The sequence below is a fragment of the Mesorhizobium sp. M1D.F.Ca.ET.043.01.1.1 genome (genome assembly GCF_003952385.1).
In the GTDB taxonomy this organism is placed as follows: Bacteria; Pseudomonadota; Alphaproteobacteria; order Rhizobiales; family Rhizobiaceae; genus Mesorhizobium.
Genome location: NZ_CP034444.1, coordinates 5002043 through 5230089 on the forward strand (window position 1 = coordinate 5002043; position 228047 = coordinate 5230089).

Consider the following 228047-nt stretch of genomic DNA (forward strand, 5'->3'; position numbering starts at 1 on the left):
CTTGCCGCGTAGCTGGTCATGCCGGGCATGCCGACGGTGTGGCCGACAAAGGTGGAGGTGAAGATCAGTGAGCCGCCGCCGCGCTCGATCATCGCCGGCACCTGGTATTTCGCGCCGAGAAACGCGCTGGTCAGGTTGGTATCGAGCGTCTCGCGCCAGCCATCGAGCGACAGCTCGGAGATCGATCCCATCTGCCCGACAGCGCCGACATTGTTGAAGGCGATGTCCAGGCCACCGAACTTTTCGACCGCGAGATCGACGAGGGCCTTGGCATAGGCTTCGTCGCGGACGTCGCCGGCAAGCGCGACTGCGCTTCCGCCGGCCTCCTCGATCTCGTCGACCAAGAGGTCGAGCTCTGCCTTGCGCCGGGCTGCGATGACCAGACTGGCGCCCTCTGCGGCGAACAGCTTTGCCGTGGCGCGGCCGATGCCGGAACTGGCGCCGGTGACGATGGCGACCTTGTCTGTCAGTGCGAACATCTTCTGAGCATCCTTCTTTCGTGCCGGCCTTGCCAGCGATTGGACGCTTGGTCACAAATGGCGGCGGTCCGAGCCACCCGAAAGCTGCATTGGGGTTTGTGCCGCGTGGCTTGGTTGCTCGCCTGTGGATGCCACGGCGCAAAACGGCAAGCGCCGTCGCAAACAGCGCAAGGATGGCGGCGCAGTTTCGCTAGTGATACTCCTCGCGCGCCGAGGCTGGGATGCCCGGCCGCAAATCCGCGATTTTTGGCGCGAGGCTACAACGTGAAGAAATACTCGGTATTCGCCATTGCCCGAGAGGCGATGCGCGGCCACAAGGGCTGGGAAGAGCAGTGGACCTCGCCTGAGCCGAAGAAGGAATACGACGTCATCATCGTCGGCGCCGGCGGCCACGGCCTGGCCACCGCCTATTATCTGGCGACCGAGCACGGCATCACCAATGTCGCGGTGCTGGAAAAGGGCTGGCTCGGTGGCGGCAACACCGGCCGCAACACCACCATCATCCGCTCCAACTATCTCTATGACGAGAGCGCCGGCATCTACGACCATGCGCTGAAGCTGTGGGACGGGCTCAGCCAGGAGCTCAACTACAACGTCATGTATTCGGCGCGCGGCGTCATGATGCTCGCGCACAATGTTCACGACGTCCAGGTGTTCAAGCGCCACATCCACGCCAACCGGCTCAACGGCATCGACAATGAATGGCTGACGCCGGAACAGGCGAAGGAATTCTGTCCGCCGCTCAACATCGCCAGGGAGGCGCGCTATCCGGTGATGGGCGCGGCCTTGCAGCGGCGCGGCGGCACGGCGCGCCACGACGCGGTCGCCTGGGGCTATGCGCGCGGCGCCTCGGCGCGCGGCGTGCACATCATCCAGAATTGCGAGGTCACCGGCATCAAGCGCGCGGCCAACGGCGCGATCGCCGGCGTCGAGACGACGCGCGGCTTCATCGGCGCCAAAAAGGTCGGCGTGGTTGCAGCCGGTCATTCGTCGGTGATCATGGACATGGCCGGGGTGCGCATGCCGCTTGAAAGCTATCCGCTGCAGGCGCTGGTGTCGGAGCCGGTCAAGCCGGTTGTGCCCTGCGTGATCATGTCGAACACCGTGCACGCCTATATCTCGCAGTCCGACAAGGGCGAGCTGGTCATCGGCGCCGGCACCGACCAGTATATTTCCTATTCGCAGACCGGCGGCCTGCACATATTGCAGCACACGCTCGACGCCATCTGCGAGATGTTCCCGATCTTCACGCGCATGAAGATGCTGCGCTCCTGGGGCGGCATCGTCGACGTGACGCCCGACCGTTCGCCGATCCTGGCAAAGACGCCGGTCAAGGGCCTCTACGTCAATTGCGGCTGGGGCACGGGCGGTTTCAAGGCGACACCTGGCTCGGGCAATGTCTTCGCGCACACCATCGCCAGGGATGACCCGCACCCGATCAACGCGCCCTTCACGCTCGAGCGCTTCCGCACCGGACGTCTCATCGACGAGGCGGCGGCGGCGGCGGTGGCGCACTGATGATGGCCGAGATGGCTGTCGCCATGCCGCTGGTGCTTGCCGGCGAGCAGGGGCTTTTTCACATACCGTCGCCCCGCGAGGTGCGGCTCCAGGCGATCAGCCGGGCCGATCACGAGGCGGATTGGCCGTTCTCGGTCGATGACGGCATGCTCACCTGCGTCTGGAGCGGCGGCCGCAAGGTGGTGATGTTCTTCGAGAACCGGCCGAAGAGCCTGCCAGAGGGCGAGCCCTTTCATCCGCGCGGCGTCATCGTCACCACCGACCCGATGCAGCTGACGCTCGGCAACATGGCGAACCGCGCATTGTTCAAACCCTCGGCCAATGTCGAGGAACGCATGCGGCTCGTGACGCCCTTCGCGGCGCTCGGCCAGAGGCTTTGCGATCAACCGGCCGGCGCCCGTGTCGGCCATGGCGAATTGTAGGATCAACCAGATGCTTCTCATCCGCTGCCCCTATTGCGAGGAAGAGCGCCCGGAACTCGAGTTCCGCAATACCGGCGAGGCGCATATCGCGCGCTCGACCAACATCGCCGGCGAGAGCGACGACGATTTCGAGAAATTCTTCTTCATCCGCTCGAACCCGAAGGGCGTCATCTATGAGCGCTGGCGGCACATCCATGGTTGCGCGCGCTTTTTCAACGCCGTGCGCGACACCGTCACCGACAGGTTCGTCATGACCTACAAGGCCGGCGAGCCGAAGCCTGCGAAGCTGCCTGGAGCCTCGAAATGAACGCCGCCTTCCGCATTTCCGGCGCCGGGCGCCTCAGCCAGGCCAAGACCGCCTCGTTTAGCTTCGACGACAAGTCTTATGCCGGCATCGATGGCGACACGCTCGCCTCCGCGCTGCTCGCCAACGGGGTGCATCTGGTCGGCCGTTCCTTCAAATATCACCGGCCGCGCGGCTTCCTGTCGGCCGGTGCCGAAGAGCCCAACGCGCTGGTGCAGATCGTGCGCGACGACGCGCGCAAGACGCCGAATGTGCGGGCGACCGTGCAGGAGCTCTATGACGGGCTGACCGCCCATTCGCAGAACCGCTGGCCATCGCTTGCCTTCGACGTCGGCGCGGTCAACGACATCGCCTCGCCGCTATTTTCGGCCGGCTTCTACTACAAGACCTTCATGTGGCCGAAGTCGGCCTGGAAGAATCTCTACGAGCCGAAGATCCGCGCGGCGGCTGGCCTTGGCGTTTCGCCGGATCGGCCGGACCCCGACCACTATGCCGCGCGTTACGCGCATTGCGAGGTGCTGGTGCTGGGCGGCGGTGTCGCCGGCATTGCCTCAGCGCTTGCCGCCGCCGAAACCGGTGTCAGGGTGATCATCGCCGACGAGCAGGCGGAGTTCGGCGGCAGCCTGCGCTTCGAGAGCGGCGCCAGGATCGACGGCGAGAATGGCTTTGCCTGGGCGCAAGCCGCGGTCGCGAAGCTCAAGGCGATGGACAATGTCCGGGTGCTGCCGCGCACCACTGCTTTCGGGTACTACGCGCAGAACTTCGTCGGGCTGGTCGAGCGGGTCAGCGATCATCTCAGATCCCCTGGCCGCGAGCTGGCGCGCGAGCGCCTGTGGCAGGTCCGCGCCGGGCGCGTCGTGCTGGCGACCGGCGCCATCGAGCGCCACATGGTGTTCGCCAATAACGACCGGCCGGGCATCATGCTGGCGTCGGCTGCGCGCACCTATCTCAACCACTATGGCGTCGCGGTCGGCAGGAATGTCGGCGTCTATACGGCGAACGACTCGGCTTACGCGGCCGCGATCGACCTGAAGAAGGCGGGCGTCAATGTCGCGGCCATCGTCGACCTGCGCGACAACCCGTCGGGGCCGGTGATCGACGAGGCGAGAGCGCTCGGCATCGAGATCAATTTCGGCCGCGCGGTGGTTCGCGCCGGCGGCAAGCTGCGCGTCTCCTCGATGACCGTGCAGCCGAAGAATGGCGGCGGCGAGCGCACTATTCCCGTCGACGCCATCCTGATGTCGGCCGGCTGGACGCCGTCGGTGCATCTCTTCTCGCAGTCGCGCGGCAAGGTCGCCTTCAACGAGGAGACGCGGCGTTTCGTGCCGGGAACCTATGCGCAGGACTGCGTCTCGGTCGGCGCCTGCAACGGCACCGACGGGCTGGACGCGACGGTCGACGAGGCCTATGCGGCCGGCGCCAAGGCGGCGAAGGAGGCCGGCGGCAAGGATTCCAGCGTCAAGGCCGGCAAGGGCGCCAAGCCGAAGGTCGACGCCAGCGAGAGCTGGTCGCGCGGCATGCTGGGCGCCGCGCCCGGCGCCGGTCCGGACACGACGGTCAAGGCCTTCGTCGATTTCCAGAACGACGTCACCGCCAAGGACATCCGCCAGGCGGTGCATGAGGGCATGCACTCGATCGAGCACGTCAAGCGCTTCACCACCAACGGCATGGCGACCGACCAGGGCAAGACGTCGAACATGCACGGCCTGGCGATCGCGGCCGAGACGCTCGGCAAGCCGATCCCGCAGGTCGGCCTCACCACGTTCCGCGCGCCCTATACGCCGGTCACCTTCGGCTCGATCGTCGGGCACGCGCGCGGCGCCTTGTTCGATCCGACCCGGCGGACGTCCACCCATGGCTGGGCAGCCGCGAAGGGCGCCGTCTTCGAGGATGTCGGCCAGTGGAAGCGCGCCTGGTATTTCCCCAAAGCCGGCGAGGACATGCACGCCGCCGTCAACCGCGAATGCGTGACGGTGCGCAAGTCGGCCGGCCTGTTCGACGCTTCGACGCTCGGCAAGATCGAGGTGGTCGGGCCAGACGCGGCGAAGTTCATGGAGCTGCTCTACACCAACCCGTGGGAGAAGCTGGAGCCCGGCCGCTGCCGCTACGGCATCATGCTGCGCGAGGACGGCTTCATCTATGACGACGGCGTCGTCGGCCGGCTGGCGCCGGATCGCTTCCACGTGACGACGACCACCGGCGGCGCGCCGCGCGTCATGCACCATATGGAGGACTACCTCCAGACCGAATTCCCGCATCTCAACGTCTGGCTGACCTCGATCACCGAACAATGGGCGGTGATCGCGGTGCAGGGGCCGAGCGCGCGGAAAATTATCGAACCCTTGGTCGAAGGCATCGACATGTCGGACGAAGCGCTGCCGCATATGTCGGTGCGCGAGGGCAAGATCTGCGGCGTGCCGACCAGGCTCTTCCGCATGTCCTTCACCGGCGAGCGCGGCTTCGAAGTCAACGTGCCGGCCGACTACGGCGAGGCCGTCTGGGAGGCGCTGTGGGCCGAAGGCCAGAAGCATGGCGCGGCCGCCTACGGCACCGAAACGATGCACGTGCTGCGCGCCGAGAAGGGCTACATCATCGTCGGCCAGGACACCGACGGCACGGTGACGCCGAACGATGCCGGGCTCGACTGGGCGGTCGGCAAGAAGAAGACCGACTTCGTCGGCATCCGCGGCATGGCGCGTGCGGACCTCGTCGCCAAGGGCCGCAAGCAGCTCGTCGGCTTGAAGACGAAGGACCCGAAGGTGGTGCTGGAAGAGGGCGCGCAGATCGTCGAGGATCCGAAACAGGCGATCCCGATGAAGATGATCGGCCACGTCACCTCCAGCTACTGGTCGGAGAATTGCGGGCGCTCGATCGCGCTGGCGCTGGTCGCCGGCGGCCGCGACAAGATGGGCAAGACGCTCTACGTGCCGATGCCGAACGGCACGATCGAGGTGGAGGTCACCGGCATGGTGTTCGTCGACGAGAAGGGAGAACGCCTCAATGGCTAAGGCTGCCGCTACGACAAAAGCCGCCGAAACCTCGGCCGAGCGGCGTCCTGCGCTTGCCGGCCGCGCGCTGTCGGCGCCGGACGTCAAGGTCGAGATCCTGCCGCCGGCCGAACGCATCTCGTTGCGCGCCCCGGAGGCTTCGCTCGCCGCGCTCTCCAAGGCGCTCGGCGTGACGCTGCCGGCGAAGCCGAAAAGCTCGGCCGCGAAGGGCGGACGCACCGCCTTGTGGCTCGGACCGGACGAGTGGCTGGTCATCGACCAGGCCGGCAACGACCCGCTGGCCGATTGCGCGAAGGTCTCGGCGCTGCATTCGGCGGTCGGCATCTCGCATCGCAACGTCGCCATCTCGGTCACCGGGCCGGCGGCCGCCGTGACGGTCAATTCCGGCTGCCCGCAAGACCTGTCGCTCGAAGCATTCCCGGTCGGGGCGGCGTCGCGCACCATTCTCGGCAAGTCCGAGATCGTGCTGCTGCGCACCGCGGCGGATGCGTTCCGGGTGGAGTGCTGGCGTTCCTTCTCGGACTATGTCTTTACTTTGCTGTCGGAAGCGGCAGGCGACGCGGCGAACTGATTTTCCCGCCCGCAGTTAACCGGAGGCGGCGTCGCAGGAACCATCGCCGATCCATCGCCGTTGTTTGCGACTAGAACGGTTCACCGTTTCATGGAAACGCCAGACCGTTCTATCTCTTTGTTTTCACGCAATTCCGGACGAAAACCGTTTCACACTTTTCCCGGAATTGCTCTAGCGAGGGAGAAGCCGATGCTGTCCAAATCCGCGCCGAAGTCGCCCAAGAAGACCGCGGCCGTCCGTTCGCTGGAGCGGGAGCGGCATCACGACATCGAGGATGAGGAACTCGAGGAAGGCCTCGAGGACACATTCCCGGCCAGCGATCCGGTTTCGGTTACCAGCACTTCGATTACGGGCGCGCCTGCGAAGCCGGCCAAAGCCAAGACGGCGCCGCAAAAGAAAAAGCGCAAGAAATAGTACCGTTCGCCTCCGGCGTTCGGGAGCGCCGGTATAATCGAAAACGGGCGGCCAATGCCGCCCGTTTTCGTTTCCGTTTTTAGCGTCGCCTAGGCCAATTCCAGAAAAAGTGTGAGCGGTTTTCCGTCCGGAATTGCGTAAAAACAAGAAGATAGGGCGTTTCGCGGTTTCCGTGAAACGGTGAAACGCACTAGAGGCCGGGCACGAACCACGGGTTCACGTCCATGCCCAGCCGCGGGCCCTTGGTCGTCTGGGTCTTGACGGCGTCGGCCTTGTCGACCGAGCCCGTCGCGGTGCAGTCGAGTGTCACGTTGGTGTGCGTTTGGGCGCAGGCCGCAGGGATTTGCTTGGCCGGCTGGTTCGCGCCAGCGAAAGCGGCGCCCGAGAAAGCCAGCACGGCAGCGAGAGCGAGGATTGTCTTTTTCATCTTCCGTCTCCGGTCAATCTTTCCGTACATGTACGATACAGCGTACATATACGGTTAACGGAAGCTGAATTCAAGGGGCAATTTGTACGCGTACGACAAATTTTCTTGAACGTAGGAATTCACCGCCGCGGATCAAGCGATCGGATGGCAAAACGGTCAAAGATGGCCGATCAGCAGTTGACGGGCGTTTCGGTGAGCGGGGGTATGTCCTGTGCCGACAACGAGGCCAGCATGAAGTCGCACATCCGCTTCACATAGGCCTGGGGATCGCCGAACGGATAGAAGGGAAAGGTGATCAGCAGCGAGATCGTGCCGTGGCCGACGGTCCACAGCATGGTGGCGATGGCGCGCGGGTCGCCCTTGAGCTTGCCGGCGGCGACGCAGGCCTCGACCCTTGTGATCAGCACCTTCATCGCCGGGTTGCCCTCTTCCATGTCCTCGTAGCTGCGGCCTTCCGGCAGCTTGGTCTTCTCGGTCATGAAGACGGTACGGTACTCATTGGGATTGCCGAGCCCGAAGGCGGCGTATTCGGTCATCACCGCCCGCAGCGCCTCGATCGGGTCATCGGAGGAATGCTCCTCGATGCGACGGGCAAGCGTCTCGAAGGCGTCCTCGGCCAGCGCGAACAGGATGTCCTGCTTGTCGGCGAAATAGGAATAGACCGACATCGGCGCGTAGCCGACCCGCTTGGCCAGCTTGCGGATGGTGAGGCCCTCGTAGCCTTCTTCCTGGACGAGCTTGTGGGCCGCGTCGACCAGTTCGGAGCGAAGCTCGGCTTTCTGCTTCTCTCGGCGTTTCTGAACGCTCAGCGGCAATGTCCGCCTGCCTTTTTGATTGGTTGCCTGACGAAGTTATATACGCTGTACGGAAACGGACAAGGGAGCGGCCTGGTTCCCCAAGGTAGGCCCCAACGCTTTGTTCCGACGCAATTCCGGACCGCTTTTCCGAAATCAGATCGCGCCGATGCCGCCGTCAAGCGCCAGCGCGTGGCCGGTCATGAAGGAGTTGGCGGGGTCGGCGAGATAGAGGATGCCGGTCACGATCTCGTCCACTTCGCCGACGCGCTTCATCGGCACGCCGCGGGTGATATCGGCAAGCGCTTCCGCCTCCGGCGCGCCGGTGGAACGCACGAAGCCGTCGACCATCGCCGTCCTCGTGTGCGCCGGGCAGACCGCGTTAATGCGTATCCCCTTGCGGGCGTATTCGACCGCAGCCGACCGTGTCAGCCCCATCACGCCATGCTTGGCGGCGGCGTAGACCGACAGCTTCGGCGCGCCGGAGAGACCGGCGACCGAGGCGATGTTGATGATGGCGCCGCCCTTGCCGCTTTCCTTGAACTGGCGCTCCATCTGCGGGATCTGGTGCTTCATGGCGTAGAAGACGCCGAGCAGGTCGACCTCGAGCACCCGGCGCGCTTCCTGCGAGGTCACCTGCGGCAGGCGCACGAAAGCGTGCACGATGCCGGCATTGTTGGCGGCAATGTCCAGTCGGCCGAATTCCTGCACCGCCAGCTTCACCAGATCCTCGGATAGCTTCTCGTCGGCGATGTCGCCGGCAAGCAGCGCTGTCTTGGCGCCAAGCGTAGCCGCGAAATCGCCGAGCGCCGCTTCGTCGAGATCGGAAAGGACCAGCCGCGCGCCCTCGGCGGCGAAGGCTTTGGCCGCGGCGCTGCCGAGGCCGCCGGTCGCACCGGTAATCAGCACCGTCGCTCCATCGAAACGACCCATGGGCAGCCCTCCTTGCTCAACCCTTACTGTCGATCAGCTCCACCGCAAGCGCGGCGAGCAGCTTCACCGCCACGCCATAGGTCCTGGCCTTCTCCGGATTGGAGGCATTGCCGTCCAGCGCGCGGCGGTAGACGCCCTGGCAGATCGCCGCCAGCCGGAAGAAGGAGAAGGCAAGGAAGAAGGTCCAGTTGCCGATGCCGTCGATGCCGCGCCGGCGGCAGTAGGCGGCGACATAGGCGGCCTCGGAAGGTAGGCCGAGAATGGCGCGGTCGACGCCGCCAAGGCCGCGAAAGCCGGACGCGTTAGGCAGGCGCCACTGCATGCATTGATAGGCGAGGTCGGCGAAGGGATGGCCGAGCGTCGACAGCTCCCAGTCGAGCACGGCGATGACCTTCGGCTCGTCCTTGGCCAAGATCATGTTGTCCAGCCGGTAGTCGCCATGCACCAGCGAGACGCGGCCGTCATCGGCCGGCATGTGGGTCTCCAGCCAGGCGATCAGCCGGTCCATGTCGGCGATCTTTTCGGTCTCGGAAGCGCGATACTGGCTGGTCCAGCGGGCGAACTGGCGCTCGAAATAGCTGCCGGGCTTGCCGAAATCGCTTAGGCCCACGGCCTCGACATCGACGTCGTGCAGGGCGGCAAGCGTCGCATTCATGGCGTCGTAGATAGCGGCACGCTCATCATTGCCGGATGCGTCCGGCAATGAGGGATCCCAGAAGATGCGGCCGTCGAGGAACTCCATGACATAGAACATGCGGCCGATCGGGGAGCCCTCGCCGGACAGATGCAGCATGCGCGGCACCGGCACGGCGGTCGGGCCAAGCGCCTGCATGACCCGGAATTCACGGTCGACCTGGTGCGCCGATTTCAGCAGCTGCCCCGGCGGCTTGGCGCGCAGCACGTAGCGGCCGCTCGCGGCGGTGAGCAGATAGGTCGGGTTCGACTGTCCAAACTTGAACTTTTCGATCGCGGAAAGCCCGGCAAAGCCCGGGATATGCGCCTCGAGGTAGGGCGCAAGCGCTCCCTGGTTTAGCGCGTTGGCGTCGCCGCTCATGCGGTCTCAGGCTGACGCTCGATCAGCGTCAGCGTCAGCCAGCGCGCCGTCAGCGCCGGCTTCTTCGATCCCTCGATCTCGATGGTGACGTCATGCGCCGTCTGCACCCATCCGGACGGCCGCACCTTGACGTCGGCCAGCACGAAGTGGGTGCGGATGCGCGAACCGGTCTTGACCGGCGCCAGGAAGCGCAGCGTGTCGAAACCATGGTTGACGCCCATCTTGGTGTTTTCGATCGGCGGCATGGTCTCGAAGGTCATGGCCGACAGCAGCGACAGCGACAGGAAGCCATGCGCGATGGTGCCGCCGAACGGCGTCTCGCGCGCGGCGCGCTCCGGATCGCAATGGATGAACTGGTGGTCGTCGGTGGCGTCGGCGAACTGGTCGATCATGCGCTGGGTGACCGTGCGCCAGGGCGACACGCCGACTTCCTTGCCGACGCTGGCCAGAAGCGTATCGAGACTGATCGGTTCCACGCTGACGTCCTCCGCACCCCCGCCCGGATAGCGAGCGCTTCATTCCTTGAACAATGTCATCCCGTGCTGCACCGACTGGCCGCCGTCGATCGGCAGGATGGCGCCGGTGACATAGCTTCCGGCACGGCTGCACAAATAGAGCGTTGCGCCGGCAATGTCATCCGCCACGCCGATACGGCCGAGCGGAACATGGTTACCGACATGTTTCGCCTGCTCCTCCGTGGCGGTGGCAAAGGCCGTCATCCGGCTCTGGAAGGGGCCGGGGGCAAAGGCGTTGACGGTAATGCGGCGGGCGGCGAATTCGATTGCCAGCGTGCGTGTCAGGTGATGCACCGCGGCCTTGGAGGCGGTGTATGAATAGGCATCGTCGGCCAGCGGCTGGGTGCCCATCACCGAGCCAAGATTGATCACGCGGGCCGGGTCCTCGTCGCTTGCGGCGGCGTCGAGCAGCGGCAAAAGCTCGCGGGTCAGGTGGAAGACGGCGGTGACGTTGACGCCGAACACCTTGCCCCAGGCGTGATAGGGAAACTCCTCCAGCGGCGCGCCCCAGGAAATGCCGGCATTGTTGACCAGGATGTGCAGCCGGTCGGTGCGCACCTTGACCTCGGCGACCAAGGCGGTGATGCCCGCCTCGCTGGACACGTCGCCGGCAAACCCTTCGGCCCGCCCGGCGCCGCCCAGCGCGTTGAGCTCGCTGGCGACGCGCACGCAGTCTTCGCCCTTGCGCGAGGCGATCATCACGGTGGCGCCCGCCCGCACCAGTCCGGTCGCGACCATGCGGCCGATGCCGGTCGCGGCGCCGGTCACCAGCGCGGTCTTGCCGGCGACCGAGAACAGCCTGTCGAGATAGCTCATCCAAATTCCTCCACGTGGCGCGTCCCGGCCGAACCGAAGGACTCGCGTTGACAAGGCTAGCCGAAGTACGGTCATCCTTGCCACGGGAAAGAAGCGAAAGGGCCGGCACCGATGGCGGACATGAATCTCGGCATGACCGAGCGGCTGAAGCCGATCCACCAGCGCGTGGCGGCGATGGTGCGCGACGAGATCGCGCCGCTCGGCGAGGAATTTCTGGCCGAGGTCGGCAGGAACGGCGACCGCTGGGCCTACACGGCCAGACAGACCGAAATCCTCGAAGGGCTGAAGAAGACAGCCCGGGAGCGCGGCCTGTGGAATTTCTGGCTCACCGATTCCAAGCGCGGCTACGGCCTGTCGACGGTCGAATACGCCTATCTGGCGGAGGAGATGGGCAAGGCGCATCTCGGTGCCGAGACCTTCAACTGCTCGGCGCCCGACACCGGCAACATGGAGGTGCTGGAGCGCTACGGCTCGGAGGAGCACAAGCGGGAATGGCTGGAGCCGCTGCTCGAGGGGAAGATCCGCTCTGCCTATCTGATGACCGAGCCGGACGTCGCCTCCTCGGACGCCACAAACATTTCGATGCGCTGCGAGCGGCGCGGCGACGATTACGTGCTCAACGGCGAGAAATGGTGGGCTTCGGGCGCCGGCGACCCGCGCTGCGCCATCTACATCGTCATGGTCCGGACCGGATCTGAAGAGGAGCCGCAGCATCGCCGGCATTCGATGATCCTGGTGCCTTCCGACAGCAAGGGCATCACCAAGCTGCGACCCATGCAGGTCTATGGCGATGACGACGCGCCGCATGGCCATATGCATCTGAGGTTCGAGGATGTTCGGGTGCCGGCGGCGAACCTGATCCTCGGCGAGGGCAGGGGATTCGAGATTTCGCAAGGGCGGCTGGGGCCGGGACGTATCCACCACTGCATGCGCGCCATCGGCGAGGCCGAGATGGCGCTGGAGATGCTGTGCCAGCGTTCGGTGCGGCGCGAGGCCTTCGGCCAGTCGCTGGCCAGGCTCGGCGCCAATTTCGACATCATCGCCGAATGCCGCATGGAGATCGAGATGGCACGGCTCCTGTGCCTCAAGGCGGCGTGGATGATCGACCAGGGCGATGCGCGCGCCGCCGCCCCCTGGATCAGTCAGATCAAGGTCGTCGCGCCCCGCGTCGCGCTCAAGGTCACCGACGAGGCGGTGCAGATGTTCGGCGCGCAGGGCATCAGCCAGGACACGCCGCTCGCCCGTTCGTGGACGCATCTGAGAACCCTGCGGCTCGCCGATGGACCGGACGCGGTGCACCGGCGGCAGGTGGCGCGCGCCGAGCTCAGGAAATACACCCAGGAAAAGGTTTGACCATCATGGCGCTTCCACCGGAAATGAAGGCCTTGCTGCTCGTCGGCGACGGCTACACCAGGACACCTTCGGCCGGCGCGCTGGAGGCGACGGAACCTTATCTCCAGCCCGGAAGCATCGCCTTGCCGACACCCGGCCCGACACAGGCCCTGATCAAGGTCAACCTCGCCTCGATCAACCCGTCCGATATCGCTTTCATCAAAGGCCAATACGGCCAGCCGCGGGTGAAAGGCCAGCCGGCCGGCTTCGAAGGCGTCGGCATCGTCGTCGCCACCGGCAATGACCCGTATGCCAAGAGCCTGGAGGGAAAGCGCGTCGCCTTCGCCACCGGTGTGTCGAACTGGGGCGCATGGGCAGAATATGCGGTCGCCGAGGCTGCGTCCTGCATTCCGTTGCTCGACACGGTGGGCGACGAGGACGCCGCGGCGATGATCGTCAATCCGCTGACCGCTTTAGCCATGTTCGACATCGTCAAGCAGGAAGGCGATGAGGCCTTCATCATGACCGCCGGCGCCAGCCAACTCTGCAAGCTGATCATCGGCCTGGCGAAGGAGGAAGGTTTCCGGCCGATCGTCACCGTGCGCCGCGACGAGCAGATTCCTTTGCTGAAGGAACTTGGCGCCGCCCATGTGCTCAACGAGAAGGCGGCGGATTTCGAGACGGCGCTGCGCGAGGCGATAAAGGCCGAGCAGCCGCGCGTCTTCCTCGACGCTGTCACCGGCCCGCTGGCTTCCGCCATCTTCAATGCCATGCCGAAGCGTTCGCGCTGGATCGTCTATGGCCGGCTCGATGCCGAGCCGACCGTCATCCACGAGCCAGGCCAGTTGATCTTCCAGCACAAGCGCGTCGAAGGCTTCTGGCTGGCCGAATGGATGCGGCAGTTCCGCGACCGTCTCGGTCCGGCGGTGCTGGAAGCGCAGAAGCGCTTTTCCGACGGGCGCTGGTCGACCGACGTGACGGCGGTGGTGCCGCTGGACGAGGCGATGGCCCGGCTGCCGGCCGAGTTGGCCAAGCCGAACGGGAAAGTGTTCATCAAGCCGTAGCGTCTACTCGGATTGGCGACCGCTCAGCGCAGGCCCTCCAGGTCGCGGATGCGTTTGGCGCCGGCGGCTTCGAGCTGCCTGGTGACCGCGCCGATCAGCGTTTCGGCGACGACCAAGAGGGCGGCGGACGAATCCCAGGCCGAAGGCACGGCGGTGCGCCCGGCGATCACATGGCGGGCGAAGCGGGCGATCGGCGACAGCCATTGGTCGGTGAAGAGCACGATCTGCACGCCGCGCTCATGCGCCTTCTCGGCAAAGCGGATCAGGCTCTCCTGGTAGCGCCTGATGTCGAAGATCACCAGGACGTCCCGCTTGCCCATGTCGATCAGCCGGTCTCGCCAGATGCTCTCCTGGCCGGCGAGGTGGTAGACATCAGGCTGGATGATGGCGAGGTGGGCGGCCATGTAGCGCGCCAGCGGATCGGTGAAGCGTCCGCCGATCAGGAAGGTCTTGCCGCGCCGCTCGGCAAGCCTTGCGGCGATGTCGGCCAGCTGCTTGTCGGAGAGGTGCCGGAACGTCTCGCGCATGTTGTCGAGCGTCGCCTCCAGCATCGGCGATACGGCGCCGCCGCCGGCGGGCGACGCCGGGTTGAGGGTGCGTGACGCCGGCGACTGCAGTTGCGCTGCCAGTTCATCCTGTAGCGCCGACTGGAATTCGGGATAGTTCTGGAAGCCCAATCTCGCGACGAAACGCAGGATCGTCGGCGATGAAACTCCCGCCGCGGTCGAGAACTCGGCCACCGTTTTCAACCCGGTCAGCGGATAGTTGGCAATCAGTGTCTGCGCGGCGCGGCGCTCGCCCGCGGGCATGGCGCCGATGCGGTCCGAGATCAGTTCGGCAATGCTGGAAATCATGTTTTCCCCCGCCTGTTGACCCGCCGCCGCCGTTTTCCGGAATTCGCGTTTGACAAAGCCGGATAAAGTGTATGAAATCATTCACCGGGACGCAATGAGGCAAAATACGTAACATAAGATACAGCGCTCCCCAGGGGACGGCAGTATGGAGAAGGCACGGCTCGCCAGCCTTGCACCGTCGGAGACCGTGAGGGTGAGCAACCCCGGCGGCTCGAGTCCATTCGTCCTCACTTGCGACCATGCCTCGAATTTCCTGCCCGCCGAGTTCGGAACGCTCGGCCTGCCCGTCGAGGACCTTTCCCGCCACATCGCCTGGGATCCGGGCGCGCTGCCTGTCGCCAGCCGCATGGCCGATGCGCTCGACGCCACGCTGGTCGAGACCCGCATCTCGCGGCTGGTGATCGACTGCAACCGGCCGCTCGATGCGCCCGACCTCGTGCCGCCGGTCAGCGAAACGACGGCCATCCCGGGCAACACCGGTCTTTCGGAAAAGCAGCGCGCCGCGCGGATCGACCTGGCCTGGCGGCCGTTCCACGACACCATTGCCCGCCTCATCGACGAGCGGCTGGCGCGCGGCCAGGAGACGCGGCTGGTGTCGGTGCACTCCTTCACGCCGGTCTACAAGGGCAAGAGCCGGCCCTGGCATATCGGCATCATCCATGACGACGACCGCAGGCTGGCGGCGCCGCTGGTATCGGCGCTGCAGCGCCTTGCCGGCGTCACCGTCGGCGTCAACGAACCCTATTCGCCGGCCGACCGTGTTTATTTCACTCTGGAACGGCATGCGCGCTCGCGCGGCCTTGCCTGCGCGATGATCGAGATCCGCAACGACGAAATCTCCGGCGAAACCGGGCAGCGGAAATGGGCGGATCTGCTCACCGGCATATTTTCGAATCTGGAGCCCGAGGAGGCCAGGGGCTCCCGACAACGCGCAATGGGAAAGTCAGTTCAATCGGCCAGCTAAGAACTAAAGGGGACTTCAAAATGGCAGCACCGGGTTATACCGAAGTCGACAAAGCGGAGGACATGAAGGTCCTCCACAATATGGGCTACGCCCAGGAACTGGAGCGGCGCCTCAGCCGCTTCTCGAACTTCGCCGTTTCCTTCTCCATCATCTGCATCCTGTCCGGCGGCATCAACTCGCTGGCGCAGGCCACCTCCGGCGCCGGCGGCATCGGCATTGGCATCGGCTGGCTGGTCGGCTGCTTCGTGTCGCTGACCTTCGCTGTCGCGATGTCGCAGATCAGCTCGGCCTATCCGACGGCCGGCGGCCTCTATCACTGGGGCTCGATCCTCGGCAACCGCGGCACCGGCTGGGTGACGGCCTGGCTCAACCTGCTCGGCCTGATCACCGTGCTCGGCGCCATCAATGTCGGCACCTGGACGTTTTTCCTCGGCGCCTTCGGACCGGCGCTCGGGATCGAGGGAACTCTGACCAACCAGATGATCTTCCTGGTCATCATCACCGGCGCCCAAGCCTTGATCAACCATCTCGGCATCAAGCTCACGGCGAAGCTGACCGACTTCTCGGGCTACCTGATCTTCTTCGGGTCGATTCTGATCGCGATCGTCTGCCTTGCGGCCGCCGAAACCTGGGATTTCAGCCGCCTGTTCACCCTCCACAACTACTCCGGCGACGCGGGCGCAGGTGTCTGGCCATCCGTATCGAATGCCTGGGTGTTCGCGCTCGGTCTCTTGCTGCCGATCTACACTATCACCGGTTATGATGCGTCGGCGCACACGTCGGAAGAGACCATCAAGGCAGCGTCCTCGGTGCCGCGCGCGATGGTGATGTCGGTCATCTGGTCGGCACTGTTCGGCTACCTGTTCCTGGCCGCCTTCGTGCTGATGATCCCGAATATGGACGATGCCGCCAAGCAGGGCTGGAACGTGTTCTTCTGGGCTTTCGACCAGCGCGTCAGCCCCGGCATCAAGGAGTTCGTCTACCTCGTCGTGTTCATTGCGCAGCTTCTCTGCGGTCTCGCCACCGTCACCTCGGCCTCGCGCATGATCTTCGCCTTCTCGCGTGACGGCGGCCTGCCGGGCTCCTCGGCGCTCGCCAAGGTCAGCCCGACCCACCGCACGCCGGTGGCGGCGATCTGGACAGCCTCGATCCTGTCGGTGCTGTTCGTGTGGGGTTCGTCGGTGGTCTCGGTCGCCGGCACCTCGGCCTACACGATCGTGGTGTCCTGCACCGTCATCTTCCTGTTCCTCTCCTTCACCGTGCCGATCGTGCTCGGCATGATGGCCTGGGGAACGCCGAAGTGGGACAAGATGGGGCCGTGGAACATGGGCCGCGGCATCTTCATGCTGTTCGCCTTCCTGTCGATCGCATCGATGGTCCTGATCTTCGTCATCGGCATCCAGCCGCCGAACGACTGGGCGCTCTACATCACCGTCGGTTTCTTCATCCTGACGGCGATCGTCTGGTTCGCCTTCGAGCGCACCCGCTTCCAGGGCCCACCGCTCGGCGACATCATCGCGGCGCGCCAGGCAGCGATCAAGGCGGCGGAGCAGGCGGTCGGCGAAACCGGCCACTGATACTTGCCATGGCCATGGCCGGCGCCATGCCGGCCATGGCCCCGTTTCTTCCCTTTCAATCGACCACTGGAGCGCCAAAGGAATGGCCGGGAATTTCTCGTTCGATCAGTTGAAGGAAGCGGTCTCGAAGGGCGAGATCGACACCGTGCTGGCCTGCATCGTCGACATGCAGGGCCGGCTCGCCGGAAAGCGCTTCCTGGCCCAGTATTTCGTCGATTCCGCGCATGGCGAGACGCATGGCTGCAACTATCTGCTGGCCTGCGACATCGATATGGAGCCGGTGCCCGGCTACAAGGCGGCGAGCTGGTCGAAGGGCTATGGCGACTTCGTGATGAAGCCCGACCTTTCGACACTGCGACGGATTCCCTGGCTCGAGAAGACGGCGCTGGTCATTTGCGACGTGCTCGATCATCACGATCATGAGGACCTGGCGCATTCGCCGCGCGCGATCCTGAAAAAGCAGGTCAAGCGGCTGAGCGAGCGCGGCTATATCGGCTACTTCGCCTCCGAGCTCGAATTCTACCTGTTCAACGAGACTTACGATTCCGCCCGCAAGAAGCACTGGCTGGGCCTCGACTCGGCGTCGCCCTATATCGGCGACTACCAGATCGGCATCACCACCAAGGAAGAAGGCGTCATGCGCCGGCTTCGCAACGAGATGGAGGCAGCGGGCATCCCGATCGAGAATTCCAAGGGTGAGTGGGGACCCGGCCAGGAAGAAATCAATGTGCGCTATGCCGAGGCGCTCGAGATGGCCGACCGCCACGTCATCCTGAAGAACGGCGCCAAGGAGATCGCCGATTCCGAAGGCAAGGCCATCTCCTTCATGGCCAAGTACAATTACGGGCTCGCCGGCAATTCCAGCCACATCCACAATTCGCTGTGGAGCGCCGACGGCAAGACGCCGCTGTTCTTCGACAAAAATGCGGAGTGGACACTGTCGACGCTCGGCCAGCAATGGGCGGCCGGCCAGCTCAAATACGCCAAGGAGTTCACCTGGTTCCTGGCGCCCTACATCAACTCATACAAGCGCTTCCAGGCCGGCACCTTCGCGCCGACCAAGATCATGTGGAGCGAGGACAACCGCACCGCCGGCTTCCGGCTCTGCGGCGAAGGCACCAAGGGCATCCGCATGGAGTGCCGCATCGGCGGCGCCGACCTCAATCCCTATCTCGCTTTCGCGGCATTGATCGCCGCCGGCCTTGCCGGCATCGATGAGAAGCTGGAACTGCAGAAGCCCTTCGTCGGCGACGCCTACCAGGCGTCGCAACTACCGGAAATCCCGAAGACCCTGCGCGATGCCGCCGAGACGCTGGTGAACTCCACAATGCTGAAGCAGGCTTTCGGCGAAGACGTGGTCGAACACTACGTCCATACCGCCCGCTGGGAGCAGTTCGAATACGACCGCCGGATTACGGATTGGGAACTGCACCGGGGGTTCGAGCGGTACTAGGTACTTTGGCAACGGTGCGCCGCGCCCTCACTCCCCTCTCCCCGTGAAGAACGGGAGAGAGGGGGGTGCCGGTGCCGGAGCCTCTCCCTTCTCCCTGTCACTATGCGGGGAGAAGGTGCCGGCAGGCGCATGAGGGGCGGCGCTGCGCCACCTGATTTTCGATTATTGTAAAACTGCGAGGAAGAAATGACCGAAACGGTCAAACTGAAATCCCCCATCGACGGCTCGATCTATGCCGAGCGGCCGGTCGCGACCGACCAGGCGATCAACGCAGCGGTGGAGCGCGCCAAAGCCGCGCAGGAAAAGTGGGCCGAGACGCCGGTCGTAGAGCGCGGCAAATATATGCTGGCAATGCTCGAGGCTCTGGTTGCGATGACCGACGAGATCGTGCCGGAGATCGCCTGGCAGATGGGCCGTCCGGTGCGCTATGGCGGCGAGTTCGGCGGCGTCAAGGAACGCACCAATTACATGGTCGAGATCGCCGAACAGGCGCTGAAGCCGGTCATGGCCTCCAATCCGAAGGACGGTTTTCGCCGCTATGTGAAGAAGGTGCCGCTCGGCGTCGTCCTTGTGATCGCACCGTGGAATTATCCCTATCTCACAGCGGTCAACACCATCGTGCCGGCGCTGATGGCCGGCAGCGCGGTCATCCTCAAGCATGCGGCGCAGACGCTGCTGGTCGGCGAACGTTTCAGCCAAGCCTTCGACAAGGCGGGCCTGCCCAAGGGCCTGTTCCAGAACCTGGTCATGAACCACGCTCAGACCGAGAAACTGCTCGGCTCCGGCAAGATCGACCATGTCAACTTCACCGGTTCGGTCGCCGGCGGCCGCGCCATCGAGAAGGCGGCGGCAGGCACTTTCATGACGCTCGGGCTCGAGCTCGGCGGCAAGGACCCGGCCTATGTTTTGCCCGACGCCAAGATGGACCATGCTGTCGCCAACCTCGTCGACGGCGCCTTCTTTAATTCCGGCCAATGCTGCTGCGGCATCGAGCGCGTCTATGTGCACGAGAAGGTCTATGCCGAGTTCGTCGAAGGCTTTGTCTCCGAGACCAAGAACTATGTCGTCGGCAATCCGCTGGAGGAGGCGACCACCATGGGGCCGATGGCGCAGGCGCGCTTCGCCGACCTGATCCGCGAGCAGAAGGCCGAGGCGCTGCGCAAGGGCGCCAAGGCGCATGTCAACATGAAGGTCGAGAACGACAGAGCGGGCTCGCCCTATCTGGCGCCGGAAGTGCTGACCGACGTCGACCACCAGATGAGTGTCATGCGCGAGGAAAGTTTCGGGCCGATCGTCGGCATCATGAAGGTGCGCAACGACGAGGAGGCGATCGCGCTGATGAACGACAGCCCCTATGGGCTGACGGCCTCGATCTGGACGCGCGACACCGAGCGCGCGATGGCGATCGGCGACCGCGTCGAGACCGGCACCGTGTTCATGAACCGCTGCGATTATCTCGATCCGGCGCTGGTCTGGACCGGCGTCAAGGACACCGGCAAGGGCGCCGCACTGTCGGCAATAGGCTACGACAACCTGACCCGGCCGAAATCCTACCACCTGCGCGAAGCCATCTGATTCTCGAAAGACGGAAAATGTCCAAGCTCATCTCCAAATGGAACTACCCCACCACCGTCCGCTTCGGCGCCGGGCGCATCAAGGAATTGCCTGACGTGCTGGCGGCGACCGGCATCAAGCGGCCGCTCTTCGTCACCGATCCGGGCCTGGCGAAGCTGCCGGTCGTCGCCTCGACGCTGAAGATCCTCGATGAGGCCAAGGTGCCCTATGGCGTGTTCTCCGAGGTGAAGCCAAACCCGGTGGACTCCAACCTCACCGCCGGCATCGCGGTGTTCAAGAAGGGCAAGCATGACGGCGTCATCGCCTTCGGCGGCGGCTCGGCGCTCGACCTCGGCAAGCTGATCGCCTTCCAGGCCGGGCAGACGCGGCCCGTGTGGGATTTCGAGGATATTGGCGACTGGTGGACCAGAGCCAATTCCGGCGCCATCGCGCCGATCATCGCGGTGCCTACGACCGCCGGCACCGGCTCGGAAGTGGGTCGCGCAGGCGTCATCACCAACGAGGAAACCCACACCAAGAAGGTCATCTTCCACCCGAAGCTCCTGCCCGCGATCGTCATCGCCGACCCGGAACTCTCGGTCGGCATGCCTGCCTTCATCACCGCCGGCACCGGCATGGACGCTTTAGCCCACTGCCTCGAGGCCTATTGCGCGCCGGGCTATCATCCGATGGCCGACGGCATCGCGGTGGAGGGGATCCGGCTGGTGTTCGAGAACCTGCCCAAGGCCTTCGCCAACGGCAAGGATCTGGTCGCCCGCGCGCATATGATGAGCGCCGCCGCCATGGGCGCCGCCGCCTTCCAGAAGGGACTGGGGGCCATCCACTCGCTGTCGCACCCGATCGGCGCGCTCTACGACACCCATCACGGCATGACCAACGCGGTGTTCATGCCCTATGTGCTCGCCTTCAACCGCGAGGCGATCGAGGAGCGTATCGCCCGGCTCGCCGCCTATTGCGGCATCAAGGGCGGCTTCGACGGTTTCGCCAAGGCGATCGTCAAGCTGCGCAAGGAACTCAAGGTGCCGCATGCTCTGCCAGGCCTGATCAAGGGCCTCGACATGGACAAGAAGCGCAAGGGCCTGATCGCCGACATGGCGGTGGTCGACCCGACCGCGGGCGGCAACCCGGTCAAGCTCACCAAGAAGGCTGCGCTGACGCTGCTCGAAAACGCGATCGCAGGGTCCGTATGAGAGCCGGCTTCGGATGCCGAAAAGTTGAACAAGACGATATCTAAGGAAAAAGGAGAGGGGGCAAAAGGCAAGGCAACTAACCATTAGCCGGAAAATTAAGTGCGGGCTAATTGCGACAGCCCGTTAAAAAGAGTTAACTTTTTGTGCCGCGGGGCTCGGGTTTCAAAAAGCCTTCATCTGGCTGTCACACGAAAACGGTACCCGCATCGCAGGCGCCCAACAGCGCCAGTTCAACGGAGAGAACACATGTTCAAGTTCACGGGGAAGGTGCTTTCCCTCTCGGCCGCGGCGCTCTTCGCGTCGACGATGATTTCGTCCGCGGATTCGATGGACGATCTCGTCAAGGCCGCGAAGGCTGAAGGCCAGCTGACTGTCATCGCGCTTCCGCATGACTGGTGCGGCTACGGGGCAGTGATCGACGCTTTCAAGGCTAAGTATCCAGATATCACCGTCAACGAGCTCAACCCCGATGCCGGTTCCGGCGACGAGGTCGAGGCGATCAAGGCCAACAAGGACAACAAGGGCCCGCAGGCGCCCGACGTCATCGACGTCGGTCTCTCCTTCGGCCCGACCGCCAAGAAAGACAGCCTAATCCAGGCTTACAAAGTATCGACCTGGGATTCGATCCCGGACAGCGCCAAGGATGCCGATGGCTTTTGGACCGGCGACTATTACGGCGTGCTGTCCTTCCTGGTGAACAAGGATCTTGTGAAGCAAGCTCCGGCTGACTGGGCCGACCTGCTGAAGTCGGATTACGCCAACACCGTCGCACTTGCCGGTGATCCGCGCGCCTCGAACCAGGCGATCCAAGCGGTCTACGCGGCCGGCCTGTCCGGCGGTGCTGCTGCTGGTGAAGCAGCGGGCACGGCAGGTCTCGATTTCTTCAAGAAGCTCAACGCCGCCGGCAATTTCGTGCCGGTCATCGGCAAGCCGGCGACGCTTGCCCAAGGCCAGACCCCGATCCTGGTCACCTGGGACTACAACGCGCTTGCTGGCCGCGACACGCTGAAGGGCAATCCGCCGGTCGACGTCGTCGTGCCGAAGACCGGCGTCGTCGCCGGCGTCTATGTGCAGGCGATCAGCGCTTATGCGCCGCATCCGAATGCCGCCAAGCTCTGGCTCGAGTATCTCTACTCCGACGAGGGTCAGATCGGCTGGCTGAAGGGTTACTGCCATCCGATCCGTTTCAACGACCTCGCCAAGAACGGCAAGCTCCCGGCCGACGTGATGGCCAAGCTGCCGCCGGCAGAAGCCTATGCATCGGCCGTGTTCCCGACCCTCGATGAGCAGGGCAAGGCCAAGGAGGCGATCACCAAGAATTGGGACGCCACTGTCGGCGCCAACGTGAAGTAGCAGAATGATACGACCGGGCGGCTCTGGCCGCCCGGCTCTTCTCACAGACGGTAGCCGGCGCATGACCGATCTCTCGCTTTCCGACCAGACAATTGCGGGAAAGACCGCGCCGCCCAGCGAAGCGCGCGCGTTGCGGCTGCCTACGCAATGGATCGGCGTTGCGCCCTTCTTCATCTTCGCCGTCATGTTCCTCATCCTGCCCACGCTCTACCTGATGCTGGGCGCGTTCCAGAACGAGGCTGGTGAGTTCACGCTGGAAAATCTCATCGCCCTGTCAGAGCCAAATATCGTTGCCGCCTACTGGATCTCGATCAAGGTCAGCCTGGCTTCGGCGCTTATCGGCGCATTTGCCGGCCTGGCAATCGCGATCGCCATCGTGCGCGGCGGCCTACCCAACTGGATACGGTCGGCGACACTGACCTTTTCCGGGGTAGCCTCCAATTTCGCCGGCGTCCCTCTGGCCTTTGCCTTCCTCGCCACGCTTGGCCGACTCGGTCTCGCGACGGTGATCCTGAACACCCTGTTTGGCCTCAACATCTACGCGCATGGCTTCAACATCCTTTCGTTCTGGGGCCTGACGCTGACCTATGTCTATTTCCAGATCCCATTGATGGTGGTGATCATCGTGCCGGCGATCGACGGGCTGAAGAAGGAATGGGGCGAGGCCGCCGCGACACTTGGCGCCACCACGGCGCAATACTGGCGCATGGTCGTCATTCCGGTGATCTGGCCGAGCTTCCTGGGCACCGTTATCCTGCTGTTCGCCAACGCCTTCGGGGCGATTGCCACCGCCTATGCGCTGACCGGCTCCTCGCTCAACATCGTGCCGATCCTGCTCTATGCGCAGATCCGCGGCGACGTGCTGCACAATGCGCATCTCGGCTATGCGATCGCCTTCGGCATGATCGTCATCACCGGCCTCGCCAATGTCTTCTACATCTGGTTCCGGACCCGATCCGAGAGGTGGCTGAAATGAAGACCGGACGCTTCTGGGCTTGGGTCGTCTTCATCCTTGGCGCGGCCTATTTCTTCGTCCCGCTGATCGCGACGGTGGAATTCTCCATGCGCATGCGGCGCGGCGCCTATTCCTTCGACGCCTACCAAATCGTGTTGGGCGACGCGCGCTTCCAGGCGACCTTCATGTATTCGGTGATCGCCGCCATCTTCACCATCATCCTCGGCGTGCTGGTCGTGGTGCCGGCCGCCTACTGGATCCGGCTGCGGCTGCCGCAGATCAGACCGGTCGTCGAGTTCATCACGCTGTTGCCGCTGGTCATTCCGGCCATCGTCATCGTCTTCGGCTACATCAGGATGTATGGCTCGAACTCGCCGCTGCCCTTCCTGGCGAATGACACCGCGACCAACGCCCTGCTGGTCATCGGCTATGCCACGCTGTCGCTTCCCTACATGTACAGGGCAGTGGATACGGGCCTGCGCACCATCGATGTGCGCACGCTGACCGAAGCGGCACAGATCCTCGGCGCGGGCTGGTCCACGATCATCACCCGGGTCATCCTTCCCAATGTGCTGATCGCGGTTCTGTCGGGCGCCTTTCTCACCTTCGCGATCGTCATCGGCGAGTTCACGATGGCCAGCCTGCTCAACCGGCCAGCGTTCGGGCCGTACCTGCAGAATATCGGCGCCAACCGCGCCTATGAGCCGGCGGCGCTTGCCATCATCGCCTTTGCCATCACCTGGGGCTGCATGTCGCTGATCCAGATCCTGTCGCGTTTCGCGCCGAAATCGGCGAACCGCCCGAACTGAAAGTCAAAGCCATGGCCGAGCCGTTCCTCTCCATTCAGCATGTGCGAAAGTCCTTCGGCGCCACCACCGTGGTGCAGGATTTCAATCTCGACGTCGAGCCGGGAGAGTTCGTCTCTTTCCTCGGCCCGTCCGGCTGCGGCAAGACGACGGTGCTGCGCATGGTCGCCGGTTTCGAGGAGCCGTCGGCCGGCAAGATCGTCGTCAGCGGCAAGGACATCACCCGACTGAAGCCCAACCAGCGCAATGTCGGCATGGTGTTCCAGGCCTACGCGCTGTTTCCGAACCTGACGGTGGCGCAGAACATCGGCTTCGGACTGAAGGTCGCCGGCATGCCGAAAGCCGATGCCGACAAGCGCGTCGCCGAGATGCTCGACATCATCAAGCTGCCGCAGATGGCTGACCGTTATCCCTATCAGCTTTCCGGTGGTCAGCAGCAGCGCATCGCGCTGGCGCGCGCGATCGCGCCGAAGCCGAAGCTGCTCTTGCTCGACGAGCCGCTGTCGGCGCTAGACGCCAAGGTGCGCGTATCGCTGCGCGAGGAAATCCGCTCGATCCAGAAGAAGCTCGACATCACCACCATCTTCGTCACGCACGACCAGGAAGAGGCGCTGTCGATCTCCGACCGCATCGCGGTGATGTATGGCGGCAAGGCCGAGCAGGTCGGCACGCCCTTCGAGATCTACAACCGGCCGGCGACGAAGTTCGTCGCCAATTTCGTCGGCACGCTCAACGTGCTGGAAGGCAAGGTCACGGACGCCGCCTCCGGCAAGGTGCAGGTCAATGCGCAGGAAGTTTCGTTGAAGGGCAAGCTCAACGGCTCGAAGGCCGGCGACACGCTGTCCCTGGCATTGCGCCCCGAAGCGATCTCGCTGGCGCGGCAGCCCGGTCATGACACCAGCCTGTCTGGCGAAATCGCCGAAGTGCATTTCCTAGGCTCGGTCATTCGCGTGCGCGTCGGCATCGGCGGCAACACCGTGTCGTTGGACACCTTCAACAATTCCACGACGCCGCCGCCGGTCGTCGGCCAGAAGGCGGATATCTCCTTCTCTTCGGGCGATATGCTGGTGCTGCACTAGGCTATGTCGATATTCAGGTGAGGCCGGCCTGCAAACGGCGGCTTCCTACGCTTCCGGTGCTCACGTACTTCAAGTACGCTCCGCTCCGGTTCTCGGAAACCGCCATTTTCGGCTCGGCCTGACCTGAATCTCAACACAGCCTGCGCCAACTGGACTGAAGCTCTTCAAGCCGGTGCGATATGCGTGGCCAGCTGATATCGATGCGTTGGACAATCAACAGCATCCTGCCTCGGGGGTACTGCCAACCTTCGCGCTTCGCCGCTACGATGAGCCATGGCGCTTTTCGAGCTCACCCTTATCCTCCTTCTCACCGCTGTCGCGCTGACGGCGGTGTCGCGGTGGCTGGAGGTCCCCTATCCGTCACTGCTCGCGCTTGCCGGGGCAGGGATCGCCTTCCTGCCTGGCGCACCGACCATCGAAATCGATCCGGAACTGGCGCTGGCGCTGTTCATTGCGCCGGTTCTTCTCGATGCCGCCTATGACACCTCGCTGCGCGACCTGAAGCGCTACCGGCTGTCGCTGGTGCTGTTGGCGCTCGGTGCCGTCGTCTTCACCACGGTGGTCGTTGCCTTCGTCGGCTGGAAGATGGCAGGCCTGCCGATCGCGGCGGCGATCGCGCTCGGCGCCATCGTCGCGCCCCCGGACGCGGTTGCGGCGAGCGCCGTGCTCGGCCAGTTCAAGGTGCCGCACCGCCTCACCGCCATCCTGCAGGGCGAGAGCCTGCTCAACGACGCCACGGCGCTGCTGATCTACCGGATCGCGGTTTCGGCCGCGATCGGCTCGGTGATGTTGAGCGACGCAGTGCCGGTTATCCTGCTGTCCACGGTCGGCAGCGTTGCCGCCGGCTATATGTTCGGCCGCATCTCGCTGCTCGCGCTCATCCGCATCGAGGATGCGGCAAGCAGCACCGTCGTGCAGTTTGCCGGAACCTTTGCCGTCTGGATCATCGCCGACAAGATCGGCCTTTCGGCCATCATCACCATCGTCGTCTATGCCATCACCATCGCGCGCACGGGGCCGCGCCGCATGTCGGCGAGACGCCGCGTCAGCACCTATTCGGTCTGGGAGTCGGCGGTGTTCGTGCTCAACGTTCTGGCTTTCGTGCTCATGGGCCTGCAGGCGCGGTCGATCGTCGGCCGGCTCTCCGGCGATGGGCAGGGCGATGCCTTCCTCTTTGCCGCGGCGGTGCTGGCCGCCGTCATCGTGGCGCGCCTGGTGTGGGTGCTGGGTTATGTCGCGATCATGCTGCGGGTCGCCCGCTTTGACAGCGAAGAGCAAAGGCGGGACGCGCCGACGTTTCGCGGCGCCGTGCTCGTCGGCTGGTGCGGCATGCGCGGGCTGGTGACGCTGGTCGCGGCCGTTGCCCTGCCTGCCGGCTTCCCCGGCCGTGATCCGATCGTGCTCGCCGCCTTCGCCGTCGTGCTCGGCACGCTGGTGCTGCAGGGCATGAGCCTGAAGCCCTTGCTGCGCCGGCTCAACTTCGATCGGGATACGACGATCGACCGCGAAGTGGCGCAGGCACGCGTCGCCATCATGCAAGCCGCGCTCGATGTGCTGAGCCGCAAGACGTCGGCCGCGGCGGCGGTGGTGCGCGAGCAGTACGAGGCGCAGCGCCTGGTAGCGGAAAACCCGGAGGACGCGCAGGCGGCGACCGAATACGACCGGCTGCGTCTCTATGCCATCAACCGCCAGCGCGACCTGCTCGAGGAGTTGCGCCGCAACGGCACGATCGGCGACGAGGCCTATCACCGGCTGGAAGAAGAGATCGACTGGGCCGAGCTGGCGGCGTCGCCGGCGGGGCGCTTCCAGCCGCTTACCACTTATTAGAGCGTTTCAGCGATTCATAGGATCGCCGAACCGTTCTAAGTATTTGTTTTTACGCAATTCCGAACGGAAAACCGTTACACACTTTCCTGGAATTGCTCTAGAGATGCGCCGGCCCGGCGGTCATCGACTGGACCATTCTGCGTGCCGCCACGGTCCATTGCATCGCCAACGGTGAGGCGCTACTGCCGTCACCGGAATTGAGCCGGTTAATCGATGAAGCTGGTCAGCTACAACATCCAGTACGGGTTCGGCAGCGACGGCCGCTATGACGTGGCGCGCGCGGCGCGCCTTGTCGATGGCGCCGACGTCATCGCCCTGCAGGAAGTCGAGCGGCACTGGCAGCGCAGCAATGGCGACGACCAGCCGGAGATGCTGTCGCGGCTGCTGCCTGATTATTACTGGGTCTATGGTCCGGCCTTCGATATGGACGCCAGCGAAAAGCGCGACGGCCGGGTCGTCAATCGCCGGCGGCAGTTCGGCACCATGGTGCTTTCGAAGCTGCCGATCGTCTGGTCGCGGCTGCACACGCTGCCGCTGCGGCGCACGCTGAGGCCGCTCAACACGCGCAACGCGGCGCTCGAGTGCATGATCCGCACGCCGGCGGGGCCGGTGCGGGTTTTCTCGCTGCATCTCGCCCATGTCGCGGCCGAGGAGCGGCTGGAGCAGATCGACTATCTGCTTGCCGAGCATCGCCGCGCGGCATCCGACGGCGGCCCCTGGAGTGGCGCCGACGACGAGCCGCAGCGCAACTGGAGCAACGGCGAGCCGGAGCCCGAAAGCCCGCTGGCGGCGATCTGGCTCGGCGATTTCAACATGGAGCCGGGCAGCGCCGAATACCGGCGCATTGTGGGCAGCGCGCCCTACCATCGGGGCGCCGCCTATATCGACGGATTCGTCGATGCCGCGGCCGTCGCCAGCGAGCCCGGGCCGGATTTCCATACGCATGAAAAGATCATCGAGGGCAGGCTGGCAAAACGACGGCTCGATCACTGCTTCGTCGGCGGCGCGCTGGCCGGACGGGTGCGTTCGGTGAGCGCCGACATCGGCGCGGTGGCTTCCGACCATTTCCCGTTGAGGGTCGATATCGATCTGGAAACGCCTGCTATCGCTTCAGGCCTGGCCGGCAGGTGAGGCCGGCATGACGCTCTTCGTCTTCCTCGCAGTGCTCTCGGCGGCTGCCATGCATGCGATCTGGAACGCGCTGGTCAAGGTGCATCTCGACCGCTTCCTGTCGATCACGCTGATGACGGTAGGCATGGGGTTCGCGGCGCTGCTGGTGCTGCCCTTCGTCGAGGTGCCGAAGGCCGAGGTCTGGCCGTTCATCCTCGCGTCGGTCTTCTTTCACATGGGCTATCGTACGTTCCTGATCGGCGCCTACAAGGCCGGCGATTTCGCCCAGACCTACCCGCTGGCGCGCGGCACGGCGCCGCTGCTGTCGGCGCTCGGCGGTATCGTTCTGGTTGGAGAGATGCCGCCACCGCTCGCCATCTTCGGCATCGTGCTTTTGTCGGCCGGCACGCTGGTCATGTCATTTCGCGGCGACGTGCATCTCGAACGGTTCAATCTTCGCGCGGTCGGCTTTGCCCTCGGCACTTCGGTCTTCATCGCCAGCTATACGCTCTCCGACGGCAGCGGCGCGCGGCTGGCCGTCAACGCAACCAGTTATGCCGCCTGGCTGTTCGTCTGCGATGCGACGTGGGCGCTGGTGCTGTGCATCGCCTTTCGCGGACCACAGTCGCTGCCCGTGCTGGCGCGCGACTGGAAGGCAGGGCTGTTCACCGGCGTGCTCAGCGGCGCCGCCTACTGGATCGTGATGTGGGCGATGACCAAGGCGCCGATCGCGTCGGTCGCGTCGCTGCGCGAGACCTCGATCCTGTTCGCCATGCTGATCTCGGTGCTGGCGCTGGGCGAGAAGATGACCGCTTGGCGCGCCACGGCCGCGCTCGGCATTGTCGCCGGCGTGGTCGCATTGCGCTTGGGGTAATTCTCGCCGTCAGCCGCGAATATCCAAATCGACCACCACGAGCCCGTCAGTGCCACCTTCGAGCGCGGCAACCAGGCGGGCGCCGGCGCGCTGATGCGCTTCATGCACCAGATAGGCGTCACGCGCGGCGGCATCGCGGAAATCGATGGTGAAGCCATGCGTGAGCCCGCGCGCGAAGGGCTCGGGGCTGACATTGGCGCTGAAATGAACCTTGCCCATGCCGTCGATGAGCGAACGCAGCGCTTCGAGATCGGCGTGGATTGCCGCGCGCTCGGCGGCGGGGACATCGTCGCGGAAGCGGACAAAGACGCAGTGGCGGATCATCGATGTTCCTTCAAGCCGCCTGGTTGCCCTTGAACACAGCCGGCGGCAGCGGCTCGCGGCCGAGGATCAGGTCGGCGCCCTTTTCGCCGACCATGATGGTCGGCGCGTTGGTGTTCGAGGACGGGACACGCGGCATCACCGAAGCGTCGCAGACGCGCAGGCCTTCTATGCCGCGCAGCCTGAGGTCCGGCGTCACCACGCTCATTGCGTCATGACCCATACGGCAGGTGCCGACCGGATGGTGGTCTGTCTTCGACGTGCGGCAGGCATAGTCGAAGAGATCGTCGTCGCTTTGCAGGGCCGGGCCGGGCAGAACCTCGCGCAGCACATAGGGCTGCAGCGCCTTCTGCCGCATGATCTCGCGCGCCAGGCGCAGGCCCTTGATCGACATGTCGCGATCATACGGGTCGGACCAGTAGTTCGGATCAATCCGCGGATGATCGGCCGGGTCGGCGCTTTTCAGCCGCACCGTGCCGCGCGAGCGCGGGCGCAGGAAGGCGGAGTTCAGCGTCACGCCCGGATTCTTCAGCTTCTCGACGCCGGCTTCGATGCCGGAGCCGAGGCCGAGATGGAACTGGATGTCCGGCGAGGCGGTCGTCGGGTCGGCGTACCAGAAGCCGCCGGTTTCGAACAGGCTGGAGGCGACCGGGCCCTTCTTCAAAAGCAGATATTGCAGGCCGGCCCACATGGTGCGGTGCAGCTTGGCGTAGTTGTCATAGGTGTGGTCGCCGGTGCATTCGGCAATGACGAACAGGTCGAGATGGTCCTGCATGTTGGAGCCGACCCCGGGCAGGTCGTGGACGGGCGTCACGCCGACAGACTTCAAATGGTCGGCCGGGCCGATGCCGGACTGCAGCAGAAGCTTCGGCGAGCCGATGGCGCCGGAGGAGACGATCACTTCACGTTCGGCGCGCAGGATCGTCATCTCGCCACCTGGTTTGTCGACGATCTCGACACCGATGGCGCGGCCCTTCTCGACGACGACGCGGGTGACCAGCACGTCGGTCCGGACCGTCAGGTTCTTGCGGTCGCGGATCGGCTTCAGATACGCGACCGACGCAGAGGAGCGCCGCGCATCCTTCTGGGTAAGCTGGTAGTAGCCGACACCCTCTTGGACAGCGCCGTTGAAGTCCGGATTGAAGGGGATGCCCATCTCCTGGCCGGCGCGGAAATAGGCCTCGCAGATCGGCAGCGGCGAGATCGGGTTGGAGACGCCGAGCGGGCCCTGGTCACCGTGGAAATCATTGGCGAAGCGCTGGTTGTTCTCGGCACGCTTGAAATAGGGCAGCACGTCGCGATAGCCCCAGCCGGCGAGACCCTCCTCCTTCTCCCAGGCGTCATAGTCGCGCGCATTGCCGCGGGTGTAAATCTGGGCGTTGATCGAGGAGCCGCCGCCGACCACCTTGGCCTGCGTGTACCAGAAGACGCGGTCCTTCATGTTCTTCTGCGGCACGGTCGACCAGCCCCAGGAAGCGATGCCCTTGGTCATCTTGGCGAAGCCCGCCGGCATGTGGATCAGCGGATGCCAGTCCTTGCCGCCGGCTTCGAGCAGCACGACGGAATTCGACGGATCCTCGCTCAGCCGGTTGGCGAGAACGCAGCCGGCCGGACCGGCGCCAACGATGATGTAGTCAGCCATGGTTCCACTCACTCACAAGCGGGGCACCGAAAGCGCGCCGTCGACATCGATGACCGATCCGGTCGAAAAGCCGAACTTGCCGGAGGCCAGCGCCGCCACCACCGCGCCGATATCGGCGGCTTCGCCCCAACGTTTGGCCGGCACCAGCCCGCCATCGATCAGCGCGTCATATTTGGCGGAAACGCCTGCCGTCATGTCGGTGCGGATGATGCCCGGCCGCACCTCGAACACGCCGATGCTTTCGGGAGCGAGCCGCAGCGCCAGATTCTTCACCCACATCGAAAGGCCGGCCTTGGAGATGCAATAGTCGGCGCGCTCCGGCGAGGCCATCGTCGCGCTGACCGAGGTGACGGTGATGATCGATCTGGCCGAAGCGGCGGGTGTTGCAAGCATCGCCTTGGCGACGGTCTGGCTGAGGAACACCGTGCCGCGCAGGTTGATATTCAGCGCGCGATCGAAGTTCTCCGGTTTCAACTCCAGAAGATCGCCTCGCACCACGGCGCCGACGCCGGCATTGTTGACCAGGCAGTCGATGCGGCCGAAGGCGTTGATTGTCGCATCGACAAGTTTCGAATGGCCAGCAAGATCGGCGATATCGCAGCGGGCATAGGCGAATTTCGCACCACGCGCCGCGATGTTCTGAGCAAGGCCCTTGGCGGGCTTCTCGGCAAGGTCGCCGACGAGGATATCGAAGCCGGCATCGGCCAGCGCCTCGGCGCAGGCCAGTCCGATGCCCCGCGCGCCGCCGGTGACGATGGCCGCCGGGCGGGTCATGACGCGAACTCCGTCTTGCGGATGTGGTCGGCGACGCGCAGCGCCTGCGCCGCGATCGACAGCGCCGGGTTGACCGCGGCCGACGTCGGCAGGAAGCCGGCATCGACAACGAGCAGGTTCCGGTGGTCGTAGGCGCGGCAGAACGGATCGAGCGGCGAGGTTGCCGGATCGTTGCCCATCCTCACGGTGCCGCACTGGTGCGAGGGCGTGCGCTTGTCGAACGGGCGTGACAGCACGATCGGATAGCCGCAGGCGCGGAAGTTCTCGCGCATCACCTTGGTCAGGTCTTCCAGCGACTGCATGTTGGAGCGCCGCCACTGCATGACGATCTCCTTGCCGTCGAGCATGATACGGCTTTCGGGGTCGGGCAGGTCCTCGCACATCAGGTACCAGTCGACGGCGTGGCCGGCCATGAAGTCGAGCGCGAATTTCGGCGCCAGCTTCACATTGGCCCTCAGCATGTTGCCGTCGATCTTGCCGAGCAGCTGCACGTTCCCGAGCGGCTTGCCGCCGTTGCCGTCCGACAGATAGTAGTCGTTGAGCATCAGCGTCTTCTGGTAGACGGCGTCGTTGCGGCGGCGCGGATCGATCGCCAGCATCGCGCTCGAATTGTGGTTCATGAAATTGCGGCCGACCTGGTCGGAGCTGTTGGCGAGGCCCTTGCCGCCTGCCTTGCCATTGCAGGCAGAAGGCGAGCGCAGCAGGATGACGGCGGAGTTGACCGCGCCGGCCGAAAGGATGACCAGCTTCGGCGACAGCGTCTTTTGCTCGCCGTTCTGGGTGTAGTGAATGGCGGCGATCGATCTTCCGTCCGGCGAGGCCTCGAGCCAGTCGACATGCGCGCCCGTCTGAAGCTTGATGTTCGCATCGCTGAGCGCCGCAGTCAGCGGCCCGGTCTGGGCGTCGACCTTGCCCAGGCCGGTATTCGGGAAAGCATCCCAACCTGTCTTGCCATCCTTCAGCCAGGCTTCGATGTCGACGCCTAGCGGCAGCGACGCCGGATGCAGGCCGAGGCTCTTCAATTCGGCACGGGCGCGAGCGATCGGCGGCTCGTCGGGCACCGGCTTGAACGCGTAGGGGATCGAGTGGTACGGCTCCGTCGGGTCTTCGCCGAGGCTGCCGCGCACGCGAAAAAGCTGCTCGGCCTTCGAATACCAGGGCTCGAACTCGTCATAGGAAAACGGCCAGGCCGGCGAGACGCCGCCGTAGTGTTCGAGCTCGGAGAAATCCTCGTTGCGGTAGCGGATCAGCACCGCGCCGAAGAACTTCGAATTGCCCCCGACATAGTAGTAGTTGCCAGGGTTGAAGGCCGGACCGCCGGCCTCGCGCCACATCTCCTTCGGCCGGTAATGCTCGTCGACGAAGATCGACCGCGTCGAGCGCGCATGCGGCGTCGCGGGCAGCGGCTCGCCGCGCTCCAGGATCAGGATCGAGGCGCCGCCGCCGGCCAAGCCGGAGGCGATCGTGGCGCCGCCGATGCCGGAGCCGATGATGACGATATCCGGATTTGCCATAGTCTAAGGATCTTTGTTTTGATGCATGTCGTTGCCCCAAAACCGGAGCCACTTTTGGGCGACATGCATCAGAGAATACGCTTCTCGGTCGCCGGATCGAAGAACACCGCCTTGCTGAGGTTGAAAGCCAGCGGCGTGCTGGTGCCGGGCTGAATCCTGGCGTCCGCCCGCAGCCGCGCCACCACGCCCTTGCCGCCGAGATTGGTGACGGCAAAGGTGTCCGATCCAGCCGGCTCGACCACTTCGATGTGGCAATCGGCGGTGGCGATCTCGGATCCGTTGCGCTCGGCGCCTTCCGGATCGGTCAGCGCTTCGGGCCGCACGCCGAAGATGACCGGCTTGTCTTTGAAGGCCGCAAGGCCGGCCGGAGCGCCGGGCAGCGACAGCGTGATCGGCTGGCGCGCCTCGCGGTCGAGCACGACGGAGAGTCCGCTGCCATTGGCGCCGATTTTGGCCGGGATGAGGTTCATCGCCGGCGAGCCCATGAAGTCGGCGACGAAGACGTTGGTCGGGTTGTTGTAGATCTCGGCCGGCGTGCCGAATTGCTGCACCTCGCCGTCGCGCATCACGGCGATCTTGGTCGCCAGCGTCATCGCCTCGATCTGGTCGTGGGTGACATAGACGATCGTCGTGCCGGTGGTCGCATGCAGGCGCTTGATCTCGATGCGCATGTCGACGCGCAGCTTGGCGTCGAGGTTGGAGAGCGGCTCGTCGAACAGGAACAGCTTCGGGTCGCGCACCAGCGCCCGGCCCATGGCAACGCGCTGGCGCTGGCCGCCGGAGAGCTGGCTGGGCTTGCGCTGCAACAGGTGGCCGATCTGCAGGGTTTTGGCCACCTTGTCGATTGCCTTCTGGCGCTCGTCGGCCGGCACGCCGCGCATCTCCATGCCGAAGGCGATGTTTCCGGCCACCGTCATGTTCGGGTAGAGCGCATAGCTCTGGAACACCATGGCGATGTCGCGCTTCGAGGGATGCAGGTCGTTGATCGCCTTGCCGTCGACCCGGATCTCGCCCTCGGTGATGTTCTCCAGGCCGGCGATGGTGTTGAGCAGCGTGGACTTGCCGCAGCCGGACGGGCCGACCAGCACGAGGAAGCCGCCCTTTTCGAGCTCGACGTCGATGCCCTTCAGGATCTCGACATTCCCGAAACGCTTCTTCAGTCCGTCAATTTCCAGAAAAGCCATGGTCGTTCCTTCAGAAAATATGATCAGCCCTTGACCGCGCCCGCCATCAGCCCGCGCACGAAATAGCGGCCGGCGACGACGTAGACGATCAGGGTGGGGAGCGCGGCGATCATCGCCGCGGCCATGTTGACGTTGTATTCGACGACACCGGTCGAGGTGTTGACGACATTATTCAGCGCCACCGTCATCGGCATTACGTCGCCGGTGCCGGCATAGGCGGAAGCGAACAGGAAGTCGTTCCAAATGTTGGTGAACTGGTAGATGACGGTGACGACGAAGATCGGCATCGAGTTCGGCAGCATGATGCGGCGGAAGATCTGGAAGAAGGAGGCGCCGTCGACCTGCGCCGCCTTCACCAGTTCGGTCGGGAAGGCCTCGTAGTAGTTGCGGAAGAACAGCGTGGTGAAGCCGAGGCCGTAGACCACGTGGACGAAGACGAGGTTCACCGTCGAGTTGCCGAGGCCGAAGTTGAACCCGGTCGCGTTCTGAAGCGTGACGCCGAAGCGGCCGATGCTGCCGAGGATCGTCGCCATCGGCAACAGCACCGACTGGAACGGGATGAAGCAGGCAAACAGCATCATGGCGAAGACCAGCGTGTGGCCGCGGAAGCGCCATTTGGTCAGCACGTAGCCGTTGAGCGCGCCGAGCAGCGTGGAGATCAGCACCGCCGGGACCACCATCTTGATGGAGTTCCAGAAGTAGCCCTTGATGCCGGCGCAGGTGAGGCCGACGCAGGTTTCGCCCCAGGCCTTGAACCACGGCGCGATGGTCGGCGCCTGCGGCAGCGCCAGCATGTTGCCGTTCTGGATCTCGTCCATGGTCTTGAACGAGGTGACCAGCATGACGAAGAGCGGCATCAGGTAGAACAGCGCGAACAGCGCCAGCAGCCCGTAGATGACGATGCGGTTGATCGTCCTGGCGCTGACGCCGCTCGAGGCCTGGCGGGCCGGTGAGGTGATGGCGCTCATCGCGGCTTCTCCCTGAGCTCGGAATAGAGGTAAGGCACGATGATCGCGGTCAGCGTCATCAGCATGATCACCGCGCTGGCGGAGCCGACCGCCATTTCGTTGCGCTTGAAAGTGAACTCATACATGAAGTTGGACGGCAGCCAGGCCGAGCCGCCCGGCCCGCCGCTGGTCAGCGCCACGACCAGGTCGTAGGACTTGATGGCGAGGTGCGCGAGCACGATGAAGGCCGAGAGGAATACCGGCCGCAAGAGCGGAATGACGATACGGCGGTAGAGCTGGAAGGTTGTCGCGCCGTCGATCTGCGCGGCCTTCATGATCTCGCCGTCGATGCCGCGCAGGCCGGCCAGGAACATCGCCATGATGAAGCCGGAGGCCTGCCAGACGCCGGCGATCACCACGGTGTAGATGACGAAATCCTTGTTCTTGATCCAGTCGAAATGGAAGCTCGTCCAGCCCCATTGGTGCAGCGTCTGCTCGAGGCCGAGGCCGGGATCGAGGAACCACTTCCAGGCGACGCCGGTGACAATGAAGGAAAGCGCCATCGGATAGAGGTAGATCGGCCTGAGCACGCCTTCGCCGCGGATCTTCTGGTCGAGCAGGATGGCCAGGAACAGGCCGAGCGCCAGGCAGATCAGGATATAGAGGAAGCCGAAAATGCCCATGTTGGTGATCGAGGTGTACCAGCTCGACGGCGGGTCGCTCTCGAAGGTCCAGCGCCACAGCCGCTGATAGGCGCGGGCGCCGGTGATGGCATAGGACGGGAAGGTCTTGGAGTTGGTGAACGACAGATAGATCGTCCACAGGATGAAGCCGTAGACGAAGACAATCGTCGCCGCGAAGCTCGGCGCCAGAACGATCTTCGGCAAAAGATCCTGCAATCGCGAGCGGACAGTCGCGCCGGGGCGGGCGTCGTGCTCCGGCGTCAGCTTCGCGGTGGTTTCGGCAACTGTGCTCATCGGCTCATCCAGTACCGGTTTGTCGCGGGACCGGCCGGCGCGAACTCACGCCAGCCTGAACAATCCTGGACCTTACTTCGATATGGCCTTCCCCGCCTGGAGCGGGGAAGGCTCAGTTCAGGGCGCGCCTTACTTGGCGTCGTCGATCGCCTTGACCAGTTCGGTCACGGCCTCGTCCGAGGTCTTGATCTGACCGTGGACGAACTTCGACACGACGTCCTTGTAGGCGTTGGCGACGGCGGGCGGAGCGCCATAGCCCTGCGCCAGCGAGCCGAACAGCGTGCCGCCTTCATTGGCCTTCTTCAGGTCGGCGATGCCCTTCTTGCCGCAAGCGTCGAAGTCGGTGTCAGGCACGTCGGTGCGCGCCGGGACCGAGCCCTTGACGACGTTGAAGGCCGACTGGAAGCTCTTCGACAAAGTGGCAGTGGCCAGAGCGACCTGGGCGGCCTTGCGGTCGTCCGGAACGTTGAACATGCCGAACATGTCGGAGTTGTAGACCACCGTGCCGTCGGTGCCCGGGAAGCGGTAGCACAGGAAGTCGGTGCCCGGAGTCTTGTTGGCGGCGTGGAACTCGCCCTTGGCCCAGTCGCCCATGACCTGAACCAGCGCATCGCCCTTGATGACCATGGCGGTGGCGAGGTTCCAGTCGCGGCCCGAGAAGTTCGGGTCGACATAGGTGACGAGCTTGGCGAGGTTATCGAACGACTTCTTCATCGTGTCGGACTTGAGCGACTCGTCATCGAGGTCGTTCATCGCCTTCTTGTAGAACTCCGGTCCACCGGTCGACAGCACGACGGAGTCGAACATGGTGGCTTCCTGCCAGTTCTGGCCGCCGAGCGCCAGCGGGATGACGCCAGCAGCCTTGGCCTTGTCGAGCAAGGCGATGAAGTCGTCGAAGGTCTTCGGCTCGGTGCCGCCGATCTTGTCCATCACCGCCTTGTTGATCCACAGCCAGTTGACGGAGTGGACGTTGACCGGAGCCGCGACCCACTTGCCGTCATAGACGGAGAATTTTTGCAGGGCGGCCGGAACCGACTTGTCCCAGCCTTCCTTCTTGGCGGTCTCGGTCAAGTCGCCCATGACGCCGGCGGCGGCATAGTCGAGCACGGTGTAGCCGAGCATCTGCGAGGCGGTCGGATAGTTGCCGGCCGCGACCATCGCCTTCAGCGCGGTCATGGCGGCGTCGCCGCCGCCGCCGGCCACCGGCACGTCCTTCCAGGCATAGCCTTCCTTGGCCAGATCCTGCTTCAGCACGTTCAGGGCGGCAGCTTCGCCGCCCGACGTCCACCAATGCAGCATCTGCACTTCCTTGACGTCCGCGGTATGCGCCGAGAACGCGAAGCTCGTCGCAAGAGCCGTTCCGATAAGCAGTTTGCGCAACATGTACTACCTCCCTTGTTGCATGCACATCACCGGCGGATGGCCGCCGGGGTCTCCCAACTCAGCCGACCCACCATCCGGTGCGCTGGCCGCGATGAAACTGGATAGTCTTTTCCTCGGTATAGTCCTCGACGGCGCGTTTGCCGAGTTCGCGCCCAACACCGGACTGCTTGTAGCCGCCAAAGGGCAGTTCGGGATAACCTTCCATGAACGTATTCACCCAAACCGTCCCCGAACGCACACTGCGCGCCACCGACATGCATGTGTCGATGCTGGCGCTCCACACACCCGCAGACAGACCATAGGGCGTGTTGTTGGCGATGTGCAATGCCTTCTCAATCGTTTCAAAAGTGAGCACGGAGAGCACCGGCCCGAACACTTCCTCGCGGGCGATGGCCATGTCCTCGGTGACGCCCCGCACGATGGTCGGATCGAGATACTGGCCGGCGTTGGAGGCGCGTTGCCCGCCGCCGCTATAGACGTTGCCGCCGTCGCTTTTCGCGGCAATAACATAGCTGGCTACCTTTGCCATGTGGTCGGCCGAGATCATGGCGCCGACCTTGGTGCGGTCGTCAAGCGGGTCGCCAACGCGAACCTTCTCGGCCAGCGCCTTGACCGCGCCGAGGAAGTCGTCGGCGATCGCCGCATGCACGATCAGCCGGCTGCCGGCATTGCAGCATTCGCCGGCGTTGAAGAAGCCGCCGAATACCGCGGCATCGGCGGCCGCTTCGAGGTCGGCGTCGGGGAAGACGATCTGGCCGTTCTTGCCGCCGAGTTCCATCGAAACCTTCTTCAAGGAATTTGAGGCGGCGGCCATGGTCATCTTGCCGACGCGGGTCGAGCCTGTGAAGGAAACCATCTCGACCAGCGGATGGCTGACCATCGGCGCGCCGACATCGGTGCCGAACCCGGCGAGAATGTTGACGACGCCGGCCGGCAGGCCGGCTTCCAGCAGGATGTCGCCAAGCACGAAGGTCGAGGCCGATGTCATCTCGCTCGGCTTCACGACGGCCGTGCAACCGGCGGCGAGCGCGAATGGCAGTTTCTGGCTGACGATCAGGAAGGGGAAATTCCACGGCGTGATGATCGAGACGACGCCGATCGGCTCGCGCAACACCACACCCAGCATGGCATCGCCGAGATTGGCGTAGCTTTCGCCGGAGAGCGTGCGGGCAAGCGAGGCGGCATAGCGCCAGATGTCGACGGCGCCGCCGATCTCGCCGCGCGCCTGGGCGATTGGCTTGCCGGATTCGAGCGCGTCGAGCCGGGCGATCTCCTCCAGCCGGGTTTCGATGAGGTCGGCCGCCTTGAGAAGCACGGTGGCGCGGTCGGATGCCTTCATGCGCGGCCAGGGGCCGGCCTCGAAGGCCTTGTGCGCGGCCTGCACCGCGGCTTCCACTTCCTCTGCACCCGCCTGGGCGTAGCGCGAAACGGCAAAACCGTGACCGGGGCTGCTGCGCTCGATGGTGCGGCCATCGCGGGCGTCGACGTGCTTGCCGTCGATCAAAAGCTTGTAGGCCTTCGGCGCCTGGGACGCCTCGGCCGGCATGGTGATGTTGAGGGGTGCGTTCATCGTGCTTCTCTATGATCTCGAAAAGGCCGGCTTCTGCTTGGCCTTGAAGGCGCCGACGCCGGCCTTCAGGTCGCCGGTCAGCGCGATGAAGCCGCTCGCCAGCGCTTCGGTGGCGGCCGCGCTTTCCTCGCCTTCGGCGACCGCGATCATCAGCTTCGCGGCCTCGGTCGCCAGCGGCCCGCGCTCGGCGATCTTTCCGCCCCAGGCCTTCGCCTCGTCGAGGGCCTTGCCGGTCTCAACGACGCGGTCGACGACGCCGAACGCAAGCGCGTCGGCCGCCAGAAGAAGCTCGCCGCCGATGGCCATACGGCGCACTGCCTGCGCGCCAAAGCGGCGCACGGCGCGCTGCGTGCCGGACCAGCCGGGCACGACGCCGATCGAGGTTTCAGGAAAGCCGAGCTTGATCTGGGTTTCGGCGACACGGAAGTCGCAGGCGGCGGCAAGTTCCAGCCCGCCGCCGAGAGCGTGGCCCGACAGCACGGCGATGGTCGGCTGCCTGAGCCGCGCCAGCCGGTCGAAGACACGATGGCCGTAGCGAACCCATTGCACCTGGAAATCGGCGGCGCTCAATTGTGCCCAGGCCTCGACATCGCCGCCGGCGCAAAAACCCTTGCCTTCGCCGCGGATCAACACGACTCGGACGTCATCCGCCGCCTCGGCCTCATCGAGCGCCGCTTCGAGCGCGCGCAGCATCGGGATGTCCAGCGCGTTGAATTTTTCCGGCCGGCGCAGCGTGACCACGCCGATGGCGCCGTCCTTTTCGAGGGTGACGAGACGTTCAGCCATGCGCGCCTCCGAGCGATGCGCCGCCGTTGAGCGACAGGCCGATCGGCCGGTCCCGATAGAGCGCATCCGGCGTCACCTTGAGGTCGTTGGCGACAGCGAGAGGGATATCGGCCTGCGCAAGCACATCGCGTTCGAGATCGATGCCGGGCGCAAGCTCCGCCACCATCAGCCCGTCCGGCGTCAGCCTCATCACGCAGCGTTCGGTGACGTAGGTGATGTCCTGGCCTTGCGCGACCGCGCGCTTGCCGGAGAAGGAGATGTGCTCGACCTCCTCGACGACCTTCTTGACCTTGCCTTCCTGGTCGATGCGAATGCCGCCATCTGCCAGCGAAAGCTTGGCGCCGGCGTTGAAAAAGCCGGAGAAGACGATCTTCTTAGCCCGCGCCGTGATGTCGACGAAGCCGCCGGCGCCGGCCGTCACATGCGGCCGCGCCGAAAGCTTCGAGACATTGACCGAGCCGTGACGGTCGATCTGCAGGAAGGACAGCAGCGAGGCGTCGAAGCCGCCGGCCTGGAAATAGATGAACTGGTGCGGCGAGGGCATGATCGCCTCGGCGTTGGAGGCGCAGCCGAACTTGAAGTCGAGCAGCGGCACGCCGCCGACGGCGCCCTGCTCGATCACCCAGGTGACCTTGCCGTGCTGGCCTTCCTCGAGAAGGATGCGCGGTACGTTGGCGGAGATGCCGAAGCCGATATTGACGGCCATGCCGTCGCGCAATTCCATGGCGACGCGGCGCGCGATCACCTTCTGGATGTTCATTTCCGGCGTGCGGAAGGTGGACAGCGGCCGGAAAATCTCGCCCGAGATCGCCGGGTCGTAAGGCGTCTGCGTGGTCTGCAGCTGGTCGGGCGCCACTACGATGTGGTCGACCAGCACGCCGGGCACGCGCACGTCATGCGGCTTCAGGGTACCGTTCTCGACGACACGCTTCACCTGGGCGATGACGATGCCGCCATTGTTGCGGGCCGCGAGCGCCTGTTCCAGCCCGCCGAGATAGGCGCCTTCATGCTCGTAGGTGAGGTTGCCGCGCTCGTCGGCGGAAGTGGCGCGGATGATGGAGATATTGGGGACGATGGCACGGAAATAGAGCCATTCCTCGCCGTCGAACTGCTGCACCGAAACGATCGGCTCGCTGGCGGCCGCATTCATGGCGCAGCCCTGGTGGCGCGGATCGGCAAAAGTGTCGAGGCCGACCTTGGTCAGCACGCCCGGCCGCTTGGCGGCGGCCTCGCGGTGCATGTCGAACAGGATGCCTGACGGTACATTGTAGGCGGCGACCGAGTTGTCGCCGATCATCTGCCAGATCCGCGGCGGCTCGGCGGAGGAGGGGCCGGAGGGGTAGGAGCCGCAGAGCGTGCGCTTGAGCAAGCCAGGCTTGGCCAGATGGTCGATGCCCTTGATGCCGTACATGTCGCCGGCCGCGATCGGGTGCAGCGTGGTGATCGCCTTCGGATGGCCCTCCGCGTCGAAGCGCTCGCCGATCGCGGCAAGCACGGCGTCGGGGCAGCCGAGGCCGCTCGACGACGACACCGAGACGACCATGCCGTCCTTGATCAGGCTGGCGGCATGAGCCGCCGAGACGAGCTTGCTCACGCGAGGCTCCCGAGTTGTGGATCGATGGTCACGGCCTTGCCGGTTCTCGAGGATTGCAGCGCGGCCTCGGCCGATGCCAGCGACCAGATGCCGTCCTCGCCGGTGGCGGAAGGCCGGCCCTCGCCGCGGGTCGCGGCATGGAACTGGCGCAGCGAGCGGGTATAGAGGTCCTCGCGGTCGAAGCTCAGCTCTTCCTCGCCGTTCGAGGTGCGCAGCAGCACCGAGCCGACCGGCTTCTGCGTCATCACATTGGTGGCGATCAGCGAGCCTTCCGACCCATGCACCTCGAAGCCGGTGCCGGCGAATTTCGTCGTGAAGCCCTCATGCGATTGCGCAATGACGCCCGACTTGAAGCGCCAGACGCACATGGCACCGTCCTCCAGGCCGCCGCCGGCCATGCCGGCCGACTGTGTGAAAGCGGAGATCTCGACCGGATCGTCGCCGAGTACGAAGCGCAGCGTGTCGGCGTCATGCACGGTGATGTCGAGTACCACGCCGCCGCCGGCCTCGGGCCTGGTGATGCGCCAGCCCTGCAGATTTTCCGGCAGGTAGACGGAATGGAAGACGCGCGCCGCGACCGGCTTGCCGATGCGGCCCGAGGCGATCGCCTCGCGCATCGCCCGGTGCGCGCCGGCGTTGCGCAGATGGTGGTTGGTGCCGAACACGATGCCGGCGGCTTTCGCGGCAACAACCATCCTGCGCGCATCGGCGCTGGTGAGCGCCAGCGGCTTTTCGCACAGCACATGCTTGCCGGCCTTGATGGCGGCAAGCCCCTGTTCGAGGTGCAATTCGTTGGTCGTCGAGATGTAGACGGCGTCGATATCCGAGCTAAGCAGCGCGTCCAGCGTCGAGACGGCGGCCGGAATGCCGTTTTCCCTGGCATAGGCTTCGGCGCGCTCGGGGCTCGAGCTCATCACGGCGGCGACCTCGCCGTCGCCTTGAGCGCGGATGGCATTGATCATGAACTGTCTGGCGATCGTGCTTGCGCCGATCAGGCCCCATCTCACGCTCATGGTGCGTCCCCCATTCCTGTGCCGCGCGTCTCGCGGCTCGGGCCGCAGCTTTCCCTGACGACGAGGCTGACCGCGCCGATATGGTCCTCGGCGCGCGTCGTGCGCGACTGGATCATCTTCAGCATCACATGAGCGGCGCGCTCGCCGAGACCCGCGGTGTCGACAGCGACGCTGGTCAGCGCCGGCATGTAATGCTCCGCCTCGGCCACGTCGTCGAAGCCCACCACGGCAAAGTCCGCTCCGGCCTCCAGGCCGCGTTTGCGCAGCGCGAGCATGACGCCGAAAGCGACGGCGTCGTTGAAGCAAAGGGCCGCCGTCGGCGGCTCGGCCGCTGCAAGGGCGGTCTCCAGGCAGGCAATGCCACCCTTGCGGCTGGTCTCTCCCTCGACGATCGTCCTGTCGACGATTGGGATGCCCAGCGTTTCGCAAGCCTCCAGAAAGCCACCCAGCCTCTGCTGATAAACCACGAGGTCGGACGAGCCGCCGAAGAAGGCCAGGCGGCGATGGCCCTTGCGGATCAGATGCTCGGTGGCGATGAAAGCGCCGCGATGATTGTCCGGCGCGATGACCGGAATGCGGCTCTCGGGCAGCCGGCGCATGGTGAAGGCGATCGGCACTCCTGCGGCCTCGATGCGGCGGAAGGCGCCGGGCGTGGTGCCGCGCGCCGGCGAGACGATCAGGCCGGCGACGCCTTGCTCCATCAGCGACTTCAGCACTTCCTCCTGACGTACGGGATTTTCCGCCGTGTTGGCGATGAAGGGCACGATGCCGGCCGCCTGGAAGACACGCTCCATGCCGACCGCCAACTCGGCGAAGAAGGGGTTGGTGAGATCGTTGATCACCATGCCGATGACGTTGGAATGCGCCTTGCGCAGATTGGCGGCGCCGCGGTTGTAGACATAGCCGACATCCTCGATCGCCTTGCGCACCTTGACCGCGGTCTCAGGCCGGATCAGCCCGCTGCCTTGCAGCACGAGCGATACCGTCGATTTGGACACGCCGGCCTCGCGGGCGATATCCAGGATCGTCGCCTTGGCCCGGCCGGCCATATCCGTGCTTTCCTCCGCATTGGCGTCAAAATCTATTGGAACGTTCTAAACTTCGCGCCCGGCCAGAGTCAATCGGGATTCGCTTGGAATTCAAAAAATTGATGGATCGGCTGAAAATGCGGGGCTTTGGGGCCGGATGCGACATTGAATCGCTTCAGTCGTTGGGAATCATAAAGGTTCTTGATTTATTGGAACGTTCCATCTATAGGCTACCGCGAAGGGAGACTTGCATGGACATCATCCTGCCTGCGGAGAATGGCGAGCGTGTCGGCTACCGGCTGGTCGGCCAACCGGCGGAGGCGATCATCGGCGCGGATTTCCCGCGCGTCGCCTATGCCGCCGCCCATGTCGTCGCCGATCCTTTCGCCATGACCGAACCCTGGTCTCAGGCTGCGGTCGACTGGGACAGGACCATGGCGTTCCGCCATCATCTGTGGCGGCTCGGTTTCCGCATCGCCGAGGCGATGGACACCTCGCAGCGCGGCATGGGTTTCGACTGGGCAAGCGCGAAGGAACTGATCCGCCGCTCGATCGCCGAGGCGCGCACGGTGAAGGGCGCCGATCTCGCTTCGGGCGCCGGCACCGACCATCTGCTGCCTGCGGCGGCGAAGACGCTGGACGACGTGATCCACGCCTATGAGGAGCAGTTCGCCTTCGTCGAAGGCGAGGGCGGCAAGGCGATCATGATGGCGAGCCGCGCGCTGGCGGCAGTGGCAAAAGGGCCTGACGACTATGCCAACGTTTACGACCGCATCCTGTCGCAGGCCTCCGGCAAGGTGATCCTGCACTGGCTGGGCGACATGTTCGATCCGGCGTTGAGAGGCTACTGGGGCAGTGACGATTTCGATGCGGCGCTGGAGACGGTCGTCGCCATCATCGAGCGGCACGCCGGCAAGGTCGAGGGCATAAAGATATCGCTCCTCGACGCCGGCAAGGAAGTGTCGCTGCGCGATCGCCTGCCTGAAGGCGTGGTGATGTTCACGGGAGACGATTTCAACTATCCGGAGCTGATCGCCGGCGACGGCAAGCGGCATTCGCACGCTCTGCTCGGCATCTTCGACGCGATCGCGCCGGTTGCCAACGCCGCGCTGGTGAAGCTCGGCGAGGGCGACCGGGCCGGCTATGACGCGCTGATGGCGCCGACCGTGCCGCTGTCGCGCAAGATCTTCGAGGCGCCGACCGAATATTACAAGGCCGGCATCGTCTTCATGGCCTGGCTGAACGGCCACCAGGATCATTTCGCCATGGTCGGCGGCATGCAGTCGGCACGCGGCATATGCCACTACGCCGACATCTTTCGCCTCGCCGATCAGGCTGGATTGCTGGCCAATCCCGACCTCGCCGTCGCCAGGATGAGAGCCCTCTGCGCCGTCTCAGGCGTCTGAGCCAGATCGGCCTCCAAAGGCTAAGTCTTCTCCCGCATGGGGATTTGCCTTCTGCCGGCAAATCTGCAATCGCTTGCCGGATTCATGCGGGTGGGCGGGACAATGACGGACAAAGTTGCTCTGGCAGACAAAGTCGCCCTTATTACCGGCGTTACCGGACAGGACGGCGCCTATCTGGCTCAGCTGCTGCTCGACAAGGGCTACATCGTCCATGGCCTCAAACGCCGCTCCTCCTCGTTCAACACCGAGCGCGTCGACGATATCTATGTCGATCCGCATGAGGCGGGCGCACGGTTCTTCCTGCATTACGGCGACCTGACCGACGCGACCAACCTGATCCGCCTCGTCCAGGAGACACAGCCCGGCGAAATCTACAATCTCGGCGCCCAGAGCCATGTCCAGGTGAGTTTCGAGACGCCCGAATATACGGCCAATGCCGACGCGTTGGGCACGCTGAGGCTGCTCGAAGCGATCCGCATCCTCAGGCTCGAGAAATCGGTGCGCTTCTACCAGGCTTCGACGTCGGAGCTTTACGGCAAGGTGGCGGAAACGCCGCAGCATGAGAACACGCCGTTCCGGCCTCGCTCGCCTTACGCGGCAGCCAAGCTCTATGCCTACTGGATCACGGTGAACTATCGCCAGGCCTATGGCCTGTTCGCCGCCAACGGCATCCTGTTCAACCATGAAAGCCCGACACGCGGCGAAACCTTCGTCACCCGCAAGATCACGCGCGCCGTGGCCGCGATCCACCACGGGCTGCAGGACGCGCTCTATCTCGGCAATCTCGATGCCCGGCGCGATTGGGGCCACGCGCGCGACTATGTCGAGGGGATGTGGCGCATCCTGCAGCAGGACGCGCCGGACGATTTCGTGCTCGCGACCGGCGAGGCGCATTCGGTGCGCGAGTTCGTCGAGCTGGCCTTCGCCGAAACCGGGCGGACCATCCGCTGGCAGGGCGAAGGGGCCGACGAGGTCGGCATCGATCACGCTTCGGGCAGCGTGCTGGTGCGCGTCGATCCGCGCTATTTCCGGCCGACCGAGGTGGACGCGCTGGTCGGCGATGCCTCCAAGGCGAGAAGCCGGCTGGGTTGGTCGCCCACGGTGACCTTCAGGGATCTGGTGGCCGAGATGGTGAAGGCCGACCTGGCGCGTGCCGCCGGCGGCACCTGGCGCAACGGCCATTCGACGTAGAGCAGTTCACAATGGACAAGACCTTCGACCTCAAGGGCAAGCGGGTATTCGTTGCCGGTCATCGCGGCATGGTCGGCTCGGCGCTGGTGCGCCGGCTGGCGCGCGAGGATTGCGAGGTGCTGACGGTCGCGCGCGGCGAGCTCGACCTTCTCGACCAGGCCGGGGTGCGGCGCTGGATGGGCGAGCACCGGCCTGACGCCATGGTGATGGCGGCCGCCAAGGTCGGCGGCATCCTGGCCAATGACAGCCTGCCGGTCGACTTCCTCTACGAAAACCTCGTCGTTGAAACCAACGTCATCGAAGCGGCGTTCCGCAGCGAGGTGCGGAAGCTGCTATTCCTCGGCTCATCCTGTATCTATCCGAAACTGGCGCCGCAGCCGATTCCGGAAGACGCGCTGCTGACGGGTCCGCTGGAACCGACCAATGAATGGTACGCGGTCGCCAAGATCGCCGGCATCAAGCTTTGCCAGGCTTATCGCCGTCAGCATGGCGTCGACTATATCTCGGCGATGCCGACCAACCTCTACGGTCCGGGCGACAATTTCGACCTTGCAAGCAGCCATGTCGTGCCGGCGTTGCTGCGCAAGGCGCATGAGGCAAAGCGCGCCGGCGGCAGGACAATCGCCGTTTGGGGTTCGGGCCGGCCGATGCGCGAGTTCCTGCATGTGGACGATGCCGCCGACGCGCTGGTCTGGCTGCTGACACATTATTCCGGCGAGGGCCATGTCAACGTCGGCTCCGGCGAGGATGTCACCATTGCGGAGCTTGCCCGCACCATCGTGTCGGTCGTCGGCGCGGATGCCGAGATCACATTCGACCCGACCAAGCCGGACGGCGCGCCGCGCAAGCTGATGGATGTGTCGCGGCTGTTCGCAACCGGCTGGCGGCCGCGATATTCGCTTCGCGAGGGGCTGGAACAGACCTATCAATGGTTCCTCGAGCATGTCGGGAAGGGCGATGTCCGTCTCGGCGCCTGATCCCCTTCCGACGCTGATCGCCGCCACCCGGAACGACGGTCTGGGCGGCCGCCTGCTGGCGATGGCGAATGCCAAGACGCTGGCCGATACGTTCGGCTATCGCTTCGGCTTCACCTGGAACCGGAAGGTCGTCGCCGACAAGGCGTTCCACGTCGTCGATATCGCCGACAGGATCTTCTCGCCAGATTTCATCGAAAGGCATTGGCTGGGCGAAAGGGTCAAGGCCTCCAAGTTCGGCATTCTCGACGCGGCCGCGCTTGGCGGGCGCAGCCTCGGCGAGGTCGCGCAAGAGAAGAAGCTGCGCGGCTGGATCTGCGACGATTTTCGCATCCTCGGTCATTTTCGCGGCGATCGGGCGCGGCTCGTCGGCCAGTCGGAGACGCTGCGCAGTTTCGATTTTTCGGCAGCGGTGAAGGGGGCCATCGATGCCGCCAATCAGAGCCGGTTCCTCCAGCCGATGGCGGCGCTTCACCTGCGCAGCGGCGACATCGTGCACGGCAAGCATCGCGCGACCCTGATCTTTGCGGGAAAGGTCATCCCCTCGACACTGGCCCCGGCGGTCATCTCGCGGCTTTCGTCGATGGGCATGGCGACGCTGCTGATCGGGCAGCACCGTCCGACGCTCGACTATCTCAAGGCTGAAACCGGCGCGGTGCTGACCAGCGATTTCGGCGCCGACGCGTTCGAGGACGAGACCCCGAAAGCCTTCTTCGAGATGGCGCTGATGGCGCGCTGCCGGCAGATCTATTCGGGAAGCAGCATCTACGCGGAGATAGCGTCGCTGATGGGCGATGTCCCACTCATGCGCGCGGCTGCCTTGTTCGATGCGCCGGGCGCCGCCGAAATCATCCTCGATGAATTGAAGCATCGTCAGGCGGATTATCATCCGCGCGAAGCGGCCTTCGGCTATCAGGCGGCGTTCCTGGCGACGGAAGACAAGATCGCGCCGGGGCAAGCGCGCGAGGTCCTGAACAAGGCCTATGCGCTCGATCCGGAAAACGATGCCTATGCCCTGAAGATCGCCTCGGCCTGTTTTCGCGAGCGCGACTATGCTGCCGGCGAAGCTGTCCTGAAAGCCGTGATGATCCGGCAGTTTCGGGACCGTCCCAAGATCCCGCTGACGATCATGCGGCTGCTCGGCGACACGGTGTTCGGCAGATATCCGTTTGCCGGGGATTTCGAGGTCTTCCTTGCCGCGGCGGAGGCGGGCTATCCCTATGCCGCGGCATGTTCGGCCTGGATACTGCAGCAAGCGAGGGCGGATCAGGGGCGGGCGCTGGCTATGGCGGACCGCGCCGTGAAGGCCGACCCGTCGGATAAAATCCTGAGGAAGGTCAAGCGGCGGATTTTGCAAGGCAGAAAGCCGAGCTCCGGCCTGGTCGCCAAGGCAAGATGGCGGATCGCCTGGCTGCGTGGTCTCGGCGCGGCATGATGGGGAGCGGTGCGATCAGGGCCGGCGCCATATCCAGAATGGCGCGATCGCGCAATCCGGATGGAACATCAGCTTGGTTGCTTCCGCGTGCGCATCTGGAGGCGCCGGTTCTTCGGCATTGTGCCGCGCCAGATCGACCAGCAAGGGCCGGTCGCGCTCCGGGTCGAAGGCTTCGCCGGGAAGCGTGGCCAGGGTATCGGCATGTGCCGCCACCCAGCGCAGCGCCTTGACCAGTCCCTGGCCGTCCTTCGTCCGGTACGCCCAGAGATCGTCGCCGACCGAAGACAGGATCCGCGCCAGCGCCGTCCATCCCTGCAAGGCAAACATGGCGTAATGCCTCGGGCGGGTGCGCGACAGTTCCTCGGGTAGCGAGCCATCGGCCGCGAGCTGGTGCGCAATCCTTTCCCGGGCATGGAGCCCCGCCTTTGCCAGCGCCCCGCCGTCACCCTGGAATGCCGCGATGGCCGCGCGCTGCAGGTCGAAGAAGACACCGTGGTTGTTGAGCCGGTGGAATTCAAATCTCGCGGCCGGCGCGGTGTCCAACCATTCACAATATGAAGAAAGCCAGGCTCTGAAGGCCTGGCTGTCCCGCTCGTCCAGCGCACCGCTTCGCTCGATCAGCCTGACCGCGTCGAGAAAGAAGTAGAGATCCGTGAGTTCAATGATGCCATATCCCGGGCCTTCATTGTTGTCGCGCCCGTATCGCACCTGCGCATAGCGCATGTTCGGGTTCATTCTCGTCGCAGGGTCCACGAACCATGTACGGATGAGCAGTGCCGCATGGCTGGCGTAGCGCATGTCCTCAAGCACGGTCGTCGCCAAGGCGAGCACGGTGGTGTCGTCGAGAACCCGTTGCAGACGTGTTCGATCGTAGGCTTCGCCGGCAGCATCATACAATGCGGTGCCGGGGGCGTGTTCGCCGTCGCGCCGGATGAAGGGAAGGCCATCCGGCTTTCGCGGATCCGGCCACCAATATGGGGCCGGCTGAAAGTAATCGTGCGGATCGCCGCTTGGGGCGCGGCCGGTCTTGTCCATGACGCTGAACGGACCGCGCAGGAGCGCTTGTTCCGCGCAGGCGCGCAGCTCTTGCTGAGCATGCACGTTTTGCTCCCGGCGCGCGGCGACGAGCATGTCCTCGTCGTAGTAGGCCAGGCGTGCGGGATCGAGCTTGCCGGCGACCGCCGTGGCGTCGCAGCGGTCGAGCATGCCGACGATCGCCTCGTCGCGTTTGAACAGCCGGGCGCGGAAACCGGCCCGGCCGATTTCCAGATGCGAACGCCCTGAATCCAGGCGCGCCACCCAGCCCGCTTTCTGGAAAAGGCCGGCATCCGCCGCAAGGCGCGGGCGCGGGATGTCCCAGGCGTCGTCGCGAAACCGATCCCATAGTCCGGGAACGCCGAGCCGCCACAGCATTTCGATCTTCGGCCGGCGCCCGTAGCCGTATTCTTCGTCGAACAGCTCGGTCGTGTCGTTCCGAAAGATGATCTGCGGCTCTTCCTGTGCCGGCGGCGTCAAAGTCTCGTCGAGCAGAAGCGCATTGTCGACGATGCGCGCCATCGGCACGACGACGTAGCGAAAATGAGGGTTCTCCTCGATCGCCGCCCTGATCTGCTGGAAGGCCAGCGGCGTCAGATAGCAATTGCCGTCCCAGGGCATCAGCCATTTGGCACGCCCGCGGGCAATCTCCAGCGCCATGTTGCGCGCCCCGTTGTTGTTCATCACATAAAGGTTCTTGCGGCGCCGGATATGCGTTTCGTAGCGCGACGCATTCTGTCCGCCCGGTCGATTGTCGGCGTTGGAGAACCTCGATTCGCTCGCCGCCAACCCGTCGGTGTTCCAGGCAACTTGCCGATAGGCGTCGAGATCGAAGGGGATCCTGTGAAAGCTTTGACCACGGCTTTCCAATAGACCGATGATGCGCGCCTCCTCGCCAGGATCTGTTATCCGGTTGACGATCCAGACCTTCTCGCAGTCCGGGAAGTCGCATTCATTGTCCAGGATGAACAGGGCGTTGTCGTATGACTGGCCTCTTCGGTGCCGCGGCTCCAGATCGTTGCCGATGATCCGGACAAGCACGAAGCTGTCCTTCATCTTTGAAACCGGCAAGGCCTTGTAGCCGTCGCGCGCGGTTTTGATCCGATGCCTGACGACATATCGGTATTCGAGCTTGCGCTTGACCCAGCCCAACGCGCCGCCGAGGCTCGACAATGGCGATCTGAAATGCTTCCTCGCCCGCTTGAGTTCGAGATATAAACGCTGCCATGCCGGCCGCCTGGCCGGGCCCGCCGTCATGCCCGCCCGCCCGCAAGCGCGCCGGACTGGCAGGCCGCCGTGAGCCTCCGCTTGCCGCCGTCCATTGCCCGACCCCCCGATCGACAAATATAGATTTGGTCCTAAAGCGCGTCGCGCTGAAACGGATTCAGCGCTTTAGGCCTTTGTTGTCATGCATGTCGTTTTCGCAAAACCGCTCCACACTTTTGCGCGACATGCATTAACCCTTAACAGCCCATGCGTCACGGCTCAATTCGCGATCGCCGGCAGCAGCTGCGCATTCGAAAAAGCTTCGAATATTTGTTTGAGGTCTCTTTGAACCATTCCGCGATGTGGCGCGACAAAGCGCTGCGTCAAGAAACGAGGTTCATCAAGGAGAGAACACCTCATGTTCAATGCTTCAAGAAATGTCCTTATCGCGGCAATGGCGGTTTCGGTCCTGGCCGGCTGCAAGACGGCGACCACGAGGGACTGCGACAATCTCAAGCCGAACGTCACCTATCACGGCAAGTGCTGCGGTATCGGCGCGCCCTGCCACGAAGGCAAGGGCGGCGGCGGCAATCCCGGTCATTCGCCCGATCCGACCCCGCAATGACTTGATGAGGGAGTAGGGCAGTAAGGGAGTAGGGGAATTCGGGTACGCAGCGGCTAAGCCCTACTGCCGACTGCCTTATTGCCCTACGTTCTTTGATTGGCTGGATGGTGGGCGTGACAAGGATTGAACTTGTGACCCCTGCAATGTCAATGCAGTGCTCTCCCGCTGAGCTACACGCCCATCCGAAGCCGCGCATACACCATTTTTGGTCCGGCGCGTCAATAGCAGGAATTGTGAAAAGAAGCTCCGTTTTGCCGCACCGGCGGAAGCGTCGCCGCCCGTGCGAAAATACCTCAGGCCGCCTGAAGCATCTTCTCGACCTCGTTGACGAGGTCGCGCAGATGGAACGGCTTCGACAGCACCTTGGCGTCCTTGGGCGCCTTGGAATCCGGATTGAGCGCGACGGCGGCAAAACCGGTGATGAACATGACCTTGAGGTCGGGATCGATCTCGGTGGCGCGGCGGGCCAACTCGATGCCGTCCATCTCCGGCATGACGATGTCGGTCAGAAGCAGCGAGAAAGGCTCCTCGCGCAGCCGCTCGTAGGCACTGGCGCCATTGTCGAAATCACTTACCTGGTAGCCGGCCCGTTCCAGCGCCTTGACGAGGAACCGGCGCATATCGTCGTCGTCTTCCGCCAGCAGAATGCGTGCCATGTTGTCCCGTCCGAATCACCCGCCCCGAGCCTGCCGCCGGGCAAGGCCGTTAACCATCCTGTATATGAGGAGGAGACGGTAAACATCAAGTGAACGTCAGCCTGATGCCCAACCCCTCGCCCGGCCGTTTCACGAGGGCTGAAATGCTGGACATGCCGGGCGCAAGATGGCAGTTTTGCATCATGATGCAGTGCTTCATCCTGGTTCGTTCAAATTGAAGACGGCAGCCGAGGATTTTTCGGTCGTACCACCCTTCGAAATCCGATCGGGCGCCGAGCAACGCGTCCCTTTCCTGTTCAATTCGCCGCATAGCGGTCGCCACTATCCCGAGCGCTTCCTGGCCATGGCGCGGCTCGACCGCAACGCCATACGCCGGTCGGAGGATTGCTATGTCGACGAGCTGTTCGGCGGCGCCGTCGCGCTCGGCGCGCCGATGCTGGCGGCGAATTTCCCGCGCGCCTATCTCGACGTCAACCGCGAGCCGTGGGAGCTCGATCCGCGCATGTTCGCGGAACCGGTGCCGTCCTTCTGCAACATCCGCTCGGCCCGAGTCGCGGGCGGGCTCGGCACGGTGCCGAAGCTGGTGGGAGAGGGGCTCGACATCTATCCCGGGCGCCTGCCGCTCTCCGAAGCCGTGGGACGCATAGAGGCCGTCTACAAGCCGTATCACGAGACGCTGAAGCGGCTCTTGACCAGGACCCATGCCAGGTTCGGCTTCGCCGTGCTGATCGACTGCCATTCGATGCCGGCCAGCATCCGCGTCGGCGACAGCGGCACGCGGCCGGATTTCATCATCGGCGACCGCTTCGGCATTTCCGCGACCGCGGCCTTGACCGAGACGGCGATCGGGCTGCTGACCGGCATGGGTTACGCGGTCGCGCACAACAAGCCTTATGCCGGCGGCTTCATCACCGAGCATTACGGGCGCCCGGCGCGCCACCTCCACGCGCTGCAGATCGAGGTCAATCGCGGGCTCTACATGAACGAGCGGACGTTCCAGAAGTCGGCCGGCTTCGACGCGCTTGCCGACAACCTTACGCGGTTTTCGGCGGAGCTGATGTCGATGCCCGACCATCATTTCGTCGATCTGCCGCTCGCCGCGGAATGACAGACAGCCAAGCTGCGGTTCGCGGCTCAAAAAAAGACCGCATCGTTTTCACGACACGGTCGAAGTCTAGGGAGGAAACGCCCAAGGAGGGCATGGACAGGGTAAGCTGTCCGAGAACAAAACTATTGTGCGATGCACAAATGTCAATCGACTTCGGGGATTTTTAATTCAATATGATGTGGAAATTCCGCTTCGAAGCCCGAGGTGTGACTTTGAGGCAACAGGAACGGGGCGCCTGATCCGGCTTCACGCCCCGGCGCCGGCGGAAAACAGCGGCTGCCGTTGGCTGCCGCAATGGGGAGAGTGAGTTTGGATATCAGCATCGATTTCATGCGGCGCATCGCGCGTGCCGCCGCCGCAGAAACCTTGCCTCGCTTCCGCCGCCAGGGCGCGGTCGCCAACAAGCAGGCGGAAAGCTTCGATCCGGTGACCGAGGCCGACCGCGAGGCCGAGCGGGCGATCCGCGCGCTGATAGCGGCGGAATACCCCGATCACGGCATCCTGGGCGAGGAGCATGGCAGCGAGAATATTTCGAGCCGGCATGTCTGGGTCATCGACCCGATCGACGGCACGCGCGCTTTCATTTCCGGCCTGCCGGTCTGGGGAACGCTGGTCGGGCTGACGGTCGACGGCGATGCCGTCGCCGGCCTGATGTCGCAACCCTTCACTGGCGAGTTGTTCTACGCCAATGCGTCAGGCTCGCATTACGAAGGTCCGGGCGGTCCGCGCGAACTCACGACCCGCAAGACGACGGAGCTTTCGCAGGCGACGTTGTTCACCACCACGCCGGCGCTGTTCAAGGGCGAGGCGCGCGAGCGCTACGACGCGTTCGAGAAGCAGGTGCAGCTCGCCCGCTACGGCACGGACTGCTACGCCTTCGCCATGGTGGCCGCGGGAAGCGTCGACATCGTCGCCGATCCCGGCCTGAAGCCCTACGACATCGTGGCGCTGATCCCGATCATCGAGAAGGCGGGCGGCGTCGTCACCACCTTCGACGGCGAGCCGGCGGAAAAGGGCGGCGACATACTGGCGGCGGCGACACCGGAATTGCACGCCGCGGCGATGGCGGCACTGCGCGGCTGATTTCGCGGCATCCTGCGGTGATCAGGAAGGGTCGCCGGTTCCCGGAATGAACGCGTCGAAGGCCGCGAACAGCTGCTCGCGGTAGAGGTCCTTCTCCTGAAGGATCTCGTGATGCGCGCCGTCGATCATCAACAGCGAGCCGACGCGCAGCCGCCGGGCATAGGATTCCACCGCCTTGGTCGACACGACCTGGTCGGCGCCGGCGGCGACGATCAGCATCGGCACCTGGATCCCTGCCATGAAATCGGGATCGCTGACCGCCTCCGCGGCTTCGGCGGCGGCCTTCAGCCAGCGGATGGTCGGACCACCGAGGCCCAGCCGCGGCCAGGCCCTGTAGATATCGGTGTTGCGCTGGTAGCGCTCGGGATCCGAGGTCACCTTGTTCACCTCGAAAGGCGTCGGCAATTTCGGTCGCGGCCCCAGGGCGGCATAGAGGCGGCCGAGGCCCAGCGCGCAGAACACCGAGCAGACGCGCCGTATGGTGCCTATCGAAACCGCCAAGTCGGGCACGGCCAGGAAGGGCGCGATCAGCACCATGCGCCGCACCCGGTTGACCATCGACGGCGAGGCTAGCAGCGCAATGATCGCTCCGGTCGAATGGGCAAGGATGTAGTAGGGGCCGCGGCAATCCGGCAGCACGATCTCCTCGAAGAACTGCTCGAGATCGCGGGTGTAGTCGCGGAAGCTGCGGACGTACCCGCGCTGCCGGTCGCGCAGCAGGCGGCTCGAATCGCCCTGGCCGCGCCAGTCGAGGACGGCGACGCCGAAGCCGCGGCCCGCGAGGTCGCGGATGGTCTCGAAATATTTCTCGATGCACTCGTTGCGGCCGGTGAGCAGCACCACCGTGCCCTGCAGCGGGCGGGCGACCGCGGCGAAGACGCCGTATCGGATCTTCTTGCCGTCGCGGGTGGTGAAAAAGCCGCCGGCGGCATTTTCAGGCGGCGGATTGCCCTCGGTGTGGTGGAAAAGGTCCGTCATCCGGCGCTTCGTTGATTGTTCTTTGCCCGAACGGGCCAGGCGTTGCCATGGTGATAGACGGCCATGCGCCAAAAGCAAAGGCGTTGCGGGATTTGCGCGCGGCTTTCACAGGGCGTGGCACGGGAAGGCCGGAAGCGGCTGTGGCGCGCTTCCGGCCTCTGTCGATCCGGGAGGAAGGGACGTTGCACCCGGTTCGGCCTCGTCGCGGCGCCCCGATCGAGGCGCCGCATGTCCGTATTCTTGGGCGCAGCGTAGCGAGGCCAGGCTGAACGGATGCCGAAGCCTCGGTTCATCTGGCGTTCATCGGGCGGAAAGATCGAACGGAAGTTGATGGCGCGAAGTCCTTGAAATGGCCTTTTGCGCTTCCCAAATGGAGGTTGCGGCCGCCGATGTCGGGGCCGCTGGCCTATCCGGGACGCCTTTCGAGGGTTTCGCACCGGGTCAAACGCAAAACCATGTTGCTCAACAGGAGAACACATCATGCGTCACGTTGATTTTTCCCCGCTTTATCGTTCGACCGTCGGCTTCGACCGGCTGTTCACCATGCTCGACTCGCTCGGCCAGCCCGAGAGCGCGCAGACCTATCCGCCCTATAACATCGAGCGCACCGGGGAGAACGCCTATCGCATCTCGATGGCGGTTGCCGGCTTCTCGGAAGACGAGATCGCGATCGAGGCGCACCGCAACGTGCTGACCGTCAAGGGCGAGCGCAAGGAAGAGAACAATGGCGAGGGTTCCGAGCTGCTCTATCGCGGCATCGCCTCGAGGGCCTTCGAGCGCCGCTTCCAGCTCGCCGACCACGTCGAGGTCGAGGGCGCCACGCTGAAGAACGGCCTGCTCTTCGTCGACCTCAAGCGCAACATCCCCGAGGAGCTGAAGCCGCGCAAGATCGCGATCACCTCGTCTTCGGACAAGGCCAAGCAGATCGAGGCCAAGGCTGCCGCGTAAATCGCGGGCTCCATCTGAAATACGTCTCCCTCCCGAGACGAAAGCGGCGCCGAGAGGCGCCGCTTTTTCGTTGGAGCGGTTCCGCTTTCACTGAACTGCTCCAAATATGGATTTCACGCAATTCCGGGCAGAGGCCCCGCGTAAGTTGTGTGAAAAGGGCAGTTATCCCTAGCCCAATAGAGCGGGACGGTGCGGCTCTCTAAGGCTGGGTAGCGCCATCTGGACACCAAGCCCCAGGATGTCGCATCCTCTTCTTGGGACAAGGGGAGACTGCAATGGCCAGCAAAGTCAGGGCTATCCCAGCTTACACTGCCAAGGATTATCCTCATATCCGCCAGCTTCCCGGAGCCGATAACATGCCGGCGACTTGGGAAGAGTGGCATACAGATTTTGAAGCTTCTAAGGCGGAGAGACTCCGCCGACGCGACTTCACCTACGCCAAAGTCCTCGTCAGACCCGGCAAATTTAAAGGGTGGTTAGACGAAAACTCATTTTCGGCCACGGAGCATACGAGACAGCTCTACGCTCAGGAGCGGCTGGATTCAAAACGGGCCAGAGAAGAAGGGCGCCGCGAGCTGAAGCGAATGCTGCTGATCGAGTCACGGCCATGGCTATTCGATCGGCCGCGACGCGTGGCGTACCACCCTCTCAACAATGGCTCATTCGGTCTATTCCATGCCGTTGTAGCCGGCCTACTCTTCGCGTGGTTGGCACATCATTGGCTTGGTTGAACCCGTGTGCGATCTCGTAGAGCGCGCGGGCTAGTTTGCAGATTTCAAACTGATGGACTACCGCTGCGCACTTTCCTGGAATTAGTCCCTATTCAACCAGCAGGTGACCAAGCCGCTCGATTTCTTCCGTCGTGGTCGCGAAGCTTGCGACGAAACGGTAGATCGCTTCGCCGTCGCCGAGATGGCCATCAAAACCTTGCGGCACGCCCCATTCATAGAATTTGGCGCCGGCGACCTGCATTCTTTCGGCAACTGCGCGGCCGAGGATGGCGAACACTTCGTTGGCCTGCGGCAGCCAGGCGAGCCTGCCTGCCGGCGCATCCTCGATCGTCTCGGCGAGATGGGCGGCCATCGCATTGGCATGCCGCGCCATCCTCAGCCACAGGTCGTCGGTGAAGTAGGCTTCGAACTGAGCCGAGATGAACCGCGCCTTGGAAAAGGTCTGCCCGGCGCGCTGGCGAAGCAGGCGCAGGTCGCGGCCGACATCCGGGTTGAAGATCACGACGGCGTCGGCCATCCAGCAACCGTTCTTGGTGGCGCCGAAGGAGATGAGGTCGACGCCGCTTTTCCAAGTCATTTCCGCCGGCGTGACGTCAGTCGCGGCGATCGCGTTGGCAAAGCGCGCGCCGTCCATATGCAGCGGCAGCTTATGCCTGCGGCTGACCTCGGCGATCGCCTTGACGTCGTCGACGGTGTAGAGCGTGCCGACCTCGGTCGCCTGGGTGATCGTCACCGCCATCGGCTGGCCGGCAGGGGCAAGATCCTGCGAATAGCGTTTGATGGCCTTGTCCAGGGCCTCCGGGTTCATGCGTCCCAGAGGTCCCGGGACCGATGCCATGCGCGCGCCGCCGCTGTAGAAGCCCATCGCGCCGAATTCGTCGACATTCATATGCGCTTCGGAATGGCAAAGGGCGATGCCGCCGATACGGTTCAACGCCGCCATCGACAGCGCGTTGGCCGCCGTGCCGGTGGCGACGAAGAACACCTGAACCTCGCGCTCGAAGATATCGCTGAAGCGGCGGTAGACGGCCCGGTCCAGGTCGCCGTCGCCATAGGCGGTCGCGATGCCGGCCGCGTGCCGTGAGAGGTTTACCGAAATGTCGGGATGAACGCCCGCCCAGTTGTCGGATGCAAAGAACATCGAGAGGTCCGTGTGTAATTGGCAAAAGCGGCGCGACTTGACTGCTTTGGCGTCCGATGCGCAAGGGCCAATCCTTGGCAAAGCGGTGAAGCCAGCCGGCGGCACACATGGCTGCGACCAAAGCTTACGTTTCCCGATCCTGTCCCGAAATTTTGTGTCGCGGCGAGGCCGAGATTTTTGTGAATCAGTCTTGTGCAGGCCGCTAAATTCTGCCATACAAAATTTAGGACAGTAGTGCTGTCTTATTTTGTCGCACAAAACAGGCTGGACTGGCGTATCATCGGTGCCATTCCGGCCATTGTCGCGAGCGGCGGGTAGACGGCTCCGCTCTGGCCTGTACGATACCGGATGCGAACCGGGCGTATGGCCGCATGGTTCGGCAAGAAATTCGCGAGACGTGCAGCAAGGATGAAGGGGAAGCATTCTCGCTTCCCAAGGCAAACCAGCGCCCCAAGCCAAAGCAGCGGCAGGGTGCGGAACGGAGGACAGGACGATGACGGAACTGACGCCATCTGCGATCAACGGCCAGGCCGCGCAGACGAAAGCGGCAGCCGTCAAAACGCTGACCCGCACCGCCACCGGTCCGACCGCCCAGGGGCTCTACGATCCGCGCAACGAGCATGACGCCTGCGGCGTCGGCTTCATCGCCAACATGAAGGGCGCGAAGTCGCACCAGATCGTCGAGGACGGTCTGGCGATGCTGGAAAACCTCACCCATCGCGGCGCCGTCGGCGCCGACCCGCTGGTCGGCGACGGCGCCGGCGTGCTGGTGCAGATTCCGGACCGGTTCTTCCGCGAGGAAATGGCGGCCAAGGGCGTCGAACTGCCGCCCGCCGGCCAGTACGGCGTCGGCCACTGGTTCATGCCGCAGGATACGGCGCTTCGAACCCATATCGAGGACATCATCGCCGAATCGGCGCAGTCCGAAGGACTGCCGCTGATCGGCTTCCGCGACGTGCCGGTCGACAACTCGTCGCTGTCTAAGGCGCCGGAGATCGTCGCGTCCGAGCCGTTCCATCGCCAGGTGTTCATCGGCCGCACGTCGGACATCACCGACGACGAGGAGTACGAGGCCAGGCTCTACCTGCTACGCAAGGTGATCTCGGGCCGCATCTATGCCGAGAACGACAACAAGGACATCGGCGCCTATTGCGTGTCGCTGTCGGCGCGCACCATCGTCTACAAGGGCATGTTCCTGGCCTACCAGGTCGGGGCCTATTACAAGGATCTGACCGACCCGCGCTTCGAGACGGCACTGATCCTCGTCCACCAGCGCTTCTCGACCAACACCTTCCCGTCGTGGAAGCTGGCGCATCCCTATCGCATGGTCGCGCACAACGGCGAGATCAACACGGTGCGCGGCAACAACAACTGGATGGCGGCGCGCCAGGCCTCGGTCGATTCCGAGCTGTTCGGCAACAACATCTCGAAGCTGTGGCCGATCTCCTATGAAGGCCAGTCGGACACTGCGTGCTTCGACAACGCGCTCGAGTTCCTGTTCCAGGGCGGCTACAGCCTGACCCACGCCATGATGATGCTGATCCCGGAAGCATGGGCCGGCAACAAGCTCATGGATGCCGATCGCAAGGCTTTCTACGAATACCATGCCGCGCTGATGGAGCCGTGGGACGGCCCGGCGGCGGTCGTCTTCACCGACGGCCGCCAGATCGGCGCTACGCTCGACCGCAACGGCCTGCGGCCGGCGCGCTACATCGTCACCGACGACGACCGCGTCATCATGGCTTCGGAGGCCGGCGTGCTGCCGGTGCCGGAGGAAAAGATCGTGCAGAAGTGGCGGCTGCAGCCCGGCCGCATGCTGTTGATCGATCTTGCCAAGGGCCGCATCATCTCCGACGAGGAGATCAAGTCGGAGATCGCGACCAGGCATCCCTACAAGACCTGGCTTGCCAACACGCAGCTCATCCTGGAAGACCTGAAGCCGGTCGAGCCGCGGGCACTGCGCAAGGACGTCAGCCTGCTCGATCGCCAGCAGGCCTTCGGCTATACGCAAGAAGACACCAAGCTCCTGATGGCGCCGATGGCCACCACCGGCCAGGAAGCGGTCGGCTCGATGGGCACCGATACGCCGATCTCGGCGATGTCGGACAAGTCGAAGCTGCTCTACACCTATTTCAAGCAGAACTTCGCCCAGGTCACCAACCCGCCGATCGACCCGATCCGCGAGGAGCTTGTGATGAGCCTGGTGTCCTTCATCGGGCCGCGGCCGAACATCTTCGACCTGATCGGCACCTCGCGCCGCAAGCGGCTCGAAGTGCGCCAGCCGATCCTGACCAATGGCGATCTCGAGAAGATCCGCTCCATCGGCCACACCGAGGACCGTTTCGACACCAAGACGATCGACATCACCTACGGCTCGAATGAGGGTGCGGCCGGCATGCAGGGCGCCATCGACCGGCTCTGCGAGCGGGCCGAGGCGGCGGTCGCCGGCGGCTACAACATCATCATCCTGTCCGACCGCCAGGTCGGGCCTGACCGGATCGCCATTCCCGTGCTGCTCGCCACCGCGGCGGTGCACCACCACCTGATCCGCAAGGGCCTGCGCACCGCGGTCGGGCTGGTCGTGGAATCCGGCGAGCCGCGCGAAGTGCATCACTTCTGCTGCCTCGCCGGCTACGGCGCCGAGGCGATCAATCCGTATCTCGCCTTCGACACGCTGCTCGACATGCACAAGCGCGGCGAGCTGCCGGAAGAGGTCGACGAATACGAGGTCGTCTCCCGCTACATCAAGTCGATCGGCAAGGGCATCCTCAAGGTGATGTCCAAGATGGGCATCTCGACCTACCAGTCCTATTGCGGCGCGCAGATCTTCGACGCCATCGGGCTCAAGTCGGATTTCGTCGAGAAGTATTTCACCGGCACCGCGACGCTGATCGAAGGCGTTGGGCTGGACGAGGTCGCGACCGAGACGCTCAGCCGCCACACCGACGCCTTCGGCAACGACCCGGTGCTGCGCAACAACCTCGAGGTCGGCGGCGAGTATATGTTCCGCATGCGCGGCGAGGCGCATATGTGGTCGCCCGACGCGGTCGCAACCTTGCAGCATGCCGTGCGCCAGGGCTCCTGGGACACGTTCAAGGACTATTCGGCGCAGATCGACAGCGCGACCGCGCGGGCGCAGACCATCCGTGGCCTGTTCAAGATCAGGCTTGCCGAGGAGACCGGCCGCAGCAAGGTCGCGCTCGACGACGTCATGCCGGCTGCCGAGATCGTCAAGCGCTTCTCGACCGGGGCGATGTCGTTCGGCTCGATCTCCAGGGAAGCGCACACCACCCTGGCGAAGGCGATGAACGCCATCGGCGGCAAGTCCAACACCGGCGAGGGCGGCGAAGAGGCCGACCGCTACCTGCCGCTGCCTGGCGGCGGCAAGAACCCGGAGCGCTCGGCGATCAAGCAGGTCGCCTCGGGCCGTTTCGGCGTCACGGCGGAGTATCTGGTCAATTCCGACGTCATGCAGATCAAGGTGGCGCAGGGCGCCAAGCCCGGCGAGGGCGGCCAGCTGCCCGGCCACAAGGTCGACGCGACCATCGCCAAGGTCAGGCATTCGACGCCCGGCGTCGGGCTGATCTCGCCGCCGCCGCATCACGACATCTATTCGATCGAGGATCTGGCGCAGCTGATCTACGATTTGAAGAACGTCAATCCGGCGGCCGACGTCTCGGTCAAGCTGGTGTCGGAGGTCGGCGTCGGCACGGTCGCGGCGGGCGTCGCCAAGGCGCGCGCCGACCACATCACCATCTCCGGCTATGACGGCGGCACCGGCGCTTCGCCGCTGACCTCGCTCAAGCATGCCGGCAGCCCGTGGGAGATGGGCCTTGCCGAAACGCATCAGACGCTGGTGCTCAACGGCTTGCGCTCCCGCGTGGCGCTGCAGGTCGACGGCGGCCTGCGCACGGGCCGCGACGTCATCATCGGCGCGCTGCTCGGCGCCGACGAGTTCGGCTTCTCGACCGCGCCGCTGATCGCGGCCGGCTGCATCATGATGCGCAAGTGCCACCTGAACACCTGCCCGGTGGGCGTGGCGACGCAGGACCCGGTGCTGCGCAAGCGCTTCAAGGGCACGCCGGAGCACGTCATCAACTTCTTCTTCTATGTCGCGGAAGAGGTGCGGGCGCTGCTTGCCGAAATGGGCTTCACCCATCTCGACCAGATCATCGGCGACACCGACCTTCTGGAAAAGCGCGACGTGATCCAGCACTGGAAGGCGCGCGGGCTCGACTTCTCGAAGATGTTCTTCAAGCCCGATGCGCCGCACGAGGCGCTGCACTGGACCGAGCGGCAGAAGCATCCGATCGACGACGTGCTCGACCGCAAGCTGATCGAGCAGGCGAAGCCGGCGCTCGAAGCCAAGCAGCCGGTGACCATCGCGCTGCCGATCCGCAATGTCGACCGCTCCGCCGGCGCGATGCTGTCGGGCGAAGTCGCCAAGCGCTTCAAGCACAAGGGGCTGCGCGAGGACACGATCAGCGTCAAGCTCACCGGCACGGCCGGGCAGTCCTTCGGCGCCTTCCTGGCGCGCGGCGTCTCGTTCGAGCTGGTCGGCGCCGGCAACGACTATGTCGGCAAGGGCCTGTCGGGCGGCCGCATCGTCATCCGCCCGCCGGAAGAGGCCAAGATCGTCGCTGCCGAATCGATCATCGTCGGCAACACGGTGCTCTACGGCGCGACCGAGGGCGAGGCCTATTTCGCCGGCGTCGCCGGCGAGCGCTTCGCGGTGCGCAACTCCGGCGTCGTTGCCGTCGTCGAGGGCGTCGGCGACCATGGCTGCGAGTACATGACCGGCGGCATCGTCGTCGTCATCGGCAAGACGGGGCGCAACTTCGCCGCCGGCATGTCGGGCGGCGTCGCCTATGTGCTGGACGAGAAGGGCGATTTCGCCGAGCGCTGCAACATGGCGATGGTCGAACTGGAGCCGGTGCCGGAAGAGGACGACCTGATGGAGAAGCTGCTCCATCACGGGGGCGACCTCGACCACAAGGGGCGTGTCGACGTCTCCGGCGACATGACCAGCCACGATGAGGAGCGGCTCTATCAGCTGATCTCGAACCATGTCCATTACACGGGCTCGGTGCGCGGCCGCGAGATCCTCGACAACTGGGCAAGCTTCCGGCCGAAATTCCGGAAAATCATGCCGGTCGAGTATCGCCGCGCGCTGATCGAGATGGAACGCATGCGCATGAGCGTGGCGGCGGAATAGGCTTCGGGCATGGCCGGGGAGAAAATGCCCCGGCCGGCATCCTCACCAACAATCCTGACCTCGGAACCAAGGTTGCCACGGCGGCCTTATGAGGTTAACGGGTGCGCCGACAAGCTAGGCTTTCGAGCGCGCCTTCGGACAGTAGGGACTGGACAATGGGCAAGGTAACAGGGTTTCTCGAAATCGACCGGCAGGTGCACAAGTACCAGCCAGCCTCGGACCGCATCCGGCATTTCCGCGAATTCACGCTGCCGATGTCGGACAAGGAGGTCGAGAAGCAGGCCGCGCGCTGCATGGATTGCGGCATCCCGTTCTGCCATGGGCCGACCGGCTGCCCGATCCACAACCAGATCCCGGACTGGAACGACCTCGTCTACAACGGCGACTGGGACAGCGCGATCCGCAACCTGCACTCGACCAACAATTTCCCGGAGTTCACCGGCCGCATCTGTCCGGCGCCCTGCGAGGAAGCCTGCACGCTGAACCTCGAGGACATTCCGGTCGCCATCAAGACGGTCGAGCAGGCGATCGCCGACAAGGCTTATGAGACCGGCCATATCCGGCCCTACCCGCCGGAGAGGAAGACCGGCAAGCGGGTCGCCGTTATCGGCTCCGGGCCGGCCGGCATGGCCGCCGCCCAGCAGCTTGGCCGCGCCGGCCATGACGTGCATGTCTATGAGCGCGAGAGCCGGCCCGGCGGGCTGATGCGCTACGGCATCCCCGACTTCAAGATCGAGAAGCATTACATCGACCGCCGCATCGAGCAGATGCAGGGCGAGGGCGTGAGCTTCCATTGCGGCGTCAATGTCGGCGTCGACAAGCCGGTTGCCGAGCTGCTCGCCGAATACGACGCGGTGCTCTATTGCGGCGGCTCGGAAACGCCACGCCCGGCCAACATCCCGGGCGACGATCTCAGCGGCGTCTACGATGCGATGCCCTATCTGGTGCAGCAGAACCGCCGCGTCGGCGGCGAGCCGATCCAGTCGGTGGCCTGGCCCTCGCATCCGATCATCGCCGGCGGCCAGCATGTGGTGGTCGTCGGCGGCGGCGACACCGCGTCCGACTGCATCGGCACCGCCTTCCGGCAGGGCGCCGTGCGCGTGACGCAGCTCGACATCCGTCCGCAGCCGCCGGAGAAGGAAGACAAGCTCGCCGTCTGGCCTTACTGGGCGACCAAGATGCGCACGTCTTCCTCGCAGGCCGAAGGGGCCGAGCGCGAATTCCAGGTGGCGACGCTCGAATTCATCGGCGAGGACGGCCAGCTGACCGGCGTCCGCTGCTGCGAAGTCGATGAGAAGCGCAAGCCGATCGCCGGCAGCGAATTCGTCATCCGTGCCGATCTCGCCTTCATCGCCATCGGCTTTGCCGGTCCGGCGCCCGACAGCGTGATGAAGGAACTCGACGGGCAGATAACGGTCGTCACCGACAGCCGCCGCTCGCGGAATGTCGAGGCCAACGATCGCGACTACAAGACCAGTGTCGACAAGCTCTACACGGCGGGCGACGTGCGCCGCGGCCAGTCGCTGGTGGTGTGGGCGATCCGCGAGGGCCGCCAGGCGGCGCGCGCGATCGACGAGGCGCTGATGGGAACGACGGTACTGCCGCGCTGAGACCATTCGCAGGAGCGAATTCCGAAACGGTCTCCAAGCCGATGAGCTACTGGCCGATGAGCTACTGGCCGATGAGCTACTGATTGACGCCGGTGGTCGCGTCAGGCGCGGCTGCTGCCGTCGTAGGCTGTGATTTCGGCGGCCAGGAGAAATCATCGGCGCGGCCGGGCGAGGCGGTCGGCGCCTTACCCTCGACGGTCAGCTTTTCACCCGGCAGGTTCGGATCGGCCTTGGCGGGCGGCGCGGCGCCCAGCAGTTCGGTGCCGCCGTCGAGTGCGGGGTCGCTGAGCAGCATCGGCGCGGTGCGATCGACGATGACAGGCGCCGCGGCGGGCTTCGGCGCCTCGACCGGAGCGCCGGCCGGCGCGGAAACCGTGGTGACGCTTCCGGGCGCCGCCAGTCCAAGGATCTTTGCCAGGGGCTTTTCGGTATAAAAGGCAAGCTTGCGCTTGCCGGCCTTGGTGACATTGATGCCGTCGTCGGAGCGCAGGCGCACCGGCTGACCGTTGATGTCGGGACCGGAGGCGACAAAGGCGCCGTTCTCGTCGACGAAGCCGTCCCAGACATCGACGAACTCGCCGCCATGCGTCTGTGCAGCCGAATGATAGATGTCGTTGAAGGCCAGCATGTCCGAGTTCATCTTCGCCACCCCGAACGCCGGCATGCCGACCCACAGGAACGGCACCTTGGCATCCTGAATGGCCTTGCCCAGCGCATCGGTCCGGCGCTCGTATTCCTTGGTCCAGTTCTCGGAACGCGGCTGCTCGCGCTCGTCGCCGACGCGCATCTGCTGGCGGTCGTTGGAGCCAAGCATGATCACCACGACGGACGGTTTCTCCGTCTCGATCAGCGACTTGATCTCGACCGGCCAGTTGTAGAAATCGTCGCGCACGAAGCCGGACGAGCCGTTGCTGCGTGAAACGATCCTGACTGCGGGATTGTCGGCAAAGGCGGTGTCGAGGCCCTCGGCAAGCCCGCCCGCCAGGAAATCGCCGACCACCAGCACGACGCGGCCATCCGGCGTCTTCTCGACGATCGGCGTCTCCGGTTCGGCCGGCGGGCGCGGCTTGGATTTCTTCTTTGGTTTCGGCCGCGCTTTCTGGATTTCGGCCGGCGGCTCGATGCGCTCGCTGCGGCGCGGGAACAGGAGATCGCGCAGCGACCAGCCGCGGCTTTCCTCTTCCTGCGCGAAGGCCGGCGTATGGAAGCCGCTGGAGCCGGCGACGGCAAGCACGGCGATGGCCAGAACGAGGATCGGCAGGCGGCGAACGATCAGCCAGATGCGCGCAACCGTAACCAATCAAGTCTCCATCCCTTGGCGCATGAGCCTGCAAAAAGCAGGGAAGTCATGCGCAAGCCGAAGCGCTACAGCATCCTTTCCGTCTTTGAAAGCATGCTTCACGCCATGGACGGCTCTATTGCTTCCGGAGCCATTTCAGCACTTCCAGGCTCGGATAGCCATCCTGGGTCAGGCCGACCTTCGCCTGGTAAGCCATGATGGCGGCCTTCGACCCTTCGCCGATCTTGCCGTCGAACTTGCCGTCATAATAGCCGTGCTCGGAAAGCCGCTTCTGCAATTCCTGCCGTTCCTCGAAGCTGAGCTTGGTGAAAGGCCGCTGCCAGTCCTGCACAAGGCCGATGCCGCCGGCGATCTCGTCGGCGAGCAGGCCGACGGCCAAAGCGTATTTGTCGGCGTTGTTGTAGGCTTTGATGACCGAAAAATTCCTGATCATCAGGAAGGCCGGTCCGCCCCTGCCGTCCGGCACCTTCAACGTCGCCTTGTCGCTCAGATTCCTGAACGGCTTGCCATTGGCCCTGGCGACGCCGAGCGCCTGCCATTGCGCCAGCGTCTTGGATCCGCCGGGCAGCTTGCCGGCCGGCAGCGTCACTTCGTAGCCCCAGGTCTTGCCGGCCTGCCAGCCGTTCTTCTTCAAAAGGTTCGCGGAGGTTGCCAGCGCATCGGGAATCGAATTCCAGATGTCGCGCCGGCCGTTGCCGTCCATGTCGACGGCGTAGCGCTGGTAGCTGGTCGGGATGAACTGCGTCTGGCCCATCGCGCCGGCCCAGGAGCCCATGAGATGGCTTTCGTCGATGTCGCCGGTCTGCAGGATCTTCAAAGCGGCGACCAACTGGGTGCGGGCATATTTCGACCGCTGCGGGTCGCCATAGGCAAGGGTTGCCAGCGAACGGATGACATTGCGCATGATGTCGTCGCGCTTGAGGATTTCGCCATAGTTCGATTCCATCGACCAGATGGCGAGAAGGGTGTTGCGGTCGACGCCGAACCGTGCCTCGATGCGATCCAGCCACGCCTTCCATTTGCGCGCCATGGCCTGGCCGTTGGCAACCGACTGGTCATGCACGCGGTTGTCGAAATAGTCCCAGGCGGGAGCGGTGAATTCCGGCTGGGTGCGGGCCTTCTCCAGCACGACCGGGTCGGGCTCGATGCCCCTCATGGCCCTATCGTAGACCGCGCCGGAAACGCCGCCCGCAACCGCGGTGGCGCGGAAGCCGGCGACCCACTGGCGGAACCCCGCATCGGCGAAAGCGGGTCCGGAAGGCAGCAGCAAGGCGAGCGTGAGGCCGGCGGCCGTCACCAGTGCCGTCAGACGCCTTGCGGTGTTGCGAACGGACATCTTTTCCTCCTTCGTCAAATCAGGAAGGATCATTCAACGCCGAACTGGGTTAGTATTTAGTTTACCATAGGTGCCGCCGGGAACGAAAAGAGAGGTAGCGGCTTTTAGCCCTGCACGTTCAGCCGTTCGGTAGTTCAACATTCCGGCGTCAAAATGTTCGGAGGTATTGCGGAGCAGATCGCTGAGCGGATAATGGGCGCAAAACGGATGGGGTGGAGCATGAAGCGAGTTCGCAAGGCAGTTTTCCCGGTCGCCGGCCTCGGCACGCGGTTTCTTCCGGCCACCAAGGCCATTCCGAAGGAGATGCTGACCGTCGTCGACCGGCCGGTTATCCAATATGTGGTCGACGAGGCGCGCGACGCCGGCATCGAGCATTTCATCTTCGTGACCGGACGCAACAAGGCGGTCATCGAGGATCATTTCGACGTCCAGTTCGAGCTCTACGACACGCTGGCCCAGCGCGGCAAGGACGACCAACTCGCCCGCCTGCAGCGGCTGCAGCCGGCGCCGGGCCAGACCAGCTTCACCCGCCAGCAGGTGCCGATGGGGCTTGGCCATGCCGTGTGGTGCGCGCGCGAGCTGGTCGGCGACGAACCGTTCGCGCTGCTTTTGCCCGACATGATCATGCAGTCTGAGAAAAGCTGCATGAAGGACATGGTCGAGCTCTATGCCGAGACCGGCAACAACATCATCGCCGTGCAGGAATGCGATCCGACCGAGGCGCACAAATACGGCATCGTCGGCCGTGGCGAGGACACCCATCACGGCTTCCGCATCACGGGCATGGTGGAGAAGCCGAAACCGGGCACGGCGCCGTCCAACCTCTTCATCAACGGGCGCTACATCCTGCAGCCGGAGATTTTCGGCATCCTCGAAAGGCAGGAGCGCGGCGCCGGCAACGAGATCCAGTTGACGGATGCGATGCTGAAGCTGGAAAAACAGCAGCCCTTCTATGGCTATCATTACATGGGGCGCACTTTCGATTGCGGCTCGCCGGAAGGCTTTGTCGAAGCCAATGTCGCCTTCGCGCTGTGGCGCAACGACATGAACGAGAGCATGGCCGGCGTTATCCGCACACTGCTGGATGAGGTGCGGCCGGCCGAACGGCGTGGGGTTCCAGGGTAATCGCCGATGTTCAGGTGAGGCCGGCCGGCCCGCTTCGGCAGCATCGCCTAAGCAATTCCAGAAAAAGTGTGAGCGGTTTTCCGTCCGGAATTGCGTAAGAACAAAGAGATAGGGCGTTTCGCCGTTTCCGTGAAACGGTGAAACGCACTAGCGCTGCACCTTCAGCCCGAGATAGACGCTGTTGGCGACATAGTCGCGACCGGGCAGGTTGCTGGTCAGCTTCTCCGTCCTCACCCGCGTGGTCAGCCCGGCGTAGCGGTTCAGCCACCAGGTCAGCCCGGCCTCGGCGCTCAGGATCAGATCGTGGCCGTCGGAGCCGGTGTAATCGCGCCAATCGAGGCCAAGCGCCGAATTCGCCGTCAGGTTGGCGCGGACCTGCCGCTCGCCGGTGAGCCGGCCCGAGTAGAGGACATCGCCGCTCTCGTTTGCCGCGGTCGTGGCCTCGATCGTGGTCCTTCCGGTGAGCCCGACGATCGTGCCGCGCTCGGGCGACCATTTGAGATCGGCGTTGACGTATGGGCCGGCATTGGCCGGCAGGCGGTCGTCATCGATCGCTTCGCGAAGCCATCCGACGGAAAATTCGCCGGAAAGCTTGTCGCGCATGTCGAGCTCGAGGCCGGCGCGCGCGCCGAGCCGCGTCGAGGAGCGCTCGAAGCCGTTGCTGTCGAGGCGCAGATCATAGACCCGCCGCCCGGCCTCCACCTCGGCAAAGGGCGTCATGGCCGGCGAGACCTGGTAGCCGGTGCGCAAGGTCGCGGAATAGAGCGTGGAGTCGCGATGCTTCTGCGACAGAACGGTGCCGTCCGAGAGCTCGGCGTCGCCGTAGAAATCATGCGTGACCGCGCCGGTCAGCGTGTAGCGCATCTTGCCGACGTCCTTCTCGACGCCGAGGCTGCCGTCCACGGTCTGGCGCAGCGGCTGCGAGGTGACGCCGGCGATGGCGTCCGGCGAGGAGGCCGATTCCGGCACGGCTTCGTAGCCCAGCTTGGCGATGGCGCGCAGCTCATTGTCGAGGTCGACATTGAGCTGGCCCTCGATCCGGCCCTGCGCATCGTTGATCTTCTGGCCCGACAGCGTGTTGCGGAAGATGCCGTAGCCGTTGATCAGTGCCGAATTCTCGCGCCAGTCCGAGGTGGCGGAAAAACGCAGCGCCGTTTCGGACAGGACCGCCGATGTGCCACCGCTGCTGGCATCGGCGTTGGACGTCGCGGTAAAGCCTTGCTCCAGCGTCGGCCGGATGACGAAAGTGCCGACCTTGATGCCGGGCGCGGCGAAGGGATCCTCTTCAGGCTTGATCTTCTGGCCTTCGATCGACCCGGTGCGCTCGGCGCCGGGATCGAGCTTCTGCCGGTCGACGCTGTCGACGGTGACGGCGCGGCGGTTGGCGCCCTCTTCGTCGGCGGCCACGGTATCGGCCTGGTCGCCCGTGATGGCTGCGGTCTTGGCCGTGCTGTCCGTGGTCTGACCGGGCTTCTTCCTGGTCTTTTTCTTGTCGGCCGCCTTGGCGCCGCTTTTCGTGTCGGCGTCGGTTGCGCGCTGCCTGGCCGTTGAGGGCCGGCGCGGCCGGGCCGCGGCCTGATCGTCGGCGAAGGGGTCGTCGGTCGCCTGCGGCCGGTCGAAAATGCTGCCGCTCGCACCTTCGTCGTCGGGCACCGCGCCCGGGCTTGCCGGCTCATAAGGGTTTGCCTGTGCCTGGTCCGCAGCCGCCTGGGCCGCTGGCGCCGCCTGATCCAGCGATCCTTGCGCGCGCAATTGCCTCGCCTTGCGCTGCTGGTCGGCCAGGATTGCCGATTCGGAAACCTCGCCGCGCAGCTCGGTTTCCTGGGCGAAGACCGGTGCCGGGCGCAGCAAGGCAAGAACGCTTGCCGTCAGCAGAAGCGCTGCGACGGCAATGCCCTTCCGACCCGTTTTCGTATCTGGCTCGCCCCCGGACATCGTCACCACTGCTCGCGCGGCGCAGGCGCGCCATACTTACCGGACCGTAAATGGGGATGGTTAACGGAGGGTTGAGGCGAGCCGTTTGCGCAACCCAGGACAAGCGTGAAACGGGAATACCGTTGGACAGGCGAGCGACATGGCGCTAATGGCATCTGCCATGCATGCGGGGTCCCCAGAAAGAAAGCGGCCGGACAGCCAGGCTGCGATCGAATCGGCGCTGAGAACGGTGGCGACGGAACAGGCCGGCGTTGCGGCGCTTGCCGCAGCGCTCGACAACGGTTTGGCCGAGCCGTTCGCAACCGCCATCGATCTCATCGCGCGGATCGAGGGCCGTGTCATCGTCACCGGCGTCGGCAAGAGCGGCCATATCGGCTCCAAGATCGCCGCCACGCTCGCCTCGACCGGCACGCCGGCCTTCTTCGTCCATTCGGCCGAGGCCAACCACGGCGATCTCGGCATGATCGCCAAGGACGACGCCATCATCGCCATGTCGTGGTCGGGCGAGACCAAGGAACTGATGGGGATCGTCGCCTATTCAAGGCGCTTCTCGATCCCGCTGATTGCGATCACCTCCGGCGAAAGCTCGGCGCTGGCCCGCGCCGCGGACGTGGTGCTGTTGCTGCCGACCGTGCCGGAAGCCTGTCCGCATGGGCTGGCGCCGACCACGTCGACGCTGCTGCAACTCGTCATGGGCGACGCGCTGGCGATCGCGCTGCTCGAGGCGCGCGGCTTCACGCCGGACCATTTCCGCACCTTCCATCCCGGCGGCCAGCTTGGCGCCAACCTGACGCAGGTTTCCGAGATCATGCGGGTCGGCGACCAGATACCGCTTGCCGTCCTCGGCACCAAGATGCCGGAAGCGGTGATGACGCTATCCAACAAGAAGGTCGGCTGCGTCTGTATCGTCGATACGAAAGGCCAACTGGTCGGGATCATCACCGACGGCGATGTCGCGCGCAACCTGCATCGCAACCTGGCCAACATCGCCGTCGAAGAGGTGATGACGCGCACGCCCAAGACCATCGACCCGCAGACGCTCGCGGGCACGGCAATCGCGATGCTCAACGAGCACAATATCGGGGCACTGGTGGTGACCCAGAAAAATAGGCCGGTGGGCGTGGTTCACTTCCACGACCTGCTTCGCATCGGCGCAGCTTGAGCCCCGCCAGACGAACGTTCAGATCGCCTCGACCGTCAGTTCCAGATCGGTGTCGGCGGCGCCTGTCACGCGCACCTGCGTGCCGACCGGCAGGTCCGGGCCGGAGACGCGCCAGAGCGTGTCGCCAAGCCGGATGCGGCCGCGGCCGTTCTTGATCGGTTCGGACAGCGTCGCCGTGCGGCCGACCATCTGCGCGCCGCGGCGGTTGAGCAGCGGCTGGTCAACGCTGCCCTGGCGCGAGACCGCGATCTGCCGGCCGACATAGGCCGAGACCACGCTGAGCGCCAGGAAAGCGAGGACCTGCACCTGCCAGGTCCAGAAGGCGGCGTCCCAGATCGCCAGCGACACGGCGCCGATGATCAGCGCCGCGATGCCGATCCACAGCATGAAGACGCCGGGCGCCACGACTTCCATCACCAGGAGCACAATGCCCAGAACCATCCAGTTCCACGGGCCGAGTTCCGAAACGATGCGGTCGATCATTGCCGGTCCCCCACAGAGTTAGATGATCAGTTGTCCGTCTGGCGCACGACCGGCGTGCGTGAGCCGGGCCGCTGCGTGCCGGACGGGCCGTCGCCCTTGAAGACTTCGCGGGCGATCTCGCCGATGCCGCCCAGCGAGCCGATCAGCGATGAGGCTTCGAACGGCATCAGCACGATCTTGTTGTTGCTGGACGAGCCGATCCTGGCCAGCGCCTCGGTGTATTTCTGGGCGACGAAGTAGTTGATCGCCTGCACGTCGCCCTTGGCGATGGCTTCCGACACCACCTGCGTCGCCTTGGCCTCGGCTTCGGCCGAGCGCTCGCGTGCCTCGGCGTCGCGGAACGCGGCCTCCCTGCGGCCTTCGGCCTCAAGGATCTGCGATTGCTTCAGCCCCTCGGCGGCGAGGATCTGGGCGCGCTTGTCGCGCTCGGCCATCATCTGGCGGCCCATCGATTCCACAAGATTGGCCGGGGGGTTGATGTCCTTGATCTCGACGCGCGTGATCTTGATGCCCCACGGATGCGCCGCCTCGTCGACGACGCGCAGCAGGCGTTCGTTGATCGCATCGCGGTTGGACAGCAATTCGTCGAGGTCCATCGAGCCCATGACGGTGCGGATGTTGGTCATCGTCAGGTTCAGAATAGCGTTCTGCAGGCCGGAAACCTGGTAGGCTGCCTGCGCCGCATTGAGAATCTGGAAGAAGGCGATCCCGTCTACACCGACTATGGCGTTGTCGCGGGTGATGATTTCCTGGCTCGGGACATCGAGCACCTGCTCCATCATGTTCATCTTGGCGCCGATGCGCTCGAAGATCGGGTTGATGATGTTGAGGCCAGGCGTCAGCGTCTTGGTGTATCGCCCGAAACGCTCCACCGTATAATTGTAACCTTGCGGCACCGTCCTGATGCCTTTGAAAAGAAGGATGATGACCAGGAAGACAAGAACAACGATGGCAATATCGAAACCGCTGAAGCCCATTTCGTTTCTCCCTCAAAAGGCGGCGACCTCACGAAATCACTTAAGTGTGTTTCCGCAGCGTTACAATCAGGTGATCACGAATATTGGTTAGCGGAGGCTTTTGCGCACCGGTTTCATGGCCTGTCGGTGAAGCCGGTCACACCCAGCCGGCAAGCTCGCGCCGCGCCAGCGCCTCGATCACCGCCATGCCCTCGGCGCTGTCGTTGAGGCAAGGAATGTGGGCGAAGTTCCTGCCGCCGGCATGGTGGAAGGTCTCGGCGGCTTCGCGGCCGATCTCGTCCAGCGTCTCGATGCAGTCGACGGAAAAACCCGGATTGACGACCGCGATCGACTTGACGCCGTCCTTCGCCAGCTTCTCGACGGTGACGTCGGTGTAGGGCTGGAGCCATTCCTGCGCGCCGAAGCGCGACTGGAAGGTGGTGATGAGCTTCTTCTCGTCCCAGCCTAGTCTTGCCCTGAGCAGCCGTGTCGTTTCCAGGCAATGCTCCTGGTAGGGGTCGCCCTTGTCGGAGTAAGGTTTTGGAATGCCGTGGTAGGAGGTGATGACCACCTCCGGCTCGAAGTCGAGCGTCGCCAGATTTTGCTCGATCGAACGGGCGAGCGCCTCGATATAGACCGGCTCGTCGTAATAGGGCGGCACGCTGCGGATCGCCGGCGCATGCCTGATCTGCATCAGCGCGCGGAACAACTGGTCGTTGGCGGTCGCTGTCGTCGTCGCCGAATATTGCGGATAGAGCGGAAAGGTGAGGACGCGCTCGCAACCTTGCTCGGCCAGCCGGCGGGCGACGGCCGCCGTCGAGGGATTGCCGTAGCGCATCGCCCAGTCGACGACCACGTTCGGCAGATCGCCAAGCGCGCCGGTGAGCTTTTCCGCCTGGGAGCGCGTGAAAGTGCGCAGCGGCGATTCGTCCTTCTCCCGGTTCCAGATCCTGGCATAGTTGGCGCCGGACTTTTTCGGCCGCGTGGTGAGAACCAGTCCGTAGAGGATCGGGTACCAGATCGCTTTGTTGAGCTCGATGACGCGCGGATCGGAGAGGAATTCCCTCAGATAACGCCACATCGGCTTGAAGCCGGTGCCGTCGGGCGTGCCGAGATTGATCAGCATGATGCCGATCTTGCCCGCCTTCACCGGCGCGGCATCGGCGGACAGCGGACCGACGGCCTTTGCGGTCTTGGCATCGGCAGGGTTGGCAGGCGTCATAAACAGTCTCCGGTAGCGCCGCGAAACTAGCGATGCCCTGCCGGTTTTCAATGCTGCGTCTGGCCGCACCTTATCGCGTTTGGGCCAGAAAACGGAACACCCGCCCGGTTTCCCGGACGGGTAACAAGAATTCCAGTCAGAACCTACTTCGCGGCCGGAGGAATGGTCAGCGTCCCGCCGAGCGGCAGGCGGCGCGGCTTGTAGTCCTTGTTGGCCTCGGAGATCAGCTTCCATTTGGTGCCGTCGCCATAGTTCTTCTTGGCCAGGTCCCAGTAAGTGTCGCCGGCGGCGATCACATGACTGGTCTCCGGGCTGGTGCCGGCCGGCTTGGCCTCGGCGGGCGCTGTCTCGGCCGGCTTGGCCGGTTCAGCCGCGGGGGCACTGGTCGCGGGGGCGGCCTCGGCAGGTTTCGCCTCCGACGTTGCCGGTGCCGTCTCGGCCGGAACGGTCGGCGGCGTGCCGGCGATATCGCCGGAATTGGACGGCAAAGCCGGCATTGCTGGCTCGGCGGCCGCGGGCGCCGATTCGGCCGGTTTGGCGGGCTCGGCCGCCGGCGCGGTTGCTGCAGGGGCGGTCTCGGCGGGCTTTGCCGGTTCCGCCGCCGCCACCGTCGTGCCAACCTCGGTGATGCGCCCGTCGAGCTTCGGCGTATAGGGCCGGTGCGCGCCGAGATAGTCGGCAACCACCTGCTCAAGGCCCGGGCCGAAGTCATAGGCGTCGGTCGCCTTTTCGGCGAAGACCTTGTAGCCGTCGCCACCCTGGCGGACGTAGTTGTTGGTGGCGACGACATATTGCTTGTCCGGGTTGATCGGAGCCCAGGCGCCTTTCTCCATCACCTCGACCGATTTGACGCGGCCGGCATTGGGCGCGACCGACTTGTCGAAGGCGTATTTCAGGCCGGCCACCTGCGGGAAGCGGCCGGCACCGTCCTCGATCTGGCTGAGGCCGTTTTCGAGACCGGCGACCAGATCCTTGCCGGAGATCTTGAACGTCGCCAGCGTGTTCTGGAACGGCAGCACCGTCAGCACCTCGCCCATGGTCACGGTGCCCTGGTCGATGGAGGCGCGCAGGCCGCCGCCGTTCGAGATGACGATCTCGACGCCCTGGCCCTTGACGCGGTCGAGGATCGCGTCGGAGACGAGATTGCCCATCTCGCATTCGCGGGCGCGGCAATTCTCGCGGCTGCCGTCGATTGCCTTGGTGGTCTCGGCGACCTCCTTGTTCTTGAGCGCCTCGATCGGCGCGCCAAGCTCCTTGATGCGGGCGAGCACGGCCGGATCGGGGGTGATCGACTTGTCGAGAAAGATCGGGTCGCCGCTCGCTTGCTTGACGACGCCGTTGTCGTCGAACACCACCTTGAACTCGCCGAGATATTTCGAATAGGACGCCGCCTGCACGACGGGAACCTTGTAGCCGTCCGGATTGTCGACCATCGTCGGATAGGGGCCTGCCGCCTTCGGGTCGGTGTTCGACAAAAGCGTGTGGCTGTGGCCGCCCACCACCACGTCGACGCCGGGGATTTTCGCGATGACATCGCGCTCGCGGTTGTAGCCGATATGGGTTACCGCGATGATCTTGTTGATGCCTTGTCCCTTCAGCTTCTCGACCTCGGCGGTGATCGACTTGACGTCGTCCGCGATGGCGATGTTGGGGCCGGGCGAGGCGAGTTCCGGCGTGTCGTTGGTAACGGCGCCGACGATGCCGATCTTCTGGCCGCCGACCTCGACGACGATCGACGGCTTGATCTTGCCCTTTGCCCCGGACTTGTCGTTGGGCAGGACATTGGCGCTGACGACGGGGAATTGCGCCTTGTCGAGGTAAGGCACAAGTGCTGTCTCGCCGTCGTCGAATTCATGATTGCCGAGCGTCACCGCATCCGGCTTGATCTGATTGAGGAATTCCTCCTCAGCCGCGCCCTTGTAGGTGATGTAGAACAGCGATCCCTGGAAGCTGTCGCCGGCGTTGAGCAGCAGCACGTTCTGGCCTTCGAGCTTCTTGCGCTCCTGCGCGATCGCGGTGACCAGCCGGCCGGCGCCGCCGATGCATTCGCCCTTGGTCTCTTCCTCGGCTGAACAGGTCGACTCGTACTTGTTGTTGCCTTCGATGCGGCTGTGCCAGTCGTTGAAATGCAGGATGTTCAGCGTGTAGTCGGCAAAGGAGGCTCCGGCCGACAGGCCAATCATCGAGGTGGACAGGGCTAGAACGGCGGCAGTCTTCTTCATCTTCGTCTCCCGGATAAGCTGGCCTGAAGTGCTTAATGCCCTCGCTTGACTGGAAAATAACAGTCAGCTTCGGATCATGTTCACATCGCGTTTTGGTCGATGCAAGCGGAAATCGGGAGGAGGTTTGCCGGCGCAAAAAAGGACGGCGGCTCGCGCCGCCGTCCTCAGCTAGATGGTGTATCCGCTTGTGCTCAGGCCCGGCGGGTCAGCACGAAATTCTGGCCGCTGGCGCTGGTGCAGTTGAGCTGGCTGGTCGAGACCATCAGGCAGTTGAAGCTGACCGGCGTCTGCCGGATCAGCGAGGTGCCGTGAATCTCGACCGAGGTCGGGCCGGTCAGGGTGTAGCTGCCTTCGGACAGCTTCTGGCCGGTATCGGTCGCGACAGTGGTGAAGCTGCCGGCCGCGAAGGTCGACAGGCCGGTGCCCTTGGCGTCGATCCAGTTGCCCTCGACGCCCTTGGGAGCCGCTGCGATCGGCTCGGAAGGACCGGTGGTGGTGCAGGCGGCAGCGGCCAGAAGGCTTGCCGCGGCGCCTGCCGAAAGCAATTTGCGCGCAATGGTCATCTGAAAAATCCTCTCCTCTCGCGTCGGCCCGAAAATCGGTCCGATTTTCGGAAGCACGATGCGTCCATTCGAAGTGCTAGAGCGTACCTTATGCGTCCGACCGGACGCACGTCGCTCCAGGCCGCCCGTCTTCAATCGCCCGATTTCCGGGCGATTGCAAGGTGGAGAGAGATACCGGCAGAGCCGCTATCGCACCAGGATGTTGCGGAACTGCCACGGGTCCTCCCTGTCCATATCCTCGGGGAAAAGGCCAGGGCGATTGTCCAGCGGCGTCCAGTCGGTGTAGTAGCCCCTGACCGGCCCAAGATAGGGAAGCTGCACTTCCAGGCAGCGCCTGAAATCCATCTCGTCGGCCTCGACGATGCCGGCCATCGGATTTTCCAGCGCCCAGACCATGCCGGCCAGCACTGCCGAAGTGACCTGCAGGCCGGTGGCGTTCTGGTAGGGCGCCAGCTTGCGCGCCTCGGCCAGCGACAGCTGCGAACCGTACCAGTAGGCGTTCCTATCATGGCCGTAGAGCAGCACGCCGAGCTCGTCGACGCCGTCGACCAGCTCGTTCTCGTCGAGCACGTGATGCACGGGCTGCGCCTTGCCGGCGGCGCCGAACATCTCGTGCAGCGACAGCACGGCGTCGTTGCTGGGATGGTATGCATAGTGGCAGGTCGGGCGGTAGTTCACCTTGCCCTTCTTGCCGCGCACGGTGAAGAAATCGGCGATCGAGATCGCCTCGTTGTGAGTGACCAGGAAGCCGTATTGCGGGCCGGGCGTCGGGCACCAGGAGCGCACGCGCGTGTTGGCGCCGGGCTGTTCCAGGTAGATCGCCGCCTGCGAGCCCTGCTTGTGCTTCCTGCCGTTCTTCGGCATCCAGTTCTCATGCGTGCCCCAGCCGAGCTCGGCCGGCTGCAGGCCTTCCGAGATGAAGCCCTCGACCGACCAGGTGTTCCAGAACACGTCCATCGGCTTCGGCTTCTTGGTGCGCTGGGTATCGCGTTCGGCGATGTGGATGCCCTTGACGCCGGCCTTCTTCATCAGCTTCGCCCAGCCCTCGCGGTCGTGCTCGGCCGGCACGACAAACTCAAGCCCGAGATCGGTGGCGAGGTTGACCAGCGCCTGCTTGACGAACCACGAGACCATGCCGGGATTGGCGCCGCAGCAGGAGATCGCCGTGGTGCCGCCGGGGGCCTTCTCCTTCTCGAGGCGCACGCTCTCGCGCAGCGCATAGTTGGTGCGCGAGGCATTGTCGGCCGTTTCATCGAAGTAGAAGCCGAGCCACGGCTCGACCACGGTGTCGATATAGAGCACGCCGAGCTTGCGGCAGAGGCTCATCAATTCGAGCGAGGAGGTGTCGACCGACAGGTTGACGCACATGCCCTGGCCGGTGCCATTGGTCAGAAGCGGGGTCAGCAGCTTCTTGTAGTTCTTCTTGGTCACCGCGTCCTGGACGAAGGTGATGCCGCGCTCGTCGAGCAGCTTGCGGTCGGTGTCGCGCGGATCGATGACCGCCATGCGCGACTTGTCGAACTTGAAATGGCGTTCGATCAGCGGCAGCGTCCCCCGTCCGATCGAGCCGAAGCCGATCATCACGACAGGGCCGGTGATTTCACCGTAAACGGGCCAGTTTTCATTCGCCATTTTTTCGGACACTCCTAAAAACACAGGGAAAGCCCGGCGTTTCCGCCGGGCAGCCAAGCGCTACACCACAGATCATTGTCATAAACCAGCGAAAAGAGGCAACCACCGGCTGAGCCGGCTTGGCGGCTTGGTTAAGCCGCCCTGGCCATGCCGTGGAGGAAGGCGACCAGCCGGTCGCGATCGGCAGTCAGACCCTTGTAGTCGAGCTGCGCCTGGTCGAGCGCGTTGAGCTGTTCGGCGAAAGAGCCTGCAAGCGTCGCCCTCTCAGGGTGCCGGACGAGCACGGCCAGCGGATCGAGATGGATGCGGATGGTGAAGAGGATGTCGCGCGAGACCGGCAGCTTGCGCAATGTCTGGCGCTCGACCCTCATGAAGGCGTGGGCGTTGATATCGCCATCCGGAAAGCGCGTCGGGCGGTTGGTGGCGCGGTCGATGCGCTCCCTGTTGGAAAGCGGATGATAGAGCGCGTCGTCCGCCTGGATCGACCAGTTGAAGCGTTCGACCGCCTGGCCCTGCAGGCCGTCGAACATGCGGTTGATGAGGTCCGCCGGTCGCGTGCCGGGGCCGAAGCCCGGCACCGGCGCGTGGATCTGTTGCAGCGGCTTGCCGAATTTTTCCCGGAGCGACCAGGACGAAGGAAAACACAGCGATCCAGCGGCGAGCCGCCAGCCGTCATCGCCGCGGCGCATCAGGATCAGGTCCTCCTGGACGAGCAGCGAGGCCTTTACGAGCGGCGCCTCGGTGAGGGCAGGGGCCAATGTGTCGACCGCCCCTTCGAAGCCGGTCACCTCGATATCCGGGCCGTTGCGGTGATGGGTGCCGGAATGCTTTGCCGCCAGATGCGCGACGAGCAGTTCCATCGCTTCGCGCTGCGCGTCGCGGGTGCCGTCTTCCTCGACGAAGACCTTTTCGGGAATCTCCGCGTAGAGCCGCCGCTTCTCGGCGAGATGCGGCAAAAGGAATTCGTCGGCCTCGATCCAGCGATCGAACTCGAGCGGTTTCAGCCCGATGGTGAAGAGTTTGGAGGACCCGTCATAGGGCGTATGGGTCGGTTGGCGAATGGTCATGCCTGCCTGGGTGCTGTCCAGTTTGATGTCTTCAGCCTCGATCAGCCGAGTTGCGCCGGGATCAGCCCGCGCAGCGAATTGCCGACGAAGATCGCCTTCGCGGACTTCAGATCGTCGAAGGTGTAGATCGCTTCCACGGCGCGGCCTTCGTCCAGAAGCGTGCCGCGCAATATCCCAGGCAGCAGGCCGCAATCAAGTCTTGGCGTGGCCAGCACGCCGTCGCTGAAGTCGGCGAAGAGGTTGGTGATGGTACCTTCGCAGAGCTCGCCTCGCTCATTGGCGAGCAGCACCTCGTCGGCGCGGGTGGCGAGGTATTCGGCACGCGCCCGCTGGTAGGTGTCGCGGCGGCTGGTCTTGTGGCGCAAAAGCGTGTCGCCGGAATCGAGCCGGACGCGCGCCAGCTGCAGCCGCCACACCTTGCCGGCGGGCAGCGGTTCGTAAGGCTGCGCGGATGCTGTCGCCTCGCCATTGCGCTGCAGGGCGAGGCGGGTGCGCATGGCGATCCGCTGGCCGCCGACCGCGCCCGTCAGCGCGTCGCCGACCCGTTGCGGGTCGCAGGCAAAGCCGAGCTCCGCCGCCGAAGCGCAAAGCCGCGCAAGGTGGCGGTCAAAGCGCAGGAAGCCCGCGCCGGGTTCCCAGCGCATGGTCTCGATCAGCTCGAAGTCGGCACGGTTCCCGTCGCGAAGCGCGCTTTCAGAAGACACTCCCGGTACTCCTCATCGGCTGTCGAATCGAAGACGACGCCGCCGCCGACATTGTAGACGGCCTCGCCATCGGCGAAGAGCGAGATGGTGCGGATCGCCACCGAGAACCTCATGGTTCCGCCGGGCGCGATCCAGCCGATGGCGCCGCAATAGACGTCGCGCGGCACGCCCTCCAGATCGTGCAGGATCTCCATGGCGCGGATTTTTGGCGCACCGGTGATCGAGCCGCAAGGGAAGAGCGCTGCAAAGACCTTGCGGATGCCGATATCCGGCAGGAGTTTCGCCCGCACCCGGCTCACCATCTGGTGCACCGTCGGGTAGGTCTCGATGCGGAACAGCTCCGGCACCTCCAGCGTGCCGACCTCGCTGATCAGCGAGATGTCGTTGCGCAGGAGGTCGACGATCATGCGGTTCTCGGCCTGGTTCTTCTCGTCGTTGCGCAGGAACGCCTTCAGCCGCGCATCCTCGGCTTTGGTCGCGCCACGCGGCGCCGTGCCCTTCATCGGGTGCGTCTCGATCATGCCGTCCGCATCGATCTCGAAGAAGAGTTCCGGCGAGCGCGACAGCACCACCGGATCGCCGAGCGCGATCAGCGCGCCGTATTTCACCGGCTGGCGCCCGGTCAGCGCATCGAAGGCGGCAAGCGGATCGCCGGACCACTGGGCATGGACCGGAAAGGTCAGGTTGCCCTGGTAGCAGTCGCCCTTGCGGATATGGTCGTGGAGACGTGCGAAGCGGACGGCATAGTCCTCGGCGGACCATCCCGCCCTGGCGTCGAAGATCGGGCCGTTGCTGGCGGGACCTGAATTTTTTGGCACGGCCTGCTCGAGCGGCGCGTCGAAAACGCCGAGACAGATCAGCGGCGCGCGGCGGCCTTCAGGCAGCAACGGCACCAGCTTCGGCTCGAGCAGATAACCAGCCTCGTAGGAGAAATAGCCGGCCAGCCATCTGCCGGCGTCGGATGCGGCTTGAGCTGCTTCGATCGCCGGCGCGAACTCATCGGCGCTGCGCGCGACGATGATTTCGCGTGGCCTGTCGAAGACGAGCTGCCTGCCGGTCTCGTCGTTGCGGAAGATGGCGGAAGGCAGGGACATAAGCCTCGGGTGCGGTCAATTAAGCCGATCGCTCTATATGGGGGCCGGGACAGGCGCAATCGAGGGAACGGCGTCGGGCGGCGCAAAGGCGTCTGGCCCAAGAGAAAGGCGGCGTCCGCAACGGGCGCCGCCCTGCATTGGCCATTATCGATGCGGGATCAGGTGTTGCTTGAGGTTCCAGCCGTCGGGAACTGGCGGGCGAATTCGGCCTCGTTGCCCGAGGCCAGCAATTTCGCCTGCTCGATCCATTTCTCGCGCGCGATGCGACCGTCGAAATTGAGCACCTCCTCGATGCGCTTGACGTCGGCATCGGTCCAGGCGGCGATCTGGGCGTAGGTCGTGACGCCCTGACCCTTGAGCAGCTTTTCGTTGACCGGGCCGATGCCGATCAGGCGGCGCAGGTTGTCCGCCTTGGCAGTCGCCTTGCCCGATGCGGGCGCCGCCTTCTTTGCCGCCGCCTTGGGGGCTGCCCTCCTTGCGGCCGGCTTGGGCGCGGCGGTTGACCTGGCTGCCGGTTTTGCGGCGGCGGGCTTTGCCGCCGCCTTGGAAGGCGCGGACTTTGCCTTTGCCGCCGTCGACATCAGCGGCGCCGGCGCAGGCGCTGAGGCTTTGTCGGTGCCGGTCTTAGCCGTCGGCGCATCACGCAGCCGGGCCTCGAGGTCGGCTCGGGCGCGGCCGCAGGCATCGAGGTCGCTGCGCGCTTTGTCCCGTTCGCTGCGCGTGCGATCGAGGTCGCCGCGCAGGCTGTCGAGCTCGCCGCGCAGGCGGCCCCAGAGGAACCAGCCAGCCAAGACACCCACGACGAACGCCAACAGCATGTAGAAGAAAGTGCTCATTTCCCTCTCCAGTCCGATCGGGCGGCCGAGGCCACTGGTGGCGAGCTTGCCGCAAGGATCGTCATTTGTTCCGCGATCGGCGGAACAGCCGCTTCAATCGAGCTGCCGGCGCTTGGCTCTCCTCCGGCTATGGCCGACGGCCGCCATCGCATCCGCCGAAGCGCCGCGAAGGCCGTCTCTGGCCTTGGCGATGCGTCCGGCTGAGCTTGAGGCCGGACGCTATCATATGGCCTGCGGAAAGCTAATTGAAAAATGCCGCGGAGAGTTGTTGGAGAACAGCTATTTAGGACAAGAATAGAGCTGTCTCAAATATGCGTTCCGGCTAAATTATTCTGGTCTATGTCGCCAGGCGAAACGCCGTCATTTGTCGAGCGCTTCCAGCTCATCGATCAGGGCGCCGATCACGCCAAGGCCGATCTGCCAGAAGGCGGGATCGGTGGCGTCGAGGCCGAAGGGCGCCAGAAGCTCGGAGTGATGCTTGGTGCCGCCGGCGCGCAGCATTTCGAAATACTTGTCCTGAAAGCCGCGCTCGGCATTCTGGTAGACGGCATAGAGCGAGTTCACCAGGCAATCGCCGAAGGCATAGGCGTAGACGTAGAAGGGCGAATGGATGAAATGCGGAATGTAGGTCCAGAAGACCTCGTAGCCGTCGCGCAGCTTGATCGCCGGCCCCAGGCTCTCGGCCTGCACCTCCAGCCAGAACTGGCCGAGCCGGTCGGAGGTCAGCTCGCCGTTCTTGCGCTCGGCATGCACCTTGCGCTCGAACTCGTAGAAGGCGATCTGGCGCACGACGGTGTTGATCATGTCCTCGACCTTCTGGGCGAGCATCGCCTTGCGCTCGCGCTTGTCGGAGGTCTGGTCGAGCAGCGAGCGGAAGGTCAGCATCTCGCCGAAGACCGAGGCCGTCTCGGCCAAAGTCAGCGGGGTGGAGGCCATCAGCGCGCCCTGGCCGGCGGCCAGCACCTGGTGGACGCCGTGGCCGAGCTCATGCGCCAGCGTCATCACATCGCGCGGCTTGCCCATATAGTTGAGCAGCACGTAAGGGTGGGCCGAAGGCACCGTCGGGTGGGCGAAGGCGCCGGGCGACTTGCCTGGCCGCACAGGCGCATCGATCCATTTGCGGTCGAAGAAGGTCCGCGCGATTTCCGCCATCTCCGGCGAAAAGCGCCGATAGGCCGACAGCACCGTGTCCCTGGCGTCGTCCCAGCGGATCACCGCCTGCGGCGTCTCGGGCAGCGGGGCGTTGCGGTCCCAGTGGTTCATCACCTCCATGCCGAGCCAGCGCGCCTTCATCTGGTAATAGCGGTGCGACAGCCGCGGATAGGCCTCGCGCACGGCGGCCGCCAAGGCATCGACCACGCCGCGCTCGACGCGGTTGGCAAGATGGCGTGAATCGGCAATGTCCTCGAAGCCGCGCCAGCGGTCGGAAATTTCCTTGTCCTTGGCCAGCGTGTTGGTGATGAGCGTGAAGGTCCTGAGGTTCTTGCGGAAGGTCGCGGCGAGCGCCTCGGAGGCGCGGCGTCGCACGTCGCCGTCGGAGTCCTGCAGCCGGTTCAGCGCCGGCTCCAGCGTCAGCTCGTCGCCGTCGACGTCGAAGCGCAGGTCGGTCATCGTCTCGTCGAACAGGCGGTTCCAGGCGCCGCGCCCGGTGACCGACTTTTCGTGGAACAACTGCTCGACCCGATCCTCGAGCTGGTAGGGCTTGTCCTTCCTGAGGTCGAGCACCCACGGTCGGTAGTGGGCGAAGGCGGCGTCGGCCGCAAGCGCGCCTTCGATCACCGCATCGTCGATCAGGTTGAGCTCCAGAGCGAAGAACAAAAGATGCGCGCTGGCATCGGTCATCTTCTCCTGGACGTCGCCGTAGAGCTTGGCGCGCTGCGGATCGGCGGTGTTGCCGGCATAGACAAGCCCGGCATAGGAGACGATGCGGCCGATCAGTTCCTCCAGCGCCTCGTAGGCCTTCAGCGCCTCGCCGAGCCGGCCGGCGGCGCCGCGCTCCGCCTCAGCGGTCAAAGTGCCCTTCCAGCGGGCCTCGAAGGCAATGGCGTCGCTTGCCGCCAGCGCAATGTCGCGCTTCAGCTCCGGCGCTTCCATGCCGGAGTAGAGATCTGCGAGATTCCACTCAGGCAGATCGCCAAGCTCCGCCGCGCCCTGGCCGGACGCTGGCGCCGCAAGCCGCCGACCAAACATCATGCGCATCAACAATACCTTCTTTGAATCAACGGGAAAGGAGAAGCCGGTCAAATCCTAAGGAATTCGTTCACCGGGTTTTTTGAAACCTTATTTAGAACCCTGTGCCAAGATGATCCATGGGGATTTATCGGGCGGATAATTCAAACAGTCATGACAGGTTCCATACTCATAGTCGATGACGATCCCGTGCAGCGCAGGCTGCTCGAGGCGGCGGTGACGAAATTCGGCCACAGCGCCATCGTTACCGACGGCGGCGCGGCGGGCCTCGACGTGCTCGACGGGCCGAACGCGCGCGACGTGTCGGTCGTCATCCTCGACCTCGTCATGCCGGGGCTCGACGGCATCGGCGTCCTGAAAGCGATGCGCGAGCGCGCCATCAACCTGCCGGTCATCGTGCAGACCGCGCAGGGCGGCATCGAGACCGTCGTCTCGGCCATGCGCCACGGCGCTTTCGATTTCGTCGTCAAGCCGGCCTCGCCCGACCGGCTGCAGACCTCGATTTCCAACGCCTTGAAGGTCGAGGCGGTCGAGGACGAGATGAAGCGCACGTCGCGGCGGCGCGGCGGTCATCTCACCTTCAAGGACCTGATCACCCGCAGCCCGGCGATGGACCGGGTGATCCGCCTCGGGCAGAAGGCCGCGGCCTCCAACATCCCGATCCTGATCGAAGGCGAGTCGGGCGTCGGCAAGGAATTGGTGGCGCGCGCCATCCAGGGCAGCGGCGACCGCCGCTCGAAACCCTTCGTCACCGTCAATTGCGGCGCCATCCCCGACAATCTCGTCGAATCGATCCTGTTCGGCCATGAGAAGGGCTCTTTCACCGGCGCCACAGACAAGCACACCGGCAAATTCGTCGAGGCGCATTCGGGCACGCTGTTCCTGGACGAGATCGGTGACCTGCCGCTCGATGTCCAGGTCAAGCTGCTGCGCGCCGTGCAGGAGGGCGAGGTCGACCCTGTCGGCGGCCGTTCGACCGTCAAGGTCGACATCCGGCTGATCTCGGCGACGCACCGCAACCTTCTGCAGCAGGTCAAGGACGGCAAGTTCCGCGAGGACCTGTTCTACCGGCTGAACGTCTATCCGATCTTCGTGCCGCCGCTGCGCGACCGGCGCGAGGATATCCCCTTCCTTGTCAGGCATTTCATGGAGAAGGTGGCGCCGGCCGATCCGCGCCACCGTCTCGCCGGCATATCGGCCAAGGCGCTGGCGATGCTGCAGGCCTATGACTGGCCGGGCAACATCCGCCAGCTCGAAAATGCGGTGTTCAGGGCGTCCGTGCTTGCCGAAGGCGAATTGCTGACCGAGGAGGAATTCCCGCAAATCCGCGCGCAGGTCGAGGGCACCGTGAAGCTGGATGGCGAGCCCGTGTCGGCCGTTGCGGCAGACACGGATGAGCCGCAGGCGGGCGAACAGGCGGCATCCGGCGGAGCCGCGGCAGCCTTGCACGAGGCCGAGGCGCCGGCGCGGCTCCAGCCCCGCTTCGGCACGCTGAGAGCCCTGGACGAGCGCGGCAATGTGCGGGCGCTGGCGGATGTCGAGCTCGAAATGATCAAGCTTGCGATCGACCACTATAACGGCCAGATGAGCGAGGTGGCGCGCCGCCTTGGCATCGGACGCTCGACGCTCTACCGCAAGTTGAAGGAATATGGCATTGACCCCGAGGCGGGTCGTCTCGACCGGCTTGCCTCCTGACGCAAGCCCCCAGCTCAGCTTGCCCGTTTAAAACTTGAGTCAAATCGTCGCTTATCGGTCGGGAAGGCGCTGTTTTTCAGCGGCTTGCCTGCCGGCGATCACGCATTAAGGCAAATGGTAACAGATCGTGTTTCGGTTTAGCCGAATTCTCGATCTAAACCAGTGATTTACCACGAAGCGCGGTGCATCATTTTTGACGGGATATCGCCACGGTGTTACCGCATTTCGGCTTCAATAAGCGATGATTAACCATTAGGATCGATATTCGGATGTGAGAACCACGCATCCGTTTGGGCAAATCCGGGGACAAACGGCAGCCTGCAAGGCCTTTTGATTTGAACCAAGTCGAACGACACACAAACGGGCGGCATTTTCACATGAGCGTCTGGCCGAGGTGGCTGACGTTTGTGATTTTGGCCGTCGGGTTCCTCTCGGCAGCCGTCTCCGGCGCGAAGGCCGAGGTCCGTTCGCTGAAGCTCTATCACCTGCACACGCACGAAAAGGCCGAGATCGTCTACAAGCGCAATGGCCGCTACGATCCCGAAGGCCTGCGCAAGATCAACATCATCCTGCGCGACTGGCGCCGCAACGAGCCGACCAAGATGGATCCGCGTCTGCTCGACCTGGTGTGGGAAGCCTATCGGCAAAGCGGCGCGACCGACTATATCCAGGTCGTCTGCGGTTATCGCTCGCCGTCGACCAATGCGATGCTGCGCAGCCGCAGCCGCGGTGTCGCCGAGAAAAGCCAGCACATGCTCGGCAAGGCGATGGACTTCTACATTCCCGGCGTGCCGCTGAAGAAGCTGCGCAACATCGGCCTCAAGATGCAGGGCGGCGGCGTCGGCTACTATCCGACTTCCGGTTCTCCGTTCGTCCACATGGATGTCGGCAATGTGCGTCACTGGCCCGGCATCAGCCGCCAGGAGCTGGTCAGCCTTTTCCCGAACGGCAAGACGCTGCACGTGCCGAGCGACGGCCGGCCGCTGCCGGGCTATGAGCAGGCACTGGCCGCCTACAAGACGCGCAAGGGCGCCGGCACTCCGAATATCGAGCTGGCCAGCGCCGGCGGCTCGACCAAGCGGTCCGGCGGGCTGCTTGCCGCCTGGTTCGGCGGCGGCGACGACGAGGCCGACGACAGCGCCGATGTCGCGAGCGCCCAACCCGCGCCCCAGCCGAAAGCTGTGAAGCAGGTGGCGGCGCCCAAGAGCAGCAATCTGCCGGGCATCGCGATCGTCTCGCCGCAGGACGCCAAGCGCGCCAACATCCCGCAGATCGCGGAGGACAGCACCGACGATTCGCAGCCGCAGCAGGACACGCCTGAGACCATCATCGCCGCGCTGCCGCCGAAGGAGGTTCCGCTGCCCGCCTTCGCGCCGAGGCCGAAGGCCGATGTCGGCCAGCAGACACCTGAAAACGTGCCGTTCGCCGTGGCGGACGCCTCGGCCACGGCCGAGCAGGCGGTGGCGACGGCGCATGCCCCGGCCGACGTGCCGTTCGGCATGGCCGATGCCGCCGGCGCGGCGCAGGCCGCGGCCGATCCCGCGCAGGTGGCGGTCAACAACATCCCGCTGCCGACGTGGCGTCCCGACCGCTCGACGCCGGCCGAACTCGCGTCCAAGGACAAGAGCGTGCTGCTGGCGCTGGCGGAGACCGCCTCGCAGGACAAGAGCGCGACCGACGCCTTCTCGGTGCTGCCGACCGCGCGTCCCGACGCCGGCAAGCTGGATGAGATCAAGGCCGTGCTCGAACAGGCCAGCGCGACCAGCGCGGCCGGCGCGACCGGGGCCGAATACGAGGTCGCTTCGCTGACGGCGCCGGAGCCGCGCTCGGCGTTCAACGATCCGTCGGGCCTCGATGCCGCCTCGCCGCGTGAAGCCATCGCCGCCCGTCCGGCCGGTACCGACCCGGCGCAGGCGATCGGCGCCGGCGTGAAGACGACGCGCAAGGAGGCCAGGGCTTCCGCCAGCGACCTGCGGCCTGGACCGAAGGCGATGGTGGTGGCGACGCCGCCACAGGCAGCGCGCTGGGCGCTCGGCAGCGGCGAGAACATCGCCGCCGTTTCCGACCCGACGACGGCGCCGCGCTATGCGTACAACATCGTGCATACGCCGCCGAGCGAGGTCTACACGGCCGGATTCCAGACCGATCCCCAGGTGCCGGACGCCAGCCGGTTTACCGGCAACGCGGTGAAGTTCCTTTCGGTCGCCCGCTTCCAGACGAAATAGCGAGCCCGCCAGTACCGCAAAAAGCCGCGTTGGAAACCAGCGCGGCTTTTGCTTTTGTCCACGAGGGCGTATTGACGGCCCAGGTTACGTGCTTCCTCTCTTCCCGCTTCGTCTAATGGTAGGACAGCGCCCTTTGAAGGCGTGAATCGTGGTTCGAATCCATGAGCGGGAACCAGTCGGCGGCCGTGGGTTCCAACCCGTACCCGGTCGGCATAAGCTGGCTGGGTTCCTCATTCGCTCGAGGCGGTTCAGTCGACTTCCAGCGCAGCCGCTTCGCCCCTCGCCAACAGCCGCGCGGCGTCGCGCGCGGGGGGCAAGCCGAACTGGCGCGCATATTCCCGGCTGAACTGGGAAGCGCTTTCGTAGCCGACGGCAAAGGCGACACGCGCGGCATTGCCAGGCTGCGCGATCAGCAGGTGGCGGGCCTCCAGCAGCCGGACCTGCTTCTGGTACTGGATCGGGCTCATGGCTGTCGCCGCCTTGAAATGGCGGTGAAACGCAGCGTTGCTCATATGGGCGAGCGCGGCCAGCTCCGTCACATCGATCGGCTCGTTGTAATGCGCGCGTATCCATTGGGTGGCGCGGCGGATCTGTGACAGGCGTCCGTCGGCGCGCGCGAGCTGGCGCAGCTTTTCGCCTTGCGGACCCTGCAGGAGCCGGAACGCTATCTCCCGCTCGAGCATGGGCGCCAGCACCGGGATCTCGGCTGGCCTGTCGAGCAGCCGCAGCATCCGGCGCCATGCATCGAGCAGCTCGTCATCGGCTGGATAGGTCGCGAAGCCGTCGCCGCCGGCAGCCGGCTGGTGGTCGATGAGCAAAGTGGCAATCACTTCGATATCGAGGCTGAAGGCGATGGCCATGTAGGGATGGGCCGCACTTGCCTCGATCAGCTGGCTGGTGGCAGGTGTCTCGACCGCATAGACGAAACAGCTGCCGGCACTGTAGCGAAGCGTGCGGTCGCCGATCAGCACCGATTTCGTGCCCTGCAGCACGAACAAGGCCGTCGGCTGGCACAGCTCGGGCAGCGGCGGCGTCGGAACCTCGCTGCGGCCGATGGTGATGCGAGGCACATCCGTCCTCGTCCGCCGCCCGCGCGCATGGCGGCCGGCGATCGCAATCAATTCCCGCAGTGCTTCATTCATCGTTGCAGCATTGCCGATCGGCGCGAGCCGCGCAACGCAAGCGCGCACAGGTGACGCGCAAGCGCGCACTTTACTGAGAGGATTAGGCAAGAGGACGCGAGTTTCCGGCGCGCGAAACCTGCCGTTCCACGTCATCTCTAGGGTCTGCAAAGGAGACGTGGATATGACGACACAGAGGAACGCGCTGGTGACCGGCGCAAACAAGGGCATAGGTCTCGAGACCGCGCGGCGGCTGGCGGCCCTGGGGTTCAAGGTCTGGCTCGGCGCCCGCGATGCCGAGCGCGGCGCGGCTGCGGCGGAGGCGCTGCGCGGCGAAGGGTTCGATGTCGAGTGGCTCGAGCTCGATGTCGCAAGCGACGAGAGCGTCGCGGCTGCTACCAAGGCCCTCGCCGCGCGAGCACCTGGTCTCGATGTGCTGGTCAACAATGCCGGCATCGCGCCCGGGTATGTCGAGGCGCTTGGCCCGGACGGCAGCTACGAGCGGCCCCCGAGCCAGGAAGACATCGCGGACATCAAGGCCACCTATGATGTCAACGTCTTCGGCCCGGTTCGCGTCACCCAGGCGTTCCTGCCGCTGCTGCTGGCATCGTCCGGCGCCCGCGTCGTCATGGTGAGCAGCAATCTCGGATCGCTCGCGCGCGCGGCCGGCAACAGCCAGTCGCCCAATGTCATGGGCTATGGCAGCTCCAAGACGGCGCTCAACGCCATCACTGTGGCCTTCGCCAGGGAACTCGCGCCGATGGGCATCACGGTCAACGCAGCTGCTCCCGGCTACACGGCGACGGATCTCAACGGGCACAAAGGGCACCGCACGGTGCAGCAGGCGGCCGACATCGTGGTGCGCCTGGCGACCCTCGATGCCGGAGGGCCAACCGGCGGCTATTTCGATGAGAACGGTCCGCTGCCTTGGTGAGCAGAGGATCAATTACTTCCTGAGCTTGCCCGCCTCACGCGCGAGCGCTTCGATCTCGTCCCATTTGCCGGCCTTGATGAGATCGTCGGGCGCGACCCACGAGCCTCCGACGCAGATGACGTTGGGCAGGCTGAGATAGTCGGTGGCATTCTTGGCCGTGATGCCGCCGGTCGGGCAGAATTTCACGTCGGCGAGCGGCGAGGCAAAGGCTTTCAACGAAGCGATGCCTCCGGATTGCTCGGCCGGGAAGAATTTCAGGAAGCGCAAGCCGGCTTCGCGCGCGGCCATGATCTCGCCGGGGGTGATGGCGCCGGGCAACAGCGGCACGGGGCTGTCCTTCGCCGCGTCCAGAAGCTGGCTGGTGATGCCGGGGCTGACGATGAATTTCGAGCCGGCGGCGGCCGCCTCGTCGAATTGCTTCGCATCGAGAATGGTGCCGGCGCCTACGACCGCGTCCTCGACCTCGGCCGCGACGCGGCGGATCGCCTCCAGCGCGTCGGCGGTGCGCAGCGTGATCTCGATTGCCCTCAGGCCGCCGCGCGACAGCGCGCGGGCAAGCGGCACGGCGTCGGCGACGTTGGCGATCTTGAGCACCGGAATGACCGGCTGGCCATCGAGGAGCGACAGGAGCTTTTCGGTCTTGCTGGTCATTGGCTTGTCTCTCCGTTCCGGTCGATTTCAACCGATTAGCAGAAGGGGTATCCCAAGTCCACGAAGCCAGGCGTGTCGCGATGTCACGCAGCGGGTCGCGTTACCCCCCGAGTCTCCTCTGCCTTGAAACCGCTTTCACCACGGTCTAGTGGCATGACCATGACAACAGGCAGAGAAATTCAGCCAGTCCGCGTCGCCGCGCTCTACAAATTCGCGCGGCTCGATGGGTACGAGGCCCTGCGTGCGCCGCTCGCCGCGTTTTGCTGCGGACGCGGCATCAAGGGCACGCTGCTTCTGGCGCATGAAGGCGTCAACGGCACGGTGGCCGGCAGGGAGGAAGCGATCACCGCGCTGATCGACCACCTCCAGGCGATCGAGGGGCTTGCCGGCCTGGAGGTGAAATACAGCAACGCCGCCGACATGCCGTTCCACCGCATGAAGGTGCGGCTGAAGCGCGAGATCGTCACCATGGGCGTCGGCGACCTCGATCCGGCGACCAGCGCAGGCACCTATGTCGCGCCGGCCGACTGGAATGCGCTGATCTCTGACGCCGATACGCTGGTGATCGACACGCGCAACGCCTACGAAGTGTCGATCGGCAGCTTCAAGGGCGCGGTCGATCCGAAAACCGCCAGCTTTCGCGAGTTTCCGGCCTGGGTCGAAGAGCACAAGGATGAACTCGAAGGCCGCAAGGTGGCGATGTTCTGCACCGGCGGCATTCGCTGCGAGAAGGCGACGGCATACGTCAAGTCGCTGGGCTTCAAGAACGTGTTCCATCTCAAGGGCGGCATCCTGAAATATCTCGAGGACGTGCCGGCTGAGGAGACCCTGTGGCAGGGCGAATGCTTCGTCTTCGACGAACGGGTATCCGTGTCGCATGGGCTGGCCGAAGGGGAAGCCAAGCTGTGCCGCGCCTGCCGGCATCCGCTCACCGTCGAGGACCGGCTGTCACCGAAATACACAGTCGGTGTCTCGTGCCCGCATTGCTTCGAGGTGCGCTCCGACGAAGACCGCGCCCGCTACGCGGAGCGTCATCGCCAGGTGGAACTGGCGCAGGCGCGGGGCAACCGGCGCCACATCGGAAGCTGAGGCGTATCGCTGGAGCCTCAGGTCACCGAATAGCGATCGATGACCCAGAGCCAGGTTCCATCGGCCTGCCGGCGGGCGACCTCGCTCGTTACGCTGCCGTCGGGCAGTTTCGTCGAGGTGAGCGCCAGATCGCCGTTGACGAGGGCTGGGCGCTGCTCGCCGCGCTGGAATTTGCGTCCCTCAGCCAAGCCTTTCTCGAAGAGCACGCGGATCGCCTCGCGGCCGCGGGTAAATTCGCCTGCACCGCTGTCGACGACCGCGTCTTGCTCGAAAAGCGCCAGCATGCCTTCGATATCGCCGGCCCATTGCCGCTCGATCAGCATGCGCTCGAGATCCTGGGGATCGTGCGCCGGCTCGCGACTGGCTGCATCCGACATTCAAATCGCTCCTGCGGAAACCTGCCCGCGATCTTAACCCAAGCGCCGGCAGCTTTCGACACATCGGCTTCCGGCATCGGGCCAAAAGCGCTCGTCCGTCATTGTAATGTCAGCACGCGGGGCCTACGTCATGCCGGTCCGAAACCCGCCCGGGCGAATTCGGCCGGGCCAATTCTGGAGGCATTGATGCTCGACCCCAAGAAGCTGCTCGACGACCTTCTCGGCTCGCAAATTCCCGGCACGGGATCGACCGTTCGCGACAAGGCGGGGCAGGCGGTGCAGATGGCGAAGGACAATCCGCTCGCCGCCGGCGCGCTGGCCGCGGTGCTGCTCGGCACCGGTACCGGACGGCAGGTGACGGGCGCTGCCATCAAGCTCGGCGGTCTGGCGGCGATCGGCGGCCTCGCCTACAAGGCCTACCAGAACTACAAGAACGGCAACGCACCGGCGCAGACGCCGGCCGCGGGCGAGCCGGAACTGCTGCCGCCGCCGGCCGACACGGCCTTCGATCCTTCCCAGGCGCCGCAAGGCGAGGCCGAATTCACCCTGACGCTGGTGCGGGCGATGATCTCGGCTGCCAAGGCGGACGGCCATGTCGATGACGAGGAGCGGCAGAAGATAGCCGACAAGCTCAAGCTTGCCGGCATCGGCGCGGAAGCGGAAAAGTTCCTGATGGCCGAGCTCGAGCGTCCGCTCGATCTCGACGCGCTGATCGCGGGCGCCAAGACCGACGCGCAGAAGCTCGAGCTCTACACCGCCTCGCGCCTCACCATCGATCCCGACACCCGCACCGAGCGCGGCTATCTCGACCTGCTCGCCGGGCGCCTCGGCTTGCCGGACGCGCTGGTCGATCATGTCGAGGCGACGGTCTCGGCAGCCAAGGTGCCGGCTGGAACTGCATCCGATCCGCGCTGATAAATCCGGGTTGGTAAACGCGCATGCGGCGGCTTGCCGGTCGTTAATCTTTCGTTAACCCAGCAAGCGCATCATTCTAACCAGTCGGACCGGCTTATCCTCCTCCCAAGCGCGGTTCAGATCGGGGCGGTCGCCAATGACCGCCCTCTTTGTCGGCCCGCTCTTTTTGTCGGCCCACTCTTTTTGTCGGCAACAGCCGCTTGCCACGACCCCGATCATTTGCGATGCCACGTCTTCTTCCAGCAGCGACCGGGGAGGGACGACGATGACCGCCATGCAAGAGAAAACCGCCATCGTTACCGGCGCCGGCACCGGCATCGGCAAGAGCGTCGCCACGACGCTGCTCAAGGCTGGCTGGAACACCGTCTTTTGCGGCCGGCGCAAGAAGGTGCTGGAAGAGGCGATAGCCGAAGCCGGGAAGACGAGCGCCAAGGCGCTTGGCGTTGCCTGCGACATCAGCAAGCCGGGCGAGGTCGACGACATGTTCGAGACGGTGGTGGAGGCGTTCGGGCGCGTCGATCTGCTCTTCAACAATGCCGGCATGGGCTACAAGTCGACGCTGATCGACGAGATCCCGGTCGAGGTGTGGAACGATGTCGTGGGCGTCAACCTCACCGGCTCGTTCCTGTGCGCCCGCGCCGCCTTCGGCGTCATGCGCCGGCAAAAGCCGATGGGCGGCCGCATCATCAACAACGGCTCGGTGTCGGCCTATGCGCCACGTCCGGGCTCGGTGCCCTATACGGCGACCAAGCATGCCATCACCGGCTTGACCAGGACGCTGGCGCTCGACGGCCGGCCCTTCGACATCGCCTGCGGCCAGATCGATATCGGCAACGCGCTGACCGAGATGGCGCAGCCGATGACGGTCGGCGTGCCGCAGGCCAATGGCTCGATCGCCGCCGAAGCGGTGATGGATGTGCAGCGCGTCGCCGACGCGGTGCTCCACATGGCGAGCCTGCCGCTCGACGCCAATGTCCTGTTCATGACCGTGATGGCCACGAAGATGCCGTTCGTCGGCCGCGGGTGAGGGCTGAAGTTCTACTTCTTCAAGAACGCCTCGATCCGCTCCAGTGCGCGCAGGATGTTCTCCTCGGAATTGGCGTAGGAAAGCCGGACATAGCCTTCGCCGAGGACGCCGAAATCGGGGCCGCCGATGAGCGCCACGCCGGCGTCCTCCAACAGCGCGGAAGCAAGTTTCTTGGCCTTCCAACCGGTCTTCGACACGTTGGGGAAGGCATAGAAGGCGCCCTTCGGCGTGATGCAGGAAATGCCGGGGAGCGCGTTGAGGCCCTCGACGACGATCTTCCTCCGGTTGTCGAAGGCCCGCATCATCTTTTCGACATCGTCCTGCGGGCCGTCTATGGCCGCGATGCCGGCATACTGGCTCGGCGCATTGACGCAGGACCAGCAATTCACAGCCAGCTTGCGCACCTTGTCGTAGAGATGGGCGCCTTTTTCGCCGTTCGGCCAGACCGACCAGCCCATGCGCCAGCCGGTCATCGCCCAGGTCTTCGACCAGCCGTTGAGCACGATCAGCCGGTCGCGGATCTCCGGGAAGTTGAGCAGCGAGCAATGCCTCTCGCCGTCATAGGTCATGACGTCGTAGATCTCGTCGGACAGGATCGCGACCTCAGGGTGCTTTTCCAGGCCCTTGACCAGCTTCTCGATCTCGGCGCGCGGCGTGACTCCGCCGGTCGGGTTGGCCGGCGAATTGAGGATCAGGAGCCTTGTCTTCGGCGTTATCAGCGCCAGCGTCTCTTCGGCCGAGAAGGCAAAGCCGTTCTCCTCGCGGATCGGCACCGGAATTGGATCCGCGCCGGTGAACTCGATCATCGAGCGATAGATCGGAAAGCCCGGGTCCGGATAAAGGATTTCCGCGCCCGGTTCGCCGAACATCAGGATCGCGGCGAACATGGTCGGCTTGCCGCCGGGCAGGATCATCACGTTTTCGGGCGACACCTCGACGCCGGTGGTGGTCAGCGTGCGGCGCACCACCGCCTCGCGTGTGGCGAGCAGCCCGTTGGCCGGCGTATAGCCATGATGGCCGTCGCGCAGCGCCTTGATCGCCGCCTCGACGATGTGCTGCGGCGTCTTGAAGTCGGGCTGGCCGATGCCGAGATTGATGATGTCGCGGCCTTGATGGGCAAGCGCGGTGGCTCGCGCCAGCACCGCAAACGCATTTTCCTCGCCGAGGCGGTCGAAGGCCGCGATCGTGTGGAGCATTTTTCCCGTCCCTGTGGTTCTTTCTGTTGGCGAGCGTTTTTGTGAGCGTCCGTCGAGAAAAGTCAAACGGATTGGAGTTCCCCGTGTCAGAAAATATTGGGGTGTCGGAAAGTCTCAAAGAGTGGCGGCCGCGCCCGCGTCCGGAACGCAAGGCGCTCGAAGGCCGCACCGTCAGGCTCGAACCGTTGAGCGCGGCGAAGCATGGCGACGGGCTCTACGAGGCGTCGTCGGTGTCGGATGCCGGCGGCCGCTTCGCCTGGCTGCCGGACTATCCGCCGGAAACCCGCGCCGCTTTCCAGCCATGGCTGGACAAGGTCGAGGCGAGCGAGGATCCGCTATTCTTCGCCGTCATCGACAAGGCGAGCGGCAAGGTTGCGGGACGCCAGACATTGATGCGCATCGATGCCGCCAACGGCGTCATCGAGATCGGCAACATCTATTGGGGGCCGCTGATCTCGCGCAAGCCGCAGGCGACCGAGGCGCAGTTCCTGTTCACGAAATATGCCTTCGACGAGCTCGGCTATCGCCGCTACGAATGGAAATGCAACAACCGCAACGAGCCGTCGAAACGCGCGGCTGAACGCTTCGGCTTCAAGTTCGAAGGCATTTTCCGTCAGCACCTTGTGGTAAAAGGCGAAAACCGCGATACGGCGTGGTATTCGATCATCGACAAGGAGTGGCCGGCCTTGCGCAGGGCCTATGAGGCTTGGCTCGATCCGGCGAATTTCGATGGCGAAGGCCGCCAGAAGCGGCGGCTCGAGGATTTCCGCGCCGAGTTCGGCGCGTAGACCATGATCCCGAAAGGTGGGATACCGCTTTTTGGGCACGATCATGGTGGGTAATAGGAGTTCCGCGATGGCGCACGCCTCACATGACCACGACTTGCACGCGGCGGGTCATAACCACAGCCATGGCGCCGGCCATGTGCATGGGTCGACCGACCAGAAACGGGTGCTGATCGCCGCTTGCCTGACCGGCGGCTTCATGGTTGCGGAGGCGCTCGGCGGCCTGCTCACCGGCTCGCTGGCGCTGCTCGCGGACGCCGGCCACATGCTCGCCGATTCGATCGCGCTCGGCCTCGCCTGGTATGCCTTTCATCTCGCAGGTCGTCCAGCCACCGGCCGTCTCACCTACGGTTTCGCGCGCGTGAAGACGCTGGTCGCCTACACCAACGGCATCGCCATTTTCGTCATAGCGCTGTGGATCGTCTACGAGGCCTGGGGGCGGCTGATGCACCCGGCGCCGGTGCTGGGCGGGCCGATGCTTGTCGTGGCGGTGGCAGGCCTCATGGTCAACGTCGCCTCCTTCTTCGTGCTGCATGGCGGCGACCGCGAGAGCCTCAACATGCGCGGCGCGATCCTGCATGTGCTGGGCGACCTGCTCGGCTCAGCCGCGGCCATCGCCGCTGCCATCATAATCCTGGCGACTGGCTGGACGCCGATCGATCCGATCCTATCCGTGCTGGTGTCGCTGTTGATCCTGTCGACGGCGTGGTCGCTGATGCGCGAGGCCGCCCATGTGCTGCTCGAAGGCGTGCCGGCAAGCCTCGACCGCGACCTGATCGCCAAGGATCTGGAAGCCGCGGTCAAGGGCGTGCGCGAGGTGCATCACATGCATGTCTGGTCGCTTGACGGCACCAGCAACATGGCGACTTTGCATGCCTGCCTGAATGACGGCGTCGATCCGCATATGGCGGTGAGCGCCATCAAGAAGCGGCTTGCTTCCGAGCACGGCATCGCCCACGCAACCGTCGAGCCCGAGTTCGGACTCTGCGCCGACAGCCATGACGAGCACGAGCACCATCACGATCTCGACCATGCGCATGACGCGCCTCGCGATCGCCGTCACTATCACTGATGCGTGGCTGACGATGAACTTCAACGGCCGAGAGTCACGGAGCGCCCGCTGATGGATCGCGAGACGCGCAATGCGGCGATCGCCGCAGCCTGGATACTGCTGCTGTTCGGCCTCGCCGCCTATTTCCTGCCCACCATAATGCTGGCCGTCGGCAAGGTCTCAACGATCCTGGCGGCTATCATCGCCGCGATCTTCATGGTGGGATTGTTCGTCGTTCTGTGGCTGCGCGGGCGCAGCCAGCGCAAGAAAGGTCTCTAGATGAGAATTCTGATTACCGGTGCCGCCGGCATGGTGGGCCGCAAGCTGGTCGCGCGTCTGGCCAAGGATGGCGCCCTGCGCGGGCGGAAGATAACTGCGCTCGATCTGCACGACATCGTGCCGCCGCAGGCGCCGACGCTTGCAGGCGTCGATGTCTCGATCCACACCGGCGACCTTTCCGCGCCCGGCGCAGCGGCCACGCTCGTCGCTTCCCGCCCGGACGTGATCTTCCATCTCGCCGGCATCGTCTCGGGCGAGGCGGAGGCCAATTTCGATCTCGGCTACCGCGTCAATCTCGACGGCACGCGCGCGCTGCTCGACGCCGTGCGGCTGGCGGGCTTTGCGCCGCGCCTCGTCTTCACCTCGTCGATCGCCGTGTTCGGCGCGCCGTTTCCCGAAGTCATCCCGGACGAGTTCCACCCGACACCGCTCACCTCCTATGGCACGCAGAAGCTGATCGGCGAGGCGCTGCTGGCGGACTACTCGCGGCGCGGCTTCTTCGACGGCGTCGGCATCCGGCTGCCCACCATCTGCGTGCGCCCGGGCAAGCCGAACAAGGCGGCCTCGAGCTTCTTCTCCGGCATCATCCGCGAGCCGCTCAGCGGCCAGGAGGCTATACTGCCGGTGCCGCGCTCGGTGCTGCACACGCATGCCAGCCCGCGCTCGGCGGTCAATTTCCTGATCCATGCTGCGGAAATCGACGGCGACAAGGTCGGGCCACGCCGCAACCTCACCATGCCGGGCGTCGCCGTCACCGTCGGCGAGCAGATCGAAGCGCTCGAGCGCATCGCCGGAGCCGAGGTGGCCAAACGGATCCGCGAGCAGCCCGACGAAACTGTCTGGGCGATCGTCAAGGGCTGGCCGACGCGGTTCGAGGCAAGACGCGCGAGGGAACTGGGTTTCGTCGCCGAAAGTAACTTCGACGAGATCATCCGCGCCCATATCGAGGACGAGCTGGGCGGAAAGGTGCATTGATATTCAGGTGATGCCGGCCTGGCTAGCCAGCCCTGAAATCAGACGCCGCCCGTCAGGCTGGCCGACAAAAGCAGAAGCCCGACCAGGAAGATGAAGGCCGCGCCGCCGATCTCGACGATCGAGTGGATGCGGTTGCCGATGCGGCCGTCGCCGGCGAAATAGACCGCCCAGTTCTTGGCCGTCACCGCGATCGTCGCCAGCGCCGACACTGTGATCGCGGTGCCGATCGACATCGCCAGCACCGACAGCAGGCCGCCGAGCCAAAGCCCGTTGAGCAGCGCGAAGCTCAAGACGATCAGCGCGCCGGAGCAGGGGCGGATGCCGACGGCGGCCACCGCCGACCAGGCGGTCTTCCAGTCAAAGCGGTCGCCTGAAAGCAGCGCCGGATCCGGCGCGTGCGAATGGCCGCAGGTCTCGCAGACTTCGTCCGGACCATGGTGATGATGCCCAGCGTGATCATGGTCGTGCGCCGCGTGGTCGTGATGGTGGTGATCGTGCGCGCTGTGATCGTGTGCCTCGTGGCTGTGCGCATGCGCCGCATGGTCGTGATGCGCGTGCAATGTCTGGGAATGCGTGTCAGCATGCGAGTGTCCTGCATGCGAATGCCTGCCACGCGAATGGCCAGCATGGGCGGCCGAAAGACTGTAGGCCGGGCCGGCGCCGAACAGCTGCAGGATGGCCGGACCCGCCTTGCGCCAGAGCAGCCAGGCGCCGAAGAGGGTCACCAGCACAAAGCTCGAGATTTCGAGGAACCATGCCGCGTCGGTCATCGACACCGCGGTGCCGCGCAGCACGAAATAGGCAAGCACCATGACGACGACCGCGGTGAGACCCTGCAGCAGCGCCGAGACGAAGGACAGCATGATGCCGCGCCTCAGCGCCACCTCGTTGGCGACCATATAGGAGGAGATCACCGCTTTGCCGTGGCCGGGGCCGGCGGCGTGAAAGATGCCATAGGCGAAGGAGAGGCCGACCAGCAGCCAGAGCTTGCTGCCATCCTGGCGCATCGCCTTCATCGCGGCTGCCAGCGAATGGTAGAATTCCTGCTGGCGAAGGTTGATCCACATCAGGATATGGGCGAACGGGCCGGAGGCAGTCGGGGCCATGCCGTCATTGGTGCCGATGCCGAGCGAGCTCTGGGCATGCGCGACGCCGGGCAGATGCGTCATCACCAGGGTGGCGGCCGCAAGGCCGAGCGCCAAGCGCAGCGACTGTTTCATCACCGGTTATCCTTCTGGCGGACAATTCAGTTCGAGCTTGGTGGCGAAGATCTTGCTCATGTCGGTGCCTGTCGGATCGTTGAAGAAGGCTTCCGTCAGGGTCTTCTGGTTTTCCTTGATCGCTTCGTCCGGATCGGGACGGACCACCTTCTTGGTGCAGTTGGAGGGCAGGCCCTCGACGGTGAGGTTGGCGTCGTCGGTGAAATCGATCGCCGTGTAGAAGGTCGGATCGTAGACGCCGATGTCGATCTTGCCGGCGAGCTTGATCGGCGTCTTCGGTTCGGACTCGAACAGGATGATCAGCTGGTCGTTGTCGAAATTGGCCATCAGATGCGGCGGCGGGACCATGGGCACATCCTTGCCGTCCTGCGTGACCAACTGGAAGTAGTTGAACTCGGCCAGCGAGGAATGGACGGTGTCGGCCACTTCCTTGAGCTCGTTGTCGTCAAGCTTCAGATCGGAGTTCTTGTCGAACTCCATCATCACCGTACTCGAAAAAAGATCGTCGAAACGCCACAGATGGCGCAGCGCTTTCACACTTTGGTGATCCGGGGAGAGGATCACGTCGAGGCGGGCTTCGGCAAAGACATGCGGATGCACCTCGGCCGGCTCGATCCCCGCAAATGTCGCCGCAAGGGCCGAAGCCAGCATGGTTGCTTGCCGTCTCAAATGCATTCTGGGCCGCGATTCCATCGACGTCGAAAGTGGACCCCCGAGAGTTGTCAGAAAGGGGGCGAAATTGGGACCGCCAGCCTCCGGCCGGTCAGGCGGTGTCGCGCGTCCTGAACCACTGCACCAGGAAATCGACGAAGACGCGGACCTTGGCGGGCAGATAGCGGCGGTGCGGATAGACGGCGAAGATGCCGGTACCCGACAGGATGCGATCGTTGAGCGCGGTAACCAACTTGCCGGAAGCGATATCGGGTGCAGCTATGAAATCCGGCAGCATGGCGAAGCCGAGGCCGGAGACAGCAGCAGCTCGCGCCACGATCGGGCTGTTGACCTCGATCGGGCCGGAGACGGCGACGCTCATGGACTCCTCGCCCTCACCCCTGAAGCGCCAATTGGCCAGCGAGCGGCCGTTGGTGTCGACCAGGCACGGCATGTTGGCGAGATCCTGCGGACGCGTCGGCATGCCGTGCTTGGCAATCAGGTCCGGCGACGCGCAGAGCTTGACCGAAAATGGTCCCAGGCGCCTGGCGATCAGCGACGAGTTCTCAAGCCGCGAGATGCGCACTGCGAGGTCGAAACCCTCCTCGACCAGGTCGACGAAGCGATCATCGAGATGGATGTCGAGCACAATGTCGGGATGCTGCCTGGCGAAGTCGATAAGCGACTGTCCGATCGGCGCATCGGCGAAGGTTCGCGCCGCCGAGAGCTTGATCCGGCCGCGCACGTCGCCGGACGATTCGCGCACGGCATCGGCCAGGCTGTCGACCTCGCGCACGATCTCGGAGGCGCGTTGGTAATAGGTGTGGCCGGCTTCGGTCAGCGAGAACTGCCTGGTCGTGCGGTTCAACAGCAGCGCGCCGAGCTCGTCCTCCAGCTCGCGCACATATTTCGACAGCAGCGCCTTCGATCGGCCGATCTTGCGCGCGGCGGCCGAAAAGCCTTCGGCCTCGACCACGTCGATAAAGGCGCGCATACGGGTCAAAGTGTCCATGATCAGATCTTTCGTGCCGCGTCGAGAATCTTGCGGCCGAGCCGTATCAAAGCGGCGTCGCTGCCGGAAGGGCCAAGCAGCGACAGGCCGAAGGGCGCGCCGTCGACGGAACCGAGCGGCAAGGTGATCTGCGGGAAACCCGACAGGCCGGCCAGGCACAAAAGATGCAGCGCCCTTTCGCGATAGGCCTGGAATTGCTCCGGCGTGCTCGCGGCGAGCGGCGCCGCGCCGGGAACGGTCGGCAGAACGAGGAAGCCGTTGTTGCCGAGCAAAGCGCCGAGCTCGGAACGGAAGACCTGCCGGCGTTCCCGCTCGATGGCAACCGTGCCGGCATCGATCGTGCGGCCGAAGCCGAAACGCTCGTCGACACCTGGACCGAGGCCATGGTTGCCTGCCAAGATCCAGCTGCCATGCACCTGCCAGGCCTCAAAGGCCTGCAGCCGGCGGAAGCACCAGTAGAGGTCGTCCGGGAAGGAGGCGAAGGCGTATTCGGTCTCGGTCGGCACGCCGACGACGCCGGCAGCCAATGCCTTCATCCGGGCATATTCGGCGGCTTCGGCCGGCCCGGAGACGAAGGCATCGAGCCAGCGGATCGACAGCGGGCGGTCGAGCGGATGCTGGTGAGGATCGCGCCCGAGCAGAAGCTTGCCGACCGCCGCGTAGGTTTCGATGTCGTCGGCGAACCAGCCGAAGGTGTCGAAGCTCGGCGCGAGCTTCATCGCGCCCTCGAGCGAGATGCGGCCGTGGCTGGTGCGCAGCCCGATCAGGCCGCAGAAGCTCGCCGGCGCTCGGATCGAGCCGCCGGTGTCGGAACCAATGGCGATGTCGGCAAGTCCGCCGGCGACCGCCGCGGCCGAGCCGGAGGAAGAGCCGCCGGTCACGCGGTCGGGTGCGGCCGCGTTCACCGGAAACGCGAAATGCGAATTCTGGCCGAACAGCGAGAAGGCGAGCTCGTCGGTCTGCGTCTTGCCGACGAATCGCGCGCCGGCGTCGAGGATCATCTGCACGGCCTCGGCCGTCTGCGAGGCGGCGTGAGCGTCTTCGAACTTGCGCGGGTTGCCGCAGCCGGTGCGATAGCCGGCGACGTCGTAAATGTCCTTGACGGCCAGGCGCAGGCCGGCAAGCGGGCCCAATTGCGCATTGGCCACGGGCATTTGGCGCAGATCGAGAAAGGCGTTCAGAGGGCCGTGGGTGCCTGGCATCGTTCGATTTCCGGATACGGTCCACAAACATTGTTCGATGCCGGAATTTTTACAACCGGCGCTTACGATTTTTATTGATTGTGAAACCCTTCGCTCTTATATCGCGCTTGCCCAAAGTCGCACGTGCCTGTGGGTGTCCGCCGATCCTCGAATGGTGAGGGCAATCGGTAAGGTAACTGGAGCCAACCCCTCCAGTCGGTCAGTGGCCAACCACAAGACCGAGGACACCTTGAAGCAACGACGGTGCGGGCCTTTCTGGTGTCTGCCGGTCGTCCAAAGACCGGGGTTACTGAAGAGGCACACCTTCATTGCCTGTAGTGCGGACGGGGTTCTCCCATCCAAGCCAAGGCAGACAAAGCGAACCGAGGCGGGCAAGGCCAGGTTCACCGCCGCGAGACGGCGATTCATGGTTCCGGGGTCTCCACCGGCTGGTTCCATGGATTTTCCGTCCCGCCTTTGTCCACCGCGAGTTCGCGAGGCTGAGCGCCCGCGTTCCGCAGCCTTTGTGCGCGCCGAAAGGCGCAGATGGAGCGACCTCGATGGCCACCCAGCGCATCCTTGACTTCCTCGCCACCCGACGTCCGAACGGTCCCTGCCTCGTCGTCGACCTCGATGTCGTGCGCGACAATTTCCGCGCCTTCGAGAAGGCGCTGCCCGATTCCAAGATCTACTATGCGGTGAAAGCAAACCCGGCGCCGGAAATCCTGCGCCTGCTTGCTGCGATGGGCTCGTCCTTCGACACCGCATCCGTTGCCGAAGTCGAGATGGCGATGGACGCCGGTGCGCCGGCCGACCGCATTTCCTTCGGCAACACCATCAAGAAGGAGCGCGACATTGCGCGCGCCTACCAGCTCGGCATCCGCCTCTATGCGGTGGACTGCGTCGAGGAGGTCGAAAAGATCGCCCGCGCCGCTCCCGGGTCGCGCGTGTTCTGCCGCGTGCTCACCGACGGCGAGGGCGCCGAATGGCCGCTGTCGCGCAAGTTCGGCTGCGTGCCGGCGATGGCCGTCGACGTGCTGCGTCATGCCAAGGGCCTTGGCCTCGACGCCTATGGCGTGTCGTTCCATGTCGGCTCGCAGCAGACGGACCTCACGGCCTGGGACCGCGCGCTGGGCGATGCCAAGAAGGTGTTCGCGACGCTCGCCGAGGAAGGCATCGTCTTGAAGATGGTCAACATGGGCGGCGGCTTCCCGACCCGCTACCTGAAGGACGTGCCGGCGGCGCAGGCCTATGGCCAGTCGATCTTCTCGGCCCTGCGCAAGCATTTCGGCAACGCGCTGCCCGAGACGATCATCGAGCCGGGCCGCGGCATGGTCGGCAATGCAGGCGTCATCAAGTCGGAAGTCGTGCTGATCTCGAAGAAGGCCGACAACGACAACGTGCGCTGGGTGTTCCTCGACATCGGCAAGTTCGGCGGCCTCGCCGAGACCATGGACGAGGCGATCCGTTACCCGCTCGTCACCCGGCATGACGGCGGCGAGACCGCGCCTTGCGTGCTCGCCGGCCCGACCTGCGATTCGGCCGACGTGATGTACGAGAAGACGCCCTATCCGCTGCCCCTGTCGCTGACCATTGGCGACGAGGTGCTGATCGAAGGCACCGGAGCCTACACGACCACCTACTCGGCGGTCGCCTTCAACGGCTTCGAACCGCTGCGATCCTATGTGATCTGAGCGGGGCATGCTTGGCGCATTTTCGGACGGCGAACCGGTTTCCACTTCGCCTGAAAATGCGCTGAGGACCGCTCAGATCATCCCAGGTGGGCGCCTGTCGCCCACCCGGGCTCGCTTGTGGAACAAACCTCCGCTCGTGAAGGATCGCGGATATGGAATACCTGATCAAATCGGCCCTTGCGGCCACCGAAATTGCCCCCTCGTCCGGACCGTCGGGTGAGCGTTTCTCCGCGGGGGAGAAGGCTCCGATGGCGGCGCTGGCGCCCTCCCTTGCCCACCGGGCAGAGGCTGGCTCGCGCGGCGCTCCGGACGAGGGGGCCGCCCTGGCGCCGGCCTTCGTCATCCTTGCCGAAAGCGCGGCCGACATGCAGGCGCGCGAAGCGCTGCTCGACCGGGCGATGGGGCCGAAGCGCAGGAAGAAGTCGTCCGAGAAGCTGCGGCGCGGGCGCCGGCCTTCGGAAGGCCTGGCCTTTGTCGCGCGCGATCCGTCGGGCGCGGTCGTCGGCACGGTGCGGCTGTGGGACGTGATGCTGGGCGAGGGCGGTCCGGCTGCACTGCTGCTCGGGCCGCTTGCGGTCGAACCGGGATTGAAGAGCGGCGGCATCGGCTCGGCGCTGATGCGGCATGCCATCGCCGAAGCCTCGAGGCTTGGCCATAGCGCGATCCTGCTCGTCGGCGATGCGCCTTATTACGGGCGGTTCGGCTTTTCAGCCGACCGCACCGGATCGCTCGCCATGCCCGGCCCCTATGAGCGGCACCGGCTGCTGGCCCTGGAGCTGAAGGAGGGTGTTCTCGACGGCGCCAAGGGCACGATCAAGGCCGCCGGTCGGAGGGTCAAGGCGCTGGACTTCGTCGCCTGACGCCTGCGGTTCGACAAACAAACAACGCCGCCCATCGGGCGGCGTTGTGTTCTTTGCGAAGGATCAGCCGAGCAACTGGCTGAGCGCCATGGCGACCGTCATGTCGCCCTCGACCTTCAGCTTGCCGGCCATGAAGGCCATGGTCGGGTTGAGGTCGCCGGCGATCAGCGAGTCGAGATCGTCGAGCGAGAGCTTGATCGTGCAGTCGGCCGGCGCATCGGTTGTCGAGACCGTCGCGCCGTCGATGACGACGACGCCGTCGCTGCCGGTGTCGAACTTGACCGAGTGCTCGAAGCCCGCACCTGCCACGCGCGACCTGATCCTGTCGGCAATCTCCTGAACGCCCATGGCGGTTCTCCTCGTTTGGTTGCGTTTGACGCGCACCGGCCTTGGCCGCTGGGCGAGGCGCCGCGTCGCGCTGGAGCGCCGCGACAAGCCACAGCCGCATATAGCTTCGGGTTGACGTTTACGTCAACGCGGTCGCCATGCGGCATGGTGGCAACCATGCCGCGTTCGCATCAATTGGCAAACGAGCGAGGCGAGGCATCCAACCTGGTGGAGGCACCGGTGACGCGATCAATGCTGCTTGAAGGCCTTGGTCATTTCCTGGGCCGTCTCGCCGGCATTCTTGCGGCGGCGGATCGCGTTGTCGCGGATTTCGTCCTTGGACAGGAAATTGACCTGGTCGATCAGCACGTCATGCACCAGCTCGACGCCGACGCGGGCGTTGACGGTGTCACGGATAGCCTTGCGGAAAGCATCGAGATCGATCGTCTCCTTCTTGGTGAAATCGATCTGCGGATTCGAATAGAGGTAGGAATAGACCTGGTCGGTGATGATCGCCGGCGCCGGGATCGACAGCTTCTTCATCTGGTCCGGTTCCACCGTGTAGACAAGCTTGGTGAGAAAATAACCGTCGATCTTGGAATCGCGGACGAGCGGCACCGAAATGATGTCGGTCTTGACGTAGTCGAGACCGCCCAGCATCGGCTTCGGCGGCTCGCCGACGCCGCGTTCGCCCGCCGCCTGGAAGGAATAGAACACCGCGCCGAGCGTTGCGGCGCAGATCCAAAGCGCTGCGGCGATGAACTTGATCATGCTTTATCTGACTGTTCGAGCATGATCTTGTCCGGAAAACCGGCTTCCACTGACGCGGACGAGCGGTTCGGGATCATGCTCGGGCGTATCCGAACTCGCCGGCCGAATAGGTGCCGTCGGCGTCGGCGCGCTGGATGGCGTTCTTCAAGAGTGTGGCGACCTCGTTGACGGCGTTGAGATGAGCAAGGATAGCGGCTTCGTTCTTCGCCAGCTTCTGGCGCAGTCGCGCCAACCCTTCGCGATGCTGCTCGAGGAACTCGATCTCGTTGGCACCCTTCAGGGCGCGGGTCAGTTCGTAGAGATAGCGGCTCTTGCGGGCATTCGAGGCCTTGAGATCGTAGCCGGTTCCGCTGCGGATGCCAGCCGTTTCCTCGTCCACCACCTCCTCGATGCGGCCGATGATGGCGGCGAGGTTGCCGGGCCGCGCAGGCGCGGCCGGCGCTTCGGTGGCGATGGTCCGTGCAGGCAGATTCGAGAGGTCCGTGTGGTCGGCCATGTAGGTCCCTAGATCTTGATGTCTGTCTTTATGGTTGTGTCGTCGCCGGTCATCGACCGGGCAGCCTTGCGCTCAAGCTCCTCGATCATCGAGGTCGAAAGCCTGGTCTGCTGGTCGATCTCGGCTTTCTCCGGTCCGCCCCCGACAGGTCCGACCGGCACCTTGCGCTTGCCGTCCATATAGTGGTCGGCAAGCATCGATTTCGCGATGCCGATGCCGCCATGCGCGGCCATGACATCGGCCACCTTTTCAGCCAGCTGCGACTTCCACATGTCGCCGGCCAGCCCCTTGCCATAAACGCCTTCGGTGTCCTTGGGCATCATGTTCTGGATGAAAGTCGTCAGCACCATCGCCTCGAAGCGCTGGAATTTTTTCGCCGGATTTGCCGCTTCGGCTTTGTCCGCCGCGGCGCGCGAGAGCACCGAGCCGGCATCGACGGAGGCGGCCTGGTCGATCGAAAAGGCCCCTGCGGTGCCGCCGGCGCGCCTCGCGAGCGCTGCTCGCGCGGCCGCGACATCGGCCGGCTCGGCTGCGCGGGCAACGTCCATAACGATGTCGCTGGGGGGTGAAATCGCCAAGAAAGCACTGCCTTTTCGCCGGGTCTTGTTAGTTGCACAATGACTCAACAAGCTTGTGGCAGGCTTGCGGGGAGGCGGAATGCAGATTCAGCCCGATCCCGGGTGGCGGTCCGGCCCGAGAGGGAGGATCAATCCGGCGGAAGCCAAGCCGCTTCCGGGGTCGGACCGCGTGGTTCCTTCAGGAAATATGCCGGGCATTCCTGCTGCTTCGGCACAAGGTCAAATCTTATTTTAGAATGTATTGATATGTTAACGGCGTTTGCCGCGCCGCCGGCCAAATTCGGCGATTGAAAACCACTGATTAACCCCGCCCCCGCATCCTCTAGGCCACGCATTGGAGACATTGATCGTGAAACGCGATGTCGCGCTAATCGCATTCCTGCTGTCGGCTGCCTGCCCGTTTGCCGCGCAGGCCGGAACGGCGATGGAAACCAAAGGCAAGGCGTTCGCGCCGCCGGCCTTCTATTCGTTCTGCAGCCGCCAACCCGGCCTGTGCAGCACGGCCGGTGGAACAAAAAGTCGTGGCCCTGCGGCCAGGGCTCAGCGCGCAATTGAGCCAGGTGAACCGCTCGGTCAATTCACGCATCACCGAACTCAGCGATCAAGCCGTCGTCGGCAAGGACGACGACTGGCGCGTGCCGACGGCGTCCGGCGATTGCGAGGATATCGCGATCCTGAAGAAACTCGAGCTGATGAAGCGCGGCTGGCCGGCGTCGGCGCTGCTGCTGACCGTGGCAAGCTATCATGGCGATGGGCACACGGTGCTGACGGTGCGCACCAATGAGGGCGACCTCGTGCTCGACAACCTCACCAACTCGGTCCGCGATTGGTCCAGCACCCCCTACAGCTATTTCGCCCGGCAGGCGCAGGGGAACGGCAGGCGTTGGGAGCGGATCGGGGCCGCCAAGCCGGTCGGCGCGACCGCGACCGGCAGCTGACGCTTACAGCTTCGCCGCGCGGCGGACGCGACGCTACTCCTGTTCCCGCTTCTGGGCGATGAGGTCCAGCCGCTCGCGGTCGGAGCGCTCGCGCTCGTCGCGCCGGCGGACGTCCTTATAGGCTCGCTCGACCATGTTGGTGCGCGCGGTCGCGGTGGCAACCATCGCCGCTTCCTGCCGGGCGCTTTCAAGGCTCTGTTTCTGGCGGTCGAGCGCGTTGGCGATGCGGCGATGGTAGAGTTCCGGGAACAGGCCGGCCAGCGAGTTGCCGGCGTCGAAATGCCCGATCAGATCCTGCGCTTCAGATTCGGCCGCCGCGGCCGCGGAGAGGAAGCCGGCATGGCGGGTTTCGTGAAGCGCCTTCAATTGCTCCTGTACCTTGACCAGCTTCTTCAGGCGATCCCTGCGCGAGGTCATCGGGCTACCTCGCCAGCGTCAGGTCGACAAAGCCGTCGACGAACAGTGACAGCAAGGTGCCGATGGCGAAATAGAAGATGATCAGGCCACCCGCGATGACGAAGGGCAGCGAGATGAAATAGACCGGGATCTGCGGCGTCAGCTTGTTGACGAAGCCGATCGTCAGATTGACCAGGATGGCATAGGCGACGAAGGGGCTGCCGAGACGGATGACCAGGAAGAAGGCGTCCGACACCGTGTCGGTGACGTCGACAAGCGCTGCCTGCGGGTTGAAGAACACGTTGACCGGGGCGACCGTGTAGGAGGCGACCAGCGCCCGCACGATCTCGTGGTCGAAGTCGAAGACGAAAAGCAGGAGCAGCGCCGAGAACGAGATGATCGCGGCAAGCGCTGCCTGCGGCTCTGGCTCCTCGATCGCCGGCCCGCCCGAGCCGCCATAGCCGATCAGCATGGCGATGGCCGAACCCATGAAGCGCAGCGCCTCCATGTAGAGCCTGGTCATCGCGCCGATCAGCCCGCCGACCAGAAGCTCGGAGACGATCATCGGCGCCAGCACCTGCGGGCGCGGGTCGACATAGGGGTAGATGCGGTCCCACAGGAAGGCGAGCAAACCGCCGGTGGCGGCGACCGACACGAACAGCCTGACCTGAATCGGCACGCGGGCGCTCGACAGGCCCGGCATCAGCATGAAGCAGGCGCCGATGCGGCAGAAGGCGAGGAAGGCGGCGATGACGACGCCTTGCGAAAGCGCGTTCACGAAATCGTTCCAAGCACCTTGATCTCGACGCCTTTGGCGATCTCGACATGGCTGAGTACCGGCAGCGTGGTGAACAACCGCTCGATGATCATGCGCACATAGGGCCGCGCGTCCGGCGCGGTGACGAGCACGAAGCGCTCGCCGGCCTCGAGATGCTTGCGGATCGCCTTGGTGGCGTCCTGGCCGAACTCCTCGAGCTGGCGCGGATCGATGTCGAACTCGCGCACCTCGCCCTTGGCGTCGCGCTTGAGGCTCTGGTGGAAGGCGAGGTCCCAGCGGTTGCCGAGCCGCAGCACCTTGAGCATTCCACCTTCGGAGAGATCGCCGCAGATCTGCTGCGCCATGCGGATGCGGACATGCTCGACGATCTGCTCGGTGCGGCGCACATGCGGCGCGATCTCGGCGATGGCCTCGATGATCAGGTGCAGGTTGCGGATCGAGACGCGCTCGGCAAGCAGGAGCTTCAGCACCGCCTGCAAGCCCGGATAGGAGATGTGCGAGGTGCAGATCTCGTCGGCGAGCTTGCGGTATTCGGGGTCCAGCCGCTCGAGCAGCGCCTTCATGTCCTTGTAGGAGAGAAGCTGCGGCAGGTTGTTGCGGATGACCTCGGAGAGGTGGGTGAGCAGGACCGACATGTTGTCGGCGAAGGTGTAGTTCTCGCGCTTGAGGTCCTCGGCGAAGGTTTCCAGCACCGAATAGGCGCGCATGCCGAAGGCCGGCTCGCGGATCTCCTCGCCGGGGATGTCGGGCACGCCGCGCGTGCCGAGCAGCACCATCACCTCACCGACGCGGATCTGGTATTCGGCGACGACCGTGCCGTGGACCTTGATCTGGTAGCCCTTCGGCGGGATGGCGAAGTCGTCGGCGACGCGCACCTCCGGCACCACGAAACCGTATTGCTGGGCGAATTTCTTGCGCATCTTCGACATGCGGAACACCAGCTCCTGGTGCGCCACCAGCAGGCGGGTCGAAAGCTGCTTGCCGATCAGGAGCTCGATCTCGGCGGTGGCCAAGGACGCCTTGACGGAGTTCTTCTCCTCTTCGGCCTTGTTCGCCTTTTCCTGGTTCTTCAAAGCTTCCGCCGCGGCCAGCGCGCGGTTGTGGCGCAGCGGGATGATGTAGCCGAGGCCGGCCATGGCGCCGGCGAGAGCAAAGAACGGAAAAAGCGGCAGGCCGGGCATCAGGCCGAGGATGACCAGCAGCGAGCCGGCGACGTAGAGCGCACGCGGATGGGCGCCGAGCTGGCCGAACACCGCCTGGTTGGCGGAGCCTCGGGTGCCGCCCTTGGAGACGAGCATGCCGGCGGCGAGCGAGACGATGAGGGCCGGGATCTGGGTGACGAGGCCGTCGCCGACCGACAGCTTGATGAAGACGTCGGCCGCCTGGCCGAGACCCATGCCGTGGCGCAGATAGCCGATGGCGATGCCGCCGACGATGTTGATGGCGGTGATGATGAGGCCGGCGATGGCGTCGCCGCGAACGAATTTCGAGGCGCCGTCCATGGAGCCGAAGAAGGAGGATTCTTCCTCCAGCTCGCGGCGGCGGAGCTGCGCCGTCTTCTCGTCGATCATGCCGGCGGACAGGTCGGCGTCGATCGACATCTGCTTGCCGGGAATGGCGTCGAGCGTGAAGCGCGCGCCGACTTCGGCGATGCGGGTTGCGCCCTTGGTGATGACGATGAAGTTCACCACGATCAGGATCATGAAGACGATCAGGCCGATGACGAAGTCGCTCGACATCACCAGCTTCGAGAAGCCCGAGATGACATAGCCGGCCGCATGCGTGCCTTCATTGCCATGCGAGAGGATCATGCGCGTGGTGGCGATGTTGAGCGACAGCCGCAGCATCGTGGCGATCAGCAGCACGGTCGGGAAGGAAGAGAAATCCAGGGGCCGCTGGATCCACAGCGCCACCATCAGGATCAGCACCGAGAGCGCGATCGAGAAGGCAAGGCCGATATCGATGAGGAAGGCCGGGATCGGCAGGAACAGCACCGCCAGGATGACGACGATGCCCAGCGCGAAGAAGACGTCGCGGCCGTTCTTGGCCACCAGGCCGGACGGGATTGTTTCGCTGATCGCCATGTCGTCCTCGAATCCAGATTTGCCCAGCGCAAAGGCAGGCCCTCGACCGTAACCGGCCAAGCTTGCGCGAGGGTGGGAGAGGGGCTACGGGGGGCACTGCCCCTGTTTGGCGAAGGGAACACCGCATGCTCCTGATCATCGGCACGGTTCGGCTGCCGCCCGACAAACTGGAGGAGGCCCGGCCGGCTATGCAGCGGATGATCTCAGCCAGCCGCGCCGAACCCGGCTGCGTCGAATATTCCTACGCGCAGGATGTGCTGGACGCCGGGCTCATCCATGTGACGGAGGTGTGGAGCGACAGGGCCGCGCTCACCGCGCATTTCAAGTCGGCGCACATCTCTGAATGGCGCGCGAGCTGGGCGACGCTCGGCATCGGAGATCGCAAGCTTACGCTCTACGAAGCTGGCGACGGCACACCAACCTGACTGGGCGAATTGGCGGGTTTTTAACGACACGCCACTGCAAATCATCGCTGATGTCTCGCCGGCTGACGCAGCGCCAAAATGGCGCCACATGCGGTCGGCATTGCGGTTGCCACGCTATGCCGCCGGGCGTATCAGGCACGGCAGCATCCATCCTCCGCATACCGGCGAGCCGCACCGTTGCCTGCCAGAAACGAACCGCAAGTCTACGCCCGCCGGCTTCGGGCGGTGCTGATCAATTCGATCCCCGTGCTCGAGGCGCGCGGCATCGTCATCGTGCTGATGGCGGGTGTGGTCGGCATGATCGCCGGCGCGCTGGTCACCGGCATGAGCGGGTTTGTGCAAGGCATGCACTTCCTGCTCTTCGACGTGCAGCCGGGCGGGCGACTTTCGGCGATGTTTTCACTGGCCAATCCGGTGCAGGCGATGTTTCCGGCCATCGGCGGCCTGCTGCTCGGCCTTTCGGTGATCTGGCTGAGAAGGCGGAAGTTCAGAACGCCGGTCGACCCGATCGAGGCCAATGCGCTCTACGGTGGGCGCATGTCGCTCACCGATACGTTCATCATCGTCGGCCAGACCATGATCTCCAGCGGTTTCGGCGCCTCGGTCGGGCTGGAAGCCGGCTACACGCAGATCGGTTCCGGCATAGCTTCGCGACTGGCCCGCGCCTTCCGGCTGCGCCGCAACGACGTCCGCATCCTGGTCGGCTGCGGTGCCGCCGGCGCCATCGCGGCCGCCTTCGACGCGCCGCTGACGGGCGCCTTCTACGGCTTCGAGCTGGTCATCGGCATCTACTCGGTGGCCAATGTCGCGCCGGTGATGGCGGCGGCGATCGCGGCCTCGCTGACTGCGGAAGTGTTCGGCGGCGTGCCGTTTCCGCTGGAACTTTCCGGCCTGCCGACGCTGACCGCAAGCGAATACGTGCCGTTCCTGCTGCTGGGACTCCTCGGCGGGGCGGCGTCGATTGCGATCATGCATCTGGTAAGCATTATCGAGCGCGTCTTCGTGCGGCTGGCGATCGACGCTTCGGTCAGGCCCTTTATCGGCGGCATCGTTGTCGGGCTGCTGGGGCTGGTCACGCCGCAGGTGCTCTCCAGCGGGCATGGAGCATTGCACCGCGAGTTCGCGATGAACTACGGGCTTCCTGTCGTGGCCAGCGTCTTCGTGCTGAAGCTCGCCGCCTCGGCGATCTCGCTCGGGTCCGGTTTCCGCGGCGGCCTGTTCTTTGCCTCGCTGTTCCTGGGCGCGCTGCTCGGCAAGGTCTTTGCCGGCGTCATGGCGCTGACCGCGCCATCGACAGGCATCGATCCGGCGGTCGCCGCCGTCGTCGGGATGAGCTCGCTTGCTGTCGGTGTCGTCGGCGGTCCGCTGACGATGACTTTTCTGGCGCTGGAATCGACCCGCGACCTGACGCTCACCGGCGTGGTGCTGGCGGCATCGATCATGTCGGCGATCCTGGTGCGCGAGACCTTCGGCTACTCCTTCTCGACTTGGCGCTTCCATCTGCGCGGCGAGACAATCCGCAGCGCCCACGATGTCGGCTGGATGCGCAGCCTGAATGTCGGCTCGATGATGCGCAAGGACGTCCGCACCATTGACGCCTCGATCACGCTGGCCGAATTCCGCAAGGAGGTCCCGCTTGGGTCCGCGCAGCGCGTCATCGCCGTCGAGCAGGGACAGCATTATGTCGGCGTGCTGCTCGTTGCCGAGCTGCACAGCGACCTCTCCGACGGCGAGACCCCGGTGCAGGCGCTCGCCCTGTTCAAGGATGCGGTGCTGGTTCCGTCGATGAACGTCCAAACCGCCGCCGAGACTTTCCAGCGCGCCGGCGCTGAAGAGCTGGCGGTCGTGGAGGATTTCGACGATCGCATTGTCCTCGGCCTGCTAACCGAAAGCCACCTGATGCGGCGTTATGCCGAGGAGCTCGACAAGGCGCGGCGGGATCTCTCCGGCGAGGGGTAGCGAGACCTCCCCGCCTACTTTGTCGATCCGCCGCCGCGCCTTTCTCCTGCAGACATGCCCCTTCAGCTTGCAAGCCTGGCCCAAATACTGGCGCGGGCCTGGCGCCACGCGTGGCTTGTCAATTGTACAGTGTAACTGTACAGAGTGTTAAGTGGAGGAAAACGGGATGCCCAAGGCTTCCGACAACAGTAAGGCTCAGGCGGCGAACGGCGCCAGCTCGGCCGCGGCCCATGCGCAACAGGTACTGGGCGCGCGTCTCAAGAGCCTTCGTCTCGCGCGCAGGCTGTCCTTGCGCGACCTCGCCGAGGCGACCGGCACGAGCGCCAGCTTCATCAGCCAGCTCGAGCGCGGCCTGACCGGCGCCAGTACCGCTTCGCTCAACCAGATGGCCTCGGCACTCGGGGTCAGCGTCGCGCTGCTGTTCGCGGAGAGCGCGGCTCAAAATCATCACGGCGCGCTCCGGCGCAGCGAGCGGCCAAGCCTTCCGCCCAGCGACGGTTGCCGCAAGATGCTGCTGTCGCGCCCGCCGTTGAGCGACATGGAAGTCTATGTCGGCGAGTTCGATATCGGCGGCTCGACCGGCTCGGCGCTCTACACGCATGGCGACGCGCACGAGATGCTCGTCGTCCTTCGCGGCATCGTCGAGGTCTCGCTCGGCGACGCACGCCATGTCCTCGAAGAGGGCGACAGCATCGAATACGCAACGTCGACACCGCATCGCAGCGAGAACATCGGCAGCGGCCGGGCCGAGGTGATGTGGATCATCGCGCCGCCGACCTCGGCGCGCGCCGAGCTCGATCAATACAAGGCCTGGAAACCGCTCGCGGCCAGGTAGTGCGATTCAAACGCGGGCCTCAATGGGAGAGTTCAAGTTATGCTGAAGTCGAAATTCGCAGGTCTTGGCGCCGCTCTGGCGCTCGGTGTTCTGACAACCGCCGCCTTCGCGCAGGACAAGCCTGTCGCGGGCGAGGTGAAGGACGGTTCGCTCAAGGGCAAGACCCTGACCTTCGTCTCCTATGGCGGCATCTACCAGGACGGCCAGGCGGCGGCGCTGAAGGAGTTCGTCGACAAGTCCGGCGTCAAGCTGCTCAATGACGGCCCGACCGAGATCGCAAAGCTGCAGGCCCAGGTCGAATCCGGCAACGTCACCTGGGACGTGGTCGATACCGGCGATCTGCCGCCTTACGTCCATTGCGGCAAGCTGTTCCAGAAGCTCGATCTTTCGAAGCTCGATGTCTCGAAAATTCCCCAGGGCCAGGTCGGCGAGTGCTCGGTGCCGGCGATGAACTACGGCGTCGTGCTGATGTACAACATGGAGAAGTACAAGGATAACCCGCCCAAGAGCTGGGCCGACTTCTTCGACACCGAAAAGTTCCCGGGCGTGCGCGGCCTCGACGGCTCCGGCGATCCGACCGGCGGCCTGCTCGAACAGGCTTTCAAGGTGGCGGGCGGCGATCCGAAGGCAATGACGGCCGGCGATATCGACAAGGCCATCGACGTGATCCGCAAGCTCGGGCCGGACACGATCTACTGGAAGACGGGTGCGGAATCGCAGCAGCTCGCCGAGTCCGGCGAGGCCGACATGCTGATGATGTGGACCGGCCGCGCCATGACGGCGGTCAAGAACGGCGCCAAATATGCGCCCGCCTGGCAGGACTGGCTGGTGGTGATGGACCAGATGACCATCCCCGTCGGCGTCAAGGATACCGATGCCGCCTACGCGCTGCTCAATGCCTATCTTGGCAAGCAGTCGCAGGAGATCCTGGCGCAGCAGACCTCCTACACGCCGATCAACAACGACGCGCAGCCCAAGGTCGACGCTTCCGTCGCGGCCTTCCTGACCAACACGCCCGAGCGCCAGAAGCAGGGCTACAAGCAGAACATCAAGTTCTGGGTCGAGAACTTCCCGCTGGCGCAGGAGAAGTGGTCCGCGCTGATGGCCGGCAACTGACGGGCTGAGGGAGGCAAAGCCGGTGAGCGCGCTCGAGCCGACGACCACCCAACCCGCCGCCGAAGGGCGGCCGGGACGGGGATGGCGGCCGTTCGCGCTCACGCTGCCGGCGCTCGTCCTGTTGGCGGCAGTGATCGGCTATCCGCTGCTCACCATCATGCTGCGCAGCCTGTCGGAGCCTGAATGGGGCGTGCAGAACTATGCCTGGTTCTTCGGTGCCCCGGTCAATCTCGCGGTGCTGCAGCGCACCTTCATCATCTCGGCATGGGTTACGCTGGTCTGCGTTATCTGCGCTTATCCCTACGCCTACCTGATGACCGCGGTCGGACCGCGCGTCAGGCTTGTGCTGGTGCTTTGCGTGCTGATCCCGTTCTGGGTGAGCGGCGTGGTCCGTACGCTGTCCTGGGTGATCCTGCTGCAGGATTCCGGCGTCATCAATTCGCTGCTCAGGTCGGCCGGCTTCACCGGCATCCGGCTGATCCGCACCCAGACGGGCGTGGTGATCGGCATGGCGCAGGTGCTTCTGCCCTTCATGATCCTGCCGCTCTATTCGGTGATGAAGGGGATCGACCTGAGGCTGGTGCAGGCGGCGCGCAGCCTCGGCGCCCGGCCGTCCCGCGCCTTCTTCACCGTCTACCTGCCGCTGTCGCTGCCGGGCGTCTATGCCGGCGCGATCATCGTCTTCATCCTGGCGCTCGGCTTCTACATCACCCCGGCGCTGCTCGGCGGGCCGCGCTCGACCATGCTCTCGACCTTGGTGCAGACGCAGGTGCTCAGCCTGCTGCAATGGGGACGCGGCGGCGCCATGGGCGTGGTGCTGCTGGTCGCGACCTTCCTGCTCTTGGCGCTCGCAGCGCCGGTGATGCGCTCGAGGCACCGAGAGGCGGGGCGACGCTGATGGAAATGAAGCCGCTCACCCGCATCATCCTCGGCCTGGTCTGCCTGCTGGTGGCGATATGGCTGGTGGCGCCGACGCTCGTCGTCGTGCCGATGTCCTTCAACGCCAACAAGTCGCTCGCCTTCCCGCCGCAAGGCTTCTCCTGGCAGTGGTACCAGAATTTCGCCACCAATCCGGAATGGTCGACCAGCTTTCTCAACTCGCTGAAGGTGGCTTCGATCGTGGCGGTGCTGGCGACGGTGCTCGGCACGCTCGCCGCCTTCGGGCTCGACCGCATGAAGGCGCGGCCGGCGAACCTTCTGCGGATGCTGATGCTGACGCCGATGGTGGTGCCGGGCGTGGTTTTGGCCATCGGCATCTATGCCGTCTATCTCGACGCCCAGCTCGTCGGAACGCTGGCCGGCTTCGTGCTGGCTCACACCATCCTGGCGCTGCCCTTCGTGCTGATCGCCGTGTCGGCCAATCTCGAGGTCTTCGACAAGCGCCTGGAGACGGCGGCGGCCAGCCTCGGCGCCGGCGCGCTCACCGCGTTCCGGACCGTCACGCTGCCGCTGATCCTGCCCGGCATCCTGTCGGGCCTGCTCTTCGCCTTCGCGACGTCATTCGACGAGATCATCGTCTCGCTCTTCATCACCAACCCCTATCTCAAGACGCTGCCGGTGCAGATCTTCTCCTCGATCACGCGCGACGCCGACCCGACGGTCGCCGCCGTCGGCACGATCCTGTTGTGCGCCACCACGATCCTGATCGGCGGCGGCATGCTTCTTCTTGGCCGCGAGCGGAAGGGACGCCTATGAACCCAAGACCGAACAATCGCGGCGCGGCGATCGACCTCGAATCCGTCACCAAAGCCTATGGCGCATTCAAGGCGCTGGACGGCGTGTCGCTCAGGATCGAGCCCGGCGAGTTCATGACACTGCTTGGGCCGAGCGGCTCGGGCAAGACGACGACGCTCAATGTGATCGCCGGCTTCACGGATGTGTCGAGCGGCAAGCTGCTGGTCGGCGGCAACAGCGTCGTCGGCGTGCCGGCGCACAAGCGCAATATCGGCGTCGTCTTCCAGCACTATGCGCTGTTCCCGCACATGACCGTCGGCCGCAACGTCGCCTATCCGTTGACGCTGCGCGGCGTCGATCAGGCCAAGCGAAAGGCGCGCGTGGCAACGGCGTTCGACATGGTCAAGATGGGCGATTTCGCGCATCGCTATCCGAGCGAATTGTCGGGCGGCCAGCAGCAGCGCGTGGCGCTGGCGCGTGCCATCGTCTTCGATCCGCCGCTGCTCCTGATGGACGAGCCGCTCGGCGCGCTCGACAAGAAGCTGCGCGAGTGGTTGCAGCTCGAGATCAAGCGCATCCACCGCGAGCTCGGCACCACCTTCGTCTATGTCACGCACGACCAGGAAGAGGCGCTGGTGCTGTCGGACCGGATCGCCGTGTTCAATCGCGGGCGAATCGAGCAGGTCGGCACCGGCAGGCAGTTGTATGACGAACCGGCGACGTTGTTCGTCGGCCGCTTCATCGGCGACTCCACCGTGCTGCGCGGCGAGGCGAGAAGCGACGGCACCAGCACGGCGCTCAGCGTCGCCGGCGAGACGGTCACCACGCCGCGCCGGCTCGCGGGTGAGGCCAGCCCGGTGCTGCTGCTGCGGCCGGAAAAGCTTGCCATTCGAAAGCCAGGCGAGCCCGTCGGCAAGAACCGCCTGTCGGGAACGATCGCCGAGGCGATCTATCTCGGCTCCGGATCGAAATACGAAGTGAAGCTCGGCGACGGCTCGACGGCGATCGTACGCTCGCCGCTGACGGGCGAGAGCTTCGGCCTCGGCGAAAAGGTGGAGCTCTGCTTCGACGGCGCCGACGCCAAGCTTCTGGCTGACGACAGCTCGGCCGACACGACGCTCACCTGATCCAGCTCTCCCGGAAACCATCCCATGCAAGTCAAGCGCAACGGCGACATCTCGTTCTGGTATGCGGATCTGGGGGCGGTTCCGGCGCCGCGCCCACCCCTGCCCGGCGACATCGAAGTGGATGTCGCGATCGTTGGCGCCGGCTACACGGGGCTCTGGACCGCCTATTACCTGAGGAAGGCGAAGCCTTCGCTTCGCGTCGCGCTCATCGAACGCGAGTTCGCCGGCTTCGGCGCCTCGGGCCGCAATGGCGGCTGGCTGTCGGGCGGCTTCGGCTGGTCGCGCGAGAAGTATCTCAAGACCTCGACCCGGCAGGGCGTGACCGCCATGCAGAAGGCGATGGCGGGCTGCGTGGACGAGGTGATCCGGGTGGCGACGGCGGAAGGCATCGACGCCGATATCCGCCGCGTCGACAATCTGACGGTCGCCACCAATCCGGCGCAGCTCGAGCGCGTGCGTGAGGAATGCGAGACGATCCGCTCCTGGGATGCCGAACGCGGCCGCGTGGAACTGCTGGACGCAGCCGCGACGCGCGCCCGCATCAACATCAAGGATGTCATGGGCAGCTTCGTCGTTCATGGCCAGGCGCGGGTGCAGCCTGCCAAGCTGGTGCGCGGACTGGCCGCCGCGGTCGAGCGGCTCGGCGTGCCAATCTACGAGAAGACCACGGTGACTTCCATTGCCAAGGGCGTCGTGACCACCGACCGTGGCACGGTGCGGGCCGAAATCATCATCCGCGCCACCGAAGGGTTTACCGCCGGCATTCCCGGTGAAGAGCGGACATGGCTGGCGCTCAACAGCGCCCAGATCGTCACCGAACCGCTGTCCGAAAAACTCTGGCGCGAGATCGGCTGGGAGGGACACGAGCTGCTCGGCAACGCGGCGCATGCCTATTGCTATGCGCAGCGTACGCGCGAGGGGCGCATCACCATGGGCGGGCGCGGCGTGCCCTATCGCTACGGCTCGCGCACCGACGTCAACGGCCGGACGCAGCAGGCGACGATCGACCAGCTGCATACGATCCTGACGACGCTTTTGCCGCAGACGGCGGGATGCCGCATCGACCACGCCTGGTGCGGCGTGCTCGGCGTGCCGCGCGACTGGTGCACGACGGTCGGCCTTGACCCCAGGACCCGCATCGGCTGGGCCGGCGGCTATGTCGGGCTCGGCGTCTCGAGCTCCAACCTTTCGGGCCGCACGCTTGCCGACCTGATCCTCGGCAACGAGACGGATCTTACGCGACTGCCCTGGGTCAACCGCAAGGTCCGGCCATGGGAGCCGGAACCCTTCCGCTGGCTCGGCGTGCACTCGATGTACCAGCTCTACCGCATCGCCGACCAGCGCGAGGCGGCGGGGCTCGCGCACACCTCGAAGCTTGCCGCTCTGGCGGATAGCATTACCGGCCACTGACTATGGAGCCCGACTTGATCGACCTTTCGACTTTCCACGACCTCGCCAGGGCCGAAATCGGCGCGTTCTCGCCCAAGCCGACTTCCATCGAAGGAGACCAGGTCGAGGCGGCGCGCTCGCTGTTCCAGTCGCCGGACGGCACGATCGATATCGGCATCTGGGAATGCACGCCCGGCCGCTTCACCGCCGACCGATCAGGCTCGTCGGAAATCTGTCACATCATTTCCGGCCGCGCCGAAGTGAGCCGCGCCGACGGCGAGATGCGCGAGCTCGGCCCGGGCGACCTTCTCGTCCTGCCTCGGGGATGGAAGGGCGAATGGCTGATCCGCGAGACAACGCGCAAGCTTTATATGATCCAGAGCGCCGGCTGATCTTCCGAGCCAAAGACCCCGGGTCAGTGATCGATCGGCCCTTTGGGTGAGACAAGCGTCGTTCCGGCGGTTGTCGGGCGCTCGATCATGCGGCGCACGCGCGGCGGATTCTCGCCGCTGTGCAGCGCCCGGATGCGTTCGCCGACCACGGCGTCGGCATGGGTGGCGCGCCTGTTGTGGCGGATGTACTCGACCCAGGTCGGCGTGTGGTAGTGCTCGATCCAGATGCCGGGATTTTCGAGATCGCGGGCAAGCGTCCAGTTGCGGGCGCCGTCGCGGCGGCGGATGCGGCCGCGTTCGGCCATCGTGGCAAGGAATTCCGCCTCGTCCTCCTCGCGGATGACGTATTCGATCATGATGGCGATCGGGCCGCTGCGCGGCTTAAGGTCAAGCGCCAGCATCGGCTCCTTGAACCGGTTGAGCGGATCGAGGTTGAGCGTCGTCTGCTGCGGCAGCGGCAGGAAGAAGCCGATGGCGCCGCCCGCCAACATGGCGACGGCGGCTGCCGTCAACGCCGTCTCCGCGCCATGGGCGTCGGCGACGACGCCCCAGATCCAGCTGCCCAGCGCAATGCCGCCGAAGGTCGCCGTCTGGTAGATCGAGAGCACGCGGCCGACCACCCAGCGCGGCGTCGACATTTGCACAGTGACGTTGAAGTGGGAGAGCGCGATGACCCAGCAGGCGCCGCCGATGAGCAGGCCCGCCGATGTCTGCCAGGCACTGTGGCTGACGGCGGCATTGAAGGCGCAAAACGCAAAGCCCGCGAAAGCGGCGCGAACCATAGTTTCGCTGGAGAGCAATTGCCTCAGCCGCACGCTGATCAGCGCGCCGCCGACCGCGCCGATGCCGAAGGCGCCGAGCATGATGCCGTAGGTTAGCGCGTCGCCCTTGACGACGTCGCGCGCCACCAGCGGCAGCAGCGCCAGCACCGCGCCGGCGCTGAAGCCGAAAGCCGAGCCTCTCGCCAGCACCTTGCCGATGTTCGGCGACATGGCGACGTAGCGCAAACCGGCGCCCATCGCCGCGCCCAGCGACTCGCGCGGCAGGGTCTGCACCGGCACATCCGGCCTCCAGCGGGCGAGCACGACGATCAGGCCGATATAGCTGACGGCGTTGGCGGCGAAGGCCGCCGCCGCGCCCGCGGCGGCAACGATCACGCCGCCGATCGCCGGGCCGACGCTGCGTGTGATGTTGAAGCCCATCGAGTTCAGCGCGATCGCCGCCGGCACCTTGGCGCGCGGCACCATGTCACCGACCGAGGCCTGCCATGACGGGCTGTTCAGCGCCGTGCCGCTGTCGATCAGGAAGGTGAAGGCCAGCAGCGTCCACGGCGTCATCCAGCCGAACCAGGTGAACACGGTGAGCAGCGCCGAGACGACCAGCATGAAGGTCTGCGCCACCAGCATGACCTTGCGGCGGTTGAAGCTGTCGGCGATGGCGCCGGCAATGAGCGCGAACAGCATGATCGGCAAGGTGGTCGAGGCCTGGACCAGCGCCACCTGGTAGGACGAGGTGGCGATCGTCGTCATCATCCAGGCGGCGCCGACGCCCTGAATCAGGCCGCCGAAATTCGACACAAGGCTGGCCGACCAGACGGCGCGGAAGATGCCGTGCCGGAACGGCGCCAGCGCCGAGACCCGCTCGCTTTCCGGCTCGTCGTCGATCATGGTCGCTGTCCCGCCTTCATTCAGTCTTGCGTTCGCCCCGCGCCAGGGTCGCGCCGGCGCACCCTCAAAGGATCGCGGTCCAACAACAGGAAGGCAAAGGCGAAAATGCGTCGGCGAAGCTTTAGGCCAAGCATCTTGCCGGTGTGGACCAAATCTTCGTTACTTCGCGCCTCTGATCTTGGCGTGCAGCGACTCGGCGAGGTTCCCTGTCGTCTCGCCACCCAGATAGAGCCTCAACAGCATCTCCATGCCGACAAGGCGCAATCTCGACGGTTCCTCGGCTCTGGCCATGTCGATCAGGTCATCCAGCTCGGACGCGGACCATTTCATGGCATCGCGCAAGAAGCCGCCGCGCAGCAGCCCCTGCGTGCCGGCCGAAAAGGCGCTGGACATCTCGAAGCCGCTCTTTGCCGCATGAATGTTTTCGCGCGGCAGATGGCGTTCGGCGACCTTCTTCAGCAGCCATTTGCCGGTCCTGTTGCGGTATTTGTACCGCCTCGGCAGATGCATGGCGAAATCGATCAGCCTGTTCTCCAGGAAAGGAACGCGCAGCTCGACGGAGGCGGCCATGCTGAGGCGATCGTGCCGATGCAGCAAATCCTGCAGGTGCGAATAAAGATCGTAGAAGCAGCTTGCCAGGAAGGCACGGTCGCCGTCCGGGCTGACGCCGTCGAGCCGGTCGAACAGCTTGGTCTGCAGAAAATTCAGCTCGGGCGACAAGGCCCTCAGCACGATGTTGCGGTCCCAGGGCGAGCCGCGGCCGACCGAATTGCGGAACGGAGACCGGCGAAGCCGGGCGTATTTCCGGTCCTGGGCGGCCTTGGAGCGGAACAGGCTTCGCAGCCACGATTGCCGCCAAAGCCTGATGGTCGACGCCTGCCATTTGTAGCCGCCGAAGAGTTCGTCCGAACCCTCGCCGGTGAGCAGCACCTTGACCCCGTCGGCGCGGCATTGCTCCGCGAGCGCCAGCAGGCCGGCCACGCTGGCATGCCAGCCGTCGCTTTCGAGATGCCATATGGCGCGCGGCCAGAGCTCGAAGAACCGGTCCCTGTCGACGGGCACACGGCGAAGGCTGACGTCGATATGGCGACCGGTCCGCTCGGCGTCTTCCGCCTCGCTGCGGCCGAGCTTTGGGTCGACGACATAACCGTGCATCTCAGGCCGATAGCGCTTGGCGAGCGCCGTGATCAGGCCGGAATCGACGCCGCCGCTGCAGGCTGTGGCGAGGCTGGCGTCGGCGATGCAATGCAGCTCGACGCTTTGTTCTAGCAGCGCCTCGAGGCTCGCCATGTGCCCGGCGTCGGAGACCCTGTCGTCGACGATGCGCGATGTCTCCAGGGCGTCGAGCACATGCCAGAAACGCTGCTTCTCGATGCCGCCATCGCTGATCTTCCAAAGGCCGGCGGGCGGCAAGCGCTCGATGCCTTCGAAGACGCTGTAGCTGGAATCGCGGCTCTGCCAGGCAAGCCGCAAGGTGATCTCACGAGCGTCGACCCTGCGTGCAAAATCGTGGCAGGCGAGGATCGCCTTGTCCTCGGAGGCGAACAGAAGCCGATCCGCGGCGTCGGCCACCGACATCGGCTTGATGCCGAGCCTGTCGCGGGCTAGCCACAACGCGCCGTCGCGCTGATCGAAATAGGCGAAGGCGAACATGCCGTCGAACAGCGGCACGGCCTTCTCGACGCCCCAATGATGCAGGGCCTGGAGCACCACCTCGGTGTCGGAGACGGTGCGAAACCGAAGACCCTCGGCTTCCAGCGACTTGCGCAGCGAGCGGTAATTGTAGACCTCGCCACTATAGCAAAGGGTGCCGTCGCCATCGGTTGTCAGCATCGGCTCTCGCGCGGCGGGCGAGGGGTCGATGATGGCAAGGCGGCGGTGACCGAGCGCCAGCCTGGCGTTGTTCCAGCTGTCGCGATCGTCGGGGCCGCGATGCGCCAGCGCCTGCATCATGCGGGCGACGTCGGAGAGGTCGCCGGCGCCGATCGGATCGCGCTTTCGCCAGACGCCGGCTATCCCGCACATGGCCCGCCGGCCGCTTCTGCCTGATCCATCGCTTACCGAAATCCAAGATGCCGGCAGGTGCCGGCGCGGCCAACAATCTAGCCGCAACAGGGCCGGCCGCAAGCGATGTTCCGGTCTGTGCCCTAGGGCCTCAAGACTTGCGGCAGCCGCTCGTCAGAAGCCGTGCTCGATGCGCTCGAAGATGACGTTGGTGAAGGCCGAGATCTGGCTGCCGATGAACGGGCCGGTCAGCGCCACCACCAGCATGATGGCGACGATCTTGGGCACGAAGGTGAGCGTGATTTCCTGGATCTGGGTCAGCGCCTGGATGAGCGCGATGCCGATGCCGACGGCCATCGCCACCAGCACGACCGGCGCGGAGGCGGTGAGCACCGTCCAGACCGCGTATTGGACGATATCGAGGGCGTCGGCCTCGTTCATGGGCGGATCGCTTGCGAACCCGGCTAGGCGGCCGGCTTGATCGAGACGCCCGCGCCGACGGGGACCTCGGTGCCGTCCTTGAGCACTGCAATGAGGCCGCTGCTGGCGAGCTTCACGGAAGCCACGATCCCCGTGGTCTTGCCGTCGGCCGAGGTGATCGAACGGCCGATCAGCGCATCGGCCTGCGACAGCGCCGAGGACTGCATGATCTGGTCGAGCTTGGTGTTGGTCTGGACCGACTGCTCGACCTGCGAGAAGGTCGCGAGCTGCGCGACATATTGCGTCGAATCCATCGGCTTGGTCGGGTCCTGGTTCTTCATCTCGGCGATCAGAAGTTTCAGGAACGACTGGTAGTCGACCGCCGTCTTCGAGGTCTGCTGGCTGGTCTGGTTGGCGCCAACCGGGATCGTCGTTGTCATGTCCACGGTCATCTTTATGCTCCCATAGCCAGCGCGGGCGGCGCTTCCGGAATGTCGTCATTGCCGCCCAGCGCCTGGCGCTCGAGCGGGTAGAGCGCGCGGATCGCCTTCAGCGCCTCGTAGATGTGATCCTCGCCGACCATGCGGTCGATCTGCTTCAGCGCGCTGCAGATCTCCTGGTTGTCGAAGCTGGCAATCAGCATCGGCAGCGAGCGGCGGAACATGTCGCGCGCCTCGGAGGCGCCCGACGGGTTCACCAGCATGATCTGCACGATGAAGTAGAGCTGCCTGAGCGGCGTCGAGGCCTGCTCGGCCTGGATGACGTGGCTCTCGAGCAGGAACTGGACGTCGTTCATCAGCTCGATCGTGACCTTGCGGTCGACGCGAATGACGGCGCCGTTGATATAGATCTTCTCGTTAGGCTTCAGCGAGATCTTCAGCGTGTTGGTCATTGGATGCCATCTCGGATGATCTGGGAGACCTCGATCAATCCTTCGAAATTGTTGGTGCGGCCCTGCCGGATGTCCTCCGTTTCGCGCAGCAGCCACAGGCCGATCGAGATTAGATTGGCGCGCAGCTCCTTGGGCAGCGCATTGTCGCTGGAGCCGAGATCCTCGACGAAGGTGGTCCAGATGCGGCTGGTGAAGTGCAGCGCCTCGACCGCCTCCATCGACTCCGGCCCGACGGCGGCTGCCGCGGACAACATGTCGATCGAGCGGGTCAGCAACTGCCGCTCCCGATCCTTGGCGTCGGCAACGGAGTCGGTCTGGATGTCGGCGTAGGAGAATTGATACATCGTCGGAGCTCTGGCGTTCCGGTGAGAGTGTTCAGGTGAGATAGTTCAGCAGGCTGAGCTGCTGCAGTCGCGCGGTCAAGGCGAAGGACGTTTCGATATGCTGCGTCAGGTCGGCGACGCGGGTGGCGGCCTCCGAGGGGTCGACGCCCTCGAGGTCGATGATATGCTTCTCGAACAGATCGACCTGGGTCTTCATGCGATCGCTGGCGTCGGACACGCGCTTCTGGGCGAGGCCGGCCTCGGATTGCACCTGGACGATGCCGCCGATGGCCTCGCCGACCAGCTTTTGCGCGCGGCTGACGATCGTGTTCTGCCCCTGCTGGCTGATGTTGCCGGCGAAGAGGGTGCTGACCATGGCGGCCGCCATGGCGAGCTTGCGGATGCCCTGCTCGTTGGCGCTGACAGAGGTCTGCGTGGTCTCGCTCAGTGAAATACGGCTGGTGATCTGCTCGTCGGTGGCGCTCGACCAGTTGGTCTGCCAGCCGGAGCCCAGGAATTGCGGCTCGACCGCGGCGGTGATGAAGCCGTCCATCTGGGCGGCGGTGATGTTGGCGGCCGCCGGGTCGCTCTGGGTGAAGCCGAAATAGCTGGTGAAGGCGGCGTCGAACGCCGCCTTGGCGGGGGAGCCGGCAGCGCTGAAATCGTCGATCGGCTTGACGTCGGTGTTGGTGCCGGCAAACAGATATTCGCCGTTGACGCTGGTGTTCAGGATACCCGTCATCTGCTGCAGCGCCGTGGCGCCGGCGGTTTGGGTGATGCTGGTCGAGGAGTCGCCCGACACGGCGCTGGTCAGCGCCGTCAGGAGATCCTGCGCGACATCGGAGAGCTGGCCCAGTGAATCCTGCGTCGATGTCAGGCGCGCGGCGACCAGCGAGTTCGAATCGACGATACCGTTCAGACGGTCGAGATCGCGCTGGAAGGTGACGGCCTGCGTCGTGCGGCCGCCTAGCGCCAGGCCGACATCCGCCACCTTGCCGGTCTGGGATTCCTTCGTCGCCTTGACGAGGTCGGCCTGCATGCGCATCTGCTGGTAGCGGAGCGCGTTGGAGATGGCGGCTGAGGAGACGGCTGTCGCTTTCATGGCTTATCCCACCGCGCTCAACAAGGCGTCCAGCATGTCGTCGACGGTCTTCATCATGCGCGCGGACGCCTGATAGGTGTGCTCGAGGTCGAGCAGCAGAGACATTTCCTGGTCGACATTGACGCCGGTCTCGTTCGACAGCGCCTCGGCGGTGCGCGTGGCCAGCGCCTCCTTGGTGTCGGCGTTGGTCGATGCCTGCTGGCGCACGCCCTCGAACCAGCCGATGGCGTTGGCCGCGTAGTCCGCGACGCCGGAGTTGACCGCGAGGCCGGCGGACGTATCGAAGGCCATCGGCTGATCCAGCCTGTTGCCGTAGGCGATCAGCAGGTCCGAGTAGGAAGCCCCGCCGCTGGTGTTGGAGATATAGGCCGCGCCGTTGGCGCCGCCATCACGGAGCAGCGCCGGGCTGCCGCCGGCGCCCGGATCGAATGCGGCGTTGACGCTGATCGAGCCGGCGAGGCCGTTGACCAGGGTGCCGGCAGCCGGAATAGCCGGCGCGCCGGACCAGGTGAACAAGCCCGCCCTGTCGGGCTGCGAAGGCGCGGTCTCGGCGAATGCCGTGACCAGGCCGCGGGCGATCTCGTCGAGCTGGCTCTGCATGGTCGCGGCGACGTCGTCGCGCAGCTTCAGCATGCCGGCAAGCTTGCCGTCGGCGCTGGTGTTGCCGCCGATGCCTGCCGAAAGCGGCAAATTGTCGATGTAGATCGTGTTGCCGGGCGTGCCGGCGGTGTAGCCGGCCGAGGGCTTGAAGGTCACCGAGCGCGGCACCGTCTCGAACAGCGTCGTGCCGTCCTTGGTGGTGATGACCATGTCGTTGTCGCCGCGCGTGAAGGTCGAGACCGGGACATATTCGGCGATCTTCTTCAGAAGCGCGTCGCGTTGGTCGAGCGCGTCGGACACATCGGTGCCGGAGCGCGTGCCGGCGATGACGGCCTTGTTGGCGTCCTGGAACTGGCTGAGCAGCGAGTTGAGGTCGTCGACCGCGGTGGCGATCTGGCCGTCGGTCTGGGTGCGGAAATCCTGGATCGCCCTGGTGCCGTCGTTCAGCGAGCTCACCACCTGCTTGGCCGCGTCGATGACGCTGGCGCCGAGATTCTGGTTCGACGGCGTGGTGGCGTAGAGCTGCAGCGCCTGCTGCAGATTGGCGATCGCGGTCGACGGAGACGACGCGTTGTCGACCCCGTTGACCGAGAGGTCGAGCTGATCCATGCCGCTGTAAAGCGCGCTCTGGCCGCTCCATGCCGACAGCGCGGAAAGGTTCTGCCGGAACAGAAGCTCATTGGCGGCGCGCTGGATCTCCACCGATCGCGCGCCGGGCGCCGTGCTGGTGACGACGGCGATGCGGCGGGCATAGTCCGGGCTGGACGCGTCGGCCACATTGCGCGACACCACGCTGGTTTGCTTGGATGTGGCCAGGAGCGCCGACTGGGCGATGCTTAATGCGGTGGAAAGCGACATGCGGGTCTTTCACGGGCTGGCGCCCGATGGGGTTATCTCTTCAGGTTGACCAGGACATCCATCAGGTCGGAACCGGTCTGGAAGACTTTCGAATTGGCGGTGTAGCTGCGCTGCGCCGCAATCATGTTGGTCAGTTCCTCGGCGATATCGACGTTGGAATTTTCGAGCGCGCCCGAGACGACCGAGCCAAGCTTTCCTTCGTTGGCAAAGCCGATGCGAACGGCGCCGGAGTCCGCGCTCTGCACGTAGACGTTGCCCGGCATGGCGCTGAGGTTGTCGGGGCTCTGAACATCGGCCAGCGGGATCTTGTAGAGCGGCTTGGTGGAGCCGTCCTCGTACTGGGCGTAGATGACGCCGTCCTGGCTGATCTGGATCTTTTCGATCGTGCTCGGCGCGTTGCCGTTGACCTTGGCGTCGGAGACCGTGAAGCCGGTTCCGAGCTGCGTCAGCTTGGAGAGATCGAGGTTGAGGGTCGAGCCGTTCGGCACCGTGAAAGAGATGCCTGTGGTCGCGCCGGTGAGCTTGCCGGTGGTGGTGTCGAAGGTGAGATTGGCCGTGCCCAGCGCGCCGCCCGTATAGGGGAAGGAGGTGCCGGGGGTCGCTTTCGACTGGTCGAAGACCGAGACCTGCCACGTGCCGGAGCCGGTGTTGGTGAAATAGACGTCGAGCAGCACCTTGTTGCCGAGATTGTCATAGGCGACCAGCGAGGACTTCGAGGTGTATTCGGCGGTCGCGCTGTTCGTGGAAGGCAGGCTGCCGGCTGCGACCGGGGTTGCGCCCGCCGGCAGGTTGCCGGTGAAATTGCCCTCGGTGCTCGGCGTCGCCGTCATCTCCTGGTCGGAGATCTGCACCGGCACCAGGCCTTCGAAGCCGTTGGCGGTGGCGGCCGGATCGCCGTTGGCGTAGCTGTAGGCCATGAGCTGATAGCCGGCGGCATTGACCAGGCGCCCCTGCGCGTCCGGAACGAAGGCGCCGGCGCGGGTGAGATAGGGCGTGCCGCTCGGGTCCTGCACGACGAAGAAGCCGTCGCCGTTGACGGCGAGGTCCGACACCGACGTGGTGTATTGCAGGACGCCTTGCGAGCTGATGGCCGAGCGGATCGTCGTCGTGACGCCGCCCGAATTATAGGCGCCGCCGGTGGTCGGCATGATGAGCGTCGAGAATTCGGCGGAGGAACGCTTGTAGCCGGTGGTGTCGGAATTCGCGATGTTGTCGGCCACCGTGGACAAGCGGTTGGCCTGCGCGTTCATACCGGAGACGCCGGTCCGCATCATTCCGTAGAGGCTCATCGATACATCTCCTCGGTGCCCTTCTGAGAGGCCACAAAACTAAGCCTCGTGTCTTGCGCGAGGCTGGCGCGGGCTTTGCCGGCAGGAGCCATCAGAACACCAGCCGGTAGCCGAGGAACCTCTTGGAATCGATTGGATCGTGACCGAGCTTCTCGCGCAGTTTCTTGCGCAGCTTCGAGATGTGGCTCTCCACCACGTTCTCCTCGACCTCTTCGTCGAAGATGCCGTAGATGGCGTTGAACACCTGCGTCTTGGTCACGCGCCGGCCGCGATTGCTGGCCAGATATTCCAGGATGCGCCGCTCGCGGCGCGGCAGCGGCAGCGGCTCGCCGTTTATCTCCGGATCGCGACCGTCCATGAAGATGCGCATCGAGCCGACTTCGGTATAGGCGGCCTCTTCGTGGGCGCGGCGGCGGATGGCGGTGATGCGGGCGAGAATCTCGCGGATGTGCACGGGCTTGCGGACGACGTCGTCGACGCCGCTTTCGAAAAGCCGCAGCGTGTGTTCCAGCGAGTGCTGTTCGCTGAGCGCGATCACCGGCGCGCCGGTGCGATCGCGGATCTGGCGCGGCGAGATGGCGCCCTCGCGGCAGTCGCCGATGAGGAAGGCCCTGACCGATCTGAGGTCGGTGTCGGCGGCGGAGCTCACCCACTCGCCGAACTCGCCCGGCGCGAAGCCCGCGGTGGCGACTCCCTCGCGATCGAAAAGTGAGCCATAGCCCTCAGTTACGAGCTCTCGCTCATCAACGATCACGATCATCGGCCCGCCCTCCGAATCATCTCATTTGCCCCGTGCGGAAAGCGGTACCCGGTGCGGTGAATCCTGAAAAACCGTCATTTCTTGTAGCTATTTTCTTGGGAGTTTTTTTGGGAGCCGTAATAAAGCCGGTTGCGAAGGTGTATTGGCGGCAGCGGATCGAGGACGATACTGGAGCCGCCGACCCTCGGCGGTCGCCGGCCCACGGGGCTGTTGCAAAGACAGCTATTGGTTGCAGAAAGCGCTGGCGTTCGGCGTCCACTTGCCGAAGCCGGTGGCGACCATGTTGGCAATGACGCGGCAGACATAGACCTTCTGCGCCGGGTCGTTGTCGGGGCCGGCATGATAGCGGGCGACGGCCATCGACCAGGTCATATGGCGGGCATGGAGACTCGCCAGGAAGCGCGCCGCATAGTCGACGTTCTGGTGTGGGTCGAGCATGTCCTCGACGCTGCGGAACCGCGCGCCGTGATAGCGATGATTGATCTGCATGCAGCCGAGATCGATCAGCGTCTTGCCCTCGTGGCGGGCGTTCTCAAACGTCGCCAGCGCTTCCCCGCGGCTGCGCGGGAAAACGGCTTTTCCTTCTATATTCAAAGCGTTGGGCTGAAGGCTGCCTTTCTTTCCCGTCTCGGTCAGCCCGACTGCATAAAGGATTCCCGTCGGCACGCCATAGCGATCGGCGGCGCGCAGGATCTCCGGCTCGCAGGGGTTGGAGGCGCTCGCGGCGCCTGCCGCAGCCAGGCTAGATATAGATATCGTCGCCAGCGCGCTCGCGAAGAGGCGGAGCAGCGCGGCCGAATTCCTGTGCGCCATTGCCGTCGCTCCTTCCCGGTTGCCGGTCGCCGCCGGCGCCGTTGCCGCCCGAATTCCCCGGCTGGAACGAAGGCTGGTCGCGGCCCGTCGACATCGGCATCGCGCTGTTCGCATCGGCGCGGCCGGCTGAGTGAGCCGCTATCGACGGTTGCATAATGGTGACATGATCGACGTCGAAGCCGAGACCGCGGAGCGACTTGACGATGGCGTCGCTGTCGGCGCTCAGACGGCGGTATGCCTCATGCGTTTCCGGCTTCATCTCAATCGAAAGTTGCTCTCCGGAAAGACGCAGGCTAGCGACAACCATGCCGAGCTCCGCCGGGTGGAGCTCGATCTTCAGGACATGTGTCGGAACGGCAACAGAATTGGCGGTTTGCGAGGCGATCGACGCGCTCGCGAAGGCTTGCTGAACGCCACTGTCCGAGGCGATCGCCTCGACCAGCGCCGATGCCGTCTGGCCGATGGGATTTTGCGCCGGCGCCGGGAAGCTCTGCTGGCTGACCACGTCCATGCGCCCGGAGGACGGTTTGGCCTGATTGATCGATGCGATCGATTGCGCCGTCTGCGCGGTTTTCTGGGCGGCCGCCGGACGCCAGCTTTGCGGCGCTGCGGCGTCGGTCTCGATGCCGGGTGTTGCGGGCAGGACGTCGTCCTTGCGGACCAAGGTGTCCCCGTCCGGACCGGCGACGGCGGGCTTCTGTCCGAAATCGGGCCCGGGCTTCTCCGTCGCCATCGTAGCGCGGCTGGACCGCGGCAACGGCTCGCCGCCTTCGGAAGCGTCAGCCAATGCGCGCTTGCCCTGACGGATCGTCAGTTGTGAAGCGGCGGACTGGCCGATGGAGGGCTGGGTGCCCGCCTCTCCCTCGGCGGATCCGTCGCGACCGCCATTTGCCGCCGTTGCGAAATGGCGGATGTCGCCCAGCGCCATCAGCAGGGGCAGGCCGTCCTGGAGCGCGGCGGCATCGGACGATTGCGCCGGCGTGTCGGCATCGTCGGTTGCCTTCACGTGGCCGGTGTCGGCGTTGTGCCTGGCGGCTTTTCCGGCTGCCAGCTTTTGCGTCGCGGTCTTGTTCTGCTGGTCGGCGTGCACTTCGGGCGAAGCGGCGAGCGTGCGCCGCGCCGGATTCGCATCGGAAGACGCAGGCTCGACAGGCTGCTTACCCTGGCGGGCCGACCTTTCGGCGCCATCTACCATCTCGCCGAAATTCGAGCCTTTTCCCTTCCCGTCGGCAGCGTGCTGACGCGACTGGGTGTGAGTGGAGCCGAGTCCCGGCATGGCCTGACTGACGCTGTTCATTTGGGCGCTGTTCATTTGGGCGCTGGTCATTTGGGAGCGGCTCCGAGCAATTGGTCGATCTGGTCGAGCTGGCGGCGCGCGTTCATCATCGCTGCGTCGGTGGGATCGTGTGGATCAAGGCTTGCTGCGGCGGCCGGCGCCGACGCAGGCAGCACTGGCGGCGTTTCGGGCTGCGCCGGAGCGGAAGCAGGCGCTTCGGCGGTGGCCTGTGCCGTCGCCGGCGGGCTCGGCGACGCAGGAGCCGCTGCCTGGACGTCCGCCGCCGGCTTGGCCGCGGCCGCGACAGCCGGCTGCTCGGACGCAGCGCCCTCCACCGGCGGCAGGGCTTCGGAGTCGGCCTGGCTGACAGGCTCGGCTCCAGCCAGCGGTTTCGCCGTATCGCCCTTCGCGGGATCTGCGGCCTGGCTCTCGTCCTTGGCGGTCGCCGGCACGGGAGCGACAACCTCGCCGGCAACGGCTTGCGCCGCATCGAGCAAGGCGCGGTCGCTCTCCGAAAGCTTGCCGCGATCGATCTTGCCGAGCCTGGTCCGCACATCGTCGATCGTGGCCGACGTCACCGTGGAGAGGCTCGAATAGAGCACGGCGCGCGGGTCGTCCTGATTGCCTTTGCCGTTGCGGCCCTGCTCGGCCCGCGCCGAGGCGAAGGCGGAAAGGTCCGCCAGCCCGTCGATCGCGGCGCGGCGGGCGATGCGCAGATAGATGACCTTCTCGCGCTCCGGGTCCATCATCGAGGTGATGTCGGCGAGCTTGTCCTGGCTGATCGACATGTGCAGCGCGATCACGCCGGAGACGAAGGAGTCGGCGAACTGGCTGGCATAGGGCGAATAGAGGTAACCCGCGACATATTGCGTCGAGGCGTGCGCGAAGCGCGCGGCGTCGCCTTGCGTCACCGCGAGGCCGACGGAACGGCGAAGCGCTGCCTCTTCGACCAACGTGCCGGGGCTGAGCAGGCGGGCCTCGTCCAGCAAGGTCAGCGCCGTTGCGGGCTCATCGGTCGCGAGCAGCGAGCCCTTGACCAGCGCCAGGAAGGCGCCGAGGTCGGCGGACACGCTCATCGGGTCGATCGGCTTCAGGATTTCAATTGCGGCGGCCGGCCTGCCGTTCAGGTAGGCGACGACCCCCTTGGCTATTGCCAGGCTCTGCGGGTCGGTCGTCGCGCGCGATGCCGCCGCCGCGACGGTGACAGGGTTGCCGCCGCTCATGCCGTAGACGAGCAGAGCGCGAAAATTCTTCGGGTCTTTGAAATCCTCGGCATCGGCTGCACGAAGCCTGGCGTCGGTCATTTCGAGGAGCTTGGCCTGCATCGGCAGTGCCGCATGATCGCCGCCGGCGATGCGGTCCTGGATCAGCTGCAGCGAACGCACCAACTGGTAGGGCTGCAAGCCGTCCTGAGCGAAAGCCGCGTCCGGCGATCCTGCGGCGAGCAGCAACAGCCCGACTGCGCGCCCGATGGCGGTCCGGCCCCTCATCCGCCGGTCGCCATCAGGATTTCGATGCGGCGGTTCGCAGCGGCCAGCGGATCGGACGGGATCTTGGGCTGGCGGTCGGCGAAGCCGGCGACCTCGGTGATGCGGCTTTCGTCGACGCCGCCGCGCACCAGCATGTAATAGGCGGAGTGGGCGCGAGCGGTGGACAGCCGCCAGTTGTCGTAAGTGTCGCTGCGGAACGGCCGCGCGTCGGTATGGCCGCCGATGGTGATAGCGCCCTTCTTCTCGTTGATGATGCGGCCGATCTTCTCCATCGCCAGCACCAGCTCGCGACGCGGCACGGCCGAGCCGATCTCGAACATGCCGAAGTCGAGCTGATCGGTGATCGAGATGACGACGCCCTTGTCGGTGGCCTCGACGGAGACGCCGTCGGCCAGCTTCTCACCCGGTGCGAAGGCCTTGGCCAGTTCCTGCTTGATTTCGGCGGCGGCTTTCAGGGCGGCGCTGCTCGGGGCTTTTTCTCCCTTGTCGGAAGCTTGCTCCGGCTCCGCATTTGCCGTCTGGGCTTTTGTCGTCAGGGCCTTTGCCGCTTGGGCTCCCGCGGTTTCCGGCTTCGCGGTGTCGGTCGCGGCGGCCTCGGCTCCAGCCTTTTCAGCCTGGGCTTTCTCGCCCTTGGTCTCCTTGTTTTCGGCTTTTCCGATTTTCGTGTCGACCGATCCGGCCTTGGCGCCGGGTTTCTCCGGTGTCGCCAGCGGCTCGAGCGGCGCATCCAACTGCGGCGGCGCCGGCGGAACGGCCTTGACCTTCTGCACTTCGGTTTCGGCGACCTTCTCGCCGGGCTTGGCCGGATCGCCTTCGATCTTCCTGCGTTCGGCGCTGGCTTCGGCGCCGGGCGTCGCCACCTGCTGCGACCAGAAATCCGGCGCGAATGGATCGCGATAGGATTCGCCGCCGGAGGCGCCGGTCGCCGGACCGGCATTCTGAGCGCCGCCTTCACCCTTGGCGCTGACATTCTGCATCACGCCGGTGTCGGTGGCGATCTCCGACAGCACGGCGTAGGGATCGGCAAACAGATGCTCGTCGGAGAGGTCCGACTTCTGCGAGGCCTGCTTGGTCTGCCTTCGGTCGGAGGAGCCGGCGCCGCCCTTGCCGTTCTCGCCGGCCTTGCTGGCGCCATCCTGCGGATTGTCGGCGGTGAGACCAACCTTGCTTGGGCCGTCGCCAAGATCTTCCAGGCCCTTGCGGCTGGAATTGCGATCGATCAGCTCGACCGGATTGAAGTAGCTGGCGACGGCCGCCTTGGTCTGCTCGTTGGCGGCGTTGATCAGCCACATGACGAGAAAGAAGCACATCATGGCGGTCATGAAGTCGGCAAAGGCGATCTTCCAGACGCCGCCGTGATGGCCGTCGTCATGGCCGTCGTGATTGCGCTTGACGATGATGATCTCGTGCCTGGCCTCGCCGTGGTCGATGGCGCTCATGACAGGACCTCCGACAGGGAAGCCGACCATTCGGCGATGCGCGTCTCGAACACCGTTTCATCGATGGTCACGGTCAGGTCGAAGCCAGGGGCCTCGGTGAAATCGAGATTGGCCGCGCGGTCGTCAAGCGCTGCCTTCAGCGGCTCGAACAGCGACAGCGGCCCGCGCACGCCGATGCGCACGGCTTCGCTATCGGCAATCGCCGCGTTGATGGTGCGGGCAAGGGCGTCGAGCGAACGCTTCTGCAGATCGTCGCTGACGATGCCGCCGATGATGCGGGCAATCGTGACGCCGGTGAGCTCGGCAACGCGCGCCTCCAGGGCGTCGATGCGCGTCTTGACCGTTGCGCCGATATCGCCGCCGAAGCTTTCCAGGAACGCTTTCGCCGCATCGTCATTGGCCTGGCGTTCGGCCTCGAGCGCCGCCACGTGGGCGGCCGTGAGGCGCGCCTCGAGCGCGGCTTCCGCATCGGCCACCGCCTCGGCGATCAGCGCGCCGATGTCGGCCTGCGGCGGGTCCGGCTTGCGCTCGATGTCCGGCGCCGCCGGCGCCTGGCCGGCGCGCGGGGCGCGTGACCCGAAATCAGGCAGAAGATCGAAAAGGGCTCCCGAGGCCATGGCTTAACCCGCGGCTTCCGGGGCGGCCGCCCATTTGCGCAGGATCTGGGCGGTGCGTTCCTCATTGAGGTCGACCATGCGAGCCAGCCGCTCCTGCGGCGCCGGCCTGATCTTCTGGCGCAGGTCGTCGAGCGGGGTGGCGCCCGGGCGCGCGCCCGGCAGGGCGCCGACCGGCGCGTCGGCGGCGATGGCGGCCACCGGCGCGTCGGGCGTCGGCAGCGAGCGCTGGACATCGTCGAAGCTCGGGCCGGCGACGGCAGCCGGTTTGGCCGATACGGTGAGCGCGGTCGCCATCGGCCGCAGGCCGAAGAAGGCGACCAGGAACACGACGACGATGAATGCGCCAGCGTTGATGAGCGTGCCCGTATAGGTGCCGATCGAGGCGAGGATGCTCGGCTGGTCGACCGGCTCGCCGTCCAGCCCGTCGATGAACTCGACCGCCGAGACGTCGATGATGTCGCCGCGCTTGTCGTCGAAGCCGGTGGCGGAGGCCACCATCTTCTGGATGTCTGCAACGCGCTTGGCGATCTGCTCGGGCGTGGCGTCCTTGCCGAGGATGGTCTTGAGCCGATCCTGGTTGACGACGACGGCGATCGACATCTTGGTCACCGAATAGCCGTTGGAGACGGTGGCGATCTTCTTGGAGTTTATCTCGTAGTTGGTGATCTCCTCCTTGCGGTCGTTCTGCGAGGAGGACTGCGGCCCTTCGGTGTTGGTCGTCTGCGTCTCGGGCAGGTTCTGCTCGACGCTGGTCGGGGTCGAGGCCTGCTTCTGGTTGCTGGCCTCGTTGGTGCGCACGGATTGCACCGAACGCTCAACGCGGGATTCGGGATCGAAGATCGTCTCTTCGGTCTGGCGGGTGTCGGTGTTGACGTCAGCCTTGACGCTGGCGCGGAAATTGTCGGGACCGAGGTAGGGCGTCAGCGCGCGGCGGATGTTGTCGGCGATCTGCGCCTCGACCGTCTGCTCGACGCCGAGCGTGCGGGCGGCGCTGGTGTTGGAAGTGTCGTCGCCGGCGGCGAGGAGATTGCCGTTGGAATCGAGCACGGTGACCTTGTCCGCCGACAGGCCGGGAACCGCGGCGGCGACCAGGTGGCGGATCGACTGCGCGCTCTTTTCGGCATCGACGCCGGCATAGCGGATGACCACCGAGGCCGAGGGCTGCTGCTCGTCGCGGCGGAAATTGGCGCGCTCGGACATGACGATGTGGACGCGCGCCGCCTTGACGCCGGCGATCGACTGGATGGTGCGCGCGATCTCGCCCTCCAGCGCGCGCACGCGAGTGATCTGCTGCATGAAGGAGGTCAGGCCGAGCGAGCCGACATTGTCGAACAGCTCGTAGCCGGCGTTGGCGCTGGTCGGCAGGCCCTTCTCCGCGAGCAGCATGCGCGCCTGCGCCGTGGTGCCGGCCGGCACCAGCACCGAGGTTCCGTCGGCGCCGACATCGAAGCCGATGCCGGCCTCGCCCAGCACCAGGCCGATCTGGTTCACGTCGTTGCGGTCTAGCCCGACATAGAGCGTCTCGTAGGCCGGACGGTTGAGATAGACCGAGGCGACGCCGATGACGGCCATGACCAGCGCGGCGATGCCGCCCATGAGAGCAAGACGCCTGACGCCGAATCCGCGGAGGTTCGCGATGAGGCTCTGGATCTGTTCCGGCACGATTCAACCGCTCCCAGCATGACTGTCCGCCGGAAGACTAGACCGCGAAGCTTGTGCGAGGATGATAGGGGCGAGCCGCCAGGGATTGCGCGAGACCCGAACTCGTGGCAGCGATCTGCCACACAAGCGAAAAGGCCGCGTCGAGGACGCGGCCTTGCGATGGAAGGGCTGCCTCAGGCGGACCGTCAGCTCTTGAATAGGGCCAGGATCGACTGCGAGTTGCCGTTGGCGATCGACAGCGCCTGGATGCCGAGCTGCTGCTGCACCTGGAGGGCCTGCAGGCGGGTCGATTCCTTGTTCATGTCGGCGTCGACAAGGGCGCCGACGCCCTTGTCGATCGAGTCCGACAGGTTCGACAGGAAGCTCTTCTGGGTGTCGATGCGCGACTTGGCGGCGCCGAGATAGGCCGCGCCGGTAGCGAGCTTGGCAAGCGCGGTTTCAACGGCGTCGAGCGCGGTGTCGATGTTGGCGTCGGAAACAGCAGCGGCGCTCGGGTCGAAGAAGGTCGTGGCGAGCAGGCTGCCGACGATGCCGCCGGTGCCGGCCACGTCCAGGACCTGCGCGTCGGTGGCCTTCACGTCGATGGTGTCGATCGAGACGGTCGTGCCGGTGCGGTTGTAGGAGGCGACGACATGCAGATCGGACGCGGCCGTACCATCATTCTGCAGCAGGTTCGAACCGGCATAGCTGGCATTGGTGACCGACGACTTGATCTGGTCCTGGATGGCCTTGATTTCGGTGGCGATCTTCTGCTGGTTGTCCTGGCTGGCGCCGCGGGCGGTGACCAGCTTGGCCTTGATCGCATCGACCTGATCCTTGATCTGGGTGATGGCGGTGTAGGCGGTGTCGACCTTGCCGGCGCCGAGGCCGAGCGCGTCCTGGACGGCCGAAAGCGCCTGGTTGTCGGACCGCATCGATGTGGCGATCGACCAGTAGGCGGCGTTGTCGGAAGCGGTGGCGACACGATAGCCGGTCGAGATGCGGCCCTGCGTGGTTTCAAGCGCCTTGTTGGTGGCGTTGAGGCTCTGCAGCGCGGTCAGCGCGGCGGCGTTGGTCATGATACTTGCCAAGATACACCCCTTCTCAAAGCAGGCATGCCTCGTGCATGCCGGTCAACTCTCTGGCGGGGGGCGTCATGCCTGTCGACCAGCGGTCGGCCCGTCATAGCGATTGGTTAACCATAACTAGCGCGTCACAGTTAATGGCGCGTTAAGAGCCTGCCTTGAAACCGCAATGCGGTAGTATTTCTTAACGGAAGAGGCGCGCCTCGGAGGGCAGCGGCGTCACAATGAAAATCGGGCCGCGCTGATGGCGCGGCCCGATCCGTATGCCTGAAATTTGCTGGGCGATCAGCCGCGGAAGAGCGACAAGATCGACTGCGAGTTGCCGTTGGCGATCGACAGCGCCTGGATGCCGAGCTGCTGCTGGACCTGAAGCGCCTGCAGGCGGGTCGATTCCTTGTTCATGTCGGCGTCGACCAGCGAGCCGACGCCCTTGTCGATCGAGTCCGACAGGTTGGACAGGAAGCTCTTCTGGGTGTCGATGCGCGACTTGGCGGCGCCGAGCGAGGCAGCGCCGGTGGAGAGCTTGGCAAGCGCGGTTTCAACGCTGCCGAGCGCGGTGTCGATGGCGGTGTCGGCGACGGCAGCGCTGCTCGGATCGAAGAAGGTCGCGGCGAGCAGACCGCCGACGATGCCGCCGGTGCCGGCCGTGTCAAGAACCTGCGTGTCGGAGGACTTTACCGTGATCGTATCGATGGTGACGGTCGCGCCGGTGCGGTTGTACGAAGCGACGATATTCAGGTCGGACGCGGACGTGCCGCCGTTCTGCAGAAGGTTCGAGCCGGCGAAGTTGGCGTTGGTGACCGACGACTTGATCTGCGCCTGGATGGCGTTGATTTCGGTCGCGATCTTCTGCTGGTCTTCCTGGCTGGCGCCGCGGGCAGTGACCAGCTTGGACTTGATCAGATCGACCTGGTCCTTGATGTCGTTGATGGCGGTGTAGGCGGTGTCGACCTTGCCGGCGCCGAGGCCGAGCGAGTCCTGAACGGCCGAGAGCGCCTTGTTGTCGGACTTCATCGAGGTGGCGATCGACCAGTAAGCGGCGTTGTCAGAAGCGGTGGCGACGCGGTAACCGGTGGAAATGCGGGACTGGGTGATCTCGAGCTGCTTGTTGGTGTTGTTCAAGCTCTGCAGCGCAGTCAGCGCCGCGGAATTGGTCATGATACTGGCCATGGTACTCGTACCTTGTTTTTACACGGATTTTTTTGACATACCGGCCTGTCCGGTATGACGGTGCGGCATCATGCCAATGATCGCTGAGACCCGATCACCCGCCATCTGGAGCGGGACTATGCGGGCAACTTCCTACCAAACGGCTAAACTGGACGGTTAACCGAAAATATATTGCTCGGAATTGGAGCGATGCATTGCCGCGTCGCCGGCCAGGTGGTCAGGTGCCAGGCTCTCAGGTAAAGGACCGCACCAGGCTGCCGACCAGAAGGTTCCAGCCGTCGATCAGCACGAAGAACAGGATCTTGAACGGCAGCGAGACCACCGTCGGCGGCAGCATCATCATGCCCATCGCCATGGTGACGGTGGCGACGATGAGGTCGATCACCAGGAACGGCAGCACGATCAGAAAACCGATCTCGAAGCCGCGCCGGATCTCCGAGATCATGAAGGCGGGCACGAGGATGCGCAGGTCCACGGTGTCGCGCGAGACCGTCTGGCCGCGCTCGCGGGCGAGATCGGCAAAGAGGTCGAAATCCTTGTCGCGCACATTGTGCAGCATGAAGGCGCGGAACGGATCCGAGATCTTGTCGAAGGCTTCGGCCTGGGTGATCTGGTTGTCCATCAGCGGCTTGACGCCGGTGTTCCAGGCCTGGTCGAAGGTCGGCGCCATGACATAGAAGGTCATGAACAGCGACAGCGAGATCAGGATCAGGTTGGCGGGCGTCGACTGCAGGCCGATGCCGGCGCGCAGGATCGAGAAGGCGATGACGAAGCGGGTGAAGCTCGTCACCATGATCAAGAGGCCCGGCGCCACCGACAGCACGGTGAGCAGGCCGAACATCTGGATGAGGTAGCCGACCGTCGTGCCGTCGGCCTTGCCGATGCCGCCGAGATCAAGCTGCTGGGCCGCGGCGACAGAGGTGGTGACGACGATGAGCGCCGTGGCGATGAGGAACTTTCTCATTCGAGCAGCATCGTCCTGATGAGAACCTGTTTGGCATGGCCGCCGCTGCGCAGCGCCGCTCGCTCGTCGAGATCGGCCTTGAGATGCTGGTAGCCGCTGGCGCCTTCGATCTGATGCATCTTGAGCGTGCGCACATATGCGAGCAGGTCCTGGTGGATCTGCTCGGTCATTTCCGGCGGCTGCGGCGCGTCGTAGAGCACCGATGCCTCCAGCCTTATCCAGACTTCGCTGGGCGAGGCGAGATTGGTGGTGATCGGCGCCAGCTGAACCACCGCAGGTCCGGCCACCGGTTTGCCGGCGTCCGCGGGCTTCTCCGGGCTGCCGGCGTTCTCCGGCGCGGCGGGAACCGGCGCCGGCGCCTCTCCCTGCTTGAGATAGCCGCCGGAAACCCAGCCCATTCCGACGGCCGCGCCCGTCATGACAAGGAGCGCGGCGAGCTGGATCACCAGGGAAGGTCCCTTCTTGGGCTGTGCCTGCTCGACATTTGCCACGACAGCGGTCTCCCCGGCCTAGAAAGGAAGAACCTGGTCGAGGATCTGCTGGCCGTAGGCCGGCTGCTGGACCTCGCTCACGCGTCCGCGCCCGCCATAGGAGATGCGAGCCTCGGCGATACGCTCGTAGGGGATCGTATTTTCGGCGCCGATATCGGAGGGACGCACCATGCCGGCGATGGTGAGGACCCGAAGCTCGTAGTTGACGCGCACTTCCTGCGAGCCCCTGATCATCAGGTTGCCGTTCGGCAGCACTTCGGTGACGACGGCGGCGACATTCAGCTCGAGATTCTCCGAACGCTTGATCTCGCCGTCGGCGTTGGTCTCGGTGCTGGAGCTCAAGCCGGCATCGCCCTTGCCGCTGGTGCTTTTGCCGTCCCAGCCGAGCGTGACGTCGTAGCCGAGCTTGCGCGCGGCGGTGCGGCTGCGGTCGTTCTGGTTCTTGAAATTGGCCTTGTCGTTGAGCTTGATGTTGACGGTCAGGATGTCGCCTTCCTGCAGCGCTCGCGGATCGGTGAAAAGCCTGCTCTGGCGGTCGTCCCACAGCGAGAACTTCTTCACCGGCGCGGCCGGCGGCTCCGGATAGCTGTAGGGGGTCCCTCCGCCATTGCCGATGCCGGAGCCGACCGGCGAGAGGGCAGGCTCCCGGCCGACCTCCTTGAGATCGGTGCCGCAGCCGGACAGTGCAGTAGCCGCGACAAGGACGAGCAATTTCAACTTCATGACGGATCAACCCTTCGCGCCGCGCTGGCCATGATGCCGGTGAGCGTCGCCGCCGCCTTCTGGTCCATTTCGTTGAGGATGACGCCGGCCTTGCGGGCATCGAGCTTCATCAGGATGGCCGCCGCGAGCTCGGCATTGACCATCGCCAGGCGTTCGGCCGCGGCGTCGGGCTTCATGCCGGCATAGATCTTGACCACGCTGTCCTCGGCGCGCGCCAGGAACACCTCGCGACGCTTCAGCCATTGCTCATACTCGGCCCGCTTGTCCTCCAGCGCCTTCATGCGCTGGTCGATGCCGGCCTGGAGCTGCTTCAGCTCCTCGGCCTGCAAGGCGTAGCGGCGGTCGCGCGCGGCGTCCGCGATGTTGGAGCAGAAGCGCTGGATCTCGCTTTCGTCCGGCGCCTTTTCGCGCGAGAGCTGAGCCGGCTGGGCCGGCGCCTGTCCGCCAGGCAGCACCTGGCGCACTTCTTCCGCGCGGCCGGCCGTGCCGACCGCCAGCGCGATGATCGCGGCTGCGGCGAGAGGGCCGAGCCGACGATGCAGTCTTGAGGCGAAAAGCTCGATCATCGGCGTGCCTATTGGAGAACCAGGTCGGCCTGCAGGGCGCCGGCCGACTTGATGCCCTGCAGGATGGCGATGATGCCGTCGGGCTTCACGCCCAGACGATTGAGACCGGAGACAAGCGTTTCGAGATCGGGACCGTCGAGCACGGCAACGCGCGCGTCGGGACGCGAGGCCTCGATGGCGGTGAAGGGTTCGATCGCCGTCCTGCCCTTGGAGAAGGGCTCCGGCTGAACCACTTTCGGCGCTTCGGTGATGCGCACGGTGAGCGTGCCGTGGCTAATCGCGACGCGCGAGATCCTGACGTTGTTGCCGATGACGATGGTGCCGGTGCGTTCGTCGATGACGACGCGGGCAGGCGAATCCGACTCGACGACCAGATTTTCGATCTCCGCATAGAAGCGTGCGGCCGATACGTTCTTCGGCCGCCTGATCTGCACGGTGCGGGCATCGCGCTCGGCCGCGACGCGCACGCCGAAGCGCTGCGAAGTGTAATCGTTGACGGCGTCGGCGATGCGGATGGCGGTCGAGAAATCGGGATTGCGCAATTGCAGCGTCAGCACGCCGCCCTGGTCGTCGAACTCGGCGGGCACCGAGCGCTCGACGATGGCGCCATTCGGCACGCGGCCGGCGGTGGGCACGCCTTGCGTCAGCTCCTCGGCCTGGCCCTTGGCGGTGAAGCCGCCGACGATCACCGAGCCTTGCCCGACCGCGTAGATCTCGCCGTCCGCGGCCTTGAGCGGCGTCATCACCAGCGTGCCGCCGGCAAGCGAGGTGGCGTCGCCCATCGAGGAGACGTCGATGTCGATGCGGGCGCCCGACTGGACGAAGGGCGGCATGTTTGCGGTGACGATGACCGCGGCGACGTTCTTGGCGCGCGCGCTGCCGCCCTCGGTGGCGATGCCGAGGTTCTCCAGCATGGCGCGGATCGACTGTTCGGTGAACGGCGAGTTGCGCAGGCTGTCGCCGGTTCCGGCCAGACCGATCACCAGGCCGTAGCCGACGAGCTGGTTGTCGCGCGCGCTCTGCAGCTGGGCGATGTCCTTGATGCGCGCGGCGACCTGGCCGGGCGGCAGCGTGCTCGGTCCCGTCGAGACGCGGAACATGCGCGTCGTGGTCGCCGGATCGTATTCGGGATCGTCGTAGACGCTGCCATTCTTCTGCGCGAGCTCGCGCTTGGCCTTGGGCGTGAGCCCATCGGCCAACGCCGGCTGAAGACTGAGGGCGGCGCTCAGCAGAAGGGCGAAAGCGCGCATCACGATGCGCCGACCTTGATGGTGCCGTCGGCCATGACAATGCCGGAGATGATCTTGCCGCTGTCGATGTTGCGGACCTTGATGAGGTCGCCGGCAGCGCCCGGCTGCAGGGTGACGCCGGCTGCCGAGATGGTCAGCACGCCGGCGGTGAAATAGACCTGCACGGTAGCGCCCTGTTCGACCAGCCATGCATCGCGGATGGCGGCCGCCGGAATGTAGCGGCCGGGCAGCAGCGTGCGCTTGGCGACCTTGCCCTGCAGTTCTTCGGAACGCGTCGCCATGCCGTCCGGCTTGTGCTTGCCTGGAACCAGCGTCACCTGCTTCAGCGCGGCGAGCACGATCGCCTCGCCGGGATAGATGACCCGGTTGGGGATCAGCACCGCCTCGGCGACCGCCTGGCTGGCGGCGATCTGGCTGGCCGACTGCGTCTGGTTGGCCGATTCCTGCGCAAGCGCCGGCATGCCGCCAGCCGCCAGCGCAAGGGCCAGCACGACGCGGCGGAAAGCAGGGCAGGAGGCCGGCATAGCCATCGTCGGTTACCTGATGTTCTTGGAGACCACCGAGGCCATGTCGTCGGCGGCCTGGATGACCTTGGAATTCATTTCATAGGCGCGCTGCGCCGAGATCAGCTCGGTGATTTCCTTGACCGGATCGACGTTGGAGGACTCCAGATAGCCTTGCTCAATGGTGGCGAAGCCGGGATCGCCGGGAACGCCGACATTGGCCGGACCGGAGGCGGCCGTCTCCTGGAACAGATTGTCGCCGAGCGGCGCCAAGCCCGCCTCGTTGGCGAAGTTCGCGATCTGCAGCTGGCCGAGAAGCTGGAGGTCGGTCTGGCCGTCGATACGGGCAAAGACCTGGCCGGTCTTGTTGACGATAACCTCGACCGCGTCTGTCGGCACGGTGATCGCCGGAACGACGTTGGCGCCGTCGACGGTGACCAGCTGTCCGGTGGCATTGGTGTTGAAGGCGCCGGCGCGGGAATAGAGCGTGCTGCCGTCGGCGCCCTCGATCTGGAACCAGCCGCGTCCGGTCAGCGCCAGGTCGAAGCTGTTGCCGGTGCTCGTCAGCTCGCCCTGGGTGTGGACGTTGCGTACGGCCGTCGTCTTGACGCCGAGACCGATCGAGACGCCCTCGGGCACCAGCGAGGTGTTCGAGCGGTTGGGCACCCCTTGAGTGCGGTCGACCTGATAGAGCAGGTCCGAGAATTCGGCCCGCGCCCGCTTGTAGCCGGTGGTGTTGATGTTGGCGATGTTGTTGGCGATGACTTCCAGATTGGTCTGCTGGGCATTCATGCCGGTCGCGGCGATGGCAAGGGCTTTCATGACGCGGTCCTAGATATTCATGCGACTGATTTCGAGGTAGGCCGAGACAACCTTGTCGCGGATGGCGATGGTCGTCTGCAGCGCCTGCTGGGCGCTCATCACCGCATCGACCACCTGGCGCGTGTCGGCATCGCCCTTGAGCGCCTGGATCGACATCTGCTCGGCGTTCTGCAGCGTGTTGACGGTCTTCGTCGCAGCCTGGCTCAGGGCCTCCGCGAAGCTGCCGCCGACGCTTTCGCTTGCCTGTGTCCCGACACCGCCCTGAAGCAGGCCGGGCGAGCCGGCCTCCGCGCCGTCGATTGCCGGTTTGAACTGTAGTGCCCCGATACCGCCGATCATTTACTGGTTCCTCATCAGGTCGATGGTCATGGAAATCAGATCGCGAGCCTGCTTGATGACCTGCAGGTTGGCCTCGTAGGAGCGGTTCGCCTCGCTCATGTCCGCCATCTCGACTAGCACGTTGACGTTGGGCATCTTCACGTAGCCTTTGTCGTCGGCGGCCTCGTTGCCGGGCTGGAACTCGATCGGGAAGTCAGAGGGGTCGCGCTCGATCGAGCTCACCTCGACCAGCGACCCGCCGGAGGCGCGGTCGAGCTCGGACTGGAAGGTGATCGTCTTGCGGCGATAGGGGTCGGCGCCCGGCGTGTTGCCCGTCGACTGCGCGTTGGCGAGGTTCTCCGACACCACGCGCAGTCGCTCCGACTGGGCGCCGAGGCCGGATGCCGCGACTTTGAGGGCTGCGGTCAGCGCGTCCATGGTCAGCTCTTCACCACCATCGTCATCATCGAATGGAAGGCTTTGACGATCGCCGTGTTGATCTCGAAGGAGCGTCGCACTTCACCGGCCTTCATCAACTCGTCCTCGAGCACCACCGTGTTCTTCGACGGCATGATCGAGCCGGTCGATTCCTCCGGCTTGACGTTGAAGCCGGCATTGGTCGCCTCCGCGCCGAGATGGCCGGCCTCGGTGGCCTTCAACGCCACCGCGGTCCGGTCGAGAACCTTTTCGAACGGTTCGACGTCGTTTGCCGTGTAGCCCGGCGTGTTGGCGTTGGCGATGTTGGAGGCGATCGCCGACTGGCGCACGGCCAGCCATTGCGACTGCCGGGTGGCGAGGTCAAAGAGGTTGACGGGTTCCATGGGACTCTCCGGGCGAGTACGCACAAGACTAGGCCGCCAGTCTTGCGCGGACCTTGCGCGGGACGAGCCCGCGGCCGGTCACCTGGAAAGCTCGATCACCTTGTCGGCGTCCGTCACGATGACCCATTTGCCGCCGCGTTGCTCGATCGAGGCGACGCGGCTGGTATCGGGCAGGACCGAGCCGCGCTGGACGATCCACAAGCCGGTATCGTCCTCGATCATGGCGCGGCCGTTGGCGATATGCACCATCTTGAATTCCGATGCGGCAGGAAAGGGCTGTTCGTCGGGCGCCGGCGGGGGCGCCGGGTCGTCCCGCACCGTTCCGGTGGCAAGCAGGTCGATATCGGCATTGGGAACGTCCTTGGCCGTCAGCGGTCCACCGTGTTCGGCCGCAACCCCGCCGCCCGCGCGTCCGGAATTGCTGCCGCTGCCCCCGAACTTGATCGTCTGCACGCCGAACTGCTCCTGGTTGAAGAAGATGTACCAGGGAAACAGCGCGCAGATCAGGCCGAGCGTGATGCCGAGCGCGGCGACGACGAAATCGCTGCGCCGGTCCGCTTTCCTGTTGGCCAGGCGCGGGAATTCGGCCCGCGGCGGCTGCGGCCACTCCACCTTCTTCGGGAACAAGCCGTTGATAGCCAAGTCGCGGCTGGCGTCGGCCGCCTCGGCGGCCTTGGCCTCGGCGATCATCTCGCGCAGTATGCGCTCGGTCTGCTGCAAGTCAGTCTCCCTGATCGCCATTCTGCTTCCCCTTGAGGTGGCGGGCGAGGTCGGCGAACGGATCGGCCGATGCGTGGTCCTTCGGCGACTGCGCGAGCGCCTCGTAGATCAGCGGCACCTGACGCACGGCGATATCGAGCTCGGCGTCGGCGCCGCCCTGGTAGGCGCCGAGCAGACGGATGTCGCGCGTGTCCTCGAAGCGCGCGATCATGGACTTCAGCCTGGTCACCAGCATGCGCTGCTCCGCGCTCCAGGCCTTGTCGGCGAGACGCGAGATCGATGACAGCGGGTTGACCGGCGGGTAGCGGCCCTGCTCGGCGATCGCGCGGTCGAGAACGACATGACCGTCGAGGATACCGCGCACCGAATCGGCCACCGGATCGTTATGGTCGTCGCCGTCGACCAGAACAGAGATGATGGCGGTGATCGAACCCCGACCTTGGACGCCGGGGCCCTCGGCGCCCGGTCCGGCTCTTTCGAGCAGCTTCGGCAGGTCGGTGAAGACCGATGCCGGGTAGCCGCGCGCGACCGGCGGCTCGCCGGTCCCCGTCGCCACTTCGCGCAGCGCATGGGCAAAGCGAGTGATCGAATCCAGCACCAGCAGCACGCGATGGCCCTGGTCGCGGAAATGCTCCGCCACGCGCATGGCGGTGTCGGGCGCGCGCCGGCGCATCATGGCGCTCTCGTCGCTGGTGGCGACGACGGCGACGGTCTTGGCCATGCTGTCGGCGCCGATCGTGTCTTCGAGGAACTCGCGCACCTCGCGGCCGCGTTCGCCGATCAGCGCGACGACCACGGTGTCGAAGGCCTCGGCGCCGGCGAGCATGGCAAGCAGCGTCGACTTGCCGACGCCGGAGCCGGCGAAGATGCCAAGCCGCTGGCCGAGGCAGAGCGGGGTGAAGATGTCGATCACGCGCACCCCGGTGAGGAATCCGGTGCCGACCCGCTGGCGGGACATGGCGCCAGGCGTCAGAGTGCCCGCGCCATCGGCCGCATCCGGCCTGATCAGCGGCGGACCGCCGTCGATGACGCGGGTCAAGGCGTCAATGGCGCGCCCGCGCCAGGAAACATGGGGCGCGACGCCAAGCGGACCGCGCCGGAACACGGCGTCGCCGATGCCGGCATCGGCGCTGCGCTCGAACGGCGCTACCACGACTTCGTCGCGGCCTATTCGCACGATCTCGCCGCGGCGCGTGCCCGCCTTGCCGCGCTGCTCGACGATGTCGCCGAGCCTTGCGATGCCGGAGAGGCCGCGCACCTTATAGTGGGTAGGCGATATCTCGACGACGCGGCCGCCGCAGCTCAGCAATGTTTCCGGATTGCCGAACCGCCGCCAGACACGTTCGAGCGCGGCGAGCCGATCCGTTGGGGAATAGGCGAGCCTTTCGGGCGCGCGGAGCAGGGACGAGCCGGTCGCCATGCCGCTACTTCGAGCCGAGCGTCTTGATCGCGTCGTCGGTGGACGAAGCGCTCTGCCGGATCAGCGCCGCCGTGTTCTCGAAGGCGCGCTGCACCTGGATCAGCAGGGTCATCTCCAGCACCGGATTGACGTTGGATTCTTCCAGGAAGCCTTGCGCGACGCCGACATCGGAGCGGTCGGTGACCGGTTCGGGGGTTCGCGCGGGAACGATGCCCGAATTGCCGTAACGGACAAAATTTTCGCCCGGATCGAAATCATAGAGGCCGATGGCGCCGACAAGCTGGTCGTTCTGCCTGAGCGAGCCGTCGGCGCCGGCCTTGGGCGGGCCGTTGCGCGGATCGAGCTGGATCGGCGCGCCGCCGCTGTCCAGCACCGGATAGCCTTCGATCGACATCAGCTCGCCGTTCTCGTTCATGGAGAAACGGCCGTCGCGGGTCATCACCGTGCCGGCCGGTGTCTCGATGGCGAACCAGGCGTCGCCCTGGATGGCGAAGTCGAAAGGATTGCCGGTCTCGGTCATCGAGCCGTGCGCGGTGGAAAGATAGGTCTTGCCGGAGGATGCGAAGGAGACCGACTTCGGCCCGGTGCCGGATACCACGTCCTCGAATTTCACGCCGGTGGCGCGAAAGCCGATGGTCGAGGCGTTGGCGACATTGTCGGCAATGGTGTCGAGACGACGCTCGAGCGCGACCTGCGAGGAGAGGGCGACGTAGAGACTGTCCTGCATGGCGCTCTCAGAACTTCAGCTTCTGCATGGCCATCATCAGATCGGTCGAGATGCCGACCGTGGTCGGTTGCGCGAAGAGCACGCTGACCGAGGTCACGGCGCTGGAGGTCGGGTTGTTGATCTCCCACAGGCTGGTGAAGCGGGTCAGGAACTTGTTCAGCTTGTCGGGGTCCTTGAAGTCGGCGATATCGAGCTTTTGCTCGAACATCTGCGCCTGCTTGTCGATATCGGCGGAAGCGATGGAGTCGGGCAGGCCGAGCGCGGTGCGGACCACGCTCGAAAGCGCCGTGTCGGCGAGCACGTCGTACCAGTTGTTGATGTCGGGCGCCTTGCGCTGGAAGTAGAGCGCCAGCCGCACGCCCTGATTGGTTGCGCCGGCGTTCTCCTCCAGCGTCTGGCGCATGTATTTGTCGACCGCGCCTTGCTGGGCGGAGGGAAAGAGGGTGGCGGTCGAGCCATAGGCGGCAAAGTTGAAAGCCTTGACGAAGTCGGCGTAGCGCTTGTCGCTGAGCTTGTTGGCGAAGCTGTCCTCGTCGGCCACGCCTTCCTTGAGCGCCTTGACCATGAAGGCCTTGGCATAGGCCATGTCCTGCAGCCCGTACGCCTTCATGGCGTAGTTGAAGAGCCGCGTGTTGTTGACGAAATCGTCGATGGTTTTGACGTTGCCGATATTGGCCAGGTAGTAGTCGGTCTCGCGCTTCACGACCGGCTGCGACTCGACCTGGTCGATTGCCTTGGGGATGTCCCTGGCGATGAGCTGGTAGCTCGTATAGGTGTTCAGCATATGCGCCTCCGGCCGAAGCTGTCCGAGGACGATAGCGAAGCTTCCTTGTGCGAAGCTGAATCGGTTTTGCGCATCGCGATTCAAGCCTCACACAAGGCACGAGGACTATCCCTGATCCCGACGTGACATGCGGAAGGACCTGTCGTGGGTATTCTGATCGGACTTGTGGTGACGCTTGGCTGCGTTCTCGGCGGCTTCATGGCCATGGGCGGCCATCTGCATGTGCTGATGCAGCCATGGGAAGCGGTGGTCATCTGCGGCGCGGCGCTCGGCACCTTCCTCGTCGCCAACCCGATGAAGACGGTCAAGGACACCGGCAAGGGCATTCTCGAGGCGTTCAAGCAGGCGGTGCCGAAGGAGCGCGACTATCTCGAGACGCTGGGCGTCCTGCACAGCCTGATGCGCGAGCTGCGCTCGAAGTCGCGCAGCGAGGTCGAGGCGCATATCGACAATCCGGAAGAGTCGGCGATCTTCCAGGCCTTTCCCACTGTCCTGAAGAACCACGATCTGACGCATTTCATCTGCGACTATTGCCGCATCATCATCATCGGCAACGCCCGCTCACACGAGATCGAGGCGCTGATGGACGAAGAGATTCAGACGATCCGCACCGACAAGCTGAAGGCCTATCACGCGATGGTCGCCGTCGGCGACGGCCTGCCGGCGCTCGGCATCGTCGCGGCCGTGCTCGGCGTGGTGAAGGCGATGGGCGCGCTTGACCAGTCGCCGGAGATCCTCGGCGGGCTGATTGGCGCGGCACTCGTCGGAACCTTTCTCGGCATCTTCCTGTCCTATGCCGTGGTCGGTCCGGTCGCCACCAAGATCAAGACGGTGCGCGAGAAGAAGAACCGCCTCTACATCATCGTCAAGCAGACGCTGCTCGCCTACATGAACGGCGCCTTGCCGCAGGTCGCGATCGAGTTCGGCCGCAAGACGATCTCCTCCTATGAGCGCCCGACGATCGATGCCGTCGAGCAGAGCACAATGAACACGGGCACCGCCGAGAAGAAGGCGGCCTGAGCATGCAGAACCTAAGCCAGGGCGGCTCGCCGTCATGATCAGTCCGGGCAGTCCGTCGCAAACCCGGGCCCTCATCATCGAGCGTCTCGTCGGCGACAGCGGCGAGGCCGCGCAGGTGATCGGCGTCGGCCGCGGCATGGCCGAACGCTCGCTGCCGCTGCTGCAGAAAGCCCTTTCAGGGGAGCTTGGCGCGCCGGTCACCGTCGACCTGCAAGCCGTGGAAGTGGGCCGTGTCCCCGATGCGCGCATGCGCGCCGGCGAGACCTTCGCCTTGACGATCATTTCGTCGCCGACCTCCGCGGATGCCATGACGCTGGTCATGGACGCGCCGGCGATCGCGGTCATGGTCTCGGCGCTGTTCGGCGGCGACCCGGACCTGCCGGTGGCGCCGATCGAGCGCGAGCTGTCGCAGATCGAGATCGACGTCGCGACCACCGTCTTCCAGGAGGTCGCGGTGGCGCTCAACGGATCGGGCAGGCGTTCGCTCGAGCTGCGCCTGCCGATCACCAAGACGATGTCCGGCAACGAGGCAAGACGGCGGGTGTTGCGCGACGGCGCGGCGGTTCGCATCGTCTACGGCATCTCGACGCCGACCGATACCGGCACGGTGACGGTGATGATCCCGCAGCGCATCCTGTTGGCGACGCGCGGCGCCACCGCAAATACGGGCGAAGACGGAACGACGGAATTCGACTGGCGGGCCCGCTTCTCGGAAGAAGTCATGCGCTCGGCCGTGCGGCTCGAGGCCACCATGCCGCTGGCCCGACTGACGCTTGGCGATCTCGCCGCCTTCCAGCCCGGCCAGGTGATCGAGTTCGAGGAAGACGCGCAGCTGCAGGCCAAGCTCAGCGCGCGCGACAAGACGCTGTTTGTCTGCGAGTTCGGCAAGCTCGGACAGAATTACACGGTCCGCATCCGGCATCCCCACGATGGCGGGCAGGACTTCATCGACGGGCTCATGCCGGGCTGAGGCCTGGCTTGGGATTATTGGAGACGACGCATGGCAAAGACCAAGGTGGAAGCCGAACGCGAAGCCGACCAGCCGGACGAGCAGCTCGACCGCGCCATCGAGGAATTGCGCGGCGTGCTCCGCGAAGAGGAAAATCGCCCCGACGGCGCTCTCCAGGCCGGCGCTAATTCCTCGATCATCATGACGATCCCGGTCGACGTGCAGATCATCCTCGGCAGCACCGAAATGCCGGTGTCGGAGCTGATGGCGCTGCAGAAAGGCTCGACCGTGGCGCTCAACCGCCGTATCGGCGAGCCGGTCGACGTGGTGGTCAACGGCCGCAGGATCGCGCGCGGCGAAATCACCGTGCTGGAACACGATCCGTCGCGTTTCGGCATCAGGCTTACCGAGATCATAGCCGCGACGAAGAGCGCCTGAGGATGGGCGGCGAGAGCATGCACCTGAAGCGGAGCCAGGCCCAATGACGTCGTTGACGCTGACGCGCCCGCAAAAGGCCGCCGCTATACTGGTGGCGATGGGCAAGCCCTCGGCCAGCCGGCTGCTCAAATTCTTCAAGCAGGAAGAGCTGAAGGCGCTGATCGAGGGCGCACGCCTGCTGCGCACCATCCCGCAAGCCGACCTGGAGCGCATCGTCGGGGAATTCGAGGCCGAGTTCACCGAAGGCGCCGGCCTGCTCGATTCGGCCGACCGCATGGATACGATCCTCAACGAATCCCTGTCGCCCGAGGAAATGAGCGCCATCATGGGCGAGAAGAAATTCGAGCCCGCCCCCGAGGGACCGCCGCCGATCTGGCCGGATCTCGAGAAGCTCGAGCCGACGCGCCTCGGCACCTTCCTCGCCGGTGAACATCCGCAGACGTCCGCCATGGTGCTGTCGAAGCTAGCGCCGCAGACAGCCGCCAACGTGCTGCTGACGATGGAAAAGCCGTTACGCAGCCAGATCGTCAAGCGCATGGTGACGATGGCCACCATTCCGGACGCGGCAGCCAGGATCGTCGAGAGCCAGTTGCGCGCCAGCGTGCTTTCGCAAAAAACGACCAGGGATACGTCGGCCGGCCAGGAGCGCGTCGCCGGCGTGCTCAACGAAATGGCCAAGCCCGAGCTCGACGAGCTCATGCAGGACCTGGAAGAGGCCGGCACACCGGACCTGGCCGGCGTCAGGTCGCGGCTGTTTGCCTTCGACGACTTGCCGCTGCTCACCCAGAAGGCGCGCGTGCTTCTATTCGACGGGCTGTCGACCGAGCTCGTCACGCTGGCATTGCGCGGGGCACCTGCGGAGCTTACCGAATCGGTGCTGTCGGCGATCGGCGCACGCTCGCGCCGCATGATCGAATCCGAGCTCGCACAGGGATCGGAAGGCATCGCGCTGGCCGACATCATGGCGGCGCGCAAGACGATCGCCGTGGCGACCATCCGCCTTTCGCGGCAGGGAGCGTTCGAACTTCCCTCGACGCAGACTGCCGCCGAAGCCGCCTGACGATAATGATCCGGTCAAGGTACCATGGCTGAGGCGGTCGACAAGGATTCCAAAACCGAGGAAGCCACAGAAAAGAAGATTCGCGACACGATCGAGCAGGGCAAGCTGCCCCATTCGCGCGAGACGGCGATCTTTGCTTCCTTCCTGGCCATACTGGTGTTCGCCGTCTTCTACGCCAAGGACGCCATCGTTAATCTCGGCATGTTCCTGGCCATGTTCCTGGAAAAGCCGGAAGCCTGGCCGATGGACACCGAGACCGACGTCATCGAGCTCTACAAGACCGTGCTTTTCGAAATCGGCCGCGCCGTCGTCAGCCTGCTGGTGCTCCTGGTGGTTGCCGGCGTCGGTGCCTCGGTGTTCCAGAACATCCCGCAAATCGTCGGCGAGCGGATCAGGCCGCAACTGTCGCGCATTTCGATCGCCAAGGGCTGGAACCGCCTGTTCGGCCTGCAGGGCTTCGTCGAATTCGGCAAGTCGCTGGCCAAGCTTGCCTTCGCCATCGCCGTGCTTACCTTCACGCTTTCGGAGGATCACCGCAGGCTGCTCGCCGGCATGATCACCAATCCAATGTCGTTCGGCATGGTCATCCGCGGCATCTTCGTCGACATACTGGTGGCGATCGTCTTCGTCATGGGGCTGATCGCGGTCGCCGACATCGTCTGGTCGCGCTTCCACTGGCGGCGCGACCTGCGCATGACCAAGCAGGAAGTGAAGGACGAGATGAAGCAGTCGGAAGGCGATCCGATCGTGAAGTCTCGCCTGCGCTCGCTGGCGCGCGACCGGGCGCGGCGGCGCATGATGACGGCGGTGCCGCGCGCGACGCTCATCATCGCCAATCCGACGCACTATTCCATCGCGCTGAAATATGTCCGCGAGGAGGACTCCGCCCCGCTGGTGCTCGCCAAGGGCCAGGATCTGGTGGCGCTGAAGATCCGCGAGATCGCCAGGGAGCACAACATCCCGATCTTCGAGGACGTGGCGCTTGCCCGCTCCATGTACAAGCAAGTTTCGGTTGATAGCGTGATCCCGTCGCAATTCTATCAGGCCGTCGCCGAGCTGGTGCGGATCGTCTACTCGAAGAAGGCCGAGCGAAAAGTAACCCAATGAACGGACGCTGCTTGTAATCCATGAACCGGCAACCACACGCCAATTCACGCGAGCAGATCGTCGCCGGCGCCATCCAGGAGGTGGTGGGCGAGCTGCGGCTCATCGAGGTCGCCGACTACATCGCCTTCATCCGGCTGGAGCATTTCGCCTGCCTGTCGGACCTGGTGGACTCGGCCGCGGAGCTCTACTTCCAGCCGGGCACGCTGCGGCTCGGTCACGGCGGCGAAGCGCATGTCGACTGGAGCGGCAGCCCGCGCATCGTGCTGGATCTCGAGCTTCGGCCGCGCGGCGTCACCGTCTATTTTCAGCTGACGCTGACCGGGCAGGGGTCATCCGTGGTCGTCAACTACGTGTCGTTCGAGAAGCCGGGCGAGACGCCGGAGCACAACACCGCCCTGCTCGAGGACGCCATCGACCAGGCGCGCATCCGCAGGACCGAGCCGCTCGCCTATCCCTGACGTCAAATTCGGGAGTGGATTTGGCCTGAGCCAATTACTCGATCAGGCCAAGACGCAGCGCCTTGGCCACCGCCTGGTTGCGGTTGACGGCGTTGAGCTTCTGCGTCGACTGGGTGAGATACTGGTTGGCGGTGTGCACCGACAGTTTCAGCAGTTTCGCGATCTCTTCGCTGGTGTTGCCGTTGGCGGTCAGCTTCAGGCATTCGAGCTCACGCTTGGAGATGGCGCGCGTCCTGCCGGTTTCGCTCGGGCGAATCCGGGCGACCGCCGCGAACAGCGCAAAGCAGCGCGCGTGGATTTCACAAAGCGCGTCGTCCGACAGCGCGATATCCGGTCCCAGGAAAACCACCAGCCCGCACTGACCGCGATCGGCATGCACCGGAAAGGCGATGCCGTTGGTGCCGGGCGCGAGCGGAGCGGCCGGTTCGGACCATGCCAGGCTCGCCAGCGTTTGCCGCGAGCCGGCCATGTCGTCATCGGCCCACCAGCGCGGCGTCGTCGAGATGCGGCTGTGGCGCACCATCTCCTCGCCGCTGGCGCCAGAGATGAATTTGGTCGTGACGGCGGTCGACGGATAGTCGGAATCGAAGCAGGCGACCAGGCGCGCGCGCTCCAGCGAAGGGCTGACGAAGAACAGCCCGAAACCGGAAGCGTTGATGTCGACGGCGATCCAGCGGCATCGACGCACGGCGTCCGGAATGGTCACCGTGTGATGCGTCTCCGATCCGAGCGAGAAGGCGCCGAACGGATTGCGCTGGTCGTTGAAAAGGGCGGCCGCGGCTTCTCTGATCTGTGCGTGCTTCAAATGATGCCGCTCCTGATCGCGGTCGCAATCGCCATCGCGCGGTTGCTGGCCGCGAATTTCTGGATGGCATGGGTGATGTAGCTGTTGACGGTGTTCGACGAGACGCCAAGGATAAGGGCCACCTCGTCCGTGGTCTTGCCTTCCGACACCCAGAACAGGCATTCGCGCTCGCGGTCCGACAGCGGGTCCTGCATGGATGCCGCGGCGATCAGTTGCGGGATGCCGGACAGCGCGTAGCAGCATTTGAGCTGCGCCCTCATCAGGGCGGTGAGATCGATCTTGCCGGGCTCGGCGGCGGAAAACAGCACGAACAGGCGCTGGCGGCCGACATTGAGCCTGAGCGAATAGATTTCAGCATGGCCGAGCACATCGAGCAGCCGGGCTTCCTCGCCGCTCAGCAGCGCGCCGGCGTCCGGCGCTTGGGCCGCGACCAATGGCTTGGGGCGCACGCCGGGTGCGGCCGTCAGCGGTCCGAGCGCAAGATTGGCGATCAGCCTTTTGCCGATCAGCTCGATGGCATCGAAAATCCAGTTCGACGACACGATGCGCGCGTCGTTGCGGTCCTGGTCGTGCACGATGGCGACAAGCATGTAGCTGTCGGCGCCGATATCGGCGACAAGCTGCATGAAGAAGCTGGTGAGATCGCCGCGCGACGCCAGGCGCGAGCCTGAAGCGTCGGATTGAAGAAGCGCGGCGGGACTGCTCATCTTGATATTCTGGCCGGAATCGATCCCTGTGCCCGGTGCTGGCAAAGCCAACGGCCGGACCCGAAACGCGTCACGTTCACGAAGACACACTCGAGGGCGCGCACAGCGCCCAACCGAGCCGAATCCTTTCAGGGAACGCGAAGCCGTCCGCGTCTGGTGCCGGCCGGATGCCGGAACTTGAGACTTTGGGTGGTCGCCGCGCCCCCCGATGGACCGGCTGATTCGGGTCTAATCTACCCGCAGATGAATCCGACATCAAACGCGATTTGACAAAATCGAATCTGGTGGACTCGCGTTGCGACTCAGACGCTGCAACTCGCGTTATGTGGGGGCAAGTTCAGGGTCGGATTGAGCCGATCGTTTTCGCGTCTGGGTCGCTGGAAAACACGCACCCGGCTGCAGCTCCGAGAGCGTTGTCGTTTCGACCGGACGGCCGCTCAGCGGTCTTCGAATCCGGTCAGCACCCCGACGGCGTTGATGCCGATCTCTTCCACCGCGTAGCCGCCTTCCATGACGAACAGCGTCGGCAAGCCGAGCCCGGCGATGCGGCGGCCGATCTTGGGGTAATCCTCGCTCTTCAGCTTGAACTGGCTGATCGGATCCTTCTCGAAGGTGTCGACGCCGAGCGAGACCACAACGACGTCGGGCGCGTAGGCGGCAAGCCTGGCGCAGGCGTCCTCCAGCGAGGCGTTCCAGCCGTCCCAGTCGCTGCCGAAAGGCATCGGATAGTTGATGTTGAAGCCTTCGCCTTCGCCCTCGCCGCGCTCGTCGGCGTGGCCGAGGAAGAATGGGTATTCGACCATCGGGTCGCCATGCAGGTTGAGCACCTGGACGTCGCCGCGGCGGTAGAAGATCTCCTGCGTGCCGTTGCCGTGGTGGTAGTCGACATCGAGGATCGAGACACGGCTTGCGCCCTGGTCGCGGAACCACTGCGCGACGACGGCGGCGTTGTTGATGAAGCAGTAGCCGCCCATGAAGGCGGCGCCTGCGTGATGGCCGGGCGGCCGGCAGAGCGCGAAGGCAGTCCGCTCGCCGCCCTTGACCAGGGCTGCCGCCGTCAGCGCGACGTCATAGGAGGACTTGATCGCCGCCCAGGTGCCTTCGACGAAGGTGGCGCCGGCATCGAAGGAATAATAGCCGAGCAGGGCGTCGATGCGCTTCGGCGGCACGTCGCCGCGCAACCCGCGCGTCGGCCAGGTGAAGCCCATGGCCGAGCCCTCGAAGCCGGCAGCGACCCATTCCGGCCACACGGTCGGCAGGAAATCGATGTAGCGCGCGTCATGCACGCGCTTGGCGGCGGCAAGGTCATGCTCGACCGGTCCGATGATCGGGCCAAGCTTCTCGCTTTCCAGCCTTGCCTTGATGAACTCAGCCCGCGACGGCTTCTCGAAACCCGGCACGATCGCCGACGTGACCAGTTCCATCTGGCCCGAATGACCGGCGTGGAGCGGCGAAAAGACAGTCTTCATAAGGATTCCCCCGGAGTGCGAAATCAGTTGGAAACGCGAGATCAGTCGAGGTTGAGATAGGGGTTCACAAGAGCCAGCCACATGGCTTCCACATCGTCCTCGATGAGGTCGAACGTCTTGCGATCTCTCTTCAGTCCGACAAGCCTGCAGGCGTGCCCGACCTCCATCATCACCAGGCCCAGCCGCTTGGCGGTCTTTTCTTCCAGGGCCGGATTCACATGCTGGAGCCAGGCTGCGTAGAGGGCGATGATCTCCTTGTCGTATTCGTCCTGGATCGGCCTCAGATCGGCGTTGCCGGATATCGCCTCGATCACCGGCATCAGGGTAGCGTTGTCGAGATAGATCCTGGACGTGTCGATGAAGAGTTTGCGCACTTCCCGACGAAACTCCTCGCGGTTCGTGGGCGGCGGGACTTTGATGCGCTTCGCGATGACCTCGGGAAAAGACGACAGCCAGCGCCGGGCGAGGTCGAGAAGAATGGCTTCCTTGTTGGGAAAGTACTGATAGACCGAGCCGACCGAGAGGCCCGCACGTTGCGCGATGGCGAGCGTCGTCGGCGCTCTGGTTCCCTGCTCCCGCGTCAGGATCAGCGCCGCGTCGAGAATCCTGTCGACCACCTTGCTTGACCGTTGCTGCCGTGGCTGCTTGCGCGGTTCGAGCGCTATCCTGGTCTTGCGGTCGAGACTGCGCTTCACGTTCCGATGCCCTCGTTTACCGCCCGGCCTCAACACAGGCGCGGGTGCTTTCCACTATACATTGCAAATTCCGGCTGTTGACATACGCGAATAAACAGTCGCATTCTTATCCACGCTGTCTTCCACGATAACAAGGGGAATTTCGAAGACGGCGCATCGGCATCGACTCTCATCCCACGGCGCCGCCCCAGTGGAGCGGCAGCTCGCTGGACCTGGCGTTGTCGGTCCCTCGGCAAAATGTGGAGTCGCGATGTCGGTTGGTGGTGCGGATCTGATAGTCGTCAACGGCCGTGTGCTGACCATGGACGACGACAATCCCGCCGCTGAGGCTATAGCCGTCAAGAACGGCGCCATCATCACCATTGGCGGCCGCGCTTCCGTCGAAGAGCTCAAAGGCCCTGCCACCCGGGTCATCGATGCCCAGGGCGGCTCCGTCCTGCCGGGCTTCATCGAGGCGCACATGCACCTCTTTGGCGGCGCGGCCGAGCTCGACAACCTGCATCTGGCGGGTGTGCATGGCTTCGACGCGCTGCGCGACGCGATTCAGACTTTCGCCGCCGACCGGCCAAATGCGAGGCTGCTGATCGGCGCCGGCGTCGATTATGCGATCCTACCCGAGCCGGTGACGCGCCACGATCTCGACCGCATCATCCCCGACCGGCCCTTCGCCATGTCGGCCTCCGATCACCACACGATGTGGGCAAACACCAAGGCGCTCGAAGAGGCCGGTCTGCTCGATGGCAAGCGGGTGGGGCCGGGCAACGAAGTCGTCATGGGCGCGGACGGACTTGCCGCCGGCGAGTTGCGCGAGAGCGAAGCGTTCGGGCCGGTCCTCGACCATTTCGGCGCAAACCGGACGCGGCTTGGTCTCGAAGGGGCGGAGCCCGACCCTTATCCGTCCGCCGAAGAAATGGCTGCCGACCGCGACCTCATGCATCGCGGGCTCGAGTGGTGCGCCAAGCACGGTATCACCTCGATCCAGAACATGGACGGAAATCTCTACCAGCTCGAGCTGCTCGCCGGGCTGGAAGAGGAAGGGCGGCTGCTGTGCCGCACCAAGATCCCGTTCCACTTCAAGAATTTCATGAAGCTGGACATGCTGGAAAAAGCCTCGCGCATGGCGGCCGCCTACAATTCCGATTGGCTGTCGTCCGGCATGGTCAAGGTCTTCTATGACGGCGTGCTGGATTCCTGGACCGCGGTGATGGTCGACGACTATGCCGATCGTCCAGGCTGGCGCGGCGAACCGCTTTTTTCGCCCGAGCATTTCGCCGAAGTGGCGGTCGAGGCCGACCGGCGCGGCCTGCAGATCGCCGTGCACTCGATCGGCGACGGCGCCGTGCGGGCGGTGCTCGACGGCTATCAGGCGGCGCTGAAGAAGAATGGCCGGCGCGACAGCCGGCACCGCGTCGAGCACATCGAGGTGACCACGCCGTCCGACGTGCCAAGGTTTGCCGAGCTTGGCGTGCTCGCCTCGATGCAGCCGCCGCACCCGCCGGGCGCCATGAACTTTCCCCTGGAGCCGACGATCTCGCGCATCGGCCGCGACAAGTGGCCGCTGAGCTATGCCTGGCGCACGTTGAAGAACGCCGGCGCGCGCGTTGTCTTCGCCTCCGACTGGCCGGTTTCGCCGGTAGACCCGATCCTGGGCATCCAGGCGGCGGTGATGCGCAAGCCTTGGGCAGAGGGCCTGCCGGATCAGAGCTTCTCGCTGCATGAATCGATTGCCGGCTACACGGTCGAGGGCGCCCATGCCGAGTTCATGGAACATCGCAAGGGCCGCCTGAAACCCGGATACCTGGCCGACATCGTCGTCTTGTCGGCCGATATCGAGGCGACGGCGCCGGAAGCGCTGCATACGGTGCGGCCGGTGACCACGATCTGCGGCGGAAAGGTCACTTACCAAGCCTGAGGATGGCCAGGCCTGAGGATGGCATGGGGATTGCTTTTAAAAGTCGAGTTACTGCTCCGCAGTTGCCAAGCCGACTGGCTTGTGGTGACAATCAAACAGGAACGCACCTGCCGCCAAGAGCAGGCTCTCTCAATGGGGTAATCGTGCCGGAACAACCGGGTAAGAACGCGATCGAAGTTCGTGGCGTACGCAAGGTATTTGGAACCGGTGAAAACCAGGTAGCCGCTCTCGACACGGTGTCGGTGTCGATCCGCGAGAACGAGTTTTTCACCCTGCTCGGCCCATCCGGATGCGGAAAGACGACGCTGCTGAGATTGATAGCCGGCTTCGATTTCCCAAGCGCCGGCGAAATCCTGCTGCACGGCCAGGACATCGCGCCGCTGCCGCCCTTCAAGCGCCCGGTCAACACCGTCTTCCAAAGCTATGCGCTGTTCCCGCACATGACGGTGGCGCAGAACATCGGCTTCGGGCTGGAAATGCTCGGCAGGCCGAAAGCAGAGATCGAGGCGCGGGTCGCTCAGATGCTGAAGCTGGTGAAGATGGAGGCGCTCAAGGCGCGCCGCACCAGCCAGATCTCCGGCGGCCAGCAGCAGCGCGTGGCGCTGGCCCGGGCGCTGGCGCCGCAGCCGAAGGTGCTGCTGCTCGACGAGCCGCTCTCGGCGCTCGACTACAAGCTGCGCAAGGAGATGCAGATCGAACTGAAGCGTCTGCAGCACGAGACCGGCATCACCTTCATCTTCGTCACCCACGACCAGGAGGAAGCGCTGACCATGTCCGACCGCATCGCCGTGATGTCGGCCGGCAAGATCCTGCAGGTCGGCACGCCGCGCGACATCTACGACCGGCCGGCCGAGCGCTTCGTCGCCGACTTCATCGGCGAAACCAACTTCCTCAAGGGCGAGGTGAAAAGCGTGGCAGATGGGCGCGCCACCGTCACGCTCTCGTCGGGTACGGAAATTCCGGCATCGCTGCCGGAAGCCTTTACGCCGTCGGGTGGCGTCACGCTCGTGGTGCGGCCTGAACACGCTCAGCTCGGTCCGGTGGAAGCCAACGCCTCGCTCAGCGGCACGGTCGAGAACGTTGTGTATCTCGGCACCGATACGCATTTCCATCTCAAGCTCGACGATGGCAGCGCCTTCATCGTGCGGCGGCAGAACAGCCGCGGTGGCGGGGAAGCGCTTGCGGCGGGCAGCCGCGCGGGTGTCGTGATCGGCGAGAACGCCGCTCAGGTGCTGAAGGACTAAAGGACTTCGATCATGGCCAGCGCCGAAGAAATCGCCCGCGCCGCCGACGCTAGGGACATACGCGACCGCTGGTTGCTCTCGGCGCCGGCGCTGGTCATCATCCTTCTGGCCGCTATCGGCCCACTTTTCGTGATGTTGGCCTATTCCTTCATGCTGAAGGGTGACTACGGCGACGTGCAGTTCGGCATCTTCTCGCTGGACGGATGGACGTCGGTCTTGTTCCAGCGTGACATCTTCGACGACACGCTGGGCTTGGCGGATGCGCACCTGACCATCTTCTGGCGTTCGATCAGCCTATCCTTCTACACCACCGTGCTGACGCTACTCTTCGGCTTCCCCACGGCCTATTTCATCGCCACCCGACCGCCGAAGACACGCGAGGTCTGGGTTTTCCTCGTCACCATTCCGTTCTGGACGAACCTGCTGATCCGTACCTTCGCCATGCAACAGGTGATCCGCAACGAAGGACTGGTCAACACGGCGCTTATGGCGCTCGGCATCATCAAGCAACCGCTGCAGATCATGAATACCGACACTGCCATCCTGCTTGGCATGATCTATATCTACCTGCCGCTGATGGTCCTGCCGCTCTACGCTTCCATGGAGAAGCTCGACTTCCGGCTGGTCGAGGCCGGATATGATCTCTACGCCGGTCGCTGGCAGGTTCTGCGCCGCATCATATTCCCGCTCATCAAGCCAGGCGTCATCGCCGGCTCGATCCTGGTCTTCATCCCCTCGCTCGGCGCCTATGTCATTCCCCGGGTGCTGGGCGGCGGCAAGAACATGATGCTTGGCAACCTGATCGAACTGCAGTTCAGCGCGGGCCGCAACTGGCCTCTGGGCGCGGCGATCTCGATCACGCTGATGGCGGTGGTGATGATCGCGCTGCTGTTCTACGTGCGCAACGCTTCCCGGTCGGAGGGCGTCCATGTCTAAGCGTTCGTTCGACATACAGGCGCAGCCCGGCTTCGGCTTTATTGCGCTTGTGACCTTCTTCGCGCTCTATCTGCCGATCGCCGCGCTCGTCGCCTATTCGTTCAACGCGGCGGATTCGTTGTCGCGGTGGGACGGCTTCTCGCTGCGCTGGTTCATTTCGGCCTGGCACAATTCGGCCGTGCAGGACGCCTCCGTCCGATCGCTCGTGCTGGCGGTCTCGGCGGCCGCGCTGTCGACGATCGTTGCGACCATGGCCGCGCTGGCCACGACCCGCACGCGGCCTTATCCCGGCCTGACCTTCAAATACGCCTTCATAAACCAGCCGCTTATGGTGCCGGAAATCGTCACCGGGGTAGCGCTGCTGATCGTGTTCTCGCGCATCAAGGTCTGGACCGGCTATTCAGGACTCGGCTACCTCATCGCCGCGCATACCGCCTTCTGCATCCCGTTCGCGTACCTGCCAATCCGGGCGCGGCTGGAGAACATGGACCTGACGCTGGAGCGCGCCGCCGCCGACCTATACGCCACGCCTTGGAAAGCCTTCCGTTTCGTGACGCTGCCGCTCTTGAGGCCCGCCATAATCGCCGGCTTCATGCTGGCCTTCGTCATTTCGCTCGACGATGTCGTGATCACCGAATTCGTCAAGTCGGGCGGGCAGGATACGCTGCCCACCTACATGCTCGGCCAGTTGCGGCGCGAAACGAGTCCGGAAATCAATGCCATCGCCACGGTATTCCTGGCGCTGTCGGTGGTGCTCGTGACCATCTTCTATTTCGTCAATCGTCGCAAACCATGACCAACCATTGCCAAACGGGAGAACAGCAATGAAATGGAAGACAATGGCCGCCACGGCGGCATTCGGATTATTTGCCTTTGTGAGCAGTGCGTATGCCGACGGCGAACTCAACATCTTCAATTGGGGTGACTACACCAGCCCCGAGATGATCAAGAAGTTCGAAGACACATACAAGGTCAAGGTAACGGTCACCGACTACGATTCCAACGACACTGCGCTCGCCAAGGTGCGCGCGGGCGGTCACGGCTTCGACATCGTGGTGCCTTCGGCCAATTACGTGCCGATCTGGGTGAAGGAAGGGCTTCTGCTCGAGGCTCGGCCCGACCAGATGGAAAACTTCAAGAATGTCGATGAGCGGTGGGTGAATGTTCCTTGGGATCCGGGCCGTCACTATACGGTTCCGTGGCAGTGGGGTCTGACCGGTATCGGCGTCAACACCAAGGTCTATGGCGGCGACATCAACACCTCGGCCATCTTCCTCGACCCGCCGAAGGAATTGGTGGGCAAGATCAACGTCGCGCCGGAAATGAACGACGTGATGTTCGCCGCCATCAAGTATCTTGGCGGCAAATGGTGCACTGACGACAAGGAACTGCTCAAGAAAGTGCGTGACAAGCTGGTCGAGGCCAAGCCGAAATGGCTGGCCATGGACTACAGCGTGACCGAGAAGCTGCCGGCCGGCGACTATTCGGGCGTCTACTACTGGAACGGCGCCATCATGCGCTCGCGCATAAAGAATCCGGACATCAAGTTCGGCTATCCGAAGGAGGGCTTCCCCTTCTTCATGGATAGTGTCGCCATCCTGAAAGACGCGAAGAACGTCGAGAACGCAAAGCTGTTCATGAACTTCATCATGGATCCCCAGAACGCCGCCATGATCTCCGCCTTCGCCAAATATGCCAATGGCATCAAGGGTTCGAAGGCGTTCATGCCCGACGATATGAAGGATGCGCCCGAACTGGTGGTGCCGCCAGAGTTCGAGAAGGTGGGCGAGTTCATGACCCCTTGCTCGCCCGAGGTGCAGCAAATCTACACGCGGATCTGGACGGATCTTCAGAAGTAACGGCGCTCTTGCTTCTTCCCGGTTGCGGGAGAGGCGGAGCCAGACAAGGGTCAGATATGGGGCGGCGCTGAATTCGCAGCGTTCGCGCCGCCCCTGAACTGCCCGCTGGCGCTGCCCTTCGCCATGTCTTCGGGCGTTCTTCACCCGAAAACCAATTTGGGCTTCTCGTCCGCCGTGCTGATGTCCTCTCCTGGTCAACGGAGTGCGGCAGCACATGGGGCGGCAAGGAAAGTTCTCATGCAGTCCTATCGCAACTCCGAGGCGCGGCCGCCGATCATGCAGGGCTCGCCGCCCAAGCTGGCGCTGCCGAAGCTCGATTGGGATCGGCCGCCGTGGAATCGCTGGGCCTTTCAGCACATCCGCGAATTCCTGCCGACCGTCGAGGTCTGGCGCGGCCACGGTCATCGCCGCCGTCTCGAGCGCGCCGAGGTCGATCTCGACGATCTGCCGGTGGTGGACAGCGAGGGCCGGCGGACGACGCTCGCCGGGCTGCTCGACGAGACCTATACGGATGGCTTCCTGGTGCTGAAGAACGGCAAGGTCGCCTATGAGTGCTACTTCAACGGCATGGACGAGCGCTCGCTGCACCTGTCGCAGTCGATGGCGAAGTCGGTCACCGGCTCGGTGTTCGGCGTCCTGGTCGGGCGGGGCCTGATCGATCCGGCCAGGCTGGTGACCGACTACCTTCCGGAGCTCGCCGAAACCGCCTGGGCCGGCGCCACCGTGCAGCACGTGCTCGACATGACGACGGGGGTGCGCTTCTCCGAGGAGTACACCGATCGCTATTCCGAAATCGGCCAGATCGATGTCGCTAGCGGCTGGAAACCGATCCCGCCGGGCAGCGATCCCGACTTCCAGTGGCCCTCGCATATGTTCGAGCTGATCCTGCGACTGAAGGACAAGGCGCGCTCGCACGGCGAGGCCTTCGAATACCGCTCGATCGAGACCGACGTGCTCGCCTTCATCATGGAGCGGGTGAGCGGCAAGCGGCTGGCACAACTGGTCTCGGAAGAACTCTGGCAGAAGCTCGGCGCCGACGAGAGCGCCTGCTTCACCGTCGACATCGCCGGCTATGCGCTGGCCGATGGCGGCTTCAACGCGACGCTGCGCGACTATGGCCGTTTCGGCCAGCTGATCCTCGACAATGGCGGCGGCGTGATCCCGGCCGAGTGGATCGAGGCGACGCGCAGCGGCAGGCATGGTCCCGACTTCAATCCCAGCCTGCCGGAGGGCGGCTACCGCAACCAGTTCTCGATCGAGGACCCGCACTCGCGGGCGCTGATGTGCCGGGGCGTATTCGGGCAGCTGATCCACATCGACTGGGAAAACAGGATGGTCGTGGTGAAGCTTTCGACCTATCCGGATTTCACCAACATCGACTATTCGGTGGCGACGCTGAAGGCCGTGCACGCCATCGCCGCCGCGCTGACCTGAGCTGCAGACAAGACACCGGGAGAGAGATCGTGACCGGCAAGACCGTGTTCGAGGCGAGATATGGCTTTGCCCGCAAGGATGTGCGGCTGGACAATTGGCGTCTGAGGCCATTCAGCCAATGGTCGTTCCAGAATGTCGGCGAATTGGTGCCGAGCGTGCACGTTGCGGCCACGCCCGGTGGCGAGGAACAGGCGAAAGCTCTGGGCGGGTTGCTCGGCGAGAAGGTTACACTCCCCGGCGGGCCCGAAACCGTCGAGGCCTTCCTCAAGCGTTCCGACACCGACGGGCTGGCGATCATGAAGGCCGGCCAGCCGGTCGGCGACTGGTCGGCGCCGCATATGCCGTTCGGCCAGCGCCACATCATCTTCTCGATCAGCAAGTCGGTGACTGCCATTCTTGCCGGCATCCTGGAAGGCGGTGGCGTGTTCGACGCGGAGGCGCCGGTGACTGAGTACATTCCCGAAGCCGAGGGCTCGGCCTATGGCGACGCCAGCGTGCGCAATGTGCTCGACATGACGGTCAGCCTCGACTTCGAGGAAGCCTATCTCGACCCGCACAGCGCCTTCGCCCGGTACCGCCGCGCGACGATGTGGAACCCCGGCGGCGGCTCGGAAAGCCTTGCGGCGTTCCTGCTGACGCTGCAGCATCTCGCCGAGCCGCACGGGCAGACCTATCGCTACCGCTCCCCCAATTCGGACATGCTCGGCATCCTGCTGGAGCGGGCATCCGGCAAGCGCGTCGGCGATCTTTTGAGCGAAAAACTGTGGCTGCCGCTGGGTGCCGCGAGCGAGATGTCGATGACGGTCGACATGGAAGGCACAGCACGCACAGCCGGCGGCATGTCGATGACGCCACGCGACCTTGCCCGCATCGGCGAGATGATGCGGCAGGGTGGGGCGGCCAACGGCCGTCAAATCGTGCCGGAGGGCTGGGTGCGCGATACGGTTGCCGCCGGCGGCAGCTATGAGGCCTGGCAGCGCGGCACCATGGCGTTCCTTTTCCCGAAGGGGCGCTACCGCAACAAATGGTACCAGACGGGCACGGCAAGCGGCGCCTTCTGCGGGATCGGCATCCACGGCCAATGGCTCTACGTCAATCCGAAGACGGAAGTGGTCATCGCCAAGATGTCGTCGCAGCCGGAACCCGTCGACGACCGGCTCGACGTCGAGTTGGTGGCATTTTTTGAGGCGCTGGGCGGGATGGTCTGAGCCGCTCCGGCGCTCGGTTCCATCGTTGTTTCCTGTGGACCTTCGTGCCCGGGTGAACGCGCGGCGGTTGGCGGAGCGAGCGTCCCGGCCTATGGTCGCCGCTCTTTTCGACAGGGACCAGCATGGCATCGGACATCAAGCGCATCGCAGCAATCATCGCGGCCGAGATCGGTTCGCGGCCGGAGCAGGCCGCGGCGGCCATCGGTCTGCTGGACGAGGGCGCGACGGTGCCATTCGTGGCCCGCTATCGCAAAGAGGTCACCGGCGGGCTCGACGACACGCAGCTGCGCGACCTTGCCGAAAGGCTTGCCTATCTGCGCGAGCTCGATGCGCGCCGCGAGACGATCCTCGGCTCGATCCGCGAACAGGGCAAGCTGACCGAGGAGCTCGAGGCCAAGATCGCCGCGGCCGCCACCAAAGCCGAGCTGGAAGACATCTATCTGCCTTACAAGCCGAAGCGCCGCACCAAGGCCGAGATCGCCAGGGAGCGCGGGCTTGGACCTCTGGCCGAGGCGATCCTTGCCGACCGTTCGGCGGTGCCGGCAGAGCTGGCGCTCGCCTATGTCACCGAAGAGGTGCCGGACGCAAAGGCGGCGCTCGAAGGCGCGCGCGACATCCTGTCGGAACAGTTCGCCGAGAACGCCGATCTGGTCGGCAAGCTGCGCGCCTACATGAAGGAGCGTGCCTTCCTGCGCGCCAGGGTCGTCGATGGCAAGCAGGAAGCCGGCGCGAAATTCTCGGACTATTTCGACCATGTCGAGCGTTGGGCCGGCGTGCCCAGCCACCGCGCCTTGGCCATGCTGCGCGGCCGCAACGAAGAGGTGCTGTCGCTCGACATCGAGGTCGATGCCGACGACCAATCGCCGGTGAAGCCGGTCGAGCGCATGATCGCCAATGCCTATGCGATCGGCGGCAATCTGCCGGGTGACAAATGGCTGATGGAGGTCGCCGGCTGGACCTGGCGGATCAAACTGTCGCTGCACCTGACGCTCGATCTGATGCGCGACCTGCGCGAACGGGCCGAGGAGGAGGCGATCCATGTCTTCGCCCGCAATCTGAAGGATCTGCTGCTTGCCGCACCCGCAGGCTCGCGCCCGACCATGGGTCTCGATCCGGGCATCCGCACCGGCGTCAAGGTGGCGGTGGTCGACGGCACCGGCAAGCTGGTGGCGACGACGACGGTCTATCCGTTTCCGCCCAGGAACGACGTGCGCGGCACGCAGGCGGAACTTGCAAAGCTCATCCGCCTGCACAAGGTGGAGCTGATCTCGATCGGCAACGGCACCGGCAGCCGCGAGACCGAGAAGCTGGTCGCCGACATGCTGTCGGACCTGCCGGCTGGTGCCGGTCCCAAACCGCTCAAGGTTATCGTCAGCGAGGCGGGCGCCTCGGTCTATTCCGCCTCGGCCACGGCAGCGGCAGAGTTCCCGGGCCTGGATGTGTCGCTGCGCGGCGCGGTGTCGATCGCCAGGCGCCTGCAGGATCCGCTTGCCGAGCTGGTCAAGATCGAGCCGAAGTCGATCGGCGTCGGCCAGTACCAGCACGATGTCGATCAGTACCGCCTTGGCCGCTCGCTGGAAGCGGTGGTCGAGGATGCTGTCAACGCCGTCGGCGTCGATCTCAACACGGCGTCGGCGCCGCTCTTGGCGCGGGTTTCGGGGCTTGGGCCGTCGCTTGCCGAAGCAATCGTTGCGCATCGCGACGCGACCGGGCCGTTTGCCAGCCGCAAGGACCTGCTCAAAGTGGCGCGGCTCGGACCGCGTGCCTTCGAACAGTCCGCCGGCTTTTTGCGCATTGCCAATGGCGCCGAGCCGCTCGATGCTTCCTCGGTGCATCCCGAAGCCTATGGCGTGGCGAAGAAGATCGTCGCCGCCTGCGGCCGCGACGTGCGCGCGTTGATGGGCGATAGTGCTGCGCTCAAGGCGCTCGATCCGCGTGTCTTCGTCGACGAGCGCTTCGGCCTGCCGACGGTGCGCGACATCCTGGCGGAGCTGGAAAAGCCCGGCCGCGATCCGCGTCCTGGTTTCAAGACGGCGACCTTTGCCGAGGGGGTTGACGACATCAAGGACCTGAAGCCGGGCATGCAGCTCGAAGGCACCGTCACCAATGTCGCTGCTTTCGGCGCCTTCGTCGACATCGGCGTGCATCAGGACGGGCTGGTCCACGTCTCGCAGCTGGCCGACCGCTTCATCAAGGATGCGCATGAGGTGGTGAAGGCGGGCGACGTGGTGAAGGTGCGCGTCGTCGACGTCGACATCAAGCGCAACCGCATTGGGCTCTCGATGCGCAAGGACAGCGACGGCGGCGCCTCGCGCGGCGGCCAGCGCGACCAGGGCGGCAAGCCTGCGCCGCGCTCGCCGGCGCCGCAGCGCCAGCCCGAACGGCCGGCGCAGGGCGCTTTCGGCGCGGCGCTCGCCGAGGCGATGAAGCGCAAGTAGCTACCACGCCAGAACGGCCGGCTCCTTCTCCACCTGGCCCAGCAGCCAGTCGCGAAAACTGGCGACCGGCGGGTGGCCGCGTTTGTCATGCGGGACAACGAGATAATAGGCGCTGCGGCTCTGCATCGGCTGACCCGGCGCCGGCACGAGCTGCCCGCGCTGCAATTCTCCGGCAATCAGGACTTCCGGCAAGAGCGCCACGCCGAGCCCCGCCATGCAGGCTTGGGCAACGGTGCCGAACTGCTCGAACTGCATGCCGGGGCCGGACGGCGCGCTGAGACCCTGCTCTTCGAACCATTCGCCCCATGCGCCGGGGCGCGTCGCCATGTGCAGCAGCGGCAGGCGGCTGATATCGGCCGGCGTGGCGATGTCGCGGCTGGCAAGAAACTCGGGTGAAACCACCGGCATGACAGTCTCGCGCATCAAAAACGTGCAATCCGCGTCCGGCCAGTCGGGCATGCCGTGGTGGATGGCGGCATCGAGCCGCTCGCGGGCGAAGTCGAAGCGGCCGATGCGCGTTGCGAAGTTGATGGTGATGTCCGGGTGACGGGCGACGAAATCCGGGATCAGCGGCATCAGCCAGCGCGTGCCGAAAGTCGGCAGGATGGCAAGGTTGAGGACGCCGCTATGCCGATTGCTCATCAATCCGAGGGCGGCATCGCGCAACTGGCCGAGCGCCGAGCGCACGGCTTCGGCATAGATCTCTCCCGCCGTCGACAGCCGGACATTGCGGCTGTCGCGCTCGAAAAGTCGGCGGCCGAATTGTTCCTCCAAGAGGTTGATCTGCCGGCTGACGGCACCCTGAGTCAGAGCGAGCTCGCGGGCCGCGGCGGTGAAGGACCCAAGACGCGCCACCGCCTCGAAGGCGGCAAGCGCAGCGGTGTTCGGCAAGAGGCGGCGCTGGACATTCATGATCCATTACTAACGCTCATTGATCCGCGATGCAATTTCGTTTGATTTTTTGCATGGGGAGGCCGATAAGCCGGGCAACCTCAAAAATACGCCGGGAGTCCAAGGTCATGGCCGCCGAGAAGAACGCCTTTGTCTGGAACGATCCTTTCCTGATCGAGGACCAGCTTTCCGAGGACGAGCGCATGGTGCGCGACGGCGCGGCGGCCTTCGCGGCCGACAAGCTGGCGCCACGGATCGAGGAAGCCTATGTCGAGGAAAAGACAGATCCGTCGATCTTCCGCGAGATGGGCGAGGCCGGCCTGCTCGGCATCACCATTCCGGAGGAATATGGCGGGCTCGGCGCCAATTACGTGACCTACGGGCTGGTCGCGCGGGAAGTCGAGCGCATCGATTCCGGCTACCGCTCGATGATGAGCGTGCAGTCGTCGCTGGTCATGTATCCGATCCATGCCTACGGATCGGAAGAACAGCGCGAGAAATATCTGCCGAAGCTTGCCTCCGGCGAATGGATCGGCTGCTTCGGCCTCACCGAACCGGATGCAGGCTCCGACCCGGGCGGCATGAAGACGCGGGCCGAGAAGACCGCCAACGGCTACCGGCTTTCCGGCTCCAAGATGTGGATCTCCAACGCGCCGATCGCCGACGTCTTCGTCGTCTGGGCGAAGTTATCCGACAAGAATGGGGGCGCACACGACAACCAGATCCGCGGCTTCGTGCTGGAAAAGGGCATGAAGGGGCTTTCGGCACCGAAGATCGGCGGAAAACTCAGCCTCCGCGCGTCGATCACCGGAGAGGTGGTGATGGAGGGCGTCGAGGTGGGCGAGGGGGCGCTGCTGCCCAACGTCTCGGGCCTCAAGGGTCCGTTCGGCTGCCTCAACCGGGCGCGCTACGGCATCTCCTGGGGCGCCATGGGGGCGGCCGAGGATTGCTGGCACCGGGCGCGGCAGTATGGCCTCGACCGCAAGCAGTTCGGCAAGCCGCTTGCCGGCACGCAGCTCTTCCAGAAGAAGCTCGCCGACATGCAGACCGAGATCGCGCTTGGCCTGCAGGGCTCGCTGCGCGTCGGCCGGCTGATGGACGAAAGCAAGATGGCGCCGGAGATGATCTCGATCGTCAAGCGCAACAATTGCGGCAAGGCGCTCGACATCGCCCGACAGGCCCGCGACATGCATGGCGGCAACGGCATCCAGATCGGCTATCACGTGATGCGCCACGCGCAGAACCTGGAGACGGTGAACACCTATGAGGGCACGCATGACGTGCACGCGCTGATCCTCGGAAGGGCGCAGACCGGTATCCAGGCGTTTTTCTAAGCCGGCAACGCTGCTTAAATTAGGTGCAGCGCAACATCTCTGCTTGGAGAATGCCCAGGATTTGTGTCAGGGTTCGGTAACTGAAACGCCGAACCCCGGGGCACCATGGCAATTCTGGCAGCCGTCCACCACCTGACCCACTACAAATATGACCGGCCGGTCATACTCGGCCCCCAGGTGATCAGGCTGCAGCCGGCGCCGCATTCGCGCACCAAGGTGCTCAGCCATTCGCTGAAGGTCGAGCCGAAGACCCATTTCGTCAACCTGCAGCAGGACCCTTACGGCAACTTCCTTGCCCGTTTCGTTTTCCCGGAGCCGGTAACGGAACTCAAGATCGAGGTCGATCTCGTTGCCGACATGACGGTCTACAATCCGTTCGACTTCTTCGTCGAGGAGGCGGCGGAAAAGTTCCCGTTCGAGTACCCGGAAGAAATACGGGAAGACCTCGCCATCTACCGAACGCCGGAGCCGGCCGGGCCGCTGCTGTCGAAATTCCTGGAAAGCATAGACCGCAGCCCGACGAATACCGTCAATTTTCTGGTCGGCCTCAACGCGCGGCTGCAGCGCGAGATCGCCTACATCGTGCGCATGGAGACCGGCGTCTATTCACCGGAGGAGACGCTTGCGGCGGCCAAGGGCTCATGCCGGGATTCGAGCTGGCTCTTGGTGCAGATACTGCGCAATCTCGGCATCGCCGCGCGCTTCGTCTCCGGCTATCTGGTCCAGCTCAAGCCCGATCTGGTTTCACTCGACGGACCGCCGGGAACCGCGGTCGACTTCACCGACCTGCACGCCTGGTGCGAGGTCTATATTCCGGGCGCAGGCTGGATCGGCTTCGATCCGACCTCCGGCCTGCTCACCGGCGAAAGCCATGTGCCGCTGGCGGCGACGCCGCATTTCCGCAATGCCGCGCCGATCTCCGGCATGGCAAGCTTCGCCAATGTCGATTTCGGCTTCGACATGCGGGTCGACCGCATCGCCGAGCATCCGCGCATCACCAAGCCGTTCTCGGACGAGAGCTGGGAGGCGCTCGACGCGTTGGGCAACAAGGTCGATGCGGTCCTGCGCGAGCGGGATGTGCGGCTCACCATGGGCGGCGAGCCGACCTTCGTGTCGATCGACGATTTCGAGTCCGCCGAATGGAACACGGCAGCCGTCGGTCCGACCAAGCGCGACAAGGCGGATGAGCTGATCCGCCGGCTGCGCGAGCGCTTCGCGCCGGGCGGTTTTCTCCACTACGGCCAAGGCAAATGGTATCCGGGCGAGAGCCTGCCGCGCTGGACCTTCTCACTCTACTGGCGCACCGACGGCGAGCCTGTGTGGCGCGATCCATCGCTGATCGCGCGGGAAAAGAGCAGCGTCCCGGTTGGCCCCGAAGAAGCCGAAAGCCTGCTCAAGACGATCGCCGACGAGCTCGGCATCGAGACGTCGATGGTCAGCGAGGCCTATGAGGATCCGGGCGAATGGCTGCTCAAGGAGGGCAAGCTGCCCGACAATGTCGACCCGTCCAACTCGAAGCTGGAGGATCCCGAAGAACGCAGCCGCATGGCGCGCGTCTTCGAGCGCGGGCTGACCAGGCCATCGGGCTATGTGCTGCCGGTGCAGCGCTGGAACAGCCAGGCCGCGGGCCAGCGCTGGCGCTCGGAGAAGTGGAAGACGCGGCGCGGGCGCCTGTTCCTTGTCCCAGGCGACTCTCCGGTCGGCTACCGCTTGCCGCTCGGCACGCTGCCTTACGTGCCGCCGGCGCAATTCCCTTACATTGTGCCGGTCGACCCGTCGGTGCCGCGTGGTGCCTTGCCGGCGCGCGACGCCATCTTGCCGGGAGCCGCCCCGGCAGAGCTTGAAGGCACCGAGGAAATGGCGCGCCGTCAGCAGACGGTGTCCTTCACGGCGGCGACTGGCCAGCAGGATCGCGTCGAGCAGGAGATCACGGAGATCGGCGGCGCGGTGCGCACGGCGCTCACCGTCGAGCCGCGCGACGGCCGGCTCTGTGTGTTCATGCCGCCGGTCGAGGCGCTGGAGGACTATCTCGAGCTGGTGGCGGCGGCCGAGAACGCGGCGAAGGCGATCGGCCTGCCGGTGCATATCGAGGGCTACGGCCCGCCGCATGATCCGCGCCTCAATGTCATCCGGGTCGCGCCCGATCCCGGCGTCATCGAGGTGAACATCCACCCGGCCGCCAATTGGCAGGAATGCGTCGCCACGACCACGGCGATCTACGAGGAAGCCCGGCAGTCGCGGCTCGGCACCGACAAGTTCATGATCGACGGCCGGCATACCGGCACCGGCGGAGGCAACCATGTCGTGGTCGGCGGCGCGACGCCGAACGACAGCCCGTTCCTGCGCCGGCCGGACCTGTTGAAGAGCCTGGTGCTGCAATGGCAGCGGCACCCGTCGCTGTCCTATCTGTTCTCCGGCCTGTTCATCGGCCCGACCAGCCAGGCGCCGCGCTTCGACGAGGCGCGCCATGATTCGCTCTATGAGCTCGAAATCGCCATGGCGCAGGTGCCGCACCCGGACACGGGCGAGGCGCCCTTGCCGTGGCTGGTCGATCGGCTGTTCCGCAATCTTTTGACCGACGTGACCGGCAACACGCATCGCTCGGAGATCTGCATCGACAAACTGTTCTCGCCGGACGGCCCGACCGGCCGGCTGGGCCTGGTCGAGTTCCGCGGCTTCGAGATGCCGCCCAATGCGCGCATGAGCCTGGCGCAGCAGCTTCTGGTGCGCGCCATCATCGCCCGCGCGTGGAAGAATCCGCTCGACGGCCGCTTCGTGCGCTGGGGCACTTCACTCCACGACCGCTTCATGCTGCCGCATTATGTCTGGGCGGATTTCCTCGACGTGCTGGAGGACCTGAAGCTCAACGGCTTCGAGTTCCGTCCCGAGTGGTTCGCCGCGCAGCTCGAATTCCGCTTCCCGTTTTGCGGCGAGGTCAGCCATGGCGGCGTCAAGCTGGAGCTGAGGCAGGCGCTGGAGCCCTGGCATGTGATGGGCGAGCAGGGCGCCATCGGCGGCACGGTCCGCTTCGTCGATTCCTCGGTCGAGCGGCTGCAGGTGAGGACCGAGGGGCTGAAGCCGGAGCGCCATGCCATCGTCTGCAACGGCCGCATCGTGCCGATGAAGGTGACTGACATCAGAGAGGTCGCAGTGGCGGGCGTGCGCTTCAAGGCCTGGCAGCCCGCGTCGGGACTGCATCCGGCGCTGCCCGTCAACACGCCGCTGGTTTTCGACATCTACGACCGCTGGTCGGGCCGCTCGATCGGCGGCTGCGTCTACCATGTCGCGCATCCGGGCGGCCGCAATTACGACACCTTCCCGGTCAACGGCAACGAGGCCGAAGCGCGGCGCCTCGCGCGCTTCGAGCCGCGCGGTCATACGCCGGGCGGCTATGTGCTGCGCGACGAAGAAGGCTCTGAAGACTTCCCGATGACCCTTGACCTGAGGCGGCCGGCGAGACTCTGATCGACCATGGCAAAGGGGAATCAGAGACGGGCGGGCGGCAGGCCGCGGGCGCAGGGCCTGCTGGAGCACTACCGGCCGATCGACGGCGTCGTCGACGAGATGGTCGACGCGTCAGGCAATCCGCGCCCGGCCTGGCGGTCCTTCATCGAAGCTCTGGACGAATTGGGGGCCGAGACGCTCGGACAGCGCTTTGCCCGCGCCGACCAGTATCTGCGCGACGCCGGCGTCTACTACCGCGTCTACGACAAGGCCGGCGCCAACGAACGCGAATGGCCGCTGGCGCATGTCCCGCTGCTGATAGACGAAAAGGAATGGGCCGAGATCAGCGTCGGCCTTGTCCAGCGCGCCGACCTGTTCGAGGCGATCCTGGCCGATGTCTACGGGCCGAACCGGCTGATCGAGACCGGCATCCTGCCGGCCGGGCTGATCGGGGCCAGTCCGGAATATCTGCGCCCAGTCGTCGGGATCCGGCCGGCCAGCGGACATTTCCTGCATATGGTCGCCTTCGAGCTCGGCCGCGGCCCGGACGGCCGCTGGTGGGTGCTGGGCGACCGCACGCAGGCGCCGTCGGGCGCCGGCTTCGCGCTGGAGAACCGCGTCGCCACCACGCGCGCGCTTTCCGACATCTATGGCGAAATGCATGTCCACCGCCTTGCCGGCTTCTTCCGCCGTTTCCGCGATGCGCTGAACCGCATGGCGAAGGACTCGGGCGGCCGCGTCGCTATCCTGACGCCGGGGCCGCTCAACGAGACCTATTACGAGCATGCCTACATAGCGCGTTATCTCGGCATCATGCTGCTCGAAGGCGAGGATCTGACGGTGTCCGGCGGCCGCTTGATGGTGCGCACCGTTTCGGGCCTGATGCCGATCGGCGTCTTGTGGCGGCGGCTCGATGCGGCCTTTGCCGATCCGCTCGAGCTCAACCCCGACTCGCAGATCGGCACGCCGGGACTGGTCGAGGCGATCCGACGCGGCACCGTCTCGGCCGTCAACGCCCTGGGCTCGGGCCTGGCTGAAACGCGGGCGCTGCTTTCCTTCCTGCCGCGGATCGCGCGGGAGTTGCATGGCGAGGAGCTCAAGCTGCCGAATATCGCCACCTGGTGGTGCGGGCAGGAGGCCGAGCGCGACCATGTGCTGGCCAATGTCGACCGCATGGTGGTTGGCCCGGCGCTGTCGACGCGGCTCGCCTTCGAGGACGACGGCGCGACCAGGCTCGGTTTGGCGCTTTCGGCCGGCGGGCGGGCGGAGCTGATCGCGCGGATCGAAGCCGACGGCGCCGGCTATGTCGGCCAGGAAGCGGTGACGCTCTCGACCACTCCGGTCTTCGTCGGCGGCCGGCTCGAGCCGCGGCCCGCCAGCCTGCGTGTCTATCTGGCGCGAACACAGGAAGGCTGGACCGTGATGCCCGGCGGCTTCGCCCGCGTCGGCTTCTCGCTCGATCCGACGGCGATCGCCATGCAGCGCGGCGGCCAGGCGGCGGATGTCTGGGTGGTCAGCGACCGGCCGGTCGAGCGCGAGACGCTGCTGCCGCAGGAGCATGACAGCTTCACCCGCACCATGCCGGGCAGCCTGCCGAGCCGCGCGGCGGAGAATTTGACATGGCTCGGCCGCTATATCGAGCGCTCCGAAGACACGGTGCGCGTGCTGCGCGCCTATCACGTCCGGCTGGCCGAGACGTCCGATCCCGAGATGCCGCTGCTTGCCGACATCCGGGATTATCTCGAACCGTTCGGCATCGAGATCGAAACGGCGATCCCGCTGGGGCTGATCGGCATGCTGGACAGCGCCGTCTACAGCGCCGGCCAGATCCGCGACCGCTTCTCGCCGGACGGCTGGCTGGCGCTGAAGGATCTGTCGAAGACCATCCACAAATTCGCCGGCACCGTGGCGCCCGGCGACGACGCGACGCGGGCAATGACGGTCATGCTGCGCAAGCTCGCCGGCTTCTCGGGCCTGCTGCACGAGAACATGTACCGCTTCACCGGCTGGCGTTTCCTGGAGATCGGCCGGCGGTTGGAGCGCGGCATCCAGATCGCCCGCACGCTGGCGCGGCTGACCGGAAACGGCGCTCCGGACGGCGCGCTCGATATGATGCTGGAAATCGGCGACAGCGTCATGACCCACCGCCGGCAATATCCGGTGCAGGCCGGTCGGCGCACGGTGATCGACCTGCTCGCGCTCGATCCGCTCAACCCGCGCTCGATCCTGTTCCAACTCGAGCGGCTCAGGGCCGAGATCGGCATGCTGCCTTCGGTCGGCGGCGAGGGGCATATGTCGCCCGCGGCGAAGGAAATCCTGCAGCTCAACACGGCGATCGCCGTGATGGAGCCCCAGGACATGACCGCGAAGGTGCTCGACGATCTCGCCAACCAGATCGGCGATCTCTACAACAGTCTCGCCAAGGCCTATTTCGGTTAGATGCTTTACGACATCCGGCTCCATCTGCATTACGACTATGCCGCCGCCGCCGGCGGCGGCAGGCACCAGGTGCGCGTGCTGCCACAGACGATCCCCGGCGTGCAGCGGGTCATCGCCGCCTCGCTGTCGTTCCAGCCGATGCCGGCCGAGCGGGCGGATTTTTCCGACTTCTTCGGCAACAACGTCACTTCGATCGCCTTCCGCGAAGCGCATGAGGAGCTCGACATCAGGATGAGCGCGCGGGTCTCGGTGTCGCGGCCGGAACCCGGCCTCGATGTCTCGCCCGACATCCACGGCTTGAGGGGGAACTCGACGCGGTGCGTTCGCTGTCGCCCGACGCGCCGCATCATTTCCTCGCCGCCAGCGATTACGCCGGGATCGATACGGCAATCACCGCCTATGCGCGGGAAAGCCTCGCCGGTTCGGCGGTCGCCACGGCGGTCGATCTCTGCAACCGCATCCACCGCGATTTCACCTATGACGGCAAGGCAACCACCGTGCAGACGCGCGCCGGCGATGCGTTCGCGCTGAAACGCGGGGTTTGCCAGGATTTTTCCCATATCATGATCGCCGGGCTGCGTGGGCTCGGCATCCCCGCCGGCTATGTCAGCGGCTTCCTGCGCACGATCCCGCCCAAGGGCAAGCCGAGGCTCGAAGGCGCCGACGCCATGCATGCCTGGGTGAAAGCCTGGTGCGGGCGCGATGCCGGCTGGCAGGAATTCGACCCGACCAACGGCATGCGCGCGAGCAATGACCACATCACGGTCGGATACGGCCGCGACTATTCCGACGTGGCGCCGATCGTCGGCGTCCTGAAGACCACCGGCGGCCAGGTCGGCGAGCAAGCGGTCGACGTCATCCCGGTTGCTGCCTGAAGGCCGTCGCGCGAGCTGCTTCTCAAATCGCGATCCGGCCGCTATCTTGCCGCCGGGGTGTGCGCCTGGCGGCCGGGCACTGGGTGGAGTTCAATAGTTGACAGCGGTCAGCGTGATTGTGCCTGCACATAATGCGTCGGCAACCATTGCCGACACATTGGCAACGTTGCGCTCGGAGGCCGAGACCATCGGCGAAGTGATACTGGTCGACGATTCCTCGACGGACAATACGGCGGCCGTGGCCGCGGATGCGGCCTCGCGGCTGGCCCTGCCGCTCCGGGTCGTCCAGTCGGGCTGTCGGGACGCAGGCGGCTCCCGCAATCTTGCGCTGACCGAGGCACGCTATCCCTGGATTTATATGATCGACGCCGACGATCTGCATCTCGAAGGCGGGCTGCGGACGCTGTTGTCCAAGACCAGGGCCAGGCCGGGCGTGGATATGGTGGTCGGCGCCTACCGCCGGCGGACCGACGGTCAGGACCGGCAGTTCAAAACACCGGCCGGTTATATGGCTGCCGGACTCGCCAATGCCTCCGCCTATCTGGAAGGCAGGATCCGATCGATTGCCGTCGGCAGTGCGCTGGTGTCGCGGCATGCGGTCGGCGACACGCGGTTCCCGACCGGGCTTGCCTATGACGAGGACACGCTGTTCTGGGCGCGGGTGATGAGCAAGGCATCGCTCGAGATCGTGACACGGCCCATCATGATCTACTTCGTGTCGTCGGAACGCTCGGATGACCGCTTTGCGACAAAGCCTGCGCGACGCTTCCTCGAATGGCGACTGGCGCTGCGCGAACTCGCCGACTGCGGCATTCCGAAATCGTCGTTGAAGGCGAGGGAAGGGATTGTGGCGCTCAAGATCGCACGCGTCCACTACGCGCGCGGCGATCTCGAAACGGCAGCACGGTTCTTGACGGTCGCCGAAGCCGCCCCCAAGGTTACCACCGACATCTGGCGCTGCATGCGCTATCGGCTGAAAATCGCGGTGCGACGCCGGTTCCCAACCCGTCGCATCCAGTTGACGCGCCTGATGGCCGACCCAGGCGCATCGCCTGGGGATTCCGTTGCCGGGAGATGTACACACCGGCCAGCGACCGTGTCGACGGGCCCTGGGCCCGGAAAATGCAGCACCGGCTTTTCCGCGCCTATCACCCGGATCGATTTCGGTCGATTGATCTACACGGCGCCTGGTTTCCCGAAGATCTGGGCTTCAAGCTCCGGGATAGCGGCCTCAACCTTTATCATTTGAAGATGATCGAGCCAAAACGGCGCGCGGCGCGGCGCGATCTCTACAATCATCTCGATCCGGATCGCCGCCTGCAGCAGGTCGGCTACGATTATCTGGCGGATGAGACGGGGGCGGTTCTGGAGGCGATACCACCCGGGCGGGACTATTTTCCCGCCCATACCACGATGGTGGGCTCTGGATGGCTAACGTGTCCGCCGACCGGCAAGGCTGAAGGGCGCTCTTCCGGAACGGTGGAACCAGCCGGCGGCCGCGAGGCTTATCTGAGGACCAGTTCCGTGGAGCCGTCATGCTGCAACGAGCACAATCGTCCCGCTACCGCCTGGCGGGCGGTGAGGAAATGCAAGGAAACGGCGCTCAAGGTTCGGCCGAGCGCGCCTCGCTCCGCTATGTCAGCGACGCCGATCCGGGCATCCGGCGCCTGAGGAAAGGCAAGGGATTTTCCTACCTTGGCCCGAACGGGAGCGCAGTCGGCGCGGCGACGATGGACCGCATCAAGGCGATCGTCATTCCGCCGGCGTGGACGGAGGTATGGATTTCGCCCGATCCGGACGGCCATATCCAGGCGACGGGCCGGGATCAGCGCGGGCGCAAGCAGTACTGCTATCATCCGCAATGGACCGAGGAGCGGGACGGCGTCAAATATTCCAGTCTTGTTGCCTTTGCCGAGGCATTGCCCGATCTCCGGCGTCAGGTAGATGCCGACCTGCGCCGGCACGGCCTGCCGATGGAACGCGTGGTCGCCGCGATCGTCTGGCTGCTCGACAACACCATGATCCGTGTCGGCAATGCCGCCTATGCCCGGGACAACAGGAGTTTCGGGCTGACCACGCTGCGCGACCGCCACGTCGATATCGAGGGATCGAGACTGCGCTTCGCCTTCAAGGGCAAGTCCGGCAAGGAATGGAAGCTGAAGCTGGTCGACCGCCGCATAGCCAAAGTCGTGCGCGGCGCGCAGGACCTGCCTGGCCAGACGCTGTTCCAGTATCTCGATGAAGGAGGCGCTCGCCGGCCGGTGCGCTCCGAGGACATCAACCGCTACATCCGCGAGGCGTCCGGCCCTGAGTTCAGCTCAAAGCATTTCCGCACTTGGGGCGGCACCATCCATGCGGCATCGCTGCTTGCGCAGACCGAATTGCCCGAAAGTGCTGCCCAGCGGAAGCGGGTGATGAACGGCATGGTCGACAAGGTTGCTGAACGGCTGGGGAATACGCGAGCCGTCTGCCGCCGGTGCTACATCCACCCGCTCGTCTTCGAGGCGTGGACCGAAGGGAAGCTGCTCGATGAAATGGCGAAAGCCAACGGGCGAAAGCGTGTCATACCGGGCCTCGACGAGAAAGAGACGCTGGTGTTGAGGTGGCTCAAGGCGCAGGGGTCCGATGAGCGGCAAGGGAGCAGGGTAAACCTGTGATCGCCGCGTCGATTTTTTTATCGACCTGGTGTCGGGAAGGGTCCTACTGTCTCGTCCTTTGATACGGAAAGGACGAGACCATGCTTTACGCCATCCTCTGCTACGCCTCTGAAGACGTCGTCTGCTCCTGGAGCAAGGATCAGGACGATGAGGTCATGGCAAAGCTTCTCGACGTCCAGGACAAATACGCCAAGGCAGGCCGGCTGGGCCCGGTGGCGCGTCTCCTGCCAACCACCGCCGCGACGACGCTGCGAAAGGTCAAGGGCGAAGCGATCGTTCTCGACGGCCCGTTCGCCGAAACCAAGGAGCAGTTCCTCGGCTTCTACACGCTCGAATGCCGCGACCTTGACGAGGCCGTCGAGTTCGCCCGCGAGCTCTCCGAGGTCAATCCGAGCGGCGGCTCCTACGAGATCAGGCCGATCTCCATCTTCAATCCGACCAAGGTTCCCGCATGACCGACCTTGCCTGGATCAGCAACGCGATCAGCACCGCCCGTCCACAGGCGATGGGCGCGCTGCTGCGCTATTTCCGCGACCTCGACGCCGCGGAAGAAGCTTTCCAGGATGCCTGTCTCAGGGCGCTGAAGAATTGGCCGAAGAACGGCCCGCCGCGCGATCCGGCGGCCTGGCTGATCTTCGTCGGCCGCAACAGCGGCATCGACGCGGTGCGCAAGCGCGCCAAGCAGGCGCCGATGCCGGAAGAGGACCAGATTTCCGATCTCGAGGATGCCGAAGGCGATATGGCCGAGCGGCTCGACGGCGCGCACTACCGCGACGACATCCTGCGGCTCCTGTTCATCTGCTGCCATCCCGACCTGCCGGCGACGCAGCAGATCGCGGTGGCGCTGCGCATCGTCTCCGGCCTCACCGTCAAGCAGATCGCGCGCGCCTTCCTCGTCGGCGAAAGCGCCATGGAGCAGCGCATCACCCGCGCCAAGGCGCGCATTGCGGACGCCGGCGTGCCGTTCGAGACGCCGGGCGCGGTCGAGCGCTCGGAGCGGCTCGCGGCGGTCGCGGCGATGATCTACCTCATCTTCAACGAGGGCTACTCGACCAATGGCGGCGAGGCGCCGGCCCGCGCCCCGCTTTGCGAGGAAGCGATCCGGCTCGCCAGGCTGCTGCTCAGGCTGTTCCAGCAGGAACCCGAGATCATGGGGCTGGCCGCGCTGCTTCTGTTGCAGCATGCGCGCGCGCCGGCACGCTTCGACGAGAATGGCGAAATCGTGCTGCTCGAGGACCAGGACCGGTCGCTCTGGAGCCGCAAGATGATCGACGAGGGGCTGGCCCTAGTCGACAAGGCGCTGCGTCATCGCAAGCCCGGACCCTACCAGGTGCAGGCGGCGATCGCGGCACTGCATGCGCGGGCGGCGACGCCCAAGGACACGGACTGGACCGAGATCGATCTGCTCTACGGCCTGCTCGAGCAGATGCAGCCGTCGCCGGTGGTGACGCTGAACCGCGCCGTCGCGGTGAGCAAGGTGCGCGGTCCGGAGGCGGCGCTCGCCATGATCGAGCCGCTGGAAGACCGGCTGGCGGGCTATTTCCACTTCTTCGGCCTGAAGGGCGGCCTGCTGATGCAGCTTGGCCGCGGCGAGGAGGCGCGCGTGGCCTTCGACCGCGCGATCGCGCTTGCCAACACCGCCGCCGAGGCCGCCCATATCCGCATGCATATCGATCGGCTGATCAAGGAGAGCACCGAGACGTCGTCGATTCAGAAGGTGCGCTGAGGCGTACCGAGCGGCGCATGCTGACATTGGCCGCGCTTCGTCATTGTCTCAGTATTGCGCTCACCCGAGTTCTTGGGCGAGTCCGATGAGAAGTCTCTCAGGTCCGCGGATGTAGCAGAGCCGATATGCGTCCTTATACTGGACGACTTCGCCGACGAGCTCAGCGCCGCGTTCGCGGAGCCTCTCAAGCGTCTCGTCGAGGTCGTCCACGGCGAACATGACGCGGAGGTAGCCCAGGGCGTTCACCGGGGCGTCGCGGTGATCCGCGACGACAGGCGGCGCGAGGAAACGGGAGAGCTCGAGCCGGCCGTGGCCGTCCGGCGTGCGCATCATGGCAATCTCGACGCGCTGGTCGCCCAGTCCAGTGACGCGTCCGGCCCATTCTCCTTCGATCGTGGCCCGTCCTTCGAGCTCGAGGCCGAGCTCACGAAAGAAATCGATGGCCCCCGCGAGGTCATCGACGACGATTCCTACGTTATCCATCCGTTTAAGCGCCATGTGCCCAGCCTACAAAGTGCCGTCTGGTCGAGCAAGGGACCTTTGCGCAACGCCTAGCGCAATTCCAGGAAAAGTGTGAGCGGTTTTCCGTTCGGAATTGCGTAAAAAACAAGGAGATAGGGCGTTTCGCCGTTTCCGTGAAACGGTGAAACGCACCAAGGCCACGCCCGGCGCAAGCCGGTGCTCCGCTGGCATTTCTCCGGTCGGCCCGGTTTGGCCGCTTCGTGCCTGCTGGCCCAATTTTGCGTACCGGGCTTGGACCATGCCGGGGTGGCGATTTTTCCCTGAAACGAGTAATGCCACGCCATCAAAAGCGCCTGGGCATGTCGCATGGCACGGCCAAAGGCTTCCACCCGCGCCATATCAACGGCGGGATCTGAAAGGGATAAAAAATGACGATAGCGAAGGAAACGGCCTCACTTCTGGAGAAACTGGGTGTCGCCAAGGACGCGCTTTCCGGCGGCGACCTCATCGTGCGCAGCCCGGTGACGGGCGAAGAGATCGCGGCGCTGAAGTCGATCTCGGCGGCCGACGCGGGCAAGGCCATCGATGCCGCGCACAAGGCCTTCCAGGCCTGGCGGCTGGTGCCGGGGCCGAAGCGCGGCGAGCTGGTGCGCCTGCTCGGCGAGGAACTGCGCGCGCACAAGACGGAGCTCGGTCGGCTGGTGTCGATCGAGGTCGGCAAGATCCCGTCGGAGGGCCTCGGCGAAGTGCAGGAGATGATCGACATCTGCGACTTCGCGGTCGGCCTTTCCCGCCAGCTCTACGGCCTGACCATCGCCACCGAGCGCCCTGGACACCGCATGATGGAGACCTGGCATCCGCTCGGCGTCGTCGGCGTCATCTCGGCCTTCAACTTCCCCGTCGCGGTATGGTCGTGGAACGCGGCGCTCGCCTTCGTCTGCGGCGACGCGGTGGTGTGGAAGCCGTCGGAAAAGACGCCGCTGACGGCGCTTGCCTGCGAGGCGATCTTCAAGCGCGCCGCCAAGCGTTTTGGCGCCGAGGTGCCGGAAGGCCTGCTTCAGGTGCTGATCGGCGACCGCGCCGTCGGCGAGGTGCTGGTCGACCATCCGAAAGTGCCGCTGGTTTCGGCCACCGGTTCGACCCGCATGGGCCGCGAGGTCGGCCCTCGCCTTGCCAAGCGCTTCGCCCGCGCGGTGCTGGAGCTCGGCGGCAACAATGCCGGCATCGTGGCGCCCACCGCCGATCTCGACATGGCGCTGCGCGCCATCGCCTTCGGCGCCATGGGCACCGCCGGCCAGCGCTGCACGACGCTGCGGCGCCTGTTCGTGCATGACAGCGTCTACGACGCGTTGCTGCCGCGCCTGAAGAAGGCCTATCAGAGCGTTTCCGTCGGCAATCCGCTGGAGACGTCGGCGCTGGTCGGACCGCTGATCGACAAGGCCGCCTTCGACAACATGCAGAAGGCGCTGAAGGAAGCCGAGGCGCACGGCGGCAAAGTGACCGGCGGCACGCGGGTCGAGAACGGCCACCCCGGCGCCTATTACGTCCATCCAGCACTGGTCGAGATGCCCGCCCAGGTCTCGCCGGTAACGGAAGAGACCTTCGCGCCGATCCTCTATGTGATGAAATATTCCGATTTCGACGAGGCGCTCGACCTGCACAATGCGGTGGGCGCCGGCCTGTCGTCGTCGATCTTCACGCGTGACCTGCAGGAATCCGAGCGTTTCCTCGGCGTCGACGGTTCGGACTGCGGCATCGCCAACGTCAATATCGGCACCTCGGGCGCCGAGATCGGCGGCGCGTTCGGCGGCGAAAAGGAAACCGGCGGCGGCCGCGAGAGCGGCTCGGATGCCTGGAAGGCCTATATGCGCCGCGCCACCAACACGGTGAACTTCTCAAAGGCGCTCCCCTTGGCGCAGGGCGTGTCGTTCGATATCGACTGAGATATGCAGCGGTTCAGCCTGGAGAAGCTGAACCGCTGGCCACGTTCTTCACGCAAGCGGCGAAGGCCGCGTCGATGATGGCGAGCTTGACCGCCTGCGCCGTCACATACTCGCCGTAGAACTCGTCCGACACCCACATCACCGAATGGCCGCGCCGGCCGAGCCAGCCGACGCTGCCGAGCGCCTCGGCGTCGCGCAACTTGCGCGCCAGGTGGGTGCGCGACAGTTTCAGCCATCTGGCGAAATCGCCGATCGAGAGGATGCCGGTCGGGATACGTTCCCGGCCGACATTCTCGAGTTCGACGCCGGCGATCAGCCAGTCCATGACGACGCCGCCATTGTTGAGCCAGGTGAAGAGCGAGAACGTCCGTTCCGGCTCGCGCACCGGCACGGAGGAGACCAGTCCGTCCGCGATCAGCGGCTGCAGCTGTGCCAGCATTTGCGGGCGTGCCTGGAATGTCGCCAGCCGATCCGCGCCGTCGAGGTCGTCAAGCGTCTTGAGATGCATCAGAACCCAGCCTGTCAGTTCCGCCAACGCCGCAGCCGTCGGTTGCAAGGGGCGAATGCGGGCGTCGTCACCGCCAGGCGCATCCACAATGAACTTGTAGTGCTGCATTTCCTTGATGAAGGCGTGCGTGGTGTTGCGGCTGGCCACCGAATGTTGAAGGGTGACGTCGACGAAATGCGCGGCCGTCAGCTCCTTTCGATAGTCGCTGGGATCTCTGCGGAAATGCAGGGCAAGCCCGATATGGGCCATCAGCCAGCGCTGCTGGGTAGCAAACACCGAGGATGCCCGCGGGTTCCCTTGATAGGCCTGCAACATCGCCCGCGCCTGCGCCTGGATGCAGGCAGGCAGCTCAGGGTGGCCCGCGATGTCTTCGAACGTCAGCGCCATTCCCCCCAGAACCCGCCAAGTATCGCAAAGTCTTGCGATAGCAGTTTCGGCAGGCGCCCACCAGTGCAACCGCCGGTTTTTGCGGGATGAGCCTTTAAGGCAGGCTCCGGCGCTCAGCCTTCGCCTGTGCCGGAAAAACACGCCTCGAAGGCTGCGTCGACGACAGCGAGCTTGGCAGCCTGCACGGCCATGTATTCGTCGAAGAACTGCCGCGAGACCCACATGACTGAATGTCCGCGCTGGCCGACCCAGCCGATGCTGCCGAGCACCTCGGCGTCATGGAGCTTGCGCGCCAGATGCGTGCGCGAGAGCTTCAGCCAATGGGCGAATTCGCCGATCGAAATGACGCTGGTCGGAATCTTCTCGAGGTTGGCGTCGTCTGGGTCGATGCCCGACATCAGCCAATCCATGACGATGCCGCCATTGTTCAACCAGATGAACAACGAGAAGGTTTGCTCGGGTTCCCGCACCGGACCGGACGCGAGCAGCCCGTCGCAGATCAAGGGCTGCAGCTTTGCCAGCATATCGGGGCGCGCGAGGAAGGTTGCCAGCCGGTTCCCGCCATCGATCTGATCAAGCGTCCGCAAATGGGCATGGATCCAGCCGGTGAAGGTCTCGATGGTGGCCGCGGTCACCCGCAACGGGTGGGCGCGGCCATCGCCGCTCGTCGAAAGATATTCGGCGATGTTGTAGTGCAGCATTTCCTTGACAAACGCCTCGGCGGTATTGCGGCTGGCGACCGAATTGCGGCGCACGACCTCGATGAAACGCGCCACCGTCATTTCGGTGCGGCGGTCATTGGGGTCGCGCCTGAAATGCAATGCGAGCCCGACATGGCCGAGCAACCAGCGCTGCTGGGTGGCAAAGACGGCGGCAAGGCGCGGGCTGGTTTCGTAGATATGGATGAGCGCGCGCGACTGTTCCTGGACACCACGGAGTGCTGCCGGATGACTGGCGATCTCTTCGGCGCTCAGCGGCATTTCCTGCGGCACTCCATTCGATTCCAGGCAAAGGCAGATGCAGATTTAAAGCCTTCGCCGATTGTGTCCAGTTGCCCTTTGGAACAACGGAGGATTGCTTGGCGCGTTCCTCGCTAACTCTTTGCTTCGGTTTGGAAAATCACTCTAGGCGCAAGTCTGGTCAGAACGCTGCGATCGTCAGACCTTTGCTCCGTCAGCCGGCTGACGCGCGCCGCGTTAGTTCTTCACCGCTTTGCCAGCCCGCCTCGGAAAGACGCCCTTTGCAAGCCGCGGGCCACGACCTATCGTGGCAACCTGAAATCCAGGCCGCAGCCGAGTGAGACAATGCCGAGAACGATCCGGACGCTGACCGCCAGCGAAGTGGAAACGCTCATCGACTGGGCCGCGGCGGAAGGCTGGAATCCGGGTATCGGCGATGCGGCCGCTCTGCGGGCCGCCGATCCGGCAGGGTTCATCGGCGCCTTTGTCGGCGGCGAGATGATGGCCGGCATTTCGGCCGTCGCCTATGGCGCGGGTTTCGGCTTCATCGGCCTCTATATCTGCCGGCCCGACCGGCGTGGCGAAGGCCATGGCAAAGCGGTCTGGGACGCCGGCATGGCCCGGCTCGGCGAGCGGATCATCGGCCTCGACGGCGTGCCCGAGCAAAGGACCAACTACCAGCGCAAGGGGTTCGTGCCTGCCTATGAGACCGTCCGCTTCAGCGGAGGAGCTGTCCGCCTGGCCGGCGGCGGCGACATCCTGCCTGCGACGGCCGCCGGCTTCGCCGAAATCCTCGCCTACGACCGCCAGTGCTTCCCGGCGCCGCGCGAGGCCTTCCTGCGGGAATGGCTGCAGCCGCCGCGGATCGCGCTCATGTCCGCCGGTTCGGCCGGCATTGCCGGCTATGGCGCAGCGCGCCGATGCCGCGAGGGATTCAAGATCGGCCCGCTGTTCGCAGATGGGATGGACACAGCCTTGGCGCTGGTGGCGACGCTGTCGGACAGGACAGCGGGCGAAGTGCTGCACATCGATGTGCCGGCCACCCAGGTCGGCTTCACCGCCATGCTTCAGGCCGCCGGCATGGTTGCAGGCTTCACGACCACCCGCATGTACAAGGGCGGCAAGCCGGGCAACCCGCCGACCAAGGTCTTCGGCATCACCACGCTGGAGCTGGGGTGATCGCGGGAGCGCAGAGCCTCGACATTCGACCGTCTCATTCGCCGGCGTTCGCCACCGCGTCCGGCACCACCACGAGCTTGCCGACGAAATCCTTGGCCATGAAGTCCGCCTGGGCGCGGTGGAAGTCCGACAGTTTGTAGACGCCGCCGACCAGCGCCCTGATCTTCTTCTCTTCGATGTAGCGCACGATGCGGCGGAAATCGCCCCTGGTGCCCTGGCTCGAGCCGTGCAGCTGAAGCTGCTTCAGATACATGGTGCGCAGATCGAGCTGAACGAGCGGGCCGGCGATGGCGCCCGCCGTGGTGTAGCGGCCTTCGGGCCGCAGAATGCGCAGCAGGTCGTTGAAGATGGCGCCGCCGACGAGGTCGGCGACCACGTCGATGGGTTGGCCGCCGGTCGCCTCGTTGATGGCGGACGGCAGGTCGGCCACGCCGCGTGTGATCACTTTTTCGGCGCCGATGTCGAGCACGGCCTGCTCCTTGCCTTTGCCGACGAGCGCATAGGGAATGGCGCCGCGCGCCCGAGCCAGCTGCACGATGCCGGAGCCGACGCCGCCGGACGCGCCGGTTACCAGCACCCGCTCGCCGGCCTTCAGCGCGGCGCGTTCCAGCATCTGCTCGCCGGTGAGATAGGCGCAGCAGAAGGTGGCCAGCTCGACGTCGCTCATATCGGTGTCGACGACATGCGCGTTCTCGGCCGGCAGCGCCTGGTACTCGGCGTATCCGCCGTCGCGGCCGTGGCCCATATAGTCGATGTCGGCAAGCGAATCGTCGTCGCGGTTGTAGATGGAGAAGTCGACCATCACGCGCTCGCCGATGCGGCTTGCCGGCACGCCGTCACCGACGGCGACGATGGTGCCCACCGTGTCGGTGCCCTGGATGCGCGGGAAGGTCAGCGTGTTGCCCTGCCGGCGCCAGGTCGACACGGCTGCCGCATCCTCCTCCGTGCCATAGGCGCCCTGGCGCACCCAGACGTCGGTGTTGTTCATGCCGCAGGCTCTGACCTTGACCAGCACTTCGCTGGCGGCGGGCGAGGGCACCTTCACGTCGGTGCGATAGACGAGCTTTTCCAGCCCGCCATGGCCGGTGAGCTGCACGGCGGCCATCGTTGCTGGAACGGTTCCGGTCATGGCATTCATGTCGCTTCTCAGATGTCGCTTCTCAGATACTGGCAAACACGCTGTTCACCGCGTCGGCGGTCTTGGCGACGATCATGTCGGCCTCCTCGCGCGTCAGGCAGAGCGGCGGCGCGAAGCCGAGGATATCGCCCTGCGGCATGGCGCGGCCAAGAACGCCATCGGCGGCAAGCGCCGTCGCGATCTGTGGCCCGACCTTCAGCGCCGGATCGAAGAAGACGCGATCATCGCGATCCTTGACGAACTCGACCGCGGCCAGCATGCCGTCGCCGCGCACCTCGCCGACATGCTTATGGCCACCGACGGCCTTGGCGAGCTCGGCGCGGAAGTAGGCACCGGTCTCGCCGGCATTTCGCACCAGATCCATCTCGTCGATCAGTTCGAGATTGGCGACGCCCGCGGCAACGCAGATCGGGTGCGCCGAATAGGTCCAGCCATGGCCGAGCGAGCCCAGCTTGTCGGAGCCCTTGACCAGCACCTGCCAGACCTTATCGGAAACGATGACGCCGGAAAGCGGCGCATAGGCCGAGGTCAGCCCCTTGGCGATGGTGATCAGGTCCGGCTTGATGCCGTAGTGGTCGGAACCGAACATGGTGCCGAGACGGCCGAAGCCGGTGACCACCTCGTCGGCGACTAAAAGCACGTCGTATTTGCTCAGCACGGCCTGGATCTTTTCCCAATAGCCGGCCGGCGGCGACACGATGCCGCCGGTGCCGAGGATCGGCTCACCGATGAAGGCCGCGACCGTGTCCGGGCCTTCGGCGACAATCATCTCCTCGAGCTTGTCGGCGCAATATTGCGAGAACTGCTCCTCGCTCATCGACCGGTCGACGCGGCGGAAATAGTAGGGCGCCTCGGTGTGCAGGATCGGCGCGCGCGGCAGGTCGAAGGCGTTGTGGAAGAGCTCCAGCCCGGTCAGCGATCCCGTCATCACGCCCGAGCCGTGATAGCCGCGCCAGCGCGAGATGATCTTCTTCTTCTCGGGACGGCCGAGAACGTTGTTGTAGTACCAGATCAGCTTGATGTTGGTCTCGTTGGCATCGGAGCCGGAGAGGCCGAAATAGACTCGGCTCATGCCCTTCGGGGCGCGGTCGATGATCATCTTGGCAAGCCGGATCGAGGCCTCGGTGCCGTGGCCGACATAGGCATGGTAGTAGGCGAGGTTCTTCGCCTGCTCAGCGATGGCATCGGCGATCTTCTGGCGTCCGTAGCCGACATTGACGCAATAGAGGCCGGCGAAGGCATCGATGCTCTTCCTGCCGGTGTTGTCCCAGATGGTGACGCCTTCGCCGCCGGCCATGATGCGGGCCGGCGATTCACCGCGCGCATGCGTGCCCATATGCGTCGAGGGATGGAAGAAGTGGTCGCGGTCCCAGGCCGAGAGTTCGTTGGATTGTTCGAGCATTTTTTCAACTCCTTGAGGGATAGCCGGACGCGGACTTACGCGACATCCAGGCAGAGATACTTGAGATCGGTGAAGGCTTCGAGCCCGTGGCGCGAGCCTTCGCGGCCGATGCCGGACTGCTTGACGCCGCCGAACGGGATCGGCGCACCGGTGATCTTGACCCGGTTGATCGCGACCATGCCGTAATCCAGCGCGCGGCCCATGCGCGACTGCCGTGCGCCGTTCTCGGTCACGACATAAGCGACGAGGCCGTATTCCGTGGCGTTGGCGCGGGCGACAACCCCCGCCTCGTCGTCAAAGGGCGTCACGGCGGCGACCGGGCCAAAGGTTTCCTCGCGCATGATCAGCGCTTCGTCCGGCACATCGACGAGCAGCGTCGGCTGGTAGAACAGCGGCCCGGCCGCGTGGCGCTTACCGCCGGTCAGGCAGCGCGCGCCGTGGACGAGCGCATCCGCCACCTGCTCCTCCACCTTCTTGACAGCGCGCTCATGCATCAGCGGGCCGATATCGACGTCCGCGGATAGCCCGTTGCCGATGCGGAGCTGCTCGATGCGGCGCGCGAAGGCGGTGCAGAAGCGATCATAGACGGACCGCTGCGCATAGATGCGGTTGGCGGCGAGGCAATCCTGGCCGGAGGTGGCGAATTTGGCGTCGAGCGCGATGGTCACCGCTTTATCGATATCGGCATCGTCGAACACGATCAGCGGCGCATGCCCGCCGAGCTCCATCACCAGCCGCTTCATGGTGGGGGCACTCTGCGCGGCGATCAGCCGGCCGACTTCGGTCGAGCCGGTGAAGCTCATGGCGCGGACGCGGGCATCGGCGCACATCGCGCCAACGATGGTGCGCGCATCGCCGGTGACGATGTTGAAGACGCCGGCCGGAAGTCCGGCGCGTTCGCCGAGCTCGGCCAGCGCCAGCGCCGAGAGCGGCGTTTCCGAGGATGGATGCGCCACCACTGTGCAGCCGGCGGCGAGGGCTGCTGCTGCCTTGCGGGTGAGCATGGCCGAAGGGAAATTCCATGGTGTGACGACACCGACGACGCCGAGCGGCTCGCGGCGCACGCTCATTTCGGCATTGGGCAAATGGCTGGTGACGCTTTCGGCGTTGAGGCGTTTTGCTTCCTCGGCATACCACTCGACGAAAGAGGCGGCGTAGTCGATTTCGCCCAGCGATTCCTTCAGCGGCTTGCCCTGTTCCAGCGTCATCAGCAGCGCCAGGTCGTCCTTGGCGGCGACGATCAGGTCGAACCATTTTCGCAAAATTCTTGAACGCTCCTGCGGCAGAGCCGAGCGCCAGGCGGGAAACGCTCGGGAAGCCGCGTTGATCGCCTTTGTTGTCTGCCCGGCATCGAGCGCGGCGACGAAGGCCACGGTGGCGCCGGTCGCCGGATCGGTGACCTCAAAACTTTCCGCCGCTTCGCTTGCAGTCCAATGGCCGTCGACATAGGCGAGGGCGCGCAGCAGGCGGCGGTCAGCGAGGCGGTCGAGCGCGTCGTGGTGGTTCGTGCGGGCAAAATGCGCGGACATCGATTGTCTCCCGGTGCCGAGGCGATGCCGAGAGATTAGCCGCGCCGCTAAGACAGAGAGGCTGTTTCGGCAGTCTGATGGAGAGAGATCGTCTCTATTGGCCCTCGGGTCCAGATGATCTCTCTAGCTCGACTGCCGGCGGATGCCGCTGAGCCGTGAAAATTGCCGAGCCTCCTCAACGACGTCATCCTTGGGTCTACGCTGCGTCGCATCGCTCCTTGCTTCGCCCATGGATGACGATCGCCTGGCTCATTGCCCCGGCAGAAGATCGGCGACTGGCAGCACCGTCTCCTCCTTCACCGTCTTGGTGACGATGTAGGTGAAGTAACGGTCGATGCCGATCTCGCGTTCCAGCAGGCTGTCGACCAGCCGCTGATAGGCGTCGATGTCGCGTGCCATCACTTTCAGCACATAGTCGACGCCGCCGCCGACCGACCAGCAGGCGACGATCTCGGCTATGTCGCGGATGACCCGCTCGAAGCGATCGAAATCGGCCTGGCGGTGGCTGGCCAGAGTCACCTCCATGAGCACCGTCGCCACCGGCGCTATGCTGCGCATGGCGATCGAAGCGTGATAGCCGGAAACGATGCCGGCCTTCTCCAGCTTGCGCAGCCGCATCCAGCAGGGCGTCGGCGACAGGCCGACCTTCTCGGCCAGCGCCAGCTTCGTGATGCGCCCGTCGTGCTGGATGGCGTCCAGGATCTTGAGGTCGATCGGGTCGAGTTTCGCTGCCGCCATGCCGGCTCCGTTTCTTTGCCCGGGACACCATGACGATGCATTATTTCGATTGTCAATTGCACTGATTTCGATCTCTAATAAGTCATGACATTATGGCGACCAGATCCCGCGCTCATCCGCAGGCCGGCCTACCTTTCGCTGGCCGACCAGTTCGCCCGCGCGATCCATGACGGGCGGCTCGCCAATGGCGCGCGGTTGCCGACGCACCGCCACCTCGCGGATGAGCTGAAACTTTCGGTGCAGACCGTCAGCCGCGCCTATGAGGAGCTGATCCGCCGCGGCCTGATTTCCGGCGAGGTCGGACGCGGCAGCTTCGTGCAGACACAGCGCCGCGAGCCGGAACCGCCCTATCTTCCGGAACGGCTGGGCGAGGTCATCGACCTCTCCATCCTGAAACCGGTGTGCGAGCCGATGCATCTGGAGAGACTGAAGCAGGCGCTCTCCTGGCTGGCCGAGAACCTGTCGTCGAGCTCGGCCCTGTCGTTCCGGCCGAACATGGTGTTTCCGCGCCACCGCGCAGTGGCGGTCGAGTGGCTGAAGCTCTGCGGCCTCGAAGTCTCGCCGCAGAATGTCTGCCTCACCAACGGCGCGACCGCCGGGATGACGGTGGCGCTGATGAGCGTCGCGCCGCCCGGCTCGACCGTCGCCACCGAAGCGATCGGCCACCACACGCTGGTGCCGCTGGCCCGCTATCTCGGCTTCAATCTCGAAGGGCTGCCGATCGACGGCAACGGGCTGATCCCCGAGGCGCTCGACGAGGCCTGCCGTCTGTCAGACATCCGCGCGGTCTTCGTCCAGCCTTCGGTGATCAACCCGACGGCGACCCTGATGGACGCCGCGCGGCGCGAGCAGATTGCCGCCGTCGCGCGCAAGCACGACATCGCCATCATCGAGAACGATGTGCTGGGTCCGCTCGTCGAAGGCCGGCCGCCGCCGGTCGCCGCCTTCGCGCCCGAGCGTACGCTCTATGTCACCTCCTTCACCAAGATCACCGTGCCCGGCCTGCGCATCGGTTATCTCGCGGTGCCGGACCGCTATGTCGCGGCGGTGGCCAACCGCCACCTGGTCTCGAACTGGATGGCGACGCCGATGGTGGCAGAGATCGCCACGCGCTGGGTGAACGACGGCACGGCGATGGAACTGGTCAATTGGCAGCGCGGGGCATTGCGGCAGCGCCAGGAGATCGCAGCCGAGATGCTGGCAGGGGTCGACTACCGCGTCCATCGCGACGGGCTGCATCTATGGCTCGAACTGCCAGGCGACCGCGCCGAGGAAAGCTTCGTTGCGCAGGCGCGCCTGCGCGGGGTGGCGATCGCGCCTGGTACCTCCTTCCGCATCGCCGATACGCCCTGGCATCCGGCCGTCCGCATTTCGCTCGGTTCGACCACCGAAGGGGAACTGCGCGCCGGCCTGAGCGTTGTCGCCAAGCTCCTGCTTGGCGATCCGGAGCATCTCCTGCTCGCCATTTGATCCTATAGATTGCCCTGAAATTGTGCGGCGCTCGAAATATTGTCATGATATTATTTTCCCAATTGACATGATTTGGCGCGTTTCGCATCGTTAAGGGCACAGGCTGCTCCAGAACGGGGAAAAATATTGCCCGCGCCCATCATCAAGGTCGACGCCATTTCGAAGAGCTTCGGCACCTTCAAGGTGCTGGACGGCCTGTCGATGCAGGTCATGCCGGGCGAGAAGCTGGCGCTGATCGGCCCGTCCGGATCGGGCAAGACGACGATCCTGCGCATCCTGATGACGCTGGAGAAGATTGACGGCGGCCATATCCAGATCGAAGGCGAGCAGCTCTATCACATGGAGCGCAACGGCCAGCTGCTGCCGGCCGACGAGCGGCACCTTGCCAAGATGCGCCAGAAGATCGGCATGGTCTTCCAGCTCTTCAACCTGTTCCCGCACAAATGCGTCATGGACAACGTCACGCTGGCGCCGATGCTGACCAAGGGTGTTTCGCGCGCCGCCGCCGAAAAGCGGGCGATGGAACTGCTCGACATGGTGGGCCTGGCCGACAAGGCCAAGAGCATGCCGGCGCAGCTTTCCGGCGGCCAGAAGCAGCGCGTCGCGATCGCCCGGGCGCTGGCGCTGTCGCCCAAGATCATGCTGTTCGACGAGGTCACCTCGGCGCTCGATCCCGAACTGGTCGAGGAGGTGCTCAACGTCATGCGCAAGCTCGCCGCCGAGACCGACATGACCATGCTTCTGGTCACCCACGAGATGGGCTTTGCCCACGACTTCGCCGACCGTGTGCTGTTCTTCGACCGGGGCAGGATCGTCGAGGAAGGCAAGCCCGATGAGATTTTCCGCCATCCCAAGCAGGAGCGCACGCAGGGCTTCCTGAAGAAGATCATCGCGGCCGGACATCGCGTCTGACCGCCATGCACGGGCGACGAAGTGGTCCCGAGGCGACGAAAGTCGTCCGGGGCCTGAATGCCCGGAACTGAGCAAGCAGAAGAGAAACAAGGAGTTGGGAACGATGAAGAAACTTGTCATTCTGGCTGGCGTCGCCGGTCTCGCAGCGAGCACGATGCTGCTCGCCTCCGGTGCGCGTTCGGCGGACGACGCAAAGCTCGAGCAGCTCAAGGGGCAGGGCTTCGCCCGCGTCGCCATTGCCAATGAGCCGCCCTATACGGCGGTGGCCGCCGACGGCAAGGTCTCAGGCGCGGCGCCGGACGTGGCGCGCGAAATCTTCAAGCGCCTCGGCGTCAACGACATCGTCGCCTCCATCTCCGAATATGGCGCCATGATTCCCGGCCTGCAGGCCGGCCGCTTCGACGTCGTCACCGCCGGCCTGTTCATGAAGCCCGAGCGCTGCGCGGCGGTCGCCTATTCCGAGCCGGTGCTGTGCGATGCGGAAGCGATGCTGGTGAAGAAGGGCAATCCAAAGGGCTTCAAGAGCTACGAGGACATCGCCAAGGATAGCTCAGCCACCGTCGGCGCGCCGGGCGGCGGCACCGAGGAGAAGCTGGCGCTCAATGCCGGCGTGCCGCGCGATCGCGTCATCGTGGTGCCGGACGGCCAGAGCGGCCTGAAGATGGTGCAGGACGGTCGCATCGACGCCTATTCGCTGCCCGTTCTGTCGATCAACGACCTCATCAAGAAGGCCAACGATCCGAACCTCGAAGTGATCGCGCCGGTGCAGGGCGCGCCGGTCTATTGCGACGGCGCCGCCTTCAAGAAAGGCGACGAGGCGCTGCGCGATGCCTATGACGTCGAGCTCGCCAAGATGAAGAAGTCGGGCGAGTTCGCCAAGATCATCGAGCCCTACGGCTTCTCCGCCAAGGCGGCGATGTCGACGACGCGCGAGAAACTCTGCGCGGCGAAGTAGGACCTTCTCCCTTCTCCCCGCTTGCGGGGAGAAGGTGGCCGGAAGGGTCGGACGAGGGGCGGCGCCAAGATCTCAGACGCTGGCTCTGCCCCTCATCCGCCTGCCCCTCCTCGCAGCAGCTGCGCTGCAGCTTCGGGGGTGGACCGGCATCTTCTCCCCGTGAACGGGAAGAAGATGCCAAGACGAAACGTTGGAAACATCTAATTCAATGACCCAGTGGTCCGGCTATCTCGGCCTGATATTGCAGGGAGCGCTTGTCACCATCGAGCTGACGCTGATGGGATCTGTGCTCGCACTCGTCATGGCCTTCCTCGCCGGCATGGGCCGCGTGTCGCGCGTCTTCATTTTCCGGGCGCTGGCCACGACCTACATCGAGTTCTTCCGCGGCACCTCGATCTTCGTGCAGCTGTTCTGGGCCTATTTCGTGCTGCCCTTTGCCGGCCTGTCGCTGACACCCTTGCAGGCAGGCGTGCTGGCGCTGGGGCTCAATGTCGGCGCCTATGCCGCCGAAGTGGTGCGCGGCGCCATCCTGTCGATCGGCCGCGAGCAGTACGAGGCCTGCACGGCGCTCAACCTCGGCCGCTGGCAAGGCATGCGCCACGTCATCCTGCCGCAGGCGCTGCTGGTCATGCTGCCGACCTTCGGCAACAATGCGATCGAGCTGCTCAAGGCGACGTCGGTCGTGTCGCTGATCTCGCTCGCCGATCTCACCTTCCAGGCGCAGGTGGTGCGCTCGCAGACCGGCAGCACGCTGATGCCCTTCGTCTCCGTGCTGGTCATCTATTTCGCGCTCGCGCTGATCATCTCCTGGGGCGTCCGCTCGCTGGAGCGCCGCATGGCGCGCGGCCTCGACGGAGTGCGTGTGTGATGGAATGGACCCACTGATGGAATGGGATTGGAACTTCGTCCGCGAGATCATGCCGACTCTGATCCAGGGCGTGAAGATCACGATCCTGGCGACGGTGCTCGGCTCGGCGCTGGCGGCGATCGTCGGCCTGGCGATAGCGCTGGCGCGGCGTTCGCCGAACCGGACCGTGTCACGCAGCGTCGGCTGGTTCGCCGAATTCATCCGCGGCACGCCGCTTCTGGTGCAGCTCTATTTCATCTTCTACGTGCTGCCCGACATCGGCATTCTTTTGCCGCCCCTGGTGGCGGGCGTCATCGGGCTTGGCCTGCACTACGGCACCTACACGGCCGAGGTTTATCGCGCCGGCATCGACAATGTGCCGCGCGGCCAGTGGGAGGCCGCCAAGGCCTGCAATCTCAACGGCCGCCACACCTGGACGCACGTCATCCTGCCGCAGGCGATCCCGCCGATGATCCCGGCTTTGGCCAACTACTTCATCGCCATGTTCAAGGAGACGCCGCTGCTTTCGGCGATTACCGTGCTGGAGCTGATGAACCAGGCCAAGAGCGTCGCCAACACCTACTACCGCTATATCGAGCCGATGACGCTGGTCGGCGCCTTCTTCCTCGTCATCAGCCTCTGCTCCGTCGTGCTTTTGCGCTGGCTGGAGCATCGCTACGGCAGGATCGAGAGATGAAAGTCATGAAACCGCTGCCCGAAATCCGGCTGGCGCCGAGCCGGCCCGCCCTCGACGCGCGTCCGCTCGAAAAACGCATCGGCCTGATCACCCTTGCCACCGACCATACCAGCGAGGTCGACTTCCACCGCATGGTGGCGAGCGAGCGGATCGGCGTCTATGTCGCGCGCATTCCCTATGCCAATCCAACGACGCCGGAAAATCTGCGCAAGATGCAGCCGTCGCTTTCGGCGGGCGCTGCGCTCATCCTGCCGGACGAGTCCCTCGACGCCGTCTGCTATTCCTGCACCTCGGCGTCCGTGGTGATCGGCGATGCCGACATCGAAGCGGCGATCCAGGCGGCCAAACCCGACGTTCCCGTGGTCACGCCGCCGATGGCCGGTGTGCGCGGGCTGAACGCTTTTGGAGTAAAGCGGATCAGCATCCTCACGCCTTACACCGTCGAGACCAGCCGCCCGATGGCGACCTATTTCGCCGCGCACGGCTTCGATATCGAGAGCTTCACCTGCCTCGGCTTCGAGGATGATCGCGAGATGGCGCGGATTGCGCCGGCTTCCCTCGTCGAGCAGGCGCGCAAGGCCATGCATGCGCAGGCCGATGCGCTGTTCGTTTCGTGCACGGCGCTGCGCGCCGCGCTTGCCGTTCCCGGCATGGAAGAAGCAATCGGGCGCCCGGTCGTGACCAGCAACCAGGCCAGCGCGTGGAACTGCCTGCGGCTCTGTGGCGACGAGGCGCCGCGGCCGGAGTTCGGCCGGCTGATGACAAAGCCGCTGGCCCAGTGATCGGAATGTCCGTGAACGAAATGCCAGTCACGCTTCAGCAGATTCGCGCGGCGCGCGAAAATATTGCCGGCAAGGTCGAGCGTACCCCTGCCGTCAAGTCGCAGAGCCTCTCGGACCGTGCCGGCCATCCTATCCATCTGAAACTGGAGCATCACCAGACCACCGGCGCGTTCAAATTGCGCGGCGCCTCCAACGCCATCGCCGCGCTGAGCCCGCAAGAAAGATCGCGCGGCGTCGTCGCGGCATCGACCGGCAATCACGGCCGCGCGCTCGCGCATGCCGCCAGGCTCGAGGGCATGCGCGCGGTGATCTGCATGTCGAAACTGGTGCCCGAGAACAAGCTCGATGCCATCCGCCGCCTCGGCGCGGATGTCCGCATCGTCGGCAACAGCCAGGACGACGCCCAGCAGGAGGTCGACAGGCTGGTGGCGGAGGAAGGGCTCGTCATGCTGCCGCCCTTCGATCATCCCGACATCATAGCCGGGCAGGGCACGCTGGGCCTGGAGATCATGGAGCAGGTTCCGGACGCGGCAAATGTGCTGGTGCCGCTCTCCGGCGGCGGCCTGGCGGCGGGCGTTGCCGCGGCCGTCAAGGGAATGAGTCCGGCTACCAAAGTCATCGGCGTCTCGATGGCGCGCGGCGCCGCGATGAAGGCGAGCCTCGATGCCGGCCGCCCAGTGCAGGCCGAGGAATTGCCGACGCTTGCGGACTCGCTCGGCGGCGGCATCGGCCTCGACAATCGGCTGACCTTTGCCATGTGCCGCGGCCTGCTCGACGATGTGATCCTGCTTTCCGAGGACGAGATCGCCGCCGGCATCCGCCATGCCTATGCGGAAGAGCGCGAGATCGTCGAGGGCGCGGGCGCCGTCGGCATCGGCGCGCTGCTTTCCGGAAAGGTGAAACCAAGCGGCTCCACCGTCCTCATCCTGTCCGGCCGCAATATCGACATGAGCCTGCATCGCCGCATCGTCTGCGGCGACCCTGCACTGGAGGAGCGCGCCGCATGAGCCGCATGACAATCCTCACCGAGGCTGAACTGCGCAAGATCGTGACGCTCGATCTCGACGCGGTCGCCTGCGTCGAGAACGCCTTTCGCGCCTTGGCGACACTGCCGGTGGCGATGCCGCCGATCCTGAGGCTCGACATTCCCGAGCATCGCGGCGAAGTCGACGTGAAGTCCGCCTACATGCCCGGCATCGACGGCTTCGCCGTCAAGATAAGCTCCGGCTTTTTCGACAATCCGGCGCTCGGTCTGCCCAGCGGCGGCGGCATGATGGTGCTGCTGTCGGCCAAGACCGGTGTGGTCGAGGCGCTGCTGCTCGACAACGGCTATCTGACTGACGTCCGCACGGCCGCCGCCGGCGCAGTCGCGGCCAAGCATTTGTCGCGCGAGGACTCCACCGTGGCCGCGATCTTCGGCGCCGGTTTGCAGGCCGGCCTGCAACTGGAAGCCTTGCGCCTCGTGCGGCCGATCGAGGAGGCGCGCATCTGGGCGCGCGATGCAGCCAGGGCCGAGGCAACTGCAGGTCGTTTGCGAGAGAAGCTGGGCATCATGGTGCGGGCCGAGCCGGATGCGGCGAATGCGGCAGCCGGCGCCGACATCATCGTCACCACCACGCCTTCGACGGAGCCGCTGGTCAAGGCCGGCTTCGTTGTTGCCGGCCAGCACATCACCGCCATGGGCTCGGATGCCGAGCACAAGAACGAGATCGCGCCGGCGATCCTGCGCATGGCCGATCTCTATGTCGCCGACAGCGCGAAGCAGACGCGGCGTCTCGGCGAGCTTCACCACGCCATTGCCGCCGGTGTGATGGCCGCCGAGGCAGATGTCAGCGAACTCGGCCAGATCATCGCCGGCGAGAGGCACGGACGACGCTCGCAAAGTGACATCACCATCGCCGACCTGACCGGCACCGGCGTGCAGGACACTGCGATCGCCACCTTAGCCCGTGACCGTGCGCGAGCAGCCAATGCCGGAACGATTTTCGAAAGCTGATGCTGGCCGCGAGGCCCAACAACGAGGACCAAGAAAAATGCAGCCAAACCTTAAATTCTCGCGAAGCGAGTTTGCCGATCGCCTCGCCAAGACGCGGAAGGCCATGGAGGCCAAGGGGGTCGATCTGCTGGTCGTCAGCGATCCCTCTAACATGGCCTGGCTGACCGGCTATGACGGCTGGTCCTTCTATGTGCATCAGGCGGTCATCGTGCCGCCTTCGGGCGAGCCGGTCTGGTACGGCCGTGGCCAGGACGCCAACGGCGCCAAGCGCACAGCCTATCTCGCGCATGACAACATCGTCGGCTACGCCGACCACTATGTGCAGTCGACCGAACGGCACCCGATGGACTATCTCGCCAGCGTGCTTGCGGAGCGCCGCTGGGACAAGCTCGCCATCGGCGTCGAGATGGACAATTACTGGTTCTCCGCCGCCGCCTTCGCCGCGCTGCAGCAGCACCTGCCCAACGCCCGGTTCGTCGACGCCACCGCGCTGGTCAACTGGCAGCGCGCGGTGAAGAGCCCGACCGAGATCGACTACATGCGCAACGCCGCCCGCATCGTCGAGGCCATGCACCAGCGCATCGCCGACAAAATCGAGGTCGGCATGCGCAAATGCGATCTGGTCGCCGAGATCTACGATGCCGGCACGCGCGGCGTCGAAGGCATCGGCGGCGACTATCCGGCGATCGTGCCGCTGTTGCCGTCGGGCGCCGATGCCTCGGCGCCGCATCTCACCTGGGACGACCAGCCGATGAAGGCGGGCGAGGGGACGTTCTTCGAGATCGCCGGCTGCTACAACCGCTACCACTGCCCGCTGTCGCGCACCGTCTTCCTCGGCAAGCCGACGCAGGCCTTCCTCGACGCCGAGAAGGCGACGCTGGAAGGCATGGAGGCAGGCCTTGCCGCCGCCAGGCCGGGCAATGCCTGCGAGGACATCGCCAATGCCTTCTTCGCCGTCCTGAAGAAGTACGGCATCGTCAAGGACAACCGCACCGGTTACTCGATCGGTCTTTCCTATCCGCCGGACTGGGGCGAGCGCACGATGAGCCTGCGCCCCGGCGACCGCACCGAGCTCAAGCCCGGCATGACCTTCCATTTCATGACCGGCCTGTGGCTGGAGACGATGGGGCTGGAGATCACCGAGTCGATCCTGATCACCGAGACCGGCGTCGAATGCCTGGCCAACGTGCCGCGAAAGCTGTTCGTGAAGGACTGAGACCGATGTCAGCTCTGCGTCCATCGCCGATCACGCCGACCGTCGACTTCGAGCGCGACGGCGTCCAGCACGGCTTCCTGCGCCTGCCTTACAGCCGCGACGATTCCGCCTGGGGTTCGGTGACGATCCCGATCTGCGTGATCCGTAACGGCAAGGGGCCGGCGGCGCTGCTGACCGGCGGCAATCACGGCGACGAGTATGAGGGGCCGCTGGCTCTCTATGAGCTTGCCCGCACGCTCGATCCGAAGGACGTCTCCGGCATGGTGATCATCGTGCCGGCGATGAACTATCCGGCGTTCCGCGCCGGCACGCGCACCTCGCCGATCGACAAGGGCAACATGAACCGCTCTTTCCCCGGCAGGCCCGACGGCACGGTGACGGAAAAGATCGCCGACTATTTCCAGCGCGACCTGCTGCTGCGGGCTGATATCGTGTTCGACTTCCACTCGGGCGGAAAGACGCTGGACTTCGTGCCGTTCTGCGCGGCGCACACGCTGCCCGACAAGGCGCAGGAAAAGAAGGCCTTCGCCGCGGTCGAGGCTTTCTCGGCGCCGTTCTCGATGCGCATGACCGAGATCGACGCGGTCGGCATGTACGACACGGCGGCCGAGGAGATGGGCAAGGTCTTCGTCACCACCGAGCTCGGCGGCGGCGGGACGTCGCGGGCCGAGACGGTGCGGATTGCCCGACGCGGCATCCTCAACGTGCTGCGCCATGCCGGCATCGTTGCCGGCGCAGTCGAGAAGACTCCAACGCAATGGCTCGACATGCCGTCGGGCGATTGCTTCGCCTTCGCCGAGGATGACGGCATGATCGAGACCATGATCGATCTCGGCGGGAAGGTGGACGAGGGCCAGGTCGTGGCGCGCATCCATTCGACCGGCCGCACCGGCGTCGCGCCACAGGAGATCAAGGCCAGGATGTCGGGCATGCTGGCCGCGCGCCATTTTCCAGGCCTGGTGAAGGGCGGCGATTGCGTCTCGGTGCTGGCCGTCGAGGTCGGTTGACGCCGATCACGGCGCCAGATCAGGCGTCGTGCTGAGCGTTGAAGAGGCAAAGCCGCACGCAGGCCTGTTTGTCTGCTTACAGCCCGAGTTCAGCCACGGAATTGGTAGGCGGCAATGGAGTCCGGCTTCATCTCGATCGAGAAGCCCGGCGCCGCCGGCGGCATGTACGCTGCACTCTCGATGATGCAGGGCTCGACGAAATGCTCGTGCAGGTGATCGACATATTCGATCACCCGTCCCTCCTTGGTGCCCGAGACGGCAACATAGTCGATCATCGAGAGATGCTGGACGTATTCGCACAGGCCGACGCCGCCGGCATGCGGCCAGACCGGCAGGCCGAACTTGGCGGCGATCAGCAGCACCGCCAGGACTTCGTTGAGGCCGCCCATGCGGCAGGAATCGATCTGCACGACATCGATGGCGCCGCCGGCGATGAACTGCTTGAACATGATGCGGTTCTGGCACATCTCGCCGGTCGCGACCTTGATCGGCGCGACAGCCTTGCGGATCTTGGCGTGGCCGGCGACATCGTCAGGGCTGGTCGGCTCCTCGATGAAGAAGGGCTTGGCGAAGGCGAGATCACGCAGCCAGTCGATCGCCTGGTCGACCTCCCAGACCTGGTTGGCGTCGATCATCAGATAGCGGTCCGGGCCGATCACCTCGCGGGCGATCCTGAGACGGCGGACGTCGTCGGCGCGGTCGCGGCCCACCTTGAGCTTGATATGATTGAAACCCTGGTCCACGGCCTCCTGGCAGAGACGCCTGAGCTTGTCGTCGGGATAGCCGAGCCAGCCGGCCGAGGTGGTGTAGCAGGCATAGCCTTCACTCTCGAGGGTGGCGATGCGCTCGGCCTTGCCGGCCTCGGCCCGCTTCAGGATCTCCAGCGCCTCGGCCGGTGTGATCGCATCGGTGAGGTAGCGGAAGTCGACGATCCACACGATCTCTTCCGGGCTCATCTCGGCGACCAGCCGCCAGACCGGCTTGCCGGCCTCCTTCGCCCACAGGTCCCAGACCGCATTGACCACCGCGCCGACGGCGAGGTGCATGGCGCCCTTGTCGGGGCCGATCCAGCGCAACTGGCTGTCGCCGGTCACATGATGCCAGAAGCGGCCGGGATCCTGCTTGACCCAGTCGAGGTCGAGCCCGACGACCAGATGGCGCAATGCCTCTATCGCCGCGCAGCAGATCTCGTTGCCGCGGCCGATGGTGAAGGTGAGCCCATGGCCCTTCAGCGACGGGGCATCGGTGTCGAGGATGACGTAGGCCGCGGAATAGTCCGGGTCGGGGTTCATCGCGTCCGAGCCGTCGAGGCTTTGCGATGTCGGAAAGCGCAGGTCGAAGACGCGAAGATCGGTGATGCGGGTCATGCTCATTGCCTCGTCAGATCGACCAGCCGCCGTCGATATTATAGGCCTGTCCGGTCGTATAGGTGGCGCCGGCGAGATAGACGGCAAGATCGGCGATCTCCTCCGCCGTGCCCAGCCTTCCCATCGGCTGGCGGACGATGAAGGCCGCGCGAGCGGCTTCATAGTCGCCCTGGGCGCGCATGCGGCTTTCGAGCGACGGGCTCTCCACCGTGCCGGGGCATATCGCGTTGCAGCGGATTCCCCTGGCGACATAGTCGGCGGCGATCGATTTGGTCAGGCCGATCACGGCCGCCTTGGTCACGCCATAGGCGAAGCGGTTCGGCACGCCCTTCGGCGCGCCGGCGACCGAGGCCATGTTGATGATCGAGCCATCGCGGCGCTCCAGCATGCCGGGCAGCACAGCGCGGATGGTGCGGATCATGGCTCGCACATTGAGATTGAAGGCGAAGTCGAGGTCTTCGTCCTTCATATCGAGAATGGAGCCGGAATGGACGAAGCCGGCGCAGTTGAACAGCACGTCGACAGGGCCGATCTCGGCGAAGGCGGCCGTCACGGCCTCGTTGTTCAGCACATCGAGCTTGTGGGTCTTGACGCCAGGCGTCTTGCCGAGCTCGGCCAGGGCCGTCTCGTTGATGTCGGTGGCGTGGACGATCGCGCCGGCCCTGGCGAAAGCCAATGCGCTTGCCCGACCAATGCCCTGCGCCGCTGCGGTAACGACAACGACCTTGCCTGTCAGATCAGCCATGTTGTTTCTGTCTCCGTCTTTCAGCCGAGCCGGGGGCGCCGCTCGACGATGTAGATATGATCGGCGGCGAGTACGACTTCGTCGCGCTGGTTGATGACCTCGACGCGTTCGAAGACGCGCCCTGAGTCCGGGCGTTTCGGATCGTCTTCCTTCGCGGCGATCGTCGTGCGGGTGCGGATCGTGTCGCCGATGAACACCGGCTTGATGAAGCGCAGCCTGTCATAGCCGTAGGAGAAGGCCACCGGGTTGACGACGCTCGCCGTCAGGCCGACGCCGACCGAGAACACCAGCGTGCCATGCGCGATGCGCTGGCCGAAGGGCGTCGTCTTCATGAACTCGGCATCCATGTGATGCGGGAAGAAGTCGCCGGTGTGGCCGGCATGGACGACGAAGTCGGTCTCGGTGATCGTGCGGCCGCTGGTCAGCCGCGACGAACCGATCTCGTAATCCTCGAAATAGGTGACCTGTTCCATGCCGTTCCCTACGGTTTTTCGGCCAGCGGCGTCGCCGGCGCGGCGCTCGATCGATAGGCAGCTTCCACCAGCGCCATCGTGTTCCAGGCGTCCTCGACCGAGCTGACCAGTTCGGCGTCCTCGCCGCAAGCGAAGCGCTGGACATTGGCCATGCGCCCGACAAAGGCGTCGGGGAACCATTCGCCGGCCAGCGGCACGCTGACCCAGTCCGATCCGCCCTTGGGGTAGATCTCCAAAACATCAGGCTCGCCGCGCGGATAGTCGAGATTGAGGCCGAGCTTGACGTAGGCAGCACCCTCGGTGCCGCAGACGCGGAACTCGCAGGCCTGATGCCGGCGCCCGAACTTGTGGTCGTGATTGATCGAGAGCGCGCAGCGCACCGTGTCGCCATAGTCGAGAATGGCGCTGGTGCGGGTCTGCGCGACGTTGTGATTGGGATGGCCGAGCGTTTTCGCGTGAACCCCCTTGGGGTCGCCCAGGAGCTGCCGGATCAGGTCGAGGTAATGGATCGAATGCATGGCGATCTCGACGCGCGGCGCCTTGAGCAGGAACTCCCAGAGCTGCCAGGGCGTGGCGAGCGCCAGCCAGGCGTCGAAGTCGACGACCTCGCCCAGCCAGCCCTTGGCGATCGCGTCCTTCAGCGCCAGCATCATCGGCGCGAAGCGGAGCTGGAAGTTCACCGCCGCCTTGAGCTTCTTGGCGCGGCAGATTTCAAGGATCTCGGTCGCCTCGCCGAGATAGTTGCCCATCGGCTTTTGGATCAATGCGACCGCGCCGTCGGGCAGGGCCTTCAGGACCTCGGCGTGCCGGCCAGGCGGCGTCGCCAGATCGAAGATCGCGTCCTTGACTGCCGCTGCCTCATCCACCAAGCGGAAGGCGGTCACGCCCCATTGCTCGGCGAGTGCCTGCGCCTTGGCCTGGTCCGGATCGTAGAGGCCCGCGATCGGAAAGCCGGCCTTGCGATAGGCCGGGAAATGCGCATCGCCAACGATCGAACCGGCGCCGAAGGTGACGATCGGGCGCGGCTTTGCAGGAACTGGCCAGGACTGCGCCAGCGAGGCGGGATCGAAGGCGTCAGTCATGGTGGAAGACTTCGTCCATCATCGCCCACCATTCGCCTTCCTGCCTGGTCGGCAAAGGCTCCTGGCACGGCATGCAGACCGCCCACCATTCCTGGGTCTTCGGGTCGGCGGCCATCTTGGCCGCGTCGGCTGCGTAGTCGGTGCCGTGATACTCGAAATAGGAGAACAGCAGGTTCTCCGGCCGCTTGAGATAGATCGAGTAGTTCTTGATGTTGCAGGCCGAGATCATCTTCAGCACATCTGGCCAGACGGCCGCATGCAGGCGCACATATTCCTCGACCTTCTCCGGCTTCAGGCCGAGCACCATGCCCATTCGCTGCATCTCAGTTCCTCCGTTCGGTGATGGTGACGTTGAACTCGGCGATGCTGCGCGCCTTGAGCGCATCGAAATCCCAGTCGATGCCGAGGCCCGGCTCGCTCGGCGCCAGCGCATGGCCGTTCTCGATCACCATCTTCTTGCCCGTCAACTCATCCAGTTGCGGAATGTACTCGACATATTTGCCGTTCGGCACCGCGCAGGCCAGGCTGACATGCAGTTCCATCAGGAAATGCGGGCAGACGGGCATGTCGAAGGCCTCCACCATATGCGCCACCTTCAGCCAGGGCGTGATGCCGCCGATGCGGCCGACGTCGACCTGGACGATGTTGCAGCCGCCCTTCTGCATATATTCGCGGAAATGGCGGATCGAATAAAGCGACTCGCCGACGGCAATCGGCGTCGCGGTCGAATTCGACAGCCGCACATGGCCGTCGATGTCGTCGGCCGGCAGCGGCTCCTCGATCCAGGCGAGGTCGAGATCGCGCAGCCGCTCGGCGCGGCGGATGGCTTCGTCGACAGAGAAACCCTGGTTGCAGTCGGTCATGATCTCGTAGCCGTCGCCGACCGCCTTGCGCACCGCCGACAGCCGCGCAAAATCCTCCGAGCCATGCGGCCTTCCGATCTTGACCTTGGAGCCGGTGAAGCCGTTAGCCTTGGCGGCCAGCGCATCCTCGACAAGGGCCGCCGTCTCGATGTGCAGCCAGCCGCCTTCGGTGGTGTAGAGCGGACAGCGGTCCTTGGCGCCGCCGGCGAGCTTCCACAGCGGCAGCTTCTGCTTCTTCGCCCGAAGGTCCCAAAGCGCGGTGTCGATCGCGGCGAGCGCGATTGCGGTGATGGCGCCGATCGTGGTGGCGTGCGTGGCGAATTCGAGATCGTGCCAGATGGCTTCGATCTGGTCGGCGTTCTGGCCGATCAGGCGCGGCGCGAGGTGGTCTGCCAGAAGCCGCATCACCGACGAGCCGCCGGTGCCGATCGTGTAGCTGTAGCCCATGCCGACCGCGCCGTCGGCATCGGTGATGGTGACGATCGGCGTCTCCTGGCTGACGAAGCTCTGGATGGCGTCGGTGCGCTTCACCTTCGGCACCAGATCGACCATCGCAAGCTCGACTTTCTCGATCTTCGCCATCGTCAGTTCCTCAAGGATTTGCCGGTTTCCGCGGAAAAGAGATGCGCCTGCGACAGGTCGAAGTGCATTGCGACGCGGTCGCCTGCCTTCAGTGGCCTGGGGTTCAGCATGCGCGAGACCCAGTCGCGGCGGTCGAATTCGGCGAACACCAGCGTTTCGTTTCCGAGCGGCTCGGTCACCGTCACCGGCAGCTCCATCTCATGGACGTCCGCGGCGTCGCCAGAGTGCAAGCCGTGGCCCACGGGGTAGAGATCGTCGGGACGCAGACCGAACACCACATTGTCGCCGGCGCTCACCCTGGCCTTGAATCGGCCGGGCAGCGGCAGGCTCTGGCCGCCGGCGAAGACGACCTTGCCGTCGTCGACGGTCGCTTCCTGCAGGTTCATCGGCGGCGAGCCGATGAAGCCGGCGACGAAACGCGTCGCGGGGCGCTGGAAAACCTCGTCCGGCGTGCCGACCTGCTCGATATAGCCGTCGCGCATGATGACGATGCGGTCGGCGAGTGTCATCGCCTCGACCTGGTCGTGCGTGACGTAGATGACGGTGGACTTCACCTTGGCGTGCAGCTTCTTGATCTCGGTGCGCATCTGGGTGCGCAGCTTGGCGTCGAGGTTCGACAGCGGCTCGTCGAACAGGAAGACGTCCGGATCGCGCACGATGGCGCGGCCCATGGCGACGCGCTGGCGCTGGCCGCCGGAAAGCTGTGAGGGACGGCGCTCGAGCAGCGCGTCGAGGCCGAGGATGGCCGACGCCTCCGCGACGCGGCGGTCCATCTCCTCTTTCGGCGCGCCGGCGATCTTCAGCGAGAAGCCGAGATTCTCGCGCACCGTCATATGCGGATAGAGCGCGTAGGACTGGAACACCATCGAGATGTTGCGCGAGCGCGGCGGCAGGTCGTTGACGATGCGGATCGCCGATCTCGATCGTGCCGCCCGAGATGTCCTCGAGCCCCGCGATCATGCGCAGTGTCGTGGACTTGCCGCAGCCGGACGGCCCGACCAGCGCGATGAATTCGCGGTCGGCGACATCGAGGTCGATGCCGTGGACGATCTCCATGTTGCCGTAACGCTTGGTCAGTTTCTTGAGCGAGACAATCGCCATCGGATCAACCTTTCACCGCGCCGGAGGTGAGGCCGCCGACGAGGTGCTTTTGCACGATGAAAGTGAGGATAAGCGCTGGGATGATCATCACCACGGCCAGCGCGCACATGCCGCGCCAGTCGATGGTGAACTCGGCCGTATAGTCGAGCAGCCCGACGGGCAGTGTTTTCGAATTGATCGAGCGCGTCAGCTGCGAAGCCAGCGCGAATTCGTTCCAGGAGGTGAGGAAGGCGAATATCCCCGCGGATGCGATGCCCGGTCCGGCGAGCGGAAACTCGACCTGCCAGAAGGCCTGCCAGCGCGTGCAGCCGTCGATCTGCGCGGCCTCGGCGAGATCCTTCGGCACCTGGCGGAAGAAGCCGTCGATCAGCCAGATGGTGAACGGCACGTTGAGCGCGACATAGGCCAGGATCAGGCCGAAATGCGTGTCGATGATGTCGAGGCGCGCATAGACGAAAAACAGCGGTAGCGAGAGCGCGATGCCGGGCACGGTGCGCGTCAGCATCAGGCCGAGGAACATCGCCGACTTGCCGCGGAAGCGGTAGCGCGCGAAGGCGTAGCCGCCGGCCATGCCGATGGCGATGGCGATGACGGTGGACGTCACCGAAATGATCAGCGAGTTGCGGAAATAGTCGAGGACGGGAATGCCGCCCTTGCCGACGCCGCTGAACATCGCGACATAGGCATCGAGCGAGACTTCTTGAGGAATCCAGACCGGTGGCTTGGCGAGGATCTCGACTGTTGGGCGCAGCGACGACAGCACGATCCAGATGCCGGGCAGGCAGATGAAAAGCATGGCGAGGAACAGACCGATGCGATGCGCGATCGTGGCCGCGCGGCGCTTCAGGCGGGCGGATGCGTTGGCGTCCATTCTCACCACTCCGCGCCGATCTGGGTGCGCGCCGCGGCGAGCTTCTTGAAGAAATAGACGGTGAAGGCGATCGACAGCAGGATCGAGAAATAGGCCATCGCGTTGGCGACGCCCATGCGCGCGTCGCTGTAGGCGGTGCGCGCCACCAGCGTCCATAACAGCTCGGTGCGGCCGGCCGGGCCGCCATCGGTCATGATCTTTACGATGTCATAGGCGCGCGCGACGTCGAGCGAGCGGATGGTCATGGCGATGTAGGCGAAGGGCATGATGAAGGGCCAGGTCACATAGCGGAAGGTCTGCCAGGGCGTGCAGCCATCGACGCGCGCTGCCTCGACCGGCTCCTTCGGCATGGCGAGCAGGCCGGCAAGGATCAGGATCGCGAAGATCGAGGTCGACGACCAGATCTCGGCGATCGAAATGGCGATGAAGGCGAGATGACCTTCGATCAGCCAGGGGATGGCGTCCTGTGTCAGGCCGAGCGATTGCAGTGCGTTGTTCACCAGCCCGATGTTGTCGTTGAACATGAACTTGAACTGGAAGCCGACCAGGATCGGCGAGAACATCATCGGGAACATCATGATGGTGCGCAGCAGCCGCTGGCCGCGGCTGGCCTTCTCGACCAGCAGCGCGAGGCCGAGCCCCAGCAGCATCTCGAGATTGAGCGCGACGGTAAGCAGAAGCACGGTGCGGCCGAAGGCCCACCAGAAATTCGCGTCGGACAGGATGTTGCGATAGTTGCGCAGCCCGATGAAGGTGAAGAAGGTTTCGGGCCGTGTCAGCCTGAACGGCGTGAAGCTGGAATAGAAAGACAGGCAGAGCGGCACGACCACCACCGCCGCCAGCACGAGCACGGCCGGCAGCAGAAGAAGGGTTGGCGCGGAAAGCCGCTTGGCCGTCATGCAATGTTCCAAAGATGGTTGCGCGGCCGGCGATTCGTGTCGCAGACGACCGCATCGGTCAAAGCGGCGCCGGTCGCGAGGACCGGCGCCGCGGGGAGGATGGCGCTTAAGCCTTTATTCTGATGCATGTCGTTCACCCAAAACGCTGCGCACTTTTGGGCGACACGCATTAGAGCTTGCCGGCGTCCTCGAGGATCTGCGTCGCCTTGGCGGCAGCGTCGTCCAGCGCCTGCTTGGAGGTCTTGTCGCCGAGGATAGCGGCCTGCAGTTCCGGATAGACGGCGTTGGAGATCTCGATCCATTCCGGCGTCTGCGGCACCGGGAAAGCGTTCTTGGCGGCTTCCTGGAAGGCCTGCAGCACCTCGGTCTTGTAAGGATCGGACTTCGCCTGCTCGAGGTCCCATTCCCACACCTTAGTGCGGGTGGGCAGCGGGCCGGCCGCGGCCTCCAGCTTCTGGCTGTCCTCGTTGGTCAGCCACCAGACGAGCGAGGCGGCGGCTTCCTTGTTGGCGCAGTTCTCGGTCACCGAAAAGCCATGTGCGCCGGACCAGCCGGAACGCTTGCCGGACGAGCCCTTGGGCTGAACCTTGACGCCGACATTGCCGGCCACCTTGGACGACTTCGGGTCGTTGAAGAAACCGGCCCAGCCCGGCCAGTCGAGGTTGATCGCCACGGTGCCGGAGGCGAAGCCCTGGCCGAGATCATCCCACAGATAGTTGGTCGTGCCAGCGGGCACCGCCTTGGCCTTGTAGAGCTTGACGAACCAGTCGAGCGCCTTGACGCCGGCTTCTGAGTTGAAGGCGGGCTTGCCGTCCTTGTCGAGATATTCGCCGCCGTCGGCGACCAGCATCTCGTAGAAGCGGCCGTTGATCGCCTCTTCCTTGCCGGCATATTGCGTGCCGTAGAAGTCAGGCGGGCTGGCGAAGAACTCCGCCTGCTGGGCCATCTCGTCGAACGTGTCCGGCGGGGCGAGATCTTCGCCGTACTTCTCCTTGTAGGCCTTCTTCTTGGCTTCGTCCTGATAGAGGCTCTTCTGGTAGTAGAGCGCCGAGACGTCGAACTGCGCGCGCGGCAGCATGACCAGCTTGCCGTCGAGCGTGCCGGCCGCGATGTTGGCCGGAACGAAGGCGTCGACCTCCTCCTTCGGCAGGAGTTTCGAAAGATCGGTGTAGATGCCCGGATATTGCGGCGCGAACGAGGTGTGGTTGGAGCCGACGCACCAGGTGATCGAGTTGGAGGCGATATCCGACTTGATCTCCTTGTCGAGGTCGAAGTGGTTCTTCTTGGAGATGACGTTGACCTTGGCGCCGGTCGCCTTCTCCCACTCGCCGATCCGCTCGTAGAGCTTTTCGTATTGCTGGCCGCCGATCAGCTTGGCGTCGATGGTGACGCCGGGAAACTTGCCCGGCAGGTCGGCCGCGAATGCGGCGCCCGATGCCATGAGCAATGCGCCGGCGGCGACGCCGGAAAGCAGTCTGTTCATGAATTCCTCCCTGGACGGCCGGTGGCCGTCGTGACCTGAAGCTCAGCCGCTTCATTCATATGCAAACAAAATATTCATAAGTCGTCAAGCCGAAACTTCTTCCCAATGAAGGCGCTCTTGCGTATATGAAGATGGAAATTCACCAGAGGGGCATCCGGTGCAGGACGACGACGAAGACCGCTACCGCGCGCCGGCGCTGGACAAGGGGCTGGACATCCTGGAACTGCTCGCCAGCGTCGATGGCGGCCTGACCCAGGCCGAGATCGCCAAGCGGCTCGATCGCAGCCCGAACGAATTCTACCGGATGCTCGACCGTCTGGTGAAACGTGGCTACGTCACACGCCCCGACGGCGACCGCTATTCGCTGACGCTGAAGCTCTTCGGGCTCGGCCAATTGCACGCGCCGGTGCGCAGGCTGGTTTCCTACGCCACTTCGATCATGCGCGAACTGGCCGAGATATCCTGGCAGGCGAACCAACTCGTGGTGTTCGACCGCGGCAGCGCCGTGGTCATCGCCCAGCAGGAAGCGCCGCGATACTGGGGTATCTCGATCCGCGTCGGCTCGCATATCAGCCTGTTCGACACCGGGTCGGGACATGTGCTGCTGGCGTTCCGTTCGCCGGAAGAGCGCGAGATGATGATCGCCGAGCATCTGCGCAGCAACGAGGAGATGAAGGTGTCGCCCGACTTCTTCGCCCGCCTCGACCAGGTGCGCGACCGCGGCTACGAGATGATGGCTTCGCTGCAGACGGCCGGCGTCTACAACCTGTCGGCGCCGGTGGTCGGTCCCGACGGACGCGGCATCGCCGCGCTCACCATACCTTATATCACCCTGGTCAATGCGCCGGCCGCGCCCGATATCACAAGGACCATCACGCTGCTCCAGGCCGCCGCGGCTCGTCTGTCGCAACTCGCCGGATCGGATGTGAGGGCAAAGGAATAATTCTTATTTGAATGATCAATTCTCCCGTGAGATGATCGTCCATGTATTGATGCATGAGGTTTTGGGCGGCATGCATAAGCGACTAGGGAGGAAGCCATGATTGTCGACACCCACCTGCATCTCATCGACAAGGCGGCGCTGCGCTACCCGTGGCTGTCCGGAGTGCCGGCGCTCGACCGCGGTTTTTCCCACGATGAATATGCCACCGAGGCACGCCGGGCCGGCATAGAGCTGGCGCTGCATATGGAGGTCGACGTCGACCCCGCCGATATCGCGGCCGAAACGGCCCATGTCGAAGGATTGTCGAAGAAACCGGGCAGCCTGGTGCGGGGCGGGATCGTCTCCTGCCGGCCGGAAGAGCCGGGCTTCGCCGCCTGGCTGGACAAGGCGAAGGCCGATCCTTTCGTGAAAGGTTTCCGCCGCGTGCTGCATGTCGTGCCCGACGACGTCTCCGAGGGCGCGCTGTTTCGCGAGAACATCCGGCGCATCGCCGGCAGCGGGCTGACCTTCGACCTCTGCGTTCTGCCGCGGCAGATGAGCCAGGCGATCGCGCTCGTCGATCTGGCGCCGGACGTTCAGTTCGTGCTCGATCATTGCGGCGTGCCCGACATCAAGGGCAGGGCCGAGCACCCATGGCGCGAGCAGATCACCGCGATCGCGCGGCGCCCCAATGTCGTCGGCAAGATTTCCGGCGTCGTCGCCTATGCCGATCCAGCGACCTGGACCGCCGAGACGCTGCGGCCCTATGTCGAGCACACGATCGGCAGCTTCGGCTGGGACCGCGTCGTGTGGGGCAGCGACTGGCCGGTCTGCACCTTGGGCGGCGGGCTGCTCGGCTGGGTGGCGGCGACGCACGCGCTCATCGCCGGCGCGAGCGAGAGCGAGCGCGCGAAGCTCTTGTCCGGCAATGCGAAGAAGCTCTGGCGGCTGTAAGCGTTCGGCTGCGGGGCATCAGACCGATCGTTTAGGAAAACTCTCCCGGAACAGGCGGTTGATGTCGGCGACGACGCGGCGGGCGTGCTGCCTGCCGGCCAGCCCCTCGTTGAGGCGGTCGGACGCGGCCTGCTGGAACGGCATGTAGCCGTCGTGACGCGGGCGCACCCACGCCCCCTCCAGTGTTGCCCGCGTGGCGCGATAGAAGTCGCCGGTCGCGGCGTTGACGGCTTCGTCTTCCCAGGCAGCTGCATGGCCGGGCTGGCCGCCAGCGGCTGCGTAGGGGCCGCGCTGCACTTCGCCGCTGGCGATCCAATAGGCGAAGTCGGTCGCTTCCTTGCGGGCGGCGGAGAAGGCCGAGACAGCGATGCCGGTGCCGCCGAGGGCGGAGCCGAGCGGACCGTTGTCGCCTACGGACGGCATGTCGCAAAAGAAAAGCCGGTTCGGGCGGAATCCGGCTGTCGCATAGGGCACGTAGCCATAGATCAGCGGCGCGCAAGCGATGCACGAGCCGGCCTCGGCCATCTTTTCGAACACTGCGATCGGGTCCATCGTCAGGCATTCGGGGTCGACGATCGCCGCGATCTCACGCAGCATTTCGACGACGGTCTCGCCGATCTCGGCATCGATCAGATCGCCCGGTCCTTCGACGGCGCATGGCCGGCCGAGATCGGCGGCTAAAGTGTAGAAGCACATAAGCGAATGCGGCGGCCTGAGCGGCAGGAGCACGCGGCCCTGCTCAGCAAGCTCAAGCACTTCGGTCCAGATCGTCGGCGCGGCCGCGATCAGGTCCGGCTGCCAGGCCTGCACCTGGGTCGCGGCATCGATCGGGAAGGCCCATTGCCGCCCCCGCCAGGTGTAGCTTGGGTAGGATCGGCCGACGCTTGCCTTCGCAAGCGCTTCGCGCTCCTTCTCGCGGCCCGGCACGTCGAGCGGCGCCAGACATTTTTCGGCGGTGATCTCGCCGACATGCGGATGATCGATGACGATCAGGTCATAGGCGCGGGCAAGTTCCTCAACCGGGAAGGATTCGAAATCCTGCAGCGAGCGCTTCTCCCATTCGATCGAAACGCCGGTCTTCTCCCGCCAGATCCTGGAGCAGGCGACCATCGGGTCGTAGCCGCGCGGATGGCTCCAGGTCATGCCCTTGAGGGCGGTCACAGACCGAACTCCGTACGGATTTTCGCACTGTGCTCGCCGACGCGCGGCGCTGCTCGGTCGACCTTGGCGCGCAGGCCGTCGACCCTCAGCGGCGAGCAGGTGGTGTGGATCGCGACGCCGTCCTCGCGGGTCACGGTCTGCAGCAGGTCGAGCGCCTTGAAGCCGTCGCTCTCCAGCATCTCCTTCCAGTTCAGCACCTTCGCGCACCAGATGTCGGCGGGCTCGAGGATCGCCAGCCATTCGTCCACGGACTTCTGCGCGACGCGTTGCGCGATGATCGCCTTGATCTCGTCGCGCGCCGTGAACCAGGTCGACGGCTGGTCGCGGTAGGGCGCCAGCGCCTCGACCTCGAGCAGGTCGGCCAGTTTCGGGATCGGCGTCATGGCGATCGCCAGGAAACCGTCCTTCGCCGGGTAGACGCCGTAGGGCGCCGCCAGATAGGCATGGGCGCTGCGGAAGGACGAGCGGCGCGGCAGGCGCCTTCCATCGTTGAGGTGGGTCGTCAGGACCTCGAACTGGAAGTCGATCAGCGCCTCGAACAGGCTGGTCTCGACGTGACCGCCTTGGCCGGTGATGCCGCGCCGGACCAGTGCTGCGAGGATGCCCTGCGCGCAGGCCGCGCCCGCCAGCATATCGGCGATCGCCAGTCCGAACGGCACCGGACCCTGATCCTCGTCGCCATTCAGCCACATGACGCCGGAGCGCGCCTGGGCGAGCAGATCCTGGCCGGGACGCTTCACCCACGGGCCTTCCTCGCCATAGCCGCTGATCGAGGCATAGACCAGGCGCGGGTTGAGAGCGCGGACATGCTCGTAGTCGAGGCCAAGCCGCTCGATGACGCCGGGCCGGAAATTCTGGATCAGCACGTCGGCTTTCGCGAGCAGCCCGCGCAGCGCCTTCAGATCGTCCTCGTTCTTCAAATCGACCGCGAAGCTCTCCTTGGCCCGGTTGATGGCGTGGAAGATGGTGGAATCGCCGCCGATCTCGGTGTCGCTGAGATAGAGCCGGCGCGACAGGTCGCCGCCGTCGGGCCGCTCGATCTTGATGACGCGGGCGCCGAGGTCGAGGAGCCTAAGCGAGCTGTAAGGTCCTGACAGGAACTGGCTCATGTCGACAACGACAAGGCCGGACAGCGGCAGGTCGGCGGCCATGATCACTTCTCCGTCTTGCCAGCGAAGTCGGCCGGGTTCTTGTATTTCACGGTCTGCAGGTGCTCGCAGTAGAGCACCAGCTCGCCTTCGCCCTTGAACACTTGGTAGCTGGCGCGGACCAGCCCCATGTCATGATAACGGGGCTTTTTGTCCATGTTGGTGCGGATCGAATAGATGGTGTCGCCGATGAAGACCGGCTTGATGAAGCGGAGCTTGTCGTAGCCGTAGGAAAAGGCGTTGACGCAATTGGTGGCGACGAGGCCGAGCCCGGCGGAGAAGACGAAAGCGCCCGCCACCAGACGCTTGCCGAAAATGCCTTCGCGTTCGGCGAACATCTGATCCTGCACGTAGGGATGGATGTCGAGCACCAGCGTGTTGAACAGATGGCTGTCGCCTTCGGCCATGGTGCGCCGGAGCGAGCGGATCTTCTGGCCGACCGGCCAATCTTCATAGAACCAGTTTTCGGCGTTCCACACCGGCAGCTCGGCGTGATCGGCCGGCATGTCGGAAGGGAGTGTCGAAGCGACGCCGACGGTGGGCGGGAAGCTGGCCATTGTCCTCTTCGTTCGCTGCTGGAGAACGGGCCGTGTCGCCCGGGCAACACCGGAGCCAGACGCGGTCGATCCTCCCTAATCTTCTCTTGTGAAGATTATATTCACATATGAGATTTTGGTACAAGCGGGGTCGGGGAGAAATTTGCTCGTCGGGTCGAACCGGCTTGCTCCGGCGCGCGAAGCGCAGCCAAGGCCCCGATTCGTCCTCGCGGTCTTGCGGCCGAGCTCCAGCGCCAGGGTGCGGGCGTCGCGTCGGCGCATCAAGGTTGGCCGCGGGTCTGCCTGGGCAGTCCAGGAAATCGCGTGACGGTTCTGTCCAGAAATCACTCAGGAAGAAACATTAGTTAATTCTACAACTCTTAACTGCCGGAAAGGTTGTAAAGCCTGCCTTGCTGGTTGCGCGCAAGGAGCACGACATGGCATCGCCGAATACGGCCAGTAAAATTCGTATCGATGGCGCTGTAATTCGTTAGTAATCGATCATCAGGATAATACGGGAGCCGGACCATTTCCGGTGCCTTTTTTCTTGAGTCTACTATGGCGGTTCTCGGTGCATTTCCTCCCGGCGTCGGGTGCCGGCCTTTCGACGAGGGAGACTGGGCAGGCGTGGCGGACTGCCTGCACAGGGGCTTTCCGGAACGCAGCCACGGCTATTGGATAGAGGCGCTGACCCGCCTGTCGCGGCGGCCCGCGGTCGCCGATTTTCCGCGCTATGGATTCGTCCTCGATAAGTCGGGCCGGATCGTCGGCGCCGTGCTGACGCTCTATGCCAGGCACAGGAGCGTGGACGGCGACGAAATCCGCTGCAATCTATCGAGCTGGTCCGTGGATGCGGAGTTCCGGCCTTGTGCCAGCAGGATGATCGCCACGGTCATCATGCGCAAGGACGTGGTCTACACCAATATCTCGCCATCGCCGGGGACGGTGAAGCTCAACAAGGCATTCGGGTTTCGCCTGTTTTCCGGTGGACAGGTCGCCTTCTTTCCCGTCCTGAACGCGATGCAGCGGGCGGACCGCGTGCTGGTTGCGCGCGCGGAGCTCGCTGAAATGGCTGAGTTCACCGACAATGAAAGATACATACTACTCGAACATGCCGCGTTGGGCTGCCTGTCGCTGATCTGCGTCTGCGACGGCCTGGCGTTGCCCTTGGTGCTGAAGCCGCGCCGGATATTGCATGGTCTCATTCCGTGCTGCCAGGTCGTCTACTGCCGTTCCCACGCGGATCTCGCCCGGTGCGCCGGGGCCTTGGGGCGCTTTCTCCTGCGGCGCGGGCAGCTGCTTTGCCTCGTCGATGCGATGGCCCCGGTTCCCGGTCTGTCCGGCAGGTATTTTCCGAAGAAGGGGATCAAGTATTTCAAGGGCCCGAAATCGCCTTGCCGGGAGACCTGACGTTCACCGAGATGGTGCTGTTCGGGTCCTGAACGAAGGCGCGAAGCCGACTTTCAATCCAGCGATTCGAAGGTCAGCGCGCTGCTTCGCCTCTTGCCGCCGCGGCCGTGCGCCAGCGCGTTCCCAGCGAGACGCCCACGAGCAAAAGGCAGAAGGCGAGGGCGAGAGGGGAGTAAAACGCCTCCTCCTGCAGCACCGCGTTGGCCGAAATGGTGACGACGCCGACAAAGCCGAAGAGGAAATCCGGGTCGCCGGTCCGGATGAGCTGGCGCCGCAATGCCACGGCCAGCGCCGCCAGGAAGCCGAAGAAGACGAGGCTGCCGACGCCCATCTGGTAAAGCATGACGCCGACCGCGCTCTCGACCGGCACCGAGGCCGCACCCTCGGCCTGGGCACTTTGCCAGTTGAGATTGATGCTCGTGCTCGACAGGTTGCCGCCGAGACCCAGTCCTTGGCCTAGCGGGTTAGCCAGGAAGTCGCGCATGCCGGCAATCAGGCCGAGGACGTGATAGTCGCCATGCGTGGCGCCGTAGGCGATCGCCGCGGTCGTCCAGACCACGGCCAAGGCCATCACGGCCAGGAGCGTCAGACCGGCGCGGGAAGGGCGGTAGATGAGCCGCGCGGCAATCGCGACGAAGAGCATGAAGGTCGCGCCCTTGGAGCCGATGACGAGCAGCAACGGCAAGGCGGCGAGAGGCAGCAGCCATCGTCCCTTGAAGAGGAGCCAGGCCGAAATGATGCTCAAGGCGTAAGCATAGCTGATCGGATGGAAGTTCGGTCCGCCGATGCGGAAGACGCTGGGCAGGATGTCGTTGAACAGCGGCGTGTTGAAGAAGGTCGTGGTCATCACGTCCTCGATCCCACGGTAGACGAAACCCGTTTCCTGGAGCGCCTTCTCCCACACGCCGGTCTCGACCTGCCGCGATATGCTGCGCTCGACATATTGGTCACCATGGAAGAGGCCGAGGAAATCCATGGTGAAGGTCAGTTCCGCGTAGCCATAGACGATCGCGCCGGCGCCGAGCCAGAGCATGCTCTTGCGCAGGTCGACGGGATAGAGGCTGGCGGCAAGGACCGCGACGTGGAAGCAGGCGAGCGGCGTGATCGTGTTGCGGAAATAGACGACGGCATCCTTCGGGCCGCCGTGCACGACGCCGAGGGCGAAATAGAAACAGACCGTGCCGCATAGCACCATGCTCAGCAGCAGCCATGAGCGCAACTCGGTCAGCGCGCGGACGCGGTACTGAAACGAGGCGGCCAGGAAAATGCCAAAGGCCGTCATCAGGATGATGAAGTTGGTGCCGCGCAGCGCGTCGAAGGTGTCGTTGTCGGGGATGTAAGGGGTGAACCAGGCGACCACGAGGTTCTGGAAGAGAAAGGCGCAGATGATCAGCACCGGAACGCCCGAAGGCAACGCGTTAGCAACGATGAGCATCAGCACGAAGGTCGCGGCGATCCCGAACGGCGTCCAAACGGCAAACGAGGAGACGGCCAGCGCAACGACAAGCAAGGCAATGCCGACATGCAGCAAGGTTTCGGGCGTATCCCTGCTCGTCATGCCCAGCCCGACAGGCGGATGTGCCTGTGTCGTGCTCATCCCTGGACTGCTCCTCCGATCATCGCTTGCCGCGGCAAGCCTTGCTGGCGCCCATCGTCCACTTCCTCAACCTCCAAGGAGCGCGGCGATCATCGAGCCGTCGAACCCTTCGACGCTCTGCCTGCTCCTGATAAAGCCGAAGCCCTGGTCGAGCTCCCAATAGGTCCATGCCACATGGTTCGCCTCAGCCGCCTTGCGCACGGCGCGCACCCAGGACGCGCGGCTTTCGGCGTCAACGCAGAAATTGACCACGCCGAATTCGTTCAGCATGACCGGGCAGCCGTGGGTCGTGGACCAGCGCGCCAGACCGGCGAAGTCCTGGGCGATCCGCGCCTCCGTCCAGGGCGCGGACAACTCGTCCTCGACGAGGTTCGCGGCCTCTTCGTCGCCCGCCGCGCGCAATCTGGAAAGCAACTGGTTCACCGATGCCGTTTCCCTGGCCGCGGGAAAGGGCAGGTTCGCGATGCGGGCGAGCGGCGAGGCATCCCAGTTCTCGCACTGATGGGTGAAAGCCATGGGCGCGTAGTAGTGAACGGCGGCAATCTGGTTGTCGTCGGCGAGCGGAGGCGTATCGGCGATTTCCCAGATGCCCTGAAACCGTGCCGGTCCCCAGACCAGCGTGTGGAGCGGACAGCTTGCTCGCAGCGTCGCGGCGATCCGTTCCCGCAACGCCAGCCATGCGCTCCGTTCCATGGGTGGCTCGTTCAACAGCTCCGGATAGACCGATTGCGCCGGCAGGTCGGCGACGACCACACGCAGGGCCGTCCAGGCCTGAAGCACCTTTTCGCCCGCGGCCTCGGGGTCGTTTCGGAAAGCCGCCACGAGCTCGCCCGAGGGATGCATGTCGAGGAGGACCGAAAAGCCGAAGCCGACAAGGTCCCCGATCCCGTTCTGGATCCGGCGAAGCGTTGCCGGGTCGCCGCCGGAGAAGAGATCGGCGTTTACCGGCAGCCGGATCGTTTCGAACCCCGATTGGCGCAGCTTTTCAAGCGTGGCCGTGGCGGGAGCGGCCCCCCCGTCACGGTCGAGCCATCCCGGAAGATTGAAGCCGCGCGATGGCACACGGGCATCGGCCGTTGCCAGCGCGGCGGACCGCGGCAGAGGGAAGGTGGCGACAACGGCTCCGGCGGCAAGAACCAGCGCATGCCGACGCGACACCTTGGGCGGCGATGTCATCGGTCCACCCCGTCCACCGGTTATCCCCGGGCGGCGGCGCTGCGGCGCTGCTCGCCGGCCGCTCGCGGCCCGTCGGTCGCCCCGGCCGGCTTCGCGCTGTCCGCAGCGACGACGAGAGTAGCGCTGCGGCCGATCTGGCCGGCGCCGAATTTCTGCGCGATGAGCCTGGCGGCTTCCGAAGGCTGCTCGGACGGGGCGAGCGCCACAAGCGCAAGGTCGGCTTTGGCGAAAAGGTCCGAATTCCAGCCGTTCTCATTGAACGAAGGCGCGATCACGAGCACGAAATCGAATGCGCTGCCGGCCTCAGCCAGGATGCCGCGGAAGGTGTCGCGATCCGCAACGCCGGGGCCTTTTTCCGCCACCGAGCTGCACACGACCGTCTGCAGGCCGGTCGCGCCGTCGATGAACAATCCTGCTCCCTCCGTCGTCGAGCTGGACAGGTGATCGCCGATCTCCACCATCAGCACATTCTGATCGGCCCGTTGCATGCCGATGCCCAGCATCGCGCCTGCGATCCGTGCCTCGAAACTGCTGCGGATCGAAGACAGTAAGATGACAAAGGGTTTGCCATGGTCGTTGAGGTGCAGGATCATCTGCCGCATGATCTTCAGCACGGCGAGCGACAGCGTTTCGTTTCCGGTCTGGAACAACTGCTTCCTGATCGCCTTGATGTTGGAATAGGCGGTCCCGCCGGCGACGCCGGGCAGGCGGTATTCGCCGAGATTGGCCGGCATCGGCAATACCCGGGGGCTGGCAGGCGCGTCGCCCTTGCGGTCCGCGGCCGGCTCGGGCGCGACATCCTTCCGCGCCCGCGGACCCTCTTTCGGCTGCGGGATCGGACCAAGCGCCAGAGCGAGGCCGCATCCGGCGAGGAGCCCCAGAACCGCGCTCACCAGGAGAAGCAGAACCGGCTTCGGCCATGTCGGCTGTACAGGCGGCGAGGCGACGCCGATCTTGCGCGCCTCGGAGGTCTGCACGCCCTGCATCTGCGAGGTTTCCTGCGCGCGCTTGAGGTAATCGTCGAGCACCGCGCGGGCCGCCTGGGCCTTCGATTCCAGCTGCCTGAGCTGCACCTGCGCTACGTTCGAGTTCGTCGACTGCTGGCGCAGGGCTTCGAGCTTGTCCTGCAGCTTCCCGACATTCTGCACGGCGAGGTCGTAGCTGGCCTTCAACTGCTGCCTTATGCGATCCGCCTCGGCGGCCATCAGCCGCTTCATCCGCTCCAGTTCGGACTGGAGCCGCCCAATCGCCGGGTGACGCGGCCCGTACATGGTCTGCAGGCTGGCAAGCTCGGCGGCGCGCTGATTGTAGTCGTCGCGCAATTTGATGGCGGAGGTGGAGGTCAGGATGTCCGCAAGCTTGGCGAGCCCGCCCGGCGAATTTCCCGCAGCCAGCGCCTGGTTGTAGCGGTCCTTGGCCTGATCGGCGTCGCCCTGGGCGGCGATCAGCTGCGTCGTGAGCTGATCGAGCTGCGACTGCAGAGTGCCGCCATCCGTCGAATTCACGATGTTGTGCTTGGTCTTGAAATCCTCGACCGCCCGCTCGGCGTCGCTGACGGCCTTCTGCAAGCCGGAGATCCTGTCCGTGAGCAGCGTGTTCACGTCGCTGTTGGCGGTCTCGCGTTCGCCCACGAGGCCTGCCCGGTACTGGTCGACGATGGCATTGGCGATGCGCGCGGCCTTTTCCGGCGACGGCGAGGTGAAGCTGACATTGATGACGTAGGTCAGCCCTTCGCGTTCCACGGATACCCTGCTCTGGAAGCGCTTGAAGGCGGCGTCCTGCGGCGAGCCTGCGCCGGCTCCAAACAGCGACAGCAGACGCGACGCCAGGCCGGCGCCGGCGAATTCCGGATCGCTGTCGAGCTTCTGGCTCTTGAAGACGGCGCCGAGCAGGTCAGGCGACTGGATGACGAAGACCTGGCTGGCGATGGCGGCGCTGTCGGAGCCGATCCCCGGAAGCACGTTGTTGAAATTGGTCGCGCGCGTGTCGCGGGGGTCGATCAGTATCGAGGCCGTTGCCGTATAGCTCGGCTTGGTCACCGCAAGATAGGATAGCGCCAGCAGCAATGCCGCGCCGGCAATGGCAAGCACCATCAGGCGACGCGCCCAAAGAATGGCCCATACGGCACCTATGTCGAACAGCGGCGGAAGAGGGCGCTCGTCGATCCTGGCTGGCTTCATCAGTTTTCCTCGTTGAGAGCCGCAACCTCACGCCCTCACTCGTCTCCACATTATTAAGGATTATCGTTAGCCATCCGTTAAGGGTGGCGGCGTGACGATGCGTTCGGCGCGGGCGCTGCCGGTAACCATGCGAAGCGTTCGCGCTGGCGCGATTGCGGCATTTTGCTTATGCAGGATAGGGTTTTGAGCGTCGTCGTAGGTGCGGGGTAGGCCCATCGCCGATCGTCTCAGGAGGCGACGTTGAAGGACAATTCAGGGGACCGCGAGGCCGCCCAGGGGGCAGCGGCCAGCCCGGCGACCGACATGCGCATGTCGATCACAGCCCTCGCCAAAAGCGGCGCCCTGGCCGGTATCATCAAGCTCGCCAGCGCGGGCCTGTCCTTCCTCATGTTCGTGGCCGTGGCCATGGTGACCAACGAACGCGAGTTCGGCCTTTACAGCGCCACCTATGCCGGCGCGAGCCTGGTTTCTTTCTTCGCTTCGGTAGGCCAGCAGAGCACCGTGCTCAGGTTCTGGCCTCAATACGCCGGCTTGGGCGACCTCGGCTCGGCTCACGGGCTGATGGCGCGCGCCATTCTGGTGGCGCTGGCCGGGCTTTTCGGCACCAGCCTGCTCATCATCATGGTGGGCTTCCTGCCCTTCATCGGCAGGGGGACGCCGGAATGGCTGCCGCTGTGCGTCGCGGCGGCCGTGCTGTCGTTCTCGCTCGGCTGGTCGGAGTTCACCTCCGGCGCCTTCAGGGCCAAGAACGCGCTCATATCCGGCCTGTTGCCGCGGGACGTCATCTGGCGCGCGGCGACAATTGCCGCCGTTGCGGCGCTGCACGTCATGCATGTGAAGATCGACGCGGTCGCCGCGACATATCTGACGGCACTGCTGCTCATCCTCTCGGTCGTCCCGCAGACAATTGTCCTGGTGCGCGACACGGCGCGGGCAGATCGCGGTGGTCTCACGGAAGGGCAAAAGCAGGAATTCAAGACCGTGACGCTCGGCCTGTGGGGCGTCACCTCGCTGCCGCCCGCCCTCGGCCAGGTCAGCACGCTGCTGGTGGCGATGATTCTCGGGCCCGAGGCGGCTGGCGCGATCTTCGTGGCGGACCGGACAACGCGCTTCGTGACCCTTGCCCTCAACGGCATGAACCAGGCGCTGGCGCCCCAGATATCGGCTGCCTTCTACAGCGGCGACAGGGCCCACGTTCAGCGCATCACCAGCCTCGCCGCGCTCGGCGGCTCGGCCATTGCGCTGTGCGTGCTGGCGGCGTTCTGGATATTCGGCAACTTCATCCTGTCGATATTCAATCCGGCCTATGCGACGCCGACCATGAGAGCGACGCTCGTCATCTTCGGCATAGGGGCGACGTTCGGCACCGCCTGCGGCCCGATCGAAATCCTGTTGCAGTTGACCGGTCTGCAGCATGCGCTGTTCAAGGTGCTGGTCGTCGTCAATGTCGCCGGACTTTGCGTGACGGCGGTGGCGACTTACTGGCTCGGGCCCATCGGCGCGGCGCTCAGCATTGCCGCAACCGTCATCGCATGGACGGCCTTCGGGGTATTGATCGCCCGGCGCAGAATCGGCATCAACCCGTCGATCCTCGGCTTGTCCCTGGACAGCATCGGGCTCGTGCCGCATGCCCTGCTGAAGGGGCGCACGTGAAGATCGTCCAGGTGCAGACCCAGGCGGAGGCGGCGGGGGCGCAGCGCATCTCCGACATGGTGGGCGAGGGGTTGCGGGCGCGCGGGCACGGGGTGCGCACCGTTTTCATGTATCGCAAGACCGAAGCCTATGACCGCGATCCCCATGCGGATTTCATCCTGACGGAACGCCCGCGCGGATTGCCCGGGCAGATCCGGGCGACCATCGGTCTCGCGCGGTACCTGCGTGCGGCACGCCCCGACGCCGTCATCACCTACCAGCACTATGGCAATATCTTCGGCACGATCGGCGCCCGGCTGGCCGGCGTCAGGCACATCGTCGCAAACCAGAGCGGCGCCCCGCACAGCAAGGGCATCATGGGTCTGCTCTCCCAGATCGACAAGCTGATGGGCACCGTCGGCCTTTACCAGGCGAACGTCGTCAATTCCGGCTGGACGGAAGCGCAGTTCGATCGATATCCGCAATCCTATCGGCGGCGTATGCGCCGCATCGATCACGGCGTTCCCGTACCGGGCGAGGAATTCGACAAGGCGGCGGCGCGTGCCACCTTCGGCCTGCCGCAGAGCGTGTGGCTTGCCGTGTCGTCCGGCCGGCTGACGCGCATGAAGAACCAGATCGCGCTTGTCGGGGCGCTCGAGCGACTGCCCGCCGTCCATGTCGCGCTCGCCGGCGCGGGGCCGGAGCGCGAGGCGCTCGTCGCCTTTGCCGAAAGCCGCGGCGTCGGCGACCGGCTGCATCTCGTCGGCGAGGTTCCGCCGGCGCGCATCTTCGAATTCCTCGCGGCCGGCGACGCCTATGCGTTTCCGTCGATGACGGAAACCTTCGGCCTCGCCTGCGTCGAAGCGGCCATTTCGGGCCTGCCGGTCGTTGCCAGCGACCTTGATGTCATGCGCGAGGTGCTGACCGCGGAGGACGGCTCACCTGCCGCGCTGTTCGTCGACGCCGACGCCGCCGGCATGGCCAGCGGGCTTGGCGATCTGGTCGCGCGGCCGGAATTCAAGGCCGGGCTTTCGGCGGCGGGACGGCGGCTGCGGGAGAAATATTCGCCGGCCAGGATGTGCGCAGGCTACGAGGCGCTACTTCTTGCCTGATCGCTTCCGCACCGCGGCGATCCCGTCGATCACCTCGATGCGGCCCGCCCGGTTGAGCGTATGGATCTTCGGATAGGGCCAGTCGCCGGCGGCATCGATCGGCCGCGGCGCCGACAGCCGCACAGCGTGCCGGTTGAGTTCCAGCAGCTCGGACAGGCCCAGCCCGCCGCCGTAACCCTGCGTTCCGTCCTGGACGGGAAGAAGGACGCGATCCTCGCGGTTGCGGACGAAGGCGCCGCCGGGGCGAGCCATGCGATGGTCGATCAGGATCGGGTTCGCCGGGTGCGGCCGCCACGGACCGGTGAGCGCGGGAGCCGAGAAAACCACCAGCGTGTCGGAAGTGCTTCCATGGCCGTCCCGATCGGTGGCGAACAGCCAGAGCATGCCTTCATGATCGAACAAGGTGGCATCGGAAATCTCGCCTTCGACCAGCACCGTCTCAGGCACCCAACGGTCCGGGAAGCCGGAGGCGCGGTAGAGCGTCAGCCTGCCGCCGGCGCTCGCCTCCGGCAGCATCCAGATCACGCCGTCGCGCTCGAACACCTGCGGGTAGGAGAGGTGGTGGGCCTCCTC

General features: G+C 65.0%; 207 protein-coding genes, 2 tRNA genes and 3 pseudogenes (2 of these 212 running past the window's edge). 95 read left to right on the top strand and 117 right to left on the bottom strand.

Features of this window, described 5'->3' with window-relative positions; translation table 11 throughout:
- Positions 1–479, bottom strand: the 5' portion of a protein-coding gene (locus EJ067_RS24275; protein ID WP_126087732.1) for an SDR family oxidoreductase. It extends 280 nt beyond the left edge of the window; 479 of the gene's 759 nt are visible here — the first part of the coding sequence; it begins with the start codon at positions 477–479; its stop codon lies beyond the left edge, outside the window.
- Between the two features lie 264 nt (positions 480–743).
- Here EJ067_RS24275 and EJ067_RS24280 point away from each other — a divergent pair, with 264 nt between their 5' ends.
- The 6 genes from EJ067_RS24280 to EJ067_RS24305 all read left to right on the top strand — a co-directional run bounded on the left by EJ067_RS24280 (position 744) and on the right by EJ067_RS24305 (position 6716).
- Positions 744–1997: a sarcosine oxidase subunit beta gene (locus tag EJ067_RS24280; protein WP_126087733.1), complete on the top strand. Its 1254-nt coding sequence runs from the start codon at positions 744–746 to the stop codon at positions 1995–1997.
- Entirely contained in the window at positions 1997–2419 is a 423-nt protein-coding gene (locus tag EJ067_RS24285) for a hypothetical protein (protein WP_126087734.1), read from the top strand. The genes EJ067_RS24280 and EJ067_RS24285 overlap by 1 nt, the downstream gene beginning before the upstream one ends.
- 10 nt (positions 2420–2429) lie before the next feature.
- Positions 2430–2726, top strand: a complete 297-nt coding sequence (locus EJ067_RS24290) for a sarcosine oxidase subunit delta (protein WP_126087735.1) — start codon at positions 2430–2432, stop codon at positions 2724–2726.
- Positions 2723–5731: a sarcosine oxidase subunit alpha gene (locus tag EJ067_RS24295; protein ID WP_126087736.1), complete on the top strand. Its 3009-nt coding sequence runs from the start codon at positions 2723–2725 to the stop codon at positions 5729–5731. Before EJ067_RS24290 ends, EJ067_RS24295 begins: the two co-directional genes overlap by 4 nt.
- Positions 5724–6302 (top strand): sarcosine oxidase subunit gamma, encoded by a 579-nt coding sequence (locus EJ067_RS24300; protein ID WP_126087737.1) that lies wholly within the window; start codon positions 5724–5726, stop codon positions 6300–6302. The genes EJ067_RS24295 and EJ067_RS24300 overlap by 8 nt, the downstream gene beginning before the upstream one ends.
- Before the next feature lie 189 nt (positions 6303–6491).
- Positions 6492–6716: a hypothetical protein gene (locus EJ067_RS24305; RefSeq protein ID WP_126087738.1), complete on the top strand. Its 225-nt coding sequence runs from the start codon at positions 6492–6494 to the stop codon at positions 6714–6716.
- Positions 6717–6906: 190 nt separating this feature from the next.
- Here the strand turns inward: EJ067_RS24305 and EJ067_RS24310 are convergent, their stop codons facing one another.
- From EJ067_RS24310 to EJ067_RS24335, 6 genes are all read right to left on the bottom strand, one after another.
- Positions 6907–7143 carry a DUF680 domain-containing protein gene (locus EJ067_RS24310; RefSeq protein WP_126087739.1) on the bottom strand — a complete coding sequence of 79 codons (237 nt, stop codon included), beginning with the start codon at positions 7141–7143 and terminating at the stop codon, positions 6907–6909.
- Between the two features lie 170 nt (positions 7144–7313).
- The gene (locus EJ067_RS24315; protein ID WP_126087740.1) at positions 7314–7958 is read right to left on the bottom strand and encodes a TetR/AcrR family transcriptional regulator; all 645 of its coding nucleotides are present in this window, start codon (positions 7956–7958) and stop codon (positions 7314–7316) included.
- Positions 7959–8093: 135 nt separating this feature from the next.
- Positions 8094–8870: an SDR family oxidoreductase gene (locus EJ067_RS24320; RefSeq protein ID WP_126087741.1), complete on the bottom strand. Its 777-nt coding sequence runs from the start codon at positions 8868–8870 to the stop codon at positions 8094–8096.
- A 16-nt stretch (positions 8871–8886) separates the two neighbouring features.
- On the bottom strand, positions 8887–9924 hold the full coding sequence (locus EJ067_RS24325) for a phosphotransferase (RefSeq protein WP_126087742.1): 1038 nt from the start codon (positions 9922–9924) through the stop codon (positions 8887–8889).
- Complete coding sequence (locus EJ067_RS24330) at positions 9921–10400, bottom strand: MaoC family dehydratase (RefSeq protein ID WP_059184497.1); 480 nt, start codon at positions 10398–10400, stop codon at positions 9921–9923. The genes EJ067_RS24325 and EJ067_RS24330 overlap by 4 nt, the downstream gene beginning before the upstream one ends.
- A 39-nt stretch (positions 10401–10439) precedes the next feature.
- Positions 10440–11255, bottom strand: a complete 816-nt coding sequence (locus tag EJ067_RS24335; protein WP_126087743.1) for an SDR family oxidoreductase — start codon at positions 11253–11255, stop codon at positions 10440–10442.
- A 111-nt stretch (positions 11256–11366) separates the two neighbouring features.
- Between EJ067_RS24335 and EJ067_RS24340 the strand changes: the two genes are divergently transcribed.
- Both EJ067_RS24340 and EJ067_RS24345 read left to right on the top strand, forming a co-directional pair.
- Complete coding sequence (locus EJ067_RS24340; RefSeq protein ID WP_126087744.1) at positions 11367–12608, top strand: acyl-CoA dehydrogenase family protein; 1242 nt, start codon at positions 11367–11369, stop codon at positions 12606–12608.
- Positions 12609–12613: 5 nt separating this feature from the next.
- On the top strand, positions 12614–13651 hold the full coding sequence (locus EJ067_RS24345; protein WP_126087745.1) for a zinc-binding dehydrogenase: 1038 nt from the start codon (positions 12614–12616) through the stop codon (positions 13649–13651).
- Positions 13652–13674: 23 nt separating this feature from the next.
- On the opposite strand, the gene EJ067_RS24350 is transcribed toward EJ067_RS24345, so the two are convergent.
- A complete protein-coding gene (locus tag EJ067_RS24350) occupies positions 13675–14505 on the bottom strand; it encodes a MurR/RpiR family transcriptional regulator (protein WP_126087746.1) in 831 nt (276 codons plus the stop codon).
- Between the two features lie 145 nt (positions 14506–14650).
- Between EJ067_RS24350 and EJ067_RS24355 the strand changes: the two genes are divergently transcribed.
- From EJ067_RS24355 to EJ067_RS24410, 12 genes are all read left to right on the top strand, one after another.
- Positions 14651–15469, top strand: a complete 819-nt coding sequence (locus tag EJ067_RS24355) for an N-formylglutamate amidohydrolase (protein ID WP_126087747.1) — start codon at positions 14651–14653, stop codon at positions 15467–15469.
- A gap of 20 nt (positions 15470–15489) precedes the next feature.
- Positions 15490–17046 carry an amino acid permease gene (locus EJ067_RS24360; RefSeq protein WP_126087748.1) on the top strand — a complete coding sequence of 519 codons (1557 nt, stop codon included), beginning with the start codon at positions 15490–15492 and terminating at the stop codon, positions 17044–17046.
- A gap of 82 nt (positions 17047–17128) precedes the next feature.
- On the top strand, positions 17129–18499 hold the full coding sequence (locus EJ067_RS24365) for a glutamine synthetase family protein (protein ID WP_126087749.1): 1371 nt from the start codon (positions 17129–17131) through the stop codon (positions 18497–18499).
- A 186-nt stretch (positions 18500–18685) separates the two neighbouring features.
- Positions 18686–20074: an aldehyde dehydrogenase family protein gene (locus tag EJ067_RS24370; protein WP_126087750.1), complete on the top strand. Its 1389-nt coding sequence runs from the start codon at positions 18686–18688 to the stop codon at positions 20072–20074.
- A gap of 17 nt (positions 20075–20091) precedes the next feature.
- The gene (locus EJ067_RS24375) at positions 20092–21264 is read left to right on the top strand and encodes an iron-containing alcohol dehydrogenase (protein ID WP_126087751.1); all 1173 of its coding nucleotides are present in this window, start codon (positions 20092–20094) and stop codon (positions 21262–21264) included.
- A gap of 246 nt (positions 21265–21510) precedes the next feature.
- Positions 21511–22617 (top strand): ABC transporter substrate-binding protein, encoded by a 1107-nt coding sequence (locus EJ067_RS24380; RefSeq protein ID WP_126087752.1) that lies wholly within the window; start codon positions 21511–21513, stop codon positions 22615–22617.
- Between the two features lie 61 nt (positions 22618–22678).
- A complete protein-coding gene (locus EJ067_RS24385) occupies positions 22679–23593 on the top strand; it encodes an ABC transporter permease subunit (protein WP_126087753.1) in 915 nt (304 codons plus the stop codon).
- The gene (locus EJ067_RS24390; protein WP_126087754.1) at positions 23590–24381 is read left to right on the top strand and encodes an ABC transporter permease; all 792 of its coding nucleotides are present in this window, start codon (positions 23590–23592) and stop codon (positions 24379–24381) included. Before EJ067_RS24385 ends, EJ067_RS24390 begins: the two co-directional genes overlap by 4 nt.
- An 11-nt stretch (positions 24382–24392) precedes the next feature.
- Entirely contained in the window at positions 24393–25457 is a 1065-nt protein-coding gene (locus EJ067_RS24395; protein WP_126087755.1) for an ABC transporter ATP-binding protein, read from the top strand.
- Between the two features lie 273 nt (positions 25458–25730).
- A complete protein-coding gene (locus tag EJ067_RS24400) occupies positions 25731–27284 on the top strand; it encodes a sodium:proton antiporter (protein ID WP_126087756.1) in 1554 nt (517 codons plus the stop codon).
- A gap of 213 nt (positions 27285–27497) precedes the next feature.
- Positions 27498–28415: an endonuclease/exonuclease/phosphatase family protein gene (locus tag EJ067_RS24405; RefSeq protein ID WP_126087757.1), complete on the top strand. Its 918-nt coding sequence runs from the start codon at positions 27498–27500 to the stop codon at positions 28413–28415.
- A 7-nt stretch (positions 28416–28422) separates the two neighbouring features.
- Positions 28423–29268, top strand: coding sequence for an EamA family transporter (locus tag EJ067_RS24410; protein WP_126087758.1), 846 nt, complete (start codon positions 28423–28425; stop codon positions 29266–29268).
- Between the two features lie 9 nt (positions 29269–29277).
- On the opposite strand, the gene EJ067_RS24415 is transcribed toward EJ067_RS24410, so the two are convergent.
- The 13 genes from EJ067_RS24415 to EJ067_RS24475 form a co-directional block, all read right to left on the bottom strand.
- Positions 29278–29592 carry a Dabb family protein gene (locus tag EJ067_RS24415; protein ID WP_126087759.1) on the bottom strand — a complete coding sequence of 105 codons (315 nt, stop codon included), beginning with the start codon at positions 29590–29592 and terminating at the stop codon, positions 29278–29280.
- Between the two features lie 10 nt (positions 29593–29602).
- Positions 29603–31231, bottom strand: a complete 1629-nt coding sequence (locus EJ067_RS24420) for a GMC family oxidoreductase N-terminal domain-containing protein (protein WP_126087760.1) — start codon at positions 31229–31231, stop codon at positions 29603–29605.
- A 12-nt stretch (positions 31232–31243) separates the two neighbouring features.
- Positions 31244–32005, bottom strand: coding sequence for a 3-ketoacyl-ACP reductase (locus EJ067_RS24425; RefSeq protein ID WP_126087761.1), 762 nt, complete (start codon positions 32003–32005; stop codon positions 31244–31246).
- The gene (locus EJ067_RS24430; protein WP_126087762.1) at positions 32002–33519 is read right to left on the bottom strand and encodes a GMC family oxidoreductase; all 1518 of its coding nucleotides are present in this window, start codon (positions 33517–33519) and stop codon (positions 32002–32004) included. The genes EJ067_RS24425 and EJ067_RS24430 overlap by 4 nt, the downstream gene beginning before the upstream one ends.
- 68 nt (positions 33520–33587) lie before the next feature.
- Positions 33588–34703: an ABC transporter ATP-binding protein gene (locus tag EJ067_RS24435; RefSeq protein WP_126087763.1), complete on the bottom strand. Its 1116-nt coding sequence runs from the start codon at positions 34701–34703 to the stop codon at positions 33588–33590.
- 23 nt (positions 34704–34726) lie between these two features.
- Complete coding sequence (locus EJ067_RS24440; RefSeq protein ID WP_126087764.1) at positions 34727–35671, bottom strand: carbohydrate ABC transporter permease; 945 nt, start codon at positions 35669–35671, stop codon at positions 34727–34729.
- Entirely contained in the window at positions 35668–36627 is a 960-nt protein-coding gene (locus EJ067_RS24445; RefSeq protein WP_126087765.1) for a sugar ABC transporter permease, read from the bottom strand. The genes EJ067_RS24440 and EJ067_RS24445 overlap by 4 nt, the downstream gene beginning before the upstream one ends.
- Positions 36628–36756: 129 nt before the next feature.
- A complete protein-coding gene (locus EJ067_RS24450) occupies positions 36757–38010 on the bottom strand; it encodes an ABC transporter substrate-binding protein (protein ID WP_126087766.1) in 1254 nt (417 codons plus the stop codon).
- A 58-nt stretch (positions 38011–38068) separates the two neighbouring features.
- Positions 38069–39580 (bottom strand): aldehyde dehydrogenase family protein, encoded by a 1512-nt coding sequence (locus tag EJ067_RS24455; RefSeq protein ID WP_126087767.1) that lies wholly within the window; start codon positions 39578–39580, stop codon positions 38069–38071.
- Positions 39581–39589: 9 nt separating this feature from the next.
- Positions 39590–40366: an enoyl-CoA hydratase/isomerase family protein gene (locus EJ067_RS24460; protein WP_126087768.1), complete on the bottom strand. Its 777-nt coding sequence runs from the start codon at positions 40364–40366 to the stop codon at positions 39590–39592.
- Positions 40359–41960, bottom strand: coding sequence for an acyl CoA:acetate/3-ketoacid CoA transferase (locus EJ067_RS24465; protein WP_126087769.1), 1602 nt, complete (start codon positions 41958–41960; stop codon positions 40359–40361). The genes EJ067_RS24460 and EJ067_RS24465 overlap by 8 nt, the downstream gene beginning before the upstream one ends.
- Complete coding sequence (locus tag EJ067_RS24470) at positions 41957–42973, bottom strand: Gfo/Idh/MocA family oxidoreductase (RefSeq protein WP_126087770.1); 1017 nt, start codon at positions 42971–42973, stop codon at positions 41957–41959. The genes EJ067_RS24465 and EJ067_RS24470 overlap by 4 nt, the downstream gene beginning before the upstream one ends.
- Positions 42970–44022 carry a LacI family DNA-binding transcriptional regulator gene (locus EJ067_RS24475; RefSeq protein ID WP_126087771.1) on the bottom strand — a complete coding sequence of 351 codons (1053 nt, stop codon included), beginning with the start codon at positions 44020–44022 and terminating at the stop codon, positions 42970–42972. The genes EJ067_RS24470 and EJ067_RS24475 overlap by 4 nt, the downstream gene beginning before the upstream one ends.
- Before the next feature lie 230 nt (positions 44023–44252).
- On the opposite strand from EJ067_RS24475, the gene EJ067_RS24480 reads away from it, so the two are divergent.
- From EJ067_RS24480 to EJ067_RS24495, 4 genes are all read left to right on the top strand, one after another.
- On the top strand, positions 44253–45407 hold the full coding sequence (locus tag EJ067_RS24480) for a dihydrodipicolinate synthase family protein (RefSeq protein WP_126087772.1): 1155 nt from the start codon (positions 44253–44255) through the stop codon (positions 45405–45407).
- 102 nt (positions 45408–45509) lie between these two features.
- Positions 45510–46598 carry a GDP-mannose 4,6-dehydratase gene (gene gmd, locus EJ067_RS24485; protein ID WP_126087773.1) on the top strand — a complete coding sequence of 363 codons (1089 nt, stop codon included), beginning with the start codon at positions 45510–45512 and terminating at the stop codon, positions 46596–46598.
- Between the two features lie 11 nt (positions 46599–46609).
- Positions 46610–47575, top strand: a complete 966-nt coding sequence (locus EJ067_RS24490; protein ID WP_126087774.1) for a GDP-L-fucose synthase — start codon at positions 46610–46612, stop codon at positions 47573–47575.
- On the top strand, positions 47556–49007 hold the full coding sequence (locus tag EJ067_RS24495; protein WP_245468035.1) for a hypothetical protein: 1452 nt from the start codon (positions 47556–47558) through the stop codon (positions 49005–49007). Before EJ067_RS24490 ends, EJ067_RS24495 begins: the two co-directional genes overlap by 20 nt.
- Positions 49008–49022: 15 nt before the next feature.
- On the opposite strand, the gene EJ067_RS24500 is transcribed toward EJ067_RS24495, so the two are convergent.
- A complete protein-coding gene (locus EJ067_RS24500) occupies positions 49023–51299 on the bottom strand; it encodes an alginate lyase family protein (protein WP_126087775.1) in 2277 nt (758 codons plus the stop codon).
- A 367-nt stretch (positions 51300–51666) separates the two neighbouring features.
- On the opposite strand from EJ067_RS24500, the gene EJ067_RS24505 reads away from it, so the two are divergent.
- Complete coding sequence (locus EJ067_RS24505; RefSeq protein WP_126087776.1) at positions 51667–51873, top strand: hypothetical protein; 207 nt, start codon at positions 51667–51669, stop codon at positions 51871–51873.
- Positions 51874–51978: 105 nt separating this feature from the next.
- On the opposite strand, the gene EJ067_RS24510 is transcribed toward EJ067_RS24505, so the two are convergent.
- Both EJ067_RS24510 and EJ067_RS24515 read right to left on the bottom strand, forming a co-directional pair.
- Positions 51979–52053, bottom strand: a tRNA-Val gene (locus EJ067_RS24510).
- Between the two features lie 113 nt (positions 52054–52166).
- Positions 52167–52529, bottom strand: a complete 363-nt coding sequence (locus EJ067_RS24515) for a response regulator (protein ID WP_006199474.1) — start codon at positions 52527–52529, stop codon at positions 52167–52169.
- A gap of 166 nt (positions 52530–52695) precedes the next feature.
- Between EJ067_RS24515 and EJ067_RS24520 the strand changes: the two genes are divergently transcribed.
- On the top strand, positions 52696–53637 hold the full coding sequence (locus tag EJ067_RS24520; protein WP_126087777.1) for an N-formylglutamate amidohydrolase: 942 nt from the start codon (positions 52696–52698) through the stop codon (positions 53635–53637).
- A gap of 143 nt (positions 53638–53780) precedes the next feature.
- Here the strand turns inward: EJ067_RS24520 and EJ067_RS24525 are convergent, their stop codons facing one another.
- Positions 53781–53969, bottom strand: a complete 189-nt coding sequence (locus EJ067_RS24525) for a hypothetical protein (RefSeq protein WP_126087778.1) — start codon at positions 53967–53969, stop codon at positions 53781–53783.
- Between EJ067_RS24525 and hisN the strand changes: the two genes are divergently transcribed.
- Positions 53947–54720: a histidinol-phosphatase gene (gene hisN, locus EJ067_RS24530; protein ID WP_126087779.1), complete on the top strand. Its 774-nt coding sequence runs from the start codon at positions 53947–53949 to the stop codon at positions 54718–54720. The genes EJ067_RS24525 and hisN overlap by 23 nt on opposite strands.
- 21 nt (positions 54721–54741) lie before the next feature.
- On the opposite strand, the gene EJ067_RS24535 is transcribed toward hisN, so the two are convergent.
- Positions 54742–55698, bottom strand: coding sequence for an alpha/beta hydrolase (locus EJ067_RS24535; RefSeq protein ID WP_126087780.1), 957 nt, complete (start codon positions 55696–55698; stop codon positions 54742–54744).
- A gap of 480 nt (positions 55699–56178) precedes the next feature.
- Here EJ067_RS24535 and EJ067_RS24540 point away from each other — a divergent pair, with 480 nt between their 5' ends.
- The gene (locus EJ067_RS24540) at positions 56179–56646 is read left to right on the top strand and encodes an Hsp20 family protein (RefSeq protein WP_126087781.1); all 468 of its coding nucleotides are present in this window, start codon (positions 56179–56181) and stop codon (positions 56644–56646) included.
- A gap of 275 nt (positions 56647–56921) precedes the next feature.
- On the top strand, positions 56922–57377 hold the full coding sequence (locus EJ067_RS24545; protein ID WP_126087782.1) for a hypothetical protein: 456 nt from the start codon (positions 56922–56924) through the stop codon (positions 57375–57377).
- Positions 57378–57465: 88 nt separating this feature from the next.
- Here EJ067_RS24545 and EJ067_RS24550 read toward each other — a convergent pair whose 3' ends face one another.
- A complete protein-coding gene (locus EJ067_RS24550; RefSeq protein WP_126087783.1) occupies positions 57466–58518 on the bottom strand; it encodes a low specificity L-threonine aldolase in 1053 nt (350 codons plus the stop codon).
- 493 nt (positions 58519–59011) lie between these two features.
- Between EJ067_RS24550 and gltB the strand changes: the two genes are divergently transcribed.
- Positions 59012–63733 (top strand): glutamate synthase large subunit, encoded by a 4722-nt coding sequence (gltB, locus tag EJ067_RS24555; protein ID WP_126087784.1) that lies wholly within the window; start codon positions 59012–59014, stop codon positions 63731–63733.
- 155 nt (positions 63734–63888) lie between these two features.
- Positions 63889–65343, top strand: a complete 1455-nt coding sequence (locus EJ067_RS24560; protein WP_126087785.1) for a glutamate synthase subunit beta — start codon at positions 63889–63891, stop codon at positions 65341–65343.
- 76 nt (positions 65344–65419) lie between these two features.
- On the opposite strand, the gene EJ067_RS24565 is transcribed toward EJ067_RS24560, so the two are convergent.
- The gene (locus EJ067_RS24565) at positions 65420–66643 is read right to left on the bottom strand and encodes a DUF459 domain-containing protein (protein ID WP_126087786.1); all 1224 of its coding nucleotides are present in this window, start codon (positions 66641–66643) and stop codon (positions 65420–65422) included.
- 115 nt (positions 66644–66758) lie between these two features.
- On the bottom strand, positions 66759–67979 hold the full coding sequence (locus EJ067_RS24570; protein WP_126087787.1) for a lytic murein transglycosylase: 1221 nt from the start codon (positions 67977–67979) through the stop codon (positions 66759–66761).
- Between the two features lie 219 nt (positions 67980–68198).
- On the opposite strand from EJ067_RS24570, the gene galU reads away from it, so the two are divergent.
- Positions 68199–69104, top strand: coding sequence for a UTP--glucose-1-phosphate uridylyltransferase GalU (galU, locus tag EJ067_RS24575; RefSeq protein WP_126087788.1), 906 nt, complete (start codon positions 68199–68201; stop codon positions 69102–69104).
- Positions 69105–69251: 147 nt separating this feature from the next.
- Here the strand turns inward: galU and EJ067_RS24580 are convergent, their stop codons facing one another.
- Positions 69252–71039: an outer membrane beta-barrel protein gene (locus EJ067_RS24580; protein ID WP_126087789.1), complete on the bottom strand. Its 1788-nt coding sequence runs from the start codon at positions 71037–71039 to the stop codon at positions 69252–69254.
- 160 nt (positions 71040–71199) lie between these two features.
- Between EJ067_RS24580 and EJ067_RS24585 the strand changes: the two genes are divergently transcribed.
- Positions 71200–72201, top strand: a complete 1002-nt coding sequence (locus tag EJ067_RS24585; protein WP_126089726.1) for a KpsF/GutQ family sugar-phosphate isomerase — start codon at positions 71200–71202, stop codon at positions 72199–72201.
- Positions 72202–72219: 18 nt separating this feature from the next.
- Here the strand turns inward: EJ067_RS24585 and EJ067_RS24590 are convergent, their stop codons facing one another.
- From EJ067_RS24590 to EJ067_RS24640, 11 genes are all read right to left on the bottom strand, one after another.
- A complete protein-coding gene (locus EJ067_RS24590; protein WP_126087790.1) occupies positions 72220–72684 on the bottom strand; it encodes an NfeD family protein in 465 nt (154 codons plus the stop codon).
- Between the two features lie 26 nt (positions 72685–72710).
- A complete protein-coding gene (locus tag EJ067_RS24595; RefSeq protein ID WP_126087791.1) occupies positions 72711–73661 on the bottom strand; it encodes an SPFH domain-containing protein in 951 nt (316 codons plus the stop codon).
- 136 nt (positions 73662–73797) lie between these two features.
- Positions 73798–74862: a ferrochelatase gene (gene hemH / locus EJ067_RS24600; RefSeq protein WP_126087792.1), complete on the bottom strand. Its 1065-nt coding sequence runs from the start codon at positions 74860–74862 to the stop codon at positions 73798–73800.
- A gap of 143 nt (positions 74863–75005) precedes the next feature.
- Positions 75006–77084, bottom strand: coding sequence for a bifunctional UDP-sugar hydrolase/5'-nucleotidase (locus EJ067_RS24605; RefSeq protein ID WP_126087793.1), 2079 nt, complete (start codon positions 77082–77084; stop codon positions 75006–75008).
- A gap of 191 nt (positions 77085–77275) precedes the next feature.
- Positions 77276–77647 (bottom strand): hypothetical protein, encoded by a 372-nt coding sequence (locus tag EJ067_RS24610; RefSeq protein ID WP_126087794.1) that lies wholly within the window; start codon positions 77645–77647, stop codon positions 77276–77278.
- A 186-nt stretch (positions 77648–77833) separates the two neighbouring features.
- On the bottom strand, positions 77834–79279 hold the full coding sequence (locus EJ067_RS24615) for a homospermidine synthase (protein WP_126087795.1): 1446 nt from the start codon (positions 79277–79279) through the stop codon (positions 77834–77836).
- A 131-nt stretch (positions 79280–79410) separates the two neighbouring features.
- Positions 79411–80346: a DUF3445 domain-containing protein gene (locus tag EJ067_RS24620; protein WP_126087796.1), complete on the bottom strand. Its 936-nt coding sequence runs from the start codon at positions 80344–80346 to the stop codon at positions 79411–79413.
- Positions 80347–80387: 41 nt separating this feature from the next.
- Entirely contained in the window at positions 80388–81050 is a 663-nt protein-coding gene (locus EJ067_RS24625) for an aminotransferase class IV family protein (RefSeq protein WP_126087797.1), read from the bottom strand.
- Positions 80999–82144 carry an aminodeoxychorismate synthase component I gene (locus EJ067_RS24630; RefSeq protein WP_126087798.1) on the bottom strand — a complete coding sequence of 382 codons (1146 nt, stop codon included), beginning with the start codon at positions 82142–82144 and terminating at the stop codon, positions 80999–81001. Before EJ067_RS24630 ends, EJ067_RS24625 begins: the two co-directional genes overlap by 52 nt.
- A 158-nt stretch (positions 82145–82302) precedes the next feature.
- Positions 82303–82980 carry a proton-conducting membrane transporter gene (locus EJ067_RS34720; protein WP_189510085.1) on the bottom strand — a complete coding sequence of 226 codons (678 nt, stop codon included), beginning with the start codon at positions 82978–82980 and terminating at the stop codon, positions 82303–82305.
- Between the two features lie 360 nt (positions 82981–83340).
- Positions 83341–85179: a M3 family oligoendopeptidase gene (locus EJ067_RS24640; RefSeq protein ID WP_189510086.1), complete on the bottom strand. Its 1839-nt coding sequence runs from the start codon at positions 85177–85179 to the stop codon at positions 83341–83343.
- Positions 85180–85323: 144 nt separating this feature from the next.
- Between EJ067_RS24640 and EJ067_RS24645 the strand changes: the two genes are divergently transcribed.
- From EJ067_RS24645 to EJ067_RS24655, 3 genes are all read left to right on the top strand, one after another.
- The gene (locus EJ067_RS24645) at positions 85324–86865 is read left to right on the top strand and encodes a sigma-54 dependent transcriptional regulator (protein WP_126087800.1); all 1542 of its coding nucleotides are present in this window, start codon (positions 85324–85326) and stop codon (positions 86863–86865) included.
- A 377-nt stretch (positions 86866–87242) separates the two neighbouring features.
- Positions 87243–89090 (top strand): DUF882 domain-containing protein, encoded by a 1848-nt coding sequence (locus EJ067_RS24650; protein ID WP_126087801.1) that lies wholly within the window; start codon positions 87243–87245, stop codon positions 89088–89090.
- Positions 89091–89191: 101 nt separating this feature from the next.
- Positions 89192–89265: transfer RNA gene (locus EJ067_RS24655), tRNA-Gln, on the top strand.
- 73 nt (positions 89266–89338) lie between these two features.
- Here EJ067_RS24655 and EJ067_RS24660 read toward each other — a convergent pair.
- Positions 89339–90232 (bottom strand): AraC family transcriptional regulator, encoded by an 894-nt coding sequence (locus tag EJ067_RS24660; RefSeq protein ID WP_126087802.1) that lies wholly within the window; start codon positions 90230–90232, stop codon positions 89339–89341.
- A gap of 163 nt (positions 90233–90395) precedes the next feature.
- On the opposite strand from EJ067_RS24660, the gene EJ067_RS24665 reads away from it, so the two are divergent.
- Entirely contained in the window at positions 90396–91145 is a 750-nt protein-coding gene (locus EJ067_RS24665; protein ID WP_126087803.1) for an SDR family NAD(P)-dependent oxidoreductase, read from the top strand.
- A gap of 12 nt (positions 91146–91157) precedes the next feature.
- Here EJ067_RS24665 and EJ067_RS24670 read toward each other — a convergent pair whose 3' ends face one another.
- A complete protein-coding gene (locus EJ067_RS24670; RefSeq protein WP_126087804.1) occupies positions 91158–91796 on the bottom strand; it encodes a 2-dehydro-3-deoxy-phosphogluconate aldolase in 639 nt (212 codons plus the stop codon).
- Between the two features lie 159 nt (positions 91797–91955).
- Between EJ067_RS24670 and EJ067_RS24675 the strand changes: the two genes are divergently transcribed.
- Positions 91956–92885, top strand: a complete 930-nt coding sequence (locus tag EJ067_RS24675) for a rhodanese-related sulfurtransferase (protein WP_126089728.1) — start codon at positions 91956–91958, stop codon at positions 92883–92885.
- A 17-nt stretch (positions 92886–92902) separates the two neighbouring features.
- Here EJ067_RS24675 and EJ067_RS24680 read toward each other — a convergent pair whose 3' ends face one another.
- Positions 92903–93262 (bottom strand): nuclear transport factor 2 family protein, encoded by a 360-nt coding sequence (locus tag EJ067_RS24680; protein WP_126087805.1) that lies wholly within the window; start codon positions 93260–93262, stop codon positions 92903–92905.
- Between the two features lie 186 nt (positions 93263–93448).
- Here EJ067_RS24680 and EJ067_RS24685 point away from each other — a divergent pair, with 186 nt between their 5' ends.
- Positions 93449–94177: a tellurite resistance TerB family protein gene (locus EJ067_RS24685; RefSeq protein ID WP_126087806.1), complete on the top strand. Its 729-nt coding sequence runs from the start codon at positions 93449–93451 to the stop codon at positions 94175–94177.
- A gap of 265 nt (positions 94178–94442) precedes the next feature.
- On the top strand, positions 94443–95204 hold the full coding sequence (locus tag EJ067_RS24690) for an SDR family oxidoreductase (protein ID WP_126087807.1): 762 nt from the start codon (positions 94443–94445) through the stop codon (positions 95202–95204).
- 11 nt (positions 95205–95215) lie between these two features.
- Here the strand turns inward: EJ067_RS24690 and EJ067_RS24695 are convergent, their stop codons facing one another.
- Entirely contained in the window at positions 95216–96400 is a 1185-nt protein-coding gene (locus EJ067_RS24695) for a pyridoxal phosphate-dependent aminotransferase (RefSeq protein WP_126087808.1), read from the bottom strand.
- Positions 96401–96501: 101 nt separating this feature from the next.
- Here EJ067_RS24695 and EJ067_RS24700 point away from each other — a divergent pair, with 101 nt between their 5' ends.
- The 4 genes from EJ067_RS24700 to denD all read left to right on the top strand — a co-directional run bounded on the left by EJ067_RS24700 (position 96502) and on the right by denD (position 99490).
- The gene (locus EJ067_RS24700) at positions 96502–97188 is read left to right on the top strand and encodes a GNAT family protein (RefSeq protein WP_126089729.1); all 687 of its coding nucleotides are present in this window, start codon (positions 96502–96504) and stop codon (positions 97186–97188) included.
- A 67-nt stretch (positions 97189–97255) separates the two neighbouring features.
- Complete coding sequence (locus tag EJ067_RS24705; RefSeq protein ID WP_126087809.1) at positions 97256–98257, top strand: cation diffusion facilitator family transporter; 1002 nt, start codon at positions 97256–97258, stop codon at positions 98255–98257.
- Between the two features lie 51 nt (positions 98258–98308).
- Positions 98309–98515 (top strand): hypothetical protein, encoded by a 207-nt coding sequence (locus tag EJ067_RS24710; RefSeq protein ID WP_126087810.1) that lies wholly within the window; start codon positions 98309–98311, stop codon positions 98513–98515.
- A complete protein-coding gene (gene denD / locus EJ067_RS24715; protein WP_126087811.1) occupies positions 98516–99490 on the top strand; it encodes a D-erythronate dehydrogenase in 975 nt (324 codons plus the stop codon). It begins immediately after the preceding gene.
- Positions 99491–99528: 38 nt separating this feature from the next.
- Here the strand turns inward: denD and EJ067_RS24720 are convergent, their stop codons facing one another.
- The 4 genes from EJ067_RS24720 to EJ067_RS24735 form a co-directional block, all read right to left on the bottom strand.
- Complete coding sequence (locus EJ067_RS24720; protein WP_126087812.1) at positions 99529–100710, bottom strand: nickel/cobalt transporter; 1182 nt, start codon at positions 100708–100710, stop codon at positions 99529–99531.
- Positions 100711–100716: 6 nt separating this feature from the next.
- Positions 100717–101385 carry a DUF1007 family protein gene (locus EJ067_RS24725; RefSeq protein ID WP_126087813.1) on the bottom strand — a complete coding sequence of 223 codons (669 nt, stop codon included), beginning with the start codon at positions 101383–101385 and terminating at the stop codon, positions 100717–100719.
- Positions 101386–101473: 88 nt separating this feature from the next.
- On the bottom strand, positions 101474–102373 hold the full coding sequence (locus EJ067_RS24730) for a LysR family transcriptional regulator (protein WP_126087814.1): 900 nt from the start codon (positions 102371–102373) through the stop codon (positions 101474–101476).
- 2 nt (positions 102374–102375) lie between these two features.
- Positions 102376–103575 (bottom strand): amidase, encoded by a 1200-nt coding sequence (locus EJ067_RS24735; RefSeq protein WP_126087815.1) that lies wholly within the window; start codon positions 103573–103575, stop codon positions 102376–102378.
- A 539-nt stretch (positions 103576–104114) separates the two neighbouring features.
- On the opposite strand from EJ067_RS24735, the gene odc2 reads away from it, so the two are divergent.
- Together odc2 and EJ067_RS24745 are read left to right on the top strand one after the other, a co-directional pair.
- Positions 104115–105248, top strand: coding sequence for an ornithine/lysine decarboxylase (gene odc2, locus EJ067_RS24740; protein ID WP_126087816.1), 1134 nt, complete (start codon positions 104115–104117; stop codon positions 105246–105248).
- 152 nt (positions 105249–105400) lie between these two features.
- Positions 105401–106108, top strand: coding sequence for an N-acetyltransferase (locus EJ067_RS24745; RefSeq protein ID WP_348639495.1), 708 nt, complete (start codon positions 105401–105403; stop codon positions 106106–106108).
- A gap of 63 nt (positions 106109–106171) precedes the next feature.
- On the opposite strand, the gene EJ067_RS24750 is transcribed toward EJ067_RS24745, so the two are convergent.
- From EJ067_RS24750 to EJ067_RS24765, 4 genes are all read right to left on the bottom strand, one after another.
- Entirely contained in the window at positions 106172–106456 is a 285-nt protein-coding gene (locus tag EJ067_RS24750; RefSeq protein WP_126087817.1) for an SCP2 sterol-binding domain-containing protein, read from the bottom strand.
- Positions 106457–106684: 228 nt separating this feature from the next.
- On the bottom strand, positions 106685–107206 hold the full coding sequence (locus tag EJ067_RS24755) for a hypothetical protein (RefSeq protein WP_126087818.1): 522 nt from the start codon (positions 107204–107206) through the stop codon (positions 106685–106687).
- A gap of 73 nt (positions 107207–107279) precedes the next feature.
- Complete coding sequence (locus EJ067_RS24760) at positions 107280–107702, bottom strand: hypothetical protein (RefSeq protein ID WP_126087819.1); 423 nt, start codon at positions 107700–107702, stop codon at positions 107280–107282.
- Between the two features lie 8 nt (positions 107703–107710).
- The gene (locus tag EJ067_RS24765) at positions 107711–108250 is read right to left on the bottom strand and encodes a rod-binding protein (RefSeq protein ID WP_126087820.1); all 540 of its coding nucleotides are present in this window, start codon (positions 108248–108250) and stop codon (positions 107711–107713) included.
- A 379-nt stretch (positions 108251–108629) separates the two neighbouring features.
- Between EJ067_RS24765 and EJ067_RS24770 the strand changes: the two are divergent.
- Positions 108630–109218, top strand: a pseudogene (locus tag EJ067_RS24770) (transglutaminase-like cysteine peptidase).
- Positions 109219–109251: 33 nt separating this feature from the next.
- On the opposite strand, the gene EJ067_RS24775 reads toward EJ067_RS24770, so the two are convergent.
- From EJ067_RS24775 to flhA, 3 genes are read right to left on the bottom strand one after another with little or no spacing between them, the layout of a single operon-like run.
- The gene (locus EJ067_RS24775) at positions 109252–109635 is read right to left on the bottom strand and encodes a hypothetical protein (RefSeq protein ID WP_126087821.1); all 384 of its coding nucleotides are present in this window, start codon (positions 109633–109635) and stop codon (positions 109252–109254) included.
- Positions 109636–109639: 4 nt separating this feature from the next.
- Positions 109640–110392 carry a flagellar biosynthetic protein FliR gene (fliR, locus tag EJ067_RS24780; RefSeq protein WP_126087822.1) on the bottom strand — a complete coding sequence of 251 codons (753 nt, stop codon included), beginning with the start codon at positions 110390–110392 and terminating at the stop codon, positions 109640–109642.
- A complete protein-coding gene (flhA, locus tag EJ067_RS24785; protein WP_126087823.1) occupies positions 110389–112476 on the bottom strand; it encodes a flagellar biosynthesis protein FlhA in 2088 nt (695 codons plus the stop codon). Before flhA ends, fliR begins: the two co-directional genes overlap by 4 nt.
- 125 nt (positions 112477–112601) lie before the next feature.
- On the opposite strand from flhA, the gene EJ067_RS24790 reads away from it, so the two are divergent.
- The 9 genes from EJ067_RS24790 (at position 112602) to EJ067_RS24830 (ending at position 121393) form a co-directional block, all read left to right on the top strand.
- Positions 112602–112901 (top strand): putative quinol monooxygenase, encoded by a 300-nt coding sequence (locus EJ067_RS24790; RefSeq protein ID WP_126087824.1) that lies wholly within the window; start codon positions 112602–112604, stop codon positions 112899–112901.
- A gap of 177 nt (positions 112902–113078) precedes the next feature.
- Entirely contained in the window at positions 113079–114860 is a 1782-nt protein-coding gene (locus EJ067_RS24795; RefSeq protein ID WP_126087825.1) for a chloride channel protein, read from the top strand.
- Between the two features lie 166 nt (positions 114861–115026).
- A complete protein-coding gene (locus EJ067_RS24800) occupies positions 115027–115695 on the top strand; it encodes an XRE family transcriptional regulator (protein WP_126087826.1) in 669 nt (222 codons plus the stop codon).
- Between the two features lie 39 nt (positions 115696–115734).
- Positions 115735–116811: an extracellular solute-binding protein gene (locus tag EJ067_RS24805; RefSeq protein WP_126087827.1), complete on the top strand. Its 1077-nt coding sequence runs from the start codon at positions 115735–115737 to the stop codon at positions 116809–116811.
- Between the two features lie 22 nt (positions 116812–116833).
- Positions 116834–117709, top strand: coding sequence for an ABC transporter permease (locus EJ067_RS24810; protein ID WP_126087828.1), 876 nt, complete (start codon positions 116834–116836; stop codon positions 117707–117709).
- Positions 117709–118506, top strand: a complete 798-nt coding sequence (locus tag EJ067_RS24815; RefSeq protein WP_126087829.1) for an ABC transporter permease — start codon at positions 117709–117711, stop codon at positions 118504–118506. Before EJ067_RS24810 ends, EJ067_RS24815 begins: the two co-directional genes overlap by 1 nt.
- On the top strand, positions 118503–119612 hold the full coding sequence (locus tag EJ067_RS24820) for an ABC transporter ATP-binding protein (RefSeq protein ID WP_126087830.1): 1110 nt from the start codon (positions 118503–118505) through the stop codon (positions 119610–119612). The genes EJ067_RS24815 and EJ067_RS24820 overlap by 4 nt, the downstream gene beginning before the upstream one ends.
- A 24-nt stretch (positions 119613–119636) precedes the next feature.
- Positions 119637–121022 carry an FAD-binding oxidoreductase gene (locus EJ067_RS24825; protein ID WP_126087831.1) on the top strand — a complete coding sequence of 462 codons (1386 nt, stop codon included), beginning with the start codon at positions 119637–119639 and terminating at the stop codon, positions 121020–121022.
- A gap of 2 nt (positions 121023–121024) precedes the next feature.
- Positions 121025–121393 (top strand): cupin domain-containing protein, encoded by a 369-nt coding sequence (locus tag EJ067_RS24830; RefSeq protein ID WP_126087832.1) that lies wholly within the window; start codon positions 121025–121027, stop codon positions 121391–121393.
- Positions 121394–121416: 23 nt separating this feature from the next.
- On the opposite strand, the gene EJ067_RS24835 is transcribed toward EJ067_RS24830, so the two are convergent.
- From EJ067_RS24835 to EJ067_RS24990, 32 genes are all read right to left on the bottom strand, one after another.
- The gene (locus EJ067_RS24835; protein ID WP_126087833.1) at positions 121417–123060 is read right to left on the bottom strand and encodes an MFS transporter; all 1644 of its coding nucleotides are present in this window, start codon (positions 123058–123060) and stop codon (positions 121417–121419) included.
- Between the two features lie 159 nt (positions 123061–123219).
- Positions 123220–125085: an asparagine synthase (glutamine-hydrolyzing) gene (gene asnB, locus EJ067_RS24840; RefSeq protein WP_126087834.1), complete on the bottom strand. Its 1866-nt coding sequence runs from the start codon at positions 125083–125085 to the stop codon at positions 123220–123222.
- 153 nt (positions 125086–125238) lie between these two features.
- Positions 125239–125505, bottom strand: coding sequence for a flagellar biosynthesis protein FliQ (gene fliQ, locus EJ067_RS24845; RefSeq protein ID WP_027165133.1), 267 nt, complete (start codon positions 125503–125505; stop codon positions 125239–125241).
- Between the two features lie 23 nt (positions 125506–125528).
- Positions 125529–125936, bottom strand: a complete 408-nt coding sequence (gene flgD / locus EJ067_RS24850) for a flagellar hook assembly protein FlgD (RefSeq protein WP_126087835.1) — start codon at positions 125934–125936, stop codon at positions 125529–125531.
- Between the two features lie 2 nt (positions 125937–125938).
- Positions 125939–126376 carry a flagellar biosynthesis repressor FlbT gene (gene flbT, locus EJ067_RS24855; RefSeq protein ID WP_126087836.1) on the bottom strand — a complete coding sequence of 146 codons (438 nt, stop codon included), beginning with the start codon at positions 126374–126376 and terminating at the stop codon, positions 125939–125941.
- On the bottom strand, positions 126373–126720 hold the full coding sequence (gene flaF, locus EJ067_RS24860; protein ID WP_126087837.1) for a flagellar biosynthesis regulator FlaF: 348 nt from the start codon (positions 126718–126720) through the stop codon (positions 126373–126375). The genes flbT and flaF overlap by 4 nt, the downstream gene beginning before the upstream one ends.
- A 31-nt stretch (positions 126721–126751) precedes the next feature.
- Entirely contained in the window at positions 126752–127801 is a 1050-nt protein-coding gene (locus tag EJ067_RS24865; protein WP_126087838.1) for a flagellar hook-associated family protein, read from the bottom strand.
- Positions 127802–127804: 3 nt separating this feature from the next.
- Positions 127805–129259 carry a flagellar hook-associated protein FlgK gene (flgK, locus tag EJ067_RS24870; protein WP_126087839.1) on the bottom strand — a complete coding sequence of 485 codons (1455 nt, stop codon included), beginning with the start codon at positions 129257–129259 and terminating at the stop codon, positions 127805–127807.
- Positions 129260–129291: 32 nt separating this feature from the next.
- Positions 129292–130548 carry a flagellar hook protein FlgE gene (locus EJ067_RS24875; protein ID WP_126087840.1) on the bottom strand — a complete coding sequence of 419 codons (1257 nt, stop codon included), beginning with the start codon at positions 130546–130548 and terminating at the stop codon, positions 129292–129294.
- A 91-nt stretch (positions 130549–130639) separates the two neighbouring features.
- Positions 130640–131308 carry a response regulator transcription factor gene (locus tag EJ067_RS24880; RefSeq protein ID WP_126087841.1) on the bottom strand — a complete coding sequence of 223 codons (669 nt, stop codon included), beginning with the start codon at positions 131306–131308 and terminating at the stop codon, positions 130640–130642.
- Positions 131309–131530: 222 nt separating this feature from the next.
- Positions 131531–132121 carry a transglycosylase SLT domain-containing protein gene (locus EJ067_RS24885; protein ID WP_126087842.1) on the bottom strand — a complete coding sequence of 197 codons (591 nt, stop codon included), beginning with the start codon at positions 132119–132121 and terminating at the stop codon, positions 131531–131533.
- On the bottom strand, positions 132051–133448 hold the full coding sequence (locus EJ067_RS24890; protein WP_126087843.1) for a flagellar hook-length control protein FliK: 1398 nt from the start codon (positions 133446–133448) through the stop codon (positions 132051–132053). The genes EJ067_RS24885 and EJ067_RS24890 overlap by 71 nt, the downstream gene beginning before the upstream one ends.
- A complete protein-coding gene (locus EJ067_RS24895) occupies positions 133445–134887 on the bottom strand; it encodes a chemotaxis protein MotC (RefSeq protein WP_126087844.1) in 1443 nt (480 codons plus the stop codon). Before EJ067_RS24895 ends, EJ067_RS24890 begins: the two co-directional genes overlap by 4 nt.
- A complete protein-coding gene (locus EJ067_RS24900) occupies positions 134884–136326 on the bottom strand; it encodes a MotB family protein (protein WP_126087845.1) in 1443 nt (480 codons plus the stop codon). The genes EJ067_RS24895 and EJ067_RS24900 overlap by 4 nt, the downstream gene beginning before the upstream one ends.
- The gene (locus EJ067_RS24905; RefSeq protein ID WP_126087846.1) at positions 136323–136943 is read right to left on the bottom strand and encodes a hypothetical protein; all 621 of its coding nucleotides are present in this window, start codon (positions 136941–136943) and stop codon (positions 136323–136325) included. Before EJ067_RS24905 ends, EJ067_RS24900 begins: the two co-directional genes overlap by 4 nt.
- Before the next feature lie 3 nt (positions 136944–136946).
- Complete coding sequence (gene fliF, locus EJ067_RS24910) at positions 136947–138605, bottom strand: flagellar basal-body MS-ring/collar protein FliF (RefSeq protein WP_126087847.1); 1659 nt, start codon at positions 138603–138605, stop codon at positions 136947–136949.
- A gap of 185 nt (positions 138606–138790) precedes the next feature.
- On the bottom strand, positions 138791–139675 hold the full coding sequence (locus tag EJ067_RS24915) for a flagellin (RefSeq protein ID WP_126087848.1): 885 nt from the start codon (positions 139673–139675) through the stop codon (positions 138791–138793).
- A 279-nt stretch (positions 139676–139954) separates the two neighbouring features.
- Complete coding sequence (locus EJ067_RS24920) at positions 139955–140839, bottom strand: flagellin (RefSeq protein WP_126087849.1); 885 nt, start codon at positions 140837–140839, stop codon at positions 139955–139957.
- A 232-nt stretch (positions 140840–141071) separates the two neighbouring features.
- On the bottom strand, positions 141072–141803 hold the full coding sequence (gene fliP, locus EJ067_RS24925; RefSeq protein WP_126087850.1) for a flagellar type III secretion system pore protein FliP: 732 nt from the start codon (positions 141801–141803) through the stop codon (positions 141072–141074).
- Positions 141800–142294, bottom strand: coding sequence for a flagellar basal body-associated FliL family protein (locus tag EJ067_RS24930; protein ID WP_126087851.1), 495 nt, complete (start codon positions 142292–142294; stop codon positions 141800–141802). The genes fliP and EJ067_RS24930 overlap by 4 nt, the downstream gene beginning before the upstream one ends.
- An 18-nt stretch (positions 142295–142312) precedes the next feature.
- On the bottom strand, positions 142313–143017 hold the full coding sequence (flgH, locus tag EJ067_RS24935; protein ID WP_126087852.1) for a flagellar basal body L-ring protein FlgH: 705 nt from the start codon (positions 143015–143017) through the stop codon (positions 142313–142315).
- Entirely contained in the window at positions 143014–143583 is a 570-nt protein-coding gene (locus tag EJ067_RS24940) for a MotE family protein (protein ID WP_126087853.1), read from the bottom strand. Before EJ067_RS24940 ends, flgH begins: the two co-directional genes overlap by 4 nt.
- 8 nt (positions 143584–143591) lie before the next feature.
- A complete protein-coding gene (locus EJ067_RS24945; RefSeq protein ID WP_245468339.1) occupies positions 143592–144683 on the bottom strand; it encodes a flagellar basal body P-ring protein FlgI in 1092 nt (363 codons plus the stop codon).
- A 149-nt stretch (positions 144684–144832) separates the two neighbouring features.
- On the bottom strand, positions 144833–145363 hold the full coding sequence (gene flgA / locus EJ067_RS24950) for a flagellar basal body P-ring formation chaperone FlgA (RefSeq protein ID WP_126087855.1): 531 nt from the start codon (positions 145361–145363) through the stop codon (positions 144833–144835).
- A 6-nt stretch (positions 145364–145369) separates the two neighbouring features.
- Positions 145370–146158 carry a flagellar basal-body rod protein FlgG gene (gene flgG / locus EJ067_RS24955; protein ID WP_126087856.1) on the bottom strand — a complete coding sequence of 263 codons (789 nt, stop codon included), beginning with the start codon at positions 146156–146158 and terminating at the stop codon, positions 145370–145372.
- Positions 146159–146167: 9 nt separating this feature from the next.
- Positions 146168–146497 carry a flagellar hook-basal body complex protein FliE gene (locus EJ067_RS24960; protein ID WP_126087857.1) on the bottom strand — a complete coding sequence of 110 codons (330 nt, stop codon included), beginning with the start codon at positions 146495–146497 and terminating at the stop codon, positions 146168–146170.
- Complete coding sequence (gene flgC, locus EJ067_RS24965; RefSeq protein ID WP_126087858.1) at positions 146498–146914, bottom strand: flagellar basal body rod protein FlgC; 417 nt, start codon at positions 146912–146914, stop codon at positions 146498–146500. It lies immediately after the preceding gene.
- A gap of 2 nt (positions 146915–146916) precedes the next feature.
- Positions 146917–147297, bottom strand: coding sequence for a flagellar basal body rod protein FlgB (gene flgB / locus EJ067_RS24970; protein WP_126087859.1), 381 nt, complete (start codon positions 147295–147297; stop codon positions 146917–146919).
- A gap of 78 nt (positions 147298–147375) precedes the next feature.
- Entirely contained in the window at positions 147376–148038 is a 663-nt protein-coding gene (locus EJ067_RS24975; RefSeq protein WP_126087860.1) for a hypothetical protein, read from the bottom strand.
- A complete protein-coding gene (gene fliI / locus EJ067_RS24980; RefSeq protein WP_126087861.1) occupies positions 148019–149437 on the bottom strand; it encodes a flagellar protein export ATPase FliI in 1419 nt (472 codons plus the stop codon). Before fliI ends, EJ067_RS24975 begins: the two co-directional genes overlap by 20 nt.
- Before the next feature lie 4 nt (positions 149438–149441).
- Positions 149442–150164 (bottom strand): flagellar basal-body rod protein FlgF, encoded by a 723-nt coding sequence (flgF, locus tag EJ067_RS24985; protein ID WP_126087862.1) that lies wholly within the window; start codon positions 150162–150164, stop codon positions 149442–149444.
- A gap of 7 nt (positions 150165–150171) precedes the next feature.
- A complete protein-coding gene (locus EJ067_RS24990) occupies positions 150172–150948 on the bottom strand; it encodes a DUF1217 domain-containing protein (RefSeq protein ID WP_126087863.1) in 777 nt (258 codons plus the stop codon).
- 144 nt (positions 150949–151092) lie between these two features.
- Here EJ067_RS24990 and motA point away from each other — a divergent pair, with 144 nt between their 5' ends.
- From motA to EJ067_RS25020, 6 genes are read left to right on the top strand one after another with little or no spacing between them, the layout of a single operon-like run.
- A complete protein-coding gene (gene motA, locus EJ067_RS24995; RefSeq protein ID WP_126087864.1) occupies positions 151093–151968 on the top strand; it encodes a flagellar motor stator protein MotA in 876 nt (291 codons plus the stop codon).
- A gap of 34 nt (positions 151969–152002) precedes the next feature.
- A complete protein-coding gene (locus EJ067_RS25000) occupies positions 152003–152938 on the top strand; it encodes a FliM/FliN family flagellar motor switch protein (RefSeq protein ID WP_126087865.1) in 936 nt (311 codons plus the stop codon).
- Between the two features lie 30 nt (positions 152939–152968).
- Complete coding sequence (gene fliN / locus EJ067_RS25005) at positions 152969–153355, top strand: flagellar motor switch protein FliN (RefSeq protein ID WP_126087866.1); 387 nt, start codon at positions 152969–152971, stop codon at positions 153353–153355.
- 43 nt (positions 153356–153398) lie between these two features.
- The gene (locus EJ067_RS25010; RefSeq protein ID WP_126087867.1) at positions 153399–154415 is read left to right on the top strand and encodes a flagellar motor switch protein FliG; all 1017 of its coding nucleotides are present in this window, start codon (positions 153399–153401) and stop codon (positions 154413–154415) included.
- A 24-nt stretch (positions 154416–154439) separates the two neighbouring features.
- Positions 154440–155522, top strand: a complete 1083-nt coding sequence (gene flhB, locus EJ067_RS25015) for a flagellar biosynthesis protein FlhB (RefSeq protein ID WP_126087868.1) — start codon at positions 154440–154442, stop codon at positions 155520–155522.
- A 20-nt stretch (positions 155523–155542) separates the two neighbouring features.
- The gene (locus tag EJ067_RS25020) at positions 155543–155980 is read left to right on the top strand and encodes a hypothetical protein (protein WP_126087869.1); all 438 of its coding nucleotides are present in this window, start codon (positions 155543–155545) and stop codon (positions 155978–155980) included.
- A gap of 34 nt (positions 155981–156014) precedes the next feature.
- Here EJ067_RS25020 and EJ067_RS25025 read toward each other — a convergent pair whose 3' ends face one another.
- From EJ067_RS25025 to EJ067_RS25040, 4 genes are all read right to left on the bottom strand, one after another.
- Positions 156015–156785 carry a LuxR C-terminal-related transcriptional regulator gene (locus EJ067_RS25025; protein WP_126087870.1) on the bottom strand — a complete coding sequence of 257 codons (771 nt, stop codon included), beginning with the start codon at positions 156783–156785 and terminating at the stop codon, positions 156015–156017.
- A complete protein-coding gene (locus EJ067_RS25030; RefSeq protein WP_126087871.1) occupies positions 156782–157492 on the bottom strand; it encodes a helix-turn-helix transcriptional regulator in 711 nt (236 codons plus the stop codon). The genes EJ067_RS25025 and EJ067_RS25030 overlap by 4 nt, the downstream gene beginning before the upstream one ends.
- Positions 157493–157929: 437 nt before the next feature.
- Positions 157930–158961, bottom strand: coding sequence for a histone deacetylase family protein (locus EJ067_RS25035; RefSeq protein ID WP_126087872.1), 1032 nt, complete (start codon positions 158959–158961; stop codon positions 157930–157932).
- A 41-nt stretch (positions 158962–159002) separates the two neighbouring features.
- Positions 159003–159656: a TetR/AcrR family transcriptional regulator gene (locus EJ067_RS25040; protein WP_126087873.1), complete on the bottom strand. Its 654-nt coding sequence runs from the start codon at positions 159654–159656 to the stop codon at positions 159003–159005.
- 250 nt (positions 159657–159906) lie between these two features.
- Here EJ067_RS25040 and EJ067_RS25045 point away from each other — a divergent pair, with 250 nt between their 5' ends.
- The 8 genes from EJ067_RS25045 (at position 159907) to EJ067_RS25080 (ending at position 170687) form a co-directional block, all read left to right on the top strand.
- On the top strand, positions 159907–161568 hold the full coding sequence (locus tag EJ067_RS25045) for an amidohydrolase (protein ID WP_126087874.1): 1662 nt from the start codon (positions 159907–159909) through the stop codon (positions 161566–161568).
- Positions 161569–161711: 143 nt separating this feature from the next.
- On the top strand, positions 161712–162812 hold the full coding sequence (locus EJ067_RS25050) for an ABC transporter ATP-binding protein (protein ID WP_126087875.1): 1101 nt from the start codon (positions 161712–161714) through the stop codon (positions 162810–162812).
- Positions 162813–162824: 12 nt separating this feature from the next.
- Positions 162825–163748 carry an ABC transporter permease gene (locus tag EJ067_RS25055; protein ID WP_126087876.1) on the top strand — a complete coding sequence of 308 codons (924 nt, stop codon included), beginning with the start codon at positions 162825–162827 and terminating at the stop codon, positions 163746–163748.
- Positions 163741–164544, top strand: a complete 804-nt coding sequence (locus EJ067_RS25060) for an ABC transporter permease (RefSeq protein WP_126087877.1) — start codon at positions 163741–163743, stop codon at positions 164542–164544. Before EJ067_RS25055 ends, EJ067_RS25060 begins: the two co-directional genes overlap by 8 nt.
- Before the next feature lie 43 nt (positions 164545–164587).
- Entirely contained in the window at positions 164588–165607 is a 1020-nt protein-coding gene (locus tag EJ067_RS25065; protein WP_126089731.1) for an extracellular solute-binding protein, read from the top strand.
- A 237-nt stretch (positions 165608–165844) separates the two neighbouring features.
- The gene (locus tag EJ067_RS25070) at positions 165845–167041 is read left to right on the top strand and encodes a serine hydrolase (RefSeq protein WP_126087878.1); all 1197 of its coding nucleotides are present in this window, start codon (positions 165845–165847) and stop codon (positions 167039–167041) included.
- 29 nt (positions 167042–167070) lie between these two features.
- The gene (locus tag EJ067_RS25075; RefSeq protein WP_126087879.1) at positions 167071–168249 is read left to right on the top strand and encodes a serine hydrolase; all 1179 of its coding nucleotides are present in this window, start codon (positions 167071–167073) and stop codon (positions 168247–168249) included.
- Positions 168250–168371: 122 nt separating this feature from the next.
- The gene (locus tag EJ067_RS25080; protein ID WP_126087880.1) at positions 168372–170687 is read left to right on the top strand and encodes a Tex family protein; all 2316 of its coding nucleotides are present in this window, start codon (positions 168372–168374) and stop codon (positions 170685–170687) included.
- On the opposite strand, the gene EJ067_RS25085 is transcribed toward EJ067_RS25080, so the two are convergent.
- Complete coding sequence (locus EJ067_RS25085; protein ID WP_126087881.1) at positions 170688–171599, bottom strand: LysR family transcriptional regulator; 912 nt, start codon at positions 171597–171599, stop codon at positions 170688–170690.
- 107 nt (positions 171600–171706) lie between these two features.
- On the opposite strand from EJ067_RS25085, the gene EJ067_RS25090 reads away from it, so the two are divergent.
- The 8 genes and pseudogenes from EJ067_RS25090 to EJ067_RS25125 all read left to right on the top strand — a co-directional run bounded on the left by EJ067_RS25090 (position 171707) and on the right by EJ067_RS25125 (position 184053).
- The gene (locus EJ067_RS25090) at positions 171707–172912 is read left to right on the top strand and encodes an acyl-CoA dehydrogenase (RefSeq protein WP_126087882.1); all 1206 of its coding nucleotides are present in this window, start codon (positions 171707–171709) and stop codon (positions 172910–172912) included.
- A 105-nt stretch (positions 172913–173017) separates the two neighbouring features.
- Entirely contained in the window at positions 173018–176377 is a 3360-nt protein-coding gene (locus EJ067_RS25095; RefSeq protein WP_126087883.1) for a transglutaminase family protein, read from the top strand.
- A 6-nt stretch (positions 176378–176383) separates the two neighbouring features.
- The gene (locus EJ067_RS25100) at positions 176384–178795 is read left to right on the top strand and encodes a circularly permuted type 2 ATP-grasp protein (RefSeq protein WP_126087884.1); all 2412 of its coding nucleotides are present in this window, start codon (positions 176384–176386) and stop codon (positions 178793–178795) included.
- A pseudogene (locus EJ067_RS25105) lies at positions 178796–179670 on the top strand (transglutaminase family protein).
- A 97-nt stretch (positions 179671–179767) separates the two neighbouring features.
- Positions 179768–180919 carry a glycosyltransferase family A protein gene (locus EJ067_RS25110; RefSeq protein ID WP_126087885.1) on the top strand — a complete coding sequence of 384 codons (1152 nt, stop codon included), beginning with the start codon at positions 179768–179770 and terminating at the stop codon, positions 180917–180919.
- Between the two features lie 286 nt (positions 180920–181205).
- Complete coding sequence (locus tag EJ067_RS25115) at positions 181206–182327, top strand: DNA topoisomerase IB (protein ID WP_126087886.1); 1122 nt, start codon at positions 181206–181208, stop codon at positions 182325–182327.
- An 80-nt stretch (positions 182328–182407) separates the two neighbouring features.
- Positions 182408–182782: a YciI family protein gene (locus EJ067_RS25120; protein WP_126087887.1), complete on the top strand. Its 375-nt coding sequence runs from the start codon at positions 182408–182410 to the stop codon at positions 182780–182782.
- The gene (locus EJ067_RS25125) at positions 182779–184053 is read left to right on the top strand and encodes an RNA polymerase sigma factor (protein ID WP_126087888.1); all 1275 of its coding nucleotides are present in this window, start codon (positions 182779–182781) and stop codon (positions 184051–184053) included. Before EJ067_RS25120 ends, EJ067_RS25125 begins: the two co-directional genes overlap by 4 nt.
- A gap of 60 nt (positions 184054–184113) precedes the next feature.
- Here the strand turns inward: EJ067_RS25125 and EJ067_RS25130 are convergent, their stop codons facing one another.
- Complete coding sequence (locus EJ067_RS25130) at positions 184114–184551, bottom strand: VOC family protein (RefSeq protein ID WP_126087889.1); 438 nt, start codon at positions 184549–184551, stop codon at positions 184114–184116.
- Positions 184552–184943: 392 nt separating this feature from the next.
- Between EJ067_RS25130 and EJ067_RS25135 the strand changes: the two genes are divergently transcribed.
- Positions 184944–186458, top strand: coding sequence for an aldehyde dehydrogenase family protein (locus EJ067_RS25135; RefSeq protein ID WP_126087890.1), 1515 nt, complete (start codon positions 184944–184946; stop codon positions 186456–186458).
- A 13-nt stretch (positions 186459–186471) separates the two neighbouring features.
- Here EJ067_RS25135 and EJ067_RS25140 read toward each other — a convergent pair whose 3' ends face one another.
- Together EJ067_RS25140 and EJ067_RS25145 are read right to left on the bottom strand one after the other, a co-directional pair.
- The gene (locus tag EJ067_RS25140) at positions 186472–187353 is read right to left on the bottom strand and encodes a hypothetical protein (RefSeq protein WP_126087891.1); all 882 of its coding nucleotides are present in this window, start codon (positions 187351–187353) and stop codon (positions 186472–186474) included.
- A gap of 113 nt (positions 187354–187466) precedes the next feature.
- On the bottom strand, positions 187467–188333 hold the full coding sequence (locus EJ067_RS25145) for a hypothetical protein (protein ID WP_126087892.1): 867 nt from the start codon (positions 188331–188333) through the stop codon (positions 187467–187469).
- A gap of 324 nt (positions 188334–188657) precedes the next feature.
- On the opposite strand from EJ067_RS25145, the gene EJ067_RS25150 reads away from it, so the two are divergent.
- On the top strand, positions 188658–189491 hold the full coding sequence (locus tag EJ067_RS25150) for a GNAT family N-acetyltransferase (RefSeq protein WP_126087893.1): 834 nt from the start codon (positions 188658–188660) through the stop codon (positions 189489–189491).
- 34 nt (positions 189492–189525) lie between these two features.
- Here EJ067_RS25150 and EJ067_RS25155 read toward each other — a convergent pair whose 3' ends face one another.
- From EJ067_RS25155 to EJ067_RS25170, 4 genes are all read right to left on the bottom strand, one after another.
- Positions 189526–190629, bottom strand: a complete 1104-nt coding sequence (locus EJ067_RS25155; RefSeq protein WP_126087894.1) for an alcohol dehydrogenase family protein — start codon at positions 190627–190629, stop codon at positions 189526–189528.
- 22 nt (positions 190630–190651) lie between these two features.
- Positions 190652–192031: an aspartate aminotransferase family protein gene (locus tag EJ067_RS25160; RefSeq protein WP_126087895.1), complete on the bottom strand. Its 1380-nt coding sequence runs from the start codon at positions 192029–192031 to the stop codon at positions 190652–190654.
- A gap of 35 nt (positions 192032–192066) precedes the next feature.
- Positions 192067–193560 carry an NAD-dependent succinate-semialdehyde dehydrogenase gene (locus EJ067_RS25165; RefSeq protein WP_126087896.1) on the bottom strand — a complete coding sequence of 498 codons (1494 nt, stop codon included), beginning with the start codon at positions 193558–193560 and terminating at the stop codon, positions 192067–192069.
- A gap of 249 nt (positions 193561–193809) precedes the next feature.
- Positions 193810–194298 (bottom strand): Lrp/AsnC family transcriptional regulator, encoded by a 489-nt coding sequence (locus EJ067_RS25170; RefSeq protein ID WP_126087897.1) that lies wholly within the window; start codon positions 194296–194298, stop codon positions 193810–193812.
- Positions 194299–194382: 84 nt separating this feature from the next.
- Here EJ067_RS25170 and EJ067_RS25175 point away from each other — a divergent pair, with 84 nt between their 5' ends.
- From EJ067_RS25175 to doeB, 10 genes are all read left to right on the top strand, one after another.
- Positions 194383–195768 (top strand): PLP-dependent aminotransferase family protein, encoded by a 1386-nt coding sequence (locus EJ067_RS25175; protein ID WP_126087898.1) that lies wholly within the window; start codon positions 194383–194385, stop codon positions 195766–195768.
- A 126-nt stretch (positions 195769–195894) separates the two neighbouring features.
- Positions 195895–196680 carry an ectoine/hydroxyectoine ABC transporter ATP-binding protein EhuA gene (gene ehuA / locus EJ067_RS25180; RefSeq protein WP_126087899.1) on the top strand — a complete coding sequence of 262 codons (786 nt, stop codon included), beginning with the start codon at positions 195895–195897 and terminating at the stop codon, positions 196678–196680.
- 154 nt (positions 196681–196834) lie between these two features.
- On the top strand, positions 196835–197635 hold the full coding sequence (gene ehuB / locus EJ067_RS25185; protein ID WP_245468340.1) for an ectoine/hydroxyectoine ABC transporter substrate-binding protein EhuB: 801 nt from the start codon (positions 196835–196837) through the stop codon (positions 197633–197635).
- A gap of 208 nt (positions 197636–197843) precedes the next feature.
- Entirely contained in the window at positions 197844–198503 is a 660-nt protein-coding gene (gene ehuC / locus EJ067_RS25190; protein ID WP_126087901.1) for an ectoine/hydroxyectoine ABC transporter permease subunit EhuC, read from the top strand.
- 16 nt (positions 198504–198519) lie between these two features.
- Positions 198520–199179, top strand: coding sequence for an ectoine/hydroxyectoine ABC transporter permease subunit EhuD (ehuD, locus tag EJ067_RS25195; protein WP_126087902.1), 660 nt, complete (start codon positions 198520–198522; stop codon positions 199177–199179).
- Positions 199180–199184: 5 nt separating this feature from the next.
- Positions 199185–199961 (top strand): ectoine utilization protein EutA, encoded by a 777-nt coding sequence (gene eutA / locus EJ067_RS25200; protein WP_126089733.1) that lies wholly within the window; start codon positions 199185–199187, stop codon positions 199959–199961.
- 5 nt (positions 199962–199966) lie between these two features.
- Positions 199967–200968, top strand: a complete 1002-nt coding sequence (gene eutB / locus EJ067_RS25205) for a hydroxyectoine utilization dehydratase EutB (protein ID WP_189510090.1) — start codon at positions 199967–199969, stop codon at positions 200966–200968.
- Positions 200965–201957: a cyclodeaminase gene (locus EJ067_RS25210; RefSeq protein ID WP_126087903.1), complete on the top strand. Its 993-nt coding sequence runs from the start codon at positions 200965–200967 to the stop codon at positions 201955–201957. The genes eutB and EJ067_RS25210 overlap by 4 nt, the downstream gene beginning before the upstream one ends.
- A 37-nt stretch (positions 201958–201994) precedes the next feature.
- Complete coding sequence (gene doeA / locus EJ067_RS25215; RefSeq protein ID WP_126087904.1) at positions 201995–203173, top strand: ectoine hydrolase DoeA; 1179 nt, start codon at positions 201995–201997, stop codon at positions 203171–203173.
- Between the two features lie 5 nt (positions 203174–203178).
- The gene (gene doeB / locus EJ067_RS25220) at positions 203179–204180 is read left to right on the top strand and encodes a N(2)-acetyl-L-2,4-diaminobutanoate deacetylase DoeB (protein WP_126087905.1); all 1002 of its coding nucleotides are present in this window, start codon (positions 203179–203181) and stop codon (positions 204178–204180) included.
- A gap of 89 nt (positions 204181–204269) precedes the next feature.
- On the opposite strand, the gene EJ067_RS25225 is transcribed toward doeB, so the two are convergent.
- From EJ067_RS25225 to EJ067_RS25270, 10 genes and pseudogenes are all read right to left on the bottom strand, one after another.
- Positions 204270–205547 carry an L-fuconate dehydratase gene (locus EJ067_RS25225; RefSeq protein ID WP_126087906.1) on the bottom strand — a complete coding sequence of 426 codons (1278 nt, stop codon included), beginning with the start codon at positions 205545–205547 and terminating at the stop codon, positions 204270–204272.
- 13 nt (positions 205548–205560) lie between these two features.
- Positions 205561–206292 (bottom strand): SDR family oxidoreductase, encoded by a 732-nt coding sequence (locus EJ067_RS25230; RefSeq protein WP_126087907.1) that lies wholly within the window; start codon positions 206290–206292, stop codon positions 205561–205563.
- 20 nt (positions 206293–206312) lie between these two features.
- Positions 206313–206765 (bottom strand): MaoC/PaaZ C-terminal domain-containing protein, encoded by a 453-nt coding sequence (locus tag EJ067_RS25235; RefSeq protein WP_126087908.1) that lies wholly within the window; start codon positions 206763–206765, stop codon positions 206313–206315.
- An 8-nt stretch (positions 206766–206773) separates the two neighbouring features.
- Positions 206774–207847 carry a Gfo/Idh/MocA family oxidoreductase gene (locus tag EJ067_RS25240; RefSeq protein ID WP_126087909.1) on the bottom strand — a complete coding sequence of 358 codons (1074 nt, stop codon included), beginning with the start codon at positions 207845–207847 and terminating at the stop codon, positions 206774–206776.
- Positions 207840–208169: an L-rhamnose mutarotase gene (locus EJ067_RS25245; RefSeq protein ID WP_126087910.1), complete on the bottom strand. Its 330-nt coding sequence runs from the start codon at positions 208167–208169 to the stop codon at positions 207840–207842. The genes EJ067_RS25240 and EJ067_RS25245 overlap by 8 nt, the downstream gene beginning before the upstream one ends.
- A gap of 1 nt (position 208170) precedes the next feature.
- The gene (locus EJ067_RS25250; RefSeq protein ID WP_126087911.1) at positions 208171–209292 is read right to left on the bottom strand and encodes a mandelate racemase/muconate lactonizing enzyme family protein; all 1122 of its coding nucleotides are present in this window, start codon (positions 209290–209292) and stop codon (positions 208171–208173) included.
- A gap of 2 nt (positions 209293–209294) precedes the next feature.
- A pseudogene (gene ugpC / locus EJ067_RS25255) lies at positions 209295–210393 on the bottom strand (sn-glycerol-3-phosphate ABC transporter ATP-binding protein UgpC).
- Positions 210394–210397: 4 nt separating this feature from the next.
- Positions 210398–211264: a carbohydrate ABC transporter permease gene (locus EJ067_RS25260; protein WP_126087912.1), complete on the bottom strand. Its 867-nt coding sequence runs from the start codon at positions 211262–211264 to the stop codon at positions 210398–210400.
- 2 nt (positions 211265–211266) lie between these two features.
- Positions 211267–212163, bottom strand: a complete 897-nt coding sequence (locus EJ067_RS25265; protein ID WP_126087913.1) for a sugar ABC transporter permease — start codon at positions 212161–212163, stop codon at positions 211267–211269.
- Positions 212164–212332: 169 nt separating this feature from the next.
- Positions 212333–213646 (bottom strand): sugar ABC transporter substrate-binding protein, encoded by a 1314-nt coding sequence (locus tag EJ067_RS25270; RefSeq protein ID WP_126087914.1) that lies wholly within the window; start codon positions 213644–213646, stop codon positions 212333–212335.
- Between the two features lie 157 nt (positions 213647–213803).
- On the opposite strand from EJ067_RS25270, the gene EJ067_RS25275 reads away from it, so the two are divergent.
- Together EJ067_RS25275 and EJ067_RS25280 are read left to right on the top strand one after the other, a co-directional pair.
- A complete protein-coding gene (locus tag EJ067_RS25275) occupies positions 213804–214589 on the top strand; it encodes an IclR family transcriptional regulator (RefSeq protein WP_126087915.1) in 786 nt (261 codons plus the stop codon).
- Between the two features lie 96 nt (positions 214590–214685).
- A complete protein-coding gene (locus EJ067_RS25280) occupies positions 214686–215522 on the top strand; it encodes an amidohydrolase (RefSeq protein WP_126087916.1) in 837 nt (278 codons plus the stop codon).
- 18 nt (positions 215523–215540) lie between these two features.
- Here EJ067_RS25280 and EJ067_RS25285 read toward each other — a convergent pair whose 3' ends face one another.
- The 3 genes from EJ067_RS25285 to EJ067_RS25295 are packed head-to-tail and all read right to left on the bottom strand — an operon-like array spanning position 215541 to position 218388.
- The gene (locus EJ067_RS25285) at positions 215541–216665 is read right to left on the bottom strand and encodes an ABC transporter substrate-binding protein (RefSeq protein ID WP_126089734.1); all 1125 of its coding nucleotides are present in this window, start codon (positions 216663–216665) and stop codon (positions 215541–215543) included.
- A 14-nt stretch (positions 216666–216679) separates the two neighbouring features.
- A complete protein-coding gene (locus tag EJ067_RS25290; RefSeq protein WP_126087917.1) occupies positions 216680–217840 on the bottom strand; it encodes a CaiB/BaiF CoA-transferase family protein in 1161 nt (386 codons plus the stop codon).
- Positions 217837–218388 carry a MaoC family dehydratase gene (locus EJ067_RS25295; RefSeq protein WP_126087918.1) on the bottom strand — a complete coding sequence of 184 codons (552 nt, stop codon included), beginning with the start codon at positions 218386–218388 and terminating at the stop codon, positions 217837–217839. The genes EJ067_RS25290 and EJ067_RS25295 overlap by 4 nt, the downstream gene beginning before the upstream one ends.
- A gap of 606 nt (positions 218389–218994) precedes the next feature.
- On the opposite strand from EJ067_RS25295, the gene EJ067_RS25300 reads away from it, so the two are divergent.
- Positions 218995–219777, top strand: a complete 783-nt coding sequence (locus EJ067_RS25300; RefSeq protein WP_245468036.1) for a hypothetical protein — start codon at positions 218995–218997, stop codon at positions 219775–219777.
- Positions 219778–219850: 73 nt separating this feature from the next.
- Here EJ067_RS25300 and EJ067_RS25305 read toward each other — a convergent pair whose 3' ends face one another.
- The 3 genes from EJ067_RS25305 to EJ067_RS25315 form a co-directional block, all read right to left on the bottom strand.
- A complete protein-coding gene (locus EJ067_RS25305; RefSeq protein WP_126087919.1) occupies positions 219851–221374 on the bottom strand; it encodes a hypothetical protein in 1524 nt (507 codons plus the stop codon).
- Between the two features lie 66 nt (positions 221375–221440).
- On the bottom strand, positions 221441–222550 hold the full coding sequence (locus EJ067_RS25310) for a cellulase family glycosylhydrolase (protein ID WP_126087920.1): 1110 nt from the start codon (positions 222548–222550) through the stop codon (positions 221441–221443).
- 20 nt (positions 222551–222570) lie between these two features.
- Positions 222571–224730: a GumC family protein gene (locus tag EJ067_RS25315; RefSeq protein WP_126087921.1), complete on the bottom strand. Its 2160-nt coding sequence runs from the start codon at positions 224728–224730 to the stop codon at positions 222571–222573.
- A gap of 240 nt (positions 224731–224970) precedes the next feature.
- Here EJ067_RS25315 and EJ067_RS25320 point away from each other — a divergent pair, with 240 nt between their 5' ends.
- Positions 224971–226383, top strand: a complete 1413-nt coding sequence (locus EJ067_RS25320; protein ID WP_126087922.1) for a lipopolysaccharide biosynthesis protein — start codon at positions 224971–224973, stop codon at positions 226381–226383.
- Positions 226380–227474 (top strand): glycosyltransferase family 4 protein, encoded by a 1095-nt coding sequence (locus tag EJ067_RS25325; RefSeq protein WP_126087923.1) that lies wholly within the window; start codon positions 226380–226382, stop codon positions 227472–227474. The genes EJ067_RS25320 and EJ067_RS25325 overlap by 4 nt, the downstream gene beginning before the upstream one ends.
- On the opposite strand, the gene EJ067_RS25330 is transcribed toward EJ067_RS25325, so the two are convergent.
- Positions 227460–228047, bottom strand: partial view of a hypothetical protein gene (locus tag EJ067_RS25330; RefSeq protein ID WP_126087924.1) — the end only. 888 nt of this gene lie beyond the right edge of the window; 588 of the gene's 1476 nt are visible here — the last part of the coding sequence; its start codon lies off the right edge, out of view; its stop codon occupies positions 227460–227462. The two genes, EJ067_RS25325 and EJ067_RS25330, sit on opposite strands and share 15 nt — an antisense overlap.

Bases quoted from the DNA above. Each gene is read 5' to 3' on its own strand.
- EJ067_RS25285 (WP_126089734.1), bottom strand. From the start codon at position 216,665: ATGACCTGGAGCCATCCGCGCGGCTACGACCCGATGGTCGCCTGCTCC.
- EJ067_RS24630 (WP_126087798.1), bottom strand. From the start codon at position 82,144: ATGTCCCTGCCTTCCGCCATCTTCCGCAACGACGAGACCGGCAGGCAG.
- EJ067_RS25035 (WP_126087872.1), bottom strand. From the start codon at position 158,961: ATGAAGACTGTCTTTTCGCCGCTCCACGCCGGTCATTCGGGCCAGATG.
- EJ067_RS24595 (WP_126087791.1), bottom strand. From the start codon at position 73,661: ATGGGCTTCAGCGGTTTCGATATTGCCATCGTTGTTCTTGTCTTCCTG.
- EJ067_RS24765 (WP_126087820.1), bottom strand. From the start codon at position 108,250: ATGGACGTTGCCCGCGCAGCCGAGCCGGCCGATGTCGCGGCCGCGCGA.
- EJ067_RS24835 (WP_126087833.1), bottom strand. From the start codon at position 123,060: ATGATCGACGACGAGCCGGAAAGCGAGCGGGTCTCGGCGCTGGCGCCG.
- EJ067_RS24755 (WP_126087818.1), bottom strand. From the start codon at position 107,206: ATGATCAAGTTCATCGCCGCAGCGCTTTGGATCTGCGCCGCAACGCTC.
- EJ067_RS24615 (WP_126087795.1), bottom strand. From the start codon at position 79,279: ATGGCGAATGAAAACTGGCCCGTTTACGGTGAAATCACCGGCCCTGTC.
- EJ067_RS24495 (WP_245468035.1), top strand. From the start codon at position 47,556: ATGTCCGTCTCGGCGCCTGATCCCCTTCCGACGCTGATCGCCGCCACC.
- EJ067_RS25065 (WP_126089731.1), top strand. From the start codon at position 164,588: ATGGCCGCCACGGCGGCATTCGGATTATTTGCCTTTGTGAGCAGTGCG.
- EJ067_RS24650 (WP_126087801.1), top strand. From the start codon at position 87,243: ATGAGCGTCTGGCCGAGGTGGCTGACGTTTGTGATTTTGGCCGTCGGG.
- EJ067_RS25305 (WP_126087919.1), bottom strand. From the start codon at position 221,374: ATGAGCACGACACAGGCACATCCGCCTGTCGGGCTGGGCATGACGAGC.
- EJ067_RS24410 (WP_126087758.1), top strand. From the start codon at position 28,423: ATGACGCTCTTCGTCTTCCTCGCAGTGCTCTCGGCGGCTGCCATGCAT.
- EJ067_RS24710 (WP_126087810.1), top strand. From the start codon at position 98,309: ATGGATCGCGAGACGCGCAATGCGGCGATCGCCGCAGCCTGGATACTG.
- EJ067_RS24335 (WP_126087743.1), bottom strand. From the start codon at position 11,255: ATGAGCTATCTCGACAGGCTGTTCTCGGTCGCCGGCAAGACCGCGCTG.
- EJ067_RS24475 (WP_126087771.1), bottom strand. From the start codon at position 44,022: ATGGCCGGCCGGGCCAAGGCGACGATCCTGGATATCGCCCGCGAGGCC.
- EJ067_RS24420 (WP_126087760.1), bottom strand. From the start codon at position 31,231: ATGGCTGACTACATCATCGTTGGCGCCGGTCCGGCCGGCTGCGTTCTC.
- EJ067_RS24460 (WP_126087768.1), bottom strand. From the start codon at position 40,366: ATGGCTGAACGTCTCGTCACCCTCGAAAAGGACGGCGCCATCGGCGTG.
- asnB (WP_126087834.1), bottom strand. From the start codon at position 125,085: ATGTGCGGGATAGCCGGCGTCTGGCGAAAGCGCGATCCGATCGGCGCC.
- EJ067_RS24430 (WP_126087762.1), bottom strand. From the start codon at position 33,519: ATGGCAAATCCGGATATCGTCATCATCGGCTCCGGCATCGGCGGCGCC.
- EJ067_RS24790 (WP_126087824.1), top strand. From the start codon at position 112,602: ATGCTCCTGATCATCGGCACGGTTCGGCTGCCGCCCGACAAACTGGAG.
- EJ067_RS25225 (WP_126087906.1), bottom strand. From the start codon at position 205,547: ATGACCCGCATCACCGATCTTCGCGTCTTCGACCTGCGCTTTCCGACA.
- gltB (WP_126087784.1), top strand. From the start codon at position 59,012: ATGACGGAACTGACGCCATCTGCGATCAACGGCCAGGCCGCGCAGACG.
- EJ067_RS24295 (WP_126087736.1), top strand. From the start codon at position 2,723: ATGAACGCCGCCTTCCGCATTTCCGGCGCCGGGCGCCTCAGCCAGGCC.
- EJ067_RS25270 (WP_126087914.1), bottom strand. From the start codon at position 213,646: ATGAACAGACTGCTTTCCGGCGTCGCCGCCGGCGCATTGCTCATGGCA.
- EJ067_RS24310 (WP_126087739.1), bottom strand. From the start codon at position 7,143: ATGAAAAAGACAATCCTCGCTCTCGCTGCCGTGCTGGCTTTCTCGGGC.
- EJ067_RS24880 (WP_126087841.1), bottom strand. From the start codon at position 131,308: ATGATCGTGATCGTTGATGAGCGAGAGCTCGTAACTGAGGGCTATGGC.
- EJ067_RS24705 (WP_126087809.1), top strand. From the start codon at position 97,256: ATGGCGCACGCCTCACATGACCACGACTTGCACGCGGCGGGTCATAAC.
- EJ067_RS24670 (WP_126087804.1), bottom strand. From the start codon at position 91,796: ATGACCAGCAAGACCGAAAAGCTCCTGTCGCTCCTCGATGGCCAGCCG.
- denD (WP_126087811.1), top strand. From the start codon at position 98,516: ATGAGAATTCTGATTACCGGTGCCGCCGGCATGGTGGGCCGCAAGCTG.
- EJ067_RS24640 (WP_189510086.1), bottom strand. From the start codon at position 85,179: ATGCGCATGATGTTTGGTCGGCGGCTTGCGGCGCCAGCGTCCGGCCAG.
- EJ067_RS24830 (WP_126087832.1), top strand. From the start codon at position 121,025: ATGGAGCCCGACTTGATCGACCTTTCGACTTTCCACGACCTCGCCAGG.
- EJ067_RS24885 (WP_126087842.1), bottom strand. From the start codon at position 132,121: ATGGCGCACAGGAATTCGGCCGCGCTGCTCCGCCTCTTCGCGAGCGCG.
- EJ067_RS24685 (WP_126087806.1), top strand. From the start codon at position 93,449: ATGCTCGACCCCAAGAAGCTGCTCGACGACCTTCTCGGCTCGCAAATT.
- EJ067_RS24875 (WP_126087840.1), bottom strand. From the start codon at position 130,548: ATGAGCCTCTACGGAATGATGCGGACCGGCGTCTCCGGTATGAACGCG.
- flgK (WP_126087839.1), bottom strand. From the start codon at position 129,259: ATGTCGCTTTCCACCGCATTAAGCATCGCCCAGTCGGCGCTCCTGGCC.
- EJ067_RS24940 (WP_126087853.1), bottom strand. From the start codon at position 143,583: ATGATCGAGCTTTTCGCCTCAAGACTGCATCGTCGGCTCGGCCCTCTC.
- EJ067_RS25130 (WP_126087889.1), bottom strand. From the start codon at position 184,551: ATGGCGCTTAAACGGATGGATAACGTAGGAATCGTCGTCGATGACCTC.
- EJ067_RS24725 (WP_126087813.1), bottom strand. From the start codon at position 101,385: ATGCATTTGAGACGGCAAGCAACCATGCTGGCTTCGGCCCTTGCGGCG.
- flgD (WP_126087835.1), bottom strand. From the start codon at position 125,936: ATGACCGTGGACATGACAACGACGATCCCGGTTGGCGCCAACCAGACC.
- flhB (WP_126087868.1), top strand. From the start codon at position 154,440: ATGGCTGAGGCGGTCGACAAGGATTCCAAAACCGAGGAAGCCACAGAA.
- EJ067_RS24945 (WP_245468339.1), bottom strand. From the start codon at position 144,683: ATGTTCCGCGTCTCGACGGGACCGAGCACGCTGCCGCCCGGCCAGGTC.
- EJ067_RS25140 (WP_126087891.1), bottom strand. From the start codon at position 187,353: ATGGCGCTGACGTTCGAAGACATCGCGGGCCACCCTGAGCTGCCTGCC.
- EJ067_RS24400 (WP_126087756.1), top strand. From the start codon at position 25,731: ATGGCGCTTTTCGAGCTCACCCTTATCCTCCTTCTCACCGCTGTCGCG.
- EJ067_RS25030 (WP_126087871.1), bottom strand. From the start codon at position 157,492: ATGAGCAGTCCCGCCGCGCTTCTTCAATCCGACGCTTCAGGCTCGCGC.
- galU (WP_126087788.1), top strand. From the start codon at position 68,199: ATGAAGCGAGTTCGCAAGGCAGTTTTCCCGGTCGCCGGCCTCGGCACG.
- EJ067_RS25045 (WP_126087874.1), top strand. From the start codon at position 159,907: ATGTCGGTTGGTGGTGCGGATCTGATAGTCGTCAACGGCCGTGTGCTG.
- EJ067_RS25100 (WP_126087884.1), top strand. From the start codon at position 176,384: ATGGCAAAGGGGAATCAGAGACGGGCGGGCGGCAGGCCGCGGGCGCAG.
- EJ067_RS25155 (WP_126087894.1), bottom strand. From the start codon at position 190,629: ATGAATGCCATGACCGGAACCGTTCCAGCAACGATGGCCGCCGTGCAG.
- EJ067_RS25210 (WP_126087903.1), top strand. From the start codon at position 200,965: ATGAGCCGCATGACAATCCTCACCGAGGCTGAACTGCGCAAGATCGTG.
- EJ067_RS24350 (WP_126087746.1), bottom strand. From the start codon at position 14,505: ATGATTTCCAGCATTGCCGAACTGATCTCGGACCGCATCGGCGCCATG.
- EJ067_RS24325 (WP_126087742.1), bottom strand. From the start codon at position 9,924: ATGAGCGGCGACGCCAACGCGCTAAACCAGGGAGCGCTTGCGCCCTAC.
- EJ067_RS25315 (WP_126087921.1), bottom strand. From the start codon at position 224,730: ATGAAGCCAGCCAGGATCGACGAGCGCCCTCTTCCGCCGCTGTTCGAC.
- EJ067_RS24920 (WP_126087849.1), bottom strand. From the start codon at position 140,839: ATGGCCAGTATCATGACCAATTCCGCGGCGCTGACTGCGCTGCAGAGC.
- EJ067_RS24370 (WP_126087750.1), top strand. From the start codon at position 18,686: ATGACCGAAACGGTCAAACTGAAATCCCCCATCGACGGCTCGATCTAT.
- EJ067_RS24645 (WP_126087800.1), top strand. From the start codon at position 85,324: ATGACAGGTTCCATACTCATAGTCGATGACGATCCCGTGCAGCGCAGG.
- EJ067_RS24405 (WP_126087757.1), top strand. From the start codon at position 27,498: ATGAAGCTGGTCAGCTACAACATCCAGTACGGGTTCGGCAGCGACGGC.
- EJ067_RS25165 (WP_126087896.1), bottom strand. From the start codon at position 193,560: ATGTCCGCGCATTTTGCCCGCACGAACCACCACGACGCGCTCGACCGC.
- flbT (WP_126087836.1), bottom strand. From the start codon at position 126,376: ATGACCAACACGCTGAAGATCTCGCTGAAGCCTAACGAGAAGATCTAT.
- EJ067_RS24380 (WP_126087752.1), top strand. From the start codon at position 21,511: ATGTTCAAGTTCACGGGGAAGGTGCTTTCCCTCTCGGCCGCGGCGCTC.
- EJ067_RS24660 (WP_126087802.1), bottom strand. From the start codon at position 90,232: ATGAATGAAGCACTGCGGGAATTGATTGCGATCGCCGGCCGCCATGCG.
- EJ067_RS24500 (WP_126087775.1), bottom strand. From the start codon at position 51,299: ATGACGGCGGGCCCGGCCAGGCGGCCGGCATGGCAGCGTTTATATCTC.
- EJ067_RS25240 (WP_126087909.1), bottom strand. From the start codon at position 207,847: ATGACTGACGCCTTCGATCCCGCCTCGCTGGCGCAGTCCTGGCCAGTT.
- EJ067_RS24480 (WP_126087772.1), top strand. From the start codon at position 44,253: ATGGACATCATCCTGCCTGCGGAGAATGGCGAGCGTGTCGGCTACCGG.
- EJ067_RS25135 (WP_126087890.1), top strand. From the start codon at position 184,944: ATGACGATAGCGAAGGAAACGGCCTCACTTCTGGAGAAACTGGGTGTC.
- EJ067_RS25115 (WP_126087886.1), top strand. From the start codon at position 181,206: ATGCTGCAACGAGCACAATCGTCCCGCTACCGCCTGGCGGGCGGTGAG.
- EJ067_RS25280 (WP_126087916.1), top strand. From the start codon at position 214,686: ATGATTGTCGACACCCACCTGCATCTCATCGACAAGGCGGCGCTGCGC.
- EJ067_RS25055 (WP_126087876.1), top strand. From the start codon at position 162,825: ATGGCCAGCGCCGAAGAAATCGCCCGCGCCGCCGACGCTAGGGACATA.
- EJ067_RS34720 (WP_189510085.1), bottom strand. From the start codon at position 82,980: ATGAGCACTTTCTTCTACATGCTGTTGGCGTTCGTCGTGGGTGTCTTG.
- EJ067_RS25250 (WP_126087911.1), bottom strand. From the start codon at position 209,292: ATGGCGAAGATCGAGAAAGTCGAGCTTGCGATGGTCGATCTGGTGCCG.
- fliQ (WP_027165133.1), bottom strand. From the start codon at position 125,505: ATGAACGAGGCCGACGCCCTCGATATCGTCCAATACGCGGTCTGGACG.
- EJ067_RS24695 (WP_126087808.1), bottom strand. From the start codon at position 96,400: ATGCTCCACACGATCGCGGCCTTCGACCGCCTCGGCGAGGAAAATGCG.
- EJ067_RS25120 (WP_126087887.1), top strand. From the start codon at position 182,408: ATGCTTTACGCCATCCTCTGCTACGCCTCTGAAGACGTCGTCTGCTCC.
- flgA (WP_126087855.1), bottom strand. From the start codon at position 145,363: ATGGCTATGCCGGCCTCCTGCCCTGCTTTCCGCCGCGTCGTGCTGGCC.
- flaF (WP_126087837.1), bottom strand. From the start codon at position 126,720: ATGTATCAATTCTCCTACGCCGACATCCAGACCGACTCCGTTGCCGAC.
- EJ067_RS24505 (WP_126087776.1), top strand. From the start codon at position 51,667: ATGTTCAATGCTTCAAGAAATGTCCTTATCGCGGCAATGGCGGTTTCG.
- EJ067_RS24340 (WP_126087744.1), top strand. From the start codon at position 11,367: ATGGCGGACATGAATCTCGGCATGACCGAGCGGCTGAAGCCGATCCAC.
- EJ067_RS24605 (WP_126087793.1), bottom strand. From the start codon at position 77,084: ATGAAGAAGACTGCCGCCGTTCTAGCCCTGTCCACCTCGATGATTGGC.
- EJ067_RS25160 (WP_126087895.1), bottom strand. From the start codon at position 192,031: ATGCTCGAACAATCCAACGAACTCTCGGCCTGGGACCGCGACCACTTC.
- EJ067_RS24895 (WP_126087844.1), bottom strand. From the start codon at position 134,887: ATGAGGGGCCGGACCGCCATCGGGCGCGCAGTCGGGCTGTTGCTGCTC.
- EJ067_RS25095 (WP_126087883.1), top strand. From the start codon at position 173,018: ATGGCAATTCTGGCAGCCGTCCACCACCTGACCCACTACAAATATGAC.
- EJ067_RS24905 (WP_126087846.1), bottom strand. From the start codon at position 136,943: ATGGCCTCGGGAGCCCTTTTCGATCTTCTGCCTGATTTCGGGTCACGC.
- EJ067_RS24900 (WP_126087845.1), bottom strand. From the start codon at position 136,326: ATGAGCGCCATCGACCACGGCGAGGCCAGGCACGAGATCATCATCGTC.
- EJ067_RS25150 (WP_126087893.1), top strand. From the start codon at position 188,658: ATGCCGAGAACGATCCGGACGCTGACCGCCAGCGAAGTGGAAACGCTC.
- fliP (WP_126087850.1), bottom strand. From the start codon at position 141,803: ATGAGAAAGTTCCTCATCGCCACGGCGCTCATCGTCGTCACCACCTCT.
- EJ067_RS24550 (WP_126087783.1), bottom strand. From the start codon at position 58,518: ATGTTCTTTGCATCCGACAACTGGGCGGGCGTTCATCCCGACATTTCG.
- EJ067_RS25245 (WP_126087910.1), bottom strand. From the start codon at position 208,169: ATGCAGCGAATGGGCATGGTGCTCGGCCTGAAGCCGGAGAAGGTCGAG.
- EJ067_RS24805 (WP_126087827.1), top strand. From the start codon at position 115,735: ATGCTGAAGTCGAAATTCGCAGGTCTTGGCGCCGCTCTGGCGCTCGGT.
- EJ067_RS24750 (WP_126087817.1), bottom strand. From the start codon at position 106,456: ATGGGCGTTCAGGAGATTGCCGACAGGATCAGGTCGCGCGTGGCAGGT.
- flgC (WP_126087858.1), bottom strand. From the start codon at position 146,914: ATGGACGCGCTGACCGCAGCCCTCAAAGTCGCGGCATCCGGCCTCGGC.
- EJ067_RS25010 (WP_126087867.1), top strand. From the start codon at position 153,399: ATGACGTCGTTGACGCTGACGCGCCCGCAAAAGGCCGCCGCTATACTG.
- EJ067_RS24535 (WP_126087780.1), bottom strand. From the start codon at position 55,698: ATGACGGACCTTTTCCACCACACCGAGGGCAATCCGCCGCCTGAAAAT.
- EJ067_RS24470 (WP_126087770.1), bottom strand. From the start codon at position 42,973: ATGAGCGTGAGATGGGGCCTGATCGGCGCAAGCACGATCGCCAGACAG.
- EJ067_RS25085 (WP_126087881.1), bottom strand. From the start codon at position 171,599: ATGAATGTCCAGCGCCGCCTCTTGCCGAACACCGCTGCGCTTGCCGCC.
- EJ067_RS24825 (WP_126087831.1), top strand. From the start codon at position 119,637: ATGCAAGTCAAGCGCAACGGCGACATCTCGTTCTGGTATGCGGATCTG.
- EJ067_RS24300 (WP_126087737.1), top strand. From the start codon at position 5,724: ATGGCTAAGGCTGCCGCTACGACAAAAGCCGCCGAAACCTCGGCCGAG.
- EJ067_RS24385 (WP_126087753.1), top strand. From the start codon at position 22,679: ATGACCGATCTCTCGCTTTCCGACCAGACAATTGCGGGAAAGACCGCG.
- EJ067_RS24395 (WP_126087755.1), top strand. From the start codon at position 24,393: ATGGCCGAGCCGTTCCTCTCCATTCAGCATGTGCGAAAGTCCTTCGGC.
- EJ067_RS24730 (WP_126087814.1), bottom strand. From the start codon at position 102,373: ATGGACACTTTGACCCGTATGCGCGCCTTTATCGACGTGGTCGAGGCC.
- EJ067_RS24375 (WP_126087751.1), top strand. From the start codon at position 20,092: ATGTCCAAGCTCATCTCCAAATGGAACTACCCCACCACCGTCCGCTTC.
- EJ067_RS24760 (WP_126087819.1), bottom strand. From the start codon at position 107,702: ATGGCCGACCACACGGACCTCTCGAATCTGCCTGCACGGACCATCGCC.
- EJ067_RS24455 (WP_126087767.1), bottom strand. From the start codon at position 39,580: ATGAACGCACCCCTCAACATCACCATGCCGGCCGAGGCGTCCCAGGCG.
- EJ067_RS24355 (WP_126087747.1), top strand. From the start codon at position 14,651: ATGGAGAAGGCACGGCTCGCCAGCCTTGCACCGTCGGAGACCGTGAGG.
- EJ067_RS24620 (WP_126087796.1), bottom strand. From the start codon at position 80,346: ATGACCATTCGCCAACCGACCCATACGCCCTATGACGGGTCCTCCAAA.
- EJ067_RS24680 (WP_126087805.1), bottom strand. From the start codon at position 93,262: ATGTCGGATGCAGCCAGTCGCGAGCCGGCGCACGATCCCCAGGATCTC.
- EJ067_RS24800 (WP_126087826.1), top strand. From the start codon at position 115,027: ATGCCCAAGGCTTCCGACAACAGTAAGGCTCAGGCGGCGAACGGCGCC.
- EJ067_RS25170 (WP_126087897.1), bottom strand. From the start codon at position 194,298: ATGGCGGCAGCGAAACTCGACCCGATCGACCTCAAGATCCTGGACGCC.
- EJ067_RS24320 (WP_126087741.1), bottom strand. From the start codon at position 8,870: ATGGGTCGTTTCGATGGAGCGACGGTGCTGATTACCGGTGCGACCGGC.
- EJ067_RS24865 (WP_126087838.1), bottom strand. From the start codon at position 127,801: ATGAAAGCGACAGCCGTCTCCTCAGCCGCCATCTCCAACGCGCTCCGC.
- fliI (WP_126087861.1), bottom strand. From the start codon at position 149,437: ATGGCGACCGGCTCGTCCCTGCTCCGCGCGCCCGAAAGGCTCGCCTAT.
- eutA (WP_126089733.1), top strand. From the start codon at position 199,185: ATGAAACCGCTGCCCGAAATCCGGCTGGCGCCGAGCCGGCCCGCCCTC.
- EJ067_RS24290 (WP_126087735.1), top strand. From the start codon at position 2,430: ATGCTTCTCATCCGCTGCCCCTATTGCGAGGAAGAGCGCCCGGAACTC.
- EJ067_RS24360 (WP_126087748.1), top strand. From the start codon at position 15,490: ATGGCAGCACCGGGTTATACCGAAGTCGACAAAGCGGAGGACATGAAG.
- odc2 (WP_126087816.1), top strand. From the start codon at position 104,115: ATGGCCACCCAGCGCATCCTTGACTTCCTCGCCACCCGACGTCCGAAC.
- flgB (WP_126087859.1), bottom strand. From the start codon at position 147,297: ATGGAACCCGTCAACCTCTTTGACCTCGCCACCCGGCAGTCGCAATGG.
- EJ067_RS24690 (WP_126087807.1), top strand. From the start codon at position 94,443: ATGACCGCCATGCAAGAGAAAACCGCCATCGTTACCGGCGCCGGCACC.
- EJ067_RS25020 (WP_126087869.1), top strand. From the start codon at position 155,543: ATGAACCGGCAACCACACGCCAATTCACGCGAGCAGATCGTCGCCGGC.
- EJ067_RS25080 (WP_126087880.1), top strand. From the start codon at position 168,372: ATGGCATCGGACATCAAGCGCATCGCAGCAATCATCGCGGCCGAGATC.
- EJ067_RS24305 (WP_126087738.1), top strand. From the start codon at position 6,492: ATGCTGTCCAAATCCGCGCCGAAGTCGCCCAAGAAGACCGCGGCCGTC.
- fliN (WP_126087866.1), top strand. From the start codon at position 152,969: ATGGCAAAGACCAAGGTGGAAGCCGAACGCGAAGCCGACCAGCCGGAC.
- EJ067_RS24735 (WP_126087815.1), bottom strand. From the start codon at position 103,575: ATGCCAGGCACCCACGGCCCTCTGAACGCCTTTCTCGATCTGCGCCAA.
- EJ067_RS25260 (WP_126087912.1), bottom strand. From the start codon at position 211,264: ATGGACGCCAACGCATCCGCCCGCCTGAAGCGCCGCGCGGCCACGATC.
- EJ067_RS24525 (WP_126087778.1), bottom strand. From the start codon at position 53,969: ATGAAATCGATGCTGATATCCAAACTCACTCTCCCCATTGCGGCAGCC.
- EJ067_RS25295 (WP_126087918.1), bottom strand. From the start codon at position 218,388: ATGGCCAGCTTCCCGCCCACCGTCGGCGTCGCTTCGACACTCCCTTCC.
- flhA (WP_126087823.1), bottom strand. From the start codon at position 112,476: ATGGCGATCAGCGAAACAATCCCGTCCGGCCTGGTGGCCAAGAACGGC.
- EJ067_RS24890 (WP_126087843.1), bottom strand. From the start codon at position 133,448: ATGACCAGCGCCCAAATGAACAGCGCCCAAATGAACAGCGTCAGTCAG.
- EJ067_RS24390 (WP_126087754.1), top strand. From the start codon at position 23,590: ATGAAGACCGGACGCTTCTGGGCTTGGGTCGTCTTCATCCTTGGCGCG.
- EJ067_RS24960 (WP_126087857.1), bottom strand. From the start codon at position 146,497: ATGATCGGCGGTATCGGGGCACTACAGTTCAAACCGGCAATCGACGGC.
- EJ067_RS24365 (WP_126087749.1), top strand. From the start codon at position 17,129: ATGGCCGGGAATTTCTCGTTCGATCAGTTGAAGGAAGCGGTCTCGAAG.
- hemH (WP_126087792.1), bottom strand. From the start codon at position 74,862: ATGACGCCTGCCAACCCTGCCGATGCCAAGACCGCAAAGGCCGTCGGT.
- EJ067_RS24990 (WP_126087863.1), bottom strand. From the start codon at position 150,948: ATGCTGAACACCTATACGAGCTACCAGCTCATCGCCAGGGACATCCCC.
- EJ067_RS24545 (WP_126087782.1), top strand. From the start codon at position 56,922: ATGGCCAGCAAAGTCAGGGCTATCCCAGCTTACACTGCCAAGGATTAT.
- ehuD (WP_126087902.1), top strand. From the start codon at position 198,520: ATGGAATGGGATTGGAACTTCGTCCGCGAGATCATGCCGACTCTGATC.
- EJ067_RS24665 (WP_126087803.1), top strand. From the start codon at position 90,396: ATGACGACACAGAGGAACGCGCTGGTGACCGGCGCAAACAAGGGCATA.
- EJ067_RS25060 (WP_126087877.1), top strand. From the start codon at position 163,741: ATGTCTAAGCGTTCGTTCGACATACAGGCGCAGCCCGGCTTCGGCTTT.
- EJ067_RS25175 (WP_126087898.1), top strand. From the start codon at position 194,383: ATGACATTATGGCGACCAGATCCCGCGCTCATCCGCAGGCCGGCCTAC.
- EJ067_RS25235 (WP_126087908.1), bottom strand. From the start codon at position 206,765: ATGGAACAGGTCACCTATTTCGAGGATTACGAGATCGGTTCGTCGCGG.
- EJ067_RS24445 (WP_126087765.1), bottom strand. From the start codon at position 36,627: ATGAGCACAGTTGCCGAAACCACCGCGAAGCTGACGCCGGAGCACGAC.
- EJ067_RS24435 (WP_126087763.1), bottom strand. From the start codon at position 34,703: ATGGCTTTTCTGGAAATTGACGGACTGAAGAAGCGTTTCGGGAATGTC.
- EJ067_RS25230 (WP_126087907.1), bottom strand. From the start codon at position 206,292: ATGGCTGATCTGACAGGCAAGGTCGTTGTCGTTACCGCAGCGGCGCAG.
- EJ067_RS24675 (WP_126089728.1), top strand. From the start codon at position 91,956: ATGACAACAGGCAGAGAAATTCAGCCAGTCCGCGTCGCCGCGCTCTAC.
- EJ067_RS25000 (WP_126087865.1), top strand. From the start codon at position 152,003: ATGATCAGTCCGGGCAGTCCGTCGCAAACCCGGGCCCTCATCATCGAG.
- EJ067_RS25265 (WP_126087913.1), bottom strand. From the start codon at position 212,163: ATGACGGCCAAGCGGCTTTCCGCGCCAACCCTTCTTCTGCTGCCGGCC.
- EJ067_RS24775 (WP_126087821.1), bottom strand. From the start codon at position 109,635: ATGACCTCGCGCAGGGATCGCCTGAAGAAGCTGGTCAAGGTACAGGAG.
- EJ067_RS24345 (WP_126087745.1), top strand. From the start codon at position 12,614: ATGGCGCTTCCACCGGAAATGAAGGCCTTGCTGCTCGTCGGCGACGGC.
- EJ067_RS24720 (WP_126087812.1), bottom strand. From the start codon at position 100,710: ATGAAACAGTCGCTGCGCTTGGCGCTCGGCCTTGCGGCCGCCACCCTG.
- eutB (WP_189510090.1), top strand. From the start codon at position 199,967: ATGTCCGTGAACGAAATGCCAGTCACGCTTCAGCAGATTCGCGCGGCG.
- EJ067_RS25090 (WP_126087882.1), top strand. From the start codon at position 171,707: ATGGCCGCCGAGAAGAACGCCTTTGTCTGGAACGATCCTTTCCTGATC.
- ehuC (WP_126087901.1), top strand. From the start codon at position 197,844: ATGACCCAGTGGTCCGGCTATCTCGGCCTGATATTGCAGGGAGCGCTT.
- EJ067_RS24285 (WP_126087734.1), top strand. From the start codon at position 1,997: ATGATGGCCGAGATGGCTGTCGCCATGCCGCTGGTGCTTGCCGGCGAG.
- flgG (WP_126087856.1), bottom strand. From the start codon at position 146,158: ATGAAAGCCCTTGCCATCGCCGCGACCGGCATGAATGCCCAGCAGACC.
- EJ067_RS24540 (WP_126087781.1), top strand. From the start codon at position 56,179: ATGCGTCACGTTGATTTTTCCCCGCTTTATCGTTCGACCGTCGGCTTC.
- EJ067_RS24745 (WP_348639495.1), top strand. From the start codon at position 105,401: ATGGAATACCTGATCAAATCGGCCCTTGCGGCCACCGAAATTGCCCCC.
- EJ067_RS24585 (WP_126089726.1), top strand. From the start codon at position 71,200: ATGCATGCGGGGTCCCCAGAAAGAAAGCGGCCGGACAGCCAGGCTGCG.
- flgH (WP_126087852.1), bottom strand. From the start codon at position 143,017: ATGAAGTTGAAATTGCTCGTCCTTGTCGCGGCTACTGCACTGTCCGGC.
- EJ067_RS25145 (WP_126087892.1), bottom strand. From the start codon at position 188,333: ATGCCGCTGAGCGCCGAAGAGATCGCCAGTCATCCGGCAGCACTCCGT.
- EJ067_RS24560 (WP_126087785.1), top strand. From the start codon at position 63,889: ATGGGCAAGGTAACAGGGTTTCTCGAAATCGACCGGCAGGTGCACAAG.
- EJ067_RS24520 (WP_126087777.1), top strand. From the start codon at position 52,696: ATGGCAGTTTTGCATCATGATGCAGTGCTTCATCCTGGTTCGTTCAAA.
- EJ067_RS24440 (WP_126087764.1), bottom strand. From the start codon at position 35,671: ATGAGCGCCATCACCTCACCGGCCCGCCAGGCCTCGAGCGGCGTCAGC.
- EJ067_RS24415 (WP_126087759.1), bottom strand. From the start codon at position 29,592: ATGATCCGCCACTGCGTCTTTGTCCGCTTCCGCGACGATGTCCCCGCC.
- EJ067_RS25310 (WP_126087920.1), bottom strand. From the start codon at position 222,550: ATGACATCGCCGCCCAAGGTGTCGCGTCGGCATGCGCTGGTTCTTGCC.
- gmd (WP_126087773.1), top strand. From the start codon at position 45,510: ATGACGGACAAAGTTGCTCTGGCAGACAAAGTCGCCCTTATTACCGGC.
- EJ067_RS24515 (WP_006199474.1), bottom strand. From the start codon at position 52,529: ATGGCACGCATTCTGCTGGCGGAAGACGACGACGATATGCGCCGGTTC.
- EJ067_RS24580 (WP_126087789.1), bottom strand. From the start codon at position 71,039: ATGTCCGGGGGCGAGCCAGATACGAAAACGGGTCGGAAGGGCATTGCC.
- EJ067_RS24975 (WP_126087860.1), bottom strand. From the start codon at position 148,038: ATGGCGATCAGGGAGACTGACTTGCAGCAGACCGAGCGCATACTGCGC.
- doeA (WP_126087904.1), top strand. From the start codon at position 201,995: ATGCAGCCAAACCTTAAATTCTCGCGAAGCGAGTTTGCCGATCGCCTC.
- EJ067_RS24590 (WP_126087790.1), bottom strand. From the start codon at position 72,684: ATGATCGACCGCATCGTTTCGGAACTCGGCCCGTGGAACTGGATGGTT.
- ehuB (WP_245468340.1), top strand. From the start codon at position 196,835: ATGCTGCTCGCCTCCGGTGCGCGTTCGGCGGACGACGCAAAGCTCGAG.
- EJ067_RS25125 (WP_126087888.1), top strand. From the start codon at position 182,779: ATGACCGACCTTGCCTGGATCAGCAACGCGATCAGCACCGCCCGTCCA.
- doeB (WP_126087905.1), top strand. From the start codon at position 203,179: ATGTCAGCTCTGCGTCCATCGCCGATCACGCCGACCGTCGACTTCGAG.
- EJ067_RS24490 (WP_126087774.1), top strand. From the start codon at position 46,610: ATGGACAAGACCTTCGACCTCAAGGGCAAGCGGGTATTCGTTGCCGGT.
- flgF (WP_126087862.1), bottom strand. From the start codon at position 150,164: ATGCAGGACAGTCTCTACGTCGCCCTCTCCTCGCAGGTCGCGCTCGAG.
- EJ067_RS24450 (WP_126087766.1), bottom strand. From the start codon at position 38,010: ATGTTGCGCAAACTGCTTATCGGAACGGCTCTTGCGACGAGCTTCGCG.
- EJ067_RS24425 (WP_126087761.1), bottom strand. From the start codon at position 32,005: ATGACCCGCCCGGCGGCCATCGTCACCGGCGGCGCGCGGGGCATCGGA.
- EJ067_RS24820 (WP_126087830.1), top strand. From the start codon at position 118,503: ATGAACCCAAGACCGAACAATCGCGGCGCGGCGATCGACCTCGAATCC.
- EJ067_RS24570 (WP_126087787.1), bottom strand. From the start codon at position 67,979: ATGTCCGTTCGCAACACCGCAAGGCGTCTGACGGCACTGGTGACGGCC.
- EJ067_RS25070 (WP_126087878.1), top strand. From the start codon at position 165,845: ATGCAGTCCTATCGCAACTCCGAGGCGCGGCCGCCGATCATGCAGGGC.
- EJ067_RS24815 (WP_126087829.1), top strand. From the start codon at position 117,709: ATGGAAATGAAGCCGCTCACCCGCATCATCCTCGGCCTGGTCTGCCTG.
- EJ067_RS24610 (WP_126087794.1), bottom strand. From the start codon at position 77,647: ATGACCATTGCGCGCAAATTGCTTTCGGCAGGCGCCGCGGCAAGCCTT.